Source organism: Chryseobacterium sp. CCNWLW53 (assembly GCF_037083525.1).
In the GTDB taxonomy this organism is placed as follows: domain Bacteria; phylum Bacteroidota; class Bacteroidia; order Flavobacteriales; family Weeksellaceae; genus Chryseobacterium; species Chryseobacterium lathyri.
The window spans coordinates 376,124-606,809 of record NZ_JBAOJR010000003.1 but is presented as its reverse complement, the minus strand read 5'-3'; the positions used below and the strand labels follow the sequence as shown (position 1 = coordinate 606,809).

The following is a 230,686-nucleotide window of genomic DNA, read 5'->3' as shown; positions in this document are numbered from 1 at the left end:
ATAATATGTAATAATTTTCCGGGTTTAAGACGGTGTTCGTAATCTTCCGCATTCCAGAGCTGAAAATTTATGCGTTCTTCTCTTCTGATGGTCCCTCCGCAGTCGATGAAGTTTTTGGTAACCATTCCTATCTCAGTAACGTGGAAGTGTTCCGGTACAAATCTTCCGTCCTCCAGCTGGAATTCTACATTTTCCAAGCCTGGTAAAATGCTTTTAATGTCTGATAATTTCATAATTCAATATTTTAATTGTTATAATGCAATATTACGATGATTCAATTCAAAAAAAATTTAGCAGCAATTCTGCTTTTTAACGGTGGAAATAATATTTGAAAAGAAAGCATTTAAAATTTCGAACGCTTTTTCATCGATACAGTAACATACAGAATTGCCTTCAATGTTTCCTTTGATCAGGCCTGCATTCTTTAATTCTTTCAGATGCTGGGAAACGGTAGGCTGTGCAAGAGGCAATTCATTGACAATATCTCCGCAGATGCATTCATTAACTTTCAGAAGATATTCAATGATGGCAATTCTTGCCGGATGTCCCAAAGCTTTTGCAATGACAGCGATCTTATTCTGCTCATCTGTAAAGAAATCTGTTTTTGTAGCCCCCATACTTTTTATTATATCGCAATATTACGATAATATATTTTAGCAACAAAATTTTAAGTGAAAAATCCCCACAGAAAATTTCTGCGGGGACGGCACCAATTTATAATATATAATTAAAAACTTTCTTCTGCAAGCTCTTTATTGACAATAGCTCCTGTGAAATTTCCCTGGGCAACAGCATTGGCTACAGACCTCATCATGGTGACATTGTCACCACAAGCAAAAACACCGGAAATATTGGTTTTATGCATAGAGTCAATTTTGATAAACCCATGCTCGGTAAGCTCACAGCCAAGATATCCTGAAGCATTGATGTTCTGCTCAAAAGGTATTTTGGCATACAGTGCTTTCAAGGAGATTTCTTTTCCGCTTTTAAAGATGACTTTCCGGATGTTTCCGCTTTCATGCTCTATTTTTTCAATTTCATCTTCAACAAGAATGATATTATTCTCGGCCAGTTTGTTTTTCTGATCTTTTGAAAGAACCGATTGGCCATTACTGAATATGAAGAGATTCTTTGTCAGGTTATACACCAGTTTTGAAAATTCAAAGGCCATATCACCATCTGAAAAAATTCCGGTCACTTCATCTCTCACTTCATAGCCATGGCAGTACGGGCAGTGGAGAACTGAAATTCCCCAGCATTCTGCAAATCCGGGAATATCAGGCATGAGATCAATCACTCCTGATGCCAAAATCAGTTTTTTAGCATAGAATTTTTCGCCCCCAGAAGTTTCCGTTTCAAATCCTTCATCAGTTTTTCTCAGTTTTATGACAGAATCTTCATGAAACTTCACTGTATCATATGCTTCGACCTGCTTGCGGGCAAGATCAGCAATTTCTTTTGGCACTTTTCCGTCATGGGTAATAAAGTTATGTGAATGGGGCGTCTGTCTGTTACATGGTTTCCCACTGTCTATGATCAGGGTATTTCTTAATGATCTTCCTAAAGACATTCCTGCTGATAATCCGGCATAGCTTCCGCCTATAATAATAACCTCGAAATTTTTCATTTTACTAAATAATATTGGATGTTAGTCTGTTTTTCAGCTGTTCGCTTCTCATCACAAAGTTAAAATAAAATCTCATTAATGCAATATTGTTGCATTAATATTTTATTACAATAATAAAAAGATTAAAAAAAGAAACAGCTGATTTTAAACTTATTAAAATTTAAAATCAGCTGTCAGTCATATTTATTGTCGAATATGATCTGTGAATCAATTATTTTTGAAGAGTTTTATGGTGTAATCCAGGAGTTCTATCCCACCTGTTTCTCCATGTCCCGGAATTATAAGTTTGACATCAGGATATTGGGCTTTTACTTTTTCAACGGTTTGGGACCAGGCCTGAACATTGGCATCTCCGAGGTATCCTTTTGTAGCATTCATTTCTTTGATCAGACAGCCTCCGAACATTGCTTTCTCATCAGGAATATAGGCTACTACATTGTCTTTTGTATGTCCTTCTCCAAAGTATTTCACCAAAATTTTGTGTTTTCCGGCATTCAGTGTGATGGTATCATTAAATCCATGCTCCGGAACATTTGCTCCATTTTGTTTTGCCAGTTTAATGGTTTTATTGTTGGCATAAGACGGAATATTATTTTTGCCAAACTCTTTCAGTCCGCCTACACAGTCATCATGGAAATGGGTTGCCACAACAGCATTCACTTTGGAATGAAGGTTATTCTTAATCCATGAAATCAATTCCTCTGTACTTTTATCATTGGTAGGGCTATCCAGGATTACGGTTTCATTTCCGTCTTTCACAATCATCCCATTACATTCTACTTTTCCAAAGGAGTCTGTATTCAGATAGGAAATATGCTGATAAATACCATTGGACAGTTGAATGATGGAGAGGTTATCTGTTTTATAGACTACTTGGGCCTTCTGAGTTTCTTTCTGAGAACTGCAGCTTAAAAATAACAAAGCTGAGGATAAAAATAAAATTTTGGATAGTGATTTCATAGGGCATTACAATTACAGCGAAATTAGAAAATATTTCACCCTATGATATGATCCATTATAGTTAATTAAGTGTTAATATCTGTGCTTCACCTCATTAATTTCCTCCCTGATGTTTGTACGGATGTCAATTTTTGCTCCTTTAAAACTAAAGATTGTAGTTCCTTTTTCACGGGCAAATTTATTGACAATGGAATCTGCGGCTTTGGAGTTTTCGAAATAAGGACCTGTCTCTTTTAATTCATCTTCTTCTTTGGAAAATTCTTTTACCCGGATCAGGTTATCGTATTTTTTACTGAGATCAAACCAATTGATGTAATCCGCATTAAAGGAAACTGCCTGTACTCCTTTTTTGGAATAGTAATTAACAGCTCCTGCCTGTCCATAATTATCACAAAGAACTAAAGTCCTTCCGCTCCCTGAAAGCAGGGAATATTCCTTGTCTACTTTTTGGGCAAGCTCTTTCCATCCCTGCATATCTGCAAAATCCTGGGGCAGCGGATGGTCTTTACCGTCTTCCCAGCGGAGCAATCCCATTTTTTTATATTTTTCAGGATGGTTGACTATGTATTCCGGACTTTTATTGGGGAAAGCAAGATCATACAGAGGCAGAAACAGAAGTACAGGAACAAGGATAAAAACAGGCTTAAGAAACTTTTTCCAACTTTTATCAAAGATGTGCGCCAGAAAAACAGCCCCGAATGCTATAAAAACCGGATAAATCCCAACAGCGTAATAATCTTTAGCTTTGAAAAATAAAAACAGGGCAATAGTTATGACATATGCCCAAAAGAAAGATCTGAATTTCTCAAACGGTTTGTAAAATAACAACGCATAAAAGCCTGCAATAATGACCAATAACGAGCCTATAAAGAAAAGGATCTGGGATTTAAAAAAATCAAACCGGTCAACATGAACCAGTTGTCTTTCCGAAAGTTCTTTCATATGTGAAACAACTGGAAAATCGAATTTGTATTGCCAGATCAGGTTAGGAAGCATAATTAATACAGCTACGAAGGCCGCACCATAAAGATGAGGCTGAGCAAATATTTTTCTTTGTCTGGTCAGTAGAACGGCAGGAATAATTCCCAATACGGAAAAGACAATATTATATTTATTCAAAAAGCCTATCCCAAAGATTACTGCAGCAAGGTAGAGCCATTTTACTTTTTCGGAATTAAAATACAGGATCAAGACATAATAGATAAGGGTCCATAGCAATACCTCCAGGGAAGTCGGCTGAAAAAGCAAATTGATGCGAAGAAGTACTGAAAGCAGGATCCCTGTTGAAGCCAATATTTTGGCATACAAACTACCCTGAAGCTCATCAATAATTTCCCATACAACAACAATGGTCATTGCTCCGAAGAATGCCGGGAAAAATTTCACCCAAAATATGGACCCTCCGAGTGTTTTAACGAGCCAGGCCAGCCATGAATTCACCGGCGGAACGGAAAGATATCCCCAAGCCAGATGATTGCCCTGATCCAGATGGAGGTATTCATCTCTGTGTAACTCATATTCGGAGCTGATCAGAGAATATTGGAGGATGAATTTTACAATGATAAAGAAAAAGAGAATCAGGTAGCTTTTCTTCATAGTTATGAGATTGTATGGTTACTGTTTCTTGTAAGACAATTTATTAAAAATATCCATTACATCCATTTAAACAATAAAAATCCTGAGAAAAAATTTCCCAGGATCTTACAGTTTAAATATATAGTGATTGTTTACTATTTTTTCTTTTCTTTAAGCTCTTCCTTGTCCTTATCGGAAGGGTTCCATACTTTCACTTCAGAGTCTTTGGTGATTCCTGAAAGGATCTGAACATTGATCCCGTCGCTGGCCCCTAATTTCACATATACTTTCTTGAACTTTCCATCCGGCTGTTTCACTTCTACAAAAGGGGTATCTTTTCTGTTTTTCTTTTCGTACTGGATAAGTGATTCATCCAAAAGCAATGCATTTTTTTCAGATTTCAGGACAATTTCACCGTTAGCAGAAAACCCGGCTCTGATATATTCGTTGTTAGGGTTGTTTACGTCACCTTCTACCGGGAATTTTATCGTTCCCAGATTATCTTTTCCTTTAGGAGCGATCATGGTCAGTTTTCCCGGAAATGTTTTGTTCTGAAGGGCACCGATCACAATTTTCATATCCATTCCCTGCTTCAGTTTTCCTGCCTGAGCTTCATCTATTTCTCCCTGAAAGATCAGAGAATTAAGGTCTGCAATGGAGCAGATGGTTGTTCCTGCGTTGAATGAGTTAGCCTCGATTACCTGGCTTCCTACTTTTACAGGAACTTCAAGAACAGTACCTGCTGCTTTTGAACGGATCTGCGTTGTTGCAAGGCCCTGAAGTTCCGGAGTAGCCCCCGTTTTTACGATCTGTAATCTTTTTTGAGCTGTAGCCAGCTGCTGGTTGGCATTTCTAAGGGCCTGCTGCTGTGAAAACAGTTGCTGCTGAGAGTTCAAGTACTCCTGCTTGGAAATAACGCCTTGCTTGTACAGTTTTTCCTGCATAGAATATTGCTTCTGCATATTATCCACATTCATTTTAGCGTTGCTGATCTGCAGCTGAGAATTCACCACTTCCTGCTGAGCATTGTTTACATCAGCAATATTAGGAATGATTCTTACTGTAGCAATCAGCTGTCCTGCCGTTACCTTATCTCCTTCATCCACCAGAATTTTATCAATGATTCCTGCAATATTCGGCTTGATCTCGATCTCTTCTTTTGGAATGATCTTCCCTGTCGCCATCACCTTGTCTTCCATGTCCTGGTACTTTGGTTTTCTGGTCAGGAAAGCTTCACTTTCTTTAGAATTTGATTTTACGAGATACCCAATCCCGAAGATCAATGCCACTGCAAATAAAAGCCCGAGTACAATATAAATGGCTTTTTTCCAAGTGAATTTCTTTTTCATATATCTAGTTTATTTTTTACGATTAAAAGGAGAAAAATTAATTGAGAGGATTTAAATATTTAAACATTAAAGCCAATCATTATTTTTTCAAATTATTTTATTTTCAAATTAACATATTACTATTCTGATCTCAGGGCTTCAATCGGCCGGATCTTTACTGCACGCTGTGCAGGAATCATCCCGATAATCAAGCCAAGAATCACCATTACCGCCATGGCTCCGAATACGTTTCCATAATTTACGGTTGGGTTATAGAACGGAAACTCATCCTGGTTCTGGGTCACCATATTTAAAATAATCAGAACAAATATCCCGCACATGAATCCGAGAATCCCCGAAGAGAGTGTAATAACAACACTTTCCAGAAGAATCTGGTTTCTTACTTCAGCTGGTTTTGCTCCTAAAGCTCTTCTTATCCCGATTTCCTTTGTTCTTTCTTTTACCGTGATCAGAAGGATATTCGAGATGGCAATAACTCCTGCAAGGATCGTCAGTGTTCCTACGATGATTGTTAAAAGCTGCATTCCTGTAAGGAAACCTGTCAGTTTTTTAAATTCTTTACCCAAGTTGAAACTTCCGAAAGCATTGGTATCTTCGGGAGATACTTTATTTTTAGTCTTCAGTACAAGTTTTACGTCTTCTTCTACTCCATTAACGTTAGCATTGGGCTTGCTCACGATAGCAAACATATCAATCTGTTCTCCGGCGTTATACATTTTCGTATAGGTTGAAAGAGGAATAAAAGCAGTCCGGTCATTTTCAAAACCACCTCCTTTTTTCACTCTGAAAACACCAATCACATTAAAGAACAGTCCTTTTATATTGACTTGCTTCCCAACAGGATTTTCTTTTTTCTTGGCATCAAAGAAATTCTTATAAATCTCTTCCCCAATCACCACTACATTCTTATTTCCCATAACATCAGCATCGTTAAGATAGCGTCCGAAAATAAGTTTTTTCTCAGAAATTTTATTTCCTACCGCATAATCTCCCGTAAGGGAATAGGTGCCGTTTTTACCGTTTCTTGACATAGATTCACCGGGTGTTCCGGTAAAGCTTCCCCTAGCATTCTGCGGAGAGATGTAATCTATAGCAGACACTTTTCTTTTCAGCATATCCATATCGGATAACTGTAGATGAACCTCCCTTCCTTTCGGAAATCCCTCATATGGAATAGAGGTTTTCTGAGCCCAAAGAAAAATAGAGTTAGTCGCAAATCCGGAGAACAGCTTATCGAAACCATTTTCCATCCCTTTTGCCGCTCCAAGAAGACTCACATACAAAAACATTCCCCAACCTACCCCAATCATGGTAAGGAACGTGCGGAGCTTATTATTCCTCAGTGAATAATAAATTTCCTGCCAAGTATCTTTTTTAAATAAAATGTTCACTTCTTTGAGTTATAAGTTTAAAATATATATGAATGATGATTGATAATTGATCAATGATGATGTCTGTTTACCGCATCACTACTCAGTTCTTAACGCCTCTATTGGTTTAATCCTCGAAGCTCTGTATGCCGGAACGAATCCTGCAATAAGCCCTGAACACACCAAAGCTATAAATGCCATGAAGATGGTTCCCCACCCTACACTCGGGCTTTTGATGAAATATTCTTCAAGACTGTCTCCTATTAAACTAAGCGCCAATACACCTACTGCCACTCCAACAATTCCTGAAACTACCGTTATCACCACACTTTCCTGTACAATAAGAGCTACAATACTTTTCGGTTTGGCTCCAATAGCCTTACGTACACCAATCTCTTTGGTTCTTTCTTTTACGATATACACCATGATATTACTGATCCCGATAATTCCTGCCAGCAATGTTCCCAGTCCGATAAAGCCTACAATAAGGGTAAGCACGGCCATAAACTGGAAGGTTTCATTCATATTCTGGGCATTATTCCAGACACGGACTCCGTTTTCATCGTCAGGAGCAACATTCTTCCTGGCTTTTAAGCGGTCTTTAAGCTCATCCCCATATTTTATGGCTTCCTGGGGTGTTAGTTTTTCGTTATAGGCAATATATGCAGTAGATACGGTATCCGAACCTTTTTTCATCTGTTGAAGGGTTGTAATAGGAACGGTAATATGTCTTTCGTCCCAGTCTCCTCCGTCATCGGAAAATACCCCAACTACTTTGAACATAGTTCCGTTGATATTCAGGTCTTTTCCCACCGGACTTCCGTTCTTGATGAGGTCACGCTGAACCATTCTTCCGATCACCGCTACATTCTGTTTTCTTGCAAGGTCCATAGGCGAAAGATAGCGCCCGTCCAGCATCTTCCTGTTCTCAATAACCTTTTCTCCCGGTTCCGCTCCGTTAATCTGGTAAGTACCGCTTTCCTTTCCGTATTTTACCATTAAACTTGTGGTATATCTTGGGCTGGCATCACCTACTTTTTCTTTATCTGTATTGATCAGGAAATCATAATCTTCATTATCCATGGTGACCGTTCTGTCAGACTGAAGTCCTTTATAGGCCAACGTGGTTTTACCGGTATAGATCGTGATAAGATTCTGTGCATCTCTTGCAAAACCTTCGGTAAAGGCATTCTGAAGCCCTTTCCCTATTCCGAAAAGAACAACAAAAATAAAAAGCCCCAAAGCCACTGTAAACCCCGAAAGCACCGTCCGCAATACATTACTGCGAATAGAACTGAATATTTCCTGCCAACGATCTAGGTCAAACATTTTTATTAGTATTTAAAGATTGAAAATTTAAAGATTAAAAAACAGGCTCTAAATTTTCAAATTATCTTATTATCAAATTCAAATCAATACAGTTTACAAAACAATCTGCTTGATAAACTCATCACTTTCTATGATGCCATCCTTCAGTATTACGTTTCTTTTCGTCTGTGCCGCTACGTCCGGTTCATGGGTGACAACGATGATGGTTCTTCCTTCATTATTGATATCCTGAAGAAGTTTCATAATATCGTGCGTCGTTTTTGAATCCAGCGCTCCGGTTGGCTCATCGGCCAGAACTACTTTAGGATCTGTGATCAACGCTCTTGCAATGGCTACTCTCTGCTTCTGTCCTCCGGAAAGCTCGTTGGGAAGATGTCCTGCCCATTGTCCGAGACCTACTTTTTCCAGATATTCCAATGCTTTCTGGTTACGCTCTTTTCTCGGAACATTTTGGTAATATAAAGGAAGCGCTACATTTTCCAGAGCTGTTTTATAGCTGATCAGGTTGAAGGACTGAAAAATAAAACCCAGAAACTTGCTCCTGTACTCTGCAGCTTTCACTTCAGACAGATGCTCAATCGGAACATTATCCAGCTCATATGTTCCCGAATCTTTTTCATCCAGAATACCGATGATATTAAGAAGCGTAGATTTCCCGGAACCGGAACTTCCCATAATAGAAACAAACTCGCCCTCGGAAATATTAAGATTAATCCCCTTAAGAACGTGCAGTTTGCTTTTCCCCGTATCGTATGATTTATGTAAATCCTGAATTACTAACATGAAGTGATGCTTGTTTTATACCCAATAAGTAGGTGTTATTTTCAATTTGTTACAAGAACAATAATTTATTCGAATATTTTATTGTTTAACTTTTTAAACCTTTATTTACAGTACATTAAGGAAAAGTGTTTAACTGTAACTTTAATTTTTCATTTATTTTTTACTTATACCCCCGTCTAAGCCATTATCCGTGCTGGTTTCATGTAAATGTGGAAAACTTTTACAGTTAAAACTCAGCCAATTACTATTTACCCCTTTCAAAATCAGTTCTTTTTTTCGAACTTTGTCATTAGTTCTTTACAAGAAACCTCCACTCATGAATGTGAATATGTTTCTCACGTAAATACCAAACATACAAGAAGTTAAGCATTACTTCAACGTTATCCACAGTGATGCAGATTATTTAATTTTTAAAGCTATTTTAATATGGGAATTTTCGATAAAAGAGTAAGTTACAAGCCATTTGAATACCCTGAGGTTCTTCAGTTTGTAGAGGCGATCAACAAATCGTTCTGGGTGCATTCGGAAGTGGATTTTACTGCAGATGTTCAGGATTTTCATTCGCAGTTAGAGCCGCACGAAAAACACGCTGTAAAAAATGCACTTTTAGCCATTGCACAGATCGAGGTGTCCGTAAAGACATTCTGGGGAAACCTATACAATCACTTGCCAAAACCTGAATTCAACGGCCTTGGAGCTACTTTTGCAGAATGCGAATTCCGTCATTCTGAAGCCTATTCCCGATTGGTAGAGGTATTAGGATATAACGAAGAATTTTCCAATGTTATAGAAATTCCTGCCGTGAAAAAGAGAATTGACTTCCTGTCAAACGTTCTGAAACACGCCAATTCTACAACACCGAAAGAATATGTATCTTCTCTTTTATTATTCAGTATCCTGATCGAAAACGTATCCTTATTCTCACAATTTGCGATCATCCTTTCTTTCACAAGATTCAAAGGGTATATGAAGAATGTTTCCAATATCATCGCATGGACATCCGTTGACGAGCAGATTCACGCCAATGCAGGAATCTATCTGATCAACAAGATCCGTGAAGAACAGCCTGATCTGTTGACAGATTCAGATATTGAAGACATCTACACATTGGTAGATCAGTCTATTGAGCTGGAAGGTGAAATCCTAGACTGGATCTTCGAGCTGGGAGAATTAAGCGTTTTCTCAAAAGAAGATCTTCTGAACTTCATGAAATACCGTGTAGACGACAGCTTAAAGAAAATCGATATGGAAACCCGTTACAATGTTTCTCCTGAGCAATATCGCCCAATGAAATGGTTTGAAGAAGAAGTTTTCGCAAATTCAATGGATGATTTCTTTGCCAAAAGACCGGTAGATTATACAAAACACGACAAGAGTATTACAGCGAACGATTTGTTTTAATATAAGTGAATGTAGCGCGAGCGAAGCGAGCGTCAAAGCAGATAGTATCAGCAATATCAAACTGAGCCTATCGAATTATATTATTCAAATAAAATTTCTTCATTCTTTACAGCGACAAAAAATTCAAAGTACAACAATGATCAATGTAATTGTAACCTACACCGTAAAGCCTGAATATGTTTCAGAAAATAAAACCCATATTCAAAGGTTTCTGGATGATTTTAAAAATCTGAATCAGGAGACATTTGAATATAAGGTGTATGTAAAAGAAGACGGAGTTACTTTTTTACATTATTCAAACTACATTAATGAAGAGGTTCAGCATGAGGTATTGAATACTCCTTCTTTTAAGGAGTTTCAAAGATTAAGAGATGAAAGCGGACTGAACGGTACGCACAAAGTGGAAATATTACAATCAATATAAAAAGCAACAAAATTCCGGAGCACAAACACTGTTCCGGAATTCGAAAATATAACATCTATGGAAGAACAAAATTCAAATATATGGTGGCTCAATGAAGAGTCTGAGCAGATGCTGAACAGAGGATATCTGTTGAAAGGAGAAACTGTGGACGGAGCCATCGACAGAATTACCACTGCAGCTGCAAAAAAATTATACAAGCCGGAACTACAACCTGCTTTCAAAGAAATGATCACCAAAGGATGGATCAGTTTCTCATCTCCTGTATGGGCGAACATGGGAACACAGAGGGGGCTTCCTATCTCTTGTTTCAATGTTCACATTCCTGACAGCATTGAAGGAATTACTCACAAAATGGGTGAAGTTATTATGCAAACGAAAATCGGAGGCGGAACTTCAGGGTACTTTGGAGAGCTTAGAAACAGAGGAACTGCCGTAACGGACAACGGAAAATCTTCAGGAGCGGTTTCGTTCATGAAATTATTCGATACAGCAATGGATGTAGTTTCGCAGGGAGGCGTAAGAAGAGGTGCTTTTGCTGCTTATCTGGATATTGACCACGGGGATATTGAAGAATTCTTATCCATCAAAGATATCGGTAGCCCGATCCAGAATCTGTTTACAGGGATCTGCGTTCCTGATTACTGGATGCAGGATATGATCGATGGGGATATGGATAAGCGTAAAATCTGGGCAAGAGTTCTTGAAAGCCGCCAGCAAAAAGGTCTTCCGTATATTTTCTTCACCGATAATGTTAACAGAAACAAACCTCAGGTTTACAAGGACTTAGGAATGCCTGTCAATGCAAGTAATCTTTGTTCCGAAATTATGCTTCCTTCTACCAGAGAAGAATCTTTCATCTGCTGTTTATCTTCTATGAACCTGGAATTGTATGACGAGTGGAAAGATACTGATGCTGTAAAATTAGCTGTTTATTTCCTGGATGCTGTTTTGACTGAATTCATCGAAAAAACAGAAGGAAACTACTACCTGCAGGGAGCCAGAAACTTTGCACTGCGTCACAGAGCGCTTGGATTGGGAGTTTTAGGATACCATTCTTATTTACAGAAAAATATGATCCCGTTTGAAAGTTTTGAGGCAACTCAATTCAATGCGAGAGCTTTCAAACACATCAAAGAGCAGGCAGAAACTGCTTCAAGAGAATTAGCCAACATCTATGGAGAGCCGGAATTACTGAAAGGTTACGGATTGAGAAATACCACCACAATGGCTATTGCTCCTACCACTTCAAGTTCTGCGATCTTAGGACAGACTTCTCCTGGAATTGAGCCATTTGCTTCCAACTATTATAAAGCAGGTCTTGCCAAAGGAAACTTTATGCGTAAGAACAAATATTTGGCAAAATTACTTGAAGAAAAAGGTCTTGATAATGAAGAAACCTGGAGAACGATCATGCTGAACCATGGTTCCGTACAGCATCTTAAAGAGCTGACAGACGAAGAGAAAGCAGTATTCAAAACGTTCAAAGAGATTTCTCCTATGGAAATTATCTCTCAGGCTGCTCAAAGACAGCAATATATTGATCAGGCTCAATCTCTGAATTTACAGATTCCATCTACAATGCCTGTAAAAGATGTCAATTACCTTTATATCGAGGCTTGGAAAAAAGGAGTAAAAACTCTTTATTACCAAAGAAGCTCCTCTGTCTCTAAAGAAATGATGGTCAATTTTGTGACCTGCTCCGCTTGTGAGGCATAGCAATTTGTAATGAACTAACTAAATATTAAAAGCACACTTTTCAGTGTGCTTTTTGTTTATATCAAAATTTTAACAAATTTTAACGCTCAAGTTAGAAAAACAAAACTTCTCATTAATCCTTCATTAATGCTTAAAATACTCACTCTACATTCACCAAATAGTGAATCAAGTGTCTGCTGCAATAATTTCTAAGTATTATTTTTAATAATTTTATATTACATTTGTTGAAAATTTATTAAAAAACACAGATTCCAAATTAAAGTATTTAATATTAAATCAGCAAGAAAAATAGATCATTTGAGCTTTATTGAAATATATAAAGCAGATATATTTTGAATAAATATGATATAATTTAATATTAAACATTTGTAATCAAAAACAGAAATTAATTATAATAATTCATTTCCAGATTATACAAAAGAAAAAGGTATTCATAAAAAAAACACAAATAAAATACAGGAATACCAAAATATTTAAATAGAAAAAACACAAAAAAACAGCTTTGTATAAATGCTAAACGATGAATTTAACAAATTTTATTTATAATATAAAATAACAAAAAAATTTAATTAAACAATTAATTTACTATTGGCAGGAAGTTTGCTAATAGTACACAAAAACAACACAAAAAAATTATTTCGAAATGCACAAGATTATTACTTTAATTTTGGTAATGGCTTTTTGTACCATTACTGCTCAGGTGGGTATTAACACTTCTACACCTGATCCAAGCTCAGCTTTAGACATTACAAGCACTTCTAAAGGACTTCTTTTACCAAGAATCAGCAATCTAGCAACAGTTACCAATCCAGCAACAGGACTCGTTATTTTTGATACCAACAAAAAATGTATCAGTCAAAATGTAGGAACACCTGCCGCTCCGGACTGGGTATGCCTTTCTCCGTATGTTGCTAAGTTCTTTTACATGCCGAGCGTAGTTTTTGACACGACTACTCCTGCAACAGGACAGACAAAGGATCTGTATACTTTATATAGAAACCAGTTTTCCAATATCCCGGCAAATGCAAGAAGTACATCAGCTCCGGCTGCGATTCCGTTTTTTCCAAACGCAACAGATTTACACTATTATGTAACGGGTTATGATACTTCTGTTTTCAAAATAAACAGCATCAGCAACACAGGTGTATTAAATTATGATGTTTTATCAAATGCTACCTCAGCATCTTTCATCAACATCGTATTTGTTGTAAAATAAGCAGCTATGAAAAAGAATTTAAAAGGGCTGTCTTGGATGAGCCTGATTTTCGTTCTGTTTACCAACTTCGCGTATGCACAGACAGATAGTACTGAGGTAGCAAGTATTTATGGGTTTTATTCCTATTCAAGTTCATTAATGAATGCTTCTGCGGCACCAGAACTTTCGATACAAGGAAGCGCTTCCCATACTTCTACAGGAATACAGCTTACTCCTGCAAGCTCAGGACAGTTTGGAGGATTGTTTATCAACGGAAGAACCTTTACTTCGGTAAACGGGCTTCATGTTGAATTTGAATATGACATGAAAAATGGAACACCCTTGGGTGGAGCCTATGGAGACGGATTGTCTTTTTTCCTTTATGACGGGGCAGTAACAAGCCCTACCATTGGAGCACCTGGTGCCGGTATCGGATATTCCTATAACAGGACACAAAATACCTATGCAAGCCAAAGAAAAGCTGGTTTATCTGGGGCTTATCTGGGTATTGCCCTGGATGAGTTCGGAAATTTTAAATCGAAGCGTTTTCAGGGTGAATCCAGAGTAAATGGTATTGCGGGGGTAGCATGGAGCCAGGCAACAAGCCATGTCACTTTAAGAGGGGCAAGAGGAGCCGCCATTAATGCCAATGGTTTAGGATTGGGATATACCGGATATCCCGTATTGGTTACCCGTTCTACCTTAAGCAACTCAGGTGCGGTAGGAAGAATCCTGCAAACTGACAGAAGCTATCTTGCGACTTCCAATTCACTTTCCTCTTTATTTGACCTCAGAAACAACGCAGGAGAGTTCAGGAAAGTATACCTAGATCTAATTCCCCATTTTACAACTCCGACCACAACAGACGGGTTTGATATAAAAGTGGATATCCAGACTACACAGAACGGAACTCCTGTGAATGTCATCAATTATTACCACTACAAAACTTCAGTACCTTATACCGAGAATGCCAATCCTCAGATCACTGATTTTAATACTTCGGATGTTGAAGGAGCCGCTACTCCTCAAACTTTGGATGCAACGGTTCCGGCTGTTTTGAAGCTTGGTTTTGCAGCAGCTACAGGAGGAGCTTATCAACAGCATATTATCAGAAATGTAAAGCTTACTCTTCCTTATGCCGCTGTTGCTAATGATGATATAGCTTCTACGTGTAAGTTACAACCGGTTAATATTCCTGTTTTCACTAATGATATAGCTTATAAAGGCCCTATCAGCGTTACGACCCCACCAACCGGAAGCAGTTCTAATATTGATTATTCGACATTCAGTTTTACAAAAAACAATGATACAGATCTTACGCTGTACCGTAAAAAAGTGACTCCACAGGGAACATGGACTTATAATAAAACGACAGGTATTGTTACCTTCAATCCTTCAAGCGGATTTACAGGAACAGCAACGATGACCTATACGATAAAGGGAAGAACTGTAAAAGACTCAAACGGTAAGATCATTGAGCCATATGGTGATACTGCTTACCGGTCTACTCCCGCTACTATTACTGTCAATTTAAAAACCACAGGTTGTATCTATTCTGTTATTTCGAACAGAATGGTAACACAGGGAGTAAAATAAGACGACAAACAAGACAGTTCAATAATAAATAAAGCTGGAACAAACAGAAATGTCCCAGCTTTTTGTTTTATTATACCAGTCTAATCATGAAATTCAGACCAGTAGAAGATCATTAAAAATAGATCTTACACCTCCAATAGATTATTTACTATATAAAAAAATGATTTCATTTTTTTTTAAAATATTTATTAACTTTATATAAACAAAAACACACACATTTATGAAATTAAATTTTACATTATATCCCTTCTCTATTGTTTGTATTTCATAAGATACAAATAAGATTGACAGACTCGTTCGTAAGTTTTTGATATTAGTTGCTATAAAAGGAAGTACATAAAACATTATTGATTATACTGTTTAAATGAATTTTACTGCGAAATACTGAATTCTAAAACTTTCTACACCAATTATTAAAGATTTATACAACCTGGGTACAAGTTAGTTCATGGTATTTAACTGACTCCCGTGAAGTCTGAATAATATTATAAATCCATTTCCAATTTGATTTAAATAAAAAGTATTAATGTATTTAAAATTCATTAATATCTTTTCGGCCTTATTAAAATAATAATTTTCAATTAAATACAAATAAACAAATGAAAAAAAATGTGTTATTCGGGATAGTTATTTTCCCGTTATTTTATTCCGCACAAGTAGGTATAAATACATCTACTCCAGCTGCAACATTAGATGTAACTGCTAAAAATGCAACAGGAACCACTACGAGTGTAGATGGTTTGTTAATACCCCGTGTAGACAGACAAAGAGCGCAAAGCATGGCTTCTGTTCCTACTTCGACTCTCATTTATGTGAATAGCATTGCAACGGGAACCCAAACAGGAACCGCTGCCAACATAAATGCAGTTGGGTATTATTCATTTGACGGATCTGTCTGGGTAAAAATAAATACAGGAAATGATGTTAATATTTATAACTCAGACGGAACACTTGCCGGAAACAGAACGGTTGAAATGGGAACCAACTTTTTAAGATTCCAGAATACTGCATCCGGACCGTTTTTCAGACTTCTTCATACGGCTACTGATGGTCAGGCCACTCTTCAGGGAACCAACCGTTCCAGTATGACATGGTCTTCTAATGCCGCCTCTTTCCTTGATATTTTTCAGGATGTAGGGTCGGCAGCGCAAGTTGCCATTAGAGGAACTTCTACGGGACTGTTCTTAGGTTCATCTACGGGAAGTACAGCTCCTGTCAACCTTATGACCAATGGAACCACAGCCCTTACAGTTATTAATGGAGGTAATGTAGGAATAGGAACTACAGCACCCAATGCCAATGCATTATTAGAATTAAGTTCATCATCAAAAGGGCTTTTATTTCCAAGAGTAACTCTTACCTCTACAGCCCTTGCCTCTCCGCTTTCCGCACATGTGGCAGGTATGAAAGTATATAATACAGCAACCAATACATCATCTGCAGGTAATGAGGTCTATCCTGGCGAATATATAAATGACGGTGCAAAATGGGGACGTTCATTAAGCACAAATGATGTTAGTATACTGGTCGGAGCAGATGGTACAGACGGTGTGGCTACATCAGCGACGATAACAGTGCCTAATGCTGTAACTAATGTTGATACTAATTTAAGTACGTTTAATTTTACATTGACCAGACCTTCTTTAGTCACTTTCAGCGCAAATGTTTCAGCAAGTTTAACAACCACTACAGGAAATGCAATAACAGATGGGGTACCAAGACTATATCGTGTTTTTTGGCAGTTTACAGCACTACCTGCCGGCTCTACATTAACTACAGGAGCTGCCTATGGTCCGAGTTCCGGTATTTATACAGGAGCCAGTGCCGCAGGTGGTACAACAGGAAATATGAATACGACTCCCAATATGTCTCTTAAGCTAATTGCAGGTTCATACACCGTAGTTCTAACCGGACGATTATCAAATGTTACCAGCTCCTCCTATAATGGACAATTTGGAGTAGCCACTAATGACAATGTGAGTATTGTTGCTATACCTATAAAATAATATTTTTATTCTAATAAAATATCATTTACATTAATTTGATAAAACCGCAGAAAATTTCTGCGGTTTTGTTTTATATTTGTTATACTCGTTTAATCCTAAAAATATAGATATGAAATTCGGCCAGGTAGAAGACCCTTCAAAAATAGATTTTACACTTCCTAAAGATCATTCCAGAACTAAGGAAATTCTAAGTCAGAATAAAAAAGGATTGGAAAATATTTCTATTGGATGTGCAAAATGGAACAAAACCGATCTTAAAGGATTTTATCCTAAAGGAACCAAGGACGAATTGACCTATTACGCCAAACAGTTTAATTCTATTGAACTGAATGCTACTTTTTACGGAATGCCTACCCCAGAACAGGTAGCGGTCTGGAAAGAAAAGACGCCTGAAAATTTTAAATTTTTCCCAAAAATCACCAATACTGTTTCGCATTTCAGAAGGCTGATTGACATTACTGAACCGGTAACCAATTTTGCATCGGCCATCATGAATTTTGATCAGAAACTAGGCATGGCTTTTTTACAGCTTCATGATAATTTTAAACCTAAAGATTATGACAGGCTGGAAAAATTTGTAAAAGACTGGCCTCAGGAAGTTCCTCTTGCTATTGAACTCCGCAATACGGAATGGTTCTCTGATGAAGAGATCTTCAATACAACCTGCGAGCTTTTTGAAGCCAACAACATTACCAATATTATTGTGGATACTGCCGGGAGAAGGGATATGCTCCATATGCGTCTCACTACTCCCAACGCTTTTATCCGATATGTTGGCGCCAATGCAGAAAGCGACTATGAAAGGCTGGATGACTGGATGAAACGTCTGACAAAATGGAAAAAAGAAGGTCTGCAGAATGTATACTTCTTTGTTCATCAGAATATTGAAAAAGCGTCTCCCCTACTTTCCGCCTATTTCATTAAACAGATGAATGAGGAATGGAAAACCGATCTACATATCCCGCAAATGGCCACCGATAATAACGGAACTTTGTTTTAACTAAATTAACCAAATAAGTTTTTAATTGTTGTATTTTTCAGCCAGACCTGCAAAAAGATGCTTAAAAAGCTATTTTTGTTGAAAAAAAACAGTAAATTAGGATATACTGATGTTCATTATAAAGCACAGTATCCTAAAAACAAATGTCATGGAAAAAGAAATTTGCACAATCAGTATTGCCAGTACGTGGCTCGGTGATGAATATACGTTTTACGAGGATCATAAAATAAAAAGAGTCTACGATAACCATAGTCTGAGTTCCAACCGGACCGAGTGGCTGGAACCCCACCAGATCAGTAAGCACAATAAAGATAAGCTGATTAAAAACTGTCCTGAAGAATTTAAGGAACAAGTCATGCAGATTCTTGATTATCCATAATATATAAGCAATGAGTAATAAGGTTTAAAAAAACTGCTTATTGCTCATTACTCATTGCTTATTTTTTCTTAACAAAAGTACAAGGTTCAGGAAGAGGAGCAGGAGATCTAAGGATACCCAGATACCCAGCTTTGCATTTTCATAATTATAGGTCTCCACCTGTTTTTTTGCTGCTTCCGAAAGTTTTACACTCTGGTTGATATAGTTTTGGACTTCAACAATCTGGTCAATATTTTTGTTTGGAACAGCATGTTGGGAGAAATAGACCATATTCTTTTTTCCTAAATATCCTATGATCCAGTATTCGTCAGATTGGTCCATTTTAAGATATTCTATCCTATAATATTCCGGACGTATTTTCCCGATATGTTTAGGTTCCAGATTCTGGATTTTGGCAGTATCCACTTTGATCAGATAAAAATCCAGTGTCTGTGGAAGCTTATTGACCACCTGTAGTCCTACAGAATTATCTACAAAGCTTACCGCACTTTTTTTAATGAACCAATACGTAAACGTTGAGATTGAAAAAACCAGTGTAAGGATACGGAACAGCTTTGCCCATTTTGCCAGCCTTCCCGATTTTACTTTAAATAAAACCAAAGAAAGGACACAAGCCCAAAAGATAACAAAAATGATAAATACCATACTGCAAAGATACTGATTTAAGATTTTTCAGAGGAATGTTAATCTACATTCCATTCTTTGTAGAACTGATCCAGGAATCCCAGCATATAATCATGTCTTTGCTGAGCGATCTCCTTTCCTTTCTCAGTATTCATCAGGTCTTTTAAAAGCAGAAGCTTTTCATAGAAATGATTAATCGTTGTTCCGTTAGACTTTTTATATTCATCTTTAGACATATTCAGACTTGGCTGCACTTCAGGGTCATACATCGGATTATTTTTAAAGCCTCCAAAGTTGAACGTCCTTCCAATTCCAATAGCACCTATCGCATCTATACGGTCTGCATCCTGTACAATCTTAAGCTCAATTGGCAATTCAGCCGGAACTTCGCCCCTGTTTTTAAACGAGATATTTTTAATGATAAATAAAACTTTTTCTATCACTTCTTCAGAAACCTGTTGTTCTTCTAAAAATTCTCTTGCTATTTTTGGAGCAATGGTTTCGTCTCCGTTATAAAACTTTGGATCAGCAATATCATGCAGCAATGCGGAAAGCTCCACAACTTCCTGGTTACAGTCTTCTGATGCCGCTATTTTTTTCGACAGCTTCCATACTCTTTCAATGTGATACCAGTCGTGCCCGGCTTCGGCGCCTTCTAATTTTTCTTTTACAAATTCTACGGTGTTTTCGATCGTACTTTTCATTTATCTGCCAATTCGTTTAAAATAATATTCCAGAGTTTTTTGTTATAACTTCTAAAAAAATTGACGTGCCCGATTTCGTTTTTATCAGATTCTGAGGCTTTTATCAGCCTGTAAATAGGTCTAAGGTTAGGATATGTATTGTTCAAAAGGCTCAATACTCCTTTTTCAGTCAGCCATACATCGTCTTCTGCCCGGATCACAAACACTTTTTGCGTCAATGTTTTAGAATAGTCATCAATTTTCTCCAACAGCCTGTTGGTTGATTTCCTGTTTAAAATTAAGGTTCTCCAGTCATATGCACAATTTTTTGGCAGACTTTCTCCAAGTCCAAACCAGTTTGCCGGAAAATAGCCTAATAATCTGGTGGTTAGTGGCTGAACAATTCCAAAGCCAAGATAAGCTTCTATTTTTGTGCGAATCTTCAGGTTTCCTACAAATGCATTCTGAGTTCCCACAAAAATGAATTCATCAAACATCATGGAATCTTCATTCATACCAAGAATCAATGCCCCGACCGAGTGTCCAAGACAATACTTCTTATATTCCGGAAATTCTGCTTTAATATATTGAGTGATCGTTTTATAGTCTTCAGAACCCCAGATTCTCATGGAGGCTTTAAAACCTTTCATGTTTTCCGGTTTTGACAGTCCTATTCCTCTGTAATCATAAGCTATGACCGTAAATCCATGTTCTGAGAAGAAATGGGCAAATGAAAAGTACACCTGCTGCTTTACACCTGTTGCAGAGTTGATCAGAAGCAGCTTTCCGTTACTTTTTCCAGGCCTGAAAAGATGAGCTGCCAGAGATATATGGTCTTTTGTAATGAGTTCCAGTTTTTCCATATTATAAAAAGAAAAAATCCACTATAAAAGTGGAGATTTTACTTATATTTTTATGTTAAGTTTACAGCTTTCGATATGCGGCAAATAGCTTTAGGAAAGGAAATCCGACATTCTGGGAAGTCCGGTCTGTGAACCTTTCCCTCCGGAAACCCTCGAAGAAACTTCATTACCGAATTTCACACAATCTTCGATAGAATTTCCGTGGCATAGTGCTACAGCAAATCCTGAAGTAAAGGCATCTCCCATTCCCATTTTGTAAACCGTCTCGTCTTTATCATTCCTATAGTACTTCATTTCCGTTCCATCAAAATAAACCGTTGAATTGGTATCATCCCTTACGAAAACCTTATTGAAATATTTTTTAAGGATCTCTTCTCGCTTATCTTCACCGAAAACAGTATGCAGTTCACTACTTTTTGTCACAATAAAATCTACATTTTCTATAATTCCTTCACTGATTCTCATCGCCGGCGAAGCATAAAGGCCTACTTTTTTTCCGTATTTTTTAGCTTTTCGGATTGCATATTCTACTACCTCCATCGCCACTTCAAGCTGAACGAGAACAAGATCCACACTGTTAAAATAACGGTCCGCATCTTCCACATGCTGAATGCTGAGGTGTTTATTAGCAGCAGGAACTACTACGATGGCTGCATTTCCATGGCTGGTAGTTACATATGCTGTTCCCGTAGATTCCATATCGGTTTCATGGACAAAGCCTACATTTACACCTTCACCTACAAGATTTCTCATGATCTGCTGGCCAAGAGGATCCATCCCCACACATCCTATAAAATAGACACTGGCTCCCAGCCTTGCAGTTCCCACCGCCTGATTGGCCCCTTTTCCTCCAAAATAACTATCTGATTTGACAGCTAGAACCGTCTCATTGGATTGAGGAATTTTTTCGGTTTCTAAAACGAGATCAATTGATGAACTGCCTACTACAATAATTTTGGGTTGTTCTGATGAGAATTTCATTGGTGTTTTTATCTGAGTTTAATATAATGTTTTCAGAGAACTAGGTTCAAAAATAACTAATTTAATTAACTTATTTCAATAAATTCGGTAATTATCTTCACAGGTTTGTGATCCTGGTCGTATGCAATATAGCTGGCATAAAACCCTTCACCATATCCTGTTTCAAAGGCAAAGATTGTTCCGGGATGCTCCTCAGCAGGTTTCAGAAATGCATACTGGTCTATAGCTCCTTTCTCATCAAAGAAATAATCATGGAAAAATTCTTCATAGATTCCCATGAAATCTGCCCCTTTGTTGTGATACAACTTTTTTTCAAGCTCGTTAAGGCTATGCTGGGTATCTACATCCATCAGACATCCCATTCCACTTTCTACAGGATATCCGAAAACTTCCTCTTCAGCAAGATCTTTAATATCCTGGCCTTCAGTAACAGCCATTTTCCAGTCTGTAATTTCTGTATTGCTGAAAATAACTTCTGCATACGCAACACAGTTGCTTTCTCTTTCTTTATGTAGTAAAACAGAGAAATTACCTTTTGGAAATTCTGTTGTGAAAGGCAACATGTCATTCGTGATCAAAGGATCACAGGCAACGAGCTTTCCACTGGAAAGATAGAGTTTCCCAACTTCAAAGCTTTCCAGTAAAGGACTTTCCACGAAGTTTCTTGAGAATAGTTTTTTTATGTTGTCTATGTGTGTCATTTATTCTTTATTAATCTGCACCAGTCAATGTGATTTGTACATTTTCACTCCCTACATTGAGACAAAATAAAATATCATTCATTTCATCTTCCGGGCTTTCAATTATTAAAAGCTGATAAATTTTAGGGTCATTAGCCATTTCAATATCTTCTGTAGAAGAAATTTTTGCAGAAACTGCCAGGCTTGAATTTAAAACAATATTGACATAACTGTTTTCTATCAAATTTCCGTCCAACAGTTCTCCAATCAGGTAAAACTCTTTTTTTCTTCTGATGGTAAAACTGCTAATGACCCTAAAAGTCCCAACTTTATCTTTAAAGTTCATTACAAACTTTTCAGTTTCTCTTCCAGAATTGCAATTTTATCCTGAGCATCTTTTTGTTTCTGGCGCTCTACTTCTACAACTTCAGGTTTAGCGTTAGCTACAAACTTTTCATTGGAAAGCTTCTTGTCTACAGAGATTAGAAATCCTTTCAAATAAGCCAATTCTTCTTCTGTTTTCTTTTTCTCTTCACCCAAATCTAAATTTTCGCTCAGAGGAATAGAAATTTCTGTTGCACTAACAAGGAATGTAAAGCTAGGCTTATCTGTCTTTGCTCCGAAATGAATTTCAGTAACATTAGCCAGCTTTCTGATCACCGCTTCATTTTCAAAGTTTGAGGCACTTGTATAAACCTCAACAGCTTCTTTAGGCGAAATTCCTTTGGTCTGACGGTAATTTCTGATTCCGGAAATGATTTCTTCAGCAGTTTCAAAGTTTTTGATTATCTCTTCATTAAATACTGCAGCTTTCTTCTGCTGAGCAACAATTAAAGCTTCTTCAATACTTCTTTCCGAGATAAGCTGCCAGATTTCTTCAGACTGGAACGGCATAAACGGATGAACAAGTTTCATCAACTCTTCAAAGAAGGCTATTGTTGTCTTATACACTTCTTCAGAAACTCCTTCCCCATAGTTTGGTTTCACTGCTTCGAGGTACCATCCGCAGAAATCATCCCAAATTAGTTTATAAATCAGGTGCAGAGCATCAGAAATTCTGAATTTCTCAAACTGCTGCTCAATCTCCCCGATTGTTTTATTTAATTTATGTTCAAACCATTCGATTGCATTTTTATCTGAATCGTTCAATGGTTTATTTTCTCTGCTCCATCCTTGGGTTAAACGGAATGCACTCCAGATTTTCGTCATAAAGTTTCTTCCCTGAAGCATCAGATCTTCGTCAAAGAGAAGGTCATTTCCTGCTGCAGAACTCAATAAGATTCCTACACGAACTCCATCTGCACCATATTTATCCATCAATTCAAGCGGATCCGGAGAGTTTCCTAAAGATTTTGACATCTTTCTCCTCTGCTTATCTCTTACAATTCCTGTAAAATAAACATTTTTGAACGGAACTTCTTTTCTGTATTCCAATCCGGCCATGATCATTCTGGCTACCCAGAAGAAAATAATATCGGGACCTGTAACCAGGTCAGAGGTTGGATAATAATAGTTGATATCTTTATTTTCAGGATCCAGAAGACCGTCAAATACAGACATTGGCCATAACCATGATGAGAACCAGGTATCAAGAGCATCTTCGTCCTGTTTCAGACCTTCAAGAGTTAATTCCTGATTTCCTGTTTTTTGTTTTGCCAATTCTAAAGCTTCTTCTTTAGTCTCTGCAACTACAAAATCATTTTCTCCATCTCCGTAGTAGAATGCCGGAATCTGCTGTCCCCACCAAAGCTGACGGGAGATATTCCAGTCACGGATGTTTTCCATCCAGTGCTTGTAGGTATTCTTGAATTTTTCCGGATAGAATTTTACTTCATCGTCCATTACTACATCCAATGCAGGCTTAGCAATTTCAGACATTTTTAAGAACCACTGAACTGAAACTTTAGGCTCAATAACTGCACCTGTTCTTTCTGAAGTTCCTACTTTATTTACATAATCTTCTGCTTTCAGTAAAAGATCTTTTTCCTGTAATTCTTTTGCGATCTGCTTTCTTACATCAAATCTGTTTTTACCTGCATAGTGTAAACCGTGCTCGTTAAGATTTCCGTCATCATCCAAAGCATCAATCATTTTTAACTGATGCTTCTGCCCTATCTCGTAGTCGTTGGTATCATGGGCAGGCGTAATTTTCAACGCTCCGGTTCCGAATTCAATGTCTACATATTCGTCTTCAATAATAGGAATTATTCTGTCAACAATCGGTACGATTACATTTTTACCTTTCAGATGAGCATATCTTTCATCATTAGGATTGATACATATGGCAGTATCCCCGAAAATAGTCTCGGGACGTGTTGTAGCTACGGAAAGAAATTCTTCTGACCCTTCAATTTTATATTTAAGGAAATATAGTTTTCCGTTCTGTTCTTTAAATATTACTTCTTCATCAGAAATATTGGTCTTTGCTTCCGGATCCCAGTTAACCATTCTGTAACCTCTGTAGATTAATCCTTTATTGTATAGATCTACAAAGCTTTTGATCACCTGTTGAGAAAGTTTTTCTTCCATGGTGAAACGGGTTCTGTCCCAGTCGCATGAACATCCCAGCTTTTTCAGCTGTTCAAGAATAGTTCCTCCATATTTATCGGTCCATTCCCAGGCATGCTTTAAGAATTCTTCACGGGTAATATCTGATTTATTGATCCCTTCAGACTTCAGTTTAGCAACAACTTTGGCTTCAGTGGCAATTGAAGCGTGATCTGTGCCCGGAATCCAGCAGGCATTAAAGCCCTGCATTCTTGCACGGCGGACGAGAACATCTTGAATGGTATTGTTCAGCATATGTCCCATGTGTAATATCCCCGTTACGTTTGGCGGAGGAATTACCACAGTATATGGTGGTTTCTCATTGGGTTCCGAATGGAAAAATTTGTTTTCCATCCAGAAGTTGTACCATTTCTGTTCAGTTTCCTGTGGATTGTACTTTTCTGAAATCTGCATAAAATTCTATTTCTTTTGCTTACAATTTGCAAAAATAGTCTAAAGAAAAAAAATTTTAAGTATGAATTAAAATAATTTTTAACTTTGTTTCTTGAAATTTATCTAACAACATATTAACATTCAAGAATATGAAAAAATTAATTGCAGGAATTGCATTATTCGGAACATTTGCATTGGTATCTGCACAAACAATTACGTTTGACAAAACTACTTTTGACTATGGTACTATTAAGCCAAGTGCTGACGGTACAAGATTCTTTACAGTAACAAACACTGGTGACAAGCCTTTGATCCTTTCTAATGTAAAACCTTCTTGTGGATGTACTACACCTGAGTTCAGCCAGGATCCTATTATGCCAGGAAAATCTGCTAAGATTAAAGTGGGATATAACACTACTCTTAACGGACCTTTCAATAAAATGATCGAAGTTTTCTCTAATGACCCTGCTAACAGCAGAAGCGTAATCTACATCAAAGGTAATGTAGACGCTAATGCTCCTGAACCAAAGCCTTTAACAGCTGAAGAGCAGAAAGCAGCAGCAAAAGCTGAAAAGAAAGCAGCTAAACTTGCTAAAAAAGCAGCAGCAAAGTAATCTCTACTAAAAAAATAAAAAAACCGTCTTCATATGAAGACGGTTTTTTTATTACATTTAAGTAGGATTTAGAAGTTAAATTTGAATATTAGTTAATAATACCTTTTAATTCTTAATCTTTAAATCTTCAATTTTTCAATCTTTAAATATTAAAAATATGGATACCAATTTTTCAGATGATTTCCTGATAAAGGGAAAAATTTCGATAAAAAAAATTTCAACAGAGTATAAAGGAAAGCTCACAAAAGAAGAAGGTGAGCAGTTGTTAATCGCTGAAAAAGAAAAACTGCGGGAACTGCAGGAAAAGCTTTATGCTGATGGCAGCAAATCCCTGCTTGTGGTTCTTCAGGCAATGGATGCAGCGGGAAAAGACAGTTTGATAGAGCATGTTTTCGGAGGTGTAAATCCACAGGGATGCAATGTTACCAGCTTTAAGGCTCCAAGTTCAAAGGAATATTCCCACGATTTTCTGTGGAGACATTATCTGGCGCTCCCACAGAAAGGAATGATTGGTATTTTTAACAGATCACATTATGAGAGTGTTCTGGTATGTAAGGTTCATCCTGAATATAACCTCAGCGAGAAAACATGGTCTTCTGTAAAGGATTTTGATGCAAAATTCTGGGAAAACAGATATGAAAGTATCCGAAATTTTGAGCAGCACCTGGCACAGAATGGAACTACTATTGTGAAAATATTTTTAAATGTTTCTAAGGACGAGCAAAAGAAGAGGCTTCTGGACAGAATTGATGAACAGGAAAAAAACTGGAAATTTTCTGCCGCAGATCTTCCTGAAAGAGCGCTTTTCCCAAAGTATATGGAAGTTTATGAAACCGCTATCAACGAAACTTCAAAGGATCACGCCCCATGGTATATACTTCCCGCAGATAATAAATGGTTTGCAAGAGTAGCTGCTATACAGATTATTATTGATACTCTGGAGAAGATGGACCTGAAGTATCCTCAACTTGGAGAAAAGGAAAAAACAGAGCTTGCCGAAGCAAAAAAAACCCTTGAAGGTGAATAATACATAAGTGTAAATTATTACGTCGTAGCTAAATAAGATAAAATAAATTTAACATAGAAGACACTAAAAAGTGAATAATATGTTGTTCATATTAGTTTTTTTTATAAATTTATCAAAAATTAATTTTTAACCCCCAATCATTAAACTTTAGCTATGAAAAAACATTTATTATTATCAGCAATTGCTGTAATAAGTATTATCTCCTGTAATAGTGAAGGAGCAGCTGTCAATACTGTACAAAGTATGAAGACTCCTCAAATGGAAAACTTCGACAAAGCTTTCAAAAGTCTTGGTGATCCTCAGAACAGACCTACCGAAGAAGAAAAGAAAAGGAACACTTCCGAACTGAGTGACAGAAGAAAAGCACTTCTTGTACCGGCTTCCAAAGAACTTATTATTTCCTCAGGCGTAACAGAAGCCGAATTAATGAGAAAGACAGGAGGCGATATGAGCCAGATTATTGTATGGGCCACCAACATCTACATGCAGAAAAGTGATGAGATCCGTAAAAACTTAAAATCTGAGAAATAGATCATGAAGAAGCTGCTACTCCTGCTGGGGATCTGTTTTGTTTCCTCAGCATACGCCCAGGGAGGAACTCTGATCATTCAGAATCTGACTTCCAATTATGATTTCCATGGAACTATTTATGCCAATAACAACGTAGGAGGAGGATGTTATCCGTTAGTTATCTCCAAAGATCCTGACCCCATAATCATACCGCCAGGCACTATTGTAAAATATGAGAATTACAGAGATCAATATTCTTTTTCCGGTTACCCGATTTCTACCTGGGATGTTATTTTGGGAGCAGGATCCCCTGCCTCACCAAGACCCTGGAATCATGGAAGCCTAGTTCCGGGCGGCGTTATTTCCAATAACACAAAATGGTCTATGTCTAAATTCCAGATGTATCATGCCGGAACTTCAGTACCCGAGACTTACTTCAATGGGGATATCGGAGGAACTGCCGCTCCGTGTAATACTGCCCCTGACACTGTTACAACATCGTGGGGAAGCGCCAAATGGTTTACCATCACTTCCGGAACAGATGTTTACACTTACCTGATCATCCAATAAACCTTATTACTATGAAAAAGATATCATTACTTTTATCAGCTTTGGCAGGAGTTCTTTCTTTTGCCCAGACTTCTCCCCTGATTATACAAAACTATAGTGCATATGATGCCGTAGGCCGACTCCGTACCGGTACACCGGGAGTGCCCGGTCCTTATATGTTTGCAGCTCCTAATGCTCCTTACGGTACCTACACTGTTCCTGCCGGAGTCACTACACAATATAATACATTCAGTACATCAGGTACAGCTTCTCTTCCTATTACAACATGGTATGTCACAGATCCTGTCAACCCTGCAAATAGCGGAACATACCCATACAACCATCCTTTTATTGCAACGGTAATGAACCCTTCCAATATATGGGGTGGATTCCATTTCTGGCTGACAGATCCATCATTAGGAACTGATATGTATCAGCTTGGGAATCCTGTGGTATATTCAGGATTCACAGCTTCAGGAACAGGAGCTTTTTCGAGCGCAGACTGGTTTACAATAACCACGCCTAGCGGCCCGACCACTTACCTGCAGATATTCTAGATAAACGGCAGCTGTTCTGCAGCTGCCTATTTTATTGAACATTCCTTACGGAAAGCAACAGTTTTGCTCTCCGAGGGATATTATATGCCCCAATTTCACTAATCATTTACCTTATATTAATACAACTTAATTATGAAAAAAATCTTTTTATCGGCTTTACTGGCCGTTTTAACATTAGCAGCATGCAGCAATGAAAATACTGTTGCAAATACTGTGGAAAGCATGAAAACGCTACAGATGGAAAACTTTGACAAAGCTTTTAAAAGCCTTGGTGATCCGCAGAATAGACCTACGGAAGAGGAAAGAAAAAGAAATACGTCCGAGCTGAGTAACCGGAGGAAAGCTCTTCTGGTTCCGGCATCTAAAGAGCTAATTCTATCCACAGGCATTACAGAAGCTGAACTGACAAGAAAAACCGGCGGTGATATGAGCCAAATTATTGTTTGGGCTACGCAGATCTATATGCAGAAAAGTGACGATATCAGAAAAAATTTAAAATCAGAGAAATAATTATGAAAAAGTATTTAGCTATTCTAGGATTGGTATCCTTATCTTTTGCCTATGCACAGGGTGGGCCTCTTGTTATCAACAATTATACATCGTATGATTTCCATACAAGAGTTACTGCGGCCAATCTGTTTACACCGGGATGTTATTTTTATGTCGCTTTAGACAATCCTGAGCTTGTAATTTCCGGTGGTAATTCTGTCAGTTACAACAGCTACAATATTCCGGGGACAACCTGGAAAGTATCTACATCATCTTCGCCTGCGACCCTGAGATTGGGGAGTAATCCAAGTCTTGCCCTGGGAGGAACAATCTCCAACAATACGAAATGGGTGGTCTCTCAATTTCAGCTTTATCAGTCAGGAACATCTTTATCGGTAGGAGCTGTGGGAGATACTACTTATACATGCAATCCTGTTCCCAATATTTTCAACACTCCTCAGGCAATGGTAGAATGGTTTACGATTACTTCCGGTACTACCACATCTACATATGTCCAGATATATTAATCAGTTTATCCAATTAAATCCCAATTCTTTATGAGAAAACATTTTTTACTGGCAGCTTTTGCCTTATTAATCTTAACCTCATGCAGCAATGAAAGTTCTGCTGTAAGTACGGTGGAAAGCATGAAAACCCCGCAGATGGAAAACTTCGATAAAGCTTTCAAAAGCTTGGGAGATCCACAGAACAGACCTACGGAGGAGGAAAGAAAAAGAAATACATCTGAGCTGAGTGACCGGAGGAAAGCTCTTCTGGTTCCGGCATCTAAAGAGCTAATTCTATCCACAGGCGTAACAGAATCTGAACTGACAAGAAAAACCGGTGACGATATGAGCCAGATTATTGTCTGGGCTACGCAGATCTATATGCAGAAAAGCGATGAGATCAGAAAAAATATTAAATCCGATAAATAAACACTAACCATTCAATTTATTAAAGTATGAAAAAATTAACTGTTATTCTAGGAATGCTAGCAGGAATAAGTATTTCTGCACAATCTTCCTCAATAGTAATCCATAATTACAGCGCTTATGATGCTGAAGGCAGGTTTATGACAGTAGGATCAGCCGGCACAGGATCGTCTCAGCCCTATATGTATGCCCTTCCGAATCCTCCTTACTCAGTATATACTATTCCTGCAGGAGGTCACACGAAATATGACAAATTCGATAATACAGGCAGCCCGAATCCCATTCCCATTCCCGGATGGTACTATATCGATCCTTTAAACAGTTCCAACACCGGCAATTATCCGTACAATCATCCTATAATCACAGCGGTTACTCCTGTTGATGAGTGGATGGGCTTTGCTTTCAGGCTCACAGATACCACGGGATATACATATGATACTTTTGAGGTAGGGGATCCGATTCTTTCCAACGGTTTCTTAAGCTCAACCCAGACCGGGCCCAATACCACTGTTTCTGCAGACTGGTTTACCATCACAACAACGGGCGGACAGGTTACCTATTTCCAAATCTATTAATTCCCGTTACACAACCAGAAGTTTAACGTAATTAAAAAAACAAATATTTAAATACTTATGAAAAAACTACTTATATCATCAGTCTTTGCCCTATTAACTCTGGCATCATGCAATAATGAAAGCGCTGTCGTCAATACGGTGGAAACTATGAAAACCCCACAGATGGAAAACTTTGACAAAGCTTTTAAAAGCCTTGGTGATCCACAGAACAGACCTACGGAAGAGGAAAGAAAAAGAAATACGTCTGAGCTGAGTGACAGAAGAAAGGCTCTTCTAGTTCCGGCTTCCAAAGAGTTAATTCTGTCCACAGGCATTACGGAAGCCGAATTAATGAGAAAAACAGGCGGCGACATGAGCCAGATCATTGTATGGGCTACCCAGATCTATATGCAGAAGAGCGACGAGATCCGTAAAAACATCAAATCTTAAAAATAATTATCATGAAAAAAGTATTAACATTACTGGGATTAGCAGCCTTTTCTTTCGGTTACTCACAAGGAGGAACGCTTATTCTGAACAACTATTCACAATATGATTTCAAAGGATTCATAGTGGCTAATAATTTTGCCGGAGGGTGCTATCCTTACATTAGCTCCAACAATCCGGATATGGTAACGGTTCCCGCCAATTCTCATATTGGCAATGGTCAGGAGCTGAGATATACCAACTACAGAGATCAATTCAATTCTTCCTTATACCCGATGACGGAATGGCACGTCAGCACATCATCTGCGCCCGGCATACCAAGGTTATGGAACCATCCAGCCGTAATGCCCGGCGGGGTTCTTTCAAACAATACAAAATGGGCCACCACCAAATTTGTAATGTATTATCCGGGAACAACAACCCTTGCTCCGGATAATTTTAACGGTGCTATCACTCTTGCCGGCAACTCCAACTGCTACAGTGCCTCTGACAATATGACGACTTCAACAGGAAACAATAGTGCAGAAATATTCACCATAGCAAGTGGTGGAATCACCTATACTTATATCCAAATCTATTAATTTGAATTCCTTATGAAAAAAATATTCACCATTCTTTCCTTAGCATTGTTCTCAGCTGCATATTCCCAAAGCAGTATGATGATTGTTAATAATTATTCTACCACCTACGATTTTCAGGGAAATATCAGTGCTCACAATTTTTCAGGAGGATGCTATCCCTATGTAACATCCAGCACACCTGCGGCGATTACTGTTCCTGCCAATTCGCATACAGGTAATGGTCAGGAACTTGCCTATAAAAATTTCAAAGACCAGTTTACCGGCTCATTGTATCCTACTACAAACTGGACAGTACAGCTGAACCCTACTACATCCCAGATACGTGCCTGGAACCATCTAAGTATAGCACCCGGAGGAGTTATTGCTTCGAATGTGAAATGGGCTTCTTCACAGTTTCAGATGTATTTTGCAGGAACTTCCACACCGGAACCATCTTTCAGTGGGCTGATCGGAGAATCTCCCGATCCGTGTACAGGTGCCACAGGGTATATATCAACGCCTTATGGGGATGCAGAGTGGTTCAATATTACAACAGGGAATGTAGATTATTCTTATTTGCAAATTTATTAGTCAAAAAAATCAAACCTAAATTCTAATTAATTATGAAAAAACTTTTTTTATCGGCAGCTTTTGCCGCTTTAACTCTGGTTTCATGTAACAATGAAGGAAATGCTGTCAATACAGTGGAAAGTATGAAGACTCCACAGATGGAAAACTTCGATAAAGCTTTCAAAAGTCTTGGTGATCCGCAAAACAGACCTACGGAAGAGGAAAGAAAAAGAAATACTTCCGAACTGAGCGACAGAAGAAAAGCTCTTCTCGTTCCGGCTTCCAAAGAATTAATTTTATCCACAGGAGTTACCGAGACCGAATTAATGAGAAAAACCGGTGGCGACATGAGCCAGATTATTGTATGGGCTACGCAGATCTATATGCAGAAAAGTGACGAGATCCGTAAAAACATCAAATCTGATAAATAATGAAAAAGATCTTGTCAATATTAGGTATTGCAGCCTCCATAGCTGCATATGCGCAAGGAACCCTTATTATCAATAATTATACAATTTATGATTACAGGGGAGATGTAATTGCACACAATATGTTTGCCCCATGCTATCCGAGAGTGGTCAACAATGTTCCTATCATAGTGCCCGCCAATTCCAATACAGGAACAGGAACCCAGCTCCAATATGATAACTTCAGGGATCAGTATACTTCTTCTTTGTATCCGATGGCTGAATGGAGTGTAGGAACTTCTCCCAATTCCACGAATGTAAGACCGTGGGACCATTTTAGCCTGGCTCCGGGAGGAACATTTTCAAACAATACGAGATGGGGTATAACTAAATTCGGGATGGTATATGCAGGAACCAATAATAATGTTGTTGGTTTTAGTGCCGATATAGCTATAGCAGGAAACCCATGTTATACTTATCCTGATTATTTTACGACCCCAAACGGACTTAACAGCGGGGAAATGTTTATCATTACCAGCGGAAGTAATGTGACCACATATATCCAGCTTTATTAATCAAAAAATCAAACCTAAATTTTAATTAATTATGAAAAAACTTTTTTTATCGGCTGCTTTTGCCACTTTAACTCTGGTTTCATGTAACAATGAAGGAAGTGCTGTCAATACGGTGGGAAGTATAAAGACTCCACAGATGGAAAACTTCGATAAAGCTTTCAAAAGCCTGGGAGATCCACAAAACAGACCTACGGAAGAGGAAAGAAAAAGAAATACTTCCGAACTGAGCGACAGAAGAAAGGCTCTTCTTGTTCCGGCTTCCAAAGAATTAATTTTATCCACAGGAGTTACCGAGACCGAATTAATGAGAAAAACCGGTGGCGACATGAGCCAGATTATCGTATGGGCTACCCAGATCTATATGCAGAAAAGTGACGAGATCCGTAAAAATATTAAATCTGATAAATAATGAAAAAGCTATTAACCATATTGGGAATCACTGCAACTTCGTTCGCTTATTCCCAAGGGATGTTCATACTTAACAATTATTCCCCTCACGATTATCACGGAAATCTTATGGCCATCAATCTTAGCGGCTGTGTTCCGGCTGTCATAAACAATGATCCTGCCACAATTATTGTTCCTGCCAATTCACATATGGGCAACAGCCTTGCCTGGAAGATAGATAACTACAGAGACCAGTTCAGTAATTCCCTGTATCCTATCACCAGCTGGCTTGTAACACTTGGGCCATCACCAGCAACCGTAAGACAATGGAATAACCCCAGCCTTATGCCAGGCGGTGTAATCGCCAACAATACCAAGTGGGTGACGTCTAAGTTTGCCATGTATTATGCAGGAACAGGCAACAAGGTTTTCGGGTTCAACACGAACCTGGGAGATGCAACCCCGAATACATGCGTCGCCAGTGTTGATTATTTTTCTACTCCGGACGGTTCTGCAGAATGGTTTACCATTACAACAGGTACTGAAACAACAACTTATCTACAAATATATCCATGAAAAAAACAGCAGCTTTATTATTGGGTTTAGCGGGAATACTTTCCTCAGCCCAGACTTCTTCTTTTGTATTTAATAACTATAATATCTATGATGCAGTAGGAAGACTAATGACCTGCAGCCCGACTCCCGGACTGATTAAATATATGTATGCCTCTCCAAACGGTACTTTTGGTTCGTATACAATGCCGGCAGGAATTTCTTCATCTTACGCCTCTTTCGGCACCACCGGACTGGCGCCTTTCCCTATGAACATGATGCAGTGGAATGTGACTGATCCTTCCAACACATCCAATAACGCATCTTATCCTTACAATCATAGCTTTATAACATCTACAATGTCAGCTATTAACGAATGGGCTTCATTTCATTTTACGCTGCGTGACAGCTCCGGAAACGCCATTGATTCCTATCTCGTGGGAGATCCTGCTGTTGCAATTAATGCAGGTGTAACGGCAAACGCATATCAGATAGGTGCCAGCAGCGGGATAGAAGCAGAATGGTTTACCATTACAACATCTACCGGAAAGGTGACCTATTTCAGTATTTACCCATAAAAAAAGCGGAGACTGATCTCCGCTTTTTTATTTTAAACAGTTTGTATTGAATAAAAATCACGAGAAAATCTGTAAGCCGGATTTTGTTCTTCCGAAGAAGTGCCTGTTATTTATCTACGTCTTACATTGCTGTAAAACTTGAGCTGATTACCCCTCGGCTTTCAGGACGAGCCGCCCCTATTTCCATTACTGAAAAGAACCGATATACTTATCATTGCACCGCAAAGAGTTTACCTGGTTTCACTACAGCCGAACTGTACCTGCTTTCTGTTGCACTTGTCCTACCCTCACGGGTGACGGATGTTATCCGCTTTGCTGCTCTATGGTGTCCGGACTTTCCTACCCCTGCCGAAACAGGAATCAACAAGCCGATTTTCTCGCGGTTGCAAAGATACACGATAATTTCGACAATTGAGAATGTGGAAACAGGCCAATTTGAAATCTTAAAATGTAGGACCTTTTCAAATGAACAAATTATACCATCATATATCAACAAATTACCACATTATTATTATCTTCGTGCCATTATATATCTATGACTTCCAGGGAAAAAGAATTTGCGCAGCTTATTAAGGATAATCAGGGCCTGATTATTAAAGTTTCGCGCTTGTATACCAATTCTCTTGAAGATGAAGAAGATCTGTTTCAGGAGATCGTCCTCCAGCTTTGGAGAAGCTACGATTCTTTCAAAGGAAATTCTAAAATTTCTACGTGGATGTACCGCGTAGCGCTTAATACAGCCATTACACTTTTCAGAAAAAAAAGCAAAAGCCTTCTTACGAACGAGCTGGATATCAATCACAGGGATTTTGTAGAGGACGACGACGATAAGCAGCAGCAGATATCGCTTCTGTATACCGTAATTAAAACACTTCCCCATGTAGAAAGAGCAATTGTAATGATGTATCTTGACGACCTGCCTTATAAGGATATTGCAGAAAACCTAGGGATTACCGAAGTTAATGCGCGTGTAAAAATGAACAGATTAAAGAAAACCCTTAAAGAACAGATGCAAAAATATGCCTGATTTTGATTTAGACAGTTTTAAGAAAACATGGCAAGAGCAGCCTGTTCAGCCAAAATACGACAGCAATGAAATTCTTCAGATGCTGAACAAAAAATCACGCAATTACGTGAAGTATATTTTTTGGATCAGCGTGGCAGAATTTTTATTCTTTTCCGTTCTGGGATTATTTTATTTCTTTCAGGACGAGGAGTCGGATAGCTTCCGTAAGATCTTAGAAAAACTGGGAGCTCAGAAAGCCCCTGAAATAGAAACTAATTTTGACCATGCTTATTTAGCCATAAAAATTTTAAGTCTTTTAATTACAGCTTATTTTGTCCTAAAGTTTTATCAGAATTACCGCAAAATAAGGATCGAAGAAAACCTAAAAGGTCTTATTATACGGATCATCAAGTTTAAGAAAACAGTGAATGCTTTTATCCTTATCAGCATTGCGCTGCTGGTAGCTTTTACATTTGTATTCACAGCCTTCATTTTCTATGCTTTAAATTCTCAGAATGTACGTCCGGATAATTCCAACCTGATTATTGTTATTATCGGAATCATTGTAAGTACGGTATTATGCGTCCTGCTGATCTGGCTCTACTATAGGCTTGTGTATGGAATTATCATCAGAAAACTGGACAAAAATCTAAAACAGCTTAAAGACATAGAATCTCAGGAAAATTAGATAGACAGGCATCATTTCAAGATTTTTCATTAATTTTATTCCACCAAATCTTAAACTATGCCATTATCTTACGTCTATGGAGCCTCTGCTATTCCATTACTGGGACAAACCATTGGAGGGAATCTTAAAAAGACTGTTGAAAAATTCTCAAACCATGAAGCCTTAGTCTGTGTTCATCAGGATTACAGAGCTACCTATCAGGAATTTTATAATCAGACCACCGCTGTTGCTAAAGCTTTAATCTTTTTAGGAGCCAAAGCAGGAGACAGAATCGGAATCTGGGCTTCGAACCGCTATGAATGGGTTTTGCTTCAGTATGCTACAGCCCGGGTAGGTACCATACTGGTCAATATCAATCCTGCTTACAGAACACACGAACTTACGTATGTGATCAATCAATCCGGAATTCGGTTTATGTTTTCTTCTTTAAGCTTTAAAACGAGCAATTATAAGGAAATGGTAGAATATGCCAAGGAAGTATGCCCCAGCCTGGAGCATGAAATCTTCTTTGATGACAACTGGGAAGATTTCTTGAACAACGGGCAGGATATTTCGGATGATACGCTTCACAGCTTTGAAGAGCATGTACAATTTGATGATCCCGTGAATATTCAGTATACATCCGGAACAACAGGCTTTCCAAAAGGTGTTACTCTTTCCCATCACAATATTTTAAATAACGGATATTTTATCGGCATTCGCTTAAAATACTCGGAGAAAGACCGTGTCTGTATTCCTGTGCCATTCTATCATTGCTTTGGAATGGTGATCGGAAATATATGCTGTACAACTCATGGCGCATGCATGGTGATCCCTAATGACAGCTTTGATCCTGAAATTACTTTAAAAACAGTTTCTGAAGAAAAATGTACCTCTTTATACGGGGTTCCAACAATGTTTATCGCTGAACTGGCTGTTAAGGATTTTCCCTCCTATGATTTTTCAAACTTAAGAACCGGCGTTATGGCTGGGTCTGTATGCCCGCCCGAAATCATGAAAAAGGTGGAAAGCCTGATGAACATTAAAGAAATGAGTATCTGTTACGGAATGACGGAAACGTCTCCAGTTTCTACACAGACGCTGATAGGAACGCCATTGGAAAAACAGGTCAGTACTGTAGGAACCGTGCAGGATCATCTTGAAATAAAGATTATTGATGAAAACGGGAAAACCGTACAACGTGGTGAACACGGCGAATTATGCACCAGAGGCTATTCCGTAATGCTGAAATACTGGAATGATCCGGAAAATACAAAGAAAGTACTGGATGACGCCCGATGGATGCATACCGGCGATATGGCCGTAATGGATGACGATGGCTATATTACCATATCCGGAAGAATAAAGGATCTCATCATTCGCGGCGGTGAAAATATTTCGCCTAAGGAAGTTGAAGATTTCCTATACACTTATCCAAATATACTGGATGTACAGATCATCGGGGTTCCGAGTGAGAAATTCGGAGAGGAAGTCATGGCCTGGGTAAAAGTGAGAAAAGGATTTGAGGTATCAGAAACCGAACTTTTAGAATACTGCCAGGGAAGAATTGCTCATTATAAAGTTCCGAAATACTGGAAATTTGTAGATGAATTTCCAATGACGATATCCGGAAAAATAAGAAAAGTAGAGATGCGTGAGATTTCTATAAAAGAACTGGAACTGGATAAATTGAAACAGCGTTATTAAGGAAAATATTATAATAGAACTTTGCGTTAAAAATATCTTGCAGATCGAACATATTTTCACTTTAAAAACAAAAAAGCCCAGAAATACTGGGCTTTACTTATGTATAGAAAACTTATTAAAGTTCTTTTCTTAATCTCGCTACCGGAATATTGAGCTGTTCGCGGTATTTAGCGATCGTTCTTCTGGCAATATTATAGCCCTGCTCTTTCAGCATCACTACCAGCGCATCATCTGTAAGGGGTTTTCTTTTATTCTCCTTTCCGATTACTTCCTGAAGATGAGTCTTGATTTCTTTGGTAGAAACTTCTTCACCATCATCATTGGTCAGGCTGTCAGAGAAAAGATCTTTCAGATAAACAATTCCGTTCGAGGTATCTGCATATTTACTTTTTACTACTCTTGAAATGGTAGAAATATCAAATCCGGTAATATCAGCAATATCTTTCAGGATCATTGGCCTCAATGATTTTTCGTCACCAGTAATAAAATAATCCTTCTGAAATTTTACGATAGCGGTAATCGTCTGCAACAGGGTGTTCTGACGCTGGTTAATAGCATCTATATACCATTTTGCCGCATCTAATTTCTGTTTGATGAATAACGCCGCCTGTTTATGTTCAGAAGAGTTTTTATCGTGCGAATAGGTAGTTAAAATATCTTTATATTCTTCAGAAACTCTTAGAGTTGGCGCATTTTTACTGTTAAGCATCGGAATTACCATCCCATCTTTCACCTGGATCACAAAATCCGGAATAATTTCCTGATTAATGGTGATCGTCTGCGTATCAAAGTTTCCTCCTACTTTTGGTGAAAGCTTGGAAATCTCGTCCAAAGCATCTTTAAGGTCATCTTCTTCGATATCATATTTCTGAATAATCTTATTATAATGCTTATTGGTAAGAGCATCGAACTGATATCTTAAAATATTGGCAGCCAGAGAAACCGCTTTATCAGAGCTTACTTTTTTCTCAATCTGAAGCAGCAGACATTCCTGAAGACCTCTTGCTCCTACTCCTGGCGGATCAAGCTTCTGAATATAATTCTCCAGAATATCTTCCACTTTTTCTTTGGTAGTATAAATTCCCTGAGAAAAAGCAAGGTCATCTACAATCGCTTTGATCTCTCTTCTTAAATATCCATCGGTGTCTAAATTTCCAATCACATATTCAGCAATCTTCTCGTCTTCTTCATTGATATTGACCAAATGGATCTGCTCCAGTAGATAGTCGTACAAGGACTGCCCTTCGGTAAGAAGACTTTCGTTGTCGAATTCTTCATCGTCAGGAGAATAGTTGCTTGATGCAGTTTTATAGCTAGGTTCGTCATCGTAAATATACTCGTTGACGTCAAAATCCGTTTGAATACTTTCTGTTCCTTCATCCTGATAAGCATCTTCAAGAGAAGAATATTCATCTTCTTTAGGATCTTCCTTTACAATTTCCAAAGCAGGATTTTCCTCTAGCTCTCTTTCCAGCTCCTCTTCAAATTCCAGTGTATGAAGCTGAATAAGCTTCATCAACTGAATCTGCTGAGGTGCCAGCTTCTGTCCTAATTTGAGTTGTAAGTGTTGTTTAAGCATATTAGTCGTTGTGTTTTAACATAACATATCTACGAATTTAATAAATTAATTCGACAAAAAACACATTTAGCATGATTTTTGCATTAACTTATTAACATAATAAACTATTAGAAAATAAAAAAAGCCTTAATTTTTATATTAAGGCTTTTTTATTGATCTAGAACTCAGCACTTTTCGGCGTTCTAGGGAAAGGAATTACATCTCTGATATTGGTCATTCCTGTTACGAAAAGAACCAGTCTTTCCAATCCCAAACCAAAGCCTGCATGCGGTACAGAACCGAATTTTCGGGTATCTAGGTACCACCAAAGCTCGTGCTCGTCTACATGCATATCTGCCATTTTCTGTTTAAGTACGTCCAATCTTGCTTCTCTCTCTGATCCTCCGATGATCTCTCCGATACCTGGGAAAAGAACGTCCATTGCTGCAACGGTCTTATTGTCATCGTTTAGTTTCATATAGAAAGCTTTTATCTCTTTAGGATAGTCAAACAATACTACCGGGCTTTCAAAGTGTTTTTCCACCAGGTATCTTTCATGTTCAGACTGAAGGTCCGTTCCCCAGTTTTCAACCGGATACTGGAATTTTCCTTTTTTATTTTCTTTTGAGTTCATCAGGATCTCAATTGCTTCCGTATAGCTTACACGTTTGAAACGTTTAGCTATAACATTCTGAAGTTTTTCGATAAGTCCTTCTTTTGCTCTGTCTTTTTCTGGTTTTCCTTTCTGCTCTTCCTCAAAACGTTTGTCCAGGAACTCAAGATCATCTTTACAATTGTCCAGAACATACTGGATCACATATTTTAAGAAATCTTCTGCAAGGTCGATATTGTCTTCAAGGTTGTTAAATGCCACTTCCGGTTCTATCATCCAGAATTCTGCAAGGTGTCTTGTTGTATTTGAGTTTTCCGCACGGAAAGTAGGTCCGAATGTATAAATTCTGCCCAGCCCCATTGCTGCAGTTTCTCCTTCAAGCTGTCCGGAAACCGTCAGGTTGGTCTTCTTTCCGAAGAAATCCTGTGCAAAATCAATTTCACCGTCTTCAGTTCTTGGGATATTGTTTAGGTCAAAGTTCGTTACTCCAAACATTTCTCCTGCTCCTTCTGCATCGGCTCCTGTAATCACGGGTGTGTTAATATAGAAGAACTGGTTTTTGTTAAAGAATGAATGCACTGCAAAGCTAACCGCATGACGCACTCTGAAAACAGCTCCGAATAAATTCGTTCTGAATCTTAAATGGGCCTGATCTCTCAGAACTTCCAGAGAGTGTTTTTTAGGCTGAAGAATCGTTTTATCTCTGTCTTCCGTAAAGTTATCTCCTAAAATAATAATTTTTTTAGCTACAATCTCCACATTCTGTCCGGCTCCCTGACTTTCTACAACTTCACCTACTACCTTTAATGAGGCAGCTGTACTGATTTTACTGATAATTTCTTCATCAAAATTTTCAAAATCAACAACAATTTGCAAATTATTAATTGTAGAACCATCATTTAGCGCTATAAAGCGATTGGCGCGGAATGTTCTTACCCAACCGTAAACCGTAATGTCATGATGTAATACTTTCTTGTAATCCTGTAGGATTTCTTTAATCGTCTGCTTTTTCATTTGTTGATTATAAATTTTCTTATAAAAATTAACGTCTGCAAAGTTACAAAAAAACAGCGCAACTTGGTGATTACGCTGTCCTTTTAAAAAACCATTTATTAAAATATTGAATCTAAAACTATGCTATGGATATTATTTAAAGTAAATTGGGGAGCTTGGAAACTGGAAGGAGGAAGCTGGAAGTGACTGTATGTTCGTGATTGGCATCCTTGTCAAGGTTTTGAACCTTGACAAGGATAAGACCTAGACAACAGTTCACCAAACTGCAAAAAGTCAATGAAAATGAGTGACAGTAGTGCTTTTAAACTTCCCGCTTCCTTAGATACAATCTCTAATTAAAGAATACGGTTTTCTTCCGTTCTTTTCCGTTTCTAATTTTCCACGCATGATAGGAACTTGGTACGTCGTACTGCCATTTCGGAAGCAGTAAGATGATTAAAATCACGTCAATATGAGACACAAACCCTAATACAATCGTAAGATAAAACGCCCAGTTTGTTTGTTGAAATCCTATTAAATAGGTAAAAGCAATCAGCAGACTCAAACCCCACATTTTTGACAAAAAAGCATGGGTACAGGTTTCTTTTCCAAATTTCCAGATACTGACAACATAGCAAAGCGCTTCCATGATGAAGATTAAAAGAATTCCCTGCCATTCATTTTTAATCAATCCAGGATTGAGAAAATAGGACGCAAATCCCAATGAAAGCCAGAAAATCAGATCGGTCTGGCTGTCTAGTCTTCTTAACTTTTCTGAGGAAATACCGATCTTTCGGGCAATAATTCCATCGAAGATATCCGTTAATAACCCTAAATACATTAAAGCTACAATTAAGAACCTTGATTCTGTGCCTTTATAATAGGCTAATAACAGAATAACCGGAGCAAGGATAAATCGGGTTGCGATAAGCAGATACGGTAGCTTTTTCATGACTTTTTATTTTTAAAATTCCAATTAATCAGGGGAAGTTTTCTTTTTTCATTCTCGTTCCAAAAACCGATCTGTATCCCCCGTGAATCTTTACACACATTAATCAAGGCTATCTGGACACCTCTGCATTTTTGACTCACATTCGCAAAAGTAGAAATGGCAACACCTTTTGTGGTATGGTGAAAGTTGTACAGCGGCGAAACGGCAGCCCCGTTAGTTACCGATGGTGCACTTATATTACTAGATAAATTTAATTCCAGACCGTTAGTGACGGTAGGCTCCATATTGATGATAGAGAGTTGCATTCCGTTAATTGTATTCATTTTAGCAGGTAAGGGTTCAAAATCGACATCATTAATTGCCCAATTATCAATGGATGCAATATTGACGAGAAGCAATACGGGAAAAAAAATTCCTAGGCCATTAAACCCCAACCCAACGCCATTTACTTTCTTAGGCTGTAGTTCATTATCAATTTCATCATAATATTTAATCAACATTCCATTAACCTTTTTAGTTTCTTTCGAAGGGGAAAAAGCGATAAACTTAGTCTTATCCGATGTAGTAATCAAGCTATCCTGAGCACCGATAACACTTCCCGTAAAAAGGCCGATCATTATCAAAAGTTTTATTTTCATAACTTATTGTTTTAAAATTACACTTCAAAAGTATCTGTGGAAAACACAAATCCGAATGCGAAAAAAAATTAAAATAAAGAAGTATATTTGTGAAAATCACAAAACATGTATCAGGAACTTTTGCTTAAGGAAATCCGCAGAAAAATTGGTAACAAATCTTTAAATGATGAGATTGCCAATATCCTCAATATAAGTTATGATGCGGCACACAGAAGGACATCTTTGAAGGCTAAATTCAGTTTTGAAGAAGCTTTGGAACTGGCCAGGTTTTATCAGATTTCCCTCAATCAATTTATCACCTCGGATCAACAGATTGTGGTTCAGAAAACCTCAGTGGTGAATGAAACAGAAGACTTGCAGTCATTCTTCCAGAATAATCTCAGCATCTTTGAAAACCTGCCGCTTTCTGATGAAATGACCATCTATTATTCTGCGAAAGATATTCCTTTTTTCTATACGCTTTCAGATACTTTACTCTCCCGTTTTAAAATTTATGTCTGGATGAATCTGCTTAACGCGAAACAGGTTTTCGTTCCCTTTTTGCAGTTCTCGCCTCCTTATTTTGAATCCAACACACAGGAGCTCAAGAAAAAATACGAAGCACAAAACATAGTGGAACTGTGGAATGACAGGACCATTTCCAGTATTTTGCAACAGATTTTATTTTATTACGAAACCGGACTTTTACAAAAAAATGAAGGTGAAATTATTCTGCAAGAGCTCAAAGAACTTATAGAATACATTGAAAAGAAGACCGAAAACAATCCAAAGTTTCACCTGTATGAAAACGAACTGATGCATCTTTCCAATGACATTTTTTTTCACCATCCGCACCAATCCCTTTTTGCTATACCTGTGAATATGTTTGGGTATATTTTGATAAATGATGAGAAAACCTGTGGTGAAGCGATAAATTATTTTGAGCATCAGATTAAAAATTCAAAGTCTCTGAACACTTCCGGAAACCGCGACAGAAAAATATTTTTCAATAAAATGTATGAGCAGGTTGAAAATTTAAAACAAAAACTATAATATGAAAAGCCTCCATAATGGTGAATTTTTCGGAAAGACCAATGAAACCCTGCGTTTCGATGGACTGACTATTACGGATACGGAATACACGCATCCTTACGTCGACTGGCACTATCATGAAAATGCTTATTTCACTTTTATGCTGCAGGGAAATATGACAGAAGGAAACAAAAAAGAAACTTATGACTGTCCCGCCGGAACGCTGCTTTATCATCATTGGGAAGATGCCCATTACAACATCAAACCAGATATCTTTACAAGAGGATTTCATCTTGAAATTACTGAAAACTGGTTTGAACAATTTCAGATTTCAAAAAATTCTATTGAAGGAAGCTTTAATTTGAAAAATCCGGCTTTAAAACTGTTAATGTACAGGATTTTCAGAGAAACGAAATTGAATGATCCGTCTTTTGAACTTTCTGTTCATGAGCTTTTATTCAACATTTTCAGCGAACTATCCGATAAGACTCAGAACTCTGATAAAAAACCAAGCTGGGTAAACAAAATTGATGAAATACTCCATGAAAGCTTTACGGAAAAACTGAACCTGACAGATCTTTCTAAAACTATAGATATACATCCGGTTCATTTGAGCCGGGATTTCCAGAAACATTTTCATTGCAATTTAGGAGAATATATAAGAAAACTGAAGATCAATAAATCCATAACACTTCTCAACACCTATCCGTCTTTAGCTGAAGTAGCTCTGGAATGCGGTTTTGCAGATCAAAGTCATTTCATCAGATCATTCAAAGAAAATACAGGAATTACCCCGTTACAGTATAAAAACCTTCTCAAGAAATAACAATGTTAATTTCGTTCTATTTTTTCTAAGGACGACTTTATATTTTTGCTTAGATAAAATATCAAAATGAAATCTATTCTACTGTTTGTTTTGCTTCTTAGTTTCGGACTCTCTTCAGGGCAGTCCAAAAATAGTATAGCCCCCGACACCATCATACATCCTCTGCATAAAAAATACATCAACAAAATTGTTTTCCTGGATAAGACCGTCTCTCCAGACAAAATAAAAGAATCTGATTTTCTCAAAACAATAGTATTTCAGGAAGATAAAGACCTTGACATCCGTATTTTTATGGACAATTCTTTGGTTAATTATTTACATCAGCTCGATTCCTCTTTATCACCAGATGAATTACTGAAAAAAGGAAATTATCAATTCAGTTTCTATGTTGACGAAAAGCTGATCTACACTGAAAATCTGAATACCGGAGCAGGAATTTCAGAAGATAAAAAGAAGAAAACTACCCTTAGAATTCCTCTATTAAGTTCAAAAAATGAAGATTCGTGGGGAAAATATATGTGGATGAGATTTTATCTGGGTAATGGCGGAATTGATGCACTGGAGGAAGGAAATCATGTTTTGAAAATTGAAGTCAAACCTTATTTAAAAACTTCATCCTTAAAAGTTGGAAATACTATTGCTGTAGGTGAAATTCACATAACAATTCCTCACAAAAATAGCTCGGAGCAGCAAATTGCCATTCAAAAGATACAACCTAACAGCGGCTGGAAAGTGTCTGATGAAAAATTGGATCAGGAAAAAATCAGGCTTTTAAATACAAAAATTGCAGAAAACAGGTTCAGAGATATCACCAGTATTGTGGTCATCAAAAATGACAAGCTTCTTTTGGAAGAATATTTCAGCCAGTCCGGAAGAGATTCTTTGCAGGACACGCGTTCTGTAGGAAAGTCTTTTGCATCAGCTCTGATGGGTATTGCCATTAATGACGGATATTTTAAAAGTGAAAATCAAATGCTGAAAGAATTTTATGATCTGAAGCAATTCAAAAATTATTCGCCTCGAAAAGATAGCATTACTATCAAAAGCCTGCTGACGATGAGTTCCGGATTTGACGGAAATGATGCAGACGAAAGCTCTCCCGGCAATGAGGAAAATATGTATCCTACAGAGAATTGGGTGAAGTTTGCGCTGGATCTGCCTACAACACAAAACAAGCCCGGAAAAATCTGGAATTATTTCACTTCAGGTGTGGTACTGACCGGAGATATTTTAGATAAAAAAGTTCCTAAAGGCCTTGAAAATTATGCTGAGAAAAAGTTATTTCAACCTCTTGGAATCACGAATTACAAATGGCAGTTTACCCCACAGCAGAAGCCTTCTCTGGCTGGTGGACTTCGTATGAGAGCATTGGATTTTGCAAAATTCGGGCAGCTTTATAAAAATAACGGAATATGGAACGGCAAAAATATCATTGACAAAAAATGGATCAAGAAATCTTTCACTAATTATTTCCCGAATGATCATGATTTTGAAGGGTATGGCTATTTATTCTGGAGGAAAGTTTATAAAGTAGGAAACCAAAATTTTGAGGCCTACCAATCCAGTGGAAACGGAGGAAACAAAATTATTATATTTACCGAAATTCCTGTTGTGATCATAGTTACGGCAAAAGCTTATAACAGACCTTATGCCCATATACAGGTAGAAAAAATTGTTCAGGAGTATTTGCTTCCGGCCATTAATAAACAATGAGTAATAGTCTCCCATAGTTTTCCCGGAAGTATGACCTGATTAATTATAGTATTTATAGGATGTATGAAATTGGAGAAAGATTCGCGTCTGATCCTATACAAATCAAAGCGGAAATATTTTTCAGGAAGTAAATTGAAAGAGGATAAATTTCAGATCTATTATCTGAGAAGCTGATTATTCGTCTTTTTTAGAAGAAACTAAAAAGACATCGATAAGTCCTTCCGGAAGCTGCATTTTGATGAATCTTTCTTCCCGGTTCACCTCAAGGATCCAGTCTTTGATGATCGGAATTACCACTTCTTTTCCGTCCAGATTGGTCACGAAATAGTTTTGGGCAGTCTGGTCATTTACAGACCTTATCACACCGCATTCTTTATCGTTTTCATCAAGGATATCGAATCCGATGATCTCATGATAATAAAACTGCTTTCCTGAAAGTTTTGGCAGGGTAGCAAGCGGTAAGTAAACGTTTTTCCCTAAAGATTGGTCTACTAATGCTTCGGAAGAGTTTTTAAAGGCAAGATTCAGAGCATCATTTTTACTCCATACCGATTTGGCAATAAAAAATGGAACCAATAATCCGTTGATTTCAACGAATATTGATTCCAATTTATTGTAAAGCTCGGGCTGGTCGGTATCCAGTTTAAGGATAACATTTCCCGCAAGGCCATGTCTGCGTGTGATTTTTCCTAATAAATAGCAATCTTCTTTACGCATACAGGGTTATTCTTAAGCTTCAGTGTTTTCTTCAGTTTCAGCAGCAGGAGCTTCTCCTTCTGTAGCTTCAGCAACTTCTTCAGCAGGTGCGTTAGCAGCTTCTTCAGCAGCTTTAGCATCAGCCTCAGCTTGTGCAGCAGCAGCAACTCTGGCTTCGTTTACTTTAGCTTCAGCTTCTAAAGCAGCTTTCTTAGCGTCAGCCTGAGCTTTAGATAAACCTTCTACTTTACCTTGTACTTTTTGTTCTTTAGATTCTACCCAAGCATTGAATCTTTTTTCAGCTTCAGCTTCGTCAAAAGCTCCTTTAGCAACACCACCTTGTAAGTGTTTTTTGTAAAGGGCACCTTTATAAGAAAGGATCGCTCTTGCAGTATCAGTTGGCTGAGCACCGTTGTTTAACCACTTTACAGCAGAATCAACGTTCAAATCGATAGTTGCAGGGTTAGTAATTGGGTTGTAAGTTCCTAGCTTCTCGATGAATCTACCATCTCTTCTAGCTCTAGAATCTGCAACCACGATGTGGAAGAAAGGCTTACCTTTTTTACCGTGTCTTTGTAATCTGATTTTTACTGACATAATGTTGTGAATTTTATGGGAACTCGTCCCAGTTAAATATTTAAGAGTGCAAAGATATATAAAAAATTTTATCCAACAATTATTAAATGTAACAATTTATCAATCTAGCAATATAACAGTGTTTTTTGGTTCTCTTAAACCAGGAATTCATTGGTAAATTATCCAACTTTTATATAGTTACTTTAATCTACTTTTCCCATATAAAAAAGTCCCAGGCATTTCTGGTTTTCCTCAATGGTTAAAGATTCTTTAAGGTGGTTTACAATAGCGGGAGAACTCCAGTAACAGCCTATATTATTGGCTGTACAGGTAAGGTACATATTCTGAACGGCCATGGAAACAGCAGCAATCTCTTCCCATTCCGGAACCATACCACTGAAATTGACCACAATGGAAACAACAGCATCTGCTTTATTGATTTTAAAGCCAATGTCCTGATATTTCTTCTCCAAAAAAGTCTGTTCGGGTTGTGTTGCTTTGTAAATAGCCTGCATTTCTGAAGCCAATTTTGCTTTTTCCTCTCCTTTAAAAATCTTAAAACGCCAGGGCTTTGTACGCTTATGATTTGGGGCTAAGGTTGCGGAGTGTAGAATTTCATCCAGGATTTCCTGGGATATTTCCGTTTCAGAATAATCTTTTGGAAAGATGCTTCTCCTCTGCTCTATGATTTGTTTTAAAATTTCTGCATGATTCATACTGCAAATTTACAATATGTAATTGAATGCATTCTATTGATTTATGCCTGATTTTTCAACAGTAAATTTTGTTTTCTGTTCATTTTATAATTCGTGAATAGAAATGAAAGGATTTGAGAGTTTGAGGGTATCTGAGTTTACAAATTATCTGGCATCTTGATTCTTGGCTCTTGTATTCTCTATCAAATCACCTCTACAATCTTCTGGTGGATATTATTCAATGTAAAAGCATCACCGGATTTCATTCCCATCATTTTTTTAGCCATAGGGCTTTCCGGGGAAATAGCGTAAAAACGGTCACCTTCATAAAAGAATTCTCCCAATGAAACCGAAATATAGAAACGGGCTTTGTTAGTAATTACCAGGGAACCCAGCTGTATCTTTTCTGTAGAAGTGTTCAGAACTTTTGACATATTTCTTTTAAGATCATTCAAGGCGCCCAGCTGACGTTGCATCTGATAAATTTCTTCCTGCATTTCCTCCCTCATACTGTCATATTTTGGGGTCTTTTTAATATCACGGCTTGCTTCCAGGGTAAACTCGATAAAATTTTTAAGTTTTTCTATTTTTTCAGAAATAACTGTTTTCACATAATTTCTTATATCACTTTTTTCAAATACGATCTTCTCCATGAATCTAATCTTTACATAAAGATAATAATTTTTTAAAATAACCTGAGCCCGGATAATAAAATGTGTGGTCTAAAAAAAGCCTTGCATTTCTACAAGGCTTTTATCTTTATTTTTCAGCAATCTTTTTAAGATTTCCCAACCCCTGGTCAAACATCTTTTTCATATTCATATCCATCATAGGTTTCATGATCTTCATCATGGTAGTCAGTTCATAATCAATTGCCCAGGTTACTTTGGTTCCGTTTCCGTCAGGAGTTAACACAAAAGCAGTTTTAGCATCGCTTTCAAAAGGTTTGATAAAATGAAGTTTTGTAATTAATTTTTCATTGGGTACAATTTCAGTGATGGACTGCTCGCCCTCTCCTACCTGATCATTCCCTTTCCAGTGGTAGGAATCTCCCACTTTGTCGCCGGCTCCGGAATAGGTAATTACGATATCCTTGTCCGCTTTGGAAAAAGGATCCCAGACATTGTATTCTTTTAATGAGCCAACATGCTGCCACACTTTTTCTTTCGGTGCATTGATCACGACTGATTTCTCAAAGTGATAATTTTTATCGAAAACCAGCAGTGCAATAATTGCATATACTACGGCTAAAAGGATGATTACGCCAAGGATTTTTAAGAGTGTTTTCATAGTTTTTGATTATTTTGAGTTATTTTGTTTTAATTTTTTAACTCTGGCAGTTTAATAGCTGTCCAAAGTTTATAATTCCCTGTTTTCAAAATTAGTCATTCCACCCTCGCCGGCTCTTTTCATATGACAAGATTATTAAAGATAAAGTTTTTTTGTCACATCTCGATATCTGGGCATTATTTTTGTGGATTTCAGCTCTGATTCCCAATGAATCATTAAATTTACCTTTCATATAAAAATCGAAAAATGAATATTTTAACAGAGAAATTCAATACACCATATCATGCAGCGCCTTTTAACGGCATTAAAAATGAAGATTTTCTTCCTGCTTTTACGGAACTGATCAAAAAATCTGAAGACGAAATCAATGCTATTGTCAGCAATCCCGAGGCACCTACTTTTGAGAATGTCATTGAAGCATTGGCTTATTCAGGTGAGCAGCTGGATGTGGTCTCAAATATTTTTTTCAATTTAAATTCTGCAGAAACAAGTGACGAAATTCAAAAGATCGCCCAGGAAGTTTCTCCGCTTTTAACCGAATATTCTTCAAAGATCTCTCAAAATGAAGCTCTTTTCAGTAAGATTAAAAAAGTATACGACGAAAAAGAAAAATACCATCTGAATGAAGAACAAAAAATGCTGTTGAACGAAACTTATAAAGGTTTTGTAAGAAGTGGCGCTCTGCTGAATGAGGAGGATAAAGAAAAGCTGCAGAAGATCAATATGGATCTGTCTTTGAAGTCACTTCAGTTCGGGCAGAATGTTTTAGCATCTACCAATTCTTATTTTAAACATATTACCAATAAAGAAGAGCTCGCAGGAATTCCGGAAGCCATCCTTGAGCAATATGCTGATGAAGCAAAAGAAAGGGAACTGGAAGGCTGGGTGGTTACATTACAGTATCCAAGCTATATTCCATTCATGACCTATGCTGAAAACCGTGAGCTGAGAAGGGAAATTGCTCTGGTCAATGGTAAAAAATCTTTTGACGGTGGAGAATTTGACAATCAGGAGCTCATCAAGGAGCTTCTGCAGTTAAAGCAGCAGAAAGCTGAATTATTAGGCTATCAGAATTATGCAGATTATGTTCTCGAAGAAAGAATGGCAAAATCTCCGGCAAAAGTTTTTGATTTTTTAAATGAACTTTTAACGAAAGCAAAGCCTTATGCAGATAAAGAGATTGAAGAGCTGAAATCCCTTGCCAAAGCAGACGGAATAGATGAATTGCAGGGATATGATCATACTTTCTACGCAGAAAAGCTGAGAAAACAGAAATATGATTTTAATGATGAAGAACTGAAGCCGTATTTCCCTTTGAACCAGGTACAGGAAGCTGTTTTCGGCCTGGCAGGAAAACTTTTCGGACTTAGTTTTGAGGAAAGAAATGATATTCCGAAATACCATGAGGATGTGAAAGTATATGAGGTTTTTGAGGCTGGAAGTGTGAAGGTGGAAGATGGAAAAGAGCAGCCTGAAAAGAAGTTCAAAGCATTGCTTTATGTAGACTATTTTCCAAGAAAAGGCAAAAGAGCCGGAGCATGGATGACCAGCTATAAAAATCAGTATAAAAAAGACGGCGAAAACTCCCGGCCGCATATTTCTATTGTCTGCAATTTCAGCAAGCCAACAAAAGATACCCCAAGTCTACTGACATTCCAGGAAGTGACAACCTTATTTCACGAATTCGGGCATGCGCTTCATGGGATGATGGCAGATACACAATATCCAGGTCTTTCCGGAACTTCTGTGAAATGGGATTTTGTAGAACTTCCATCTCAGTTTCTGGAAAATTTCTGCTACGAGCCTGAGTTTTTAAAAACATTTGCCAAACATTATAAAACAGGCGAAGTTCTTCCGGATGAAAAGATCGAAAAGATTGAACAGTCTAAAAATTTCATGGAAGGTTACCAAACCATGAGGCAGCTTGGTTTTGGACTTCTGGATATGAACTATCATACAAAAGTTGAAGAATTAGAAGGTGAAAGCGTGAAGGCTTTTGAGGATAAATATACAAAGGCAACAACACTTTATCCTGTTAATCCTGAAACCGCTATGAGTCCAAGTTTCTCTCATATTTTCCAGGGTGGATATTCTGCCGGCTATTATTCTTACAAATGGGCAGAAGTTCTGGATGCAGATGCATTCCAATATTTTAAAGAGACCGGAATTTTCAATCCTGAAACTGCTGCAAAATATAAAGTTCTTCTTTCTTCCGGCGGAACAAAGGATCCGATGGAGTTGTATAAGAGTTTCAGAGGAAGTGAGCCAAAAGTGGAGAGTTTGTTGAAAAGGGCGTTTGGATAATCAATATATTAATTAATTTATAAAAAGAACAGTGAATAGCTGTTCTTTTTTTGTTTAAACCTGAACCATAGAGTAAAAACAAGTGTTTCAATCTGAATTTTAATTTGCATCTCTATAAAAATGTATAAATTAGCCTGAATATATAGCCTTAAAAATAAAAAAACAGGGCCCGTTAGAATATAATGGATGATAATAAAAAAACAATATGGAAAAACAATTTTATGCAGTTTATTTAAACCCCTCAAGACCTGACTTTGCTACGACCATGACAGACCATGAAAGGGCAATTATGATGGAACATGTTGCTTACTGGACAGAAAAAATGCAGCAAGGAAAAGTATATGCCTTCGGACCTGTTATGGATCCAAAAGAAATTTACGGATTGGGAGTTATAGCGGTAGAAAATGAACAAGAGTTAAAAGATTTCATTGTCAATGACCCGGCAGGAGAAATAAATACATATGAATATTTCCCAATGAAGGCTGTAGTGCCGAAGCATTTTACATAGTGATTTTATATGAACATACAGGAATACATCAAAGAATATATCACCAGTCAGCCTGAGCCAAAACGAAGTGACATGCAAGAGCTGCACCGCATCATTCAGGAAATCATGTCAGAATGTAAACTATGGTTCTTGGATGGTAAAAACGATGAAGGTAAAACTGTTGCCAATCCTAATATTGGATATGGACTTTACACCATACACTATGCTGATGGAAAAATCAAAGAGTTTTATCAAATCGGGCTCAGTGCAAACACAACCGGAATTTCTGTTTATATCCTTAGCATCAAGGATAAGGCTTACTTAGCTGAAACGTATGGAAAAACAATCGGCAAGGCAAGCGTGACCGGGTATTGCATTAAGTTCAAGGCTTTAAAAGATATCAACATTAACGTGCTTGAAGCAGCCATACGGGATGGATTTGAGGCAAAGTAACACCATCACAAAAACTACAACAAAGAACAAACTGAAATTTCTTTACCCTCAGCATACGTCTTTCCCCAATCGCAAAGGCTTTCCAGAATAGGAACTAAGTCCTGACCTTTATTGGTCAAAACATACTTAACCCCAATAGGAACAGTTTCGGGAATTTCTTTCTTGACAATTACTGCGTGTGTTTCCAATTCTTTGAGTTGCCTGCTCAAGACCTGCTCAGAAATATTCGGCAGCTCCTTTTTCAGCAAATGAAAGCGGTTGTTTCCCTGTGAAATGGAATAAACAATTTGCGACTTCCAACGGCCGCCAATCATTGCTATCGCTGAATTTAATTCACAGACTTGAAATAAGAACTGCTCATTTATTGCATTGGTGGAATTTTCTTTACGCATAACTCATCATTTTAACAGCTCACAATTTTGTTCGTTATTGTATACGACAAATTGCTTGCCGAATTTTGCAATAAAAATACAAAATATGAGCAAAGTAATTTTTACGATCATTGGATTATTGACTGCAATTTCATTAAAAGCACAGGAAAAATGGATTATAAAATCTGAATATTTAGCACAACCAGACACCATTCTGGTTTTTAAGCCAAAGGCATATAATAAAACAGAAAAATTTCCTTTGGTGTATCTTTTACACGGTTACAGCGAAAATTACAAACAATGGTCGCAAACTACAGATTTACAGAAAATGGCCGATCAATACGGTTTTATTATTGTTACTCCCGACGGTTTTACCTCTTATTACATCAATAGCCCGATCAACAAAGGTTCGCAGTATGAAGATTTTTTCTTCAAAGAATTAGTTCCGAAAGTACATCATTCATTTAATATTGATGATAAGAATATCTTCATCAGCGGTTTAAGCATGGGTGGTTACGGTGCCTTGCGGTATTTTATTTTACATCCTGATTACTTTAATACAGCGGGTTCCACAAGCGGAGCCCTGGAAATTGATTATCTGAATTTTCAGAAGGTAAGCCAGCAATTCTGGCAGAACAACAGAATGCCAGAGGACCTGACAAAAAAGTTGGGTAATCCGAAAAACACAAATTGGAATCAATTCAGTATATCTACTCTTTTGAAACAGCATCCGGATTTTAAAAGAGCCTTTATTTTTGACTGCGGAACAGAAGACATTTTATATTCAAATTCCATCAGTTTGAAACACCAAACCGAAAGTCTGAAAATCCCGGTAACTTTTATCAGCCAGCCGGGTGACCATAATACGGAGTACTGGAGCAGGTCTATTGAGCATCATTTCGTATATTTCCAGCAGCATTTGATAAGATAGTGAACCAAAAGCGGGTGAAAAATGACTTAAAATCAATAGATTAAAAGTAAAAGTTAATCAGGCTCTTTCTCCTGGACATTTATAAATTCACCATTTTTCACAACAACCTGGTTGCCCCATTCTGTAATTGCCTCTAAAACAGGGATAAAAGTTTTTCCAAGATCTGTTAAACTGTACATTACTTTAATAGGCGGTTTTTTACCAAAAACTTTTCTTGATACTAAACCGTCTTTTTCTAATTGCTTTAACTGTAAGCTCAACGTCATTTCGGTAACTGTTGCCAGCTCTTTACGAAGTTCGCTATATCTTTTAGATTCGTCTTTCAAATGGTAAAGTATAACTGCTTTCCACTTTCCACCTACCAAATCCATGGTAAGGCTTACTGTACAAGGATATATTTTCCCTTTCAATTTCACGTGATCCCCAATGCATTCTGTTTTCATTTTAATGTTATTTAGCCTATCTGTTTAGATAGTTATTGCATATTCAGTGTACTAAAAATAATTTTGTAACTCAATTAATTATAGTACAAATTTAGAAAAAATGAAAATACTTATTATTCTTGCTCATCCTGAAGAGAAAAGTTTCAATGCAGCTATGTTCAACACTGCAATCAGCACTTTAGAAAATGAAGGCCACGAAGTCAAAACGACTAACTTATACCAGGAGAACTATCAGCCTGTAAGCGGAAAAGGAAATTTCACCCGGTTAAAAAATACAGATTATTTCAAACAGCAGGACGAAGAGGTATTTGCCTTACAGCAGTCTACATTCATGCCGGATATTATATCTGAACAGGAAAAAATCGAATGGTGTGAAATGATGATCTGGCAGTTTCCTTTGTATTGGTTTTCGGTCCCTGCCATCTTAAAAGGCTGGATCGACAAGGTTTTTACAATGGGGAAATTCTATGATAGCGGAAAAATTTTTGACAATGGATTTTCGGCAGGGAAAAAAGCAATGCTCTCTGTGACGACCGGCGGTCCAGAAAAAAATTATGTAGATGACAGATATGGGAATATAAATTCAATCTTGTTTCCAATACATCGCGGAATTCTCGAGTTTCTTGGCTTTTCAGTGGTACAGCCGGAAGTGGTTTATTCTATAGAGCGGCTTTCTGAAGAGGAAAGAAACAGGGTATTAGATAACTGGTCAAAAAGGTTAATCAATATTGAGAAGGAAATCTCACAAAGGACTACAGAACAAACCGGATTGAAGTAGTACATTTGTATTTGCTATATGGCTTATAAAATGACAAAAATTACTGTCTGATCTTTTCATTATCCTTCTATTTAGTTTAATCTTGGAACAAGTGCCATTTACAGGCGGAACCCTGAAACAAGGTTATTAAAAAAGGTAGGGAAGAACAAAAATTGATGGGGTTTCCAGTGTGAAAATCAGAAAGTATTAATTCAAAAGAAGATTCTCTGAATTCATTGCTTTTAGTTTTATTTATTCAGATTCATTATTTTATGATTTAGTAACAAATAGGATTGCATTGATACTTATAAATCAGAAAACCCAATAAAAAATATCATCAAAACTTAAAATCATGTTACTAGCAATCCTACTTCCTTTTCTGTCTTTCATGGTCCGGGGTAAAATTCTTACCGGAATCATCTGTTTAATTTTGCAAATCACTGTCATTGGCTGGCTTCCTGCTGCCATCTGGGCTGCCTTATCCTTAAACAGTGCAAGAGCAGACCGACGCAATGAAAAACTCATTCGCACGATCAAACAAAATCAAAGATAAACGGCAGTACACCATTCATTTTTATGAAAAAACTAATTTGTACATCTTTACTCATCTTCTTTTTTAACACCTTTTTTTCTCGGGTTATTGAAACTGGAAAATACTGCACAAAAACAGAAAGATCATGTTTAACGCTGCTTCCGGACAACCGCTTTGAGCAGCTTACCAAGGCCGACATTGATCTTATCGGACTGGGCACTTACTCCATAAAAAAACAAATTCTGCCCCTTAAGTATGATAAAAAACGCGGACATGATTCTGATACAATATTTAAAATCATAAAAATAAAGCTGTAACGCTCTACAGAAAATAAAAATGAACGCATTGGTCATTTTTTTATTAATCACTATAAAGTATAACATAGTAATGAAAATATATTATATCTTTGCATTACAAAATAATAATTATGATTACTAAAAAATTATTTTCAGTACTAGCATTTCTTTTGCTTTTTTGCAATATCAGCGCACAAACCTATGAAAAGAAACTAGACAGTTTAATTGCTACTGAATTCAATGACCCAAATGGACCCGGAGGTGTATTTATGGTTTCTCATAAAGGAAAAACCATTTACCGTAAAGCTTTTGGAAAGGCCAATCTGGAACTGAATGTCAATATGAATCCTGAAAATGTTTTCCAGATTGGTTCCATGACTAAGCAATTTACATCGGTAGCTATTCTTATGCTGGAACAGCAGGGAAAATTAAACGTCAATGATCCTGTTTCAAAATACATCAAGGAATATCCTTCAGGAGACAAAATCACGATCCACCATCTGCTAACCCATACTTCAGGAATCAAGGATTTTACGAAAATGAAAGCTCTGTCTACGATTGCACAGAAAGAAATGAAGCCCGCCATGATGGTAGATTTTTTCAAAAACGAACCGGTAGATTTTGCGCCCGGAGAAAAATTTGAATACAATAATTCGGGATATGTGGTGCTAGGATATATTATTGAACAGGTATCAGGCCAGACTTATGAAGATTTCATTAAAAAAAATATCTTTGAAAAAGCGGGCATGGTTCATTCTTACTATGCCACCGACCGTCAGCTTATTCCAAAAAGAGCATATGGATACCACCAAAAAGAACAGGGATTTGTCAACAGAACAGTCATCAACTTCAGTGTTCCTTTTTCATCCGGCTCTTTAATGTCAACTGTGGATGATATGCTGAAATGGCAAAAGGCTTTGAACCAAAATGTGCTTCTTAATCAAATAGAAACAAAAAAAGCCTTCCAGAAGTATAAATTAAACAACGGAGAAGAGTTCACTTACGGTTACGGATGGCATCTTAAAGACATCAATGGAACTCCGGACAGGGAGCATGGCGGAAGTATTTTTGGGTTTAAAAGTATGGGGGTATACATTCCCAGTGAAGATATGTATGTTATTGGACTCAGTAACTGTGACTGCCACTCGCCAACGGAAATGACCAGAAATATGGCAAAAATTGCATTACAGTCAGTAAAAAAATAATTGTTTTTACAAAAGATTCTGGAAACCAGACTGTATACGAATACGCAGATCTGAAAAAGCAAATAAATTTGTATACCCAATGACGAAATAATATCTTTATGATCCAAACCATTGATATGAAAAGAATTTTACAAATCCTTTTATTTGTAGTAAGTACTTCAGCATTTTCCCAGGAACAGTTTAATATTGAATTAACGGCACCTTTATTTGAAAAAGACTCCCTGTTTTTAGCGCCACCACCCACTTCAAGAAATATCATATCACTGTACAGTCTTACTTTAAATGAGAACAACAAAAATGTAAAATCTATAGGAAATTCAAAAGGAGCACTCATTAAAATCCTGCCTCAGAATAACATCAGCGGAATTGTCCCTTGCCCTTTGCCCATGATGATAATGAGTTCTAAAGAAGATAGGAAGGGGTTCTATTTGTCCGAGCTATTTTTTATTGAAAACGGGAATTTAAAAGTTCAGGTCAGTGATAAGAATTTAACGCTGGTTCTGCCACCTGATGCAACCATCAATAATGATTATAAAAAACTGAAAAAATATCTTCAACAGGTAGACGAAAAACTCAAGCCTTTTGAGAAAAATGATCCTGCAGACCTTGAAACTAAAGAAAAACTCCTTAAAGCATACATCAGAAAAAATCCGGGATCATATCCTGCCTTCTGGGAAATCATTGATGTTTTTTCAAAATATGGCTTCCATAAAAGTTACTTAACTGATCTTCCCTTATTCTCAAAAAAAATAAAAGCTTCATCATGTTTTAAGGATTTTGAAAAAATAATGTATCTTGAAAACTCAACGAATGTAGGGGGAAATTTCCCCGAAATCGATTTCGGTTCTGAAGGCAAGATCACAAAAGAGGTATTCTCAAATTATAAAATTACCATGATCGACTATTGGTCCACGAGCTGCAAACCCTGTATTCAAGAGCTCCCTGAACTTGTTAAACTGTATGAAAAGTACAAAGATAAAGGAGTGAATTTCATCAGCGTAGCAGACGAAAAAACGCAGCAGAGAATTGATCTGGCCACTAAAATATTCCAAGAGAACAATGTCAGCTGGAAAAACTATTTTGACACTACCAAAGAATTCACCAAGAAGCTCAACGCCGGAGGCTATCCGCTTTTCATGGTGGTAGACCAAAACGGAAAGATTCTTTCAAAAGAACTGGGCGGACAGGAAACTCTGGAAACTGTAATAGAACAGCATTTAAAATAATTAGGATTTAAAAATTTTTCGTTTTCCTACGGGAAGTATATGGTCCGGAACTTTTATTATCGAAAATAAGACAATAAAAAGACAGATAATATTGACAGCCAAAGCCACCGAGAAGGCTCCATAATAATGCTGTGCTGAAGGCTTCGCTCCAAGAAAATAATAGAAAATACTTCCCACCACAATAATTCCTACAATCGCAGCAGCCTGCTGAAAAGTATTGTAAACTCCCGAGGCATTGCCGGCAAGTGTTTCCGGTAGTCCTGACAAAGCAATATTAGCCAATGAAGGAATAATAGATCCCACGCCAATTCCATGAAAGAATAGCAAAAGACAAAGCACAACAAAAGGTGTTTCCCTGTCAAATAAAAGGATTTGAAGAATAAGAACGGTCATGATTAAACCTAATCCAGTTATTAAAAATTTTTTACCATATCTTAAAATCAGTTTTGCAGAAAACAGGGAGGCCAAAATAAAACCAAAGCCCTGGAAAACAATGATTTCTCCTGCTGCTAATGATCCTATCTGCAGCCCGTCCTGAAAAAACAGCGACAGAATGTAAAAATAAGAATCCAGCATAATGAAGAAAAAAGAAACTGCCAGTATCCCCAGATTGAAATTTTTATAGTTGAATAAACCAAAATCCATAAGGTAAGGCTTTCCGTGCTTTAACCTCAACTTTTGATTTTTAATAAAATAAATTAAAATGAGTACTGAAAACAGCATCATAATTATACTTTTAAATTGAATTCCCTGATGTTCAGACATGGTAAGAGCATACGTAAAACAGAAAAGCCCTGCAGCCAATATGATTACACCAGCGAAATCAAAAGTATTTTTTTTAGCTGAGGTTTTAGATTCATTTAATAATTTCTGACTGAAAAATATCGCCACGATACATACCGGAATATTGATAAGAAAAATAAGTCTCCAGGATTCCTGCATCAGGGTTATTGATGAGAAATAGCCTCCAAGAAACTGCCCCAGAACTGTTCCCGCGCCGATCGTGATTCCATACCAGCCCATCGCCTTCGTTCTTTCTTCATGTCCGGCAAACAGGATCTGTATCATTGACAGCACCTGCGGAGACATCAACGCTGCACTGACCCCTTGAATGAAACGGGAGATGACAAGAAGCACCGCACCAGACGAAATTCCACACACAACAGAGCTCAGCATAAAAAATAGCAAACCCATCATAAAGATCTTTTTCCTTCCATATAAATCCCCAAGCCTTCCTCCTGTGATCAGAAATGAAGCAAAACCGATAAGATAAGATGCAATCATCATCTGCATTTCGCCATTGGAAGCATGAAGGTCACGCTGGATAGACGGAATGGATACATTGATAATGAAAATATCCATGATAGTAAGCAACTGACCGGATAGTATTACCATCATTTTCAAATATGTAGAATTCATTTTTATATAGATATATCTATTTTTAAATATTAAAAAAAATTAAGACAACTGAGCCTTAACCATTTTTTGGATCTGATCAAAAGAATCTGCGCTTTTATTGATTGTAGAAGTTACCACAGCGCCTTCTATTAAAAGGAAAATATGTTCTGTAATCATTTCAGTGTCGATACTCTTTTTGCCTTCTGCATATTCATAAACTAAATTTCTTATCATCCCTTTCTGTTTTTCCTTGTGGTTTTGTACAAAATCAGAAACTGCTGGATTGCTCTCTCCCACTTCAGCAATAATTTTAATGAAATGACAGCCTGCAAATGTAGAAGACTCCTGAAGCTTTTTGCGGTAAGCAATCAAGGAAAATATCTTTTCTCCCGGATCGGAAATTTTTGCCGAATGCTCTTCAAACCCTTGGAACCACTCAGTCTCTTCCTTGATCAGATAAGCCTGGAGAAGATCATTTTTGGATGAGAAATGATTGTACAGGGATCCTATGGCTATATCTGCCTCAGCAATAATCTGGTTGATACCTGTTGAGTTGAATCCCTGTCTGTAAAACAGATCCGAGGCTACTCTAATGATTCTTTCCTGTACTTTTTCTTTTTTCATCCTGAAAATTTTTACAAATGTAGATAAAAAATAGATAAATCTATCTATTTTAAGAAAAGATAAGAATAGTTTATTTTTAGGGAGTCAAAAAACAAACTAAAAGTATGTTGAAAACCCTACTTCTCAATTCATCCTTACTACTGATATCCGTATCTTGAGTCATTCCAAAAAAGAGATTATGCATCCGTCCAATCCTGTTGTCTACTTTGAAATTCCAGTTACCGACATGTAGTGTGCTGAATAGTTTTATACTGCACTTTTAATTTCAGCCTTGAAAAAGACAATATTGACGGTTACAATGTCCCTGTTTCCATCCGAAGAAAAGAGCAGTGGTATTACGGAGCTCTGGCGAAAGGTGATGTGTACAAACCGACAAAAGATGAAATTATTATTTATTTTAAACGCAGAATATCGATCGGCACCTGATCAGAGTACTTCAGAATGGTGGCAAAATACTCTGTCTTAAAAAAATCAATGAAAAATATGGATTGGCTGTTGCTGAATTTGAAGATTCTGAGGGAAACAGAATTGCGCTTCACGAAACTATACAAAGTGATTAATAATTTTCTGCATAATATTTTTAATTTTAATCGCTACATATTTTGTATCTTTAGTTACCACTTTACAAAAAGATCATGTGGTACAAAGCAATGGCAGAAGAACTTTATTTCATCAAAACGAATCCGAATATTGCTAAAATCAATTTGTACAATAAACTTTGCCGTGAAGAAGAAAATATCATGAAATTTCTTCAGGCTGATCCCAAAGTAAGTCTTGAAATTATCAAAAATAAAGTAAAAGACTCGGTAGAAAATCTCTCGAAAGAGGAGCTTTCAAGCATTTTTACGTGGTTCAGCAGCATTTATCCGGCTGACCGTGAAGAGGCCAAAACCCAGCTTTTCATCCATGGACTTGATCTTTTTTATGAAATTCCGAAAGAACAGAATGTAAAAACTTTCCAGGAGATGCTTTCAGCATACGAAAATTACTCTAAACAGAAACTGGATTTTATGGTAGACGCTCAACATTTCAATCAGTTCCTTCTTTACGGATTGTTTTTCGCAGACATCTCCTTAAAAGAAAAAGGAAACTCTATCACTCTTTCTCATTATTTGAAAACAGATTATCCGTCTTTATACGCCCTTGCGGAAGATCATTTCCGGACTAAAGGTTCTGATGAGAATAATGATCTTGCTTTGCAGAACTACTTTGGGGAACTGTATGATCTGACTAAATTTTATAAAGGATCAATTATTCAGCTTCACACTTTATAGCGCCGTTTTTGTTATTTAGAGTACATGCATTGAGCCTAAATGCATAAAAATTTGATTTCCTTCCAGACTACAGATTTTACAACTGTCAAATATAAATTAGATCGTTTGTTCTAATTTTGAAATATGATTTAAACTCTCTTATATTTGGACCATGAAAACCAAGGATAAAATATTGTCAAAAGCGATGGAGCTGTTCAATGAAAAAGGCTATAATAATATCACAACAAGGCATATTGCAGCAGGTCTGAACATCAGTGCGGGAAATCTGCATTACCATTTTAAACATTCAGAGGATATTATCAAAATCCTTTTTTCCGAACTGGTCATTAAAATGGACATTTTATTCAATGATTTACAGACTATAGAAAATAAAACACTGGAGGATCTGTATCATTTTACTTTTTCAATGTATGAAATCTTTTATTCTTTCCGGTTTATTTTCATGAATTTCTTTGATATTTTAAATCATATTCCAGCCATACAGTCCCAGTATGAATCCATTAACATTACCAGAAAGAACGAATTTCAGATGATTTTCAAGGGTTTTCAGAAGAATAATATTTTTAGAGATGATATTCCTGACTTTATTCTGAAAAGCCTCACCACCCAAATATTTATTATAGCAGATAACTGGATCATTCATAACAGCCTTGCTTTTAAGCTCAACAAAGATGAAGCAGTAAAACATTATGCATTGATACAGATGAACCTGTTTTATCCGTTGCTTGCTGAGGAACAGCAGAAGCTTTATGAAGAAAAATATATCAGTTAGATCATGATCATCAGAAAAGGAAATATCAACGACCTGACGGAGATGCTTAAGATTTTTACGGATACCATTACTGCTATCTGTAAACACGATTACAATAGCGATCAGATTAATGCATGGAAATCCGGTGCGGAAAATGAGGAAAGGTGGCTCCAGGTTATAGACCATCAATTTGTTATTGTAGCTAAAGTTAATGGTCAAATGGCTGGGTTTTGCACCCTCGATCAAGGAAATTATATCGATCTTCTTTTTGTTCACAAAGATTTTCAGCAACAGGGAGTTGCTCGGAAAATGTATACTTTTATAGAACAGGAAGCCACACTTCGGAAGGAAAAATTACTCTCTTCTGATGTAAGTAAAACAGCAAGATCTTTCTTTGAGAAAATGGGTTTCAAAGTGATCAGCGAACAGACTGTTGACATAAAAGGAATTGGTCTTACCAACTATAAAATGAAAAAAGAACTGAATTAAAAACTGTACAATGCAGAATTTAAACCCGGAATATCATCAGTTAAAAATATCAGTTCCAAAAGAATTCGAAAACGTATTCACGCATTTTTATTACGCGAAAAACAATTCTTCACATCCTGTTACAAAAACTCTGCTCCCCTCCTACCAAACGATTATGCTGTTCTGCTTTGGAGAAAATGCTTTTATGACAACCCGGGAGCAAACCACTGTTGAAGTTAATCAGTGTATTGTTTTAGGGCCAGTACGCCAACCCATTGAATATACATTGCCGGCAGGAACTTCAATTCTTGTTGCCAATTTTAAGGATGATGCATTTTACCGGTTTTTTGGACAAGCTGTGATTTCTAGCCAGGGAATACATCCTGGTAAGCTTTTGCAGGACAATTGTTTTACGGAACTCTGGCATCAGATCTCGGTTTTACCTTCTCCGGAAGAAAAAGTTAATTATATACTGAGCTTTTGCAGACCTTACCTGCAGGATCAGGATAAAATAATCATGCTATTAAGCCATTTCGAAAACAACGGCCTGAATCCCATTAAAACCATTGCAGAACAGACCCGCCAAAGCGAAAGAAATATTCAGCTTAAACAGAAAAAGCAGTTAGGATATTCTTCCAAAGAATTAGCACGCTACACTCGTTTTCTGAAAGCTATCACGACCATTGAAAAAGAACTGGGAAACGACAAAAAAATTGAATGGTTCAGTATCATTGATGAATGCGGCTATTTCGATCAGAGTCAGCTTATCCACGATTTTAAACATTTTATAAATATTTCTCCATCCCAATATTTAAAATTTCAGAAAGACATCTGCCGCTCCGGTTCAGAATAATTCTATTTCGTTTTCTTACAATTTTTGCTGTTTTTGTTGCTCTACATTTGTCTCATAATTTAAATACTAAAAACAATGAGACATTTAATCATTTATGCCCATCCCAATGAAAAAAGCCTGAACAACCATCTGCTTCAAACTGTTATTGAAAATCTGGAGAGAGGCAATCACGAGATCGAAATAAGAGATCTGAACACAATAGGATTTAATCCAGTCTTTTCACTGGAAGATATGCAGGGCCAGATGGCAGGAAAAGTTTCGGATGATGTAAAAACAGAGCAGGATTATATTTCATGGGCAGAACAGATTACCTTTATCTATCCGATCTGGTGGACCGGAATGCCGGCTATTATGAAAGGCTATATTGATCGTGTTTTCAGTTACGGTTTCGCCTACCGATATGATCAGGGCATACAAAAGGGCCTGTTGAAAGGGAAAAAAGCAGTCATTATCAATACCCACGGAAAATCTCACGAAGAATATGAACGTATGGGGATGGACAAAGCGCTTACCCTCACTTCGGATAATGGAATTTTCCTGTACAGCGGTTTTGAAATTATTCAACACTTCTTTTTTGATAAAGCCGATAAAGCATCTCCTGAGGAAGTGGATATTTGGAAAGAACAGATCATGAACACATATTCGCAGCCGGTTTTTAACCTTTAAAATTTCTACGGATTACCTTTCTCGCTCACCGGCCTCGGAAGCTAGAGCTTAGCTAGAGCTTTAAAAAAATTAAAATTTGATCCGTTAAAAAATTCCCACTGTCTGAGTGCGGGTAGCATATCCAACTGAAACGGTTACAGCAAATCCGGACGAGTTTTGGGGATTTTAGGATCAAATTTTAATTTTTAGCGAAAGATTACAGCCTTGAATTTTTGGTGCATTTTGTTTCAAGACAAAAGAACTCATGAAATAATAAATCATAAAATACGCATTATTTATAATGATTCTTTATTTTGCTTATGAGAGATTTATGGCATGGAATTAGCTCCACGACCGATAAGTAAAATTGTTTTGAAACCTTTATTTTAGACCATTAAGATTGATAAACTGTTAAGAACAGTAAGTTTTTTAAATCTTAACTGATATGGAACTTTACAGCAGATCTTAATGGTTTAAATATTGGAATACTAATAAAAAGCTTTTACATTTGTATTATCGATGAAACATTTAAACAGCATATTGCGTCTCCCTTTTTTCAGTGAATATTACGCCCCGACGAACCGTTCGGGAAGACTTTCTATATCTGTAATTTAACAAGCAATAATTTAATTTATATAATAGAGCCCGGACAGTATTGTCCGGGCTTTTTTTCATTTAAAATCAAGAAAATGATCAGCACACTAAAAGAAAACACAGCCATTATTCTTCCGGAAAACGGTCTGGAAGAGAAACTGAAACAGGCTGAACAGGAAAACAGGAAATTAATTATCAAGCTGGGATTTGATCCTACCGCTCCGGACCTGCATCTGGGCCATGCTGTTGTGCTCAAAAAACTGAAACAGTTTCAGGAACTGGGACATCAGATCGTGATCGTGGTTGGAAGTTTTACAGCCAGAATTGGTGATCCGACCGGAAAAAATAAGGCAAGGAAACCGCTAAGTGTTGAAAATGTCAGCCATAATGCACAGACGTATATCAATCAGCTTTCGAAAATCATTGATGTGGAAAAAACCAAAATCGTTTTTAATTCTGACTGGCTGGATGCACTCAACTTTTCAGAAGTGATTCAGTTGATGTCAAAGGTAACAGTAGCCCAGTTGATGCACCGGAATGATTTCAATAAAAGGTTCACGGAAAATACTCCAATTGCCATGCATGAGCTTGTGTACCCTATCCTCCAGGGCTTCGATTCTATACAGATTGAAAGTGATATTGAAATGGGCGGAACGGATCAGCTTTTTAACTGCACCATGGGAAGACAGCTTCAGGAAGCCTACCAGATACCGGCACAGGTTGTAATGTGTATGCCTCTTCTAAAGGGTCTTGACGGTAAAGAAAAAATGAGTAAGTCGCTGAACAATATTATTGGCCTGACTGATGAGCCTAATGAAATGTTTGGAAAAACCATGTCGATCCCGGACAGTCTTATTGATGAGTTTATTGATCTCGCTTCTGATTTTTCTGCTGAAGAAAAAATTGATTTGAAATTAAAATTAGAGAATGGTGAAAACCCGATGAATATTAAGAAGCTGATTGCTAAGAATATCATTACCCAATACCATGACCGTGCAGCAGCAGAGCTTGCAGAAGAATTTTTCAGCAGCCAGTTTCAAAGCAAAAATTTTGAAGAAAAAGTCTATGAACCTGTTTCTCTAGCTTCACTTCGTCATAGAAAAAAGCTGATAACACTGGTAGAACTCTGCAGTCAGTTAAAAAGTGACCTCAGCAAATCGGCGGTCCGAAGAATGATCCAAAGCGGAGGCATTCAGGTTAATCATATCAAAATAACGGATCCTGATGAAGAGATTGAATTACTTTCACAGACAAAAGTAAAAATCGGAAGAAGAGATTTTTTTGAACTCGTTTGAATCTTCAGAATCGTGAGGTAATTTTCAATATATTCGTTTCATTAAATAAAAGTGATGAGCTATATTATGGTCGATATTGAATCGGATGGCCCGATTCCCGGAGATTTTTCAATGATCTGTTTCGGAGCAGTCCTTGTGAATGAGGAACTGGATACTACGTTCTACGGAAAACTGAAACCTGTTTCGGAAAAATTCAATCCGGATGCTTTGGCTGTTTCGGGCTTCAGCAGGGAAGAAACGATGCAGTTTGATGATCCAAAAAAAGTGATGCTGGAATTTGAAGAATGGATTGAGAAGAACTCCAAAGGAAGACCTATTTTCATCAGTGATAATAACGGTTTCGACTGGATGTTTATCTGCTGGTACTTTCATCATTTTACCGGGAAAAATCCTTTCGGTTATTCATCAAGAAGGCTTTCTGATCTGTATTGCGGACTGGAAAAAGATACTTTCGCGCAATGGAAACATCTCCGTAAAACAGAACACACGCATCATCCTGTAGACGATGCAAAAGGAAATGCCGAAGTTTTGCTGTATATGAAAAAGGAAATGGGGTTAAAGATCGCGCTAAAATAAGATCACCTTATTGCTTCAAACCGGATCTCAAAAACAACTTATGAACATGACTATCACCTATAGAAAAGCCTCAGAAAACGACATTGATTATCTTCTTGATTTAAGAACAAAAACCATGAATCCGCACTATGCCGATTCCAACCTCCCAACGGATAAAGAAACAACACTTCAGAGAATTCTGTATCAATTTGAGAAAGCCCATATCATCCTTTTAAACAATGAACCTGCCGGATTACTAAAGATCAGCAAAGCTGAGGATAAAACAGAAGTTCTGCAGCTTCAGATAGACCCTAGCCAACAAGGGAAAGGACTAGGAAAAACGATTTTAACAGATATTCTGAAGGAAGCTTCCGCAGAAGAAAAAATAGTCTCATTAAGTGTATTAAAAACCAATAAGGCCCAAAACTTATATAAAAGTTTAGGCTTTAAAGTTGTGGATGAGGATGAATATTCTTTTTTTATGGAATTTCAAGGTGGCTTTAGATTAGTTTAACCACAATAGCCTCAGAAGTTTTTAAACACTTAAGTTATTTTTAAGCTAAATACTTGGTGGATAAGAAGTACACAGAAGTTTTAAGAAAAAATCGAAGATTTTTATTCAGACAATATCCATAAACATCCGTGAAAATCTGTGCAATCCGTGATTAAAAAATATCAACCACAAAAGTCACAAAAGATTTTAAACACTTAAGTCATTTTTCTAAGTTGAATACCTTGTGAATAAGAAGCACACAGAAGTTTTAAGAAAAAATCGAAGATTTTTATTCAGAACAATATCCATAAACATCCGTGAAAATCTGTGTAATCCGTGGTTAAAAAAAGATTATTATCTCTAAAAAAATTATGATTGATTCGCCAAAGTAACAAAGATGAGCCTCCCTCCTTCTTCGGCAGACAAAAGTATTTTCTTTCCATCAGTAAGCTCTACCATAGATCCCGGGGGAATCTCTTTCTGTTCCGTAACATCCTTCATCAAAGTAAGACTCTGATTCACCAGCACCCATCTTCCTTCATGAAAAGTGAAATATCCGACCGGCATTTTATCCTGCATCGTAAGATTTTCATTTCTGATGACCTTTCTTGACACATGCCATTTGAATAAATACTGGTTGTTATAAACCATCAATCGGTGGTTTTCAGGTTTCCAGACCTCATCATCAAATTTAAAATACAGATCCAGTACAGGAAGCGTTCCCCGGTGTGGTGTTCCGCAGAAAGGACATTTCGGGTTACTGGTATTATCGAAGACGTACCATTTTTCGGTACATTCCGGGTTATGGCAAGGCTGAATCAGATCGGCGGTTTTTAACAGGGCAGTTTCCCATTCATTGGCGGTGGGACGTCTGATCGGATCGTGAAGCCCGTCTATAAATGCTTTTTTAAACAGTTCGGAAAGATAAGGACCCGCAGCCGTAAAAGGAATTTTCTGAGGATCGCCCCAAAATGCGTCCCATTTTCTGAGGTGGTCAGCTTTTACCTGATTGGACGGATCCTGGAAATGTTCTATGAATAAAGCTTTTTCACCCATAGAAATGATCTCATCTTTTTCGGAATCCAGATCCCAGATTTTCCCTCCTCTCAAAGGATGTCTTCTGAACAGGTACATATAAATCAGCACTGCCAAAGCATGAAGATCCGTTTTCTGATTAGGCAGATGTCTTCCGGGATCCTGCATGCTCAGATGTTTGGTCTTTAAAACTTCAGGAGCAATAAAATCTGCCGTTCCGATGACTTCCGGCGGGAAGAGCTTTGGAACAACCAATCCGTCTATATCAATAATACAGGCAGATTTCGTCACTGGATCTATCAGAATATTGTTGTAGGAAAGATCGGAATGCGCCAGTCCCATCTGGTGAAGCTTTTTCACGCCTCTGCTGATATTGATGGTGATCTGAAAATAGCTCAGCCAATCTCCGAGTTCCGAATGATCCAGCCGCAGCGGATATTGCTGGTTTCTGAACATGGGAGCAGTGAACCATTTCCCAACCTTATCCTGACCCTTGATATTATCCGATCCGATGTATCCCTTCGCAAAGAAGAATTTTTTATGGTAAACAGGAACCACAATTCCTGTCAGCTTATTTTTTTCTACAATATCATACGGCCATCTGAATATTTCGTTCAGAAAATAATCCGATGAATTTCCGTTCTGTATATTTCCGAGATAAGTGGAAACAATCCTCATGATACGCTCTTTCTGTCCGGCATCCAGAGGAGTGCGGTAAAATGCCACCACATATTCCCTGTCCGGCGAAAAATAGACATCTTTCACTCCGCCCCGAATCGGACTTTCATCTACGTATTCATAAGATTTTGCTGTATCCAGGATAGAAGCAACTTTAACGGTTTTTTTCATGTTTAATAGATTATGGCCAGTGTTCTGTCATCATGATTTCCCCGGCTCCAGAAATCGGTCCAGGCAAGAAGCTGTTGATCAATATGGGTATCGTTAATAAAATCTACTTTCGCCCGGTCATCGTTGTTCCCGGCCAGATCATTAAAGAATGCTTTCCAGCTGTCAATATCTTCAAGCCTGTTTTCTGTCATGAATTTCGGGTCGTAAATACCATCTGTCATCAGTACGAGATAGGAAAAATCATTCACACAGGTTATTCTAAATCTTGAAACCATATCATCACTGAAGATCTCTTTCATCGTGATAAAACGGGTTCCGCCGCCAAATTCTCCAACATCCATTTGATTAAGAAGCTTTACTTCAGAAAAATCAGGACTGATCAGGTTGATCGGGCAGTCTCCCACTCCAAAAGTGAGAATGACATAACCGAAATCAAACTTTTTTGTCAGCGCAAAAATCAATGTTGTGTGGAAATCTTTTATAGAAAATGAATGCTCTGCTGCCGTTTGATCCAAAATATTATAAACATGAAGAACACCTTTATACAAGAGCTTTAAAACATTTTCTCCAGCTTCGGACTGTATTTCTTTTGATGAATCAGAACTATTATAAACGATTTCAATATTTTGTTCGATTCTGTTTAAAATTTCTTCTGAATTGAAAAAACTGTTTATAGAAACGACTGCCAATCTTGAACCTTCTCTTGCCATAATTGCGGAGCCGGCACCATCAGCAACTGAAACAATGCTCCAACCTCCGGGAAGCTCGTTCACCGCAAAATCATCATCTCTGAATTTTCCTTCATGGGCATGTGAACGTCCTCTTTTTGAAACAACGGTGATTTTTTTATCCAGAAATTTCCCTTCGTAGGAGGTTTCATCAGGTTTATGGTAAACATCGTTGGTGTCGGATGAAATATTCTTCCAAAGGTCTTTCGGATCTGCATTCACGAACAGATGTACTTTTTTGATCTCCGTACTGTCTTCATCATGGGTATGATAGAATTCAATATCCAGATCATGGACACTGTTTACATACGGAATTCCGGATATTTTATTGTTTTCGAAAGTAAGTCCTGTCTCCTGAAGATTGGCAATATTTTTAATCTTTATATTCGGAAAGTCATCCATCTCAAAACGGTATTCATAGAACTGCTTTGAACTGGCATTTTTAAGCACCAGATGAACTTCTTTAAATTCTTCTATTTCTCTGTAAATAAGAGCTTTTTCCATGGTTTTGTGTTGGGTTTTGGCAATAGGATTTCCTTTCGTTATCCCAGCGTTCGGTTAATATCAAATCCTTCGCTGGAAAATCCGTAATAATCCGAAGTTCCGCACCATGGACATTTGTTGTACCCTTCTCCTTTCAAACAGTGAATTCCGCCGCATGAGCAGGTTGCCAATGCGATGGGATTGGCACAATGAGGACATGACGTTCCTCCCTGAAGTTCTTCTATCGAAATTTTAAGATTATTTTTCTGGGAAGAGGAAAGCCTGTAATAGGATTTCTCGTCAATTTTATAGGCTCCATCCAATCTGTAATATCTGGTAGACATTCCCGGTATGCTTGATTCGGCGAATGTCTTTTTAAACTTCATTAAATACAGTTTCTCCGTTTCTGAGCATTTCCCGTTTAAAACAACAAAATTATTATCCGGAAACTTCTGCTCGAGTTCAGGGTCTACTTTTTCGAGAATAATAGAATCGATCTTGGAAAGATTAATTCCTTCTTTATTGGCTTCGGTAACACTCTGGCTGGTTGTTTTAATGGAATCAGTCACCCATTTGAAAAATTCTTTATAGGAATTTTCATCAGAATTATTGAACAGTAAAACATTGTCCGACAAAGTCCCAAGCAGCTTATAATTGGTATTTTCGCCTATCGAAACCGCAATCGTATTGGGTTTTCCATGGTATTTATTGTTCCATCTTTCGATAGCTTTTGTGGCATCATCGGTAGGAACGCCGTCTGTAAAAAGAAAAACAATCGGTTTCCAGTCGCCTTTTCTTTCGTAAGTTGTCTTCACAATATCCCTGTCTATGCAGTCCATCACTTTAATAAGCCCCTGAGACAGCGATGTACCGCTTCCAATCGGGATTTTTGGAGGATAAAAGCTGATGATATCCTGAAGCGGCGTAATGACCTCAGCCTCTCCCGCGAAACCTATAATGGAAATATAGACCGTTTCCAGCGAATACGGGTCTTTCTTTAATTCTCTGATGATATTGGCAATACCTTCCTGTACCTGCTCAATAGGTTCTCCAACCATAGATTCGGAGACATCGACTAAAAAATAAATGGGCAGTCTTCTCATGATTATAAAGACAAGTGATTTAGATAATAATATTAAGCTCGGATGGCGGCGGAGGCAGCGGTGTACTTTCTCCCATTCCCTGTGATTTTCCTCCCATCGTGATGGAGGAACTTACCCATTTGAAAAATGAGGAAAGCGTAATCGCATCGGTAGTATCCAGTTTTACCACGTGATCTGTAAGCTCCTTCAGAAACTGCTCATCTGCTTTTGGACCTGCAGCACAACCTACGATAGCGCCAAATTCCAGATCTCTGATCACAGGGATCATTTGTCTGTATTTCTGGATATCGGAAGGCTTTCCGTCAGTAAATATGAACAGCAGCGGCCGCCAGTCTTCTTTTTCATCCGAAGATCCTTTGATCAGTTCTTTTTTCACCAATTCCGCAACCATCTCCAATGCCGCACCAGTATGGGTGGGTCCACTGTCCGGACAGGTAATTTCCATAGGATAAAAACTGGCCAGATCGGTCAACGGAATGATATTTTTAACCTCACGGTCAAAAGTGATCACGCTCAGATGAAGGCTGTCCATCGCCTGGGGATCTGCCCGGAGCATGCTTATCAGCCCGTTAAATCCGTTATTCAGTGCCTGGATGGGTTCTCCGTTCATAGAACCTGAAGTATCCAGTAAAAAGTATGCTAATAATCTCCTGCTCATGGTATGGTGTTAATTCTGAAGCCGGCAGCGGAAGTTGAAAACTTCCCTGCCGGCTTTATGTTTGATAAAAACCTGGGACTAATTGGAATATGCGTATTGTTTAAGGATCTCAATAAAATTATCGGTCTGATGTGGCTCTCCGATAGCACGGAACTTCCAGTCACCATTGTGACGGTAGGCTTCAGCAAAAACCATCGCACATTTACCATTCATACTGGCATCCCCTGAAAGGCTGTATTTTGTAATCTCTTTACCTTTAGCATCTACGGCTCTGATAAAGGCATTCTCGATCATTCCGAAATGCTGGTTATTCTGCTTTCCCTGGTAAATGGTCACCAGGAATAATATTTTCTGATAACTCTGGTCCAATTGGTCGAGTTTGACGATGATCTGCTCATCATCACCATCTCCGGCACCAGTTCTGTTGTCTCCTGTAAGCCATATATTACCGCTTGGATGCTGCATGGAATTAAAGAAAACCACATCACCCTGATACAATGCGATCTGCCTGCCCTCGTTAGTCTGTACCGTTTTTCCAAGATTGGCTACTTTACCGTTTCCGTCTAAAAGAAAAGCAACGGCATCCAGATCATACTCCGCCTCTTTGCTGAACAGTTTTCCAAAGAAACCGCCCTGTTTCCTTACATCCCATCCTAAACCGATCGTTACTTTTGAAAGGTCGTAAACACTTTCGCCACGGTCATTTTTTCTTAAATCAATCGTCTGACCTTTCTGTAAATTAATTGCCATAGTTATCGTTTTTGTGTATTTGAAAATATAGTTATTTTATGATCTGTCCTTTGTAGTATTTCTCAAGGAAGAAAGCAAGGTCTGCCCTGTAGCCTATTCCTGAGGCTTCAAATTTCCAGCTTCCGTTTCTTTTGTATAAACGTCCGAATTCTACTCCGGTTTCGATAGAGAAATCTTCATCCAGCTCATATTTTGCGATCTCCTGATTGGTACTGTTATCCACAATTCTGATGTATGAATTTCTTACCTGTCCGAAGTTCTGCTTTCTCCTTTCAAAGTCTTCAATAGTGACCACGAAAAGAATTTCTTCAGCTTTCGGATCTACTTTTTCAAGATCTACAATAATCGCCTCATCATCGTCACCGTCACTGTTTTTACCGCTCGGATCATCTCCTGTATGTGTCAGTGCACCATCGGGAGACTGAAGGTTATTATAAAAAACAAAACATTCCTCATTGATTAATTTTCTGTCGGAGTCAATCATGATGGCAGAAGCATCCAGATCGAAGTCGAAACCGGTCCCTTCATTCGGATCCCAGCCCAGTCCTATCGTCATTTTTGTCAGTCCTATCTCGATCTTCTGTCCTTTCTGTAAATTAATTGCCATAGTGTTTTAGATTATTAATTATTTTTTGTTTAAGATAAATGTGATTTGTGGAATGACCAAATTTATTGATAAAAAAATGAATGACATGCGGTAATGCTTCATTTTAATAGGGTTTTAACATAAAAAAAGCCCAATTATAAAATTGGACTGTATCATTAAAAGTTATTGTTGAACTTAATTTTCAAATTCTTTTTCAGAAACTGCTTTTTCTCTTGCTTTAGCTAACATCGGAATAGAAATAAGTCCCATCACCAACATAATGGTGATCTGCAACGGAAGTGAAATAAATGAATAGGTCAGTCCCATTTCACCTCCTAATTCCGCGCTTTTCCCCATTGAGATAAATAAAGCCATAAATCCATACTTCATAGCCAGATTAAATGCACCAATCCCTCCGCTTGCAGGAACGATCATTCCTAAAGTACCAACAACGATAATAAAAAAGCCATCGGCAATAGTAAAATTAGAGGTTTCAGGAAGTGCAAAACACACAAGATAAGCTGCAAAATAGTAGCAAACCCATATTCCTATAGTATAAAGGATGAATTTCCCTTTTTCTTTTAATTTAAATATTGTTGCTAATCCTTCAAAAATTCCATCAATAAAACTCACAACCTTTCCTAGAAACGGAACACCTGCAAGTCTTTTTCTAAATATAAAGAACAGGACTGTTCCCATCGCTAAGATTAAAAGAAGAAATAGAACATTATTTGGAACCTGAATATCTGAATTTTCATAGAAAGACAGAATAGCTTCATATTTAAACAACAGTGTCAATCCCAGAAATCCCAGCATACAGATAAGATCCACTACTCTTTCCAGGATAATTGTTCCGAAAGATTTGTCAACAGGAACTTTTTCCACACCATACAAAGCTGTAGCCCTTGCTACTTCACCACTTCTCGGGATGGTAAGATTCATCAGGTATCCGAAAGATATGGACCAAAGTGAATTTGAGTTAGATATTTTATGTCCCATCGGTTCCAGCATCAGATTCCAACGCACAGCCCTGAACCAGTAAGCCAGTATACCGAAAACAGAAGCAAACAGTACCCACAGGTAGTTAGCTTTCGCTAAAGATGCCTTAATAACCTTAAAATCAAGACCTTTTAAAGCAAGCCATAAAAAAAAGCCTGCAAAAGCAAGCGATATTACTATTGTTAGTATTGATTTTAAAGGATTCTTTGATTTTTTTTCCATAGATTAGGTTAGAAGATTTGTTTTTTCATCCGGGAAAACAATTTTTGGCTGAAATACTTTCGCTTCCTCGGGTGTCATCTGTGCATAAGCAATAATGATAATAATATCATCTCTCTGTACTTTTCTTGCAGCAGGCCCATTTAAGCATACTTCTCCGGATTTCCTTTTCCCTTTGATAACGTAGGTATCAAAACGTTCTCCATTATTCACATTGACGATATAGACTCTTTCTCCTACTACCAGACCGGCAGCTTCTATAAGATCTTCGTCGATCGTTATACTCCCAATATAATTAAGGTCTGAGGCCGTAACCCGTACCCTATGGATCTTAGACTTGAAAACTTCTATTAACATTCTGCAAATTTATTAATAAAAATTAATAAATCGGTCTTTTGAAATCATTTTAAAACTCCCATAAACCCAGTCATTTAATTTTGTACTACACAAGCTTTCAGGCTATTATTTATAAAATCAACAAACATATCGGTAAAAATATTAATACTTTATACATAATTTAGGATTTAATAAATACAGGAAATAATATTAATTTTTTGCTAAAGTCAATACTCATAAGCATTTGGCATGATTTTAGTGAGCGGTAACGTAGATTTTACGTGGAAAGTGAAATTATCATATTTTAACTGTTTTCATCAAAAAGCAAAAAAATTTTATAACTTTTAATAAAATAATTGCACAATTAGAAAATAGTATTATATTTGCTATAATTACGAACTAACTTAATATTAAAAATTATGAACAAGTCTGAATTAATCGACGCAATCGCAAAAGATGCAGGAATCACTAAAGTTGCAGCTAAAGCTGCTTTAGAATCATTCATTGGTAACGTAACTACTACTCTAAAGAAAAAAGACGGAAAAGTTTCTTTAGTAGGATTCGGTACTTTCTCAGTAGCTGAGAGAGCTGCTAGACAAGGGATCAACCCTGCAACTAAAAAACCAATCAAAATTGCTGCTAAAAAAGTTGCTAAATTCAAAGCAGGAGCTGATTTATCTAATGCAGTTTCTGGTGCTAAGAAAAAATAATCATTCAGATTAAAAATTCAAAGGCCGTTTCTAAGGAAATGGTCTTTTTTTATGGATATAAATGACTTCGGGACCTCCGTCATCCAGAAATATTGAAGCAAAAAAGAAGTGATTCTGATTCTTTAAGTTTTGGCTAAAGCCGTTTCAATGTTTATAAATTGAAAGCGGGCTAAAGCCCGCTCCTATTGAATTTTAAATGATATTTTTCAAGATTAAAGAGATCAGGAATGTTCTTTGAATAAAGACTACCAAATTCTGATAAATCTATCAAAACTCCCATCCTCCGGTATCCACCCTCTAACTTCTAATCTCTAATTTCTAGCTTCTAATTCCTATGGTGCTAATCTAGAAATCTTCCAGTCCAGGTCTTCAAGCTGATAAACAATCCTGTCATGAAGGCGGTTGGGTCTTCCTTGCCAGAATTCAATCTCATAGGGTTTTGCGATATATCCGCCCCAGTTAGCAGGTCTTGGGACCTCACTGGTTTCATATTCTTTTTCCAGTTCTTTTAACTTTTCTTCCAGAAACTCCCTGTTCGGAATTGCCTGACTTTGGGGGGAAACGACCGCTCCAAGCTGACTTCCTTTAGGCCTTGAATGGAAATATCCGTCACTCAGGTTTTCTGCAATTCTTTCAAGATCTGCTTTAATAATGATCTGCCTTTCGAGATTTGGCCAGAAAAAACTAAGACAGGCCTTATGGTTGTTTTCTATTGCTTTTCCTTTTCTGCTGGTATAGTTGGTATAGAAAATAAATCCTTCATAAGTATATTCCTTAAGCAGCACCATTCTGGTCCTCGGACATCCATCTTCCTCTAAAGTAGAAACAGCCATGGCATTGGCTTCTGAGACCGCCGGACTATTGCTGGCCTCGAGAAACCAGTCTCTAAACTGTTCAATGGGATTTTGTTTTATCTCACTTTCAATAAGTTGGGATTTCTCATACACTTTTCTCTTGTCGTGCAGGTTTTCCATAAATATTTTTTATTAAATTTGAGTATGAATTACTCATACAAAGGTAAAATATTAATTTCCACACCTGACATTTCCGGCGATATTTTTTCGAGATCGGTGGTGTTGATCGTTGAGCATAACGAAAGCGGGGCATTTGGTTTGATATTGAACAAAAAAAACAGCCAGATGAGTAGTAAGTTCAAAAACTTTTTTGATTTCAAAATAGAGGTTTATGATGGTGGTCCTGTGGAAAACGACAAGGTCTTTTTTATCGTTAAAGAAAAAAAGGTTACCGAGGTCTATTCTGAGATCAGTAAGGGATTTTATATTACGGAAGACATTGAAAGCATTATCAGTGCTGTTCTTAATAAAGAACTCAGCATCAATGATGTGAAAATTTTCTCAGGATACTCAGGATGGTCTGCCGGACAGCTGGATGATGAGATACAGAGGAAGATGTGGACTGTAGTAGATATTTATAATTTAGACTATACACTTCCTAATGATCAGACCCTCTGGAAGTCGATTATGCAGAACCTTGGCGGGGAATATCTGCTATGGGCCAATTCGCCTGAAGACATTTCTCTTAACTAGCTGAATTCCTATCCGATACACTTTAAAAACATTAACAAATTTTAAGATTATGTTAACCAATTTTAAAGAAAGAATTCACGTTATTTGAAAAACCAAAACCACTGACATGAAAGGAATCAAATTACTTGCTTTATCAGTCTTTTCTGCTTCATTTTTATCATTTACTCCTATCAATAAAAAATATATTGTCATTGATGCCGGACATGGCGGAAATGATATGGGGTCAGTATTCGATAAATTCTCTGAAAAAGAGATTACAATAAATATTGCCAGAGAGATCCAGAAACTGAATGAAAATCATGATCAGTATGAAGTGGTATTGACGCGGGATTCTGACACATCTCCAACCCTTCAGGATAGAACAGCCATAATCAACAAGCTGAATCCTGAAATTGTTATTTCTCTTCATATGAATAGCAGCCCTCACAAGGAAACTCCAAAACAAGGGACTGAAGTGTATATTCAGAATACTGACGGTTCAAAAAAACTTGCAGAAAAAATTTCAAAGAAATTTAATGTCGCTAAAATCGAGGAACGTAATCTCCACATGCTGAGAGAAACAAAAGCTCCTGCAGTATTGGTAGAACTTGGCTTTATTAATAATACTAAAGACAGGGAATATGTTACCAGCGAAAACGGACAGAAAGAAATCGCTCAAAAATTCACAGAGATCATCCGTGAATACTAAATAAGAAACAATTTCTGATTATTCAGAATAAAACCCGGTAAAGGACTTGGGTACTTTGTTGTTTACCGGGTTTGTCAATTTTAAAAACTATTCTTCCAGCTTTCCACCATTTCTATAAAACGGGAGCTTTCAAAAGTTTTATTTCTTATTTTACCTACACAAAATATGCCTTTCTCATCAGAGATCATTAAAATCTCTTCTGCCTTTTGTGATTCAAAAGCTATTATCTCATGTTCCTGAACATCGGCAAGGTTATTTTTATGTAAGAAAGTCACGAAATTCTCCATCAACGGAGAGATGTATGCACCTTCGGACTGCTTGGGAACTTTTATGACATTTCCTTCTAAAAATAATAAATTTCCGGAAGTTGTACGCGCAATCCTTTTGTTCGGATTAAGCAGAATGACATCATCCAAATCATTTTCTTCCGCATAAATGCCTCCGTAAATATTTTCCGGACAATGAACCCTGATATTGCTTAACAAATTATTGTTTACATTGATTTCCTTGATAAGATCCATTTCCAGTGCTCTCTGGTGAACCGCAAGTACATCGTCCGATTCCGTTACTTCATAAAAATATGATACGGAAGATTTTGAAACGGTCACCGCATCATTATTTCTGAAAACCTGAAAATTGATTATTCCATTTTTTATTCCTCTGCCATCAATAACATCTTTATGAAAAAGGGTCTGAAAAAATTCCAGGGTATAGGTAAGCGGAATATTCATTCTCATTTTTCTCATGGAGGCCATTAAGAAGAAATAACATTCCTCATCCATAATCAATTCTCCGTTTCTCACGAAGAAAGAAACCTTCACTGCGTCGCCCAAAAGGAACGCTCTGTTCTTTACATTTAATCCGTCTGATGTAAAATATTGATTTTCCAATTTTTGAAGTGATTTATTTATAAAAAAATAATGAACGATAAATCGTTCATCAGTTTTACCATTCAATAGTGTACGGCTTATGCCGCACCTAATTTTATTCTAAGGTTTTCTATAAGGTTTTCCCAATACAGTGCATTTTCTTCTTCACCACCTTCTTCACAGAAATCTGTAATATTTAAAGCCAAATCTTCTGTAATATCATCTATTGTGATCGTCATTTCAAAGAAATTTTTAGTTCCCTCATCTTCTTCCCATCTGAAACGAACGAAACCTTCAGGCTTATATCTAATCAAAGTGGCCTTTTCAGCAGGTCCTCCTCCCCAGCTAAAAAAGAAATCATCGCCTTTCTCTGTTACCTCATCCGCAAACCATTCAGATAATCCCTCTGCCGTCGCCAGATATTCGTATAAAATCTCTGATAAACAATGCATTGGAAATTCGTAATGGACTTTATGTTTAGCCATATAATCTTTGTTTTTATCGTCCCGCAATATATAAATTAATTTTTTTATTACACTAAAAAGCGGTTATTTTTTTAAAGAATCTTCATGATATTTATCACAGCTTTTAAATATTTTATGAATATAATTTTCAGTCCGAAAACTGCCATGTAATACATAAAAAAACTCTCCAAAATGGAGAGTTTTATCGTCTATTTTTCATTTAAAACATCCAGAATGATCTGGCATCCCTGTCTGATTTCATCCATCGAAATAGTAAGTGGCGGCGAAATTCTCATGTATTCATTTCTGTAGAGCTGCCAAAATACAATAAGCCCCTTTTCCATACACTTTTTAGCCACTTCAAGGGTATATTCTGGTGTTCTGAGATTTACGGCCAGCATTAAGCCTTTTCCGTTGATATTTTTAATCTTTGGATGGACAAGCAGTTCTCTGAACAGTTTTTCTTTTTCTACGGTTTCATCCATCAGACCGCTTTCTAAAACTTCTTTCAAGGTAGCATAACTGGCGGCTGCAATCAGAGGATTGCCTCCAAATGTTGTAATATGTCCCAACTTTGGTGAATGTGACAAGGTTTCCATAATTTCCCTGGAGCTCATAAAAGCACCTACCGGCACTCCTCCGCCCATTCCTTTGCCCATTACAAGGATATCCGGAACAATTCCGAAATGCTCGAAAGAGAATAATTTCCCGGTTCTGCCAAACCCGGGCTGAATTTCATCGAGGATCAGAAGTGCACCTATTTCTTCACATCTTCTTTTAAGCTTGATTAAATAATCGCCTTCCGGAACTAAAAATCCTGCTGCTCCCTGAATGGTTTCAAGAATCACACAGGCAGTTTTATCTGTAATTTTATCCAGATCATTTTCATTGTTGAATTCTATAAAGCTGACCATAGGCAACAACGGGCGGAATTCTCTTTTATGGGTTTCGTTTCCGGACACACTCAATGCGCCGTGCGTGTTACCGTGATATGAATTTTTAAAGGAAACAATTTCTTCTCTTCCTGTATAACGCTTAGCCAGCTTAAGACTTCCGTCAATAGCTTCTGCCCCACTGTTTACCAGGTAGGTAATTTCCAGGGGATCGGGGGTGGCTTCTGCAAGAAGTTTGCACAATGCTACAGGTTTTTCCTGTGCATATTCTCCATATACCATTACATGCAGGTATTTATCTGCCTGCTCCTTAATGGCTTCCACCACTTTAGGATGTGAATGCCCTAAAGTATTGGCAGAAACGCCTGCCACGAAATCCAGATATTTTTTTCCATCTGTTCCGTAGATATAACTTCCTTCTGCTTTTTCCACTTCAAAACCTGCGGCAAATTTTGTGGTCTGTGCCTGATATATAAAAAAGTCTTTATGCATTTCCATTTCGCAAAAATTTTCAGCAAAGCTAAAAAAGATTCAGCACATGTAGAAATTATCTGTCGGGAATAAAAAAATCACCCCTGATGATCTCAAGGGTAATTTAATATAAATAATAAAAAGTAGAAGACTAATTTAAAGTACTTTTTCGACTGTTACATAACTGTTGTTAATCACATTATAAGCAGTTGTTCCCCCGACTTCAGAAATAGCCTCTAAAGTAATATACTGTCCCTGAACTGCATACACTGAAAAATCCAGGCTGATTTTTCTGACCGTGCCATCAAAATTCACCGCATTTTCCAAAAGCTGGAATCTCTTGGCATCGTTGACATATAAACTTGCTCCCAGTCTGCTGCTAAATGTACCTGCAGCACCTGTAAAGTTCAGGCTTACATTAATTCTGTACAAACCGCTTTGACGGATATAAAGCCTGTTTAAATCTGCACCTGTTGTCGGAACATTTGTTTTAAGCTTTAACGGATCTGCTAAAAAATTAGGCTTGTCAATTAAGGAATTAATAGGCAACATTACAGAACCTGAAGTCGTATTGACAGGATTTATCGTAAACCTGGAAATATTATCAGATTCAATTTCAAAGGCTTTGCTCCACACAAGCCCGTCGAATACCATTACCTGGCCTGTACTTTTCACAAATATGAGCATGCCTCTTAAAACTTCTATCCTTGTGGCAGGAGCGTTTACTCCGGTATAAGGCAAATCGGTGGCAGTTTCAACCGCAGGTAAACCGAAACCTTTAACTCCGGTTGCTTCACTTGTATTTGTTATGTACATCATTACCTGATCATTACCATTAGCATTGGAATCAGGGTTTGGTATGTTTGTAAAATTAACTTGCGCACTGTAAATGCTTATTGAAAACAAGAACAGGCAGAATATATATTTTTTCATCACTAATAAGCTTTAATTAAACGGGCTCCAATATATGAGTTGATAGAACTGCTATCCGTTCCGTATGCAGCAAGAGATCCTCCGGACCCCCCAATAGTTGTTATCGTTGGAACAACTCTCAGTTCTGCACCAGCAGGTAAGGATATTGTCTGGGAAAAACTGGATGTTTTACTTCCCTGAGTATCAATGATAAATATAATAGAATAATTACTCTTGGTAACAACAGTTTCCCAAGCCGAAGCCGGAGTATATTTAACCTGCAGTGTCAATTTAAATTCTGTAACACCTATCTGGGCTCCCACACTGCCCCCGGTAAAACCTAGAGCTGCTGCTACGTCATACATTCCATTTTGTTTTATGGTCACCGAACTTGCATTTTTCATAAGAAGGTTATCAACAAGAACCTGGCTTTTATCATCCGGTGCAAGATACTGGGGAGATCCTAAGGAAAGGCATATTCCAAGACCAAAAGCCAGGCAGGGGATTGTAATCCCGGAAGAAATTCCCAATCTTGAACCTTTAGGCTGAAAGATTCCCTGTATCTGTCTTGCAGGGTTCCAGGCATAGCCATCGTATTTATAATATTGATCGTCGGCTTTATCATATATAAGCCCTCCTACAAGGTTAGGATAATCACTAAAGAGATCCGGTGATGCAGCATCATATTTAGGAAAAGTGGTATAGGTATTGGAATAAGGAAGTATTGCCCCTCTGGTTCCGTCTTTTATTTTTAATATATTCTGATTGCTGGGAATGTTGTCACCAATGACTACCTGTGCATTTAAGCCGTATTGAAATAAACACACTAAAATTAATATTATCTTTTTCATTTTATTGCATATTTATTTTTTCAACAATGATTTCTGACACTGCGTTTCCTGTAGTATTCATTGAAAAAGACAATATATTTCCGCCAATAATGCCGGTACAAACCCCTGTTCCAATGTTCTGGTTCCCATAGAACCTAAGTCTTAAATTATCGCCTGCTTCAAAGCTGCCTACATAAGTAAGAACTAGTGACTGTCCTACATCAATAGCTCCCGGAGATAAGCTTCCTAAGGATAATGCACCGCTGGTGGAACTTGTGGTGTTATTTGTAATAGGCTTCCATGTAGCAGGAGCTGCTGCAGTACTTGTTTCCAAATCAACCTTTGAGTATAGATTAATTGTTACCCCCACACATAGCGCCGGTGTTTTAACATCTATAGCTCCACTTTTGAAAGAAATTTTATACAAACCTCTTGTCTTGATATTAATAATATTACTTGTAGCCGACGCAAGAGAAACATCTGCTGAAATATCATTATAACTTGGGCTGGCACTTGTAAATGGAACATCTATTGCTCCTCCTGTTTGCGGGCAAAGTCTGTTTTCCCCTCCACATCCCAATCCACACGTTCCGCAATCTGCCGTTATGGCAGCGCTTCTTATAAAACGGGCCATTTTATTGTTCTTTAAGGCTGTTACAATAGGATCTGAGATTTTCCATACCGTACCGTCATTCTGAACAATACTTCCTGTTTCTTTGTTGAAGATAATAGAACCCTGAGTTCCGTTTCCTGTGGTACCAGTAGCAGATGCCGGCAGTACTGAAGCAGTGTTAGCCCTTGGCAATCTGGCTGCATTATCATCCTGTTTTACATGTAAAAGTGATCTTGTGTCGGGTTGGAAACCTGGAGCTTTCGAAATCCCAACCTGTGCGTTAATCCTTATAAAGCAACAAATAAGGACTAAGAGGAAATAGTCGATTTTCATTTTAAATTTTTTTATCATTCTTCCTTTAAATTTATAAAATATTACAGCTTAAATCATAAAAAAAAATGTTAAATAAAAAATGAAAAAAACAAAACATAGATTTAAAGCGGCATTCGAGAACTAAATAATCTATTGTAATGATTGAAAAAAACAATTATTTTACTGCATTTCAACCGTATTTTCACATTTCATCATAAAGAAAATCACCATTTTTTGATTTAAAATGGTGATTTTTTATTCTTTGTTGAAAAATATTGAGTCTATTTCCGTACCCGTTTAGGCTTTTTGGCTTCTTCTTTAGCTCTTTCCTTGTCTATTGCTTCCTGGGCCTGATTAAACAGTTCATTATCCGCGGAATACTTTATTTCTTCATAATTAGGGCTGTCTACAAGGATATCCTGCCATTTTCTGATGCGGTCCTTGGTATTCCAATTAAAATCGGGGAACTTTCTCTTTTCAGGTTCTATTTTACTCATTGGGTAGGTATCTGAATTGGCCCCTATACTGCATGATATGATCTGTAAGGTTCTTTCTTCAAATAAAGCTCCAATGATCCCACAGGTAGAAAGGGTAATTCCTATTCTCTGAGGCTGCTTAGTTTCCTGATCTACATCGTCTACATATACAATCGACTGTGCATTTCCTACTACTCTGGCTTCCTTAATATCATTATTTTCATAGTAAACGGTCATAAATTTACCTTTCACCTGATTAAATTCATCTTTAAGGTTTAATGAATCTACTTTGCTGATCGCAAAAGCATTTCCAATTACTTTAAGGGAGTCTATATTTTCAGTTTTGGTATTAAAATAAGCTTCAACCTTATCTCCTGTTACCTGTTTTTCACCACTCCAAAGAATAGGGTTGGTATACATATGCATGATGCCGTCTGTTTCATTGAATGCGATAGAATCTGCTCTCCCCTGGGCATTTGATTTGAAGATACGTGCTTTTTTGTAAGCTCTTAAAAAGCTTTTCTTTATTGTAATATCTGCTGAATCAGGTTTCTGGTAGGAAAGAATTTTTTCTGCTGCAAAGTAAATAGAGTCTTTTTCCATGATTTTAACAGCATAGGGACTCTTGGTCATCATTGCAGAATCTTTTTTCTGAAAAACTTCTCCGTAACCGCCTTTGATATATCTTTTTTCTATAGGATCATCGAGTGTAACATTTCCGGTTGCTTTACCGAACCCGGTGATATTGTTAAAATACATATCATCTCCTGTAAGGATCTTGTCGTTATAAAAAATTTTGGAATTTTTATTAAGGAAAGCCTCCTTAGTTTCCATCCTATACGTTCCTCTTTCGGTGTAAATCCTGTTTTTGGGATTGGCGCGGTTGGTAATTGTTGTAGGACCAAAAAACTCAGCAACCTTTGTATTTTGATTTTGTTTGATATTGGGACCTTCTATGATATAATCCGGACTGTCAATTTTAACGTTCCCAACAAAGTCAATCATTTTGGTGTCAAGAAAGTAGGTTGCAGATTTAGTATACATAACATTCTGCGCATCGGAAATAGTTCCTCCGGTATTGAAGTACGCCTGGTTGGCAAGCCTGTCATAATACAGAATGTCGGTTTTAATGGTCTGTTTCGGATCGGTAAGAACAACATCTTTTTTAGCAACTCCTTTCTGCGTAACCCCATTGTACTCCATTTCATGGGCAGTAATCACTGAGCCGTCTGCATTTTGAAGCTTTGCATTGCCAATAGCTTTTACAAGGCTTTGATCATTGTACAGAATAACTTCATCAGCATACAGAATAGATCCCTGGTGCTCTATCTGAACATGACCCACCATGTACTGGTTTCCTTCGTACTTGGTGTCTTTTTTAAATTCATCGGAATGGATGATTTTCACCTTATCTTCTGGTCTTACTGCAGGTGTAGGTTTCGCTTTATTTTGGATATAAGGGTCCATCTGCGTAGTTTTATTGTCCTGTGCGGAGCTGAACGCAGAAATAAAAATTAACAGAAAAAGGATTATTCTCATTGATTAATCATTCTTAGTACCATAGAAATACAGCGAATGCGAATCAATATTTACGCCAAATGCTTCTTCAATTGCTTCTTTAATTCCCTGTATTCTCGGATCACAGAATTCGATAATTTCTTCAATTTCCTTATCAGAGCCTTTTTTGTAGATTACCAAATGGTCATGCTGTTTATCAAAATAAGACTTCTCATAAGATGAAGAGGTCAATGTTTTTTCTCCAAACTGATGCTTACGGATTAAACCTGCATCGAGGAAAATTTCAATAGTGTTGTAAATCGTTGCTTTTGAAACATGATATTTCTTCTGCATCATAAGAAGATACAGATCATCCACATTGAAGTGATGATCCATACTATAAATCTCTTCTAATATCGTATATCGTTCAGGTGTGTTTCTGAAACCCTTTTCTAAAAGGTAGTTTCGGAGAACATCCTTAATCAAAGCAATATTTTTTTCTTTTTGTACTGTATCCATCAAAAAAATTATCTACAAATTTATTGATTTTTATTTAAATAGGCGATATGGTTTCTTATCCCTTGTTTTTAGGAATTATGACGGAAGAAGCCGGATTGCTCAATCTTGTTATCGTAAACCGTAAGTTCTGTAATCGGGGCAGACTCCACTTCTACGTTGTGAGAAGATACCCCCCAAGCTTTGAAATCATCACTTCCGATGTACTTCACAAAATTGTAGATATTGAGTGTAATCTTCTGTTTAACAGTTAAAAGTATATCGTTGATATATGTATTATCAATAATTACGTATTTCAGATCCGGCGGAATGTTGTGCGCTCTCAGGGACGGATGACTGCTTCTTGATGGAATGGTTCCGTCTGCCATAAGATCTTTCAGTACCATATTAAAATAATCATTGATTCTACGGTCTACTTTAAATCCTAGAAGGAAATTGACTTTGTATACAGTTCCTGGCAGAATTTCGTCTACCGTATATTTGAAAGTATATGGATCTTCCTGATTAACAATACTTAATATGAAATAATGATCCGCTCTTTTGGGCTGCTTCTTGATGATGGAATAGATAATTTTCGATTCTACTTCATCATTCCTTTTAGCTCTGCTCAGGTAAGCAAGATTGGTTGCATATTTGGGAATGCTTTCATCCAGTTTCATATCTTTTATGATGGCGACATATTTCTCTATTTTTACAAACTGGATAAATCTTGTTTTTATCAGTCTTCCATTATACCATGCGTACATTGAAATTCCAATAGAACCAGCCAGGACAACCGTAATCCATCCACCTTCCATGAACTTGATGATATTTGCACTGAAAAATCCTAGTTCAATAGCCATATAAACTAAAGCAAAAAGTACAATTAATACTTTGCTTACTCTATGCTTCAACAACCAGAAAACCAGCAGTACTGTCGTCATCAGCATGGTCACTGTAATGGAAAGTCCATATGCAGCTTCCATTTTCCCTGATTCCCTAAAATGAAGCACAACAATAATACACAGAATAAGAAGTCCCCAGTTGATTCTTGGAATATACATTTGTCCTTTAACTCCGGAAGGGTAATCAATTTTTTGATTAGGCCATAAATTAAGAGACATTGCTTCTGAGAAAATGGTAAAAGAACCTGTAATCAAGGCCTGACTTGCAATAATTGCTGCTGCAGTAGCCAAAATTACTCCTGGTACAATCATCCACTCTTCCATGATTCCAAAGAATGGGTTGATTACAGAAAATCCAGGCTTCCCATGATTGGTTAATAACCATGCCCCCTGTCCAAGATAGTTTAAAATAAGCATGATCTTAACAAATCCCCAACTTACTCTTATATTTTTGGCACCGCAGTGTCCTAAGTCCGAGTAGAGAGCTTCTGCCCCTGTTGTACACAGGAAAACAGCACCAAGAATGACAATTGCACTTGGAGAATTTGCAATAAGCTTGTAGGCATAGTAAGGGTTGAAAGATCTTAAAATTTCTAAATTTTCGCTTAAATGCATTACTCCCAAACCTCCTAGAACTAAAAACCAGACAACCATTACAGGGCCAAAGAATTTCCCGATAAAACTGGTTCCGAATTGCTGTACTACAAAAATTACAATCAAAATTCCAATGGTAATGGGCACAACAGGTGTATGGGGATTATAAATTTCCAGACCTTCAATAGCTGACATTACTGTAAGCGAAGGCGTAATCACCCCATCCGCGATGAGTGCTGCTGCACCTATGATAGCGATAAGATATAGCCATCCTTTTTTAAGGTTTTTAACTAATGAGAATAAAGCTAAAATACCTCCTTCCCCTTTGTTATCTGCCCTGAGAGCAATGATCACATATTTTATTGTAGTCTGAAGGGTAAGTGTCCAGATGATACAGGATAACGCCCCTTCTATATATTCGTTGAAAGGCATATTACTACCTCCGTCTTTTGCATTTACAATTGCTTTCATTACGTAAAGCGGAGATGTTCCAATATCTCCGAACACAATTCCGAGAGAGACTAAAACTCCAATAAAAGAAAGTTTCTTTATGTCAAAATGATAACCATCTTCTGTAAGGTCTGCCATATCAGCTTATTTTTTTAAACGCGCAAATTTATACTAATTTTATGACGTCGAGAACTATTCTTCATGAATAGAATAAATGAAAAAACTTCCTTTCGGAAGTTTTTCTCTATAATAGTTATTTTACGTACATCGCTTTTTTGATCTCCTCTTTTACTTTTTCAAGTTTAGGGAACCATTCTGCAAATAATGCAGCGGAGTAAGGCGCAGGCGCATCAGGAGTAGTAATTCTCTTGATTGGCGCATCCAGATAGTCGAATGCTTTCTGCTGTACCATATATGTAATTTCAGAAGATATCGAAGCGAATGGCCAGGCTTCTTCCAAGATCACCAGTCTGTTTGTTTTTTTAACGGAAGCTAAAACAGTATCAAAATCAAGAGGACGAACGGTTCTAAGATCGATCACTTCTACAGAGATTCCTTCTTTAGCCATATCTTCAGCAGCCTGAATAGCCAGCTTCATGATTTTACCGAAAGAAACCAAAGTAACATCTGTACCTTCTCTCTTGATATCTGCTTTACCTATTGGCAAATAATATTCTTCTTCAGGAATTTCCATTTTGTCGCCATACATCTGCTCAGATTCCATGAAAATAACCGGATCATTATCCTGGATAGCAGTTTTCAACAATCCTTTCGCATCGTAAGGATTTGAAGGAACCACTACTTTAAGTCCCGGAACATTCGCAAACCAGTTTTCAAACGCCTGAGAGTGTGTAGCTCCTAGTTGTCCTGCCGAAGCAGTAGGTCCTCTGAAAACGATAGGACAGTTCCACTGACCACCACTCATCTGACGGATCTTCGCCGCATTATTAATAATCTGATCAATACCTACCAATGAGAAATTGAACGTCATATACTCTACAATTGGTCTGTTACCATTCATCGCAGCTCCTACAGCAATCCCTGTAAAACCAAGCTCAGCAATGGGTGTATCGATTACTCTTTTAGGACCAAATTCATCCAACATTCCTTTTGAAGCTTTATACGCACCATTGTATTCTGCAACTTCCTCCCCCATTAAAAAAATGGATTCGTCTTTACGCATTTCCTCGCTCATTGCTTGTGCAATTACCTCACGAAAAGTATATTCTGCCATATTTATTTGAAAAATTTAGACTACAAAAATAGTGTTTTTTTATTACTAACATAACAAAAAAGGCATCTCATTGAATGAGAAACCTTAATTATTTAATCAGAGAGGCTTTTCTTCAGTGCGGTTGAGTTCTCTGTAGTTTTTCCTAAGGTTTGACAGAATTTTCCCATATGTTCTTTTATAAATAAGATACAGAATATAAAATCCTAGTAACATAAAAAATCCAAATATTACATAATTCCCCAATTCAGGGACCATACTATCAGGGTTGGAACGTTTTAGAATATGGTGCCCATTATTCCACCCATCTTTTGCTCCTGCCATAAAATCTTTTGTATAGATATCGAAATGGATCAGGTTATCCAGAATGATCAGAAGAAAAGAAATCCCGGCATACCCAAAGATAAGCCTTCTTATATTCAGAATGTTTTTTATTAATGATAAGGAGTCCTGCCCAGCTTTCAACCTACGAAACAGCAAAACTGTCAGAATTATAAATACGGAAAACAGGATTATCCTTAGATATGGAAATTCGCCATTAATATACCCATAGACAGACCAGAGTACAATTTCTACCGAGCCTATCAGGAATAAAGTTTTTGCCACAGAAACAGATTTGTTTTTAATCATGATATAAATTTCATTTTCGGAATAATCTTTAAATTCACCTTCATCCTTATTCCAGTCTTTTTTTAAAAGTTCCAGTTCCTCCATATTATTTTGTGTTTATTTTGGTTTTTAAATTATTCTTTGCCCTATTCATTTTCACTCTTGCATTACCTTCAGTAATTCCCAGAATTTCACCGATCTCTTTGTATGGCCTGTCTTCGAGGTACATCATAATTAAAGCTTTTTCTACATCGGACAGCTCGTGAATGGCTTTGTACATTTTTCTCAATTTATATTCATCATCTTCATATACTTCATATTCCATTTTCAAAGAGGAAACGTCTATATCAGAATGCCACAATACTTTTTTCTGTGGTTTCTTAAAAAGAGTCATAGCCGTATTAAGTGCCACCTTATACATCCAAGTAGAAAATTTGGCTTCTCCTTTAAAACCGGGAAAGGACCTCCAAAGCTGAATGGTGATTTCCTGGAAAAGATCTTGATGGTCTTCGGCATTATCTGTATATATCCTGCATATTTTATGAATAAGCCTTTGGTTGGGCTTAAAAAAATCAACAAAATTTCTCTCCAGTGTTGTGCTCATATCTTATGAGTGGGAAATTTTTATTTTCGTTACAGAATTTTTTAAAAAAAATAAAGACGGTATCTCATTTCTGAAATACCGTCCAAAAGTTTATATAAAAACTGATTAATTCACTTTGTCCCAAACTTGAGTCCTTCCAAATACAGAAACTCCCATATATCCTCTTACATTCAGTTTATCACCGCTTTTTGTAATGGTACATTTATAAGTTTTACCTGTTTTAGGGTCAGTAATAGTTCCTCCTGTAAATTCATCTCCTTCTTTTTTAAGACCTCTGATGATCTCCATTCCTAAAATTGGCTTCCCTTTTCTGTCATCCTTACATCCTGTACAATTTGGATTTGCAGGTTTTATAAGCAGCTGGGAAACTTTTCCATAATACTTCCCATCTGATTTTTTATAGATCTCAACAATGGATTTAGCCTGTTTTGTTTCGTCATCTATAGTCTTCCATTTACCTTCAATCTGTGCAAACGATAATACGCCAAACAGGGAAAGCACGAATGTTAATAATAATTTTTTCATATTTCTTATAGTTTTAATTCTGATATACGTTTTTTGTTATGTATCTATTGCTAAATGTATAAATTAAATTTTAAACAGACAAAAACTTTTGCTATACAAAGCATATCATAGGCCAAAGTGTAAAAGGTTAAATGAACAGTTATGATGATTTCAGATTTCAGACACAAGATATGAGACTTTTGACTGTAGATTTTAATAACTGATAAAGCTTAAGGATGCGGGTTTCTGACCGGCAACTATCAACTAAACCCTAAAACTCTCTGGGCCCTCAGATTCTCAAACCTGAATTCAGATTATTTAAGTTTTCTATTGATTACCCTGTCCATATAATCCTGATACCAAGCTTTTGCAGTCTTCATTTCCTGTTCTATTTCAGGGGTCTTTAATTTTCCTATTAAATTGTTTGCAAATCCGAGGTCATTCTTCTCGTATATTCCTGTAATTTCCTTGCCGTCGAAACGGTACATATGATCTCCAATGATAAACTGTTCTGAACTTCCATCTGAATTCACTACAATAGACGGATATTTTTTATCGCTTACAAGGCTTCTTCCCCAGCTTCTGATCTGTTTATTGTATCCGATAAGATCTGCAAGTGTAGGATAAATATCTATTTGCTGCGCCGTTTCAGGATTCACGCCTTTAAGGTTATATTTCGGATTTGGGGAATACAATATCAGAGGAACAGCAAAACGGTTCATAGCTTTTTCATATTCACCATAAGCGATCTGGTTGGTATGATCTCCCGTGAAAACGAAGATGGTATTATTGAACCAAGGCTGTTTTTTAGCAGTTTCAAAATATTTTTTGATTGCATAATCCGTATATTGGATCGGTTCATGCATTTCTATGGTTCCTTTTTTAAATTTCCCTTTGTATTTTTCAGGGATTTTAAACGGATGGTGTGATGAGGCAGTAAATACTGTAGTCATAAATGGCTGCGTCTTCCCTGTATTTTTTGCAAAATACTGAAGAAACGGCTCATCCCATATCGCCCACATTCCGTCGAAATCTTCATCATGGTTGAATTCATTTTTCCCGAAATAATGTTTAAAACCCAATATATTTCCAAACCCAAGGAAGCCCATTGATCCGTTGGGAGCCCCATGATAAAAAGAAGTATCATACCCCAGATCATTACACACTGAAACAATAGACTGGATTTTCTGATTGGAATAAGGCGAGCTGGTAAAAGCATCGGTAAGGCTTGGAATTCCAGCCAGCACACTGCTCATTCCATGAATGGACTGTCTTCCATTAGCAAACATATTAGGGAAAATCAGGCTCTGGCCTGCAAGACTGTCTATAAATGGTGTATAAGAAACATAGCCGTTAATATTTTTGTCTTTATTAAAAGCACCTGAATATTCCCTGCCGAAAGATTCGACAATAAAAATAACAATATTGGGGTGGTTCTCCACTTTCCTATCGTATATTTTATAAGGCTGAACATGGTCGGCAATATATTTTTCGTCTACAAAATGAACTTCTTTAAAGTTATTGGTTCCTAAAGTTCTGAAAAATGAAAACGTACTGTTCAACACTATATTGCCCTGAAGCGGATTCACCACAAAACGGTTGGCATCCACTAGGTTAATGGGTCTAGTACTGTGCTTGAAATCACCGCGGATTCCTCCAACAACCAAAACTGCCGTGCCACAAAGCACAAGCACTGACCAGATAAAGTATGGAATAAGTTTTACAGGTTTCTGTTCTGTAATCTTCACCTTTTTATAAAGGAAAACCCAAAGTGCCATTAAAATAATGAACCATATGAGAACAAACGGATGCTGTCCCAATGAAACCGTGAAAACTTTAAAAATGTTGGTTTCATGTTTTGCCACTTCTAATGCCGTAGATGTTAATCTTGCCTGCGAAAATTTATAATAGACAAAATCCCCGAAATTCATGGCATAGGCAATTCCGTTGGTTATAAAGTACAGCCAGAACAAAACGGTTTGGTATCCTTTTTTTGTATTGATAACAATCGGGACCAGGCTTAAGAGAATAAATAAAGCGTTGACATATAAGATCGCCGTGGTATCAAAGGCTATTCCATGAAATGCCAGGTTGAAATAATCTGAAACGGAATCTACTTTGATGAGCTCTTTATTGAAGTACCAAAATAAAAGCCGGGCAATCTGATAAAAAACATATGCTAAGAAAATCCGGTAAAAAAGGACCAGAACTTCTTGTTTTCTAAATTCTTTAAAAAATTTCATTCGGCAAATTTACATCAAAAACCTATTAATGTATTTTTTCCTTCATAATATTTCGGGTTAAAATTTGGAAAAACTGTACTTTTGTTGACATGAATTTCATAAAAAATAATCTTGCCAATTTATTGACGCTTGCCAATTTATTTGCAGGCTGTGTAGGTGCAATACATCTTATTTTAGGAGATTACCAAACTACGGCCATCTGTCTTATTCTTTCTGCTATTTTTGATTTTTTTGACGGGTTTGTGGCCCGGGCTCTAAAATCGAACTCTAATCTGGGGCTGCAGCTGGATTCGCTGGCGGATATGGTAAGCTTTGGGCTGGTCCCTGGCCTTACAATGTATAAAGCACTGGAGCCTTTCGGAAATGAAATATTAGGGCTGCATCTTCCTTTTGATGTAAGTTATGCCGGCCTTCTGGTGACTGTTTTCTCTTGTCTCAGACTGGCGATCTTTAACCTTGATGAAGAACAGCGTTATTATTTTAAAGGACTGAATACACCTACCAATACTGTTCTGCTATTCGGATTATATTATGCCTTCAAAGAAACAGGAACTTTCGGATTTTTATTTGAAAATCCATTGTTTCTGATCTTATTGACCATAATCACATCATGGCTTCTGATCAGTCCAATTAAGATGATGGCTATGAAATTCAAATCTAAAAAACTCCAGGACAACTACCCGAAAATTATTTTACTGGGTGGTGGAATTGCCATTCTGGCCCTGTTTCAGATTGTTGGCATTCCGATGCTTGTTATTTATTATATGATAGTATCGCTGGTTTTCCAGAAACAGCTGAAGTAGCTATCAGATGTGAGACATCAGATTTTAGACTCTAAAAGCTACAAATTTAGAGACAGCTTATTTTCAAATTAACACATTATCAATTATAGACATGAATTTAAAACTCCATAAACCTCTCTGCATTTTTGACCTTGAAACCACAGGAACCAATATCGGAAAAGATAAAATCGTAGAGATCTGTATTTTAAAAGTAAATCCGGATGCCTCCAGAGAAAGTAAAACCTGGCGCGTAAATCCGGAAATATCTATTCCGAAAGAATGCAGTGAGATCCACGGAATTTATGACGAAGATGTAAAAGATGCTCCGACATTCAGAGAAATTGCTCCAAAAATCATGGAAATGCTTTCAGGAAGTGATTTGGGAGGCTTTAATTCCAACCGTTTTGATGTTCCGCTTCTGGCAGAAGAGCTTTTAAGAGTGGAGATAGATTTTGATCTGAGCAAATTCAAACTGGTGGATGCGCAGACTATTTTCCACAAGAAAGAACCAAGAAATTTAGGGGCTGCCTATCAGTTTTACTGTGGAAAAGTTTTGGAAAACGCCCACTCTGCAGAAGCTGATGTGATGGCCACTTTTGAAGTACTGGATGCGCAGGTCGGAAAATATGATGATATCCCAAATGAAATCGCTCCTTTAAGTGAATTCAGTTTCCATAATAAGAATGCTGATCTTGCCGGATTTATTGGATACAATGAAAAATCAGAACCTGTTTTCAATTTCGGAAAATATAAAGGACAGGTCGTGAAAGCTGTTTTCCAGAAGGATCTGGGATATTACGGATGGCTTCAGAATGCCGATTTCCCGCTTTATACGAAGAAAGTCTTCACAAAAATTCAACTGTCAAGCAAATTTTAAATAATGTCAAACCTGGTCCGTTTTAAATTTTATGAAACAGCCCTTGAAGCCAACAGGGACAAGCAGATCCTTGCCGAAAACGGAGTAAATGGTTTCATTGCCAATGAGCAGCTCATCCAGTCTGACTGGCTGCTTTCGCAGGCTGTGGGCGGTATTCAGCTTCAGGTTTTTGAAGATGATCTGGAAAAAGCGAAACAAATCCTGCAGGATTATAATGACAATGAAGCCTATTCTTTGGAAGTGGAACATACGATCAAGGATCCGGCATTTGATTTTGTATGCCCGAAATGTGGTTCAAACCATATTTACAGGGACGATAGGGCGACGAGCTTTTTTGGAATTTCCATTTTGTCAAGCCAGAATTTTGTATGTTATTATTGTGGGAATGAGTTTACGCATTAATATCATTTAAAAATAAATAAAGGATACTTCTTCGTGGCTGAATTGTATTCACAGGCCTACAAGTCTGTTAAAATAAATAATTAAGAGTTATGAAAATCATTTGTATAGGAAGAAACTACAGTGAACATGCAAAAGAATTAGGAAATGAAATTCCTGAAAAACCGGTTATTTTCATGAAACCCGACACGGCGGTTTTGAAAGGAAATGATTTCTATATCCCTGAATTTTCCAACGACATTCACTATGAGCTGGAAGTTGTTGTAAAGATTTCAAAGGGAGGAAAATACATTCAGAAAGAGGTAGCTCACAAACATTATGAAGAAATCAGCTTAGGAATAGATTTTACGGCAAGGGATCTTCAGAGCGAACTTAAATCCAAAGGTCTTCCATGGGAACTTGCCAAAGGTTTTGACGGTTCTGCAGTAGTAGGGAATTTCTTCAAAAAGGAAGATTACGATCTTCAGGGACTGCAGTTTTCGTTACTGAAAAATAAGGAAGAGGTTCAGGACGGCAATACAAAAGATATGATTTTCAGTTTTGATGATATCATCGCTTTCGCCTCTCAGTATTTTACATTAAGGGTGGGAGATCTTATTTTTACCGGCACTCCAAAAGGAGTAGGAAAGGTAAATGAAAATGATATTCTTGAAGCTTATCTGAAAGATGATAAAATTCTTGATATTCGAATATTATAAGTATTTAACATAAAAAACTGGGCAATTTTTCTTATCTTTAAATAACAAAATTAAAGGTCATGATAAATATTGTACTACCCGTAGATTTTGGGGACAAAACAGAACAGCTTGTAGATGGAGCTGTAAAATTTGCAAAACAGCTGAACGGCAGAATTTTTCTGATTCACGTTGCACCTTCGGATATTGGTTTTGCTATCGGTGATATGGGATATCAATATTTTCCTGAAGTAGAAGCCAATGAGATCAGAGAGGAGCTTATACAGCTGAATAAGATTGAGCAAAGGATTATTGCTCATGATATAGACTGTGAGCATTTATTAAAGCAGGGTATTGCAAAAGATACCATCCTGGAATATGCGAAAGCCAAAAATGCTGATTACATCGTAATGGGATCACACGGAAGAAGCGGAATATATGATGTTTTTGTAGGAAGTTTAACGAAAGGACTTACCAAAGATTCTCATGTTCCGGTACTGGTGCTTCCTATCCACGACTAGAAAAAAATAAATTTTAATCGTTAATAAAAAAACCGATCAGACTAAAGTCCGATCGGTTTTTTACTATATAACCAATTAATTAACCTTCTTTTTTATAGATCTTAGGATCGTAGTAAGGGTTCTTACCCTCAGTTGGAGAATAATAGTCTTTATCTTTATCACCACCTAGTTTTACAACCAGTACATAGCACCAGTAAGTAAACAATACGCAGCAAACGATAAATAAAATCCAGTTTAGAACATTTCCAAACGCATCAAAAAAACCGAAGGCCCATTTGAAAACTTTACTTAAGAATAACCAGAAAGACGTCATTATTTTCCTTTTTTAAATTAACTTTGTACAAATTTATAAAAAATGTTTAAATTACTTTCAAAAGAAAGCAATATTTTTTCAATTCCTGTTTATATTGGTTTTCTTCTTTTAGTAGTCATAATATTTAACATACTGAATTTCAACACTTATGAAGCAATCATCGCAGGAATAACTTTCCTGGGGATTGCTTTGGGATATTTTTGTTTTCACAGTATTGCCCTTAATTACCAGACGCATCTGCCGCTATTTTTATATACCTTTTTTATTTTTGGACTTTATCCCGGGAATCTGGATATAGGAATTGCCGTTTCACTGCTCACCAATTCTTTTCTGCTGTTGCTTTTAACCAGTGCGGATGAAGATATCAGAAAGAAATCTTATGTTCTGGTAGGCGCCATTGTTGCGCTGAATTTTATTTTCCTTCCTACCACATGGCCTATGGCTCTTTTTGTGATCGTTCACGTAATCGCAACTTCCCAGAAAATAAGTTTAAATCTGTTCAGATTTCTTTTAGGAACCATATTGATTGCTTTCAGTTATTTTTCGATCATGTTCTTTTTCCGGTTCACTACATGGAATATTGATTATTTCCCTTTTGGAAAAATGAGGCTTATGACAGATTATATTGATCTGATACCTTTAATTCCTATTCTCCTGATGCTTATTTATGCTGTATACGACCATTTTAAAAACTATAATAAGAAAAGCCCGATAAGCAGATATAAGTACACGTTTTTGCTTGTATTCTCACTGGCCCAGCTGGTGACTATTATTTTGTATATGAATAAAAACTATGAATATTTACTGCTTCTGGCATTCCCGTCGAGCATTATCCTGAGCAGGATGATGAGATTTTTGCCTAAATACTGGATGCAGGAGGTGAGCTTATGGCTTATCATTATAAGTTTGATTGCTTTTAAAGCAGGTACGTATTTTAATTTATTTTAAAGATTATGATTCAGATAGACGATAAATTGATTTCAGAGGATATTTTTTCCGAAGAATTTGTTTGCAACCTTACGAAATGTAAAGGTGCATGCTGTGTGGAAGGAGATGTAGGTGCTCCGCTAGACAAGGATGAACTTGAGATTTTAGACAGTATTCTTGATAAAATAAAGCCTTATCTTACCCAGGAAGGCATCAAAGCCCTTGAGGAACAGGGAACATGGACAACCGATCCGGAGGACGGAATGTATGTTACACCTATGGTAGAAGACCGCGAATGTGCTTATGTAACCTTCGATGAAAGAGGAATTACTAAATGTGGTATTGAAAAAGCATATGAGGATGGTGCTGTAGACTGGCAAAAACCAATTTCCTGCCACCTCTACCCGATCCGTGTTACGGAATATTCTACTTTTACTGCCCTGAACTACCATGAATGGAGTGTATGCAGCGATGCCTGCACGCTTGGAAAAGAACTGCAGGTTCCTGTTTATAAGTTCCTGAAAACTCCACTGACCAGAAAATATGGTGAAGAGTTTTACAATGTTTTAAGTGAAGCAGCCGATGAATGGAAAAAAGCATATGGCTCATAAATAAAAAAACCGCAGACTGATCTGCGGTTTTTCTTTATCAATTATTTTAAAATAAATTACTGTTTAACTACTGTTGCTCCCACTGCTGCTGGTTTTGCCTCTTCTTTTTTAGCGTTTTCCCATCCGTCTTCCGGCATCAGCGTTGCTGTAATTTTTCCTTTTACCAGGTACTTTTTAGCTACATCCTGAAGGTCTTTCACGGTAAGTGCTTTTACTTTTTCCTGGTAGTTCAGGATGTCGTATTTATCACTTCCATCCAACTGATTTTTAGCAAGAGCATTCAGCCAGAACATATTGTCCTTAAGCTCTGTTTTGTTGTCATTATACTCTCCTTCTTTATATTTGTCAAGGTCTTTCTGCTCAGGACCTTTATCAATCAGCTTCTGAAGCTCGGTAACAGCACTTTTCGTAAGCTTTTCTGCATTTTCAGGTCCGCAAGGGAAACTAATGCTGAAATTGTAAGCACTGTAAGGGATTTTATTCATGCTTCCTCTTGCTCCACCACCATAAATTCCGCTTTCGTCTTCTCTAAGCTTTTCAATAACTTTGATGGTAGCTACTTCTCCAAGCGCTGAAAGAGCCAAAGCTTCTTTCTCGTTGTAAGGTGTTTCCCCGCTGTAAGAGATTGTCACCAGACTCTTAGGATCTTTTCCTTTTTTGTAGACTTTGGAATGATCTCCGGTTAACTGTCTGTAGCCTGTATCTTTGAATGTTGACGTTTTTCCTGATGAAGGAAGACTACCGATATATTGAAGCACCTGCTCTTTAAATACAGCCTCGTCAATATTTCCTACAAAATAGAACTGGAAGTTTCCTGCATTGGCAAATTTCTCTTTATAGATGTCGTATGCTTTTTTGTAATCTGTATTAGCCCAGTCTTTTTCCATCGGGAATAGTCCGATGAATCTTGGGTTCTTCTGGTTCATAAATTTTGCATGTTCGTTGGAGAAGTAAGCCTGAGGGTTAGACAACAGGTTATCCAGCATGGCAGACTGCTTTTCTTTGTAAGCATTGAATGCCGCAGGGTTGTAATTTAATCCTGTAAAATAAGCGTACGTAAGCTCCATAGCGGCTCCTAAATCTTTCTGGGAAGTTCTTCCTGAAATTCCCTCATAATACGGTCCAACCATTGGATTTACACTTACCTGCTTTCCTGCAAGGTAGTTGGTAAGATCGGCTTTTGACAATCCCCCGACTCCCGCTTCAGATAATGCTGCAAAGGCGAACTGAGTTTTGATAAAGTCTGCATCAGAGATTAGGGAATTTCCGCCTAAACTTCTTGCTGAAAATACAATTTCGTCATCTTTGAAATCGGTTTTTTTGAAAGTTACTTTTGCACCGTTGCTTAATGTCCAGGTTGTTGTTCCCAGTTTGGCATCCGTTTCTGTTTTAGCAATTTTACCTTCTGATTTGAAAGGCTTCACTAAGTTTTTGATCGCTGCTTTTTCTTCGTAAGGCTTAAGATCCGCCAACTTTACAGATTCAAAGGTATTCAGAACCATTGCTTCTGTAGGCATTGTAATGTTATCTTTTTTAGGTCCTGTAATGACGATCACTCTGCTGTCATCCTTCACCATTTTCTTGATCACTTCATTGGTTTGGGCCAAAGTAACTTTAGGAAGGAAGGTCTTTGTATCTTCATATTCCCAGGCAATTCCCGGCATCGGTTCCTGCTCCAGGAAGTTTCTTACATACTCATCTACCAGCATATCACTTTCAGTCTTGTCGCGGTTGTTGTAAGATCTTTCAAGGTTGGACAGCATTTGTGCTTTTGCTCTGTCAAGTTCAGTCTGTGTAAACCCGAATCTTTTCGCTCTTTCCACTTCTTCCAAAAGAACTTTCAGAGCGTTTAACTGATTTCCTTCTTTTACCATGGCAAATCCCTGGAAGGCTTCTTTGCTTCTTGCATAGGTTCCTCCATGATAAACCGACCCGAAGGTAAAAGGCGGATTATTTGAATTGATCAGTTCTTTTAATCTATTGTTCAGCATCGTGGTGGAAAGACCTTCCACAATGCTTTGGTTGTACTGCTCAATCGTTACATCCGGCTGATAAGCCTCAGCGTCTTTCATAATGAACTGAACCATTGAGTTTGTAGCATCCGGATCAGTTTCTATAGCTACTAAAGTTTCTTTATGGTTGGGCAAATCGAATACCTTTCTCTCCCTTGGTTTTGAAGGGTTTTTGTATTTGCTGAAATTATCTTTAATCTTTTTTTCCACCTCATCTACGTTGATATCTCCCACGACTACAATTGCCATAAGATCCGGTCTGTACCAATCCTGGTGGAATTTTCTTATCACATCCGGCTTAAAATTTTCCAGCACGTCTTTTTTACCGATCGGAAGTCTGTCTGCGTATTGAGATTTGTATAATAATTTAGGAAGATATTTGTCTGCCATTCTTTTGTCTGCGCCAAGACCCAGTCTTAACTCTTCCAGAACAACCCCTCTTTCTTTATTGATCTGTGCATCGGAGAGCGTTGCATTAAAAGCCCAGTCTTCCATTACTTTTAGTCCTGCATCCAGGTTTCCTGGCTTATCCAATGGAACAGGAAGCATATATACAGTTTCGTCAAAGCTTGTATAGGCATTAAGGTGCTGTCCGAATTTCACCCCGATAGACTGTAGAAAATCCACCAGCTTATTGTCCGGGTAATTCTTTGTTCCATTGAAGTTCATGTGCTCCATAAAGTGCGCCAAACCTCTCTGGTTTTCATCTTCAAGAATAGACCCGGCATTGATAGCCAGACGGAAATCTACTTTCTTTTCAGGTAATGTATTTTTTTTAATGTAGTACTTCATTCCGTTGGGAAGGGTACCGATTCTCACGGAAGAATCCAAAGGGATATTCTGTCCGAAAACATTTGAAGACATCAGGAAGATGACCGCAAATGAGGATAAAACTTTCTTCATATTATTAATTTTATTTTGGGACTAAAAGTATCAATTATTCACCACCTGAAGAAATCTTACAATTGACATTATAGTTAAATTTGAGTTAAAATTAAAAAGACAACAAAAAAGCCGGATATTGTCCGGCTTTTGTATTGTAAAATATCAGTTTTTATTTAAAATCCGCATCAGATGTAACGGTATTTAAAACCACTTTAGTTGTTTTTATGGTTACCTTTTGCCCTTTCCCGTCAATATCTACTTCAGAAGGGAATTTTATGCCTTCCACGGTCATATAGTTTTTCACGGTAACACTTCCTTCTCCTACAGAAGATTGGTATAAAAGTCCAGTAGCGGCATCAAAGTAAAATTTTCCTTTATCTGAAGACAATACATTGTAATCTTTAGCATTCAGCTTTTCCACAGTAACATCTTTGAACTTTGAGGGATCAAAAGCCAGCGCCTCAATAGTTGTTCCTTTCTTCAGTTCGGCAATATTATCAGCAGGGAAATCGGTTTTCTGTCCGGCTCTTTCTATATATCCTTTTTCACCGTCAAAAACCTGGCTTACCGTCTGTCCCATTGCAGTCTGTACAGATTTGAATTTATTGCCCATTTTTGTAGTGCTCATGGTGATATCCATTCCCTGAACATTCAGTGTATTATCAATAACCGTAGATTTTACTGCTTCTAATTTGCTTTTACCGCCCAAGGCTTTAAAGTAATTATCAATAACTTCTTTTGGGGTCAGCTTAGATTTCACGACTTCCGTATTCGCGGGAGCTGCACTGGTCTTTTGAGCTGCTGCCGGTACTGCAAAGAGTACGGCACAGAAAAACGGAATGATGATCTTTTTCATATCTATAATAAGTTTAGGGTGTAAATATATGAATATTGACCAGAAGAAAATAAACACAGGATATTTATGAGGAATACGGAAGAATTCCTGCCCAAATATATTAAGGTTTTTTAAGAATATTCGAAATTAAATGATAAAATTATCTTTATGATATGGACTTATAGTAGCGATTTCGGGTAATAAAAATGAGAAATATATTAAAAGAAATATAAATTTTAGCACTGCAAATAAAAAACCTCCGATTTCTCGGAGGTTTTGAAATATTTATATCGGAATACATTATTTTTTAAGCTCTTCTAAAAACTCGTCGTGAGAGATTTTAGTTTCTTTTTTAGATGCTTTTTCAAGAATTACATCTTTCAGTTTAGCCATAGCCACTTCAGAAGAAATCTGTCTTACCTGCTCCTGATCTTTCAACATTTCAACAGCATACTTTTGGATTTCCTCATCACCTAAGTGGTGGATTCCGTAGATCGCTAATTGGTTTCTCACCAACTGTTCAGCCTGTGCCAATACATCAGCATAATCTAACTGGATGTCGTTATCCGTCATCAATTTACCTTCAATGATCTGGTATCTTAACTGGCTTTTCTCTGCTTCAAGAATTCCTTTAGCCTGCTCTTCAGACTGGATATTCTGGTTAGAGAATAATAACCATTTTACAAGGAAATCTTCAGGAAGTTTTACTTCTTCTTTTTCAGTAACCTGCTCCAATACTTTATTCACATAGTGAACATCAGCATTCTGCTGGAAGTACTCATCTAGCTCAGATTTTACTTTTTCTTTAAGTTCTTCTTCAGACTTGATTGTTCCTTCTCCGTAAACTTTGTCGAATAGCTCCTGATTAAGTTCAGCAAGGTTCAATGAATAGAAGTCTTTTACTTTAACCTCTACTTCAGCGTGGTGTAAATGCTCAACTTCTTCTTTGCTGAATCCTAATTCTTTAGCCAATTCTTCATCACCTGCAAGAGTTTCTTTAGATACTTTTACAGAACCGTCCATTTTTAAAGCTTTTACCAATTTGAAAGCTTCTTTGTTTTCAGCAGTAATGGTAACGTTCTTTGGGTGGTGGTGGTGCTCTCCTTCAGCATCTTCTTCTACAACCTGAGAAATTTCTAAAGCTACATAAGAATCTTTAGTGATTTTATCCTGAGGAACCTGCTCTGCAAAACGCTTCTGCATGTTCTCAATACTCTTCGTGATTTCTTTGTCAGAAGCTTCTACTTTATAATGAGGAGCTTCATATTTAGCTAAATCTATAGTGAATTCAGGCTCATATCCTACTTCGAAAGCAACTTCAATTTTTTCAGCATTGTAATCCAATTGGTTTACTGGCTGAGGAACAGGCTGACCAACTAATCTTAACTTGTTTTCGTTAACATAGTTATTCAATGCGTCAGAAACCTGTTTGTTGATTTCTTCGAATGCAATACCTGCTTCATATTGTTTTTTAACCATACTCAAAGGCACTTTCCCTTTTCTGAAACCAGGAACTTGCGCATTTTTAGCATAATTAATCAACTGCTTGTCTACTTTTTCTTTGTAGTCAGATTTTTCCAATGTCACTGTAAGTAATGCACTTACGTCATCATGGTTTTGTGCGGTAACCTTCATTATTGATTAAAATTTTAGGTTGCAAAAATATGAAATTTTTATGAGAATTACCTACTTATAATCAATTCTTAGCATTCAAATGTTTATAAATAAAAAACCGCTGAAAATCTCAGCGGTTTTACCATTAGGTTTATCTTTTTAATTGATCAGATTATAGGTTGCCTGAGCATCAGTTTCTCCGCCTGACTGCACACCGTATACTACTCCATTTCCACTTACAGCAGAAGCTTCAGAAACAGAAACCGGCTCATGGTACAGCGTCAGAACAAGCTGACTTGGGGCAGAAGCATTTTTAACGGCTGTATTAACTACCCATTTCGTTTTAAGTCCTACACGCTTGCCGTCTGCTCTTGTAGAAGCAGCACCGTCAGTACGGGTCATTACAATATCAGAATTAGGAAAGTTGTATACTAAAAAGTGTTCGTCTTTTGCCGTTTCTATTTCTTCGTTGGCGTCTTCGTCCCCATTTTTGAAAATAACTTCCACATTGTAGGTATGTCCGTTTACTAATTTAACGTTAGGGTTACTGGTGCTGTTTACCTGATAATCATAAATTACCGCTATTCCCGTAGCCTCATCCGTTACTTTCAGCAGGACATCAGAAAGTTCCTCCTGTGGAAGGTCATCTTTTTCATCATCATCTCCACGGTTACAAGAAGTTAAGCTTAAAGAAAAAGCAATCATCAATAGACTTACAATAAGTGTTGTATTTTTAAAAATATTTTTCATTTTTTTGATTTAAAGAATTAAAATTGATATTTAAGAGTTACAATAAAATTTCTCCCCATTTCGCTGGAGAAGTATCGTAACCTGTTCAGATAATCTCTGTAAGAAGTATTGAATACATTTTTGACAGAGACATCAACTCCGAAATTTTTTGACAGATTCACCCCTGCCTGAAGGTTCCAAAGCGAATACGCTTTGGGAGGAGTAGAAATATCTACTTCCTGACTGTAAGAATTTCCCTCCGAATCATATCTTTTGATAAAAACATTATAAATTGGGAATCTTGTTTGGGCAAGAACTGTTTTGTTACTTACGTTCATATAAAAGTTCTTCCACTCTTTTTTACTGAATTCCAGTGAATTGTTGAAATTAGTAGGCATCATCATGATCAGTGGAACATCATGGGTAAGGTCCTGTCCGTATACATAAGACAGATTTCCCTTGTAGGCCAGATTATCATTAATTTTAAGGGCCAGATCCAGATCTGCTCCATACATTTTCACATCGATCTGCTGATAACCATACACTACAAAGTCGCCACCCCACTGGGTATTTCGATACCCTATAGGAACCTCATTGATAAAATTTTTGGTATAAAAGAAATATGGATTTACAGAGACATCCAGGCCACCCAGAACATTTAATTTAGCATCAGCAATTAAATTAAACTGATTTCCGGTTTCACTTTTAATCCTCATATCTCCTTCTTCTATAATGGCTGCAGAATGGTGAAGTCCGTCGGCAAAAAGTTCAGCGACATTGGGAGATCTTGAAACCCTCGCGTAGTTTAGCTTCAGATTAAAATTATTTGACGGATGATAGCTGATTCCGGCATTACCTGAAAAATTATTATAGTTTAATTCAGGCTTGGTAAGGATTCTATTCTGATTAATCCTTACTACAAAATCTGAATAATCTTTGGCATATAATCTATTCCAGTCACTCAGATCATACCATTTGGTCACTTCATAGCGGTCAAAATCATAACGTGCTCCAGCCTCCAGATCCAGCGAAGGCAGAAGTTTATATTTATAGACAGAATAAACTCCAGCATAAAAGCGGTCATAGTTAGGTACCAGGCGTCTCGCTTCTGTTTCCGGGTTGGAATAATTATTCTGATATCCACCATTAATTCCTGTTTCAAGACTCCATTTTGGTCTTTCAATAAGATGGTTGATATTTAAATCATTCGTAATCAGTTCCAGATCCAGTCCCGGTTTCTTGCTAAGCTCTTCACTCCGGCGGATGTCATATTCTTTTCTGTGATTATACTGAAAACTGTAGGTAGCCGTAAGCTTTCCAAAGTTTTCAAATCTATAATATCCCGAAAGTTTAGCAATATGATGCTCGATCTCCTGTCTTGGATTATCGATATCATAACTGAAATCCCTTTTAAAAATAGGTTCCTGACTTGACAATGCCTCATATAAATCTTCAGCAGATCCTACATGTGAACTCCTCAAAATGCCTATTGAATTATTCGTTAAATAATAATCAAAAGAAAACCCTGAATTAAAAGTCATTTTTTGAACCCCAAAATTAAAACCGGAATTCTGAATCCCTGTATTCATCAACCCATAGTCAGGAGCTGTAAGATCACCCAATTTCCTAAAGCTTCCGTTGGTTTTAACAGCCCAGCCGCTTTCCCAGGTTTTTGCCAGCTTTACATTTACATCTGCTCCGCGCCCGTTTGAAATACCGGACAGAGAAACAGATCCCATAAGGGTATCTTTTTTGGGTAACACCTGAGGTTGTAAAACTACAACCCCACCTACGGCACCATTTCCGTATTTCAGGGCTGATGCTCCTTTTACAACATCAATATGTTCAAAATTATTTACATCTACATTCGGAGCATGTTCTACACCCCATTCCTGTTCAGCCAATTTTACACCGTCATTCAGGATGGAAACCCTGCTTCCATACAGTCCGTGGATGATGGGTTTAGCAATGTTATTCCCCGTTTTAAGAACATTGACTCCCGAAATATTGGTAAGTAAATTTCCCAGATTCTCGGTAACATTTCTAGAAAGCACAGATTTATCCAGTGTTTTCATTACTATGCTTCCATTATTTTTATGACTTCCATGAACGGTCACCGTCTCAATATCATGGCTATGATGCTCCAGGGTAATGACCAAATGTAAATCCCGATCAACTCCTATATTTTCAGTATAATCATTACAATCAGGATGCTTGGCAATGAGTATATATTTTCCCGAAGGAATTTTATTAAATGTAAACTTACCTTTACTATCCGTTGTAGCCGTGAATCCCCCGATTTTCACTACCGCATTTTCCAGCATGGTTTTATCGTGAAAATCCTGAACGGTTCCTTCTATCGAATACGATTTTTGTGCACTTATCGATGCCAGTCCACAAAAGACTAACATCAGACTATATATCAATTTCATTGTCTATAGATTGATTGCGTACCTTTTACAGGTACATTTTTTCGTAAAAATTTGTTGGATGGGTTTATTTTAATTGTAAAATGTAAAAAATATTAATGACTGATGAACCAGATGTCAGATATGAAGTTTCAGATATCAGACTGAGATATCAGACAATTAATTCTGCCTCTATATTCTCAAATCCTAAAACTCTCAATCCCCGAATCGCAAAATCCGGAACTCTGAAACGACATCTAACAGCTATCAACCAATAGATTTAAACCCAAAATATTGAACTTTAAATATAATTAAAGCCAATTAAAATCGTGATTATGCAACTGAGGGAGGCCCCCGGAGCTGAAAAGTGAATTTGGTCTGAGACCATACTTTTTCCTGAACAGCAATAACCTGTTTTACTTCGTGCGTAAAATGTTCGAAGGAAAAGCTGAACTCTTCAGGAACCAGTGTATGTCCTGTAGCTAAGAAATGACACGCCAGACAGTCGCCCGGCTTTTCTTTGGCTGAATTTTTAGCCATGGTGTTTTCTGTCTTTTTAAGATTGAAGATCTTAAAATTATCGACAGCATCATGATGGTGAAAACTTTGGGAAAACAGCGCAATGAAGTAGATCCCAAACAAAAGTTTGGAGATAAAGCTCTTCAGATTTCTGCTTTCCTTAAAAATCATCCTGTAAAATTATAAAAATAATTTAAGTTTTAAATTAAGTTTTCGTAAAACTATTCAATACGTTGGTGTAAGTATGCTTTTGTTACAAACTTATTCCCGGACGAATGCGTTTTTATACTAAAATCCTTCGACTCCGCTCAGGATGACACTGTTAAAAAACAATACCGTTCGTATTAGATTAAGTATTAGCAATGTCATCCTGAGCGGAGTCGAAGGATCTGTATATTTTAATTCAAAAAAATTAAACCAATTGAGAACCCAAATGCTCCCATTCCTGTAAAGCAACTTCTAATTCTTCTTTAGTTTTATTATACTTCTCTAAAGTTTCTTCAGAAGGATTTTCCTTAGTGAATGAAGCTTCCAATGTTTCAATTTCAGATTCAAGCTCAGAGATTTTCTCTTCTACTTTCTTTAGTTTATTCTGAATATTTTTTTGTTCTTTGCTTACAATGGTTGATGATTTCTCTTCCACCTTTACTTCTTTCGGAGCTGGTTTTACCTCAACTTTCACATCATCGCTGTGTAGTTTTGCCTTTTCAGCAGATATTTCCCGAAGGGTCTCTTTTTGTCTGTATTCAAGGTATTCACCAACACTTCCCAGGAATTCTTTCATTCTTCCGTCACGGAATTCATAAATCTTATCACAAAGCCCATCCAGGAATTCCCTGTCGTGAGAAATCACGATTAATGTCCCTTCGAAATTCTGTAAAGCCAGTTTAATGATCTCCTTAGACTGGATATCCAGGTGGTTGGTAGGCTCATCCATAATCAACGTATTGAAAGGACGAAGCAACAGTTTACAAAGAGCAAGACGGTTTCTTTCTCCTCCGGAAAGCACTTTTGTTTTCTTGGTTACCGCTTCACCCTGGAAAAGGAAAGATCCTAAAAGATCTCTTACCCTAGGTCTGGTTTCCTCTGTAGCTGCATCCTCAGCTTCTTCCAGAACTGTTTTATTAGGAGTCAGTACTTCTTCCTGGTTTTGGGCAAAGTATCCGATGTTTACGTTGTGCCCCAGATTCCATGTCCCTGTATAATCTTTGATGTCTCCGGCAAGAATTTTAGCTAAAGTTGTTTTTCCCTGTCCGTTCTGTCCCAAAAGGGCAATTCTGTCTCCTCTCTGAACAATAAAGTCTACATCATCGAAAATTTGTTTTTTCCCGTAAGCTTTTCCTAAATGATTGGCCTCAAAGATAACTTTTCCGGGAACCATAGACTGTACGAAACGGATATTGAATTTTGAAACGTCTTCATTATCTACCTCAATACGTTCAATTTTATCTAATTTCTTAATAAGCGACTGGGCGAAAGATGCTTTGGTAGCACTGGCACGGAACTTATTGATGTTGTCCTCCATTTGCTTAATCTCCGCATCCTGATTCTTCTTAGCCTGAATCAGTTTTTCACGGCGCTCTTCACGCATCACCAGATATTTGGAATAATTGGCTTTATAGTCGTCAACTTTTCTATTATTGATATCAAAAGTCCTGTTGCAGACAGCCGTCATAAACTGCTTATCGTGACTTACCAGAACAATGGCTCCGGGATAATCTTTCAGGAAGTTTTCCAGCCAGATAATGGATTCCATATCGAGGTGGTTGGTAGGCTCATCGAGAAGCATAATGTCATTCTTCTGAAGAAGAAGTTTTGCCAGCTCAATTCTCATTCTCCATCCTCCGGAAAATTCATCTGTAATTTTGTGGAAATCATCTGCCTTAAAACCTAAACCGAATAATATTTTCTCCATGTCACCTTCCAGGTTGTAGGCATCATGGTTCATCAGAAGATCATTCAGCTCTGTCATTTTGTTGATCAGATCTGTATAGGCATCACTTTCGTAATCGGTTCTTGTTGCCAGTTGGTGATTAACTTGTTCCAGCTCATCTTTCCAGGCATTGATCTGTTCAAAAGCCTGCATTGTTTCATTCCAAACGGTTCTTCCTTTTACAAAATCTAGATCCTGCTTCAGGAAACCGATGGTAACATTTCCTTCGGGTACAACGCTTCCTTCGTAGAAGTTAATTTCTCCGGAAAGCATTTTCAGTAAAGTAGATTTTCCGGCTCCGTTTTTTCCAACGAGACCTACTTTATCATCCTTTTTAATGGTGAAATTTGTATTTTGAAACAGATAGTTTCCTGAATGATGTAATCCTAAACCTTGAACCGAAAGCATTTTATTAAATAAAAATTAAATGATGAATAATGAATTTTCGGGTGCAAAAGTACGGAAAAAGAAATGAATAGCCCAGAAATAAAAACTGCCAGCTCTGGAATACAGTAAAAAGGGATGCCCTGACAGACATCCCCTCGCAACCTAAATTTAAAACTGAAAAGTACATTTAATTCTGTCCTGCAACAAAGGATCTTAACTCTATTGTGCGGCTCCAGATATTATTATTGGGAACATTGGTCCCATACATAAAGTCTGCAGTAAAGCTGTCTTCGGGAAGATGCAGCTCGGTAAGAAGATTGGTATGGATCTCCTGGTCTACAGATGTACTGCTGGGTACATTCAGGCCAATATTGATCAGTTCTGCTTCTATCTCATCAGTTGATTTTTGTAATGCATCATCATGGTACAGTCCGAAATTAGCCGAAATATGGGTATACCCTGCAAAATCTGCATAGTTATAGTGGGGTTTCATAGCAGGTGAAAAGTCTTTAATATATGCTGCAAGATCTGTATAAAAGTCTTCGAGAAAAGTATCATCCTTAATCTCAAGACCTGAATTGGCAAGATCTGTACTGAAAATTCCGGACACGGCATTATTGGTTTCATCCAGCATTATCCTGCCATATACAAACGGAAGGGTATTAAGGACCAAGTCTCTGGAAACGTAAGCCTGGGTGAGAACAATTCCTTTCTCGATCTGAAAATCTGACAGCAGTGAATTCCAGATCTTGTTTCCTTCAGCATCGGTTTTTGAATTTCTCACCTCTGAAACATAGGTCTGCAAATCACTGACATTCATAAAATCTGTAGAAATATAAACTGACTGGGGAGCCTGAAGATAGCCTCCACCCACATCGGCATGAGCTCCGGGAACGAAAACTTCTTTCCAAACGGAACCAGCTGTCTCTGTTTTGGTGTCCTGCATATTTTTTGAATTTTCAAAAAATCCGGTGAGCGGGAAAAAGAACCTACATTCATTAACTGCACACAGATGAAGGGCATTTTCCACTTCCTGAGGCAGGTTCATATCGTATGTGTTAAATGGTTTGGACTCCACGGTATCAAAAACTCCCAAAAATTTTATAGTAACATTTGCTGTGGGATAATCTACAACCAGCCGGTTACAGAATTCTCTTGCCAGCATGCTTCCTCTACTGAATCCGTAGATGTAAAAATGATAGTCAATATTTTTGTCATTGATTATATTCTGTACAAAAGCATTGGCCTTCTGCAGCTTGTCATCGGAAGAATATCCCTGTGCATCCGGAGGATTAGCGCAGGTACCCATCGCAAAATTGCTGTCTTCTCCGCCAGTAACCGTTCCTATTCCTTCGACATATAGTTTACTGTTTTGACTGAATAAATTGAAGAGTTTATAAACATTGGTCGGTGCTCCTTTATAACTTTCATTGTTTACCGAAGGCATATCGGGGGAGCCTGCATTGATCCCGTTATTTCCGGTTCCGTCAAAAAAAATTCCGACAGGCAATACTGTATTGTTTTCCATCGCTGTGTTTTGCTTTAGTGGTTGAAAGTTTTCAGTACAGCGTCTTGAATCTGGTTCTGCTTTGAAATCTGTAAAACTTATTTTTCAAATTAACGGAAGAAGGGAAAGCAATACTAGCGTGAAAAATACCAAATAAAAAATTCCGTATTTCTACGGAATTACATTTTATCAAGAGAGTATATGTTGTTCACAACGGCATAAATAACAATGCCTACGGTATTTTTGGCCCCGATCTTTTCCAGGATCCGCTGGCGGTGGCTTTCTACTGTTCTGGGACTGATGAAGAGCTTCTCCCCGATCTCATTATTGGTGTATTCCTGACAGATCAGCTTCACAACATCTTTTTCCCTTTCGGAAAGCTCGTCTTCCATTTCAAAAAGAGATTTCTTTTTTGTGGAACTGTTCATATAGGTAAACAGCATCTGATGGTCTTCTGCTGTAAAGAAAACCCCATTTTTGTAAACCATGGTAATGGCATCGATAAATGTTTTCCGGTCTGAATTTTTAGGAAGAAAAGCTGAAACCCCCAATTTAACCATATAGCCCAAAATGGAAGTTTTGTAATGGGAGGAAAGAATAATGATCCTTAGATCCGGATATCTTTCTTTAAGAATTTCTACAAGTTCAAAACCGTTCATAGGCTGCATCTGTACATCGACAAGAGCTATGTGGGGAAAATCATCTTCGGAAAGGCTTCCCAGCTTTTCAATAAAATCCGGGCCATTATTGGAGGTAAGACATACGGATATATTTTTTTCATTCGAAAGCAGCATTTTTACCCCTTCCAGGATCAGCTGTTCGTCATCAATTAAGGCTATTTTGATTTGGGAGTTCATGATTGTTTGGAATTAAAATGATTAAACGGCTTCCTTTATTCGGGGTATTTTTCCATTTATGGACGGCATTCATGGATTTTATCCTGGATTCTATATTTTTAATGCCCATTCCTTTTTTCACCAGATCATAATCAAATCCCTGTCCGTTGTCAGAAATAATGACGGCCATATGCCGGGGATAATCTTTAATGTAGATCCATAAGTCTGTAGCCATAGAATGTTTGATCACATTGGTCGTAAATTCCTGGATGATCCTGTACAGCTGCACTTCTATAAAAATATCTTTTTTCTCGTGTCCAGGCATTACCCGCATAGAAATATTAATCTTATGGGAAAGGTTGGCAATCATTTCTTCTACATAGAGTACAAATCCTACCGATTCGAGGTTAACGGGATACAGGGAATGGGAAATACTCCGGGCGGCATCAATGAGAGACGACATCTGGCTGTAGATCTTTTTCTTGATGACTTCATCTCCCTTTGTATCAAGGTTGTTGAGCCACAGGGAAAGGATATTGAGCCTGTTTCCAATATCGTCATGAATCATAACGGCTATTCTCTTTCTTTCTTCTTCCTGGGCTTTGATATTTTCAAGCACAAGTTTTTTCTGATGAAGAACCTCAGCTTCATGCTGAACATTCTTTTCTTTGATAATCCGGCTGATAAAAGACCTATAGGCTAAGAGAATAAAGGATACTATAACTGTTATGGTAACAATTATAAGGATGAGCAGGCTAATATTTAAGGTTACTTCTTTAATTTGATGAAGGTATATAAAAATGAACAGTATAAAATGCTTGACAGAATATTATTCACACTGAGAATAATTAAGTAATCATTTTCTGAAAGATTCGCGATCTGATGCTGGATAATAAAAATAAATACTGAAACTGAATAGTAGAAAAAAATACAGGCATCCACAAGAAGAAAACGGTTCTCTGCAGAAGCGCCTCTGATCTCCCGGATCAGGGCAAATCCTGAAAGGCAGATAATAATGATATTGGATATTACTTTTACAATATCACTGTTGAAGGGATCACTAAATCCATATTTCGAGATCATAAATCCAGTGGCGATAAGCGCTGTAATGCCTAAAAGGTATTTTGGAAGCTCCAGTTTTCTGATAAATAAAGCAGTGACCAGGAAAAATTCGCCGGCGATATACAAGGGATACAGGAAAGAGGTATCATTAAGATTGAAGAGATAAGGCAGGGCCAAATTTAATAATTCGATAAAAAAAAGAAAAGCAATACAGTGAAAATATTGCTTTTCTTTGGTATTCAGTATACGGTATTTTGCTGCTCCCAAAAATATAACGGACAGAAGCAGTCCATAGTTTAGGAATAAAATGGCTTTAAAAAAATCTGTCATTCCTATTGATACTACATATTAAGATCCAAGTTCAGGAATACGGCAGACAGGCGGACATGGTTTTGCCCAGTCATACGTATTTGAAATAGTGGCCACGTTGCTTCCTTCCTGCAACATCTCATGGAAAGAAATAAAGATCAGTGTTACCAGCATTCTCTGATAAATGTCATTATATCTAAGTCCAAAAGAGCATTTGATGCCTAAAACCTCCGGGCTCGGGTGAGTCAGGTCTTCCATAGAAATATAGAATCTTCTGAAAACTCTTTCTCCACCGAACTCATTACATTCACGGAAAAACCATTCCATTCCTTCATCTCTCCAGCGTTCAATAGCATCTATAGCAATGTCCTGGTCCAGAACCGGCTGTTCGGTTACCGGAACGGAGGTATTGGTATTGCCATCTATTTTGGTAAGGTTGCTGGAAAGAACTGCATTTTTGGTCACCGTAAATTCTTTAGTTTCCTGCAGTTTCAGATCATATTTAAGAGGTCCCAGGGTAGTATACTGATATTCAGTAATGCTTTTATCCACATGTCCCTGTGCATCCAGCGGAAGAAAAATCAAGACAAGACTGCCGTTGAATACGCCTACTTCTGCGCACACATCCACATATTTGTTTTGTTGTTTGATTTTATCGATCTGCTGTGAAGAAAGTTCGAAAATGTAATTGGTAGGAATTAAATTTGTGATTCTGGAATAATCTGACACGCAATTGCCCCATTCGGCAGCGGCCAGCCTGTAATCGTTCTCATTCATAATTTCATAGTTATTTAGTTGTATAAAATTATACAAACTAAACATCCTGTACAAATAATCGTATCATAAATTTATTATCCGTAAAATAAATTTAATTTTAACCCGTAAAAGTTTCAGATTACAAAGCAGTTTGTGATCAGCTGACCGTGCTAATAATTCCTCACCGTGATGTGATAACAGCTCTGCTGCCTTTCCCTGATGTAATAAATTCTGCCGGCATTGGCATAATATTTTAAAACTTTTTCCAGCGCTGCCTCCATTTTAGGATTATATTTCAGTACATCATTGAACCTGATATAGGAAATATCAAATGAATTACCGTAATTATGGGAGCTTATCCCTAAAGATGCATTGGAATTCACTCTTCTCAGTCTGCACTGATCTTCAAGTGTTCTTGTAATGGATGAAACGGTAAAAGTATGCCCTTTTGTTTCTTTACTGAACCTGGATGCCATGTTTTCCAAAGTAGTTTTTGCTTTAGAAACCATATAAGGCCTGCTGTAATCAAGTTTCTGAACCCGATAGCCTTTTCCGCTTTTTTTTATTTTATGAAACTTTCCATTACCTATATATTTTTGCACTGTTTTGGAATCTTTCAGCAGTTTTACATTAAAACTTTTTGAAGCATCCAGATGTGGCTTATACAGAGCGGTAGGTTCTACTTTCAGAACCGAAGTCAAATCATAGCAGGGAAGTGCTTTTTTTGCTGCCTGCGGGTAATAAAAGCTATACATAAAAGGCACGAAGGCTACACAAAAATACTTTCTCATTAACCACACTTTTAAATTACTAAACGAAAGATAAACATTTATGATATACTATTCAGTTTACCGATAATATCATTATGAAAAAATTCCCAACAAACATTAAACCAAATTACTAAATATGTAATTTTATATTAAGAAATCTTAAAAGATTTTTAAGTTTTATCTTTTGATTTTAAAATTTAAATTTTACATTTGAGATACATTTAATAATAAACATATGATAAAAAAACTTTTTGCTGAATTTTTCGGCACATTTTGGCTTGTTTTCGGTGGCTGCGGAAGTGCAGTTTTTGCTGCCGGAGTTCCCGACATAGGTATTGGTCTTTTAGGGGTTTCTTTAGCCTTTGGTCTTACTGTTCTTACGATGGCTTATGCTGTCGGACATATTTCTGGCGGACATTTTAATCCGGCAGTATCTTTCGGACTTCTAGCAGGAGGGAGATTCTCAGCTAAAGATCTTATCCCTTATGTTGTAGCACAGTGTCTTGGAGCTCTTCTTGCTGCAGGATGCCTGTATGTAATTCTTAACGGCTCAGGAGCTGTAGACTTTTCGAAACCGGGGGCATTTGCCACCAATTTCTATGGAGAAGCAGTTTACAACGGAAAAGCATTCAGTATGGGAGCAGCATTTCTTGCTGAGTTTTTATTAACAGCTTTCTTCCTGATTGTTATTATGGGAGCTACAGATAAGTGGGCTAACGGAAAATTTGCAGGTATTGCTATTGGTTTAGCTCTTACCCTGATTCACCTTATTTCCATTCCTATTACCAACACTTCAGTAAACCCGGCAAGATCGCTTTCACAGGCCGTTTTTACGGGCGGGCTTGCGATGTCCCAGCTTTGGCTGTTCTGGGCAGCACCTATTTTAGGAGGGATTGTAGGAGGATTGATCTACAAGTTCCTACTTCAGAGAGACACTGTTGAAGTTACTGATTAATAAAATCATAACATTAAATATAAAATCCTGTCGTCTGGCAGGATTTTTTTGTGTTAAGATACTTCAATAATGCAATACTCATTATAAAGTTTACTGAATAGAATCATACGTTTGCAAACAATTTTAGTGATTCTTTCCTTTTTACAAGACTGTTGCCGTTTTACATTTATGAAAAGAACAGAAACAGTTATTGGATAATCTTTCACATTTGCTAATTACTCTTTTGGCAGTCGGATAATAAGCTTCAATTTTAGTTAAGATTAATCGAAATAAATAAAATAATAATCTAAAAATTTAACTAAAATGAAAAAAATTCTCTTTTTACTATTCTTTGTATCAATTTGCCAAAACCAATTGGACGCACAAAAAAATACAGCTCCCGCACCTACCTATAACATTACTGTTACCAGAAATGATATTTTTGCCGAAAATACCCCTGGCCATGCTCATACGGATGTTAAATTTGACATTAAAATCGGATCCAACGAACGGGTCGCTACACCTTTTCCTCCAGATATCAGTACATTCAGAACTTATAACTTTCCTGTAACTTTCACACTTCCCGGAGGAACTCCCCCAATCAGATACGGCAAAGTGAGCTTTAGCAATCCCTCTACATTATATAGCGGATATTACCCGCTTCCAACTGCAATTGGAGACCACACTACAATTCCTTCAGATCCTACCATGATCTATTATCCGGGTCAGTTTGGATATGGCGTTGATATTACCTGCACAGGTCCCAATCAATATCTCATAGGTGTTACCAGGTTTGAATGTTATATATGCGTTCCGGGTGGTGGCACGGTATCAAAACAGACAGCATCACAGCCTAAAACAGCTATAGTGTCCAATCAAAACATGGGAATAAGCGAGCTTTACTATACAGCCGCAGGCAGAGAAACTGTTTCAATACGTGTTATTGACCTTAACGGTAAAACAGTGAGAGCATATACTACGGATATAGGAGCCGGACAAAATAAACTGCCGATTGATCTCCAGAATCATCCGGGAGGTACTTATCTTGTTAAATGGAGTTCCAGCACCGGCGCAAACGGCACTTTAAAAATGGTGAAAAACAAATAACCGTGTTTAATATCTTTATATTCAACTCCTGTAAAAATGCAGGAGTTTTTATATTTATTTTTTCCTGATGTCAAAAGGATTTCTGAAAATAAGCTCTTCCTGTCTGCCCTTGATTTCCATTTTACGCTGCAGTAAATTCAGGGCCATTTTCCGGATAAAAAGATCTTTGTCAGTCAGTTTCCAATAAGGATCTTCATGGACTCTTTTAGGTTTGCGTATGAGGTAGAATTCCGTTTCCCAGGTATCTGCATTGTGATAAAATTCAATAATCCCGCAGTGCTCCGGAATTAAATTATGCTCTATCATTCCCATGGGAAGCAGAAAGCTGAAGGCATTGCAGATATAGTCGCCACATGAGATTTTATCATGTTTCAGGAATTTTTCGCCGGTATCTTTATTGAGGTATGATTTTTTGAAATCGTTTTTAAAATCACTTTTTGAAAGCTTAATTTCAATTTCATGGCTAAACCCTTCAGAATCTATGAACAGCATATCCGCTTCCCAGTCGGCCTGGAAATAATTCGTCAGCACAATTTCTTTTTCGAAATCGCAATGGGAATGGATATATGCGTGAACAAGCTCTTCTATTTTCAGCATTTACAATTAAAGTTTTTTGATTAAGTTTTACTTTTTTCAAGCTCTACTATCCCATAGTGCAGCCATATTCCAAAGACACCTGTTTTGGTAAAGTACTTTTCATCCTTTCCAAATGTAACGGAAGTACCGGGCCGTGTCTGACAAATAAAAAAATGTCCACCATCTATGCAGTTCATTTTCCCGGATTTGTGCAGATCTGTCCAGCCGAATTCTTTATAGGCATCCCGGTCATTTTTCGCATCAAACAGGAATCGCTTAACCGTAATCTCATCTTTGCCTCCATCTCTTTTTGAGGTCATAAACCATCGAACTAAGTCGGATTTTTCTTTAGCAGGGATTTCATTCGGATCAGCATCTTTAATTCTCGCAATCACTAAAGTATCCGTAACTCTGGAAACTCCATTATTGATTTCATTTACCAGGTAAGTTCCGGACCAGATATCCTTTTCGGACTTTTTTTGTGCTGACAAAAGGCCGGATAAACTTATGAGCAGTAAAAAGAAGCTTTTCTTCCAGTCCATAGTAAGAAGTCTTTATTTTTTTATTTTTGAGATCAAGAGACCAATAAGCTGCATCCACGGATATCGGAGTGATCTATTCTTCCGAGCACCTGGAATTTATCTTCCGGAAGGGTTTTCCCCAAGTCCTGCGTTGCTATAAAACAGCATGAGTGGATATTGGCAAGATCTATAATGTTTATGGCTCCAGTTCTTCCCTCTTTTTCGTAAGAAAAGGGGTCTTCTGCATTCCGGACCAATATTTTCATCCAATTAGGACATTTATATTCATTGTTTCCAAGAGAATAGGCTTGCGAAAGCAGTTCCGTCATTGAATATTCTGAGTAAATCTTTTCTGTTTTAAAACCATTCTGCAGAGTTCTCAACAGCTCATCTTTGGTCATTTCTTCTTTTCTTCCCTTCATACCTCCGGTTTCAATAATTGTCAGGTTTTGGGATCCGGAAACTGAAAGATCCTGAGATTCAACAGAATCCAGGAAGTCCAGCAAGGCGAAAGATACTCCGAAAAGAATGACCTTTTTATCTTTCAAAGTGTTTAAAAGCTGAAACAATTCGGAATGGTTGTAAAGAAAATATCCGTTTTCGGGTTTTGCGGATTTTTTCATGAGATAATCCACCATATAGATCAAAGAGGAGTTCTGCTTTTCCAGATAGCTTGGAAGCAGGCCCAGAAAAATAAAATCTTCCGGTTTTCCTATAAACTGTTCAAAGCTTTTATAGATGCTTTCTTCATAAACCGCCGGTTCTGCAATAAAATGTTTTGAAAGATTCATCTGTGTAGTTCCTGAACTCTGAAAAAAAAGGTCAGCCGATGTGTTTTTGTCTAAAATCTGATGGTTTTTAAACATTTCTATCGGCAGGAAAGGAATTTTTTCCAGACTGTGAACCTCATCCGGATTTATTTTCAGAAAATCCACGAACTTTCTATATATCTCAACATTTTCATACTGATAACGAAAAGCTGTCAATGATGCATCCAGGAAATTCTGTTCTGTCTGTATGCTGAATATATTTTCCAATTTATGAAGACTATTTTAAGCTTATTACCAGCTCATAATGAGACAATTACGTAAAAAGCATGTTTTTTAATATTTTTTTAACCGGATATTTACACTTTGGTAAACTTCTTGCAATTATAAACTCGGAATATGGATTAAAAACAAGAATGGACCTTGGTTCATTCGGAGATTACCTCTCTCAGGGGTAATTTTTTTTTGTTCCGTCCGCAAAAGTCTTGAGTTCAAATTCTTTCTCAAAGACTCCGTAGGTAAAGTAGGAAATCCAATCACCCAGATTAATATATTTTGCTTTGGGCTCAAGATCCAGCACCATCGGAAGGTGACGATGACCATAAATAAAATAGTCAATTTCCTGAGTCTTCAGCTTCTCTTTTGAATAGATGACGAGAAACTCTTTATCTTCTCCTAAAAACGCTTTATCCTCTTCTCCGGAGATCATTTTATTTTTCTGGGAAAGATACAGTGCCACTTTCATGGCAATATCGGGATGAAGCCATTTGAAAAACCACTGCGCCACAGGATTTGTGAACAGCTTTTTCATTCTTTTATACCCTTTATCACCAGGTCCGAGACCGTCTCCATGAGCCAGCAGAAACTGTTTTCCACCCATTTCAAAATACTGCTTTTTGTAAAAAACAGTGCATCCTATTTCTTCTTCAAGATAGTCTTTCATCCACAGATCGTGGTTTCCTACAAAGAAATAGATATGAATTCCCCGGTCTTTCAGTTCGGCAATTTTTCCGAGAACACGTACATATCCCTTAGGAATAACATGTTTCCACTCGTGCCAGAAATCAAAAAGATCACCCATTAGAAACAAAACCTGGGCATCTTCTTTAATTTCATCCATCCAGCGGATAAATTTCTCTTCACGCACTTTGCTTTCCTTCGGTGTAGGAGCACCAAAATGCTGATCTGAAGCGAAATATACTTTTTTTCCAGGTTCTAAATTAATAATCGTTTTTAACACCAGTCTGAATTTTTATTGGTCAATACTGTTTACTTATTGTCTTCTGCAAACCATTCTCCATAGGAGTTTTCTGTTTCGTGAAGTTTAAGATAGGCCAGAGAAACCTCAGCCGGAAGCCTAGATTTTATTTTGGCAGCAATGGCATACAGCATATTCTCACAGGTAGGCTGAAAGCTGCAGTAGATCACCTTGTGACCTTTATTTTCAAGATCTTCGCCCAGTTCTTTATGGGGAGACAATGCGTTAACAAGAACTGCATGATCCCAAAGATCCACAATCTCAGATTTTACGATACTTTTAATATCTCCAAAATCCACCACCATCCCGTTTTTGGGATTTTCCAAATCATTAACCGGTCTTCCTTTTACCGTTACAAAGAGCTTATAGGAATGTCCATGCATATTTTTACATTTCCCATCATAGTTATACAGCACATGGGCTGTCTCGAATGTGAAAATTTTTGTAATACGTATCATAGTGCAAAGATATGACAAAACATAATGATAAGTTGCGTGCGGGGAAAACAGAATTTAATGGAAAATGTAAATTAATGCAGTTACTATCTTTGTATGGAATGAATAATTTTTTTTATCATTTCAAAAATTTCTTTTAGTCACTAAATAAGTAAGAGCAGGATAACCTGCGCCTACTGTTTAAACTTTTATGTTTTATCTTGTTTGATTCAATAAGCAAATAGTATTTCTTAATGTATTTTTTTTAATATAAATAAATTAATGAATATTAGACACCATGAAAAAATAATTGCTAAAATAATTATTAAGCCATTGACTGTTTTTTCTTTCTTTTTTTCATTAACCCATTTATTTCTTAATTCTAAATATTTATTCTTATATTTTCTTTTGTTGTAAATTAGAATTCCAATCATTATAAATAGAAAAACAATCCATCCATATTTAAGTTTCTCATTTTGAAAAAAAAGCTCTTTTATAAATAATAAAACATTAATTATAATCCACGTCTGAACTGCTGATACGCTTATCAATGCAGTCGTAGCATCTGCTCCATCTCTTTTGTAATAGAATTTTGCAACCCTATAATAATGGTAATCAAAAAAATCTTTAATCATAAATTAATTTATTAAAATGGCTAAAAATATTATAATCTGTTCCTAGCCTACTATTATCTATACCTGAAGCAATCATGTCTGTAATAGTAGTTCCAGTAATTGCTCCAACAGTCAAATCTATAATACCATATACTATTCCTATGGCAAGAACTTCTGCGCTGTCTTAGCAAAATCTATTTTAAATTAAAATTAGGGCATTGAAATCAATACCTAACTGTTTATAAACCTCTCAAATTAGAGAATATAAGAAGGATAAACTTTTCCTCCTAAAAAAGATAGCAACTTCAGTCATTTATTATTTTACCATTCATTAATTATCATAAAAAATCATTCTTATAATATTTCAATCTACCTTCACTATCTACGAATTTTAAAAACTTTTCTAAAATAGTTCCTTTTGTTTTAAAATTATCTTTTGCTTCTTTTAATGTCATATGATTTACATGACTATACTTAGATTCATCCTTGCCTCCATCATCTTCCCAAAAGCATACTCTACAAATTTGATAATTTCCTTTTTCAAGAATTGTTTTGTAATTACAACAAGGGCATGTAAATAATTCTTTTGGAGTACCATTAACATTAATTGATAATTGATACAATTTTTTGATTTTTTCCTCTATATATGATAATTTTATTCCAATATATCTATCTTTTATATATTCAAATAATTCTTCTTTATCAAACCCTTCCTCATCAGTCATTTTTTCACGTTCTTCAATTGTCATCTTTGAATAGTCATCTAATGATAATATATTTATAGCTGAATTTAAATCTAATTCTATCATAATTTATTTTATTAAAGTTGTTGCGGCATAATTGATAAGCTGGATTTCCTGATAAGTCATTATATATTCATACTTTATCCGAATGCATAATAATTGTTCTCTTCAAAAACTTCTGCGTTGCCACTTAAGTATTTAAAGTGACTTATTTTAATTAAAAATTAGGGCATTGAAATCAATACCCTAATTATTTATAAAATCCTCTCAAATTAGAGGATATAAAAAGTATAAAATTTCATCCTATAATAAGGAAGTAACTCCAACGCTGAATTTATCTTTGCTTAAATACAAATGCATCATCATTGTCTCTTAGTTTATTTACATACCAAGCTTCAAAATTATTTAATTTTAATAGATCGACCTTTTCTAGAATATCAAGATTTTTTGATTCATTTTGTATAAAAATGAATATTTTTCCATGTGTTTTAGCAATATTTATTAGCTCTTTAAGGATTAAATTTATACTTTCAAAATCTATTCCCATTGTACCAACTATAAAAATATCATAGCTTTCAATCTCATTTATAATTACATAAACTAACCGGTTAAATACATCAATAATTTCTTTAGGCTTTATAAATTCTAAATTGTATTTTTTAATTAATTTCTCATAGTTCTCAATAGATAAATCCTTATTATCTATATATTCTGAGATTTTAATAGAATTATGAAAAGGTAAATTAATATAAAAGATTTTTTTTGAAGGATCTAACTTGTTATTTTGTGATAAGCAATTATTAAACATTACATATACACTTCCACTCTCTAAATCGATATTTTTATTAAAAATCATTATTTATTTATACATTATTTTATTTTACGGGTAGTTTATAGTATATTTCCAATTATTTATAAATATAATGTTTTCTAAAAAAATGACAAAAAAACCACTGCAAACGCAGTGGTTTTTGTTGTTTTATTAAGATATAAGTCAAAAACAATTATGCTAGTTGAGGATATTATATTTAAACATCAAAGTATTGGTCAATAAATTTAGCTTCTTCAGTATTATCTAGATTACATTCAACAATAATTATATTTTTATTACTTAAACCATCTAGATTTTCAAAAATTTTCTCCAAATTACTAATTAAAAAATCGAATGATACCATATGGAATCCTATATTGCTAATAATAATATTATCTTTTTCTCCATCCATTAGTAGCTTAAGTAAAATTATGTTTAATTTACCCAAATTATCATCTACTCTAATCTCAATACCAGTTAATTGATTGAATAATTTCATTAATTTATCTCTCTCATCTTTCTTAATCTTCTCGTAAAAATAAGATATTTTTAAAGCAGATCTATGAGCAAAATTTACAAAAACATATTCGTTTTTTTCTAAAGTTTTTAGCTCGTTTGAGCTTATTATAGATATTCTATTCATATTTTGTTGGTTTTACAGGGAATTTATAAACTTTCCCATATGTAACTGGATTTGCATTGTCAAATTTAGCATTATCCATAAGCATATCCATATATTGAGAACTTCCGCTTTCTATTCTATACTTGATAGCTGCATTCATTCTATGATTTCCATCTGTTAAAATATATTTTCCTTCATGTATATATCCTGCTCCACCAGTTGATTTGTATGTTCCATTTGACATTTAATCAAAATACTTAGAAATAACTTTTGGATTAACTCCTTTTTGAGTATTTAGTCACTATTTTATTGTTCATTATCCTATAATTTCCTGTACATAATCATCTGATTTATAAAAATCACTAAGTTTTTGTCCACAAAAAGGACAATAATTCATAACAAACATTTTCGCCTCGATTTCATTTATACTTTTATTGTAACCAGAGGTAGAAATAAATCCTTTCTCATTTGCATTAGGATTTAGCAAAAGCATATTTTCTCTAAATTTTCCAATATATTTAACAATCCTAAAATTAGGCCCCATTGTATTTTCACCTGAATTGTAAAATCTAAAATTTTCACAACAAAATTTTTTATTATCCATTTATTTATATTTATTTATGTGGTATTCCTAATTTATTTATTGCGTTAACAATATCTTTTCCAATAAATTCATATTCAGTAGAAATTACAGAAGATCCATTATGAATTCCTGTTTTTACATTTAACATCCCTGAATGTCTTAATTGATAAATTCCTGATTGACTAATTTCATATCTCATCAACTGTCCTCCATTTTTTATATAACTTGAAGCAACATTAGCATCATCCGCTAAAAACAATAATGAGCTTCCGCTTTCAGAGCCTGTTGTACCTCTATACAATGTAATAAGGGGGTCAAATTCACTGGTTGAAGAAAGTATTTTAGATATGCTATTACTTGTTTCTTCCACCGTGGCTATTGCATTTGTTACTTTTGTAATTCTCCCATATCCCCCAAACATATTATATCCTCCGCCACCAAAATCCTGCATTATTTCTATATGAGAGCTATTCATCAATCTAAAAGACCTATCTAAGCTAGATTCTCCTTCATTATAAAAAGGATTATCACGGTTAGCTCTGTATTCTTCCATTGGATTATAATTAGCACCTGTTATTAATCCAAATAATCTAACTCCGTCGGCATCATAATCAGCAATCCTTTCAGCAGGGCCAACCTCTAATCGGCCTGAGCTTTTTTTACCTCCTCCAAATAGACTTTTGAAGAAATTTTTAACAGATTGCCAAGTACCTGGTTTAGGATTATTATCGGGCTCTCCTCCCATAGCCCCTGATCCATCTCCTCCACCTCCGGTAAAGCCTTGAGAAAGGAAAGAAGATCCTCCAAATCCACCATAGCTTAGTGCCGGTCCTTCAAACCATGCAGTACCATTAATAGTAGTTAGTGGGTCAAATTCCCAGCGCATTACTCCATCTGCATTATAAATCATTGGCTTTCTTCCATCAGGATCTGTAAAACTTACGGGATTATTAAATGCATAGTTGTATGGAGAATGTCTCCTCATCTGCTCAGCTAACGGATCTATTACACCCCATCTGCCAATGTCAGACATGTACATTCTGGCTCCGTAATCACTCCAGCCGGTTTCTTTCTGCAGCTCTTTGCCATTGTACTTATAACTGTAATAGTTTCCAAAATTAGGAGAAGAACCTCCAATATGGTTTAGACCAAACGGATAAAAATTATCGGTATCCGTAACCTCTAGAACGCCTGCGCCGTTTTTTGAAAAACTTACCCTTGTATTTACTAGGTGGTCTTAATACTGGTAATACAATAGTTCTTGTTTAAAATTAAACCACTGTATTACAGTGGTTAATTTTAATTTATTTAGAATCTCGTAAACATGTGAGTCTACTTTTCATTTTCCAAAACAGAATTAGAATTTGGAACTTTTAAGCCTTTATCTAAAAATATTTCTTTAACAATTTCTTTTGCGTAACGATTATTTTTTTCATAAGACTTTAATAAATAATATTCAGCTAGATTCTTATTACTTATCTTTTTGTCATCATTAACATTTGTCAAAATTATATATGTATCAAAGTACGCTTGATTCCAATCATATGTATGAGCCATAGTAATAGAATAGTATAGAAATTCTTTTTCGTAATGATTAACTGAGAAATACCTGTATGCTTTTTTATAAGCCAATGTATCTCCTCTCTTTATTGCACTGTCAGCATTTTTGTATATTGAATCATTAAAAGGAACTACTGTGTCCAAAGTTTCTGTTTTTTTCAAATAATTATCATTTTTATTATTGCATGAGAAGAATAACAAAAATGATAAAAATAGATTTATCTTATTTATTTTTTTCATAATTTATTTTATATAATTTTTATATAGGTCCTTATAAATAATATTTCCATTTTTATAAATTATAACCCATCCTTTAGAATCTGGAGTACTACGTTCTTGATTAACACGACTCATACCTGGAAGTCCTTCGTGATAATCGACATATCCATCAAAACTAATTACTGTGAGATTTGGGTGTCGTGTAGAAATTTTCCTACCAATTGAAGCTCCCATGTCATTTTCTCTTGCAGATTCACAAGAATACAGGAAAAGCATAGCATTCTTAATTTTATCAACATCTTTCCATCTCTTGTTTTTTTCTATCATTGCTTTGTCAAAAGATTCTGCTCCAAAAATCATTATATCATCATTCCAAATCATTCTTTTATTTCCATGTCCGTATACTCTGAAAATTCCATCTCCTTTAGTATTCTTAAATCTTTCATATTGCTCTTTAAACCTATTATGAAAAGCTGCTTCATCACTCTTACCAAAAAAATTCACAGGTTCCTCGTCATTATCAATATCGTACAAGGTAAAATCAAACGGATTAAAATTGTATTGCGGATTTAAATAACTTTGCAATACATCATAAGCTTCCTGACCATAGTAAGTGTTCCCTCCTGGTATAGTGGAAAAATCATCAGATCCATCTCCCCCGCCTCCGGTAAAGCCTTGAGAAAGGAAAGAAGATCCTCCAAATCCACCATACCTTAGTACCGGTCCTTCAAACCATGCAGTACCATTAATAGTGGTTAGTGGGTCAAATTCCCAGCGCATCACTCCATCTGCATTATAAATCATTGGCTTTCTGCCATCAGGATCTGTAAAACTTACAGGATTATTAAATGCATAGTTGTATGGAGAATGTCTCCTCATCTGCTCAGCTAATGGATCTATTACTCCCCATCTGCCAATGTCAGACATGTACATTCTGGCTCCGTAATCACTCCAGCCGGTTTCTTTCTGCAGCTCTTTGCCATTATATTGGTAATTGTAAGAAGGGTTTCCCGCTAAAGCATTATATCCTTCGTGCTTTAAGCCAAATGCGTAATAGTTGTTTTCTTCAAGAACTTCTGCGCTGCCACCTGAGTTTTTAAAATAACTTAATTAATTTAAATTAGAGCACTGAAATCAATGCCCTAATTATTTATAAAATCCTCTCAAATTAGAGAGTATAAGAAGTATAAACTTTTTGTTCTAAATAAGATAGTGGCCCCAAATTAATTCAAACACTAACTTTGGAACATGACCGGTTTAATAATTTTTTCGTGGAACAACCATTGCCATAAGAATTATAGTTAATACAAACAGTATGAATAATACTATATATCCTTTATAACTTTCTTTAAATCCATAATCTAGAAATCTTTCATTTTTTATAAAGAAATAGTACACCAAAGTCATTACAATTGGAATCATTAAGAAAAAAATATACTTATGGTGTATATGTAAATAGTTACCTAAACAAACATTATCAATACTTGAAGTATTTAAATTAATAAAAATAGAAATAACTACAACCAACCAAAATTTCTCTGTTCCTCTATCTTTATATTTAAATTTATCCATTCTTTTATACAAACAATCCAAATGAAAAATTAAATAATCTATAAATTTAATCATGTATATTATTTTTTTTGAGGACCTAATCCCATATCATTAAAAATACTTCTACCAGTTACAGCTTGATAACCACCTGTAACTATTCCATATGCTAAGCCAGCTCCAATTGTCCAAGGTGTAGGAATTAGCCCTACTCCAGTCATCATATGATTCATTATTCTTTCAGTTTCCCCTATCTGACCATCTGCATATTGAAGTTCTGTAGCAACAACCGAAACAGCAGCCAAACCATATCCTCCATATCTGGCTACTTTACTTAAAGTTGCAGCCGTAGCTGGCTTTAATTTAATGCCTGCCATAGTCGTTATTCTATAAGGTTTAGCTGCGTCATCCAAAACCGTATAATTAACAGAATAATCAGGCCTTAGGGCTTTGCTTAAGGAATATGCTCCAAAGCGGGCTACAGACTCACTTGCAATTAAATGCCCGGCACTAAAATACCGATTATTTGCAACATCTGTAAGACTATTTTGAAGTCCATTAGCTAGATTTATCATATGTGCTATCATTTCCTGAGACGTGACTGCATCTCCCGCAGCTCCTCCCGTCCACCAGCTCATATAGCCATTATGAGTTTTTAATGAAAAGTCCCCTCCATTTTGAAGCGAAGCCATAAGGTCTTTATAAGCTTGTGTTTGGACGAACAGTCCCCCACTACCGGGAATTCCTCCCATATCTCCGGACCCATCTCCTCCGCCTCCGGTAAAGCCTTGAGAAAGGAAAGAAGATCCTCCAAATCCACCATAGCTTAGTGCCGGGCCTTCAAACCATGCAGTACCATTAATAGTAGTTAGTGGGTCAAATTCCCAGCGCATTACTCCATCTGCATTATAAATCATTGGCTTTCTGCCATCAGGATCTGTAAAACTTACAGGATTATTAAATGCATAGTTGTATGGAGAATGTCTCCTCATCTGCTCAGCTAATGGATCTATTACTCCCCATCTTCCAATATCAGACATGTACATTCTGGCTCCGTAATCTCCCCAGCCTGTTTCTTTCTGCAGCTCTTTGCCATTGTACTGGTATTGATAAGCTACATTTCCTGATAAGGCATTATAACCTTCGTGTTTTAATCCAAAAGCATAATAGTTGTTTTCTTCAAGAACTTCTGCGCTGCCAGATAAGTTTTTGGAGTAGCTTAAACGCACATTACCCAAATGGTCTGTATAATGGTAAATATACTTATTATTTTCAAAATTGTAATAGCCTTCGGTGGTAGGTACAAATTTTAAGATAAGATTTGTCCCTCCCTTTTTGCCTGCAGGTGTTTCGTACTGAAAACCATCTACATATTCTGTAATTTTGGTTAATAGCGTGGTGGTAGTACCTAAAGGATCAACAATAGGAGGAGTATAGTTATAAATTTTCTTAAGTTTAGTTCCATCTGCACGATAGGTATAAGATGTATTTTCATTAATCATTCCCGTTCGTGTTGATAATCCCTTATCAAACTTAATATAATCAGGAAGATTCAAAAAATTATAATCAATCTGTAAGACACCTTTATCTTTATGATCCTTCATATTCCCGTTATCATCATAGGAAATGATAGTCCCGGATGTATCTGGATAGCCACTGTAGTTTCCTGAAGCATCAGTAATGGTATTGAGCTTATTCCCTGTATAATTATAGGTAAGATCATCAATAAGCTGCGCTGTTCCTGAGCTGCTTTTTCCATTTCTCTGCAGGGAGGTGATATTTCCGTTCAGATCATAGGCTAAGGTTTCATCAAAGAATCCATTCTGCGGAACAGAAGCCGCCGGTTCAGAATAAATTCCTTTTTTAAGCCTGTTCAACGCATCATACTGGTAATTGTATTGTCTTAAAACCTGGTCCGAAGCCGTTTTCCATATTACTTCCGTGATATTTCCATTATATTTTCCCGGGGCTATCCCTGAAGACTGGGGATTATGATATTTTAATTCATAACCAAAAAGCTTAGTTCCCAAAACAGCCGGATCATTGATCTTTGTAAGAGCTCCAAGGGCATTGTACGTGTAATCTATATTCTGCAAACCACCCCCTACTTTTTTATTGGAAAGCTGAGAGAGCTCGTTATAGGTATTTTCTGCCAGTACTTCCTGTGGCTGACTGTCAACCTGATGATAGTGTTTTTTTAATCTGCCCTGGCTGTCATACTCAAAGCTTTGAGAGATGACTCTTTCGGTGTCTGTACTGAGTCTTTTATGGTAAACCTTCGTCTGTTTTGCCAACCCGGTAAAATCAAATTCAGATTCTGTTTTGGTATACCCTCCCAAATGATTGATCGTATATGTTCCTACAAGTCTTCCTTTGGTGTCATACCAGTTATAGTTTTTGGTCCAGTTATCATCTTCGATATTTTTAACCAGGCTCATTACGGGAACCCCTTTGGTATTCATATCTGCCGTCATATTATCTGTCAGAACCTGGCTTCCAAATATAGTTGCAGGTATTTGCGGATTGAAGCTGTATGCAGGATAGGTATCATAATAGTTAATGCTTAAAATCTGTGCCAGGCTTGCAGGAAGCGCCCTGTTTGTATAGTAAACAGGCATTCCACTTACCGTAAAAGAGCCAACACTTCGTATTTCGTTTGTATAAACAGCAGCTGTAACGTTTGCCTGCAGGGTCTGTCTTGTAGCGGTATTATTAGTAATACCTGTTAAAACTATTCTCCCAAATTGGTCATACTTGGTAAGCAGCCATTTTCCGGCAAGCTTCATATTAGCATCCTGACTCATCACCAAACGGTCAGCTTTGTCGTACACCATATATTCCCAACCTTTTCCGGGAAGTTTTTTCTCAACCATTCGGTTCAGGCCGTCATACCGGTACTGGTAGCACAATGTTTCTAAAACTGTAGGAGTGACCGATCCATTAGCCGCCAATGGAGGCAGCACATATACGAGATGCCCATATTCATTATACACATAGTAGGTATCTGTAACCTCTGTAGTTTCTACTCCTTTTTTTACCAGAATGACCTGGCCCTGCTTATTTTTAAATTCAACAGAAATATTTCCGTCCGCATCCGTTACCGTGCTTTTCATGAAGGTATTGGCCGGATAATATCCCGAAAGAGAAAGCACAGATTCTGTTCTCCCTTCTACCCAGGTAGTGGAAACGGTATATTTTTTTACCTCATTACTGATGTTGGTATTATTCCCCACGGTAACGGGATGGGTCTGCCATGCCTCTCCCGGTGAAATCTGGCTCTGCACGCGGCTTAACGGTGATTTTTCCAGCACCGTATGTGAGAACGGGCGGTTATCCCCATATACCGTTATAGCATTGCTCTTCACCGATGTACTGTCCTGCACGGCACCATCCGTACTGGTCATAGGAACAGGAAACCAGCTGTCAACTGATTTTCCATAGCTGTCGTAAGGAACGTGCTGTACCATATCTTTCCCGGTAGGGGAAGATTTTATATTGATCGACTGGTAAGGTCTGCCGAAGCTGTCAAAATACTGTACACTTTCGGAAGCTTTGGTACAGTCATCATTGAGGCAGCTTTTGCTGTATATATAATTTTCTGTGTTTGTAAGGCTGTTCTGCGCTGAAAGAACTGTTACAAACAGCACGCTGAATATGCTTAAAATTCTTTTCATCTTTTTACTGTTTGTAGTTGTATTTGTATTCTTTTACTGTTCTGTAAACCGCATTTCCTGAAGCGTCTTTCTCCATTTTCCTGACAGTCTTCAGTCTTCCGCTGCTGTCGTATTCGTAAGTCTCACGCTGTCCGTTCGGGGTTGTCGTTGTAGTAAGCCCGATTAACGGGTTGTAAGTATACGCAGTAATCTGATATCCCGTCATAGAGCTGTCTTTTCGGAGATTATCCAACGCCATCACTAAAGCATTTTCTGATGCAGGGTTCACAAGATCATCATTGGAAGCATTAACAGCAGCTATTACAAGCGGGCTGTTTTTTATATCGTCATATTTAGCCCCTTCTATTTTTGCAATGATCTGTGTCTTGTTGTATCCATAAATAAAGGATGTAGAAAGTCCCACGACAGAAGTAAGCTGGACCAGATTTCCTTTATCATCATATGCATCTGCCTTCATCATCTGCTTCATGCTTCCATCACTGATATTGGCAGCAAAGGCAGAGGTAGGAAGCAACAGTGAAGGGTTATCATACTTGGTTACTGATTTGGACAGGGTTTTTCCATTCTTTTTCTCTTCGGTAATTACAGGAATCCCGGTCATGTTAGCTGCCTCAAGATGGCTATATCCCGCAAGTCCTTCAACATACGTCATAAATTGTTCTGAGGTATCCCCATCCGCAATGCTTTTGGTATAGTAAGGCTTAAGATTTGTAGGACTCATCCAGGTTTCAGAGCCTGTTTCCAATAACCCTCCCCCTGCAAAATAAGCTTTATTAGAAACCATACTTTTCTTAATGTAAGCAGGTTTTGAAGTAATCTTATAGCTGCCTGTAAAACTATATTCGTTATCAGAATAATGATCAAGCTCGTAGCCATATACCTCAGATGTAAGCAGTACATTCTGTTCACTATAGGTTTCTTTTTTAGACATCAGCCCGTTTTTCGTGATACTATAATATGGCCAGAAATATTGAGGCTCTAATGCTGTACCTCCAATTTGCTGCTTAGGATAATCATCCGGAGTATTAAATGTGTAGCGAACCGATCCTTGTCCTGCTTCTGATACCCTTACACTTTTGTACAAGAGGTATCGGACAGAAGCTTCATCATCGCTGTCTTTTTCATTATCAAACCAATACCCGCTGGAGCTATCCGGAAGTTCAAAAGAATCATACCCATAATTGATTGTCCGGTACGCATTAACATCACTATTATTCTTATAGTATTTGATGTTTTTTATTCTCGATTGGCCAGCGGATTGACTATTTCTAAATGGTCCCGGATGAAGCTTGATCTCCGAAGCTCCAAAACTTCCAATTCCGACAGCATCACCTGAGGATACAAATTCCAGGGTGTAATTTCCAGGATAGTTATTCAGATTATATATTTTATCATATAACGCATCCGTTATGGTAAAAGTGGGAATAATAATTTCGCTTCCCCTTTTCAAAACAATCTTTAGATTATCTATTCTCGGTTTCGGGGGGAAGCCTGGAATAGTGGGAGGGATTGTATATTCGTAATCTGTAATATTCAAAATGAATTTAAAATTCTTTTTCACAGAGGGATCTCCCGGTATGCTGAAATTATACTGCAGTGCCTGGCTGGTATTGATTTGGCCTGAGGCCATAGCAGACCAGTACTGTATATCAGGATTGCTAATAAAGCTGCTTCCATTTAGTTCTGCAAGATATGCAGGATCATTATAATTAAAATATGAATCTCCATTCTCAAAATTATATTCGGTAACCGCTCCTGTCGGAGAAATTGTTCTTTTTAGTATGCCTTCTCCTGAAGCGGATGCATACACAAAACTATTCTTTTCAACCAGGCTACCGCTTTTATCGTTTTTGAATATTGAATTCAGTACCCTAAGTTTATTGGAAGCCTGAGTTCCTTTTGAGATCATAGTATAATTAAAGATATATGAAAAAAGTTCTTCTCCAGCTGGATTTTTAAGACTGATCTTCTTCAGGCTGTACGGATCACTGACTGATTTATCCATTAAATCTTTAACTTCCAGCGTTTCATCATACTCATAATTAAATGCCGCCTGTCCGCTTCTGCTGGTAATGGTTTTCAACTTATTCTGAAGAAATATGAGATTGGTCGTACTTGTACCTTTGTATTTTTTCCTTTCATCAAAGGTCATGGCTGCCACTTCTACACCAATTGGATTCAGAATCTTTGTCAAATAATAGGCTGTTTTGTATTCTTTGCCCTGCCATAAATCTCCGCAATCATATTTTCCAATATCTGTTGTAGTAAAAAGATATTGATATCCATTATCTGCAGTAATACTGAAACTGTCTGCTTTGAATGTGGCTGTATTTGCATTTCTTACATATTCTATTTTTGCATGATTAGGGGTAAGATTCATCAACGAAAATGTATTATTGATTGTATCTCTTTTTACTCTGAACTTCCCGGAAATCCCCGGAAGATTATAATAGTATAGATCATCAAATTCATTTTTCTTATAAGAGGCCAATGTAGTATTATCGTAGCATTCATCCAGATAGTTAATGATTTTTTTATAAATCATACCTGCCCCAAAAAAAGACCATCCATTTCCTACATCACTTGCTGCTTCAGCCTCCTGAACACTTCTTACATTGTAACTTAAACTCATTGGCCAACTGATACCCCCATCTGAAACCGGAGCACTCAAAAGTGAAACCCCAATATCCGGTAGTCCTGTAGACAATGATACTGATACGTCAGACAATTGTGACATCGCTGCCATGGAAGGTGATGCGACAGGGGTAGTCACTACATCCCCCGCAGCCAACTGTGCGTATCCTTTCTGCATTCCAAAAATAGCAAAGAATAGCAGTGTTAAAATCTTTATATATTTAATTCGCTTCATTATTCTCAATTGTTTATTTTTTTATCAGTTTAGCATTCGCCGTTTTATTGGTATCTGTTTTTATCGTCACCAGATAAGCCCCCTGTATCAAATTCTGGGTATTAATCTTGGTCACTTTATTCTTAGTCTTTAAACTCTGAAGCTGTCTTCCACCCATATCATACAGCATAATATCAGCTTCTTTAAATTGGGAGCCAATTTCCACATAAGCATAATCTGAAACAGGATTAGGATAGATTTTGATGTCCTGTTTTTCTATGAGCTGATCAAGTTGTTTATCTCCCAACTTCACAATCTTCCAGTTCTCTTTTCCAAGCTCTTCGGCACTGGTTCCTGCTAAAATGATTGAGCCATCTCTATTCAGCTTTATATCTGAAAGTCTTTCTTCTCTCTTTCTGGATTCTCCTTTTACATGTTTTCGCCACTGCTCATTGCCATCCTGGTCCAGGTACAGCATCCAGAAGGTTTCGTCATCGGTTTCAATCCTTCCTTCTGCCTGGGTATAACCTCCTAAAAGAATTCCTTTTGTGACATCTTGGTTCTTGGCTCCCCGATCTTGACTCTGGATTACACTCGTTCCCATCAGGATATCCCTGTTTCCAAAATTGTAGGATTTCTGCCAAAGCTCTTCGCCTCTTTCGTTTAAGGAGATCAGCCATAAATCTGTTCCTTCTTCTATACCTGCGGTTTTGTTTCCTGATCTCTCGGATCTGGATTCTCCACCAATTAAATAGCCAGTAGATGTTAGAGCCAAGGTTCTTAAATGATCATCTGCTTTGCCCCCAAAATTCTTTTCCCATTCTGTTTTTCCTGTTTTATCAAGCTTGATCACCCAGTAATCTCCTTCTCCAGAGTTTTCAGTTTTTTTTGATCCGCCAATGTTGCTTCTTGAATAGATCCCTAATAAAGCACCTCCGTCTTTGGTAGGAATCATTTTCTCTACTTCATCCAATCCTTTTCCTCCTAAAACTGATTGAGATAGTTCTTTTCCGTCCTTATCGAGTTTTACAATCAAAACATCTTTTGAACCATAACCTTTAGCTGAGTTTTGAACATTTCCTGCTAAGAAGAATCCTAAGTCTGTTGTTTGAATAACAGATCTTGCTTCTTCATCGGATGCTGATCCTAAAGTTTTCTGCCAGAGTTCATCTCCAAATTCATTAAGTCGGATCAGCCAAATGTCTGATCCACCTTTGGAATCTTCTTTTTTATCAAGGCCTTTCCCTGAATATGAGGTACCAGAAATCAAAAATCCACCATCTTGTGTAGCAACGGTTGCTGAAAGATAGTCATGATTGTTTCCGGAGAAGTATTTTTCCCAAACTTCTTCTCCTTGCTGATTCAGTTTTATTGCATGAAAATCGTAGCCGTTGTTTTGTTTCTGGTTTGAGGTCCCTGAGCTTATTGAAGGGTTGGATTGAATTGAGCTTCCCGTGATCAGATACTGTTGATCTATTGTTGTGGTCACCTGGCTTAGAAAATCCTGCGTAGAGGATTTGATGTCTTTTTGCCATAATACTTCCTGGGCCGACAGACCCAGGATTGTGCACATCGTAAATGCACTCATGTAGAGTTTTCTCATCTATTTGTGTATATTAGTTCGTATAATTTTGCAAATTTAACATTTTTTAACGCACATACAAATCTCATTACTGAGATTTAATATAGATCATGTCACTTATCTGTGTTTTTTATAATGCTAGTCTTATAAAAACAAAGGTATTTCTCCAAAGCGACAAAGCATGTCGTATTATAAATTTTACAAAAAAATTATAGTTTGTATTAAACTGAAAGAAAAATATAATGTAATGAGCCCTAAGGACAAGCGTTTACCGAAGCTTATCCAGCCAGTCGATTTCCAGTCTTTTAATCTTTTGAGTTTTCGAATCAACCAGGACCCAAAGGGTACTTGAATCAACAACAAGCTGATCGTTGCAGTAGAATTCAACTTTTCTGGGTTGCCGGATCCCTTCCGGAGCTTTCGGATAGGTTTTAACGGTGATCACATCTCCAAGGTAAACCTGCTTTTTGTATTGGATATGATGATCAACAAGCATCCATATATCTTCCGGATACTCTGTCTTATCTTTTACTTTTTCCCAGTGTTCACCAGCTATTTCTTCTACCCAGTGCACATACTGCACATTGTTGACATGATTATTCCGGTCTATATGTTCTTCCGTTACCTGAATCTGTTTTTGGTATATTAAATTCATTTTTTTCGGCTTCATTAATAATCAAATATATGGACTTTAAGTTTTTTATTCTTAATGAAACGAAAACCTTCTCAAAATTGAGAAGGTTTCACCTCTGAAAAATTTATTTTAATATGGAAATGATCAATGGAACTGTGCTGTTTCCGTAGAGTCTTTCATGGCTACCGTTGCCGAAGAACCGTTAGTTACCACATTCTGAACCTCATCAAAATAACCGGTTCCTACAAATGACTGGTGTTTTACCGCTCGGAATCCTTTCTGCTGAAGAGCAAACTCCCGCTCCTGAAGTTCGGAATAACCTGCCATTCCTCTTTCTTTATAAGCCAAAGCAAGCTCAAACATTGCGGTATTCAACGCATGGAAACCTGCCAGCGTGATGAATTGGAATTTATAGCCCATTTTGGCAAGCTCTTCACGGAAATTGGCCATTTCTTCCACACTAAGCCTTGCAGCCCAGTTGAATGACGGTGAACAGTTGTACGCCAGCATTTTTCCCGGAAACTGAGCATGGATTCCTTCTGCGAATTTTCTTGCCTGTTCCAGATCAGGATTAGAGGTTTCCATCCAGATCAGGTCAGCATAAGGTGCATAAGAAAGGCCACGGTCGATTCCCTGCTCTACTCCATTGTTTACCACATAGAAGCCTTCGGAAGTTCTTTCTCCGGTTACAAATTTTTTATCTCTGTCATCAATATCCGAAGTCAGAAGATCTGCTGCATCCGCATCCGTTCTTGCGATAATAATACTTGGCACGCCCAAAACATCCGAAGCCAAACGGGCCGCAACCAGTTTATTAATGGCTTCCTGGGTAGGAACCAGAACCTTGCCTCCCAGATGTCCGCATTTCTTTGCCGAAGAAAGCTGGTCTTCAAAATGAACTGCCGCTGCTCCGGCCTCGATCATCTGCTTCATCAGCTCAAAAGCATTCAGATTTCCACCGAATCCTGCTTCTGCATCTGCAATAATTGGAACTAAATATTCTTTATCTCCGTTCCCGCTTACCGACTGTATCTGATCTGCTCTTAATAAAGCATTATTAATTTTCTTAACCACAGAAGGCACCGAATTAGCAGGATACAATGACTGGTCGGGATACATTTCCCCGGAAAGGTTCGCATCTGCAGCCACCTGCCAGCCCGAAAGGTATATCGCTTCCAGCCCTGCATCAACTTCCTGAACCGCCTGATTTCCTGTTAGGGCACCCAACCCGGCTACATAATCCTGGTTATTCAGTTTCTCCCAGAATTTTTTGGACATTTCTGTCGCAATGGTATACTCAATGGTATAAGAGCCGCGAAGCTTCAGTACTTCTTCAGCCGTATAGGTTCTTTTTAAACCGTTCCAGCGGGGATTGTTCAGCCAGTCCTGTTCTATAGCCTGGATTTGTTCTTGTCTTGTTTTCATAATATTTGGATTTATTGTTTGTAGATTTAAGTTTGAGGGTGAGGGCGTTTGAGAGTTGGAGAGTTTTAGAGTAGGTTAGGTTATAAGTTTATGAGATATGGATATGAGTAGATTATTTCAGTGCAATAGAATCTTTCAGCTTTTCACATGTCAATTCTCTTACACCCAAAACTTTCCCACACTCCTACTCTAAGACTCTAAAATTCTTCCACTCAAAACTCCTTTCACTCAATAAACGGGTATGCTTTCAGAGTCAGGAATTCTTCAAATTGTTCTGAGAATATCAGTTCATTGAAAAGTTCTTTGGCTAAATTGAATTTTCCGTTTTTGAAACGCTGTTCGCCTACATATTTTTCGATATGTTCTATTTCTTCAGCCTCCCATTGAAGGATCATTTCACGGGTCAGGGCAAGACCGTTGTTCAGCTTGGCTTCGTTTTTCAGCCATTGCCAGATTTGCGTCCTTGAGATCTCAGCAGTGGCAGCATCTTCCATCAGATTGTAAATGGCAGCTGCACCGGTGCCCATCAGCCAGCTTTCAAGGTAAAGAATGCCTACATTGATGTTTTTTCGTACCCCTTTTTCGGTAATTTCACCTTGTGGAACTTCCAGCAGATCCGTTTCTTTGATATGATATTCAAATTTTTTATCAATCTGATTTTCTTCCGGCATATACTGGTCAAAAACATCTTTTGCAACAGATACTAAAGCCGGATGTGCCACCCAGGTTCCATCATGACCGTTCTTCACCTCACGTTTTTTGTCATTCCGCACTTTTTCAAAAGCAATACTGTTGGCTTCATAATTATCTTTTACAGGAATCTGTGCAGCCATTCCTCCGATAGCATGAACGTTTCTTTTATGGCAAATCTCGATCACTCTTTTTGAATAAGCACTCATAAAAGGAGAAGCCATTGTTACCTGATCTCTGTCCGGAACCATAAATTCGGGAAGGTTTCTGAATTTTTTGATGAATGAAAAAATATAATCCCATCTTCCGCAGTTCAGTCCTGCACTGTGTTCCTTTAATTCAAATAAAATTTCATCGATCTGAAAGGAAGCTGTTATTGTTTCTATCAAAACGGTAGCTTTAATAGTTCCTTCGGGAATTCCCATGTAATTTTGGGCAAAAACAAAAACTTCATTCCACCATCGGGCTTCTTTGTAATGTTCTAATTTCGGAAGGTAGAAATAGGGACCACTCCCGTTTTTTAACAAGTGTTCAGCGTTAGAAAAAAAGTAAATACCAAAATCTGTCAGCGAGCCGGATGCTTCTTCGCCATTGATCTCGATATGTTTTTCCGGAAGATGCAGTCCTCTTGGCCGCACCTGAAGAACAGCTGTTTTTTCATTAAGCTGATAAGACTTTCCATTTTCAGCAGTAAAATCTATCTTCCGCTGCACTGCATCTGAAAGATTAATCTGTCCCTGAATGCAGTTTTCCCAGGTTGGCGAATTGCTGTCTTCAAAGTCAGCCATAAAAGTTGATGCACCGGAATTTAATGCATTGATGATCATTTTCCGGTCTACAGGTCCTGTGATCTCTACTCTTCTGTCCAAGAGATCGGCTGGAAGTGGCGCACAGCTCCAGTTACCGTTTCTGATTTCTTCAGTTTCAAGTAAAAATGCGGGAAGATTTCCCAAATCAAAAAACTGCTGTGTTTTTTTTCTTTCTTCTAAAAGCGTCAATCTTTTTGGGTTAAAATTCTGATGTAGAGCTACCAGAAAATCCGTCAATTCCGGAGTGAAAATTTCCCCAAACTGCTTCTGGGCTTTTATTTTTAATTGAGTTTCTGTTTCCATAACCTGTTGATTTTGTGATTTGACATTACAAACATAAATAAAAATATTCACAATCAGCGAACGTTCGCTAATTATTTTAAAAAATTATTATGCGAATAATCGCATTCATTTTTCTATATTTGATTATGAATTCAGAAAGTGATTTTATCAAAACCGTGTTCGGATTGAAGCTGAAGCAGCTGAGACAAAAGAAAAACTGGTCTCTGCAGGATCTTGCTGTAAAGACAGGACTGTCTAAATCTTATTTAAACGAAATTGAAAACGGAAAGAAGTATCCGAAGCACGATAAAATCATCCAGCTTTCAGAATCATTGGGATCTACTTTTGATGAACTGGTTTCTACCAAGCTGGATAAAAGCTTAGCTCCTTTTAATGAGATCCTTCAATCGGATTTTTTCAAGGAAGTACCACTGGACCTTTTTGGCATCAGTAAAAACAACCTGATCAGCATTATCAGCGATGCCCCCAAAAAAGTTACTGCTTTTATCAATGCATTGATTGAGATCTCCCAGAATTACAATTTGGGTAAGGAGCGTTTTTATTTTGCTGTACTCAGGTCTTTCCAGGAACTTTACGATAATTATTTCCCGGAAATTGAGGAAAAAGCGATGGAATTCATCATGAAAAACGGACTGGATATCAGTAAAGACCTGAGATCTTCTGTTTTGGAAAGCATTCTTACTGAAAAATTTAATTACAACATAAGGTCTGAAGATTTTGAACAGTTCGGCACTCTGGATAACCTGCGTTCTCTCTTTATTCCTGAACAAAAGCTTCTTCTTTTGAACCGGAAACTAGAGAAAGATCAAAGAACGTTTATTCTGGCTAAGGAAATAGGATTCAATGTCCTGGAATTAAAAATCCGTCCAAACACTTATTCATGGTTGGATTTCGGGAGTTTTGAGGAAATTCTGAACAATTTTTACGCTTCATATTTCGCCGGAGCTTTATTGATCCCTAAAGAGCAGGCTATTGGAAAAACCACCGAATTTCTCCTTCAGCATACCTGGGAACCGACAAGTTTTGAGGAACTGATCGAAAGCTTTACAGATTCTCCTGAAACTTTTTATTACAGGCTTACCAATCTGCTTTCTTCTGAGTTGGGTATTAAGGATTTGTTTTATCTGTGCCTGGTCAAGAAAAAAGATTCGGACAAGATCCAGATCTTAAAGGAACTTCACCTCAACCACCAGCAGGCTCCTCATGCCAATGCTACGAATGAACATTACTGCCGAAGATGGATCGCTGTAAAAAACCTGCATCATTTGAAGGAAAATGAAACGCTTACGGATGCCCAGATCTCGCATTACAAAGATCAGGGGGTCAGTTATCTTGTTATTTCAACGTCACAGAAAAATCCTTTTTCAGACGGAAGCAACAGAAGCTACTGCCTGGGAATTTTATTAAATACACAAACTATAAAAAAGATCGGTTTTATAAAATCTCCGACTTTAAAAACAATCAATGTAGGCGTTACCTGCGAATCCTGCAGTATTCCGGATTGTGAAGTGAGGCAGGCACCGCCGGTCCGGCTGGAAAAGGAGCACTTTAACCTGAGTATGAAGAATGCAATTGAGAAGATCAGGAAACAGTTGATAGTTGATAGTTGATAGTTGATAGTTGAAAAATTAAAACTTTGAAATCTAACTTCTAATCTCTAGTTTCTAACTTCTTATTTTAAAATAACATACAAATGATATTAGATTTATTTTTTCCTAACCGATGTATTGAGTGCAGCCGGATCATAGATGCAGATCTTTTAGTCTGCAGCTTATGTTTTGAGCAAATTCATTTTACTCATTTTGATTATTTCAGTGAAAATATCATCAAAGAAAAATGCAGGCTCCTGTTTCCAGTTGAAAATACTTATGGACTGATGAAGTTTGAGGAAAATGGACTAAGTAGGAAACTTATCCATGAGCTGAAATATAAAAGCAGGGAAAATGCGGGTAAAACTCTTGCCGAATGGACTGTGGAACGTGTAGACTTCAAAGATGAAAAACCTGATATTTTAGTACCTGTCCCACTTCATCCCAAAAAATTAAGGGAAAGAGGCTACAACCAGTTGCATTTATTTACTGAGACTTTGTCCGGATTTTATCAGATCCCATTCGACCATGAATTGATTGAAAGAAATCACTATTCAAAGGCACAGGCTTTAAAAGATAAGAAACACCGACTGGAAGCAGTAAATCCTTTTTCTCTTTCAAAACCGATTTCCGGAAAACACGTTCTTTTAATTGATGACGTTTTCACTACCGGAAACACCGTATCATCCATTGCCTGGGAGATTTTAAATGCGGGAGATAACAAAGTGAGTGTTTTGGTAATGGCAGTGGATGCGTAATAAGGGTTTGAGAGGTTTAGAGTATTAAAGGAAGGAAAATACAGTTTAGGATTCCAGGTGGGGATGTCCGTGATTTACGTGGTTATTAAAACCAGCACCCTTACCCTCCAAACCCTAAAACTCTATAACTCTCCCACTCAATACTTTTCTCCTCCGATTCTTTTTCTTAATTTTCCGGTAAACTATTGATCATGAAAAATCTGCTTTTACTGCACGGAGCGCTGGGACACATTGATATTTTTAAGCCTTACGAAAAGGAGCTGTCAAAGTATTTCAATATTCATACACTTTTATTTTCCGGACACGGAAATACAGAACTACCGGAAAATGCTATCAGTATTGAAAAGTATACTGAGGAAATAAAGGATTATTTAGAAAAAGAAAATTTAAGGGATGTCTGTATTTTTGGACACAGTATGGGAGGTTATGCAGCGCTTTGCTGTGCGCTAAGATATCCTGAAAGAATCAATTCCATCATGACGTTGGGTACAAAATTCGACTGGACCGAAGAGCAGGCTTTAAAGGAGAGTAAAATGCTTGACCCGGAAGCTATTCTTTTGAAAGTCCCAAAATTTGCTGAGCAGCTGGAAAATCAGCACGGTGCACAATGGAAACAGCTGCTGCCTGCCATTGCAGAGCTGATGGTTGCACTAGGTAAAAATCCTCCTCTGAATGAAACCAGCCTTTGGGCAATTAGTATTCCTGTACAGATCATGACCGGGGATAAGGATAATATGGTAAGTATAGAGGAAAGCATTAGTGCTTACCGCAGTATTCCGAATGCAAAATTGGCCATACTTCCGGATACCAAGCATCCTATGGAAAAAGTACGGCCCAATTTATTATTTGATCTGATGAAAGATTTCTGGAACCTTTCTTAATATCTATCGTTGAAGTTTTTCACCGTAGCTCAAATCTCCGGCGTCACCAAGTCCTGGTGTGATGTACCCTTTTGAAGTCAATCCTTCATCGATGGCTCCTACCCATATTTTCGCATCAGGATAAGCTTTTTCGATGGTTTCCACTCCCTGTCTGGAGGCTATTGCAGCAACAATATGCAGCTGGGTCGGAGTTCCGTTGGTCAGAAGGTCTTTGATAGCCTCAATTAATGAGGCCCCTGTTGCCAGCATCGGATCCGCTACGATCAATGGCCTTCCTTCAATATTGGGGCAGGTAAGATAATCCTGTTTAATGGAGAAGTAATCATTAGCATCGTGCTTTCTGTAAGCAGCCACGAAACCGCAGTCTGCCCTGTCAAGATAACTCAGGATTCCTTCAAACAAAGGAACGCCAGCTCTCAAAATAGTGGTGATTACCGGCTGAACGGCTATTTCCTGAACTTTAATCTTATCTAAAGGCGTTTGAATTTCTACTTCTTTATATTCCAGTTCTTTGCTGATCTCAAAAGCTGCGATTTCACCGATACGTTCCATATTTCTACGGAACCTCATTCTGTCATGCTGGATGTCTATATTCCTAAGCTCATTGATCCAGGAGTTTACTAAAGAAAATTGTTTTGACAATACAATTGTATTCATTGTTTTGAAAAAGCTTTTATTAAAAATATTAAATTTAATATGAATAAAATCCCTCTTAGAAAAATCTAAAAGGGATTATTTTTATTTCTGTCTGAAATACACTTCAATAGGAACTCCGGTAAATCCGAATTGTTTTCTCAATTGGTTTTCTGTAAATCTTTTGTAAGGTTCTTTTACATACTGAGGGAGGTTGCAGAAAAACACGAACTGCGGTGACGGCGTAGGAAGCTGTACACAGTATTTGATTTTAATATATTTCCCTTTGTTGGCTGGTGGCGGAGTCTGCTCAAAAATAGGAAGCATTACTTCGTTTAATTTTGAAGTTTTGATCTTTTTCTTACGGTCTTCGTATACAACCATTGCCATTTCCACAGCTTTCAATATTCTCTGCTTCGTTAATGCTGAAACAAAAAGAATTGGAATATCACTGAACTGACCGATCTTCTCTTTAATTGAGTTTTCAAAATCCCTAACGGTGTTGGTTTTCTTATCTTCAATAAGATCCCACTTATTCACAACGATCACAATTCCTTTTCTGTTCTTTTGTGCCAAACCGAAAATATTCATATCCTGAGATTCCCAGCCCAGCGTTGCATCCACCATAATGATCACAACATCTGAAAATTCAATAGAACGGATAGATCTCATTACAGAATAGAATTCCAAATCTTCATTTACTTTAGATTTTCTTCTCATTCCGGCAGTATCCACTAAAACAAATTCGTATCCGAATTTATTATAAAGGGTCTGGATACTGTCTCTTGTAGTCCCTGCAACATCAGTTACAATGTTTCTTTCTACATCAAGCAAAGCATTTGTTAAGGTAGATTTACCAACATTAGGACGGCCTGCGATTGTTATTTTTGGCAATCCCTCGAAAGGATCTTTGTAATCTGTTGTAGGGAAATCTTTCACGATATCATCCAGAACTTCCCCTGTTCCGGAACCTGTAGCTGAAGATAAAGTGTAATATTTTTCAATTCCTAACTGATAGAATTCTGTAGCGTTTATTTCCTCCTTGGCAGAATCTACTTTATTGATAACGATATAAACGGGTTTGTTTGATCTTCTAAGAAGTTCGTGAATTTCGTAATCGGTATCAGTAAGACCTTCTTCCACATTCATCATAAAGATAATGGATGTAGCTTCGTCTATTGCCAGCTGAACCTGCTTGCGGATCTCTTCTTCAAAAATATCATCCGTTCCTACATCATATCCGCCGGTATCTATAACTGTAAAATCTACCCCGTTCCAGTCGGATTTCCCGTAATGACGGTCTCTGGTAACACCCGCCGTAGAATCTACGATGGCTTCTCTTCTTTCTAATAAACGGTTAAAAAGTGTGGATTTTCCTACGTTGGGACGCCCAACGATTGCGACAATATTTGACATAAAAATGTTTAATAAATGAAATTATTAATGGGTATCTCCAACTTTTGGAGCCCAATTTTTTTGCAAAGATAAGATTTTATTATTTAGCTGCTGAAAAACTACAATTCCTGAAATAATTTCTTACCCAATCATCATCTATCTATTCCATTAAAAATCATACAATTATAAATAAACACTGCCTTTTCTTATTATTAACCTTTAAAAAAATATTTTTCCAGTTAAATAATTTTTTATAGTTTTGCGCCACCAAAATAAAACAGACCTATAGTGTAACGGTAGCACTCCGGTTTTTGGTACCGTCAGTCGGGGTTCGAATCCCTGTGGGTCTACAATTAAAAGCAATCATCTGGTTTACAGTTGATTGCTTTTTATTTTGGTTAAGTTTTAATCGACTTTGATATTTATCTTCATTTGGATTCCACATATTCATAACTAACTTTGTAGTTGATTTGTTGAACAGTGGCTTATGATATAATAACGAACAAGCTGTGTCAAAAGTCCCCTCTTCTCGGATTCCTGTATGATAAATTTTTATTGTTTGGGAGATTCTCAGAGCAGTATTTATCTTTTGAGACGCCTCCTATTAAAAATTATTATTCGTCAAACTTTTTACAAAATTTAATTAATAACGGTTAATATCTCGAAATCACCACCCAGGCTGAGCCGGTACTTTGTACCACAATTGCTCTTCCCCAATCACTGTTATTCAAACCATAATTGGTAAAATTGCCTCCGTTAATCCTAAAACTTCCATTAATAGTAACATTTCCAGCTGTATCATTGACCAAATTATAAACTTTTCCTTGATTGGCTGCAGTTGCAGCCGGAAGAGAAATATTTCCTGTTACAAGAACCGTATAATCATCGGCAGCAACAGTTCCCGTAGACAAAGTTTTTATTTTTGCATTTAAAGATGAAGCATCTTTCCAGGACAATACTCCCGCCCCGTCTGTTACTAAAACCTGGCCGGACTGGCCATTTGTTCTCGGAAAAGTATATGCCCCCTGAGGATTCCCGGATGTATCTATATAGGAAAAGGTAACCCCCTTACTTTTTTCAAGAGTAACATTGGTTACCCCCGTTGTTCCTCCATCATGACTCAGAATTAAGCTATTACTAGTTCCATTACTTATTCCCCATATAGAGGCATTTACACTTTGATCCTGATTAACAGCTACCAGACCAAAGGATCCGCCCGTAGACTGTGAAAAGGTGGCTATACTGCCTCCACTATCTCCATAGTTGGATTGTAAGGTGGTTAAACCCGGTCTTGCCATAACCACACCTAAACTTGTAGCAGCAGACAGATCACTATTATCCGAATAATAGATACCACTGCCTGCTCCTAAAAGGTTAGTATCTACACCAAAGTAATTGCTTCCGGTTCCATATTGAGCTTTCATATCACCTTTCACTTCAAACTGTCTGTCAGATACAGCATCAGCAGAAGTAAATCCAATCCCTACCTTTCCATTCTGATAAATGTTTTGATTATTAGAGGTCGCAGGATTGGCAGTATTTTGTAAATTCCATGGAGATGCGGAAATTCCAGTATTTAGCTTTACCCATTTATTCAAATCCCCGTTAAAATAGTAATATCCTGCGCTGCTTACATCAGCGGTTTGTCCACTTAAAGCCCCGGCAGTGGTTACATATACCAATGCTCCTGTTTGTAAAGGTGTATAAGTTTTGAGATTCAATTGATCACCTGTAATTCTGGGTGCAATAATTCCATCAAATTTTGAAGTATCGGTCGGATTGCCCGCTACATCCAGCGTAGCATTTGGAAGATCTGTATTCACTCCCACCTGGGCAAAACTAAATGACCCTACCAATAATAGGGCAGGAAATAATTTTCTTAACATATTTATTTGTTTTTTATCAACAAATATATAATTAATTTGAATATTATATTATTTAATAAATTAATTTATAAAAATATCTATAAAAAAAGACAGCTTTTACAGCCGTCTTCATAATATTATGTTAAGTTTACAATTACTTTAAATCAAATCTGTCAGAATTCATTACTTTAACCCAGGCGGAAACAAAATCATTTACAAATTTTCTCTGGGCATCGGAACTGGCATACACTTCTACAATCGCTCTCAATTCAGAATTAGAGCCAAAAACAAGATCTGCACGGGTAGCTGTCCATTTTGGCTGTCCTGTTGACCGATCGGTTCCCATATACAGTTCCTGATCTTCCGAAATAGCTTTCCATAGCGTTCCCATATCGAGAAGATTAACAAAAAAGTCATTGGTAAGTATTCCCGGACGGTTGGTAAATACACCATGTTTTGATCCGTCAAAATTCGTGTCCAGTGCACGCATTCCGCCTATAAGTACGGTAAGTTCAGGTGCTGTTAGGGTTAAAAGCTGTGCCTTATCAATCAGTAAGGATTCTGTAGATACACTGAATTTCTTTTTCAGATAGTTACGGAATCCATCTGCTGCAGGCTCCAGATAACTCATGGATTCTACATCGGTCTGTTCCTGTGAAGCATCCATTCTTCCGGGTGCAAAAGGAACTTTGATATCATGCCCTGATTCTTTTGCAGCTTTTTCAACTCCCGCACTTCCTGCAAGAACAATTACATCCGCCAATGATACTTTTTTATTGATAACTTGAGTGTTGTTGAATTCTTTTTGAATATTTTCCAAAACCCCTAAAACTTTCTGAAGCTGAACAGGATTGTTTACCTCCCAATCTTTTTGAGGAGCCAGCCTGATTCTTGCTCCGTTGGCCCCGCCGCGCTTATCACTTCCCCTGAATGTGGATGCGGAAGCCCATGCAGTAGATACTAATTCTGAAACACTTAATCCTGAATTTAATATTTTTTCTTTTAAGGTGCTAATATCTGCATCATTGATCAGTTCATGATCAACCTGAGGAATAGGATCCTGCCAGATCAGTTCTTCCTGAGGAACGTCCGGTCCCAGATATCTTGCTTTAGGCCCCATATCTCTGTGGGTAAGCTTAAACCATGCTCTGGAGAAGGCATCTGCAAATGCATCCGGATTTTCATAGAAATGTCTTGATATTTTTTCATACACAGGATCCAGTTTTAAGGAAAGGTCTGTAGTCAACATCGTAGGTCTGTGCTTTTTTGCAGGATCAAAAGCATCAGGAATGATCTCAGCTCCGTTTTTGGCAACCCATTGGTGGGCTCCGGCAGGGCTTTTGGTCAGTTCCCATTCATTTTCAAATAAATTTTTGAAAAAATAATTGCTCCACTGTGTCGGAGTCTCTGTCCATGTTACTTCCAGACCGCTGGAAATAGCATCTGTTCCTTTTCCTGATTTATAAGTACTGCTCCATCCTAGTCCCTGAAGTTCAATTCCCGCTGCTTCCGGCTCTTTTCCAACGTTATCCGCAGGCCCTGCACCATGAGTTTTTCCAAAAGTATGTCCACCGGCAATTAAAGCTACCGTTTCTTCATCATTCATCGCCATACGTCCGAATGTATCGCGGATATCTTTGGCAGCAGCTATCGGATCAGGATTTCCGTCCGGGCCTTCAGGGTTTACATAAATAAGCCCCATTTGTACAGCAGCAAGAGGCTTTTCAAGGTTTCTGGAATGAACATCACCATCTGCATCATCATCAGTTGGAAGTACTCCGTGCTTTTCGGCTACACCTTCTGAACCGTGCGCATACCGCAAGTCACCTCCAAGCCATGTTTTTTCCGAACCCCAGTAAACATCCATATCCGGTTCCCATACATCTTCACGCCCTCCTGCAAATCCGAATGTTTTAAATCCCATAGACTCTAAAGCAATATTCCCGGTAAGGACCAAAAGATCTGCCCATGAGATTTTATTTCCATATTTCTGCTTGATAGGCCACAGCAATCTTCTGGCTTTATCCAGACTCACGTTATCCGGCCAGCTGTTCAGTGGGGCAAAACGCTGCTGTCCTGCACCGGCTCCTCCTCTTCCATCACCAACACGGTAGGTACCCGCACTGTGCCATGCCATTCGGATAAACAAGGGACCGTAATGGCCAAAATCGGCAGGCCACCAGTCCTGAGAATCTGTCATCAATGCATGCAGATCTCTTTTTACAGCTTCAAGGTCGAGACTTTTGAATGCTTCCGCATAGTCAAAATCTTTATCCATAGGATCTGAAAGAGATGAGTGCTGGCGCAGGATATCTACCCTAAGCTGATCAGGCCACCAATCAAGATTTTTGGTTCCTCCTCCAGCTACAGCTTCTTTTTTCATTGTTCCGTTATGGAACGGACATTTACTGATGTCATTCAAATCATTTTCCATTGTCGTTTATTTTTATGTTGATTAATACAGTTTTTTTTAAACATAACAAACTTACAAAGTCTTATATATAAATACAATCTATTAATTATTATTTAAACGATAGTCAAAAACTATAATTAGTCAAGCTTTATAAATCATTTTAAAGCAGGATATTAAAAGTTATAATAATGCAATTAAGTTAGTTAAAATTCAAAAGCAGATATGAAAAAAGCAAGTCTAAGTTGCCATATTTAGAATGATTCAAATGAGCATTGTATGTTTTGATAATCAATTCATTCGATTTAATAAAATTTGATTATTTTTATAGTTCAAGAATATAATTGATATGAAAAAAATCCTGGTTGTTCTGCTTGTTGCGTTTATTATTATACAGTTTTTCCCGATCGACAGGACTAATCCGGCCCCAACGCCGGGTATGGATTTTCTGAAGATCAAAAACACGCCGGAACCTATTGCAAAAATCATCAGAACATCCTGCTATGACTGCCATTCCAATGAAACTGAATATCCGTGGTATGCCAGCATTTCACCAGCTTCATGGTTTGTTAAAAATCATATAGAGGAAGGCAGAAAGCATCTTAATTTCTCTACTTTTGCAGTATACGAACCTAAAAGGCAGGCCCATAAACTTGGAGAATGTATAGAAATGACAGAAAAAGAAGAAATGCCCCTGGAGTCTTATTATGTAGGACATCAGGATGCAAAGCTGACTGCGGAACAGCGTAAGGAACTGGTGAAATACTTCAAAAAAGTAAAAGAAGATACGGAAAGGAAAATGTTATTTTAAATATCTATATCATGAAGGAGAACTGGGAAGACAAACATATTGTATTTTTTGACGGAGACTGTGGCGTCTGTAATTTCTGGGTACAGTGGGTCCTTGAACGGGATAAGAATGACCGATTTATGTTTGCATCCCTGCAGTCTGATTTCGGACAGAAGTTTCTGTCTGAGAGAGGTCTTCAAACTCAAGTATTCAACACGCTATACCTCTGGAAACCTGGACAGTATTATTTCACCAAATCACGTGCTGTACTGCAGATCGCCACTATATTGGGTGGGGTTTATAAACTGTCGGCTGCCGGAAAAGTATTGCCTGCATTTTTGAGTGATCAGGTGTATGATCTTATTTCAAGAAACAGAATGAAACTGGCCAATCAGAAATGTTTTCTTCCTGATCGTGAGCAAAAGAAAAAATTTATTGAAATCTAATTTAAATCCTGAATTTGTAGACTAAATCCGCTGCTGTTAATCTATATTTTCCAGGATGTAAATAATAAAAAAGCAAAGATGAAATTCATCCTTGCTCTTCTTAAATTTTATTGGTTCAATGACCATATTGAATAACTGTTTGGCGGAGCCTGAATTTTCACCCATTTATCTCCCTGTGTTGTTGGATACCATCCGGAGTGACCTGTAAAATCTTTTATCTGCTTACTGCTCCAGTTGGTTTCTACCCATCTTTCCTGCCAGCTCGATGAATTATTGATATAAACCACCAGGCCAGGATTCCCGTTATAGCCGTTACGCCTTGCAATATATTCATCATTATCCGTATATAATATGGAAGTGGTTCCTGTAGCCTTATTATTATGGATCCAAATCAGATTATTAAGCCTTTCTTTGTTTAACCATTCTTCATAGTCACGGTAAAAAATGGTAGGATAACCTTCGTGAGTAAGAATGTAAGCATAAGCCGGCATCTTATTGTTAATAATATCGGTATCATGATTGGCCACAAAAGTCACTGCTTTATATGGATTTCTTTTCCACATCATGTCGTCATTCAGAACATTTAAATTTCCGTTGTCAAAAGCTTCATCCATTTTATAGTATGCCGCAAAATCAAATACAGAACTGTTGGCATTATTAGCCCACCATTCTAAGGTATTTACATTGGAATCCCAAAGTTCACCAACGGAAAATCCACCTACGTTGGAATTCCAGTTATTGACAACCCAAGGCCCGAAGCCTTTGACATAATCAAATCTCCATCCGTCAAATTTCATAACATTCTTATAATACTTCCCTACAGAATCATCTCTTCCCCAGAGCCAGTCCTGGACATAAGGATTAGCATGACACAGGTCGGGAAATCCTCCGAAAGCACCTTCATCATTATTCCCGTACGAATTTTTGTAAAAATCATTATAACTTCGTTGAAATTTCCCGGAAGCAACTCCTGAAAAGTCTGTCCAGGTATTTGTTCCGGTGAAAGGATTGGCCTGAGACTGCCCGCCACTGTTATGATTGATAACAATATCTGCATACACCTGCATATTTTCTGCATGGGCTTTTGTTATCAATGCTTCCAGCTCGGTCCGGGATCCAAAACGGGTTTCTACACTTCCGTTCTGGTTAAAATTTCCAAAATCATAGTAATCTGTCGGGTCATATCCCATAGAATAAGCTCCGTTCTGAGCTTTTGAAGCAGGTGGAAGCCATACTGCACTAATTCCGGAGTCTGACCAGGCCGTCAGCTTGTCTTTCACAGTGTTCCACCAATTTCCACCTTCGGGAACATCCCAGTAAAACCCCTGCATCAGGACACCGCCTCCAGGACCGGATACATATTTCCCGGTCAAAGATCCGCTTCCTGTACTAAAGGGCCGCCCGTCATGGTTGGTAACATTTACGGTTTTAGCATGAACTTCTTCTTTCTGAAGACTTTCATTATCGTTTTCATCACCGCTCTGACAGGAACTTAAAAATGCTAAAGACAGCATCGAAATTAAGAAATGTGTTTTTTTCATACGTGTATTTTAATTATTAATCTATTAACTAAATTACAATTTTATTGAAACAAAATATATAAAACACAAAAATTTTTCATTTTCAATAAAAGATTCCTGACAATGGCTGTATAAAAAATTCATTAAAAAATCATAAACTTTTAATAATTTCAAAGCAATTTTTCTTTTAATCCATATATTTGCATACTATGGAATACAATACCCAAAAAACTCAGCTTCATATGCCGGAATATGGCAGAATTATACAACAGCTGGTTGAACGCTGCAAAGAGCTCCCTACCAAAGAGGAAAGGAGTGAAATGGCTATGGCCATTATCGATTTTATGGGTCAGAGAAACCCTCAGCTCCGTGACGAAGAAAATTATAAGCATAAACTTTGGGATCATCTTTTTATTTTAGCAGAATATGATCTTGATGTAGATTCCCCATACCCTTTTCCTACCAGAGAACAGCTTGCCGAAAAGCCTAAAAGAATGGAATACCCTAAACTTCAGGGAGATTTTAAATTCTACGGGAAAAGTATTCTTCAACTGATAGAAAAAGCTATCGAACTGGAACCTGGTGATGAGAAGGAAGCCCTGATCGAAGTGATTGCCAACAACATGAAGAAGTCTTATAATGTATATAATAAGGAACATGTAACGGATGATGTTATTTTCCGTCACCTGAAGGAGCTTTCTGAAAACAGACTGGACCTTACGGGAATAGAATCCCTGGAGAAGAGCAAGATCTACTATACCAGCAATAATAACAACAGCAGGAACAACAATAACAGCGGCAGAAGCAGCAACAGTAATAACAATAATAATAAGAACCAGACCAATAAGAGAAGGCATAACAACAACCATAAAAACAGAAAATAATGAGTGGAACATTTCAGATAAGAGGAGGGAAAAGACTGCATGGTGAAATCACTCCACAAGGGGCAAAAAATGAAGCTCTTCAAATTTTATGTGCTGTCCTGTTAACAGATGAGGAGGTAAGAATTAAAAATATTCCGGATATTCATGATGTTAACAGACTTATTGAAATTCTGGGCGATTTTGGGGTTAAGGTAACCAAAAATGGGCAGGGTGATTTCACATTTAAAGCCGATAAGGTCAATTTCGATTATATCAAGTCTGATGAATTTAAAAAAGACGGTGCTAAACTAAGAGGTTCTATCATGCTGATGGGTCCAATGCTTGCCCGTTATGGTGAAGCGTATATGCCGACCCCGGGAGGTGATAAGATAGGAAGAAGAAGATTAGATACTCATTTCCAGGGACTTGTAGAACTTGGCGCTGAATTTAATTATGATGAAGATGAATATTTTTATTCATTAAAAGCTAAGGAGCTGAGAGGAAAGTTTATTCTCCTGGAAGAAGCTTCTGTAACCGGAACAGCCAATATCGTGATGGCCGCAGCTCTTGCCAAAGGAAAAACAAGAATTTATAATGCCGCCTGCGAACCTTATCTTCAGCAACTCTGCAAAATGCTGAACAGAATGGGGGCAAACATCTCCGGAATCGGGTCTAACCTGGTAACGATTGAAGGGGTTGAATATCTTCATGGTACGGAACACACGATGCTTCCGGATATGGTAGAAATCGGATCATGGATAGGCCTTGCTGCCATGACTAAATCTGAGATCACTATTAAAAATGTCAACTGGAGCCAGCTTGGTGTTATTCCCAACACATTCAGAAAGCTAGGCATCGAACTTGAGCAGAGCAATGACGATATATTTATTCCTGCCCAGGAAAACTATAAGATTCAGAAGTTTATTGATGGTTCTATTCTTACCATTTCAGATGCTCCATGGCCTGGATTTACACCGGATTTATTATCAATTATTCTGGTAGTAGCCACTCAGGCAAAAGGAAGTCTTTTGGTTCACCAGAAAATGTTTGAATCCAGATTATTCTTTGTGGATAAACTGATCGATATGGGGGCACAGATCATTTTATGTGATCCGCACAGAGCTACGGTAATCGGATTGAATCAGGAAGCTCCGTTGAGAGGAACTACCATGGTTTCCCCAGATATCAGAGCTGGGAATGCCCTACTTATCGCAGCACTTTCGGCAGAAGGAAAATCCATCATCCACAATATCGAACAGATCGACAGAGGGTATGAAAATATCGACGGAAGACTGAAAGCGATTGGGGCGGATATTGAGAGAATTTAGGAAAATATTTATTATAATATAAAAGCGTTCAAATTAATTTGAACGCTTTTATTTTAATAGCTTTTGGTTACCAGCCACCACCTCCACCGCCTCCACCTCCACCGCCGGAGAAGCCTCCTCCACCGGAACCGCTGCTTGAGCTGGACGGTTTGGTAGATGCAGATTGTATGGATTGGGTAAGACTGGAGTTGAGGGTATTGGCAAAAGCATAATGATTCATTACGCCGCCGTAATACCAGGTATTTTGATATTCTGCTGCTGTTTTCTTCAGCAATTCATCAAATTTCTGTCCCCAGATCTGATCAACTCCCATGACCATAGCAAAAGGCAGAAGGGTTTCGAAAACCTGAGGAGTCATCTGAGGAGGATTGTGAAATTTCAGCTGTTCGTTCTCTGCCGCTCCCATATACATTTTGAAGCCATCTATCAGGGATTGTTTTCTCAGCTTTTCTTTAGATGGCTGTTTTATTAAATATTGATAAAGTACCATTACTGAAAATGCCAGCACAAGAAAAATATAGCAGACACTAAAGTTAATGCTCCCGACCTCTGTTCCTTCCTGAGAAATTACTCCTCCTATTCCTAAAGCAATACTGAGAGGAATAGGAATAAAAAATAAAAGTTTCCATGATAATTTCTTCGCTAAAAATGTTATTAAAGCAAAGGCAATAAAAATAATAATGTATAAAATTACTCCGGCAAATACTCTTTCAGGCTCCGGCAATATATTATAACTTAAGAATAAACCGAAGCCATACACCAGACTAATAACAAGCCATGGAAGCACTAACTTTTTCTTATTATTTCCTTCATTCAAAAAATCGTCATGCTGAAAGCCCAGTGTTCCTTTGAAGTTCTGAACAGCGGTTTCTATTTTCGGATTATATTTTCCATCAAACTTGACGGAATCTTCAAATTCTGAAAAAAGACTATTCATCAGGTTGATTTCTTCTTTCGGAAGCATTTCATCTGCAGCTTTCAATTTCTTCAATGTAAAGGTTTTGGTATTGAAAAACCCCAGCAGACCGGAATCTTCTCCTTCTATAATCTTTACATATCCTTTTACTGCAAGGCTGACAATAGCTGCCGTCAGGTATTTGTTTTTAAAACTTTCGGAGTTGATGTATCCCAGGGAAGCCGGCGAAAGATTTTCAGGAACATTGAACTGTGGATAAACAGTAGGGGTTTCCGGATCTATCCCGTATTTCATCCAGGTTGAATAAAGATACAGAAGCAGTATCAGGAATATGATACATCCGCCAATCAATACCCCGTACTTTTCCAGGAAAGTTGGCGGCGGTGGCGGAACCATAATTCCTTTTTTGAAACCTACTGCAATGGTAAGACCTTCATTGGCATGAAGACCTGAAGCACCCCATTCTATAGACTCATTGGACAGTACTTTGACTGTACAGTTCTGGCTGTTGCTGCCATATGCTCCGGTATAGCAGGAGTTCTGAATAATCCCGGCTCCGGCAGGAAGATTTACTTTTGCTGAAATAGTATCTATATCGAAATCCCAGTAGGTTCCGTTTACATTCCAGTAAAATTCGTCATACTTTGGAAAGAAACCAATCTGGTTCTCTGTTTTATATTTTATTTCATAGTCGTAGGTTCCGGGATCGAGGATAACATCTTTATTTCCGGCATATATTTTTAGGTAGCCATCTTCTTTCTCTTCATGATAATCTTCCTCCTCTCCGTTTTTTTTCACTGAAATAATATGATATCTTACTTTCTGGGTTTTATTGTTCAGATTTCTGGACAAAGGAAGTGCGCGAAAAATTCCTCTTTTTATATTATTTCCAAGACTGTATACTTTAATATTTTCAGTAACGGTAATCCCCGAATTTTTATCCACATCAATATCCGAATGGAAGGAGATAATTTTTTCTGATCCGATAATGGACAGCTGATCCGTCCGCGCTAATTCATCTTGGGCAAAGGCTATGAAAAAAAACTGAAGGAGGAAAAGCTGCAGTAATTTTTTCATTTCTTAGAATTTTACGGATGGAACTTCTCTTTCTGCAATATTTTCAAGCTCAAAGAAAGGTGATTTCTCAAACTTGTACATATTGGCAATGATGTTGCTTGGGAAAGATTCAACCAACGTATTGTTTTCACGGACAGTTCCGTTATAATATCTTCTGGATTTCTCCACATCATTCTCGATAGAGGTAAGCTCGCTCTGCAACTGCTGAAAGTTGGTATTGGCTTTCAGATCAGGATACTGTTCCGCTACGGCAAACAGATTCATCATGGCCTGATTCAGATTTTTTTCCGCAGCTTCCTTCGCCTGTACCGAATCTGCACCTACAGCCTGTGTTCTGGCTCTTATCACACTGTCAAGCGTTTCCCGCTCATGGGTTGCATAGCCTTTTACAGTTTCCACAAGGTTAGGAATAAGATCATGGCGTTTTTTAAGCATCACGTCAATACTACTCCAAGCTTCCTGAACTAGATTTTTCAATTTTACCAGACGGTTGTAGATTGATACTCCGTAAATGAGGAATACTGCAATTAAAGCAATGATAATAACTATGGTCATAATTTTTATGTTTTGTATTCATTAAAAATACTGTTTTTTTGAATCGGAATAAAATTAAGAATACAATAGATTCATCTTTAACCATTAGAAGAACTGCAATAAAAAAGCATCCGATAAAAAACCGGATGCTTTCTTGTAATTAAAACTATATGAATCTCCCCTAAAAATACTTACGGCAGTTATATTCCACCATGGTATTTAAAAGTTTATTTTTATTCAGATAAAATTCCAGCTGCTGGTAATCTTCTGAATTGACATTAATATATAACTGTACTGAACCAAAACTGTTTCCATTGACATATTCTACATTAGCAGACAGCACTCTGTGACAGATCCCGAACTGATTATAGATGATATTCATTAAATGCTCAAATTTCATTTTACCATTTAATTCTATTTCCAGTATCAGTTCTTTTTTAGGCAGGCTAATTGTGTTGGGTAGAACCTGCAACGTAGGATTAGGTGTAATCATCACTAAACAATTTTTTGGTTAAACATTTTCTAGATCATGGTTGCTTTTGCGTTAAATCTTTGACAAAAGTATAAAAAATTATTAGTCCACCAAATTAGTGGACTAATAATTTTAAATTTTAACTAAATTTTTTTCTTAATTTAATATTCAAGGATTATTACATCAAACTTTTAAACTAAAAAAATACCCCTAAAGATTACTACATCTTTAAGGGTAATGTTATTTATAATTCTCCTACTCTTTCCAGCTTATCTGAAGCGGCCAGTCCATTAGGATTGCATCCCGGCTCACTTTCCGGAACTTTCAGATTCTTCTTTTTGTAAAATTCTGCCCAGAATTCATTGGTTTTACCTGTTTTGGGATCAATAAATGTCATTGGTTCCAGCTTGAATATATGATCTTCCCTGAACGCTCTTTCAATATAATCTGAACAGTAAAAAGAATTTTCGTCCAGAATATAATTGAAATTATAAGGTTTTCCTATCATAGATTCTGCTTTTTTAAGAGCAGCCGGAACAGCGTTCTGATATTCCGGCTTCAGGCGGTAAATTATTACTTTCTGGCCGTCATCAGCCTGATCTTTAAGAAAAAATTTCAGATCCTGCTTTTGGGAACCACCTTTGGGAGCTGCATGCAGTACATACCAGTGATTATTTTCTTTTTCTACAATTCCAATATGATCAAATGATGCCTCTTTCTGTTTTTGTGTCACATTATTAATCGCTCCTGATAACCCGGTTTCTTTTGCAGTCACAAAAAGCAGATCCCCGTTCTTCAGCTTCCCGGATTGAGCCAGAGTGGCACATTGCTGCAATAACAAAATCCCAGCGAGGAAAATGATATAAGCTAGAGCTTGAGGAATTTTTTGAAACAGATCTTCTTTACATTTAATCATAATATTTTTTTATTGTGGGGCACAATCAGGATTTACAAATTATTAAGCTATTTTTCTTTTGAAACATATTCTTTACTTTTCTTAAACTGTGTTTCATAGGTATTAATCCAGTCTTCAACCGTCATTTTTTTACTGACCTCAGCTATGAGCTCAAAAGGAATATCATCCATTTTTTTGAACCTCACACAGGATTTCCCCATATCGAGCTTTCTTTTTGAACGTTTGGGATATTCAGTTACAAACCAATTTAACAGCTCTGGATCTGCATAAATACCCATGTGATAAAATGCAATAAAATTTTTCTGGGAGGCCAGGCTCATGAACGGCAATGGCGTACCCGGTGCACAATGGTAGCCAGCCGGATAAGTTTCTAGAGGAACGCCCCAGCCAACCATGCCATAGCTGATATTTTCCCGGAAGCCTTTTGGCAGGTTATCGTTTATGGTATCAAATAGCTTTTTGAATACTTCCTGTCTTTCTTCAGGAATTTTTGAAATATAATCAGTTATAGAATCCGCTGGAATTTGCATTTTCAATATGTTTTAATTTTTCTCAAAATAACAAAATTTATGAATACCACGATCGAAATTTAATCAAACAAAAAGCGGCAGTACATCAATGCACTGCCGCTCAACTTTATTGACATTAAAAAAAATTATTTTTTTATAGCCTTCACCGTAGACTGTGATCCGTCTTTGAAATAGATAGTAACAAAATACAGACCTGTATTCAGTGTACTCAGGTCAAGCTCTCTTACAGCTCCTGTAATTGTTTTTACAGCTCTTCCGGAAGAATCTCCTACCGTTACAGATTTCACTTCTCTATTATCGGAAATATAAAGGAGGTCTTTAAACGGATTTGGATGAACCGATACTTTCTTAATACCGTCTTTTACTTCTGAAGTACCCAGCTGCGCATTCTCAACAGTAAAATTATCTACATAAAAATTATAGTCAGGATCATCGTTCACTGTTCCGTCTGTTCCGTAAAATGCAAATACGGTATTAGCACTGTTATACGCTGCTAGAGTATAAACATATTGAGTTGAGGTATTGGTCGGGGCGTTAGCCTGATTCCATGTTTCCAAAACAGTCCATGTCGTACCGCCATCATTGGATACCAAAAACTGAATAACATCGTCAGATCCCATTGGCGAAGCACTGGTACTAAGATAAGCCGCTACACCATAATCAAATTTAACTTTATATGATCCCGCAGAAAGATTGAAAGGTACTGTTTTTAGCCAGCCCGTTCTGCCTGTTGAATATAAATTGATCGTCGCTGATCCTCCGGAACCTGTGCCTAAGAATCCACCCGATGTCCAATAAGACGATGTCCCTGTAGGACCTGTAGCAGGTGTGCCTCCGGAAAGAGCTCCAGCCCAGCATGTTCCCGGAAAGCTGCTGAAATCATTCGTATATGACGGGACCACAGCCCCACACAAGGTGGTAAATGTTCCGGATAATGACCAACCACTCTGAGACGTTGCCGTACTGCAATTGCTTCTTACCCAATAATAATAAACCGTACTTGGTAATAAAGAAGGAATGGTAAAAGAAGTTCCAGTAACTCCAGGATGGTTAGGTACCGTTGCAGCGGTAGGCGCTGTATTACTGGTGCTGTAATAAACATCATAGCTTACCGCCTGAACACTGGCCGGTATCGTCCATGAAACTTGAGCAGAATTAGAAGTCAGTGTGCCTACAGGCTGAAGTGTAGGAGCAACACAATCTGTATACGCATCAGCAGAAAAAGCAAATACATTCGCTATGCCTGTACCACTGACTTTCGTTACGGTAACACTTTGAATAGGTTTGGTCTGATTGGCTGCATCGATGGTTAAGGCCGACTGATACAGTCTCGGATTGGTAGAATTAGGCTCTAAAACATTATTGCTTCTGTTGATTCGTCCGATTCCCTGTATGGCATAATTTGACCCGCCATACCAGTCAGAGATCGCTACACCCGAAAATGTCTGGGAAGTATTATCTGTAAAATTGACTGTTACATTCACTGTACATGCCCCACTTCCGCCAGTTGAAAGCATATACACTTTAAAAGCTGCAACCGGGCTTACAAATGAAAGTGTTCCACTGTTGCTGCCGGCAGCATTGCTTGAAATTTTTAAAGAATTGCTCCCAGACAGATCTCCAAGCTTGAAGCTCAGCCCTGGTGTAGAAGCTACTGCAGAATTAATGATCCCATTAACCGGAAGACCGTAAGTAATCGGTGTGCTGCTGGATGTAAGTTGAAAATCTCTTGCTACAAATGCAAAAGATACTCCGTCAACATCTTCTGTAGTGGATGTCATTGCCGAACCTACACCGTTGGCGATTACATCTGCCGTATACCCGGACTGGACAGGCATCGTCTGAAAGTTTTGGGCACTCATCATTGCTGCCGCAAAAAGAGCCATAACAGATAAAGCTCTAACTGGTAAATTTGTTTTCATAATTATTTTTTATTATCGCTTAAATTTAATAAAAAAATCAAAACAAAGCTTAAATTTTTATTAAATAACCAATAATTAATCAATAACTTTAAATTATATACATTTAACTTATATGAAAACATTATTTTCTAACCAAATGCTTTATTCGCATTTTAATATATTATTTTAACAATTTCAATTCATTCTAATGTATAATCAATTTCCAATAGTCAGCACTTTAAGAAAACTGCCGATCAGTATCAAGCATAGTCAGAAAGATCCCCGTAGACATCAAAAGAACAGATAATAATCAATTTTAACTCACTGATTTTCAAAACAATTAAAAAGCAGTCAAAATGGGCAACACGTTATTTTATTATTGAGAAATTAAATCTTATTTTTGCCATACAAATTTTTGAACAATGCCAAATATTTCAAACAGAGCACAGCATATGCCGCCATCGCCGGTAAGAAAACTAGTTCCTTATGCTTTAAAAGCAAAACAGCAGGGAATAAAAGTGTATCACCTCAATATCGGACAGCCTGATATTGAAACGCCGGAAACAGCTTTAAATGCTTTAAAGAATATCGACCTTAAAGTATTGGAATATGCACTTTCTGAAGGTAATATAGAATACAGAAAAGCTCTTACGGAGTATTATCATACCTTAGGTTTCTCGGATCTGACACCTGATAATTTCATTGTGACCAATGGAGGATCTGAAGCATTAAACTTTGCCATTTCCACTTTATGTGATGATGGTGATGAGGTCATCATTCCTGAGCCTTATTATGCTAATTATAATGGGTTTACCAGCACATTCAACGTTAATGTTGTAGCGGTTCCATCTACTATTGATACAGGTTTTGCCCTTCCTCCGATCGAAGAATTTGAGAAAAAAATCACAGAAAAAACAAGAGCAATTGTTATCTGCAACCCGGGTAACCCTACAGGATATCTTTACACCCGTGAAGAACTTCAGCAGCTGGCAGAAATTGCCCTAAAATATGACATCGTTATTATCTCCGACGAAGTATACAGAGAATACGTATATGACGGGAAACAGCAGATCTCTATGCTGGATTTCCCTGAACTGAGCGATAACTGCATCATCATTGATTCAGAATCCAAGCGTTATTCTATGTGCGGAGTAAGAATCGGGTGTATGGTAACACGTTCTAAAAAGATCCATGATGCGGCAATGCTTTTTGCACAGGCAAGACTGAGCCCGGTTCTTTTAGGCCAGATCGCAGCAACAGCAGCGCATCAGAACGACGGTGCATACATCAGAGCAGTAAGAGAAGAATATACACACAGAAGAAATATCCTGGTAGATCTTCTTAATGCCATTCCAGGAGTAATCTGTCCTAAGCCGAGAGGAGCTTTCTATTGTGTAGCAGAGCTTCCGGTAGATGATACCGAAAAATTCGCACAGTGGCTTTTAGAAAAATACGCTCTTAATAAGGAAACGATTATGGTAGCTCCTGCAGGAGGTTTCTACAGTGATCCTGAATTGGGAAAAAAGCAGGTAAGAATCGCTTACGTCCTGAAAGAGGAAGATCTTAAGAGAAGCGTTGAGATCCTTAAAAATGCTTTGAAGAAATACAGAGAAGAATTCAGCCTCTAAAATATAATTTATGATGCCGGCAATAAAAAATACTTACCTGAAACTCTTGTTTTTATTGTTTTTGCTGCCGGCATTTTTTTCCTGTGACAAAAAGAAAGAACTAACTTCGGCCATTCCTAAAAACCCGAATGAGATAACTTTCATCAGTGTATCCAATATCGGTGGCGACCAGGGCGATTATAAGATTATCAAAGTCACAAAAGACTCCATACACGCGGAAAAGGGCATCACAGCCCGCCAAATCCATAAAGAATGGGATTCAGCTATCAGCATACAGACCTGGAATAACCTTATCTCTTCGATCAAAATTAAAGATCTTGATGTAATACACAGTTCTCCAAGCCAACAGTCTGTAGATGGCATCGACGAAACTTTTCAGATCAGAACTCCGAAAAAGTCACATATTTATGTCAATTCTTATGCTGATACGCTGCATTACAGGCAGCTGAAACAGTTTAAAGAACAGCTCAACCTCATTCTTCCCACAGAATACCAATAAAAACATGCAAGAAAATTTTTCTTTAAAACCTTACAATACATTTGGTGTTGACGCCAAAGCAAAATATTTTATTGAAGTACAAAACCTTGAACACCTCAAGGATGCAATCAATTATTCTAAAGACCACCATCTTCAGGTTTTATTTTTAGGCGGCGGAAGCAATATCCTTCTGACGAAAGATTTTGACGGCCTTGCCATTAAGCTCAGCTTGAAAGGAATTTCCGAACAAGATCTTAATGAAAACGAAGTGCTTGTAACAGCAAAAGCCGGAGAAAACTGGCACGAATTTGTGATGTACAGCCTTGAAAAAAACTACGGCGGACTGGAAAACCTGTCATTGATTCCCGGTAATGTAGGAACATCGCCGATGCAGAATATCGGAGCTTACGGAGCCGAAATAAAGGACACTTTCGTCAGCTGTACCGTTTTAGACCTTGAAAATCTTGAGGTTAAAACATTTAACCTTGAAGACTGCCGTTTCGGATACAGAGATTCTATTTTCAAACAGGAAGGAAAAGGAAGGTATGTAATTTTGGAAGTTAGTTTTAAATTAACCAGGAAAGATCACCACATCAAAACAGAATATGGTGCAATAAAAACGGAGCTGGAAAACTTAGGAATCACCCATCCTACGATTCAGAATGTTTCCAAAGCGGTCATCAATATCAGGCAGAGTAAGCTCCCGGATCCTAAAATAATGGGCAATGCCGGAAGTTTTTTCAAAAATCCAACTATTCCTCTCACCCAGTTTGAAGATTTAAAGCTAAAATTTGAAAATATTCCAGGCTACCCAAACGGAGATGTGGTAAAAGTACCTGCCGGATGGCTAATCGAACAGTGCGGATGGAAAGGGAAACAGATTGGAAATGCAGCATCACATCAACTTCAGGCACTGGTTATCGTGAATGCCACCGGAAATGCCACCGGAAAAGAAATTTTTGATTTTTCTACAGAAATCATTCATTCTGTCAAAGAGAAGTTTGGAATAGAGCTGGAACGGGAAGTAAATATTATTTGATACAAGAGACTGTTTTTTAAAATTGTGAAAACAGCTTTTTTCTGAATTAAATACCTTGTAAAGGAATAAAAATATTATTTTAGCTGAAAAAGAGCACAAACATGAAAATAGCTATCCTCGGAGCCGGCAAAATGGGCCTTTCCTTTTCAAAGTCATTTTTAAAATATGAATTGATCAAACCGGAAAACCTCCATCTGATCACCCGGGGTCAATCCAAAATCTCTAAAATAGCCGAAGAATTTCCAAAATCACAGATCTCCACTTTTGAAGAGACTCAAGAACTGGATGCCGATCTTATTATTATAGCTGTAAAACCACAGGACTTTCTGCATGTTACTGAAAATTTCCAGTTTACATTAAAAGAAAACCAGATGGTCCTTTCTATCATGGCCGGAATTAAGATTGAAAAGATTCAAAAATTATTAAACCATCCTCTCGTTGTAAGAGCTATGCCCAACTCTCCTACTCTTCTGGGAATGGGTATTACAGGCTATACTGCTGCAGGAGGCATTTCTTTCAGCCAGCTGATCAATATTGAGAGACTACTGAACAGCACCGGCAGATCGGTTTATCTGGAAAATGAAGACCTTCTGGATGGCGTTACAGCACTTTCAGGAAGCGGACCGGCCTATTTTTATTACATTGTAGATGCCATGATAAAAGCCGGCGTAGAAATGGGAATCGATGAGAATCTTTCCAAACTGTTTGTACAGCAAACCATGCTGGGCGCTTATCACCTGATCAACAATTCCGAAAAGAATCTGGAAGAACTTATCAAAGATGTAGCTTCGAAAGGCGGAACCACTGAAGCTGCGTTAAAAACATTTGAAGACCACAATTTTAAAGAAATTTTAAAAAACGGAATTTTAAATGCCGAAAAGCGGGCTAAAGAACTAAACGGCTAAACCTTTTTTCTACCAACCGGCAGAGCAGCCATCCGAGATATACACCGAAAGTATTAAGAATGATATCATCTACCTCAAATATCCCCATTCTGGTAAAATACTGAAGTGCCTCAATGATAATGATAGAAGAAATGAAGGTATAGATCAGTGCTTTAAGATCTCTGAGCCTGGGAAATATCCAGCCAAGAAATCCAAAAGGAATAAACATAATGATATTCCCTAAAACAATGATGCCAATATCCTTCCACTCAATCGTATTGTGGATAAACTCTATGGTTGAAAAAATGGGTTCCACGGTGATCTGATTATCCGCATACTGAAACCTGCCCATTCCCCAGAACATGAGATACAGCAAAAACAATGTATAAGGAACAATAATAATTTTGTAAAACTTCTTTAACATGAAGTACAAATTTATTCATTTCAAAAACATTAAATTTGTGTGTTAAATTAATTTAATGAAATACATTTTACTTACGCTCATTTCAGCAATGCTGCTGTCTGTTTCGTGGCCTACTTACGGAGTTCCTTTCTTTATATTTTTTGCTCTTGTTCCTCTTTTGATGATGGAACACGGAATCTCAAAATTTTCATCGTACAAAAGAAAAAGCTGGATGGTCTTCGGCCTTTCTTATCTTTGTTTTGTGATCTGGAATATTGTAACGACCGGATGGCTATATGGCTCTAAGAACCCTGATGGAAGCCATTCCATGATGGCGGTTGTATTTCCCGTTTTGGTTAACTCTTTCCTTTATTCTCTTGTTTTCCAGTGTTACCACTGGTACAAAAATGCACAGGGAACGTATTGGGGATTAGGATTTCTGATTGCCATATGGATGAGTTTTGAAAAATTCCATCTGAACTGGGAACTCACCTGGCCGTGGCTGAATTTAGGAAATGTATTTTCAGATTATCCTAAATTAATACAGTGGTATGACACCCTGGGAGCAACCGGAGGAAGTTTCTGGATCTTATCTATCAATGTTTTGATTTTTTATACTTTAAGAACCTGGGAAGCGGGAAGAAAAAGAAAAGACCTGATCAAAAATACCTCAATGGTTGCTGCTTTGATCATTCTTCCGATGATTATCTCATTGATCAAATACAATAATTTCGACGAAAAACCATCAGGACAGGTTAATGTGCTGATGCTGCAGCCGGATCTTGATCCTTATGCTGAAAAGTATTCAAAAGACAGCCTGACCATTGAAAATGATCTTTTAACCTTGGCAGAAAACAATTCAAAAGGAAAGATTGATTATTATATCGCCCCTGAAACAGCTCTTCCCGGAAGAGGCTCAATTTCCGAAACTGCTTTTGAGAAAAGTCTGCTTTTAAACAATGTGAAAGGATTTTTATCTAAACATCCGGGAGCTGTTTTTGCAACCGGAATTTCTTCACACCGTTTTTATAAAAGCCAGGAGAACATCCCGAAGGAAGCTTATCAGGTTAATCCGGAGCTTTGGGTGGAAAGCTATAATACCGCTATTCAGATTGCACCACAAGAGAAGGTTCAGGTGTATCACAAAGGAAAGCTTGTTCCCGGCGTGGAAATTTTCCCGTACATGAGTGTTTTGAAGCCCCTGTTAGGTGATGCAATGCTTAATCTGGGCGGAACTGTGGCTTCTTTAGGAATAGATGAGGAAAGAAAATCTTTTTCAAACCCCTACAATAAAGGCAGACTGGCACCTATCATCTGCTACGAAAGCATCTACGGAGAATTTACAACGGATTACGTAAAAAAAGGAGCCAACTTCTTAGGCATCATGACCAATGATTCCTGGTGGGGGGTTACAGAAGGGCACAAACAGCTTCTTTCGTATGCAAAGCTAAGGGCTATAGAAACCCGAAGAGAAATTGCACGTGCCGCCAACAGTGGCATATCTGCCCATATCAATGCAAAAGGAGAAGTGGAAGCCGATACTTTCTATGGGGATAAAACAACATTATTCGCCAAAGTGAATCTTTATGAAACGATGACCTTCTATACAAGAGCGGGAGACCTGTTATCAAGATTTTCCATTTTTGCACTGGGCTTTTTACTGTTTTACTTTTTGATTGAAAAGTTTAGAAACAGGACCAAGAAAGCGTAATATCGACCACAAAAGTTACAAAAGATAAACATTTAGTTTTTAGTTTAAATTTTGTGTATAAAAAAGTACACTTAAGTTTTTTAAAATCTAAAGATTTATCCACTACTTATACAATTTATTTGATGGGTGGTTCACAACAATACAACCAAAATAAAAAAAGAACTTTATCCGGTGGATAAAGTTCTTTTTATAATTACAATCTTCACTATAAAAACAGAAAAGCCAGCTGGACGACTGGCTTTTCTTACTAATAGAACTCTTCAGTTTTATTTAATCATAAGTTTTTGAGTGGTTATCTCGTTTTTAGTTGTCAGTTTTAACAGGTAAGCTCCTTTCGTGAGATGTGAGACGTTGATCGACTGATCATCATTCAAAACAATATTCTGCTTTCTTCCGTCCATAGAGTACATTTCAACATCCGAAACTTTTTCTCCCTTAATAAATACTTTCTCTGATGCCGGATTCGGATATACCGAAACCTTGCTGTTAATTATTACATCGCGTGTTCCCAATGCACCTTGTATTGAAGCATTAGAAAAGACCTTTGAAGCATCTATTGATCTTATGCTCCAGTACACATTCTGAACAGAGTGATCCAGATCCAGGAACCAGGATGGTGTTGTTACTATATACTTCGCAATATCAGCGGCTCCGGGTGAAGATCCAACTTTAATCTCATAACGGAGGGCATTCGCTGGGGTTTTATCATCAGATGCACCACTCCATGAGAAATTAAAGCGGTTTCCGGTTTTTGTTAAATGAAGGACTGCAGGAGGTACAGGCTTCAGATTAACTTCGGTTGAAGTATTTTTGAAGATTTTGGTAAGTGAAGGCATGTCCGGATCTGCCCAATCAAATCCGGCCAATAAAATATCCAGACGGTTGTTGTTATCAAAGTCAAATAAATTCACAAAACCCGGGCCTCCTAAAGCATGCAGTCCTGTAGGTATATTTTCAGTAAAACTTTGAGTGGAAGGATTGTATAGAAAAGTTTTTACTATAGCATTGTTATTTTCATCATTTCCCGAAACAATAAAGTCATAGTATCCGTCATTATTCAGATCACCCGTAGCTACAGATGAATCCGAGATCTCAGCAACGCTTATCTGCTTTGTGTTCAGATGCCCGGTTCCATCATTCATCAGTACGGCAAGAAATCCGGAATAACTGTCATCCTGACCTGTAATAACAATATCCTGATAGCCGTCTGCATTGAAGTCTGCGAAATCCATTTTTCCACCCGTCAGGGCAGTAAGATCCTGTGATGCCGTCAGCGTTCCTGCCTGATTCAGATACACTTTACAGACCGGTTGGTCACCCTGCTCCATTCCCAGGATAACAAGGTCGAGAAGATTATCATTATTGAGATCTACAAACTTAAAGCTTCCATTCTGTGTTCCCGGCTGCCAGCCTTTAAAGATCTCGAAATCAGTCCCGGTATTCTTATAAAAATCGAGGTTATTCAGAAAACCCGCCCCTTCAACATATTGCGTTCCGTTAATGGCATAATCTACCTTACCGTCATTATTAAAATCAAAAGCCTCTAAAGATCCGTAGATTTTTCCGTCGAGCACAGCTTCATTAATAAAGCCCGCTCCTGAGTTCCGGAATCTGTAATGCTTATAATTAACAACATCATTATAGCTTAATCCTGTGGAAATAATATCCAGAAGACCATCATTATTAAAATCCATGAATTTTATATCTCCCAGGTGCGTTGCATCTACTCCCAGACTGGCGTAAGGCACCAGCGAAGTTCCGTTATTCCTATATACTTCGTTAAAAGATGTGTCAACATTACCATCCTGATCACTGTCAATTGCTCCGTTGATCACCACATCCTGCTTTCCATCACCATCCATATCGTCTGTAGCAGCCGATCCGTAATAAAAATTTTTCATACCGGTCTGGATCTCTGCATAATCCTGAGCCATAAGTCCAACGGGAAGCATAGATAAAAGAATACAAATTCTCCTCATGTTATTTTTATTTAGATTAATTAAAAACAAAGATAAAACATTCGGATTTGCATTTCCCGGAAAGTTTACATGAAATATATCAGTCACTTGGCTCAGCGTGTCTCGGGAAATATTTTATTTTAAAAATCATGATTATTAATCAGTCAGTTATTTGTAAATATTTTTCAAAAGATTTGTCTATCTAAAAAATTCTTCGTTATTTTGCAACCTCAAATATTATACAAATAAGAACATCGAGATATGTCAAGAATTTGCCAAATAACAGGAAAGCGTGCAATGGTTGGTAACAACGTTTCTCACGCTAATAACAAAACGAAGCGTCGTTTTGAAATTAACTTATTGGAGAAGAAGTTTTACCTTCCGGAGCAAGATAAGCACGTAACACTGAAAGTATCAGCTCATGGATTGAGAGTGATTAACAAGATTGGAATCGAGGAAGCTATTGAAAGAGCTACTAGAAACGGATTGATTAAAAAGAATTAATAAATCATGGCAAAAAAAGGAAATAGAGTTCAGGTAATCCTTGAATGTACAGAGCACAAAGAAAGTGGTATGGCGGGAATGTCAAGATACATTTCTACTAAAAATAAAAAGAACACTACTGAGAGACTGGAATTGAAAAAGTACAATCCTGTTCTTAAGAAAGTTACAGTTCACAAAGAAATCAAGTAATTTATAAATATAATTTACCATGGCAAAGAAAGTAGTAGCAACCCTACAAAGCGGTCAGTCAAAGAAAATGACTAAAGTTGTGAAAATGGTTAAGTCATCTAAGTCAGGTGCTTACGTTTTCGAAGAAAAAGTAATGAATGCAGACGAAGTAGACGGTTATTTGAAGAAATAATCTCCACTTTATTTACAATATAAAAAACTACTCATATTTTGGGTAGTTTTTTTGTTATCTTTGTTCACCAGATGATTAATCAATTAAATATATCCATATGAAAAAGATTTTCATTCTGGTTTTCACAGAAATTTTTCTATTTTCATTCGGTCAAAAAAAAATGAACAATGTAGAATACAAAGGCTCCCCGGAGGTTTTTACCATTAAAGGGCTTTCACAATCGGTAAGTATAGACTGTGGAACTTCTACAATGATTTTACTTTCAGGACAAGTACCGCTGGATGCTTCGGGTAATCTTGTAGGAAACGATGTTGAGAAGCAGACCCAACAGGTTTTTAAAAACATTGAATTCATCCTGAAAGAATATGGAGCTACAGGAAAGGATATTGTAAAACTGGGAATCTTCATTACTGATATTTCCAAAACACCAGACTTTAGAAAAATCCGTGACTTATATATCAACCTTCAAAATCCTCCCGTAAGCAGTCTTGTGGAAGTGAGCCGTCTTTTCAGAGATGACGTCCTTATAGAAGTAGAGGCTACGGCAGTTATAAAAACAAATAAGAATGAACTATGAGTTGGTTTAAAAATATTTTCAAAAAAGAAGAAAAAGAAACTTTAGATAAAGGTCTGGAAAAATCCAGCCAGGGTTTCTTTGAAAAAATGACGAAAGCCGTAGTCGGTAAAAGCAAAGTAGATGATGAAGTACTGGATAACCTGGAGGAAATACTGATTGCATCTGACGTAGGCGCATCTACAACCATCAAAATCATAGAAAGAATTGAAGAACGCGTTGCCCGCGATAAATATGTGGGTGTAGGCGAACTTGACAATATTCTCCGTGAAGAAATCTCCGGGCTGCTTCTTGAAAACCCTCATGCAGGAACAGGAAATATAGACAGTTCAAAAAAACCGTATGTCATCATGGTAGTTGGCGTGAACGGAGTTGGGAAAACCACTACAATCGGAAAACTTGCTCACCAGTTTAAGTCTGAAGGAAAAAAGGTTGTCCTTGGTGCCGCAGATACCTTCAGGGCGGCAGCGGTAGATCAGCTGACCATCTGGAGCGAAAGAGTGGGAGTTCCTATCGTAAAACAGGATATGGGGTCAGATCCGGCTTCTGTGGCTTTTGACACGGTACAGAGTGCTGTTGCACAGGGTGCAGATGTAGTGATTATTGATACTGCGGGAAGACTTCATAATAAAATCAACCTGATGAATGAACTTTCGAAGATCAAAAGAGTCATGCAGAAAGTAATTCCAGATGCTCCTCATGAGATTCTTCTGGTTCTTGACGGGTCTACAGGACAGAATGCATTTGAGCAGGCAAAACAGTTTACAGCAGCCACAGAAGTGAATGCATTGGCCGTAACAAAGCTTGACGGCACAGCTAAAGGCGGTGTTGTTATAGGGATATCAGATCAGTTCCAGATTCCGGTAAAATATATAGGAGTAGGCGAGAAGATGCAGGATCTTCAATTGTTTAATGGTACAGAATTTGTAGACTCTTTTTTCAAGAAAAGATGATATTTATCATATTTTATCTTTAACTTAGATATCAAATTTTATACATTAACAATTAAAAATTTAGAACTATGGGAATTTTAACTTGGATCATATTTGGTCTTATCGCAGGTGCAATTGCAAAGCTTATTATGCCTGGAACACAAGGTGGCGGTTGGCTGATGACGATTATTTTAGGAATTGTTGGAGCTTTCGTAGGAGGATTTATAGGCAGCCTTTTGGGATGGGGAACTACAGACAGTTTCGATTTCAGAAGTATGCTTTTAGCCGTAGGAGGAGCACTTATCGTTCTCTGGATTTACGGAATGGCTACTAGGAAAGGCTAATACGAGTAGATAAAAAATAAAATCCCGGAACTGAATTCAGTCCCGGGATTTTTTGTACAATATAATTTAGTTTAGTTGATTTTGATCTGGTAAGGCATTTCCATTTTCACCTCAGACTGCAGTTTTTGATCTGTAATCTGCTGAAGAATTTCATAGTTGGCTTTACCTATTTTATTTTTAATGATTCTTGCAGAAATATCTTCCTCATTCAGATCTTTGAAAAATTGCTCAAATGGAGACATTCTTTTAGGATAAGAAGACACATGATAAGATTTCAATCCTGCTTTCTGTGCTGCAAACTTTACCGCATCATTCAGAGTTCCAAGCTCATCGACAAGACCGATCTCCTTAGCACGTACCCCACTCCATACTCTTCCTCCGCCAACATTGTCAATCTGCTCGAAAGTCTGCTTTCTGTTCTGCGTTACGAAATGCACAAACCTTTTATAGGTTCCTTCCACACTTCTGGTGATCAGGTTTACTCCGTAAGGGGTAACGCCGTTCAGAGGTGAATAATATTGAGAATTGGCATTGGTAGCAACAATATCAGAACGGATACCGTTTTTGTTTGCAATATCCTTATAATAAGGTATCACTCCGAAAACTCCGATAGACCCTGTCAGCGTATTAGGCTCTGAATAAATTTTATCTGCAGCCATCGCAATATAATATCCTCCTGAAGCTGCATAGTCTCCAAAAGAAACTACCAATGGCTTTTTCTTTTTAAGCTGCTGTAATTCAAATAAAATTTCATCTGAAGCATTAGCACTTCCTCCCGGAGAATTAATTCTGAAAACAACCGCTTTTACTTTATCATCATTCTGAAGATCTTTGATGTATTTTATATATTTTTCAGAATAGATCTCGTTATAACCGTCACCATTGTTAATTCCTCCTGACGCATACAATACAGCTACTTTCTCTCCGGACTTATCTTCATCTGCATAAGAACTGATATAGCCCGATAATGATACTTTATTCAACTTTTCCTTTTCTTTAAGGCTAAGTTTTGATTTTATCATCTGATCATACTCTGTTTTCTGGATCAGTTTGTCGGCAAGCTTGTACTTTAATCCTAACTCAGGGATCATCCCGTATAAGCTGTCAACAACCATTTTAAACTGTGCAGTATCAATTTTTCTTGAAACGGCCATTTTAGTGGATGTATTTTTCCAGATATCATTTAAAAGAGTACCCAGCTGTTCTTTATTTTCAGGAGAAATATCATTTCTTAAAAAAGGTTCAACCGCTGATTTAAATTTCCCATGTCTTATCACTTCTATACCGATTCCATATTTATCAGCAAAGTCTTTAAAGAATGTCACCTCAGTAGCCAGCCCTTTCAGTTCTATCATTCCTGATGGGTTAAGATAATACTTGTCGGCAACAGAACCTAAATAATAAGAGGCCTGGGAAACAGCATTTCCATAGGCATATACAAATTTTCCGCTCTTTTTAAAGTCTTCAATAGCATTTCTTATATCATCAATCTGGGTCATGCCTGCATGAAAGTTATCAGCTTCAATACTTATCCCTTTAATATGATCATCTGTCTTAGCTTTTTTAATAGCTTCCAGCACATCATAAAGCATTACGCTCTTGCTTTTGTCACTGATATTGAAGAGGCCCATTTCCTCTTCAGTAGGGCTGTCTATTATATTAGTCTTTAAATTAATTGTAAGAACAGAATTATTTTTCACCACAACAGATTTGTCATTCCCCATAGAACTGAACACAAGCATCATAATGAAAAAGACGAAAAATAAGGCGCATAATAGGACAATAGCCACTATATTTGCCAATACGTTTTTAAAGAAACTTCTCATAAAATCAATCAATTTTCCAATATGTCGCAGCATAAGGTAGTTTTGTTACTAGGAAGTAACCTGGGAGATCAAAAAAAAAATTTAGAACTGGCTTTAAAAAAAATCAGTGAGGGCGGTAATTACATTTCACAAACAAGCGAATTTTTAATAACCGAACCTGTAGAATTTGTTAGTTCCAATATTTTTTGTAATATTGCATCAGAAATATTCACGTCTTTCTCGCCAATACAACTGCTTGATTTTATTAAAAATATAGAAGTTGAGATGGGAAGAACTAAAGATTCATCTGCATCTGGCGGTTATAGCGATAGAATAATAGATATTGATATCATTAAATATAACGATCTGAAATTCAGATCAGAGAAATTAGAGATACCCCATCAAAAGCATTTATATGAAAGGGAATTTTCTAAAATATTATTGAAAGATTTTATCTAAAATAAAACATAAAAAACATATATGAAATTAGGTTTATTATTATTGGCCACACTACCTATCGCGGCTTATGCCCAGGATAGTACCACAGTAAACTCATCTAGTGAGTACCCTAATACCTTCTCTTCAGGTTCCGCTAATGTACAGCGTTTTGACAACAAAGCCAGACGTTTCAACGACTGGTCTATTTCCGTTGGTGGAGGTGCTGCATTCATGGCGCATTCTGATCTTAGATCTTTTTATGACAAAAAGGTAAACTGGGGGTATAATGCTTACGTAAGTATTGATAAGCAGATCACTCATGTTTTTGGATTAAGCCTTATCTATCAGAGAGGTGAAACAAAGCAGAAAGCAATGTTACCGGGTTCAGCAGGTGCTGCAGCCGGAGTAGGTACAGCAACTACCAAGTTTGATCAGGTTGCTTTAATGGGAGATGTTAATTTTTCCAATTTATTGAGAAGAGTTGATAATCATTCTCCTTACAGATGGGCACTACACGGTTATGCAGGAATAGGATTCCAAGGTTACAACACTTCTTTGCATGACGGGAATGAATTCAGATGGAGCGAAAATCCGAAGAGAATTCCTTTATTTATTAATAAGGAGTTCGACATTAACTCTTTATACTATCAGTTTGGAGCAGGATTAAAATACAAAGTATCTAAACTTATCGACATTGAAGCAAGAACAATGTATATCATAAGTGGTGATGATGAATTTGACGGAGGCGGATGGGCTGATCCCAACGACTACGATCCGGCAACTCCAGGTTCAAAGTATAATATGATCAGTGATTCAAGATCTGATAATGCCTGGACTGTGACTTTAGGAGTTTCTTTCAAGTTAGGGAACAAATTATCACACTTGGCATGGCATGACCCACTTCAGGAAGCATACTACAGAACAAGCGTTTTAGAAAATGCAGCTACAGAACTTGTAGTATGCGAAAAAGGAGACGCGGATAATGACGGTGTATGTGATGACTGGGACAGACAGCTTGATACTCCTGCAGGAGCAAGAGTAGATGGCGCTGGTGTAGCTTTGGATATGGATCTTGACGGAGTGATTGATCTGTATGATAAATGCGTAACAGTTCCCGGCCCTGTTGAAAACAACGGTTGTCCTACAAAATAAGAAACAACTGTTTTTATTACAATAAAATCATTTAATTAACTAAAATAAAAAAATACACTATGAAATTAAGTTTAGCAATTGTAGCATTAGCAATGGCAATTCCAGCCGCTAGCTATGCGCAAGACTCAACAGCAGTTTCAAATGGAGAATATCCAAACACATTTTCTTCTGGTTCTGCGAATGTTTCTCCGTTTACCAATCAGTCAAAAAGATTCAATGACTGGTCTATTTCAGCCGGTGCAGGTGTACCCCTGTTACAGTCAGGTGATTTAACATCTATCAAGAATGGTAACGGTAAAAACCTTTTTGGTTACTCTGCTTATGTAAGTATTGATAAAGCGATCACTCATGCGTTCGGTTTAAAATTACAATATGACAGAGGTGAAACAAGACAAGGATGGTTCAACACTAAAGATGCTGCTCCAGATGCAACAGCTGTAGGTGCAAGAACTCAGTATGATGCGATCTCTTTATTGGGAGACATCAACTTCTCTAATCTATTGAGAAGAGTTGATAATCATTCACCTTTCAGATGGGCGCTTCACGGGTATGCAGGTATAGGTACTATTGCTTACAGAGCTTATCAGAAAGATATTAACGGACAAAGACTTGCTACTGAAGTTAAACCTTTCAAATTAGGTTCAATGTTCATGCAGGCTGGTACCGGTTTAAAATACAAAATCAACAACAGACTTGATCTTGAAGGTAGAGTAATGTATGTAGTAACTGGTGATGATGAATTCGATGGAGGAGGTGACAAATACAGTGCGATCAACAAACGTGAAGAGCAGGTATCAGATAACTTCTTTAATGCTACTTTAGGTCTTACCTTGAAATTAGGAAAACACGAATCTCACCTAATGTGGCATGATCCGTTGCAGGAAATCTATTACAAACTTGATGTATTGGCTAACAAAAACCAGGATATTGAAGTATGTAAAAAAGGTGATGCTGATAACGACGGAGTTTGTGACGATTGGGACAGACAGCTTGATACTCCTGCTGGTGCAAGAGTGGATGGTGCTGGTGTTGCTCTTGATACTGACCTTGACGGTGTAATTGACCTTTACGACAAGTGTGTAACTGTTCCTGGACCTGTTGAAAACAACGGATGTCCTACAACAACTGCAGGACCTGTAGTAGAAACAGAAACTAAGCTTGAAGGAATTGAGTTTGATTTAAATTCTGACAGAATTTTACCTTCAAACACTCCGATCTTAAATAATGCTGTTTCATATATCAACTCTTCAAACGGTGCGTATAACGTAATCGGAGCTACAGATACAAGAGCTTCTGATGCTTATAACCAAAAGCTATCTGAAAGAAGAGCGAATAGCGTTAAAAACTATTTGATCAAAAACGGAGTAGAATCTTCTAAACTGAACGCAATCGGTAGAGGTGAAAAAGACCTTAAATACCCTGAGTGCGAACCAGCTACTAAATGTCCTGAATGGAAAAACAGAGCTAACAGAAGAGTATATTTCGAAGCTAAATAATACAATTATTAGTAAATATATCAAAGCCGTGCCATGCACGGCTTTTTTTGTTGTAATAGTTTTATTACTTTTACCTTATGATTTCTCAGCAGGATTTCCAAAAATTAAAATACGATACCCTAAAATATTTTTGGGGCTACGATGCTTTCAGAGATTCTCAGGAAGGAATTATCGATGCTGTCATTAATGAAAAAGACTGTCTCGTCCTTCTGCCTACGGGAGCAGGAAAATCTCTTTGCTACCAGCTTCCAGCCTTATTGAAAGAAGGGACCTGCCTTGTGATCTCTCCCCTTCTTGCATTAATGAAAGATCAGGTAAGCCAGCTTAAACATCGGGGTATCGAAGCAGAATACCTGTCCTCCGAGCTTGATGAATATGACGCAGAAGCTGTCTACGACCGCTGTAAAGACGGGCTTACCAAACTTCTTTATGTATCTCCGGAAAGACTGACCAATATACAGTTTCTTCAAAATATTGACGAAATTAAGTTATCATTTATAGCCGTAGATGAAGCCCACTGTATTTCAGAATGGGGACAGGATTTTCGTCCCAGCTATCAGAATATCAAAGAATTCAGAAAAAATCATCCTAAAATTCCCTGTCTTGCTTTAACAGCCACTGCAACTCCCAAAGTTTTGGAAGAAATCAAGAATAAACTGGAACTTAAAAATCCGTTTGTTTTTCAGAAAAGCTTTAGGAGAGAAAATATCAGGATATTTTTGGATGAAGTTTCTGACAAATTTCAGCGTGTTTTTGATATTTTAAAGCATAATAACGATTCCGGAATTGTTTATGTAAGAACCCGGAAGGATGCAGAAATGCTGGCCGAATTTCTCAAAAAAAACCAGATAAAAAATGTAGATTATTTTCATGCCGGTTTAACGACGAAAGAGAAAAACGCCAAACAAACTCACTGGAATAACAGTGACAACCAAGTTCTTATCTCAACCAATGCTTTCGGGATGGGAATAGACAAAGACAATGTCCGCTTTGTGATTCACTTCTCTCCTGCTCCGTCACTGGAAAATTATTATCAGGAGATCGGAAGGGCAGGGAGAGACGGTAAAGACAGTTTTGCGTTTCTTCTTTGGAATAAACAGGAATTACTTAATTTTGATGAAATCCTAAAAAACCAGACCCCCAGCAAAGCTGAATTTTTAAAAATCATCACCTATCTCTACTCTATTTTCCAGGTTGCAGAATTTGAACTTCCGGAAAAAGTTTTTCAACTGAACATTCAGGGGATACAGAATTTTACCAGGCTGTCGAAAGCCAAGATCAGCAATGTCCTTAATTTCTTGCATAATCAGGAAATCATCTATCATAATGACAACAAAAGCCTGTCTTCATTGGAGCTTCTCTTCAATGCTGAGGAAATAGACCAGCTGCCTCAGAAAGATGCTTACTTCATAGAACTTCTGCTGCGTACTATATCAGGAATTACCACGCATAAAGTAATGTTCAGTGAACTACAGGTCAGCAATAAGATTGGGGTAAGTGTTCCTCTTATTAAAGAAAGACTTAAAGAACTCCAACAAAAAAATTATCTGGAATATGTAGACGGTGCCCTCTCAAGTATTAAATTCCTGAAACCACGTGATGAAAGAGCTATTAATGCCGCTTATTGGAAACTTTTTGAACATATTCAAAAAAACAAAATTCAGAAGTGGGAAGAGATTAAGTTTTTTATAGAAAATAATGATTACTGTAAGATGAAACTTATTCTCGCTTATTTTGGAGAAAAGAATACAAAGAACTGCGGCCAATGCTCAGTCTGTGAAAAAAACAAGCAATCCATTTTCGGAAAAAATATTTCCCAACAGATCATTAATCTGCTGGCTAAAAAACCTTCCACCATTGAAGACCTTTCCGTACAGCTTAATTATCATTCTAAAAACAACATTTTAGAAAACCTGATTTTTCTTTTAGATTCGGGGAAGGTAAAGATGTTGAATTTCAGGACATATGCGTTGAACATGGGTAATGGTGAATCGTGAATTTTACTTCGCAAGTGAATAGTGAATTTTAGACCTCAGATATGATACATGAGATTCCAGACTCTTTAACTCTTACTTATTCACCGTAAAATTCTCAAACCCTATTACTCTCAAACCCTATTACTCTCCAACTCCCAAAAACCCTTATCTTTGCAGTATGAAATCATTGAAAGTCGTTTTTTTAGGAACCCCGGAATTTGCAAAAACTTCTTTGGAAGCTATCCATCAGTCGAATCATGAAGTTGTAGGTGTTGTCACTGTTGCCGATAAAGCCAGCGGCCGCGGACAAAAAATCAATCAGTCACCTGTAAAGATCTATGCTTCAGAAAATAACATTCCTGTTTTTCAGCCGGAAAAATTGAGAAATCCTGAATTTTTAGAAGAACTCAGAAAACTGGATGCTGATGTTTTTGTGGTGGTAGCTTTCAGAATGATGCCCAAGGTTCTTTTTGAAATGCCTAAAATGGGAACTTTTAACCTTCATGCGTCTCTGCTTCCTGATTACCGGGGTGCGGCTCCTATTAATTATGCAGTGATCAACGGTGAAGAAAAAACCGGCGCAACGACATTTTTTATTAACGAAAAAATAGATGAGGGAAATATCCTTCTTCAGGAAGAGCTGGAAATTTTACCAAATGAAAACGCGGGAAGTCTTCACGACAGATTAATGGTAATGGGCTCAAAGCTGGTCGTAAAAACACTTGACGGTTTAGCTGAAAACTCAATTGTAGAAAAGCCTCAACCGCATGTTGAACATCCTAAAAATGCTTTCAAAATTTTCAAAGAAGACACCAGAATTGATTGGACAAAAGCGTCAAAAAAGGTTCATCAATTTATCTTGGGAATGTCGCCCTATCCAGCTGCTTTTACAACTTTAAAAATCGGCGAAGAAGAAAAAGGATTAAAAATATTCGGTGGGAAATTTGAAATTTCAGATCATGGAAAACCTTCCGGAACTTTGGATATTTCTAAGAATGAGTTTAAAATCTATACAGAAGATGGCGCTTACTTTCCCCAGGAGCTTCAGCTTGAAGGCAAAAAAAGGATGAACGTGAAGGATTTCCTTAATGGATTTAGAAATTTTGAGGAAATAAGCAGGTAAGTTTGAGAAAGAGATGTGGGGAGTATTAGAGTTGGAGAGTTTTAGCGTAAACAAGTTAAAGCTTAAATAATTTGAAATCTGATGTCTAAATCTTGATTCTCCCATTCACCATTTACTTGCGAAGCAAAATTCACCATTGACGTAAGGCTTAAACCTCTCAATTCCCACTTACAATTTTCCGGCGGATTCTGCTGATAAATTCAGGAGTTACTCCTAAATAGGCAGCGATCTGGATATTTGTCAAACGGTGAGCCGTTTTAGGATATTCTTTCAGGAAGTCCTGATAACGTTCATCGGAAGGTTTGCTTAAATTATCAACAATCCTTCGTTGCAGGGCAATGATTGACATCTGAAACTTCAACCTCATCAGCCTTTCAATTTCAGGAATTTCCCGGTAGAGTCTTTCTTTGTCTTCTTTAGAAATCAAGAGGATCTCACTGTTCTCAATAGCCTGGATATTGAGCTGGGACGGGATCTGATTAATGAAGCTGTCTATATCAGAAATCCACCAGTCTTCCACTCCAAAATATAAGATCTGTTCATCTGCATTCTTATCTGTACGGAACACTTTAAAACATCCGCTCAATACAAATCCTTCCGCTTCGCAGATGTCTCCTTCTTTTAAAAGAAAATCTTTTTTCTTTATTTTCTGAATACGGAATGCACTGCAGTATTTTTCAAGCTTTTCATCTGAAATCTCAATATACGTTCTGATGTGTTTCTTTAAAGACTCTGTCATAGTTTAAAAATAAAAAAAGGTTTAGAAAAATCCTAAACCTTTTTATTAATTTTATTTCTATAAATGATCAGTAATGTTCATTCACAACCGACCATTCACAATTCACTTTTACAGCTGAACCAACTCCGTCACCTCTACATCATATCCACCAACCTGTGGCTTGATATTAGGGTTTTGTGTGATCACTTTGAACTTATTGATTCCCAGATTTTTCAGGATCTGTGTTCCGATCCCATAATCTCTGTAATTGTATGCTAAAGTAGGATGCTGCTCCTGTCCGTCCTGGTAATTCAGGAACTGCTGAAGTTTTCTCAATGTATTTTCGGAATTTGAAACGTTATTGATGAAAATAACAGCTCCTTTTCCTGCTTCATTTACCATATTCGTTACTTTCTCCAGTAAAGGTTTTTCACCGTTATTCAGTCTTGTCAGTACATCAAAATATGAATCTGAAGACTGAACTCTTACCAAAACAGGCTCATCAACCGTCCATGAACCTTTTGTCAGGGCAAAATGAATCTGGTCATTGGATGTTTCTCTGAATGCAAAAAAGTCAAACTCTCCATAAGCAGTTTTTACTTTTCTTTCTTCCAGCCTTTCGATAAGGTTTCCTTTTTTAAGCTGATAATGGATCAGATCTTCAATGGAAACGATCTTCATATCATGTTTTTGAGCGAAAGCATGAAGTTCAGGCAAACGTGACATGGTACCGTCATCATTCATAATCTCACAGATTACCCCACCTTCTTTCAATCCTGCTAAATTGGTAAGATCAATAGCAGCTTCTGTATGTCCTGCTCTTTTTAAAACCCCTCCTTTTCTTGCACGAAGCGGGAAAATATGGCCAGGTCTCATGAAATCTGTAGGCTTGGATTTTTCATCCATCAAAGCTAAAATTGTTTTGGCTCTGTCACCTGCAGAAATTCCTGTAGATGTTCCGTTACCAAGAAGGTCAACAGAAACGGTAAAAGCGGTTTCCTTAGGATCACTGCTTCTGCTTACCATGACCTCAAGGCCAAGCTCATCGCATCTTTTTTCAGGAAGCGGCATACAGATCAGCCCTCTTCCGTGAAATGCCATAAAATTGATAATTTCCGGCGTTGTCAGTTCTGCAGCACAAAGAAAATCGCCTTCGTTCTCTCTGTCTTCATCATCTACTACTATGATTATTTTACCATTTTTAAGGTCTTCAATAGCCTCTGGAATGGTATTCAATTTAATATCAGACATGTTTACTTTTTATTTGTGCAAAGATACTTATAAAAATGAGCATCTGCCAATTAATATGGATGGTTTGTTAGGCTTTGGATAAAGAGTTTACTGCCTCTCTGAAAATCTCATAAGATCTCAGCCTCTTCTGGTGATCGTAGATATGTGAGTTGATAATTAATTCATCTACATTGAATTTTTCCTGAAAATTTTTCAGTTTTTCTTCAATTTCTGCCTGATCTCCTATCAATGTATATTTTAACTTCTGAAGCACCATCGATTTCTCCATGGGCGACCAGATGCCATCCATATCCTCCACGGGAGGAGCAAAAGGTTTCCTGTCATTTCTTATGATATTGATGAATGCCTGGAATAAAGTAGTGGAAATTTTATGCGCTTCCTCGGAAGTTTCTGCTGCCACTCCATTAACACACGCCATCACGTAGGGTTTATCTAATTGTTCTGAAGGCTGAAAATGTTCTCTGTAAATTTTAAAAGCCATTTCCATCTGTTCAGGAGCAAAATGTCCCGCAAAAGCATATGGAAGCCCAAGTTCCGCAGCCAGCCACGCACTGTCTGTACTGGATCCCAAGATGTAAAGCGGAATATCCAGACCTTCACCGGGAATGGCACGAACCAGAGCATCAGAATTTTCTTTCGAGAAATACGTCTGTAGTTCTAAGATCTGTCTCGGAAACTGCTGATTGATGATCGCTGGGTTTCTTCCTAAAGCCTGGGCAGTAAGACCATCGGTACCGGGAGCTCTTCCCAAACCAAGATCTATCCTTCCCGGAAAAAGAGATTCCAGGGTACCGAACTGTTCTGCAATGATTAACGAACTGTGGTTCGGGAGCATGATTCCACCGGATCCTACTCTTATTGTTTTTGTCCCGTTGGCGATAAAGCCAATCAGCACTGTAGTGGCAGAGCTGGCAATACTTTCCATATTGTGATGCTCAGCCAGCCAGAATCTTTTATAATTTAAATTTTCAGTATGGTTTGCTAAAGACAAACTGTCCTGAAAGGTATCGTGAATACTTTTTCCCTGCTTTACGGGAGCAAGATCAAGTACCGATATTTCAAAATTTTTCATATTTTAAATTTTAGGTTTAAAACCAGACAAATTTAAACCTAATAAATCGCATTAGTTACTTTTTGTAATTGATAAGTCTGATTGACAGGATCAGGAAAAAACTATTGGAATTTGGTTTTTATTCAGGTGATTTTGCTTATAAAATTTATAAGCCTAAAGAAAATGGTTTTGAATCTATTAATAATGAATACAAGACATTATTTTGGGGGTGAAATAAAAATAATTTAAATCTTACTTGTAAACCTACCGTAAAAAACCGAAGTTTATTGTACAAAAAAATTAAACCAAAAACTACTATGAAACACTTATATCTTATCCTTATTTCTTTTCTCTTGATCAGTTGTTCATTTAATCAAACCTTTTCAAACAGGGAGGAAGATAAAAAAGATGCAGAAGAAATCTCTCAAAAATTCTTTTGGGAACTAAAATACGGAGGAAATATGGACACAATTTATAATCTGTTTGGTGATAAGTTTTTTGAAGTTACAGACAAAGGTAAATTGCTTCAAATAATCAACACTTCTCAAAATGATATAGGACGGGTTGAAGAATACAATTTAGTGAAATGGGAAACTTTCATTGTAAAAGGTTCTAATCCCAAAAGTGATTATTTATTGGTATATGATGTTAAAAGAGGTTCAGCCAAGACAGAAGAAACTTTTTCCATGCAGAAAGATAAAAACGGAGATATCAAAATCGTCGGTTATAGAGTGAATCAGGATCTGCTGAATAAATAAAAAAAGACAGTCTCATTTTTGAGACAGTCTTTCTTGTTATATTGAATCATTCTTCTCTTTCTTAAAATTATAATGATTAATCAGAATCCTGATCTCATTAAATTCAAAATCATTAGGCAAAGCATTCTTCCATTCCGTTAAGGTTTCATGAGGATTTTCATAGAATTCTTTTTCAAAAGCTTTGATTTTATCCGAAGTGATCACTCTTGAAATATCCAGTAAGCCCTGCTCTGCAAATTTTGCTAAATGGCCGATCACGGTTTCTTTTACCAGGCCTCTTTCCATAGCAATTTCACCAATGGTTTTTCCCTGTTCAAATAATTGGAAGGTCAGAACCTGGGAAGGAACTTTTGCAATCTTTAAATTGATTTCTTTGTCATTTTTTTCATCTAAAAGCTTCGTTTCCAACAGATGGATCTCTTTCAGGCTGTTCAGGTATTCTTCAGTATCTTCCAGCCAGTTTCTGAATTCCTCATTATACTGTTTCAGTCCTTTTGCCCCTTTAATTTCAGCATAGAATTCCTTCAGCGGATTGAATACTTTGTCTCTGATTTCTGTGAAAAAGAAATTAACTGCTCCTTTGGTTTTGCTTTCAATCTCAGACCATTCTTCTTTGTTTTCAATAAAATTATTAACCTTCTGGGAAATTACCCTTTCCAATTTTTCAAAGATCTTTCCAAGATTGACAATTTCGTGTTTCAGCTGAAGATACAGCTGGTTTGTTTTTACATGATCAATACTTTTTGTGGTAATAGACAGTTTGTTCCACTCTTCCACTTCATTCAGGAACCACAAACAGTTGACGGTACGGAGTACTTTTTTGATGCTGTAATCATATTTTTCGCGGTTCAGAATGGCTTCTACATTATCATTGGCAAGGGTGCTTCCCTGGAACTGCAGAATTCTGTTGTCTTTAAAAATAACTTCAGGAGTAATTTTAGATTTCAAAACAATCCCTTCCAGCGTACGGCATCTTGACAACGCTACATAAACCTGTCCGGCCGTAAAACTTTTACCTGCATCAATGATTACATTATCGAAGGTCAAACCCTGGCTTTTGTGAATGGTAACTGCCCAGGCAAGCTTTATAGGAAACTGCTCAAAGCTCCCTAAAACTTCTTCTTTAATATTTTTTTCGGTATCCAGGAAATATTTTTTCTGTTCCCAGACTTCTCTTTTTACCGTAATTTCTCTTTCACTGCCATCAAGAACAACTTTGATCTCATTATCATCTAAAGCAGAAATTTCACCCAGCTTTCCGTTGAAATATTTTTTCTCACCGGTAATATCATTCCTGATGAACATGACCTGTGCCCCGACTTTCAATTCTAAAAACTGCTCGTTCGGAAACTGGTTTTCTTTGAAATCGCCAAAGAGTTTGGCTTCATAGGTTTTAACGGTCAGATCAATTTCTTCCAGTTTTTCCTGGTTGATCTCATCCGCCATCTTATTGTGTGAACACAGATAAACGTAAGATTCAGTTCCTGCCTTAAAATCCGGATCATATCTTTTATTGAGCTCCTCAAAGTTGATATTGGCAACATCGCCGTCACGGATTGCATTCAGAATATCCAGGAACTTTTCATCCGATTGCCTGTAAACTTTAGTTAATTCAATGGTCAGAAGCGGAATATCTTTAATGGCAAGACTGTCGAAAAAGAATGGTGACTGGTAGCACATCTTTAAAATATGTTCATCTCTTACCACCGGCGGAAGCTGGTAAAGATCTCCAATGAACAGCATCTGCACCCCACCGAACCGCTGATTATTTCTTCTGATAAATCTCAGCGAGAAATCCATCATATCGAGAACATCAGCTCTCAACATGGAAACCTCATCAATGATAAGAACCTCCACTTCTCTTAAAAGTTTAAGCTTATCTTTTCTGTATTTGAAATGAGGCATCAGGTCGGCAATATTATTTGCCAAGCTCCCATCAATACGGTCCGTGGTCGGTAAAAAAGTCCTTAAAGGCAATCCAAACATAGAATGGATAGTCACTCCTCCTGCATTAATCGCAGCAATTCCGGTAGGGGCAACCACAATATACTTCTTCCTTGTTTTCTTTACAAAATCATTAAGGAAAGTCGTTTTACCTGTTCCTGCCTTTCCTGTAAGAAAAACGCTTCTGTTCGTGTGCTCTATTAAGTCAAAAAAATGATTGTTCATTGTGCTTCAAAATTACGGAAATGAATTTGATTTTCTTACCTTGGCATAACTTTTGAAAATTCTTTAACAGAAAAGAAATTATAATGAAAAAAAATTTCATATATACTCCACTATTAGCATTATGCACTATGTTTACCTTGGTTTCATGCAATACATCCAAGAACGCGAATACCAATCTTCCAAAAGATATTTCTGAAAGACCTGCTGATGAGGACAGTCAAAAATATGAGCAGGCCCAGCTGGATAAGTTGAAAGCATCCATTCAATCTGAAGTATCCAAAGAAAAATGTACGGCCGCTTCGGAATGGACGTTTGCTCCAATGGGAGCCAAAGCCTGTGGCGGACCTCAGCAATACATTGCTTATCCTAAAAAAATAGAGACCATCATCCTGCCAAGAATTGAGGAATATACACAGAAAGTAAAAGCTTTCAATGAAAAATACAATATCACTTCTGACTGTATGATGGTGATGCCACCAACATCTGTGAAATGTATCAATGGAAAAGCACAGCTTATAACGGCAGAACAATAAGAAGAAAAAATCAAAGCAAAGGTTATATATCCTGTTGAAAAATCAACATAAAAACTCGTTCAGGAGTTTATACTAAGGATTGAAAAAAGCTCTATCAGTATGATGGAGCTTTTGTTTATTTGTGTTTGCTTCAAGATTTGAGAACCAAGATGCAAGAGCCAAAAATCAAGATTTTAGATTACAGGCATGAGACTTTTTCCCAGTGAAGTTTAGCAAGTAAAAAAGTTTCGGTATGACGGATTCGCGGTTCGAACCAGCAACTATCAACCAGAAAATCAACTAAATAAACTCTCCAACTCGAAAACTCTAAACTAGCTCCCCACTTTCAGGTTTTCTTTATACCATGAAGAGTATTTCACGTAATTATCTGCGATCCTGTTGACTTCTCCTTCTAATAACTGAGCAGAAATATCTTTAATTTTCTTTGCAGGAACTCCGCCCCAGACTTCTCCTGATTTAATATGGGTTCCCTGTATCACTACAGAACCTGCTCCTACAATAGAGTTTTCTTCTACCAGGCAATCATCCATAACAATAGCTCCCATACCGATTAGTACGTTATCTTTGATGGTACAGCCATGAACAATTGCATTATGTCCGATGGAAACGTTGTTTCCAATATTTAAAGGGTGTTTCTGATACGTACAGTGCAACATAGCATTGTCCTGAACATTTACTTTATCGCCCATCCTGATGTAATGTACATCTCCCCTTATCACTGCATTATACCAGATACTGCAGTCTTTTCCCATGGTAACGTCACCGATAATGGTTGCCGTTTCTGCCAAAAATGTACCCTCTCCTATCTGAGGTGTTTTCCCTAAAAGTTCTTTTACAATTGCCATAGTTTTAATTTGATAATTTGAAAATGAGTCAATTCGAAAATAATAATTCTAAAACGGCTGCTTCTATTCTCTGTCTTCTAATTTTAAATAACCGTGATAGCAAAAATCTAATTTCTAATCTCTAACTTCTAATTTCTAATTGCGTATTTTTGTATCTCAAATTTAACGAAAAAATGCGTACGATACTTATAGAACCAACTGAAAACCCGAAAGTGATGAAATTTGTCGCGGATTATAACCTGATCCCGGGCTCATTAGAGTTGGACAGAAGTTCAGATATTACAGAAATTCCTTTAGCTCAGGAACTTTTCAACTATCCTTTTGTGGAAAGAGTTTTTATTACAGCTAATTTTGTGGCTGTGGCAAAACAGGATACTGTTGAATGGGAACATGTAGCAGACAGCCTGAAAAATGTCATTGAGGATGAATTACTGGCCAATCCAAGAATTTATCTTCAGAAAAGAAAGGAAATGTATCAGATCTATGCTGAAATGACTCCTAACCCTAATGCCATGAAGTTTGTTTCCAATAAACTGCTTATGGAGGGTTTTGTGGAAGTAAAATCGAGAGAAAAATCTGAGGGTGTTCCTTTGGCCCAGGCTATCTTTAATGAATTTGATTTTGCAAAAGAAATTTTTATTTCTGACAATTTTGTGGCTGTAACAAGAGACGATTCCGTGGAATGGCATCAGGTAATGATGGCTGTACGTGGTTTTATTGCTGAATATCTTCAGAGTGGGGGCGAAATTTCAAATCTTGAACCTCAGAAGCATGAAAATCCCGTTGAAAAAATCATCAACAGAGATTATACCGATGACGAGCAGAAAATTTCAGATATTTTAAATGAATATGTAGCTCCTGCAGTGGAAAATGACGGCGGAAAAATTTCCCTGATGGAGTACGATCAGGAAAGTAAAACAGCCAAAATGCTGTTACAGGGAGCCTGCTCGGGATGCCCAAGCTCAACTGCTACTTTGAAAAACGGAATTGAAAATATTTTAAAACAATTCGTTCCGGATTTAGTGGAAAAAGTAGAAGCTGTAAACGGATAACTGCTCTTAAATGGTACCCGGAAAGAAAATCTTGGTCATTATTGGAAGTGCCACAAAAAATTCCAGCAACCTAAAATTAATAGAACAGGTTCTGGAAAAACATCCGGCAGCCAATTTCCACATCTATGATGATCTTTCTGCTCTTCCGCATTTTGACACTTCATTAACGGATACTGATACACCAAACGAAGTACTAAAGATCAGGGAAGAAATTGAAAATTCGGCAGGTGTCTTGTTTTCTACTCCGGAATATATTTTCAGCATTCCCGGCAGGTTGAAAAACTTATTGGAATGGTGTGTCTCCACAACTGTTTTTTCTGAAAAACCGGTTGCTGTCATTACGGCATCTGCCAATGGAGAAAAAGGGCATGAAGAATTGGTAATGATTCTGAAAACACTCGGAGCCCAAGCAGAAGATCAGCATCAGCTTTTAATAAGAGGTATAAAAGGAAAATTTAACGATAAAGGCTTGGTTGAAAATAATACCTTTGCCCAAGTATCAACATTGATAACAGATTTCGAAAACACTGTTTCTTAATAAAAATTAAAATATTGGATAAAAAAGGAATTTTACTGGTAAATCTTGGTTCTCCAAAATCTACAGCTGTAAATGATGTAAAGGAATATCTTGATGAATTTTTGATGGATGAAAGGGTCATCGATTACCGCTGGATATTCCGCGCTCTTTTAGTTCAGGGGATTATTCTTAAAACAAGACCTGCAAAATCTGCAGAAGCCTATAAAACAGTATGGACAGATGAGGGTTCTCCTTTAATTGTCATTACTGAAAAAATCCAAAAGAAACTGCAGAAAGTAGTTGATGTGCCGGTAGAAATCGGAATGAGATATGCTGAACCAAGCATTGAAACAGGTATTCAAAAGCTAGTTGATCAGGGGGTTTCTGAGATCGTCCTATTCCCATTGTACCCGCAATATGCAATGAGTACAACGGAAACGGTAATTGAAAAAGCAGAGGAGGTACGGAAAAAGAAGTTTCCGAAGGTAAAGATTAATTATATACAGCCTTTTTATAACCGGGAAATTTATATCAACTGTCTTGCGGAAAGCATTAAGGAAAAGCTTCCTGAAAACTTTGATGTTTTGCAGTTCTCCTATCATGGTGTGCCGGAAAGACATATTTATAAAACAGATCCTACAAAGACATGCAATCTTAATGACTGCTGCTCACGGGATAATAACCCAAGCCACCAGTTCTGCTACCGCCATCAGTGCTATAAAACGACGGAAGCTGTTATTGCCAAGATAGGGCTCCCAAAAGAAAAAACAATTGTTTCTTTCCAGTCTAGATTAGGAAAAGACAAGTGGATAGAGCCTTATACGGATGAAACTTTAGAGACGATTCCTAAAAAAGGAGTAAAAAACCTGGCTATTGTCTGTCCGGCTTTTGTTTCCGACTGTCTGGAAACTTTGGAGGAAATTTCAGTAGAAGGAAAGGAACAGTTCCAGCATGGAGGCGGAGAAAACTTCCACTACATTCCGTGCCTGAATGATGAAGACCGCTGGATCGATGTAGTAAAGATACTCTGTGAGGAAAAACTGAATGATTTTTATTTGGTATAAAACATATCGGTACATAAAATAATAAAAGGCCACAAAATAAATTTTGCGGCCTTTCTTAGAAATATATTAAAATTTATTTTTTGATCAGGTTTCCTGCTTTCTGTCCGTTAACCGTTACTACATATACTCCTGAAAGTATATTAGAAGGTAACCGAACATCTACTTTATTCTTACCGTCGGTAATTTTGATCTTTTCAGAAAGTTCTCTTTTTCCTGTAAGACTTACTAATTCAACAATTCCGTTTCCTTCTTTTCCTTCAAATTCAACAGTAAATTTGTCGGTAGCCGGATTCGGGCTGATGGTGTAAAGCAAGGCTTCCGTTGCTGCTACTTTTCCAGCTACAGAAGTTCCTCCGCCAACGCCTACTGCATTCCATGCATTGGTTACCTGAGTAACTTCAACTCCACCAGCTCCGTATAGATCTGCCGCTGCCTGAAGAGAAGAAGTTCTTGCATTGGCATAAGTAGAAGAAGACGTAAGATAAGTCGTTAGTGTTCTATAAGCAATCGCTGCTGCCTTATCTAAGCCGATTCCTGTAACATTATAAGCAAAACCATTATCATTTGTACCAGAACCTCCGGTTACTAATAGATAATACCAGAAATTAAGTACTCCCGAGTTAGTATGGACTCCACAATAATCATTGGTAGTTTGTCCCGGTACTGCACAGCCTGTGGTAGTTGCATCTTTCCAGTATGTTCCTTTGTAAGTATCAGGCTGGCTGTAAGCATTAGGATTAGCCATATCTCTGATCACATAACTAAAGTCTTCACCCAGCTTCCAGCTTGCCTGAGTAGGTCTTGCCCAACGTTCTATGCTGTTTCCGAAAATATCAGAAAAACCTTCATTCAATGCTCCTGATTCTCTTTGATAAGCCAGATTGGCTGTTTTTGAGGTCATACCATGGGTAATTTCGTGACCACAAACATCTAATGCAGTTAACGGTTTATTTCCGTTTGTTGAGCTTCCGTCACCATAAGTCATTCTGGAACCGTCCCAAAAAGCATTAAAATAGTTGGTTGAGTAATGTACATAAGATTTTATGGCAAAATTATTATTGTCTATACTCTTTCTGCCAAATTTCGTATAAAGATAATCTAAAGTCATTTCAGCTCCCCAGTGAGCATCAGTAGCATATTGATCTTTACTGGTGTTTACGTTGTTCCAGTTGTTATCAGTATCTGTAAAGTCTACTGCCCTCGAATAATTGGTTCCTTTTTTCAGGTTGTAAGTTTCTACAGCTGTCCCTGTATTTCTTCCTGTTTCTCTCAATCTGTAGCTTCCATTGTATGAATCTGCCACGATAGATCTGTTTCCGCTATAAACAGTTGTAGCGGTTCCGGGAGCATTGGTTTCGTGAATCAACGCATCAGTTCCTAAAACTGCACCATTTTTAGCATCTACGAAAACGTATTGTCTGCTTAATGGTTTTTCTGCATAGATATCAAATTTGTAAGCAAGCTTCAGATCAGTCAGCTTTTCATCAGAAGGATCTGAATAGTACACCAATTCTCCTTTTGGAGCAAAAGTTGCATTAGGATTTTTAGATTCGTTTTTAAGGAATTCCTCTTCTTCCTTGTCCTGCCATTTATAAGAATCGGCCCCTACAAAAGATAAAGCACTCTGTAATGCAATACTTTCAGAAATAGCCGGTTTTTTTTCTGCAGATGCAGGTGCTTTAAGTATCCATTTTCCGGTTTCCCCTACTACTTTGCCCCCTTTTGTTTGCACTGCCATCATTCCGTATTCTACAGGAATATCATTAATGGTCTGCTGGAATCTGTGGGTTTCAAAACCAAGTGCATCTTTTTCTGAACCTAGTCTTAAACCTTGTCCCTGTGAAACTCTTTTAGTTGTTTCATCAAATAAAACAGGCTGTCCCTTAAAATCCGGTCCGTTTTTGTCGAACCTGATAAGTTCTGCATGAAGTCCGTTTTTACCAGAGATTAATTTTGATGGATTTTCCTGCCCAAAAACAAAGGCAGAGGCTGCAATACTAAATGCAAAGATAAATTTTGTTTTCATAAAAATATTATTTTGTTTGAACGTGAGAACGAATTTATATATTTTTCGCAAAGAAACAATGATACCAATAAATAAAACACAATAAATAAATAGAACAATTGTTTTAAATTTAAAATATTTTTAAAAACATTATAATTAATTAAAAACAATTTTATTCCTACAAAAATTATAGACTAATATTTTTTACACAATTCAACATTTTATGAAATATTTTTTTCAATATGCTATGCATAATAAATAATTACATTTAAAACTCTTAATTCCCTCTTCAAATTATTTATTCATCATAGGTTCAAAAAAAAAACCATCTCTTATGAGACAGTTCCCTAAATGGTGTTTTTACTTTAAGTAAATTGTTATTGTATAGAATATTTGATAAAAAAAGGGACAGTTTACCCCGAAATTATTTCCCGATAGGTGTTCTGAATTCTCCATATCCCATCAGTCCGTCATAATTACGCCCGAAAGGTGCATAATATAGAAATGCCTGATACAAGTTTTCGGTCTGCCAGAAATTACCGTTAATTTCTCCAAAGTTCAGAGATCCGTCACTTTCTTTCGTGGCAAGAATATAGTTGTAAAATCCTTGCTTCAGGAATATTTTAGCTACATATTTTTTATTGGCTGCATCATACTGCATCTGATTTTCTTTGCTTGGCTTAAAATTATTAAAACCTCCCAGTACATAAATCTCTTTATCCACAGGATCAGAATCCAGAGAAAAATACACCCATGAATAGTCTGCCTCTCTTTCAGCATTTCTTTCCAGCCCCAGATCATTTCTCCTATAGAACCATGCTCCGTTCACGTCAGGTTGGTACTGATAGTTCAGAGGAAAGGCCCATACCGGATGCAAATAAGTATGATTTACACCATCCTTCAATTCCGTAGTACTCACCATATCGGCAGCCATATTCATATTCTTGTTATCAAAATAATAGAATTCGTTATTGCCGGGAAATGTTAAACTCATCTGCTGAAAAAGCAGCTGGTTTCCTAATGTTGCACTTGGCTTCAAATTATTAACCACTTCATTAGGGTTGTTGTTCTGCATCACGTTCAAAGTCATGGAATTGACATTAGAAGAAAGGTCTCCCGCTTTTGAAGTCGCTTTTACCTCTATCCTTTGGTTGATATTCGTTTTTTTGGCATCTGCAATTCTTGAGACATTCAAAGCAACCGTTGCAGCATCTTCCACCAGATAAAAACGTTTTTTGAAAAGAGGTCTGTCAGCTGAATCTTTATAAACAATCAGCTCAAAATTTCCAGAAATCTTCGGCTGCATCTTATCATTCGGGAAGGTAAGCTTGTAATGGGTATAAGCCTGTATGGTATTAAAAGAATACTCAAACTTATCTAAGAGTCCATTTAAACTTCCATTGGCAATCTCTGTAAAAAATAAATTGTCATCATTCCAGTTCCGGTCATAATGTTTGATCGTATACCTATAGATTTCGCTGGAATTAGTAAGATCGTCAAAGCTTAAAACAAGCTGTTCACCAAATCTTATGACAGGTGTCTCATCATTCGTCTGAGGATTGAATAATTGTATACTTTGGATATTTTGTCCAAAAACCAGTCCACCTAAAGAAAGTAAAAGTATTCGCAAAGTTTTCATTATGACGAAGATAACGAAAAATCGGGATTTTCTTAATAATATCGTATTTTTGAAATAAAAAAATATCAGTTATGCTTCAGATTCAAGGCTTCGTTTTCAATTTTGCCAGCGAAAATACTTATATCCTTTACAATGAAAATAAAAATGCCTGGCTGATTGACCCGGGAAACATGAATGAGCAGGAAACTAAAGCTATAGAAGGCTTTATTTCTGAAAACAGTCTTAGGATCGAAAAAATCCTTCTTACCCATGCTCATATTGACCATGTTCTGGGCCTGCAGTGGGCTTTTGATACTTTCAAAGTTCCTGTTCATATGCATAAAGAAGATCAGGAAGTACTGGACATGCTTCAGGCCAGTGGCATGAGGTTCGGATTCTCTGTTGAACCCGTAAAAGCAGATATCAAATATATTAATGAAGGCGAAATTCTTGACCTGGACGGAGAAAAATTCAAAATTTATCATGTTCCGGGACATTCTCCGGGAAGCGTAGTTTATCATAATGAAGACCAAAAATTCATGATCTCTGGTGATGTTCTTTTTGAAGGCAGTATCGGAAGAACCGACCTTTACAAAGGAAACTATGACCAACTTATCGACGGCATCACTCATAAACTATTTATTCTGGATGATGAAACAAAAGTTTTTTCAGGCCATGGGAATCCTACGACAATAGGGTTTGAGAAGCAGTATAATCCGTTTTTTAAATAGTTTCGAGATGCGAGTTTTTCGAGTTGGAGAGCTGAAGAGTTTTAGAGTATATGGTGGAGAGTTTGGTTGCTGGTTGGCAGTTGCTGGTTCGAACCGCGAAACCCGCATCCCGTAACCATCATCCCACATCCCGAAACTTTATGAGTTGCTAAAATTCACTACTCACTTGCGAAGCAAAATTCACCATTGATATTTTATCCCACAAAAAATCAAAACCGCCAGGAAAATTTCCCGGCGGTTTTTTTTATGAAGAAAATATAAGTTTAGAAATCTAGTGTGATGGATGCTCTTGCAGCGGCTCCCATGATCGGTCTTGCCATTCTGATATTCGTTCCCGGTGTAATCTGGGATCTTGGATCTCCTTCTGTAATTCCAATCGTATTAAAGATATTGGTTCCGTCTACTGCAAAACGTATTTTCCCTAACTGGTAAGACATTCCTGCACCAACTTCGGTGAATGAAGGCAGAATGTTATCATCCGTATTTCCTTCGTTCTGAAAACGTTTTCCATAATAATTCATGCTTACGTAAGCTCTCCATTCTTTTGTGATGTTCACTGCAGGAGAAATATTAAAATAGAACTTAGGCATTCTTCTTACGGTGTTTCCATCATAATCAAAAGTAGTTCCATCCGCATTTTTACCTACAAAATCTTTGTATTTCGGATTTTGGATCGTCCCATTGAATGTCACTTCAAGAATATTATTGAAAAGTCTTGTGTATCCTTCTATTTCTACCCCAAAGTTCGTGGTGTTGGCGAATTTATTTTCTGAAGTTCCGTCTGAGAATACATCAGTAAATGAAAGGTTTTTAAGCGTAGAATAGAAAGGAATAATTCCGATATCAAAAGTACGTGAATAGTATTTATATCCAACTTCCAACTGATTGGTATCAACGGCCTTGATGGCGCTCAGATCTGACATATTATTATAGTAAGCTTCTTCATTTGGTGATCTGAAACCGTGAGAAAAACGGGCGTACACCGCATTTTCCTTGTTGATCTTATAATTAGCGGCCAATGTATAAGATACTTTGTTGATATCATAATACCAGTAGGTATACTTATTACCTAACACTGCCATATTATCATCTGCCGTAGTCGTTGCAAAGCTGTGTGTTCCATCAGTCGTTAAACCTGAATTATTCAGATTCGCGGTTGTTGTATTGACTCCATATCCTTTATAATAGTCACGGCTGTAACGCATTCCTCCATTAAGGCTTAAAGCATCTGTTACGTTATAATCTAAATTCAGATAAACATCATTAAGACTTCCCTGGATCTGTGAATCTCTGATCAGAAAAGACATATCCTTTACCCCATTGTAAGTCTGGGAATATCCTAAATCTGAAGGGCTCATAGATGGATTCACCAGATTTAAAAGCTGCGGCCTGTCTGTGGCTGTTGTTAAAATATTGCTCCAGTTCCAGTATTGATGAGACTTCCAGTTTGATTTGTAGAAACCAGCTGTTACATTTCCTTTATCAAATTTATAATTCACCTGAAGGTCATTTACAAAATTATTCATCTGCTTATCAATAGCCCAGAATCCTAGTTTCTGTATATATTGAGGATTCACAACAGATCCGTTGCTCACCAACGAGTATTGATAATTACTCATTCCTAAACCGCCTTCACTAACAGGTTTAGTTGCATAATCAGAAGCCAGTTTCGGAGCTCCGGCAGGAAACATTCCAGTATATTCCATATTGATATTGGTATATCTCGTCTTATTCAGAACACTGAAATTATTTCCAAGATCATATTTAAATTCTGCACCTACCACATCTACTTTTGGGTGAATTCCGTTTTCAAGATCTCTTTTGAAAAAGCCTCCTCCAGCCTGTGGAATACTTAACTGGCTGATCGTTCTGTAGCTGTATGTTCCATAATTGGCATCGAAACCGGCAAATTCTTTAAGATCATTTCCGTCTTGAATCAAAGGAATCGGAAGGAAAAATGTATTCCTGTCATCCAGTTTTTTGTAATATACTTTAGCATAGCCTTTATCAAACACATACTTAAGGTTCATTCTGATTTGTCCGCCGTTGTTAGCTCTGAAACCTGTTTTTCTGATTCCGTTATCTGTTCTGTAGAATCCGCCAACGTTAAAGAAAAGCTTATCCTGAACCAATGCGCCGCCTACATTCACATCTGTACGCATCAGTCCATAAGTACTGGTTTCAAGTTTTGCTGTCCCCTTAAAATCATTACTTCCTTCTTTAGTAATAAAGTTGATCAGACCTCCTGGAGAATTGTTTGCATAAATAGAACCCGAACCTCCTCTTAATGCTTCCAGTCTACTTACAGAGTTATCTACACGGAAAAAATTATCCGCATTCGCAAATTGAAGTGCTCCGTCTTCAAAAACCGGAAGTCCATCTTCCTGCACCTGTACGAATTCATAAGCTCCTGCAGAAGGAATCCCTCTTGCGAAAAGATTATTTCCTACTTCACCACCGGAAGTTTCCACAGCAAATCCCGGAACCCTCTGTAAAAGAGCGGCTGCACTGATAGGATTTTGTTTCTGGATCTCTTTTGCTGTAAAAGTAGAAATAGCGGTACTGGATTCTATTTTCTTTTTCGGGCCGGAGTTTCCGGTAATAACGATCTGGTCTATGGATGACGTCTTGATGGAATCCTGAGGGGTTTCCTGGGCATACGCATTGTTAAAGTAAAGCGTAGCGGTGGCAGCCATTAAAAATATCGATCTTTTTTTCATAGCATGATTTTTATATAGTTAGTTTTGTTTTAATTTAAGATAGACCCCGTTCGTCCATCCGAATCCGTCCTGATTCGGGTATTCTCCGCCTCCCGCAATTGTTTCAGTGTCTAACGCGTTGTATTTTTCCATTAATTTTCCGGTGTTGCCGTATACCCTTTCTACATTCCCGCACCAGTTATTTTTTATTTTTTCAGCCAGATCATCAAAGCCGTAGTTTTTCATTGCTTTAAAGCCTAGCCATTGATAGGGCGCCCATGCATTCGGAAGATCCCATTGCTGGCCGGATTTCTTTGTGGTAGTTACAAGACCTCCCTGATAAAGAAATTTTTCAGCAATATGCTTAGCAACCGATTCTGCCTGTTTCTGATCTGCCAATCCGAGAAATAAAGGGTAAAGAGCAGCAATATGTTCAGACGGTGTGTTTTTGTGTTTTTTTAAGTGATAATCTTTATAACATTCAGTGTTTTCATCCCAAAAGTAAGTATTGATCATCTGTCTGCGTCTTGCTGCTCTTTCAGTAAAATAATTTTCTTTATCTGCCAGGTTCAGAAGTACCGAAGATTTTGCCAATGTTTTCTCCAAATGCCATAAAAGACTGTTCAGGTCTACTTCGGCAATGTTCAGTGTTTCTATCGTCTGTATATGTTCTCCGTCTGCAAACCATCTGCTGGAAAAATCCCAGCCGGATTCGCAGGCACTTCGTATATTTCTGTAAAATTCTGTTTCTGCATTTTCGCTGTCTTCAATATCAATAAGATAGCTTTCAGGGCGTGGTGCATTTTCTGCATCATAATAACGGTTCAAAATATCTCCGTTCTGTGTTTTTGCCACCCTTTTCACACTTGAATTATTCTCCAGCCACTCTTCTCCATTCATCCAGAAAGCATATTCCTTTTCTAAAGTATCATGATATTGAATATAAATTTTTTCATCATTTGTAGTTTCAAAAAGCAGGTCCAGCATCAGCGAAAAATATGGAGGCTGTGAACGACTCAGGAAATGAGTTCTGCTCGCATTCGGCACAAATCCTACATTCTGAATTAAATAAGAACAGTTTTCTACAATATTTTCCATCATTTCGGTTCTTCCTGAAACCTGAAGCCCAAGCATAATAAAGTAACTGTCCCAATAGAAAAATTCATTGAAACGGCCTCCCGGGACAATATATGGCTTCGGAAGTTTTAATAATGTTCCTTTTTCTTCATACGCAGTACGGGTAAGTTGATCCCAAAGCTTTTCGATGTGCTGCTCAATGGGTAACTGATCTTCTCTCTGGATTGATATTTTTGCTCCCAGAAAATCAAAATTCGCCATCACAAAATCTTTCAGATCAAACCCTTCACTCCCCTTTTTCTTTTCATACTCCGCATTGATCTCCGAAACAGGAAACATCGGAACAGCATCTGTCATCATCTTCTGGTCCTCAAAAATCTGAGCTCTCTGTACATCATCAAAAAGAGTCTGAATTTCTTTTATGTAAAGCTGCTTATTCATTATTATTTCTTAGGGTTTATTTTTAATTTATTCATGAAAATAGCTGAAATGATCAGCAGTGAAAGCGGAATCAGTGAAAGGTAAAATGCCTGTTGCCCACTGAACTCCTGAAAGACAAAACCAGTGATCATTGAGCCAATTGTTCCGCCGATCGCAGAAAAAACCACAATCAGTCCGGACATGGCACTGTGTAAATATTTTGGAATAGATGCCAGAATTACAGAGTTGATACTTGGATATATTGGTGCCAGCAAACCTCCCATCAGTGGAAACAAATACACTACAAGAGGCGCGTTGAACCATCCCGTTTTATTATCAATCTGAATGTTATGAGTCAGCGGCAGAACCAAAATAATACTGATGGCAAAACCGATCACGCAGAAAGAAACTACGTAGATCCAGCTGAATTTTTTAGAGAAAAAGCCTGATAAGAATCTTCCCAAAGCAAAAGCTCCTGCCAGAACGGCCCCCGCCTGGATACTCATAGAAGTAGGAAGCTTCAATATTTCTTTATAAAAAGTAGGGGTCCATGTCTGGAAGCTCTGTTCTACCAATACAAAAAGGAAAGCACATAAAAGAAAAAACAATACTTTTTTATAGCTGAATAAACTTATGCTGTTCTTCAGATCTCCCAACAAATCGGTTTTCTCACTTCTCGCCTCTTTTTCATTTAATTTTGAAAAGAATAAAAACAGAAATGACAACGCTGAAACAGCTCCCAAGACCCAATATACATTCAGCCACCGGGTTGATTTCGGATTGTGGTCATCAATAAACAAACTGAAAAGTACGTTTCCTGCCAATACACCAATCATGAAGAATCCCTCCAGAAAGCCCATGAAACTCGAATGCTCTTTGTCGGTATCGGTCACAAGACCAATAGATGTGAACACTGAGATCTTTATTAAGGCAAATGAAACGCCTACAATGGTAAACAATAATTTGAAAAACCAGAAATCATTGGCGAAAGGCATGACAAAACACATACAGCTTACCAGGAAAAGGGCGATCAACATTGAATTTTTGATCCCTATTTTTGGAAGGAATGATGCCAGGATAAATGAACATATGGCGATCGGGAGATCTTTAAAACCCTCAAGGATACTCGCTGAAGATTTTGAGATTCCGAAGTTCTGCTGTACCTGCAGAATAACTGTTCCCACGGAATTCAGAAGAATGGCGAAAACAAAATAATTCAAAAATAATACAGCTTTAATATTGAAATTTTTCATGGAGATCATTTCTTGTCGGCTAAGATAGAAGCATTTGGGTTAACATTAATTTAACACAATAAATCAATATTTGAACTATATTAATATAATTAGTATTTTTATTGGATAAATACGATTAATCAAATGAAAGTCAGTTTCGAAAGAATAATTCCGAACGAAAAGAGTTCCTTCCGTACCCTGCACAACAATTCGCCGATCTCAGAATTCAAATGGGAATATCATTACCATCCCGAAATTGAGCTTGTATGTATTGTTTCCGGGAACGGAACCCGCCATGTTGGCTATCATAAAAGCAATTATACGAACGGCGATCTGGTATTGATCGGCTCCAATATTCCACATTCAGGATTTGGATTAAATTCTACAGATCCTCATGAAGAAATTGTTCTTCAGTTCAGGGAGGAAATACTTCAGTTTCCACAACAGGAAATAGAGGCCCGATCGATTAAAAATCTGCTGGAACTTTCTAAATATGGGATCCAATTTCATCATAAGATCAAAAAACTCATGCTTCCCAAGCTGAAACTGATGCTGGAATCGGAAGGCTACAAAAGGTATCTTCTTCTGCTTGAAATTCTGTTTGAACTTTCAAAATGTAAGGATTATGATCTTTTGAACAAGGAAATCATGCCATACACCATTATTTCAAAAAACAAGGCAAGGCTGGAAAACATCTTTACTTATGTAGAACACAACTACGATAAGGAAATCAATATTGATGATGTAGCAAAACTCGCCAACCTTACCCTTCCTGCTTTTTGTAATTTTTTCAAAAAGGCTACCCAGATCACGTTTACGGAATTTGTAAACCGCTACCGTATTAATAAGGCCTGCCTGTTGATGGCTCAGGATAATAGTATCTCAGAATGCAGCTACAGCTGCGGGTTTAATAATGTTACGTATTTTAACAGGATGTTTAAAAAATATACGGAGAAAACACCTTCCGAGTTTATAAAGAATTTCTCGCATAATAAAGTGAATGTGGATTTAAAGGTTGAGAATGAGGTTAAGGCTAGTTTTTAAAAAATAGTTCAAAATGCTTCGACTCCGCTCAGCATGACAGTTCTAATACTAATTGTTTTATTTTAACGATGTCATGCTGAGCGGAGTCGAAGCATATTTTATAGAATATTCCCCACAAATCCGCAGAGGTTTATACATAAAAAAACTGCTCTTGAAAAAGAACAGCTTTATACTTATATATAATGGTTAAAAATTTCAACCATTCACTATAATATTACTTCCATTTAATATTACAACCCATGCTTGGTCTCTGGATCTCTTCCTGAGGTTCCCCCAACAAAAGATTTTCGAAAGCAATGATCAGATCTTCTCCGGTTACATCTTTATTATTTCCAGGCCTTGAATCATCCATCTGTCCTCTGTAGATAAGGTCCAGTTTATCATCAAAGAAATAGAAATCCGGTGTGCAGGCTGCATCGTAAGCTTTAGCAACCGCCTGGCTTTCATCATACAGATATGGAAAATCAAACTTTCTTTCAATCTGGAATTCTATCATTTTTTCCGGAGCATCGGCCGGGTATTTTTCAACATCATTGGCATTGATCGCAATGAATTCAATCCCTTTATCATTATAATCTTCATACAATTCGTTGATCTTGTCGATCACGTGAAGAACAAACGGGCAATGGTTGCACATAAAGATCACCAGTGTGCCTTTTTCACCTTTCAGATCTTCCAGAGATTGGATCTCGTTAGTTTTTGAAGGGTTCGGAAGCTCGAAAAACGGAGCTTTGGTTCCTAAAGCCAGCATATTAGAGGGAGTATTCATATCCTTTATTTTCTTTATCCGCAAAGATAAAGTTTCTTTTAATATAAAGCCAATTCAGCAATTTATAAACTTGAGTTAAATGTTAATTATTAAATATTATTTGGAAGTTATGCCTAAAAGTTTGTAGTTTTGCTAACACTGTTAGTAAATAAAAAATCATGGGCCTACATGAACGTCGTCAAAGAGAGAAAGAATCCATTCGTGCAAATATTTTGCAGGCGGCTTTCGGTTTGGCTAAAACAGAAGGCTGGGCTTCACTTTCGATGCGGAAGATTGCAGATGCTATTGAGTACAGTGCTCCTGTAGTCTATGATTATTTTGAAAACAAAGAGGCAATTTTGTATGAAATTTCTCTGAATGGCTTTCACTGTCTTCACATAGAACTGTTAAAGGCACAGAGAAAATTCGACACTCCGGAAGAGCAGCTTATTGCCATAGTAGATGCTTACTGGAATTTTGCCTTTAAAAATAAGGAATACTACCAGCTGATGTTTGGGTTGGGAATGCAATGCAGCGGAAAGGGCCAGATGAAAGAAGAGTTTTCGTCATTCCAGGACCTTATTTATGAATGTACCTATAATATTATTAAAAAGAACGGATCTAATCCGGACAATGCCTGCCATATGTCGCACGCTTTATTTTCGGCGGTGCACGGGCTGATCTCTATTATGATGATGCGGAATACAGATATTCCTTCTACAATGAATAAAACGACTTTAGACGAAACGGTTTCTGCTTTTGTTAAGTCTTTGTAATTTTTTTTTGAACCAAAGATTAACGCTGTTAGGAAATATAACATTTGAATATCAATAAATATTCACTTAAAACTAAAATTTAACCATGAAAACAAGCATTCAAATTTCGGGACAGTTTTTCCTTTAAACTTAACACCGTTAGATAAATTAACACACTTAATACACCTCACTTATATATAAAATTCAACATTAAAAACAGCCAGCTATTATGAAAATGACGATCTGACCTTTATTAAAAATTTTGAAATTTTTTTTGAACTAATCATTAACACCGTTAGGAAAAATAACAGAATTTATTTAAAAGAACATTATTACTTAAATCTAACACTTCATTAAAAAAATTAAACCAACAATGAAAATACCTGGAAAAATAAGGTTTATTGTACTTATATCAAGTATTATCCTTTTGCAGAACTGTACCCAAGCAGCAGAAGGTTCCAATGCAGCACCGCCTGCTCCGGAGCTTCCGGTTTATACCGTGATCACCTCTCCAGCTACAACATATCAGGAATTTCCTACCGCACTGGAGGGTAAAAATAACGTGGAAATCAGATCTCAGGTAGATGGGTACCTGGATAGAATCTACGTAGAAGAAGGCTCATACGTAAGAGCCGGACAGCCTTTATTTAAAATAGATTCAAGAGCCTATGGCGAGCAAATGAATATGGCCCAGGCCAATTTACAGGTGGCCAACGCCAATATTCAAAAGGCTAAAGTGGAGGTTGACAGACTTCAGCCACTGGTAGAAGCAAAAGTTGTCTCTGATGTACAGATGAAAACGGCTAAAGCCAATTATGCAGCAGCCGTAGCCGCCGCATCACAGGCAAAAGCATCTGTAGGAGGTGCCAGAATAAATGTAGGATTCACCACCATTACAGCACCTGTAAGCGGATATATCGGAAGAATTCCTTACAAAAAAGGAAGCCTGATATCAAGAACAGATGTTAATCCGTTGACACTATTATCGGATATCAGCGAAATTTATGCCTATTTCTCTTTAAGTGAACTGGATTTTATCGCGTTTCAGAATAAATACCCGGGAGCGAGCTTAGATGAAAAGCTAAAGAACATGCCAATGGTAGACCTGGTGATCGCAGACAACAGTACGTATCCTGAAAAAGGGAAAATGAGTATTGTAGACGGGCAGTTTGATAAAACCACCGGAGCCATTACCGTTCGTGCAGTTTTCCCTAATGAAAAAGGCGCTTTAAGAACAGGAAATACAGGAAGGGTGCGTATGCCTCAGATGCTTTCCAATGCTGTGGTAATCCCGCAGGAATCTACTTTTGAAATTCAGGACAAAACTTATGTCTATATTTTAGGTAAAGACAACAAAGTAACCAGCAAACCGGTAAAAATCTCAGGAAAAACCGAAAGCTATTACTTTATTTCTGAAGGACTTTCTCCGGGTGAGAAAATCGTATACACCGGAATCGGAAACCTAAAGGACGGAGCTTCTATCAAGCCGAAAGTAATTTCATCTGACAGCTTATTGAGAGCTAAACCTTTGTAATCTATTCCGAATACAGAAGACTTAAAAAAAATAAACTTCTTATGTTAAAACAATTTATAGAAAGACCCGTACTATCAACGGTCATCTCCATTATACTGCTATTGCTGGGGGCACTTTCGGTTTTCAACCTGCCGATTACGCTGTTTCCGGATATTGCGCCTCCCAGTGTTCAGGTAACGGCATTTTATCCGGGAGCGAACGCTGAAGTTGTAGCCCGCTCCGTTGCTGTTCCTATTGAAGAAGCAGTAAATGGGGTTGAGAATATGACCTATATGACCTCCAACTCAAGTAACGACGGTACCATGACCCTGAGTGTATTTTTCAAACAGGGCTCAGATGCGGATAATGCTGCAGTCAATGTTCAGAACCGTGTATCTAAAGCGATGAGCCAGCTTCCTCAGGAAGTAGTTCAGGCCGGAATTTCCACACAGAAGGTACAGAACAGTATGATTATGTTCATGGGACTGTCCAGTGATGACCCTAAGCAATATGACGAGCTGTTTCTTCAAAACTATCTGAAGATCAATATTATTCCGCAGATACAGCGTATTCCGGGTGTTGCCCAGGCTCAGGTTTTCGGAACAAGAGATTACTCGATGAGAATCTGGTTAAAGCCGGACCGACTAGCAGCCAATAACCTTTCTCCACAGGAAGTGATGGCCGCTATCAAAGATCATAACCTTGAAGCTGCACCGGGACGTCTCGGCCAGGGAAGTAAGGAAACTTACGAATATATTTTAAAGTATAAAGGTAAACTAAGCAAAAATGAAGACTATGAAAATATTGCTATCAAAGCCAATAATGACGGTTCATTTTTAAGATTAAAAGATGTAGCCAGAGTAGAATTCGGTTCCTATACTTACACAGCAGCCAACAGAGTGGACGGTAAACCTGTAGCAGGTTTCGCGATCCTTCAGACTGCAGGTTCCAATGCGAATGAAATTCTTACTGAAATTGAAAAGCAGGTTGATCAGTTTTCCACTACCCTTCCAAAAGGAGTAAAGCCAATCATCATGTACAATTCCAAAGACTTCCTGGATGCGTCTATACATCAGGTGGTTGAGACTTTGGTGATTGCATTTATCCTGGTATTTATTGTGGTGTATATTTTCCTTCAGGATTTCAGATCTACATTGATTCCTGCGATTGCAGTTCCGGTAGCCATTATCGGTACCTTCTTCTTCCTGCAACTGTTTGGATTCAGTATCAATATGTTGACATTGTTCGCACTGGTACTCGCCATCGGTATTGTGGTGGATGATGCTATTGTGGTGGTAGAAGCCGTCCATTCCAAAATGGAACAGACAGGAATGCCGGTAGAGCAAGCCACTACAAACTCTATGAGTGAAATTTCCGGTGCCATTATTTCCATTACATTGGTGATGTGTGCCGTATTTATTCCGGTTGGTTTCATGCAGGGTCCTGCGGGAGTTTTCTACAGACAGTTTGCCTTTACTTTGGTAATAGCAATCATGATCTCAGCAGTCAATGCATTAACATTGAGTCCTGCTTTATGTGCATTATTCTTAAATGATCCTCAGGGAGAACATGGTGAGCACGGTCATAAAAAAGGTTTTGGAGCGAAATTCTTCAATGCATTCAATGTAGCCTTCAATAATATGACCAGAAAATATATCTACAGCCTTAAGTTTTTAATTAAAAACAAATGGGTAGCCGTTGGAGGTCTTGCACTTATCATTGCTTCAAGTATTTTCTTGATCAATAAAGCTCCGACAGGGTTTATCCCAACAGAAGATCAAGGATTCGTTTTATATGCTGTAAATACCCCTCCGGGAAGTTCACTGGACAGAACGAACAGAGCTACTGAGCAGATTGATAAAATTGTAAATGCTGAAAAAGCCATGAATCACCTTTGGGTAGCTGATGGGATGAACTTTATCAGTAATGCCAACGCATCCCCTTATTCTGCAGGTTTCATTAAGCTAAAAGATTATAAAGACCGTGGTGAAATGAAAGACCCGGATCAGATTGCAGCAGCGCTGACAGGGAAAGTATCACAGGTGAAAGATGCCAACGCGTTCTTCTTCAATTTCCCGACAGTACAGGGATTTGGTAACGTTTCCGGATTTGAATTTATGCTTCAGGATAAAACAAACGGCTCTTTTGAGCAGTTGGGAACAACCACTCAGGCCTTTATCGGTGAACTGATGAAACGTCCGGAAATAGCATTCGCCTTTACAACTTATGCTGCCGGAAACCCTCAGTACACAATAGATGTAGATTCGGATAAAGCGAATCAGCTGGGTGTCTCCATAACAGAATTGATGCAGACCATGCAGATCTATTACGGAAGTAGTTTTGTTTCGGATTTCAACAGGTTCGGGAAATATTACAGAGTAATGGCCCAGGCAGATATTCCTTACCGTACAGATGCGAATTCTCTGGAAGGAATTTATGTTAAAAACAATTTAGGTGAAATGGTTCCTGTAAAGACTTTGGTTACTTTAAAAAGAACTTTCGGTCCTGAAACCGTGACAAGAAATAACCTTTTCAACGCGGTAACCATCAATGGAACTCCAAAACCCGGTTACAGTACCGGAGATGCCATTAAAGCTGTAGAAGAAGTGGCTCAGAAATCTCTTCCGAGAGGTTTCGGATATGAATGGACGGGAATTACCCGTGAGGAGATCAAAACAGGTGGCCAGACCGCATTTGTATTCATGTTAAGTATACTATTTGTGTATTTCTTATTGGCTGCCCAGTATGAAAGTTATATTCTTCCGTTCGCTGTTATTTTAACAGTTCCTACAGGGATTTTCGGAGTATTTGCTTTCACCGGGCTAGCAGGAATTGACAATAATATTTACGTTCAGGTAGGTTTGATCATGCTCGTAGGACTTCTAGCGAAAAATGCGATCCTGATTGTAGAGTTTGCAGTTCAGAGAAGAAAAGCAGGAAAAACACTGATTGAATCAGCCCTTCAGGCTTCAAGATTACGTTTGAGACCTATTCTGATGACCTCATTTGCCTTCATCATCGGTATGCTTCCGCTAGTTTGGACACAGGGAGCTGCTGCAAAGGGTAACCATTCTATCGGTATCAGTACCGTAGGAGGAATGTTTACAGGAGTAGTATTCGGGATTTTCATCATTCCGGTAATGTATGTAATCTTCCAGTACCTGCATGAAAAAATGCCGAGCAGAAAAAAAAGAAGACTTCAAAAACAAAAATTGGAGGAAGAACTTTTAGCCACTGCTCATTAATAAAAAATGATTTACGAAACTTTGAGAGATTAAAATCACATTTTTTATGAACCATTAAGTTGTATTAAGATGTTAAGAATATTAAGATGAGCTCCGCTTGAAGCATATACTTATAAATCTATTTGATTTTCTTAACTAAACTTAACTCCTTAAATGTTCTTAATGGTTCGGTAAAAGCAAAGTATTCTCCTACTAAAGACCTCTTTGCATCAACAAAATCCTCTCAAAGTTTTGTTTTCAAATAAAAGTCTATTTAAAACTATGAAAAGAATTAAGAATTTTATTCTGACCCTTATATTGGCTTTAGGCGCGGTTTCGTGTGTGTCCAAACTGGCATATACGGAGCCGGACCTTCAGCTCCCGGAAAAATTTCAGTACACGGCTACTGCTGATACAGCAAGCATCGCCAACCTGGAATGGAAACAGTTTTTCAGCGATCCTATTTTACAGGGACTGATTGAAAAAGGAATAAAAAATAACTATGATCTGCAGATTGCTCTAAAACAGGTAGCTTCTTCACAGGAAAAACTGAAACAGGCAAAATATCTTCAGTATCCTGATGTAGGCTTTGGTGTGTCAGCACAAATTTCAAAACCTTCGGAAAACAGCATGAACGGGAAAAGCTTAAATTCATTTTTAGGCCAGAACCATGTTGAAGATTACAACGCAGCATTCAATCTTTCCTGGGAGGCCGACATCTGGGGCAAGATCAAAAATCAGCAGGAAGTTTCAAGAATGCAGTACCTGCAAACTTACGAAGCTACAAAAGCAGTACAGACCCAGGTAGTAGCAGCGATTGCCCAGGGATACTATAATTTATTGATGCTTGACAAGCAATTAAATATTGCAAAATCAAATCTGGAATTAAGCAACAATACGCTTTCGATTACTGAAAAAATGTGGCAGAGCGGTGATACAACTTCTTTAGGCGTTCAGCAGGCTACGGCACAGAAACAGGCTACAGAGCTCTTGATCACTCAGCTGGAACAAAATATTGCGATCCAGGAAAATGCTTTAAGTATTCTTGTAGGTGAAAATCCAACTAAAATCAGCAGAACAATTGAAATGTCTGACACTTCTCTTCCGCAGGATATCTCAGCAGGCCTTCCGGCAGCTATGGTGAGCCGTCGTCCGGATGTGCGTCAGCAGGAACTGGTTCTGTTGGAATCCAATTCAATGGTGGGAATTGCTCAGGCTAATATGTACCCTGCCTTGAAAATCACGGCAAGCGGAGGTGTTAATTCATTTAAAATCGATAACTGGTTCCAGATTCCGGCGTCATTGTTCGGATCTGTATTAGGGGGAATTACCCAGCCAATTTTCCAGAAAAGACAGTTAAAAACCGACCTGAATGTAGCTAAAATCCAGAGAGAGAAAAATGTATTGGCCTTCCGTCAATCTGTTTTAAATGCTGTGGGTGAAGTTTCCGATGCTTTGGTGTCTAACGAAAGTTTAAAAGTTCAGGAACAGAAAGCGGCAGAACAGGTATCAACGTTGAAAAACGGAATAAAAAGTGCAGAAATGCTTTACAAAGGCGGAATGGCCAATTACTTAGAAGTGATAACAGCTCAGGGAAATTCTTTACAGGCTGAACTGAATCTTGCGTCCGTAAAAAGACAGAGACTGAGCAGCATTGTAGATCTTTACAGAGCTCTTGGCGGCGGTTGGAAGTAGTAAATTTAATTATATTGTTTGAAGTGCGGTCTCTGGTTTAGGGGCCGCATTTTTGTTTTCTCCTGCAGGTTGAATTACTAATTAAGCGCATTAAAATAACACAAACATCTGTCGGATCTGCTCAGTCTGCGAGATATTTTACGTTATAAACCACATCAATCCCTTTGTAGATCATCAATTTGAACCATTAAGATCATTTAAGGAGTTAAATTTATCTAAGAAGAAATCACATGAAATTTTTAAATTCTCATCACTTAAAGCGAAGCTAAACTTAATATTCTTAAAAACTCAACCAATCCTTAATGGTTTAAAAATATACCGAAAATTTATTTTTGGAACTGCCCGGAAATCCATTGAAGCAGCTCTTCAAAGTCTTTTTGCGAATATCCTAATGGCAGATAGTGAATATCCTCTGCTTTTCTGTACCATGTCAGCTGACGTTTTGCATATCTGCGGCTGTTTTTTTTGATCTCGGAAACAGCAAAATCCAGATCCCATTCTCCGTCAAAATATTTGAATAACTCTGCATATCCAACAGTTTTCAAAGCAGTAAGATCTTTAAACTTCTCTAAACTTTCCGCTTCCGCCAAAAGTCCTTTTTCCATCATGATATCTACTCTTCTGTTGATCCTGTCATACAAATCCTCTCTTGGAGCTTCAATTCCGATACGGATCACATTAAAGTCTCTGGAATCCTGAGAAACAGCAATCTGTTCAGAATATTTTTTATCCGTCTGCCAAATTACGTCAATAGCCCGTAAAAGTCTTCTGTGATTGTGAAAATCCACCACTTCAAAATACTCGGGATCAAGTTTTTTTAATATTTCCTGAAGCTTTTCGATTCCTTCGATATCAAGGATTTCCTGTAATTTTTTCTGATTGTTTTCATCAGCTTCAGGTAAGTCATTCAAACCTTCAATAACTGCTTTTTCATACATCATACTTCCGCCGACCAAAATAACGGTGTCATGATTGATAAAAAGTTCATTGATTTTTTTTAAAGCATCTTCCTCATACTGCCCGATAGAATAGTACTCCTGAACCGAAAGATTCCCGATAAAATGATGAGGTGCTTCCGCCAGTTCTTCTTCCGAAGGCGATGCTGTCCCTATTTTCATTTCTTTAAAAAACTGGCGGGAATCGCAGGAAATAATTTCCGTATTAAAATGCCTGGCCAGATCAATTGCCAGCCTCGTTTTGCCTATTCCAGTGGGTCCTACAACTGAAATCAAGTTTTTTATATGTAGTTTATCTATTTGTTTATTAAAAGTCATATGGAATCTTAAATCTTCATCATTAATTGTGGTTTCCAAATCACTGCGATTTCACAGTGCTAATTTAAATGTTTATCTTTGTACAACAATAAAAAACTATGATTTTATCAATGACCGGATTCGGCAGAGCCGAAGGTGTTTTTGAAGGAAAAAAGATTTCAATAGATATTAAATCTCTGAACAGCAAAAGCTTTGATTTGAATATTAAAGTCCCTTTACGTTATAAAGAGAAAGAATTTGAGATCAGAAAAATCCTTAATGACAGAATTATCCGTGGAAAGGTAGATTGCTACATTAATTTGGAGAACCTTGAAGAGACGAATGACGTAAAGATCAACAGGAGTTTAATTGACTCTTATATGAATGAGCTTCGTACCATCGCTTCTGACGGTCCAGACTTTGAATATCTGAAAATGGCAGTAAGACTTCCTGATGCCATTACTTCAAGGCCTGATGAACTTACAGACGGTGAATGGGAGGCTTTGGCAAAGATCGTTCATGCAGCTGTAGACCGTTTTATGGAATTCAGAAAGACAGAAGGATCTATTTTACATGAAGAACTCGAAAGAAACATCCAGAATATTGATAAATATCTTTCTGAAGTAGTTCCTTATGAAGAAGAAAGAATCATTGCTGTAAAAGAGCGTTATCAGAAATCTTTAAAAGAATTCGAGAATGTAGACGAAACACGTTTCTACCAGGAAATGGCTTACTTCACGGAGAAACTTGATATTGCAGAAGAGAAAGTAAGGCTGACCCAGCATTTGAAATACTACAAAGAAGTAATGGATAACGAAGATTTCAACGGAAAAAAACTTGGCTTTATTTCCCAGGAAATCGGAAGAGAGATCAATACTTTAGGTTCAAAGGCCAATCATGCAGAGATCCAGAAGCTGGTAGTCATGATGAAAGATGATCTGGAAAAAATAAAAGAACAGACGTTAAACGTATTGTAGACCATAGACCTATAGACAAGAGATCAAAGAGTTTATTCTCATATCTCTAATCTAAAAATCTCTAATCTAAATGAATAAAGTAATCATATTTTCAGCACCATCGGGGAGCGGAAAAACTACATTAGTAAAGCATTCTCTGGAAACGTTTCCTGAACTGGCGTTCTCCATCTCATGTACCACAAGACAGCCGAGGGGAAGTGAGATCCATGCAGTGGATTATCATTTTTTGAGTCCTGATGAATTCAGACAGAAAATAGCGGAAGATGCTTTTGTAGAATATGAAGAAGTATATACTGACAAATATTACGGTACTTTAAAATCTGAAGTGGAAAAAATCTGGAATCAGGGAAAAGTAGTTATTTTTGATGTAGATGTAAAAGGGGGAATTTCCTTAAAAAAATATTTTGGAGAGCAAGCCCTGTCCATTTTCATTGAACCGCCTTCCATAGAAGAATTGGAACGAAGATTGATCTCCAGAAATACGGACGATGCAGAAACCATCAAAACACGTGTAGCAAAGGCAGAAGAAGAAATGACCTTTGCGAAAGAGTTTGACAGGATCGTTATTAATACCGATCTTGATGTAGCAAAAAAAGAAATAGAAAGTTTAATAAAAAATTTTATTGGGAATTAAGAGATGGATGATGGAAGTCGAATCATGGAAGTTTGAAAGAGTAATTACAATTCAAACTACAACATTCTAACTTCTAATTTCTAGCTTCTAACTTCCAGAATCAAAAAACATTAAGGTGGATATGAGTACCGAAACATTAGAAAAAGCTAAATCTGCGATTCCTGTAAGAGGATTTCTGGATATAAAAGACATAGCAATCCCTCAAGGAGAAGAACTGGTGAAAGCTATTCTGAAACTTAAGGAAGAAAAAAATGCGGTGATCCTTGCCCATTATTACCAGCCGGGAGAAATTCAGGATATTGCTGATTTCCTGGGAGATTCTCTGCAGCTGGCAAGACAGGCCAAAGACACCAATGCAGATATGATCGTATTCTGTGGAGTACATTTCATGGCTGAAGCCGCTAAAATTCTGAACCCGACTAAAAAAGTAGTTCTTCCTGACACCATGGCCGGATGTTCTCTGGCAGACGGATGTTCTGGAGAAGGATTGAGAAAAATGCGCGAACAGCATCCTAATGCCCTGATCGCTACGTATATTAACTGCAACGCAGAAACTAAAGCAGAAAGTGATATCATCGTAACCAGCTCAAATGCTGAAACTGTGATTGAAGCCCTTCCAAAAGACAGACCGATCATTTTTGCTCCGGATAAAAATTTGGGAAGATATTTATCTAAAAAAACCGGTCGTGATATGATTCTTTGGGACGGAAGCTGCATCGTACACGAAGCATTTTCTATGGAAAGAATTGCCCAGCAGATGGCAGACAATCCTGATGCAAAGTTAATTGCACATCCTGAAAGCGAGGAAGCCGTTTTAAAATTGGCTCACTTTATAGGTTCTACTTCTGCCCTGCTGAATTTTGTAGAGCAAGACGATTGCCAGAAATTTATTATCGCCACTGAGGAAGGAATTCTTCACGAAATGAAAAAACGTGCCCCGCATAAGGAACTGATTCCAGCGCTGGTTTTTGATGAAAGCTGCAACTGTTCGGAATGTTTCTATATGAAACGTAATACCATGGAAAAATTGTATCTGTGTATGAAATACGAGCTTCCGGAAATCCTTATCGACGAAGAACTTCGTTTAAAGGCTCTTAAGCCAATCGAGGCCATGCTGGATCTTTCGAAGTCAATCAAATAATGAAAAAAACATTTTTACTATTGCTTCTATTTGCCAGTAGTTTGTACTTTTCTCAGAATCATAAAGAAATAGTGATCAGACAAGCCACTGAAATGAGGAAATATTTCATGGAAAAAAATTATAACGCATACAGTAATTATGTTTATGATGGTGTTATAAAAATGTTTGGAGATAAAAAGAAAATGATCAGTACATCGGTGGGTGCTGTTGAAAAAATGAGTAAAGCCGGATATACTTTCAAAAAAGTTGATTTTTCTGAAGTTTCTGATATTATTCATACTAAAAATGAACTGCAGACAGTAGTCCATCAAAAAATAGAAATGGAAACACCTAAAGGTAATGTTTTGGGTGATTATTATATAATAGCCGTTTCAAAAAATAATGGAAAAAATTGGAAGTTTATAGACACTTCAGGAAAAAGTATTGAATCAGTAAGAAAATACTTTCCAAACTTAAGTTCTAAACTTTATATTCCAAATAAGAAAATTACTATCAAATAGAAAGTATAAAATAATAATAAAGCACTGTTTCACAGTGCTTATTTTTTTATATATTTAAGATTCAAACCAAAATCTTTACATATGAAAAATTTAAAAAAATTAGACAAAGCATGTCTAAAAAGCATCAATGGCGGAACATCAACAGAATGTGCCACTTATTGTAAACCCGATGAAGTATGTATTCCGGGAGTATGTGGTAGTCCTCCAAAATGTTTAGCCACTTCTTAAAAAGTTGATGAGTTAATCAACTTTAGTAAATTAAAAAGCACTGTTTTATAACAGTGCTTTACTTTTTAAATGGGGCCGAAGCAGAAATAATCTACTTTCACCCTTAATTTGCAACATTCAGGCAAAGCATTAAAATCTTCACATGATTTTGGATAATCCGGACCTACTCCATAAGGTCCCGGAGGGCAGTACTCAAAACAGGTATTTCCTCCGTTAATCGATTTCAGATTCTCTCTGCCTAACTTTTTAAGATTTTTCATATTGATTTGTTTTGGTTTCTAAATATAGCATTTTAAACCTCATCTATGAAAATGTACTAATAAAAAGAGACTCTAAATTAATTACACCATCGGAGCATAGCATGTACCTCCCGGAGTTCTCCAGCAGCCCCATGCGCCACCACCGCGAAAACATACATACGCAGCCCCGCCACATGTTTCAATTTGAAAGTCGGTAAATCCACCGCTGATTTTACTCTTTCCTTCTCTTGAAAGTTTTTTTAAATTTTTCATATTAATTTTAATTTTGTTTCATAAATACAATACTTTAAACATCATTTGTGAAAAAACATCACAACATGAAGAATAAAGTTTTAATTGACCACTGGACCTACGCAGCTCATCATCACAAGATATTGTCCTTTACAACAATCCGTCAAAGCAGCATACTGCTGACAGCTGCGTGTTGCTCCGGATCCCGGGGGGCCAAAAGTAGTTCCTGCAGGATAGGGACAACCTCCCGGACATGCTGCACCATTTACTTTTTTCAACTGTTGTTTCGATAATTTTCTCATAATACTTTTTTTTATTGTTAATAACTATTTACAGTTCCATTATAACTGAATTTTTCACATGCTGTTGATATGCTTAACAAAGATGGAACTCAAAAACATCAAAGCCAAACCAGAATTAGCAGGTGTAGCTGAATATTGAATAAGTGATACAATTTGAAAGATTTCTGTAATCAACATTTCCAACAAAATAATTTTGATATCTCCGAATAATTTGTACATTTGTTTGGTAAAGAATGAACATTCTAAGAAACATATCAGATATTTTTGTACCGGAATCACCTGTTTCGGGGCTATCTTCTGTTTCTACATTCACAACTACAACAACTACCCCTTAGCGGGGTAAATTTTCACATATTATTTCCTGCACCCGTACTCTTTTTTTAAAGAGTAAACATTTCGTTTTACCTAACCTTAAATATTAATTGGATGAAAGTCTTAAAATTCGGCGGTACATCTGTCGCCAATGCCGGAAATATTCTTCTGGTAGAAAATATTATTAAAAAAGAATCTTTACAAAGCAGAGTAATTGTTGTAGTTTCAGCCCTTCACAGTGTTACTGATACCCTGATAAAAGCAGCTGAATACGCTTCTCTTAAAAATGAAAAATATATTCCCATCATTAAAAATCTGGAAGAAAGGCATTTGGAACTTGTTAAAGAACTGGTTCCTGTTTTATCCCAGAGCTCATGGCTAAGCTTTGTTAAAAAGCATTTTAATGATATGGAAGATATCTACAGCGGAATATTTGTATTAGGTGAGTTTACAGATAAAATCCGGGACAGGATTACTTCATATGGAGAGTTTCTGTCCTCAAACCTTATTGCAGCCAGGCTTCAGTATGAGGGATTGGACTGTATATGGATGAATTCGGCTGACCAGATCAGAACAGACGGCAGCTTTACCAATGCGAAGGTAGATTTTGAGATCACTGAAGAAAATGTAAAGAATTTTGCAGCTGAGCATAAAAATCAGATTATCGTTGCACCCGGCTTTATTGCTAGAGATCAGAACGGAAATGCCACCACGTTAGGCAGAGGTGGCTCCGATTATACAGCAGCCATTATTGCAGCAGCAGTTTCTGCTGAAGAACTTCAGATCTGGAGCGATGTAAACGGGATGATGACTGCAGACCCAAGATTGGCTTCCAATGCTAAACCCATTCCTGAGATTTCTTATCATGAAGCCATGGAACTTTCCCATTTTGGGGCCAAGGTTCTATATCCGCCATCCATACAACCTGTTATGGCAAAAAATATTGATCTTAAGATTAAAAATACTTTTGATCCGGAGGCACGTGGAACACTAGTTTCCCATAAATTAAGCAAACCGGCTGTTGAAAAGCAACAGATCGCTGCAGGAGTTTCCAATATGAGCCATATTGCCCTTCTTACGCTGGAAGGCAGTGGAATGGTAGGAATTCCCGGAACTTCAGCAAAACTTTTCCAATGTCTCAGCCTTGAAAAGATTAATGTTATTCTTATTACCCAGGGTTCTTCGGAACATTCTATTACCATTGCTGTCAATGAAAAAGATGTGTTTCATGCAGAAAATGTTGTGAACTCCTCTTTTGAAGATGACATAAAACTTCAAAGAGTGACTCCTGTAAAAATAGAAACCGGACTTTCAATTGTGGCTCTGGTAGGGGAAAACATGAAAAACAGAAGTGGAATCAGCGCTAAAATGTTCGGATGCCTGGGGAACAACGGGATTAATATCAGAGCTATTGCACAGGGATCCTCGGAAAGGAATATCAGTATCGTTATTTCAGAAAAGGATATTAAAAAAGCAGTTAACGTTCTTCATGAAGAATTTTTTGAATCTGAAATTAAGCAGGTACACCTTTATCTGTGTGGAGTCGGAAATGTAGGATCAAAACTGGTAGAGCAGATCTTTGAACAAAATGAATATCTTAGGGAAAACAATTTAATTAATCTAAGAATTGCAGGCATTTCCAACAGCCGGAAAATGTTTTTTTCTGATCAGGGAATTTCCGAAAGCGAATATAGCAATTGGAGTGAAAAAGGTGCCGAAGCATCTATCCATGGCTTTGCAGAGGAAATCATTTCCCGAAACCTTAGGAATTCAGTATTTGTTGATGTAACTGCCAGCTCCTCAGTGCCGGAAATCTATGACAATTTATTAAAAAGAAGCATCAATATTGTGGCCTGTAATAAAATTGCAGCCTCTTCAGATTTTGAAGTGTATAAAAACTTAAAAAGTACTGCCCGGAATCACAACTGCAAATTCTACTTTGAAACCAATGTAGGAGCCGGACTTCCCGTTATCGGAACCATTAATGATCTTATGAAAAGCGGCGATAAAATTACGTCAATCCAGGCTGTATTAAGTGGAACCTTGAATTTCGTTTTTAACAATTATGACGGAAGCAGAACCTTTTCAGAAGTTGTTGCCCAGGCACAGAAAGAAGGTTTTACTGAACCGGACCCACGGCTGGATCTGACTGGAACTGATGTAGCCCGAAAAATCTTAATTCTTGCCAGAGAAGCCGGATACCCCCTTCAGTTTGAAGATATAGAAAATGAAAGCTTCCTGCCTGAAGAATGCCTTCATGGAAGTGTAGAAAACTTCTATGAGAAGCTTACTGAATATGAAAGTCATTTTAAAAATTTAGTCAGTGAGGCTCAGAAAAATGGCAAAATATTGAAATATACCGCTGAATTTAAAGATGGCAAAGCTAAGGTTGGACTTCAACATGTTGCTCCGGACAGTGATCTGTACCATTTGTATGGTAAAGACAACATTGTCATTTTCAAAACTTTAAGATACTCCGAGCAGCCTCTTGTTGTAAAAGGCGCCGGCGCAGGGGCTGAAGTAACTGCCAGCGGTGTTTTTGCAGATATTATCCGATCAGTTTAAAATAAATAATATGAAAAAGATAAAAATAAAAGTTCCGGCTACCATTGCCAATCTCGTTTGCGGATTTGATATCCTGGGAATGGCTATTCATGAGCCTTATGACGAAATGGAACTGAAATTACTGGACAGTCCTGAGATCATTATCAGGCATAAGGATCATTTCGGGCTTCCGGAAGATCCGTCAAAGAATGTAGCGGGCGTTGTTCTCCAAAACATCATGGAGCATCTGAAGCTCACAAAAGGTTTTGAAGTCACAATCCGTAAACATATAAAGCCGGGCAGCGGGCTCGGCTCCAGTGCGGCAAGTGCCGCCGGAGCCGCTTTTGGGGCCAATGCCTTATTAGGAAATATTTTATCCCGTGAAGAAATGGTTCACTTCGCTATGTTCGGTGAAGAGCTTGCTTCCGGAGTACGCCATGCAGACAATATTGCCCCGTGCATTTATGGAGGTATCACATTGGTGAAATCCTCCTCTCCTATTGATATTATTCCGTTGAGTACCCCCAATCTGTTTGTGGCAGCAGTACATCCACAGGTCGAAGTAAAAACTTCTGATGCACGGCAGATTTTAAAGAAAAATATTCTTCTGAAAGATGCTGTAGAACAGTGGGGAAATATAGCAGGACTCGTGACAGGAATCCTCAAAAACGATATTCCGCTCATCGGACGAAGTCTGAATGATGTGATTATAGAACCTGTCAGGAGCATCCTAATTCCGAAATTTGATGAGATTAAAACAAGAAGTTTGGAGGCCGGCGCACTTGGAGGCGGAATTTCGGGTTCAGGGCCTTCAATTTTTATGCTGGCAGAGAAAAAAGAAACGGCAGAAAAGATTGCCCAGCTGATGAAATCTATTTACGATGAAATTAAAATTGAGAGTTTTGTGTATGTCTCAAAAATAAACCCTTCAGGAATTGAGATTGTTGAAGAAGATCATAATGATAACCAATAAATTAAAGACAATGAATTATTATAATTTAAAAGATAAGCAGGAAACCGTTAATTTCAAAACAGCTGCTATAAAAAGCCAGGGTAATCAAAAAGGATTGTTTTTCCCCGAAAAAATTCCTCAGTTTAATGAAGAATTTATTCAAAATTTGCATCTGTATTCCAATGAAGAAATTGCGTTCAGATGCATGAAAGATTTTATCGGGGACGAAATTCCCTCGGAAATATTAAAAAAAATTACTACAGAAACCATCAGCTTTGAGATTCCTTTAAAAAAGATCAGTGAGTGCATATCTATTCTGGAGCTTTTCCATGGACCAACGTTAGCATTTAAAGATGTGGGAGCAAGGTTTATGAGCCGTTGCCTGTCGTATTTTCTAAAAGATCAGGATAAAAAAGTAACAGTTCTCGTGGCCACTTCCGGTGATACGGGCGGAGCTGTTGCCCATGGATTTTATAATGTCCCGGGGATCAATGTGGTTATTCTTTACCCCAAAAACAGGGTGAGTGCTGTTCAGGAAAAACAGCTTACGGCACTGGGAGGAAATATTTCGGCACTGGAGGTTAACGGAAATTTTGATGACTGTCAGAATCTTGTCAAGCAAGCTTTTTCAGATGAAAGTATTAACTCAGAATTGTTTTTAACCTCAGCTAATTCTATTAATGTTGCAAGATGGCTTCCTCAGCAGATTTATTATTTATTAGCTTTAAAACAATGGAAACAGTACGAAAACCAGGATCCGGTCATTGGTGTTCCGAGTGGAAATTTCGGAAATATCTGTGCTGGATTTCTTGCCTACTTCCGAGGGCTTCCTGCAGAGCATTTTATTGCTGCATGCAACAAAAATGATGTAGTTCCTGATTATCTGAAAAGTCATCAGTATCATCCTAAAAAAGCTGTAGCCACCTTATCCAACGCCATGGATGTTGGAGATCCAAGTAATTTCACCAGAATTCTGGAACTTTTCGGACATCAGTTTGATCATCTCAAGAATGTAATTTCGGGATATTCAGTAGATGATGAATCCACACTTCATACCATTAAAGAGGTATATGAAAAATATGGATACATCCTCGATCCTCACAGTGCGGTTGCATTTGCTGCTATGGAACAGTACCTGAATGAAAATCCCGGCAAGAAAGGGTTGATATTGGGAACTGCACATCCTGTAAAATTCCCTGAAGCAGTAGAAAAAGCAGCCCATATCACCATTGATATCCCCGAAGCACTGAATGATCTCATGAAAAAGGAGAAAAAAACTGTAGAAATAAATGCAGATTTTGAAGAATTAAAACGATTTTTGCTGAATAAAAATCAGGACAATGAGCAAGATCTTTCTTGAAGATGTAAAAATATATGCCTACCACGGCGTGCTTCCCGAAGAAAATATCATCGGGACCTATTATATTTTAAATGCAGAACTGCACACGGATCTTTGGAAAGCTGCGGAAACAGATGACCTGAATGATACGATAAGCTATGCTGACATCAACGGGATCATTCATCAGGAAATGGCCATTAAATCCAAATTACTGGAGCATGTGGCAGGAAGAATTATCATGAAGATTCATGAAAGTTTCCCCCAGGTTTCCTACATTAAACTGAAGATTACAAAAACTTCACCACCGATGCAGGGCGAAATGAAAGGCGCAAGTATTGAACTGGAGAGAAGCTTCAAACCTGATGATTTTTAATTTTATCTACACAAAAAACATACTGAATTGAAATCCATCAAATTATTATTTTTATTAAGTTTCGCCATGGTTTTTGGCCAGACTGCTGTTGATAATCAATCCGCTGTTTACAATTTCCCGAAAATAAAATCCAGCATTACGATGCCGGTAACCATTCCGCTTTCTGAAATCAGCAATATGATTAATGCTTCGGTAAAAGAGCTGGTATTTCAGGATGACTCTTATACAGATAACAATAACGATCAGTTTAAGGTCAAAGTATGGAAAACCCGGCCTATCCGTCTTGTGGGCGGAACAAGCCAAAACCTTCTGATAGAAGTTCCTTTAAAAATATGGGCCGAAAAAGGGATTGGTACCCTGGGAGTTTATTCGTATCAGAATACGACTTTTGAAACAGTTATGTCCTTCAATACCACGATTAATTTTAATAACAACTGGACAATTTCTACCAATACGCAGTCCAACGGTTTCAGATGGGTGACAAAGCCTGTCCTGGATTATGGCAGAATACAGATCCCTATCACTTCACTGGTAGAAAAAAGCCTGAAGGAACAGCAGGGGAAATTTGCCAAAACTATTGATCAGCAGATGGCTACGCAGCTGAATTTCCAACAGTATGCAGTAATGGCATGGAATGTTTTCTCGCAGCCTTTTAATATTTCGGAGGAATATAATACGTGGCTGAAAATAAGCCCGGTAGGCGTGAATATCACCCCACTGAAATTCTATGGGAATGAGATCACTACGAATATAGGAATGGATATTTACTCGGAAACGTTTACAGGAAGCAAACCTGCTGCATCACCAACGGTAAAATCAGCCGGGAACTTTAATGTCGTTCCTGTTCTGGCAGATAAATTCCTCTTGCAGACCACAGCTAATGTTCCTTTTTCTGAAGCTACCAATATTGCCAGAAATATGTTCATGAACAAGGAATATGATGTCCGAGGCTCAAAGGTAAAGATCAAAGATATCCGAGTTTATGGTGCTGAAGGAAGAGTGATCATTGAAGCTGAAACAGAAGGCTACGTAAATGGAAAAGCCATTATTTCCGGGATCCCTGTATATGATGAAACGAAAAAGAAAATTGTTCTCTCCAATACAAAATTCAATTTAAGGACGGCCAATATTCTGCAGAAAACCGCTACCCTGCTTTTCAAAGGGAAAATTGTAAAGATGATCGAAGAGGAATACGGAATTCCAACACAGGAGCTGGAACTCGCCTCAAAGAAAAGTATAGAAGAGGCATTTAACAAAGAATATTATAAAGGCTTAAAAATGAACGGAAGGGTTTTCAACCTGAAACCCGGCAGTGTCCTGGTCAACCAATCCGGCATCACTGCAGTCATTGAAACGAATGCCACTTTAAAACTAATACTTAACGGAATTTAAATTAATAAAAAAAACAAAAATTAACCATGAGAAAATATTTACAAATTGTAGACAGACACCGGGCATCCAAAGGAGCAAGGTTTGCTAATTATCTAATTGACCTTGTTGCTTTTTATATTGTGTTTTTTATCATTCTTATGATACTTATGCCTATCAGTCCGGCTTTCAGAGAATGGATTGCCAATACCAGCGATATTGCACAAAGATTGCTGGGCATTATTTCTTATATATTATTTTCTTTCTTCATGGAAGCCATAACCGGCGGAAGAAGCCTGGGAAAACTGATTACAGGAACCAAAGTAATTATGATTGATGGGGAAAAACCTTCTATCGGAAATTATTTTGTAAGAAATATTATAAGAGGAATTATATTGGTTGACCAACTATCATTTTTGGGTGAAAATGGCTTTCATGATAATTGGAGCAGCACACGTGTGGTGAACATAAAAGATTATGAAGCTGAAAGACAGCTGAAAAGCGATATCAACAGCATTGGAGCGAAAGAAATGATTTAAAAATTTTTGTTCATTAATTTTTTTTGCTATATTTGCACACCTCAAAAATGGTAAAAATGGTACTTTGGCCGAGCGGCTAGGCAGTGGTCTGCAACACCATCTACAGCGGTTCGAATCCGCTAGGTACCTCCAAGCCTTTCTATATAAAACTGAATTTCAGTAAATTATAGAAAGGCTTTTTATTTTGTGTCAACAATATAAGAAATAGTTATTTTATCACGTTCGATAAGAATAAAAACTCCAAAGACATATCTCTTGTTAGATCACCCTAACTTTGATAATCTAAACTAAAATTTAACAAATGTCTTTTATATTTCCTCGCGCGTGCGCGTATTGGTCTGATTTAGTAATTATGACTACGCTTTATTCCAGGAAAGGCCGTATAAACTTTTGACTGTATTATTATTTCCTTTACACGCGAACAGACATCAATAAAGTCGACATAAACCTTCATACGCGTATAGTGATTGTAGAAAAACCTTAGTATATATACAAATCTAATCAAACCCTCGCGCGTGCGCGTAATTAAAAAAGTTATCCACAAAACTTAAATTCTAGCACATGCACGACATCCTTTTTCAAATTTGGAATTTAGCCATTTTAACATAGTGACACGTAAATTCGGTCACTATGTATACAATTACGCAAATACCCACTTTCGACTCAGGTGTAATACAATAAAAATCAATTATATAATTTACTATTGTATCAAATAAAATATTATAAAATAATTTCATGCAATAAAAGTAACTCCGAACCTTCGTTTCGTATGATTTGCTAAATATGCAGCATAAAAAACCCCACCAGATAGGCAGGGTTATATAATATGTATTTTATATATAAAAAGTTAAACTTTTGGCTTAACTATTCTTTTAGACTCACCTGAAAAAACTACAATTATATTATGAGGAATCTTTTCATCTTTACCTAACAAATATACTCGAATGTCAGATATTATTTCTCTCATACTTTTTGCCTCTTTATCCATTGATAAAGTTTTACTCAAATCACTAGCTAAATCTTTTGGTAACCATAAAAAGATTTCAAATGTTATTTCATTAATCCGTTTGTAATCTTCGGGTTGAGAAACCCAAATGGATAATAACTCTGCTATTAATTCTGATTTTTTCTTTACTAATATAGAATTTTTATATTTCTCGAGTCTTTTAGCAAAAATCATTGCTATTATAGATGCGGTAATAGAAGCAATTACAGTAGCAATCGGTTGCGCAATCTTTGAAAATTCATCAAAAGTCATAGTTTTATTGGTAAAAATACACTTTTTACATCAAATAAAATTTAGCTAGTTATGGTTTCCCGTATTCAACATTAATATTAGATATACTATTTTTGAAAAAATATAATCACATGAAAAAAGTATTATTTCTCTTAAGTCTTCTGCTTGTTAGTATATCTTTTGTTAATTGTTCCGGAAACGATGACGAAGTCGTGAATCCAACACCAGTTATTTCGATGCCACAAGAGCTAATAGGCACTTGGCAAATTAATAAGTATGGATGGCTTGATGAGCCAGAAATGACCGCAAGCAATGACAAAGGCTATTTCATCAAATTTAACGCAGATAACACTGTAGAATATAAAGATACGAATACTACTTTTAAAGGCGTGGATATTTTGCTGTTCAGCATATAATAGCTGTTGCTTATAACTGAAACACTGTTGTTAAAACTATAATTTAATTTTTAGGATTTTGAATCTGTTCCAAAATCTTTTTTCCATTCTCATTATCCGGGTTTAAATCTATAGATTTTTTATACATTTCAATCGCTTTATTTGTATCACCTGTTTTTAACAGGATTTCACCATAGCTGTCATAAACATTCCAGCTGTCAGGAAATAAATATACGTTGAGCTTAAAAATATTCAGAGCTTCTTTCTTTTGATTGGTGGTTAGCATGCGGTAGGCCCAATTGTTAAGCTCAAATTCCTTTGGATTGAAATCAGGATTTTGGGCTTTCTCTTTCTTTACAAAGTCTATTGCATTTTCAAATCCGATTTTTTGCAGGTTTTTTCTAAGATACGTTAGTGGGTCTGCTTTAATAATGTTCGGAATATAACATCCTGCAATTTCTTCTATGAAATCTTCAGGAGAACTTCCTCCTAAATTGGTTAATACAATTACCGCCAAGTGATCATCCGGGTATATAAGTAAAACAGATCTGTTTCCTCCGGACATCCCAACTGCCTTATGATTTTTCCGAAGTTTTGCAATTCCCCAGCCGCGTGTCCAATCTGTAGGTGTTCCGTTATTGAATTTGCCCGGTGACCACATCATATCCAATGTTGATGGCTTTTGTAATAATTTACCATTCTGCAAGGCAATAATCCAATTCGCCATATCTTCAGATGTACTGTTAAGTCCCGCGCTTGTGCGACTGAAATCAGGAAATTCATAATAATTAGTTGCTAACCTGTCCTGATTTATTTTTTTACCATCGAAAAAAGTCCTGTAGCTGTAGCTGGGGGCATAATGAGGAATTACATCTCTTGAATCTCCAAACAGGGTATGTTTTAGACGAGCTACTTTAAACTGTTTTTCTTCAAAGAAATCAGCAAATGGTTTATTCGTAATCTTTTCAATAATTTTACCCAATACATAATAATTAGTCTGGTTATAACTGAATTGCTCTCCTGTTTTAAATTCCAAAGGAGTGGCTTTAAGTTTTTCAAAAATGGCTTCCTCCGTTTTTAGCGGTCCTATATTTCCCGTCACAGGATCAAAAAGTTTTAACATATCAGGCAATCCGGAAATATGGGTCAGTAACTGATCGACTGTTATTTTTTGCCATTCTAAAGGTAAATTATCCAGATAAGTACTGACAGGCGCATCCAATTTTACCTTTCCTTGTTCAATAAGCTGCATAATGGCAACCCCCGTAAAAATCTTTGTATTGGAATTAATCGGAAAAATAGTATTACTTTTTACAGCAACCTGATCCTGTATGTTTGCAACTCCATAAGATTTACTTAAAACAATTTTACCGTTTTGGACGACTGCAATCTGGACACCCGGGATGCGTCTTGTTTTCATTTCCCGATGAATGATTTCATCTACTGCAGAACTTACGTTTTGAGCAAAAGATGATAATGAAATTAGCAATGATACAATGAGAAGATAAATTTTCATGATTTAATTTTATATATATAAAACAACTGAAACCTAAATCTATTACCTCCTTTCAATAATTTAACATGAATACTTAAATAATAACCCGATAATAAAGATTAGCCACTCTATATTTCAATGAAATACCGGCAAATTGATGGCTTTAAACGTACAATAAAATATGACGCAAAAAAAATCCCCGAATTGCTTCGGGGATAAAAACTAATAACCATGAAAACTCAAATTAAACATGAGTTGCTTCATATATTGAAAAATCGTGCCAAAGTTGTAATACTTTTAAAAATATTTTCTTCTGTATAATGATGATTTTTCTATACTATTTTAAATGAACGAAATATAAAAAGCCCCCTAAAAATAAGGGATTACAGCATAATAGTAAGATAACAGCGGATATAAAATAAGTTCTATAATCAACATAATTATGATTAATATCATGTTTGGCATTCTGATCCATAGCATAAGAAAAATAAAAAAGCCTCCTAGTGGAGGCCTAAAAAAACACAAATGATGAAAAAAATTTTATAATCTAATTAAGAAAATTATTATATAATTCTATGTCTTAAAGGTAATGCCTTCTCTCTTCTCATTTTATGAGTTCAGTCATAAATGTTTTTTAATTATTCTTTCAACAAGTATACCCCCTGGTCAGTTAACATAGGTAAAGCCGATGTAATCCATAAAAATAAATTATACAATCATTACATATAAATAATTATAACAAAATATAGTATCGTAAAATAGTAAAAAAAATATCAATACAATATGATTTAAGATATATTTTTTAAAAAAGTATTTTTCTACTTTTACAAAAAACTTAACTCATTAAATCGTGATAAAATTCTCTATACTTATAGCCAATTATAATAACGGTAAGTACTTTAGAGACTGCTATAATTCGTTAATCACTCAAACCTACGAAAACTGGGAAGTTATAATTATTGACGATGCTTCTACAGACGATTCCGTAGAAATAATTGAAGATATTATAAAACATGACCCGCGCTTCAGCATCTATCACAATACATCCAACCGGGGATGTGGATATACCAAAAGAAAATGCATGAAATATGCAACAGGGGAATTATGTGCCTACCTGGACCCGGATGATGCCTTATATACAGATGCTTTAGAAAAAACCATAAATGAATTTAATGAAGATGACATTGTAGCAGCTTATTCCCAAATGATGCTCTGTAATGAAAACCTTATTCCTGACAGAATATTTGGAGGAACAAAACAAATCTACAACAGCAGATATTTTTTCAACTGTCCTACCCAGTTTGCCCATTTCTTCACTTTTAAAAAAGAAACTTACCTTAAAACTTCAGGCATCAACCCCAACCTAAAAAGCGCCGTAGACCAGGATCTGTATCTGAAGATTCTGGAGCATGGCAGTGTAAAATATATTAAGGAACCCCTTTATCTTTACCGTCTCCACTCTAACGGTATTTCTCAGCAGAGTTTCAAACAGGGAGCAAAAGAATCCTTTGCCAAAGTGATTCATGACACCATGAAAAGAAGGGGAATCAGAACAATTAACAATAAAATAGTCCCGGAAATATATACCAATTCACAGGAGATCTACGAGCTTCTGAACTATCAGACCTACAAACTCCACAGGCTTATCAATAAAGTAAAAGTAACTTTCAACATATAATAGCAGCTTCTCAGAAATGAGGAGCTTTTTATTTAATATTATTTCAGCATAAAAAAATAGCCTCCGGTTCAGGAGGCTCAAAAACACAAATTAAAAATCCTCAAATGAGAATTTTATAAAGTAGATTTAATATTTACCTGAACTACTCAGCCCAGGTCATAGGAATATACACAGTAATATACCCGTCTGCATCTACCTGAGCGTCCGATACAGTCCCTGTTACGGAACCATAACCGGCCCAACCGCCTTGTCCCTGCATAGCCGAAAAAGTATACGTTCCTGCTGGAATTCCCTCATTATATGCTGGAAGAGCCTGGAAACCGCCCCCATAATACGTGTCATAAACTTCCCCTGTAACCGTATTCTCAGCCAGGAAGCTTCCTACATCGTAATTTCCTGAAAGGGACTTCGTACCATCCAGGTTGACAATACCGAATCTTAGCTTATAAGTTTGAGTCTTTGAAGCCTGTTTAGAGGTTTCAGAATGAGTCTGGGTCTGAACATCAGATATCATATCATCATTTGAACATGATAAAGCCGTAATAGCCAAGGCCACAAAAGCCATTGTTTTAAAAATTGTCATTTTCATAATAAAGTAATTTGGTTCTTCCAAAAGTAACCAATTCATATGAATTGAATAAAAACTTTTAATGAACTTAAAATTACATCCATGCACCGTTCAATAAGCTAAAGCAACCTGAAAATATTTTCAGTTTTATCAAAAAAATTATCACTTTAACATTTCTTAACTAAATTTTGGCTTCATAATTGAAAATAAATAGGAAGTCACTGCCGTCTGGCGAAGACTACTTATTAAAATTTGAATTATGAAAAAGATAGTATTAGCAGGTTTTTTATCAGTCTTTTTACTGACAGCCTGCAAAAAGGACGAAAGGACAGCTGAAAAATCTCTGGAAGAGCAGAAACTTGAATTTCAGGCAAGACAGCTTGAAATAGAAAAGCAAAAGCTGGCTATCGAGAAAGAAAAAATAGTGTATGAAGCACAGAAAAAGGCAGACAGCATTGCTGAAAGTAAAAAATCTCAGGCAGCTGCAGCCAATAATTCAAAGCCTCAGATCATAAGAGAAACCAGAACAGTATATAGAGACAGAGGATCAAACTCTAATTCAGGAGGCGGAAGCTATGCAGATAATGGAAGCAGTTCTTCCCAAGGAACCACTGCCACTCAAAAGAAAGGATGGAGTAAAGCAGCCAAAGGAACCGCTATTGGGGCTGTAGGTGGCGCCGCAGTAGGAGCCATTGTTGCTAAGAAAAACAGAGGTCTTGGAGCCGTGATTGGTGGTGTAGTAGGTGGTGCAACCGGTTATACGATTGGTAGGGCTGGAGACAGAAAAGACGGAAGAGTTCAACCACGTTAATTAATATTTTCACGATAACATTTAAAGATTGCTTATTTTTAAGCAATCTTTTTTTATGATGCTACTTTTATTTTCTTCGGTTCTTGTTCTTTCAGCACTCGCAGGCTGGGGGAAAGTCATGGAAAGCTTCTTTGGCTCTCTAACCGGAGGTATTTCAAGTAGCATTTTAACCGGAATATTAGGACTCAGCCTTATATGGACTGTTCTTGCATTTTTTATTCCTATTAATATATATGTAGAAATTCCTTTTATACTTGCTGGAATTTTCTTCTTTTTCAAAAAGAAATTGCACTTAGAATTTCATCATTTTTCCAAGAAAGACACCTTTTTAATCGGCGGTATTTCACTGATCATTTTATACAGCAGTTCTTTTTATCCTTATATATTGGATCATTTCGGGTATTATGTTCCAACCATCAAATGGCTTACGGAATATGGTCTGGTAAAAGGTATCTCCAATCTGGATTTTACATTAGGGCAAATGTCCGTATGGCATATTTTTCAGGCAGGATTCTCCGGATTTTCAGATCCTTTTCTAAGAATTAATGCCATTCTTCTGATCACTTATACTTTTTATATTTTTGAGAAGAAGACTTGGATCCAGCTGTGTTTTATCCCCATACTCTTACTCTTCTCACAGTCACCAAGCCCTGATCTTCCTGTTATTACTTTATCATTGATTATTTTAAACGAAATCATGACAGGAAACAAAAATATCAGTCTTCTTTTTGCTTATGCTGTTTTTGTTTTTTCGATAAAACCTACCATGATATGGCTCCCATTACTGGTATTCCTTTGTTCTGTATTCATTTTTAAACCCAATTATAAAAACTGGATCTTAGGAACCGGGATTCTTATTTTGTTCTTTATCAAAAATATATGGACCTTCGGATATCCTGTATTTCCTGTTGCCATAGGTGATTTTGGATTCACCTGGAAACCCAATCCGGAAGTCTTAAAAATTTCATCACAATACGCTATTCAGAAGACATACGATATGCAGTACAGCTACGAAGAAATTCAAAAATTCTCTTTTTATGATGCAGTCAGAAACTGGTTTACCTTGGAAGGAATTAAATCAAAAATCAACCTGATCTTCATTTTAAGTCTGGCCGTTTTCTCTGTTTTTGCTTTCGTTAAAAAGAAAAAGATCATTAGCCTCATCTGCATTTCCATATTAATAAAAAGTATACTGGTATTAGCTTTTTCGGCACAATACCGTTTTTTTCTTGATGTATTTTTCGTGATCGCTTTTATCCTGTTTATTCATTTCAGCAAAAAAAAATCACTTGTTTTTTTCTTCGTCTCAATTGTACTGGTGATCGGGACTTTAAGTTTTCCCAATTTCATCCGTCATTATATTCCGAGTTTCAGGCCGGGAAATTTTATGGCCGGATTGAAAAAAGAACAACTGTATGAGCCTTCAACTTATCATTATAATAAATTTGAAACTTTCAAAACGGGAAATTTAAAATTCAATGTATCAAAGGATTACCCTTTTAATTTTGACACCCCCCTTCCTGCAATTTCAGCAAGTTATATTTTTGATGATGCAAAAGCAGGAATCTTCCCTCAATACATTGATGAAAAAAATATCAAAAAAGGATTCATCTGGAAAAAACTTACACCGGACGAAAAAAAGGAAGTACAGAACATTATCCATATTATCAAAAACACTAATAAATAGAACAAATCCAGAAACTTTATTATCTGAAGAAAAATAGGTAATTTTGTAACATGTTCAATACATTAGGTAATCTTCTCAGTCTTACAACATTTGGAGAAAGTCACGGTGTGGCTTACGGCGGTATCATCAATAATTTTCCGGCAGGTTTAACGGTCGATTTCGATAAAATTCAATATGAATTGGGTCGTAGAAAGCCTGGCCAATCTGCGATTGTTACTCAAAGAAAAGAAAGTGACACGGTAAAGTTTCTTTCCGGGATCTTTGAGGGAAAAACAACAGGTACCCCAATCGGTTTTATTATAGAAAATGAAAATCAGAAGTCTAAAGACTATGATCATATCGCAGATTCATACCGCCCGAGTCATGCAGATTTTACGTATGACCAGAAATTTGGTATCAGAGACTATCGCGGCGGCGGAAAATCTTCAGCAAGGGAAACGATCAATTGGGTTGTTGCAGGAGCATTGGCTAAACAGCTTTTATCCGGTATCGAGATCAATGCTTATGTTTCTTCCGTAGGTGATATTTTCTGTGAAAAACCATATCAGGCTTTAGACTTTTCAAAAACGGAAAGTAATGATGTGCGTTGTCCGGATGCTGAAACTGCAGAAAGAATGATCGAAAGAATTAAAGAGATCAAGAAAGAAGGCAATACCATCGGCGGAACAGTGACCTGCGTAATCAAAAACGTTCCTGTAGGAATTGGAGAGCCTATATTTTCCAAGCTTCAGGCCGAGTTGGGCAAAGCTATGCTGAATATCAATGCCTGCAAAGGATTCGAATACGGAAGCGGCTTCTGCGGTGCTAAAATGACAGGAAAAGAGCATAATGATGCTTTCAATACAGATTTCACCACAAAATCTAATCTTTCCGGAGGAATCCAGGGAGGAATTTCCAACGGAATGGATATTTATTTCCGTGCTGCGTTTAAACCAGTAGCTACTATTTTAAGACCTCAGGATAGTGTCGACAAATACGGAAACCCTGTCATTGTAGAAGGAAAAGGACGTCATGACCCATGTGTAGTGCCAAGAGCTGTTCCTGTTGTGGAAAGCTTAGCGGCATTTGTACTGGCAGACCTGTTTTTGATCAATAAAACAAGAAACATCAATAATTTTTAATATAAATATTGGGTAATGAAAAATTACTGGGATCAGGGAATTTCTTTTGAAGAATATATCCGCATCGGAAGAGAAAGATTAGAAAATCCTTCCAACCAACAGGAAATAGAATATAAACAATACTATGAACTCGGGCTTCAGAGAATGGACAGAACGTTGAAAAAGTATGTTCCGGATGAAGAACAGGTAAAAGAATTGGCTTCTAAGAATTTTGACGGAAAAATACTGATCATTTCAGAAGCATGGTGCGGCGATGCCAGCGCTACGGTTCCTGCTCTTGTTACTTTTTTCGAAGGGCACAATGATGTGAAAATCTTCCTTAGAGACAGTGACAAGAGTCTGATCAACCAATACCTGACCAACGGTACAGAATCTATCCCTAAAGTGCTCATCCTGGATAAAGATTTCAATGTAAAGAATTCATGGGGACCACGTCCGAAATACGGCTACGAATTATTAATGAAACATAAGGCAGATCCGGAAGCTTACCCAAAAGATAGCTTTTATAATGACCTGCAGCTGTATTATGCTAAGAACAGAGGCAAGGATGCCGTTCAGGAGATTTTAGAATTACTATAATATCAATTGAATTCCATAAGGCGAAAATTAACAGTAAATATTAACGCATGAAAAAGAATATCATATATCTTGTCCTTATCATCATTATCGGTGTCGTCGCTTTTGTCCCGGGAGTAAAAGAATACCTGAGAGATCAGTTCTTCCCGATCGCGACCATCGAAAATGCCGTACATGTAAGCGAAGAAGATTATGACATTGAACTGAAAGGAATCAATGTACCGAGTACCAATCTTAAAACATTTAGGAACAAACCTGTTTTCCTTAATTTCTGGGGAACATGGTGCCCGCCATGCAGAAAAGAATGGCCCAGCATTCAAAAATTATATGATTCCAGAAAGGGAAATGTAGACTTTATTCTTATTGCCATGAACGACAAGGAAGAGGATGTAAAAAAGTTTTTAAAAGAAAATAATTATTCCGTTCCTGTCTATATTGCACAAAGCCCTATTTCTGAAAAAATTCTTCCCAAAGTATTCCCTACTACTTTTCTTATTGATAAGCACGGAAGAATCATCATTAAAGAAGATGCATCCAGAG

Annotated in this window: 228 protein-coding genes, 2 tRNA genes, 1 other RNA gene and 2 pseudogenes (2 of these 233 cut by a window edge); 113 read left to right on the top strand and 120 right to left on the bottom strand. The window is 37.3% G+C overall.

Annotation, left to right across the window (positions count from 1 at the left end):
• The 9 genes from V6R96_RS11855 to V6R96_RS11815 form a co-directional block, all read right to left on the bottom strand.
• Positions 1 to 233, bottom strand: the 5' end (the start) of a protein-coding gene (locus V6R96_RS11855; RefSeq protein WP_111956552.1) for a DUF6428 family protein. 241 nt of this gene lie to the left of the window's left edge; the window shows 233 of its 474 coding nt (coding positions 1-233); it begins with the start codon at positions 231 to 233; its stop codon lies off the left edge, out of view.
• A 57-nt stretch (positions 234 to 290) separates the two neighbouring features.
• Complete coding sequence (locus tag V6R96_RS11850; protein ID WP_034729278.1) at positions 291 to 617, bottom strand: helix-turn-helix transcriptional regulator; 327 nt, start codon at positions 615 to 617, stop codon at positions 291 to 293.
• 110 nt (positions 618 to 727) lie between these two features.
• The gene (locus V6R96_RS11845) at positions 728 to 1,627 is read right to left on the bottom strand and encodes an NAD(P)/FAD-dependent oxidoreductase (RefSeq protein ID WP_336378844.1); all 900 of its coding nucleotides are present in this window, start codon (positions 1,625 to 1,627) and stop codon (positions 728 to 730) included.
• A gap of 207 nt (positions 1,628 to 1,834) precedes the next feature.
• Positions 1,835 to 2,587 carry a subclass B1 metallo-beta-lactamase gene (gene bla, locus V6R96_RS11840; RefSeq protein ID WP_336378845.1) on the bottom strand — a complete coding sequence of 251 codons (753 nt, stop codon included), beginning with the start codon at positions 2,585 to 2,587 and terminating at the stop codon, positions 1,835 to 1,837.
• A 72-nt stretch (positions 2,588 to 2,659) separates the two neighbouring features.
• Positions 2,660 to 4,183, bottom strand: a complete 1,524-nt coding sequence (locus tag V6R96_RS11835) for a glycosyltransferase family 39 protein (protein ID WP_336378846.1) — start codon at positions 4,181 to 4,183, stop codon at positions 2,660 to 2,662.
• Positions 4,184 to 4,317: 134 nt separating this feature from the next.
• Positions 4,318 to 5,511 (bottom strand): efflux RND transporter periplasmic adaptor subunit, encoded by a 1,194-nt coding sequence (locus tag V6R96_RS11830; RefSeq protein WP_336378847.1) that lies wholly within the window; start codon positions 5,509 to 5,511, stop codon positions 4,318 to 4,320.
• A gap of 119 nt (positions 5,512 to 5,630) precedes the next feature.
• Positions 5,631 to 6,902, bottom strand: a complete 1,272-nt coding sequence (locus tag V6R96_RS11825) for an ABC transporter permease (RefSeq protein ID WP_111956542.1) — start codon at positions 6,900 to 6,902, stop codon at positions 5,631 to 5,633.
• 78 nt (positions 6,903 to 6,980) lie between these two features.
• Positions 6,981 to 8,210 carry an ABC transporter permease gene (locus V6R96_RS11820; protein ID WP_111956540.1) on the bottom strand — a complete coding sequence of 410 codons (1,230 nt, stop codon included), beginning with the start codon at positions 8,208 to 8,210 and terminating at the stop codon, positions 6,981 to 6,983.
• Positions 8,211 to 8,303: 93 nt separating this feature from the next.
• Positions 8,304 to 8,993: an ABC transporter ATP-binding protein gene (locus V6R96_RS11815; protein ID WP_111956536.1), complete on the bottom strand. Its 690-nt coding sequence runs from the start codon at positions 8,991 to 8,993 to the stop codon at positions 8,304 to 8,306.
• Between the two features lie 426 nt (positions 8,994 to 9,419).
• On the opposite strand from V6R96_RS11815, the gene V6R96_RS11810 reads away from it, so the two are divergent.
• From V6R96_RS11810 to V6R96_RS11775, 8 genes are all read left to right on the top strand, one after another.
• Positions 9,420 to 10,394 (top strand): ribonucleotide-diphosphate reductase subunit beta, encoded by a 975-nt coding sequence (locus tag V6R96_RS11810; RefSeq protein ID WP_223560035.1) that lies wholly within the window; start codon positions 9,420 to 9,422, stop codon positions 10,392 to 10,394.
• A 136-nt stretch (positions 10,395 to 10,530) separates the two neighbouring features.
• On the top strand, positions 10,531 to 10,818 hold the full coding sequence (locus V6R96_RS11805) for a hypothetical protein (protein ID WP_336378848.1): 288 nt from the start codon (positions 10,531 to 10,533) through the stop codon (positions 10,816 to 10,818).
• Between the two features lie 48 nt (positions 10,819 to 10,866).
• A complete protein-coding gene (locus V6R96_RS11800; RefSeq protein WP_223560202.1) occupies positions 10,867 to 12,534 on the top strand; it encodes a ribonucleoside-diphosphate reductase subunit alpha in 1,668 nt (555 codons plus the stop codon).
• Positions 12,535 to 13,177: 643 nt separating this feature from the next.
• The gene (locus V6R96_RS11795; RefSeq protein ID WP_336378849.1) at positions 13,178 to 13,750 is read left to right on the top strand and encodes a hypothetical protein; all 573 of its coding nucleotides are present in this window, start codon (positions 13,178 to 13,180) and stop codon (positions 13,748 to 13,750) included.
• Between the two features lie 6 nt (positions 13,751 to 13,756).
• A complete protein-coding gene (locus V6R96_RS11790; RefSeq protein WP_336378850.1) occupies positions 13,757 to 15,325 on the top strand; it encodes a hypothetical protein in 1,569 nt (522 codons plus the stop codon).
• Positions 15,326 to 15,924: 599 nt separating this feature from the next.
• Complete coding sequence (locus V6R96_RS11785; RefSeq protein ID WP_336378851.1) at positions 15,925 to 17,331, top strand: hypothetical protein; 1,407 nt, start codon at positions 15,925 to 15,927, stop codon at positions 17,329 to 17,331.
• A 109-nt stretch (positions 17,332 to 17,440) separates the two neighbouring features.
• Complete coding sequence (locus V6R96_RS11780) at positions 17,441 to 18,331, top strand: DUF72 domain-containing protein (protein ID WP_336378852.1); 891 nt, start codon at positions 17,441 to 17,443, stop codon at positions 18,329 to 18,331.
• A 148-nt stretch (positions 18,332 to 18,479) separates the two neighbouring features.
• Positions 18,480 to 18,710 carry a hypothetical protein gene (locus V6R96_RS11775; RefSeq protein ID WP_111956898.1) on the top strand — a complete coding sequence of 77 codons (231 nt, stop codon included), beginning with the start codon at positions 18,480 to 18,482 and terminating at the stop codon, positions 18,708 to 18,710.
• 51 nt (positions 18,711 to 18,761) lie between these two features.
• On the opposite strand, the gene V6R96_RS11770 is transcribed toward V6R96_RS11775, so the two are convergent.
• The 7 genes from V6R96_RS11770 to V6R96_RS11740 all read right to left on the bottom strand — a co-directional run bounded on the left by V6R96_RS11770 (position 18,762) and on the right by V6R96_RS11740 (position 25,502).
• Positions 18,762 to 19,355 (bottom strand): hypothetical protein, encoded by a 594-nt coding sequence (locus V6R96_RS11770; RefSeq protein WP_111956518.1) that lies wholly within the window; start codon positions 19,353 to 19,355, stop codon positions 18,762 to 18,764.
• Between the two features lie 38 nt (positions 19,356 to 19,393).
• On the bottom strand, positions 19,394 to 20,038 hold the full coding sequence (locus tag V6R96_RS11765; protein WP_336378853.1) for an HD domain-containing protein: 645 nt from the start codon (positions 20,036 to 20,038) through the stop codon (positions 19,394 to 19,396).
• Positions 20,035 to 20,880: an alpha/beta fold hydrolase gene (locus tag V6R96_RS11760; protein WP_336378854.1), complete on the bottom strand. Its 846-nt coding sequence runs from the start codon at positions 20,878 to 20,880 to the stop codon at positions 20,035 to 20,037. Before V6R96_RS11760 ends, V6R96_RS11765 begins: the two co-directional genes overlap by 4 nt.
• A 90-nt stretch (positions 20,881 to 20,970) precedes the next feature.
• Positions 20,971 to 21,861 (bottom strand): ribokinase, encoded by an 891-nt coding sequence (locus tag V6R96_RS11755; RefSeq protein WP_111956512.1) that lies wholly within the window; start codon positions 21,859 to 21,861, stop codon positions 20,971 to 20,973.
• A 65-nt stretch (positions 21,862 to 21,926) separates the two neighbouring features.
• Entirely contained in the window at positions 21,927 to 22,562 is a 636-nt protein-coding gene (locus V6R96_RS11750; protein ID WP_111956510.1) for a DUF4241 domain-containing protein, read from the bottom strand.
• A 10-nt stretch (positions 22,563 to 22,572) separates the two neighbouring features.
• Complete coding sequence (locus tag V6R96_RS11745; RefSeq protein WP_336378855.1) at positions 22,573 to 22,887, bottom strand: hypothetical protein; 315 nt, start codon at positions 22,885 to 22,887, stop codon at positions 22,573 to 22,575.
• On the bottom strand, positions 22,887 to 25,502 hold the full coding sequence (locus tag V6R96_RS11740) for a valine--tRNA ligase (protein ID WP_336378856.1): 2,616 nt from the start codon (positions 25,500 to 25,502) through the stop codon (positions 22,887 to 22,889). The genes V6R96_RS11745 and V6R96_RS11740 overlap by 1 nt, the downstream gene beginning before the upstream one ends.
• A gap of 128 nt (positions 25,503 to 25,630) precedes the next feature.
• Between V6R96_RS11740 and V6R96_RS11735 the strand changes: the two genes are divergently transcribed.
• From V6R96_RS11735 to V6R96_RS11655, 17 genes are all read left to right on the top strand, one after another.
• A complete protein-coding gene (locus tag V6R96_RS11735) occupies positions 25,631 to 26,095 on the top strand; it encodes a DUF1573 domain-containing protein (protein ID WP_336378857.1) in 465 nt (154 codons plus the stop codon).
• A 157-nt stretch (positions 26,096 to 26,252) separates the two neighbouring features.
• Positions 26,253 to 27,122 (top strand): polyphosphate kinase 2 family protein, encoded by an 870-nt coding sequence (locus tag V6R96_RS11730; protein WP_223560043.1) that lies wholly within the window; start codon positions 26,253 to 26,255, stop codon positions 27,120 to 27,122.
• A gap of 153 nt (positions 27,123 to 27,275) precedes the next feature.
• Positions 27,276 to 27,653 (top strand): hypothetical protein, encoded by a 378-nt coding sequence (locus V6R96_RS11725; protein WP_111956500.1) that lies wholly within the window; start codon positions 27,276 to 27,278, stop codon positions 27,651 to 27,653.
• A gap of 3 nt (positions 27,654 to 27,656) precedes the next feature.
• On the top strand, positions 27,657 to 28,202 hold the full coding sequence (locus V6R96_RS11720; protein WP_111956498.1) for a hypothetical protein: 546 nt from the start codon (positions 27,657 to 27,659) through the stop codon (positions 28,200 to 28,202).
• Between the two features lie 11 nt (positions 28,203 to 28,213).
• Positions 28,214 to 28,738 (top strand): hypothetical protein, encoded by a 525-nt coding sequence (locus V6R96_RS11715; RefSeq protein ID WP_111956496.1) that lies wholly within the window; start codon positions 28,214 to 28,216, stop codon positions 28,736 to 28,738.
• A 132-nt stretch (positions 28,739 to 28,870) separates the two neighbouring features.
• On the top strand, positions 28,871 to 29,248 hold the full coding sequence (locus V6R96_RS11710) for a hypothetical protein (RefSeq protein WP_336378858.1): 378 nt from the start codon (positions 28,871 to 28,873) through the stop codon (positions 29,246 to 29,248).
• Positions 29,249 to 29,250: 2 nt separating this feature from the next.
• Complete coding sequence (locus V6R96_RS11705; protein ID WP_336378859.1) at positions 29,251 to 29,754, top strand: hypothetical protein; 504 nt, start codon at positions 29,251 to 29,253, stop codon at positions 29,752 to 29,754.
• Positions 29,755 to 29,784: 30 nt separating this feature from the next.
• Positions 29,785 to 30,162 carry a hypothetical protein gene (locus V6R96_RS11700; protein ID WP_111956490.1) on the top strand — a complete coding sequence of 126 codons (378 nt, stop codon included), beginning with the start codon at positions 29,785 to 29,787 and terminating at the stop codon, positions 30,160 to 30,162.
• Positions 30,163 to 30,188: 26 nt separating this feature from the next.
• Positions 30,189 to 30,734 carry a hypothetical protein gene (locus tag V6R96_RS11695; RefSeq protein ID WP_111956488.1) on the top strand — a complete coding sequence of 182 codons (546 nt, stop codon included), beginning with the start codon at positions 30,189 to 30,191 and terminating at the stop codon, positions 30,732 to 30,734.
• A gap of 57 nt (positions 30,735 to 30,791) precedes the next feature.
• Complete coding sequence (locus tag V6R96_RS11690; protein WP_111956486.1) at positions 30,792 to 31,163, top strand: hypothetical protein; 372 nt, start codon at positions 30,792 to 30,794, stop codon at positions 31,161 to 31,163.
• 11 nt (positions 31,164 to 31,174) lie between these two features.
• Complete coding sequence (locus V6R96_RS11685) at positions 31,175 to 31,741, top strand: hypothetical protein (RefSeq protein ID WP_223560049.1); 567 nt, start codon at positions 31,175 to 31,177, stop codon at positions 31,739 to 31,741.
• Positions 31,742 to 31,753: 12 nt separating this feature from the next.
• A complete protein-coding gene (locus tag V6R96_RS11680; RefSeq protein ID WP_336378860.1) occupies positions 31,754 to 32,311 on the top strand; it encodes a hypothetical protein in 558 nt (185 codons plus the stop codon).
• Positions 32,312 to 32,343: 32 nt separating this feature from the next.
• Positions 32,344 to 32,721: a hypothetical protein gene (locus V6R96_RS11675; RefSeq protein ID WP_336378861.1), complete on the top strand. Its 378-nt coding sequence runs from the start codon at positions 32,344 to 32,346 to the stop codon at positions 32,719 to 32,721.
• Positions 32,721 to 33,272: a hypothetical protein gene (locus tag V6R96_RS11670; RefSeq protein ID WP_336378862.1), complete on the top strand. Its 552-nt coding sequence runs from the start codon at positions 32,721 to 32,723 to the stop codon at positions 33,270 to 33,272. Before V6R96_RS11675 ends, V6R96_RS11670 begins: the two co-directional genes overlap by 1 nt.
• Before the next feature lie 31 nt (positions 33,273 to 33,303).
• Complete coding sequence (locus V6R96_RS11665) at positions 33,304 to 33,681, top strand: hypothetical protein (RefSeq protein WP_336378863.1); 378 nt, start codon at positions 33,304 to 33,306, stop codon at positions 33,679 to 33,681.
• On the top strand, positions 33,681 to 34,235 hold the full coding sequence (locus V6R96_RS11660; protein WP_336378864.1) for a hypothetical protein: 555 nt from the start codon (positions 33,681 to 33,683) through the stop codon (positions 34,233 to 34,235). Before V6R96_RS11665 ends, V6R96_RS11660 begins: the two co-directional genes overlap by 1 nt.
• Positions 34,232 to 34,789, top strand: coding sequence for a hypothetical protein (locus tag V6R96_RS11655; protein ID WP_336378865.1), 558 nt, complete (start codon positions 34,232 to 34,234; stop codon positions 34,787 to 34,789). Before V6R96_RS11660 ends, V6R96_RS11655 begins: the two co-directional genes overlap by 4 nt.
• A 56-nt stretch (positions 34,790 to 34,845) precedes the next feature.
• Here the strand turns inward: V6R96_RS11655 and rnpB are convergent.
• Positions 34,846 to 35,169: RNase P RNA component class A (gene rnpB, locus V6R96_RS11650), an RNA gene on the bottom strand.
• A gap of 155 nt (positions 35,170 to 35,324) precedes the next feature.
• Between rnpB and V6R96_RS11645 the strand changes: the two genes are divergently transcribed.
• Genes V6R96_RS11645 through V6R96_RS11635 form a run of 3 tightly spaced genes read left to right on the top strand, consistent with a single transcriptional unit; the run spans position 35,325 to position 38,169 of the window.
• A complete protein-coding gene (locus V6R96_RS11645; RefSeq protein ID WP_111956470.1) occupies positions 35,325 to 35,816 on the top strand; it encodes an RNA polymerase sigma factor in 492 nt (163 codons plus the stop codon).
• Positions 35,809 to 36,483, top strand: coding sequence for a beta-carotene 15,15'-monooxygenase (locus V6R96_RS11640; protein WP_336378866.1), 675 nt, complete (start codon positions 35,809 to 35,811; stop codon positions 36,481 to 36,483). Before V6R96_RS11645 ends, V6R96_RS11640 begins: the two co-directional genes overlap by 8 nt.
• Before the next feature lie 57 nt (positions 36,484 to 36,540).
• Positions 36,541 to 38,169: an AMP-binding protein gene (locus tag V6R96_RS11635; RefSeq protein WP_336378867.1), complete on the top strand. Its 1,629-nt coding sequence runs from the start codon at positions 36,541 to 36,543 to the stop codon at positions 38,167 to 38,169.
• A 115-nt stretch (positions 38,170 to 38,284) separates the two neighbouring features.
• On the opposite strand, the gene rpoN is transcribed toward V6R96_RS11635, so the two are convergent.
• The 4 genes from rpoN to V6R96_RS11615 form a co-directional block, all read right to left on the bottom strand.
• Entirely contained in the window at positions 38,285 to 39,748 is a 1,464-nt protein-coding gene (gene rpoN, locus V6R96_RS11630; protein ID WP_111956464.1) for an RNA polymerase factor sigma-54, read from the bottom strand.
• 157 nt (positions 39,749 to 39,905) lie between these two features.
• Positions 39,906 to 41,354 carry an asparagine--tRNA ligase gene (asnS, locus tag V6R96_RS11625; RefSeq protein WP_111956462.1) on the bottom strand — a complete coding sequence of 483 codons (1,449 nt, stop codon included), beginning with the start codon at positions 41,352 to 41,354 and terminating at the stop codon, positions 39,906 to 39,908.
• Between the two features lie 331 nt (positions 41,355 to 41,685).
• The gene (locus V6R96_RS11620) at positions 41,686 to 42,285 is read right to left on the bottom strand and encodes a CDP-alcohol phosphatidyltransferase family protein (protein ID WP_336378868.1); all 600 of its coding nucleotides are present in this window, start codon (positions 42,283 to 42,285) and stop codon (positions 41,686 to 41,688) included.
• Positions 42,282 to 42,923 carry a hypothetical protein gene (locus V6R96_RS11615; RefSeq protein ID WP_336378869.1) on the bottom strand — a complete coding sequence of 214 codons (642 nt, stop codon included), beginning with the start codon at positions 42,921 to 42,923 and terminating at the stop codon, positions 42,282 to 42,284. Before V6R96_RS11615 ends, V6R96_RS11620 begins: the two co-directional genes overlap by 4 nt.
• A 105-nt stretch (positions 42,924 to 43,028) precedes the next feature.
• Between V6R96_RS11615 and V6R96_RS11610 the strand changes: the two genes are divergently transcribed.
• The 3 genes from V6R96_RS11610 (at position 43,029) to V6R96_RS11600 (ending at position 46,473) form a co-directional block, all read left to right on the top strand.
• Positions 43,029 to 43,955 (top strand): XRE family transcriptional regulator, encoded by a 927-nt coding sequence (locus V6R96_RS11610; RefSeq protein WP_336378870.1) that lies wholly within the window; start codon positions 43,029 to 43,031, stop codon positions 43,953 to 43,955.
• A 1-nt stretch (position 43,956) separates the two neighbouring features.
• The gene (locus V6R96_RS11605; RefSeq protein WP_336378871.1) at positions 43,957 to 44,760 is read left to right on the top strand and encodes an AraC family transcriptional regulator; all 804 of its coding nucleotides are present in this window, start codon (positions 43,957 to 43,959) and stop codon (positions 44,758 to 44,760) included.
• A gap of 66 nt (positions 44,761 to 44,826) precedes the next feature.
• Positions 44,827 to 46,473: a serine hydrolase gene (locus tag V6R96_RS11600; protein ID WP_336378872.1), complete on the top strand. Its 1,647-nt coding sequence runs from the start codon at positions 44,827 to 44,829 to the stop codon at positions 46,471 to 46,473.
• 174 nt (positions 46,474 to 46,647) lie between these two features.
• Here the strand turns inward: V6R96_RS11600 and rimM are convergent, their stop codons facing one another.
• The 5 genes from rimM to V6R96_RS11575 all read right to left on the bottom strand — a co-directional run bounded on the left by rimM (position 46,648) and on the right by V6R96_RS11575 (position 49,730).
• Positions 46,648 to 47,190: a ribosome maturation factor RimM gene (rimM, locus tag V6R96_RS11595; RefSeq protein WP_336378873.1), complete on the bottom strand. Its 543-nt coding sequence runs from the start codon at positions 47,188 to 47,190 to the stop codon at positions 46,648 to 46,650.
• A 12-nt stretch (positions 47,191 to 47,202) separates the two neighbouring features.
• Complete coding sequence (locus V6R96_RS11590) at positions 47,203 to 47,766, bottom strand: 30S ribosomal protein S16 (RefSeq protein ID WP_111956448.1); 564 nt, start codon at positions 47,764 to 47,766, stop codon at positions 47,203 to 47,205.
• Between the two features lie 182 nt (positions 47,767 to 47,948).
• Complete coding sequence (locus V6R96_RS11585; RefSeq protein WP_223560061.1) at positions 47,949 to 48,461, bottom strand: nitroreductase; 513 nt, start codon at positions 48,459 to 48,461, stop codon at positions 47,949 to 47,951.
• 182 nt (positions 48,462 to 48,643) lie between these two features.
• Positions 48,644 to 49,093 carry a hypothetical protein gene (locus tag V6R96_RS11580; RefSeq protein ID WP_223560062.1) on the bottom strand — a complete coding sequence of 150 codons (450 nt, stop codon included), beginning with the start codon at positions 49,091 to 49,093 and terminating at the stop codon, positions 48,644 to 48,646.
• Positions 49,094 to 49,199: 106 nt separating this feature from the next.
• Positions 49,200 to 49,730, bottom strand: coding sequence for an SRPBCC family protein (locus tag V6R96_RS11575; RefSeq protein WP_111956444.1), 531 nt, complete (start codon positions 49,728 to 49,730; stop codon positions 49,200 to 49,202).
• Between the two features lie 246 nt (positions 49,731 to 49,976).
• Here V6R96_RS11575 and V6R96_RS11570 point away from each other — a divergent pair, with 246 nt between their 5' ends.
• The 3 genes from V6R96_RS11570 to V6R96_RS11560 all read left to right on the top strand — a co-directional run bounded on the left by V6R96_RS11570 (position 49,977) and on the right by V6R96_RS11560 (position 52,974).
• Entirely contained in the window at positions 49,977 to 52,034 is a 2,058-nt protein-coding gene (locus V6R96_RS11570) for a M3 family metallopeptidase (protein WP_336378874.1), read from the top strand.
• Between the two features lie 205 nt (positions 52,035 to 52,239).
• Positions 52,240 to 52,542, top strand: a complete 303-nt coding sequence (locus V6R96_RS11565) for a YciI family protein (protein WP_223560064.1) — start codon at positions 52,240 to 52,242, stop codon at positions 52,540 to 52,542.
• A 9-nt stretch (positions 52,543 to 52,551) separates the two neighbouring features.
• The gene (locus tag V6R96_RS11560) at positions 52,552 to 52,974 is read left to right on the top strand and encodes a DUF1801 domain-containing protein (RefSeq protein ID WP_336378875.1); all 423 of its coding nucleotides are present in this window, start codon (positions 52,552 to 52,554) and stop codon (positions 52,972 to 52,974) included.
• A 14-nt stretch (positions 52,975 to 52,988) separates the two neighbouring features.
• Here V6R96_RS11560 and V6R96_RS11555 read toward each other — a convergent pair whose 3' ends face one another.
• Positions 52,989 to 53,366: a helix-turn-helix domain-containing protein gene (locus V6R96_RS11555; protein WP_111956436.1), complete on the bottom strand. Its 378-nt coding sequence runs from the start codon at positions 53,364 to 53,366 to the stop codon at positions 52,989 to 52,991.
• Positions 53,367 to 53,451: 85 nt separating this feature from the next.
• Between V6R96_RS11555 and V6R96_RS11550 the strand changes: the two genes are divergently transcribed.
• The gene (locus tag V6R96_RS11550) at positions 53,452 to 54,276 is read left to right on the top strand and encodes an alpha/beta hydrolase family protein (RefSeq protein WP_336378876.1); all 825 of its coding nucleotides are present in this window, start codon (positions 53,452 to 53,454) and stop codon (positions 54,274 to 54,276) included.
• Positions 54,277 to 54,329: 53 nt separating this feature from the next.
• On the opposite strand, the gene V6R96_RS11545 is transcribed toward V6R96_RS11550, so the two are convergent.
• On the bottom strand, positions 54,330 to 54,719 hold the full coding sequence (locus V6R96_RS11545; protein WP_111956432.1) for a helix-turn-helix domain-containing protein: 390 nt from the start codon (positions 54,717 to 54,719) through the stop codon (positions 54,330 to 54,332).
• Between the two features lie 100 nt (positions 54,720 to 54,819).
• Here V6R96_RS11545 and V6R96_RS11540 point away from each other — a divergent pair, with 100 nt between their 5' ends.
• The 4 genes from V6R96_RS11540 to V6R96_RS11525 all read left to right on the top strand — a co-directional run bounded on the left by V6R96_RS11540 (position 54,820) and on the right by V6R96_RS11525 (position 58,735).
• On the top strand, positions 54,820 to 55,497 hold the full coding sequence (locus tag V6R96_RS11540) for an NAD(P)H-dependent oxidoreductase (protein WP_336378877.1): 678 nt from the start codon (positions 54,820 to 54,822) through the stop codon (positions 55,495 to 55,497).
• Between the two features lie 331 nt (positions 55,498 to 55,828).
• Positions 55,829 to 56,029, top strand: a complete 201-nt coding sequence (locus V6R96_RS11535) for a YqaE/Pmp3 family membrane protein (RefSeq protein WP_202974502.1) — start codon at positions 55,829 to 55,831, stop codon at positions 56,027 to 56,029.
• A 406-nt stretch (positions 56,030 to 56,435) separates the two neighbouring features.
• Positions 56,436 to 57,509, top strand: a complete 1,074-nt coding sequence (locus V6R96_RS11530; RefSeq protein WP_336378878.1) for a serine hydrolase domain-containing protein — start codon at positions 56,436 to 56,438, stop codon at positions 57,507 to 57,509.
• A 116-nt stretch (positions 57,510 to 57,625) separates the two neighbouring features.
• A complete protein-coding gene (locus tag V6R96_RS11525) occupies positions 57,626 to 58,735 on the top strand; it encodes a TlpA disulfide reductase family protein (RefSeq protein WP_336378879.1) in 1,110 nt (369 codons plus the stop codon).
• Here V6R96_RS11525 and V6R96_RS11520 read toward each other — a convergent pair whose 3' ends face one another.
• On the bottom strand, positions 58,736 to 60,133 hold the full coding sequence (locus tag V6R96_RS11520; RefSeq protein ID WP_336389752.1) for an MFS transporter: 1,398 nt from the start codon (positions 60,131 to 60,133) through the stop codon (positions 58,736 to 58,738).
• 60 nt (positions 60,134 to 60,193) lie between these two features.
• The gene (locus V6R96_RS11515) at positions 60,194 to 60,757 is read right to left on the bottom strand and encodes a TetR/AcrR family transcriptional regulator (protein WP_336378881.1); all 564 of its coding nucleotides are present in this window, start codon (positions 60,755 to 60,757) and stop codon (positions 60,194 to 60,196) included.
• 635 nt (positions 60,758 to 61,392) lie between these two features.
• Here V6R96_RS11515 and V6R96_RS11510 point away from each other — a divergent pair.
• The 8 genes from V6R96_RS11510 to V6R96_RS11475 all read left to right on the top strand — a co-directional run bounded on the left by V6R96_RS11510 (position 61,393) and on the right by V6R96_RS11475 (position 67,706).
• Positions 61,393 to 62,031 carry a hypothetical protein gene (locus V6R96_RS11510; protein ID WP_336378882.1) on the top strand — a complete coding sequence of 213 codons (639 nt, stop codon included), beginning with the start codon at positions 61,393 to 61,395 and terminating at the stop codon, positions 62,029 to 62,031.
• Positions 62,032 to 62,182: 151 nt separating this feature from the next.
• Positions 62,183 to 62,803: a TetR/AcrR family transcriptional regulator gene (locus V6R96_RS11505; RefSeq protein WP_111956414.1), complete on the top strand. Its 621-nt coding sequence runs from the start codon at positions 62,183 to 62,185 to the stop codon at positions 62,801 to 62,803.
• Between the two features lie 3 nt (positions 62,804 to 62,806).
• Positions 62,807 to 63,271: a GNAT family N-acetyltransferase gene (locus tag V6R96_RS11500; RefSeq protein WP_336378883.1), complete on the top strand. Its 465-nt coding sequence runs from the start codon at positions 62,807 to 62,809 to the stop codon at positions 63,269 to 63,271.
• A 10-nt stretch (positions 63,272 to 63,281) separates the two neighbouring features.
• The gene (locus V6R96_RS11495) at positions 63,282 to 64,103 is read left to right on the top strand and encodes an AraC family transcriptional regulator (RefSeq protein WP_111956410.1); all 822 of its coding nucleotides are present in this window, start codon (positions 63,282 to 63,284) and stop codon (positions 64,101 to 64,103) included.
• A gap of 75 nt (positions 64,104 to 64,178) precedes the next feature.
• The gene (locus V6R96_RS11490) at positions 64,179 to 64,769 is read left to right on the top strand and encodes an NAD(P)H-dependent oxidoreductase (RefSeq protein ID WP_336378884.1); all 591 of its coding nucleotides are present in this window, start codon (positions 64,179 to 64,181) and stop codon (positions 64,767 to 64,769) included.
• A gap of 668 nt (positions 64,770 to 65,437) precedes the next feature.
• The gene (tyrS, locus tag V6R96_RS11485; protein ID WP_336378885.1) at positions 65,438 to 66,637 is read left to right on the top strand and encodes a tyrosine--tRNA ligase; all 1,200 of its coding nucleotides are present in this window, start codon (positions 65,438 to 65,440) and stop codon (positions 66,635 to 66,637) included.
• A 54-nt stretch (positions 66,638 to 66,691) separates the two neighbouring features.
• Positions 66,692 to 67,213: a 3'-5' exoribonuclease domain-containing protein gene (locus tag V6R96_RS11480; RefSeq protein ID WP_336378886.1), complete on the top strand. Its 522-nt coding sequence runs from the start codon at positions 66,692 to 66,694 to the stop codon at positions 67,211 to 67,213.
• Positions 67,214 to 67,253: 40 nt separating this feature from the next.
• Positions 67,254 to 67,706: a GNAT family N-acetyltransferase gene (locus tag V6R96_RS11475; RefSeq protein ID WP_336378887.1), complete on the top strand. Its 453-nt coding sequence runs from the start codon at positions 67,254 to 67,256 to the stop codon at positions 67,704 to 67,706.
• A 348-nt stretch (positions 67,707 to 68,054) separates the two neighbouring features.
• Here the strand turns inward: V6R96_RS11475 and V6R96_RS11470 are convergent, their stop codons facing one another.
• The 8 genes from V6R96_RS11470 to panD all read right to left on the bottom strand — a co-directional run bounded on the left by V6R96_RS11470 (position 68,055) and on the right by panD (position 75,452).
• On the bottom strand, positions 68,055 to 69,569 hold the full coding sequence (locus tag V6R96_RS11470; protein ID WP_336378888.1) for a protein kinase domain-containing protein: 1,515 nt from the start codon (positions 69,567 to 69,569) through the stop codon (positions 68,055 to 68,057).
• Between the two features lie 2 nt (positions 69,570 to 69,571).
• On the bottom strand, positions 69,572 to 70,801 hold the full coding sequence (locus tag V6R96_RS11465) for a PP2C family serine/threonine-protein phosphatase (RefSeq protein ID WP_336378889.1): 1,230 nt from the start codon (positions 70,799 to 70,801) through the stop codon (positions 69,572 to 69,574).
• A gap of 38 nt (positions 70,802 to 70,839) precedes the next feature.
• Positions 70,840 to 71,883, bottom strand: coding sequence for a TerY-C metal binding domain-containing protein (locus V6R96_RS11460; protein WP_111956398.1), 1,044 nt, complete (start codon positions 71,881 to 71,883; stop codon positions 70,840 to 70,842).
• A 19-nt stretch (positions 71,884 to 71,902) separates the two neighbouring features.
• Entirely contained in the window at positions 71,903 to 72,541 is a 639-nt protein-coding gene (locus tag V6R96_RS11455; RefSeq protein WP_336378890.1) for a VWA domain-containing protein, read from the bottom strand.
• A gap of 78 nt (positions 72,542 to 72,619) precedes the next feature.
• Positions 72,620 to 73,291, bottom strand: coding sequence for a TerD family protein (locus V6R96_RS11450; RefSeq protein ID WP_111956394.1), 672 nt, complete (start codon positions 73,289 to 73,291; stop codon positions 72,620 to 72,622).
• 31 nt (positions 73,292 to 73,322) lie between these two features.
• Positions 73,323 to 73,898 carry a TerD family protein gene (locus V6R96_RS11445; protein ID WP_111956392.1) on the bottom strand — a complete coding sequence of 192 codons (576 nt, stop codon included), beginning with the start codon at positions 73,896 to 73,898 and terminating at the stop codon, positions 73,323 to 73,325.
• A gap of 174 nt (positions 73,899 to 74,072) precedes the next feature.
• Positions 74,073 to 75,098, bottom strand: a complete 1,026-nt coding sequence (locus V6R96_RS11440; RefSeq protein WP_336378891.1) for a lysylphosphatidylglycerol synthase transmembrane domain-containing protein — start codon at positions 75,096 to 75,098, stop codon at positions 74,073 to 74,075.
• Between the two features lie 3 nt (positions 75,099 to 75,101).
• Positions 75,102 to 75,452, bottom strand: coding sequence for an aspartate 1-decarboxylase (gene panD / locus V6R96_RS11435; RefSeq protein WP_034706528.1), 351 nt, complete (start codon positions 75,450 to 75,452; stop codon positions 75,102 to 75,104).
• A gap of 398 nt (positions 75,453 to 75,850) precedes the next feature.
• On the opposite strand from panD, the gene V6R96_RS11430 reads away from it, so the two are divergent.
• Entirely contained in the window at positions 75,851 to 76,141 is a 291-nt protein-coding gene (locus V6R96_RS11430) for an HU family DNA-binding protein (RefSeq protein ID WP_002976900.1), read from the top strand.
• Positions 76,142 to 76,473: 332 nt separating this feature from the next.
• Here the strand turns inward: V6R96_RS11430 and pdxH are convergent, their stop codons facing one another.
• A complete protein-coding gene (pdxH, locus tag V6R96_RS11425) occupies positions 76,474 to 77,115 on the bottom strand; it encodes a pyridoxamine 5'-phosphate oxidase (protein WP_336378892.1) in 642 nt (213 codons plus the stop codon).
• 24 nt (positions 77,116 to 77,139) lie between these two features.
• Between pdxH and V6R96_RS11420 the strand changes: the two genes are divergently transcribed.
• A complete protein-coding gene (locus V6R96_RS11420) occupies positions 77,140 to 77,688 on the top strand; it encodes a YqgE/AlgH family protein (RefSeq protein WP_111956384.1) in 549 nt (182 codons plus the stop codon).
• Between the two features lie 106 nt (positions 77,689 to 77,794).
• Complete coding sequence (locus V6R96_RS11415) at positions 77,795 to 78,376, top strand: N-acetylmuramoyl-L-alanine amidase (protein ID WP_336378893.1); 582 nt, start codon at positions 77,795 to 77,797, stop codon at positions 78,374 to 78,376.
• Between the two features lie 80 nt (positions 78,377 to 78,456).
• On the opposite strand, the gene V6R96_RS11410 is transcribed toward V6R96_RS11415, so the two are convergent.
• The 14 genes from V6R96_RS11410 to V6R96_RS11345 all read right to left on the bottom strand — a co-directional run bounded on the left by V6R96_RS11410 (position 78,457) and on the right by V6R96_RS11345 (position 93,348).
• Positions 78,457 to 79,266, bottom strand: coding sequence for an aminotransferase class IV (locus V6R96_RS11410; protein ID WP_111956380.1), 810 nt, complete (start codon positions 79,264 to 79,266; stop codon positions 78,457 to 78,459).
• A gap of 77 nt (positions 79,267 to 79,343) precedes the next feature.
• Positions 79,344 to 79,730: an START-like domain-containing protein gene (locus V6R96_RS11405; protein WP_111956890.1), complete on the bottom strand. Its 387-nt coding sequence runs from the start codon at positions 79,728 to 79,730 to the stop codon at positions 79,344 to 79,346.
• 188 nt (positions 79,731 to 79,918) lie between these two features.
• Positions 79,919 to 81,094, bottom strand: a complete 1,176-nt coding sequence (locus tag V6R96_RS11400; RefSeq protein ID WP_336379140.1) for an aspartate aminotransferase family protein — start codon at positions 81,092 to 81,094, stop codon at positions 79,919 to 79,921.
• 135 nt (positions 81,095 to 81,229) lie between these two features.
• Positions 81,230 to 82,006 (bottom strand): hypothetical protein, encoded by a 777-nt coding sequence (locus V6R96_RS11395; protein ID WP_223560089.1) that lies wholly within the window; start codon positions 82,004 to 82,006, stop codon positions 81,230 to 81,232.
• Between the two features lie 2 nt (positions 82,007 to 82,008).
• Complete coding sequence (locus V6R96_RS11390) at positions 82,009 to 82,836, bottom strand: hypothetical protein (RefSeq protein WP_111956376.1); 828 nt, start codon at positions 82,834 to 82,836, stop codon at positions 82,009 to 82,011.
• A gap of 1 nt (position 82,837) precedes the next feature.
• Positions 82,838 to 83,761 (bottom strand): hypothetical protein, encoded by a 924-nt coding sequence (locus tag V6R96_RS11385; RefSeq protein WP_336378894.1) that lies wholly within the window; start codon positions 83,759 to 83,761, stop codon positions 82,838 to 82,840.
• Between the two features lie 260 nt (positions 83,762 to 84,021).
• Positions 84,022 to 85,755, bottom strand: coding sequence for an OstA-like protein (locus V6R96_RS11380; protein ID WP_111956372.1), 1,734 nt, complete (start codon positions 85,753 to 85,755; stop codon positions 84,022 to 84,024).
• Between the two features lie 3 nt (positions 85,756 to 85,758).
• Positions 85,759 to 86,232, bottom strand: a complete 474-nt coding sequence (locus tag V6R96_RS11375) for a Fur family transcriptional regulator (RefSeq protein ID WP_034706517.1) — start codon at positions 86,230 to 86,232, stop codon at positions 85,759 to 85,761.
• Between the two features lie 68 nt (positions 86,233 to 86,300).
• On the bottom strand, positions 86,301 to 88,295 hold the full coding sequence (locus tag V6R96_RS11370; RefSeq protein WP_111956370.1) for a KUP/HAK/KT family potassium transporter: 1,995 nt from the start codon (positions 88,293 to 88,295) through the stop codon (positions 86,301 to 86,303).
• Between the two features lie 115 nt (positions 88,296 to 88,410).
• Positions 88,411 to 89,391, bottom strand: a complete 981-nt coding sequence (locus V6R96_RS11365; RefSeq protein ID WP_034709939.1) for a pyruvate dehydrogenase complex E1 component subunit beta — start codon at positions 89,389 to 89,391, stop codon at positions 88,411 to 88,413.
• 96 nt (positions 89,392 to 89,487) lie between these two features.
• The gene (locus V6R96_RS11360; RefSeq protein WP_111956368.1) at positions 89,488 to 90,102 is read right to left on the bottom strand and encodes a hypothetical protein; all 615 of its coding nucleotides are present in this window, start codon (positions 90,100 to 90,102) and stop codon (positions 89,488 to 89,490) included.
• Position 90,103: 1 nt separating this feature from the next.
• The gene (locus V6R96_RS11355; protein WP_111956366.1) at positions 90,104 to 90,601 is read right to left on the bottom strand and encodes an RNA polymerase sigma factor; all 498 of its coding nucleotides are present in this window, start codon (positions 90,599 to 90,601) and stop codon (positions 90,104 to 90,106) included.
• 105 nt (positions 90,602 to 90,706) lie between these two features.
• The gene (locus V6R96_RS11350) at positions 90,707 to 91,126 is read right to left on the bottom strand and encodes a DUF2147 domain-containing protein (RefSeq protein ID WP_111956364.1); all 420 of its coding nucleotides are present in this window, start codon (positions 91,124 to 91,126) and stop codon (positions 90,707 to 90,709) included.
• Positions 91,127 to 91,419: 293 nt separating this feature from the next.
• Positions 91,420 to 93,348, bottom strand: a complete 1,929-nt coding sequence (locus V6R96_RS11345; RefSeq protein WP_336378895.1) for a sulfatase-like hydrolase/transferase — start codon at positions 93,346 to 93,348, stop codon at positions 91,420 to 91,422.
• An 89-nt stretch (positions 93,349 to 93,437) separates the two neighbouring features.
• Between V6R96_RS11345 and V6R96_RS11340 the strand changes: the two genes are divergently transcribed.
• The 5 genes from V6R96_RS11340 (at position 93,438) to V6R96_RS11320 (ending at position 96,601) form a co-directional block, all read left to right on the top strand.
• On the top strand, positions 93,438 to 94,151 hold the full coding sequence (locus V6R96_RS11340) for a CDP-alcohol phosphatidyltransferase family protein (RefSeq protein ID WP_336378896.1): 714 nt from the start codon (positions 93,438 to 93,440) through the stop codon (positions 94,149 to 94,151).
• 91 nt (positions 94,152 to 94,242) lie between these two features.
• Entirely contained in the window at positions 94,243 to 95,007 is a 765-nt protein-coding gene (locus tag V6R96_RS11335; protein ID WP_336378897.1) for an exonuclease domain-containing protein, read from the top strand.
• A gap of 3 nt (positions 95,008 to 95,010) precedes the next feature.
• Positions 95,011 to 95,409, top strand: coding sequence for a putative signal transducing protein (locus tag V6R96_RS11330; RefSeq protein WP_111956356.1), 399 nt, complete (start codon positions 95,011 to 95,013; stop codon positions 95,407 to 95,409).
• Between the two features lie 89 nt (positions 95,410 to 95,498).
• Positions 95,499 to 96,104, top strand: a complete 606-nt coding sequence (locus V6R96_RS11325; protein ID WP_111956354.1) for a fumarylacetoacetate hydrolase family protein — start codon at positions 95,499 to 95,501, stop codon at positions 96,102 to 96,104.
• Positions 96,105 to 96,163: 59 nt separating this feature from the next.
• Positions 96,164 to 96,601 carry a universal stress protein gene (locus V6R96_RS11320; protein WP_111956352.1) on the top strand — a complete coding sequence of 146 codons (438 nt, stop codon included), beginning with the start codon at positions 96,164 to 96,166 and terminating at the stop codon, positions 96,599 to 96,601.
• 79 nt (positions 96,602 to 96,680) lie between these two features.
• Here V6R96_RS11320 and V6R96_RS11315 read toward each other — a convergent pair whose 3' ends face one another.
• Positions 96,681 to 96,914 (bottom strand): DUF6341 family protein, encoded by a 234-nt coding sequence (locus V6R96_RS11315; RefSeq protein WP_111956350.1) that lies wholly within the window; start codon positions 96,912 to 96,914, stop codon positions 96,681 to 96,683.
• Between the two features lie 42 nt (positions 96,915 to 96,956).
• Here V6R96_RS11315 and V6R96_RS11310 point away from each other — a divergent pair, with 42 nt between their 5' ends.
• Together V6R96_RS11310 and V6R96_RS11305 are read left to right on the top strand one after the other, a co-directional pair.
• Positions 96,957 to 97,862, top strand: a complete 906-nt coding sequence (locus V6R96_RS11310; protein ID WP_223560094.1) for a DUF6427 family protein — start codon at positions 96,957 to 96,959, stop codon at positions 97,860 to 97,862.
• Positions 97,863 to 97,867: 5 nt separating this feature from the next.
• Positions 97,868 to 98,452: a DUF3109 family protein gene (locus V6R96_RS11305; protein WP_336378898.1), complete on the top strand. Its 585-nt coding sequence runs from the start codon at positions 97,868 to 97,870 to the stop codon at positions 98,450 to 98,452.
• 56 nt (positions 98,453 to 98,508) lie between these two features.
• Here V6R96_RS11305 and V6R96_RS11300 read toward each other — a convergent pair whose 3' ends face one another.
• The 13 genes from V6R96_RS11300 to V6R96_RS11240 all read right to left on the bottom strand — a co-directional run bounded on the left by V6R96_RS11300 (position 98,509) and on the right by V6R96_RS11240 (position 115,035).
• Positions 98,509 to 101,367: an insulinase family protein gene (locus V6R96_RS11300; RefSeq protein WP_336378899.1), complete on the bottom strand. Its 2,859-nt coding sequence runs from the start codon at positions 101,365 to 101,367 to the stop codon at positions 98,509 to 98,511.
• Positions 101,368 to 101,518: 151 nt separating this feature from the next.
• Positions 101,519 to 102,205, bottom strand: a complete 687-nt coding sequence (locus V6R96_RS11295) for a hypothetical protein (RefSeq protein WP_336378900.1) — start codon at positions 102,203 to 102,205, stop codon at positions 101,519 to 101,521.
• Between the two features lie 279 nt (positions 102,206 to 102,484).
• A complete protein-coding gene (locus tag V6R96_RS11290; protein ID WP_111956340.1) occupies positions 102,485 to 103,819 on the bottom strand; it encodes a trigger factor in 1,335 nt (444 codons plus the stop codon).
• A gap of 138 nt (positions 103,820 to 103,957) precedes the next feature.
• Entirely contained in the window at positions 103,958 to 104,548 is a 591-nt protein-coding gene (locus V6R96_RS11285) for a hypothetical protein (protein ID WP_336378901.1), read from the bottom strand.
• A gap of 17 nt (positions 104,549 to 104,565) precedes the next feature.
• Complete coding sequence (locus tag V6R96_RS11280; RefSeq protein WP_336378902.1) at positions 104,566 to 106,959, bottom strand: TonB-dependent receptor domain-containing protein; 2,394 nt, start codon at positions 106,957 to 106,959, stop codon at positions 104,566 to 104,568.
• Between the two features lie 309 nt (positions 106,960 to 107,268).
• Complete coding sequence (locus V6R96_RS11275) at positions 107,269 to 107,625, bottom strand: hypothetical protein (RefSeq protein ID WP_336378903.1); 357 nt, start codon at positions 107,623 to 107,625, stop codon at positions 107,269 to 107,271.
• Between the two features lie 241 nt (positions 107,626 to 107,866).
• Positions 107,867 to 109,795 (bottom strand): ABC-F family ATP-binding cassette domain-containing protein, encoded by a 1,929-nt coding sequence (locus V6R96_RS11270; protein WP_223560099.1) that lies wholly within the window; start codon positions 109,793 to 109,795, stop codon positions 107,867 to 107,869.
• Positions 109,796 to 109,961: 166 nt separating this feature from the next.
• A complete protein-coding gene (locus V6R96_RS11265) occupies positions 109,962 to 111,302 on the bottom strand; it encodes a DUF2235 domain-containing protein (protein ID WP_336378904.1) in 1,341 nt (446 codons plus the stop codon).
• Positions 111,303 to 111,460: 158 nt separating this feature from the next.
• Positions 111,461 to 112,138 carry a response regulator transcription factor gene (locus tag V6R96_RS11260; RefSeq protein WP_336378905.1) on the bottom strand — a complete coding sequence of 226 codons (678 nt, stop codon included), beginning with the start codon at positions 112,136 to 112,138 and terminating at the stop codon, positions 111,461 to 111,463.
• Positions 112,107 to 112,736 (bottom strand): ATP-binding protein, encoded by a 630-nt coding sequence (locus tag V6R96_RS11255; RefSeq protein ID WP_336378906.1) that lies wholly within the window; start codon positions 112,734 to 112,736, stop codon positions 112,107 to 112,109. Before V6R96_RS11255 ends, V6R96_RS11260 begins: the two co-directional genes overlap by 32 nt.
• 149 nt (positions 112,737 to 112,885) lie before the next feature.
• Positions 112,886 to 113,509 (bottom strand): hypothetical protein, encoded by a 624-nt coding sequence (locus tag V6R96_RS11250; RefSeq protein WP_336378907.1) that lies wholly within the window; start codon positions 113,507 to 113,509, stop codon positions 112,886 to 112,888.
• Positions 113,510 to 113,527: 18 nt separating this feature from the next.
• A complete protein-coding gene (locus V6R96_RS11245) occupies positions 113,528 to 114,265 on the bottom strand; it encodes a hypothetical protein (RefSeq protein ID WP_336378908.1) in 738 nt (245 codons plus the stop codon).
• Positions 114,266 to 114,414: 149 nt separating this feature from the next.
• Positions 114,415 to 115,035 carry a DUF5715 family protein gene (locus V6R96_RS11240; RefSeq protein WP_336378909.1) on the bottom strand — a complete coding sequence of 207 codons (621 nt, stop codon included), beginning with the start codon at positions 115,033 to 115,035 and terminating at the stop codon, positions 114,415 to 114,417.
• Between the two features lie 217 nt (positions 115,036 to 115,252).
• On the opposite strand from V6R96_RS11240, the gene aqpZ reads away from it, so the two are divergent.
• The gene (gene aqpZ, locus V6R96_RS11235; RefSeq protein ID WP_111956886.1) at positions 115,253 to 115,969 is read left to right on the top strand and encodes an aquaporin Z; all 717 of its coding nucleotides are present in this window, start codon (positions 115,253 to 115,255) and stop codon (positions 115,967 to 115,969) included.
• A 303-nt stretch (positions 115,970 to 116,272) separates the two neighbouring features.
• Complete coding sequence (locus V6R96_RS11230) at positions 116,273 to 117,055, top strand: hypothetical protein (protein ID WP_336378910.1); 783 nt, start codon at positions 116,273 to 116,275, stop codon at positions 117,053 to 117,055.
• Between the two features lie 54 nt (positions 117,056 to 117,109).
• Here V6R96_RS11230 and V6R96_RS11225 read toward each other — a convergent pair whose 3' ends face one another.
• From V6R96_RS11225 to aceB, 21 genes and pseudogenes are all read right to left on the bottom strand, one after another.
• Positions 117,110 to 117,652, bottom strand: a complete 543-nt coding sequence (locus tag V6R96_RS11225; RefSeq protein WP_111956314.1) for a hypothetical protein — start codon at positions 117,650 to 117,652, stop codon at positions 117,110 to 117,112.
• A 20-nt stretch (positions 117,653 to 117,672) separates the two neighbouring features.
• The gene (locus V6R96_RS11220; RefSeq protein WP_336378911.1) at positions 117,673 to 118,173 is read right to left on the bottom strand and encodes a phosphate ABC transporter permease; all 501 of its coding nucleotides are present in this window, start codon (positions 118,171 to 118,173) and stop codon (positions 117,673 to 117,675) included.
• Positions 118,174 to 118,205: 32 nt separating this feature from the next.
• Positions 118,206 to 119,189 carry an acyl transferase gene (locus tag V6R96_RS11215; RefSeq protein ID WP_336378912.1) on the bottom strand — a complete coding sequence of 328 codons (984 nt, stop codon included), beginning with the start codon at positions 119,187 to 119,189 and terminating at the stop codon, positions 118,206 to 118,208.
• Positions 119,190 to 119,367: 178 nt separating this feature from the next.
• A complete protein-coding gene (locus V6R96_RS11210) occupies positions 119,368 to 120,159 on the bottom strand; it encodes a UDP-2,3-diacylglucosamine diphosphatase (RefSeq protein WP_336378913.1) in 792 nt (263 codons plus the stop codon).
• Between the two features lie 29 nt (positions 120,160 to 120,188).
• Positions 120,189 to 120,635 (bottom strand): 6-carboxytetrahydropterin synthase, encoded by a 447-nt coding sequence (locus tag V6R96_RS11205; protein WP_111956308.1) that lies wholly within the window; start codon positions 120,633 to 120,635, stop codon positions 120,189 to 120,191.
• 227 nt (positions 120,636 to 120,862) lie between these two features.
• Complete coding sequence (locus V6R96_RS11200; protein WP_336378914.1) at positions 120,863 to 121,246, bottom strand: hypothetical protein; 384 nt, start codon at positions 121,244 to 121,246, stop codon at positions 120,863 to 120,865.
• Between the two features lie 317 nt (positions 121,247 to 121,563).
• On the bottom strand, positions 121,564 to 122,034 hold the full coding sequence (locus V6R96_RS11195; protein WP_336378915.1) for a CPCC family cysteine-rich protein: 471 nt from the start codon (positions 122,032 to 122,034) through the stop codon (positions 121,564 to 121,566).
• 268 nt (positions 122,035 to 122,302) lie between these two features.
• Positions 122,303 to 122,824 carry a hypothetical protein gene (locus V6R96_RS11190; protein WP_336378916.1) on the bottom strand — a complete coding sequence of 174 codons (522 nt, stop codon included), beginning with the start codon at positions 122,822 to 122,824 and terminating at the stop codon, positions 122,303 to 122,305.
• 172 nt (positions 122,825 to 122,996) lie between these two features.
• Positions 122,997 to 123,422 carry a hypothetical protein gene (locus V6R96_RS11185; protein WP_336378917.1) on the bottom strand — a complete coding sequence of 142 codons (426 nt, stop codon included), beginning with the start codon at positions 123,420 to 123,422 and terminating at the stop codon, positions 122,997 to 122,999.
• Positions 123,415 to 123,645, bottom strand: a complete 231-nt coding sequence (locus tag V6R96_RS11180) for a hypothetical protein (protein ID WP_336378918.1) — start codon at positions 123,643 to 123,645, stop codon at positions 123,415 to 123,417. Before V6R96_RS11180 ends, V6R96_RS11185 begins: the two co-directional genes overlap by 8 nt.
• A gap of 72 nt (positions 123,646 to 123,717) precedes the next feature.
• Complete coding sequence (locus tag V6R96_RS11175) at positions 123,718 to 124,005, bottom strand: hypothetical protein (RefSeq protein WP_307264685.1); 288 nt, start codon at positions 124,003 to 124,005, stop codon at positions 123,718 to 123,720.
• A gap of 10 nt (positions 124,006 to 124,015) precedes the next feature.
• Positions 124,016 to 125,131: pseudogene (locus V6R96_RS11170) on the bottom strand (RHS repeat-associated core domain-containing protein); the annotation flags it as partial.
• Between the two features lie 185 nt (positions 125,132 to 125,316).
• On the bottom strand, positions 125,317 to 125,784 hold the full coding sequence (locus V6R96_RS11165; RefSeq protein ID WP_336378919.1) for a hypothetical protein: 468 nt from the start codon (positions 125,782 to 125,784) through the stop codon (positions 125,317 to 125,319).
• A 789-nt stretch (positions 125,785 to 126,573) separates the two neighbouring features.
• Positions 126,574 to 126,873, bottom strand: a pseudogene (locus tag V6R96_RS20780) (RHS repeat-associated core domain-containing protein); the annotation flags it as partial.
• Positions 126,874 to 127,020: 147 nt separating this feature from the next.
• Positions 127,021 to 127,389, bottom strand: coding sequence for a hypothetical protein (locus tag V6R96_RS11155; protein WP_336378920.1), 369 nt, complete (start codon positions 127,387 to 127,389; stop codon positions 127,021 to 127,023).
• A 5-nt stretch (positions 127,390 to 127,394) separates the two neighbouring features.
• On the bottom strand, positions 127,395 to 130,985 hold the full coding sequence (locus V6R96_RS11150; protein WP_336378921.1) for a DUF6443 domain-containing protein: 3,591 nt from the start codon (positions 130,983 to 130,985) through the stop codon (positions 127,395 to 127,397).
• Between the two features lie 4 nt (positions 130,986 to 130,989).
• Positions 130,990 to 133,854, bottom strand: a complete 2,865-nt coding sequence (locus V6R96_RS11145) for an RHS repeat domain-containing protein (RefSeq protein ID WP_336378922.1) — start codon at positions 133,852 to 133,854, stop codon at positions 130,990 to 130,992.
• Between the two features lie 13 nt (positions 133,855 to 133,867).
• On the bottom strand, positions 133,868 to 135,436 hold the full coding sequence (locus V6R96_RS11140; protein ID WP_336378923.1) for a T9SS type A sorting domain-containing protein: 1,569 nt from the start codon (positions 135,434 to 135,436) through the stop codon (positions 133,868 to 133,870).
• Between the two features lie 247 nt (positions 135,437 to 135,683).
• Positions 135,684 to 136,070 carry a thioesterase family protein gene (locus V6R96_RS11135; protein ID WP_336378924.1) on the bottom strand — a complete coding sequence of 129 codons (387 nt, stop codon included), beginning with the start codon at positions 136,068 to 136,070 and terminating at the stop codon, positions 135,684 to 135,686.
• A 123-nt stretch (positions 136,071 to 136,193) separates the two neighbouring features.
• Complete coding sequence (gene aceA, locus V6R96_RS11130) at positions 136,194 to 137,474, bottom strand: isocitrate lyase (RefSeq protein WP_336378925.1); 1,281 nt, start codon at positions 137,472 to 137,474, stop codon at positions 136,194 to 136,196.
• Between the two features lie 224 nt (positions 137,475 to 137,698).
• Positions 137,699 to 139,276, bottom strand: a complete 1,578-nt coding sequence (gene aceB, locus V6R96_RS11125; protein WP_336378926.1) for a malate synthase A — start codon at positions 139,274 to 139,276, stop codon at positions 137,699 to 137,701.
• 125 nt (positions 139,277 to 139,401) lie between these two features.
• Here aceB and V6R96_RS11120 point away from each other — a divergent pair, with 125 nt between their 5' ends.
• The 3 genes from V6R96_RS11120 (at position 139,402) to V6R96_RS11110 (ending at position 142,504) form a co-directional block, all read left to right on the top strand.
• Positions 139,402 to 140,886, top strand: coding sequence for a helix-turn-helix domain-containing protein (locus V6R96_RS11120; protein WP_111961015.1), 1,485 nt, complete (start codon positions 139,402 to 139,404; stop codon positions 140,884 to 140,886).
• Positions 140,887 to 140,969: 83 nt separating this feature from the next.
• Positions 140,970 to 141,623, top strand: coding sequence for a ComF family protein (locus V6R96_RS11115; RefSeq protein WP_336378927.1), 654 nt, complete (start codon positions 140,970 to 140,972; stop codon positions 141,621 to 141,623).
• 191 nt (positions 141,624 to 141,814) lie between these two features.
• A complete protein-coding gene (locus V6R96_RS11110) occupies positions 141,815 to 142,504 on the top strand; it encodes an alpha/beta hydrolase (protein ID WP_336378928.1) in 690 nt (229 codons plus the stop codon).
• A 3-nt stretch (positions 142,505 to 142,507) separates the two neighbouring features.
• Here the strand turns inward: V6R96_RS11110 and upp are convergent, their stop codons facing one another.
• Together upp and der are read right to left on the bottom strand one after the other, a co-directional pair.
• Entirely contained in the window at positions 142,508 to 143,161 is a 654-nt protein-coding gene (gene upp, locus V6R96_RS11105; RefSeq protein WP_111961018.1) for a uracil phosphoribosyltransferase, read from the bottom strand.
• Between the two features lie 81 nt (positions 143,162 to 143,242).
• Positions 143,243 to 144,553: a ribosome biogenesis GTPase Der gene (der, locus tag V6R96_RS11100; protein WP_111961019.1), complete on the bottom strand. Its 1,311-nt coding sequence runs from the start codon at positions 144,551 to 144,553 to the stop codon at positions 143,243 to 143,245.
• Between the two features lie 258 nt (positions 144,554 to 144,811).
• On the opposite strand from der, the gene V6R96_RS11095 reads away from it, so the two are divergent.
• Positions 144,812 to 144,882, top strand: a tRNA-Gln gene (locus V6R96_RS11095).
• 303 nt (positions 144,883 to 145,185) lie between these two features.
• On the opposite strand, the gene V6R96_RS11090 is transcribed toward V6R96_RS11095, so the two are convergent.
• Both V6R96_RS11090 and katG read right to left on the bottom strand, forming a co-directional pair.
• Positions 145,186 to 146,418: a hypothetical protein gene (locus tag V6R96_RS11090; protein WP_336378929.1), complete on the bottom strand. Its 1,233-nt coding sequence runs from the start codon at positions 146,416 to 146,418 to the stop codon at positions 145,186 to 145,188.
• Positions 146,419 to 146,551: 133 nt separating this feature from the next.
• A complete protein-coding gene (gene katG / locus V6R96_RS11085) occupies positions 146,552 to 148,831 on the bottom strand; it encodes a catalase/peroxidase HPI (protein WP_336378930.1) in 2,280 nt (759 codons plus the stop codon).
• A 325-nt stretch (positions 148,832 to 149,156) separates the two neighbouring features.
• Between katG and V6R96_RS11080 the strand changes: the two genes are divergently transcribed.
• Both V6R96_RS11080 and V6R96_RS11075 read left to right on the top strand, forming a co-directional pair.
• On the top strand, positions 149,157 to 149,618 hold the full coding sequence (locus V6R96_RS11080) for a heme-binding domain-containing protein (protein ID WP_111961034.1): 462 nt from the start codon (positions 149,157 to 149,159) through the stop codon (positions 149,616 to 149,618).
• An 11-nt stretch (positions 149,619 to 149,629) separates the two neighbouring features.
• Positions 149,630 to 150,043, top strand: a complete 414-nt coding sequence (locus tag V6R96_RS11075; RefSeq protein ID WP_111961035.1) for a thiol-disulfide oxidoreductase DCC family protein — start codon at positions 149,630 to 149,632, stop codon at positions 150,041 to 150,043.
• 107 nt (positions 150,044 to 150,150) lie between these two features.
• Here V6R96_RS11075 and V6R96_RS11070 read toward each other — a convergent pair whose 3' ends face one another.
• Positions 150,151 to 151,584 carry an alpha-amylase gene (locus tag V6R96_RS11070; RefSeq protein ID WP_223560146.1) on the bottom strand — a complete coding sequence of 478 codons (1,434 nt, stop codon included), beginning with the start codon at positions 151,582 to 151,584 and terminating at the stop codon, positions 150,151 to 150,153.
• A 188-nt stretch (positions 151,585 to 151,772) separates the two neighbouring features.
• On the opposite strand from V6R96_RS11070, the gene V6R96_RS11065 reads away from it, so the two are divergent.
• Positions 151,773 to 152,447, top strand: a complete 675-nt coding sequence (locus tag V6R96_RS11065; RefSeq protein ID WP_111961037.1) for a DUF4290 domain-containing protein — start codon at positions 151,773 to 151,775, stop codon at positions 152,445 to 152,447.
• Positions 152,447 to 153,754 carry a UDP-N-acetylglucosamine 1-carboxyvinyltransferase gene (gene murA / locus V6R96_RS11060; protein WP_111961038.1) on the top strand — a complete coding sequence of 436 codons (1,308 nt, stop codon included), beginning with the start codon at positions 152,447 to 152,449 and terminating at the stop codon, positions 153,752 to 153,754. The genes V6R96_RS11065 and murA overlap by 1 nt, the downstream gene beginning before the upstream one ends.
• A gap of 67 nt (positions 153,755 to 153,821) precedes the next feature.
• On the opposite strand, the gene V6R96_RS11055 is transcribed toward murA, so the two are convergent.
• From V6R96_RS11055 to V6R96_RS11030, 6 genes are all read right to left on the bottom strand, one after another.
• Positions 153,822 to 155,747 carry a DUF2207 domain-containing protein gene (locus tag V6R96_RS11055; RefSeq protein WP_336378931.1) on the bottom strand — a complete coding sequence of 642 codons (1,926 nt, stop codon included), beginning with the start codon at positions 155,745 to 155,747 and terminating at the stop codon, positions 153,822 to 153,824.
• Positions 155,748 to 155,750: 3 nt separating this feature from the next.
• The gene (locus V6R96_RS11050; protein ID WP_167409451.1) at positions 155,751 to 156,302 is read right to left on the bottom strand and encodes a LemA family protein; all 552 of its coding nucleotides are present in this window, start codon (positions 156,300 to 156,302) and stop codon (positions 155,751 to 155,753) included.
• A gap of 160 nt (positions 156,303 to 156,462) precedes the next feature.
• A complete protein-coding gene (locus tag V6R96_RS11045) occupies positions 156,463 to 156,774 on the bottom strand; it encodes an NIL domain-containing protein (protein WP_111960565.1) in 312 nt (103 codons plus the stop codon).
• 223 nt (positions 156,775 to 156,997) lie between these two features.
• Complete coding sequence (locus V6R96_RS11040; protein ID WP_336378932.1) at positions 156,998 to 157,669, bottom strand: YiiX/YebB-like N1pC/P60 family cysteine hydrolase; 672 nt, start codon at positions 157,667 to 157,669, stop codon at positions 156,998 to 157,000.
• Between the two features lie 47 nt (positions 157,670 to 157,716).
• Positions 157,717 to 158,199 carry a DUF1801 domain-containing protein gene (locus V6R96_RS11035; RefSeq protein ID WP_336378933.1) on the bottom strand — a complete coding sequence of 161 codons (483 nt, stop codon included), beginning with the start codon at positions 158,197 to 158,199 and terminating at the stop codon, positions 157,717 to 157,719.
• Between the two features lie 125 nt (positions 158,200 to 158,324).
• Complete coding sequence (locus tag V6R96_RS11030; RefSeq protein ID WP_336378934.1) at positions 158,325 to 160,121, bottom strand: T9SS type A sorting domain-containing protein; 1,797 nt, start codon at positions 160,119 to 160,121, stop codon at positions 158,325 to 158,327.
• 401 nt (positions 160,122 to 160,522) lie between these two features.
• On the opposite strand from V6R96_RS11030, the gene V6R96_RS11025 reads away from it, so the two are divergent.
• The 4 genes from V6R96_RS11025 (at position 160,523) to proC (ending at position 164,150) form a co-directional block, all read left to right on the top strand.
• The gene (locus V6R96_RS11025) at positions 160,523 to 161,728 is read left to right on the top strand and encodes a pyridoxal phosphate-dependent aminotransferase (RefSeq protein WP_111960557.1); all 1,206 of its coding nucleotides are present in this window, start codon (positions 160,523 to 160,525) and stop codon (positions 161,726 to 161,728) included.
• A 10-nt stretch (positions 161,729 to 161,738) separates the two neighbouring features.
• Positions 161,739 to 162,227, top strand: a complete 489-nt coding sequence (locus tag V6R96_RS11020) for a hypothetical protein (protein WP_336378935.1) — start codon at positions 161,739 to 161,741, stop codon at positions 162,225 to 162,227.
• A gap of 4 nt (positions 162,228 to 162,231) precedes the next feature.
• Positions 162,232 to 163,245, top strand: a complete 1,014-nt coding sequence (gene murB / locus V6R96_RS11015; RefSeq protein WP_336378936.1) for a UDP-N-acetylmuramate dehydrogenase — start codon at positions 162,232 to 162,234, stop codon at positions 163,243 to 163,245.
• 101 nt (positions 163,246 to 163,346) lie between these two features.
• Positions 163,347 to 164,150: a pyrroline-5-carboxylate reductase gene (gene proC / locus V6R96_RS11010; protein ID WP_111960551.1), complete on the top strand. Its 804-nt coding sequence runs from the start codon at positions 163,347 to 163,349 to the stop codon at positions 164,148 to 164,150.
• Here the strand turns inward: proC and V6R96_RS11005 are convergent.
• Positions 164,131 to 164,553 carry a VanZ family protein gene (locus V6R96_RS11005; RefSeq protein ID WP_336378937.1) on the bottom strand — a complete coding sequence of 141 codons (423 nt, stop codon included), beginning with the start codon at positions 164,551 to 164,553 and terminating at the stop codon, positions 164,131 to 164,133. The two genes, proC and V6R96_RS11005, sit on opposite strands and share 20 nt — an antisense overlap.
• A gap of 55 nt (positions 164,554 to 164,608) precedes the next feature.
• Here V6R96_RS11005 and lnt point away from each other — a divergent pair, with 55 nt between their 5' ends.
• Complete coding sequence (lnt, locus tag V6R96_RS11000) at positions 164,609 to 166,243, top strand: apolipoprotein N-acyltransferase (RefSeq protein ID WP_336378938.1); 1,635 nt, start codon at positions 164,609 to 164,611, stop codon at positions 166,241 to 166,243.
• A 266-nt stretch (positions 166,244 to 166,509) separates the two neighbouring features.
• Here the strand turns inward: lnt and V6R96_RS10995 are convergent, their stop codons facing one another.
• Entirely contained in the window at positions 166,510 to 168,222 is a 1,713-nt protein-coding gene (locus V6R96_RS10995) for a T9SS type A sorting domain-containing protein (protein ID WP_336378939.1), read from the bottom strand.
• 240 nt (positions 168,223 to 168,462) lie between these two features.
• Between V6R96_RS10995 and rpmB the strand changes: the two genes are divergently transcribed.
• The 6 genes from rpmB (at position 168,463) to V6R96_RS10965 (ending at position 170,916) form a co-directional block, all read left to right on the top strand.
• Positions 168,463 to 168,705: a 50S ribosomal protein L28 gene (gene rpmB / locus V6R96_RS10990; protein WP_002976757.1), complete on the top strand. Its 243-nt coding sequence runs from the start codon at positions 168,463 to 168,465 to the stop codon at positions 168,703 to 168,705.
• Between the two features lie 6 nt (positions 168,706 to 168,711).
• The gene (gene rpmG, locus V6R96_RS10985) at positions 168,712 to 168,894 is read left to right on the top strand and encodes a 50S ribosomal protein L33 (protein ID WP_007841812.1); all 183 of its coding nucleotides are present in this window, start codon (positions 168,712 to 168,714) and stop codon (positions 168,892 to 168,894) included.
• A 19-nt stretch (positions 168,895 to 168,913) separates the two neighbouring features.
• Positions 168,914 to 169,066, top strand: a complete 153-nt coding sequence (locus V6R96_RS10980; protein WP_002976755.1) for a DUF4295 domain-containing protein — start codon at positions 168,914 to 168,916, stop codon at positions 169,064 to 169,066.
• Positions 169,067 to 169,163: 97 nt separating this feature from the next.
• Positions 169,164 to 169,643, top strand: coding sequence for a RidA family protein (locus V6R96_RS10975; protein WP_336378940.1), 480 nt, complete (start codon positions 169,164 to 169,166; stop codon positions 169,641 to 169,643).
• Positions 169,640 to 170,593 carry a signal recognition particle-docking protein FtsY gene (ftsY, locus tag V6R96_RS10970; protein WP_111960541.1) on the top strand — a complete coding sequence of 318 codons (954 nt, stop codon included), beginning with the start codon at positions 169,640 to 169,642 and terminating at the stop codon, positions 170,591 to 170,593. Before V6R96_RS10975 ends, ftsY begins: the two co-directional genes overlap by 4 nt.
• Before the next feature lie 68 nt (positions 170,594 to 170,661).
• Positions 170,662 to 170,916 (top strand): GlsB/YeaQ/YmgE family stress response membrane protein, encoded by a 255-nt coding sequence (locus V6R96_RS10965; RefSeq protein WP_111960539.1) that lies wholly within the window; start codon positions 170,662 to 170,664, stop codon positions 170,914 to 170,916.
• 71 nt (positions 170,917 to 170,987) lie between these two features.
• Here the strand turns inward: V6R96_RS10965 and sppA are convergent, their stop codons facing one another.
• A complete protein-coding gene (sppA, locus tag V6R96_RS10960; RefSeq protein ID WP_336379141.1) occupies positions 170,988 to 172,742 on the bottom strand; it encodes a signal peptide peptidase SppA in 1,755 nt (584 codons plus the stop codon).
• A gap of 21 nt (positions 172,743 to 172,763) precedes the next feature.
• Here sppA and folK point away from each other — a divergent pair, with 21 nt between their 5' ends.
• The 5 genes from folK to fmt all read left to right on the top strand — a co-directional run bounded on the left by folK (position 172,764) and on the right by fmt (position 178,906).
• On the top strand, positions 172,764 to 173,180 hold the full coding sequence (gene folK, locus V6R96_RS10955; RefSeq protein WP_111960537.1) for a 2-amino-4-hydroxy-6-hydroxymethyldihydropteridine diphosphokinase: 417 nt from the start codon (positions 172,764 to 172,766) through the stop codon (positions 173,178 to 173,180).
• Positions 173,181 to 173,201: 21 nt separating this feature from the next.
• Positions 173,202 to 174,311: an outer membrane beta-barrel protein gene (locus V6R96_RS10950; RefSeq protein ID WP_111960535.1), complete on the top strand. Its 1,110-nt coding sequence runs from the start codon at positions 173,202 to 173,204 to the stop codon at positions 174,309 to 174,311.
• 59 nt (positions 174,312 to 174,370) lie between these two features.
• The gene (locus tag V6R96_RS10945) at positions 174,371 to 175,807 is read left to right on the top strand and encodes an OmpA family protein (RefSeq protein ID WP_111960533.1); all 1,437 of its coding nucleotides are present in this window, start codon (positions 174,371 to 174,373) and stop codon (positions 175,805 to 175,807) included.
• Between the two features lie 77 nt (positions 175,808 to 175,884).
• Positions 175,885 to 177,804, top strand: coding sequence for an ATP-dependent DNA helicase RecQ (locus tag V6R96_RS10940; protein WP_336378941.1), 1,920 nt, complete (start codon positions 175,885 to 175,887; stop codon positions 177,802 to 177,804).
• A gap of 157 nt (positions 177,805 to 177,961) precedes the next feature.
• A complete protein-coding gene (gene fmt, locus V6R96_RS10935; protein WP_223560161.1) occupies positions 177,962 to 178,906 on the top strand; it encodes a methionyl-tRNA formyltransferase in 945 nt (314 codons plus the stop codon).
• Positions 178,907 to 179,063: 157 nt separating this feature from the next.
• Here the strand turns inward: fmt and V6R96_RS10930 are convergent, their stop codons facing one another.
• The 3 genes from V6R96_RS10930 to V6R96_RS10920 form a co-directional block, all read right to left on the bottom strand.
• Positions 179,064 to 179,645 (bottom strand): Crp/Fnr family transcriptional regulator, encoded by a 582-nt coding sequence (locus V6R96_RS10930; RefSeq protein ID WP_336378942.1) that lies wholly within the window; start codon positions 179,643 to 179,645, stop codon positions 179,064 to 179,066.
• A 108-nt stretch (positions 179,646 to 179,753) separates the two neighbouring features.
• Positions 179,754 to 180,875 (bottom strand): 3,4-dihydroxy-2-butanone-4-phosphate synthase, encoded by a 1,122-nt coding sequence (gene ribB / locus V6R96_RS10925; RefSeq protein WP_111960525.1) that lies wholly within the window; start codon positions 180,873 to 180,875, stop codon positions 179,754 to 179,756.
• Positions 180,876 to 180,942: 67 nt separating this feature from the next.
• On the bottom strand, positions 180,943 to 181,947 hold the full coding sequence (locus tag V6R96_RS10920; protein ID WP_111960523.1) for an LLM class flavin-dependent oxidoreductase: 1,005 nt from the start codon (positions 181,945 to 181,947) through the stop codon (positions 180,943 to 180,945).
• A gap of 296 nt (positions 181,948 to 182,243) precedes the next feature.
• Between V6R96_RS10920 and V6R96_RS10915 the strand changes: the two genes are divergently transcribed.
• A complete protein-coding gene (locus tag V6R96_RS10915) occupies positions 182,244 to 182,684 on the top strand; it encodes a hypothetical protein (protein ID WP_336378943.1) in 441 nt (146 codons plus the stop codon).
• Between the two features lie 36 nt (positions 182,685 to 182,720).
• On the opposite strand, the gene V6R96_RS10910 is transcribed toward V6R96_RS10915, so the two are convergent.
• Positions 182,721 to 184,853, bottom strand: coding sequence for a helix-turn-helix domain-containing protein (locus V6R96_RS10910; protein ID WP_336378944.1), 2,133 nt, complete (start codon positions 184,851 to 184,853; stop codon positions 182,721 to 182,723).
• 83 nt (positions 184,854 to 184,936) lie between these two features.
• Between V6R96_RS10910 and V6R96_RS10905 the strand changes: the two genes are divergently transcribed.
• Positions 184,937 to 185,386: a hypothetical protein gene (locus tag V6R96_RS10905; RefSeq protein ID WP_111960517.1), complete on the top strand. Its 450-nt coding sequence runs from the start codon at positions 184,937 to 184,939 to the stop codon at positions 185,384 to 185,386.
• A gap of 311 nt (positions 185,387 to 185,697) precedes the next feature.
• Here V6R96_RS10905 and V6R96_RS10900 read toward each other — a convergent pair whose 3' ends face one another.
• On the bottom strand, positions 185,698 to 186,231 hold the full coding sequence (locus V6R96_RS10900) for a gamma carbonic anhydrase family protein (protein WP_111960515.1): 534 nt from the start codon (positions 186,229 to 186,231) through the stop codon (positions 185,698 to 185,700).
• A 173-nt stretch (positions 186,232 to 186,404) separates the two neighbouring features.
• On the opposite strand from V6R96_RS10900, the gene V6R96_RS10895 reads away from it, so the two are divergent.
• The 3 genes from V6R96_RS10895 to hemH are packed head-to-tail and all read left to right on the top strand — an operon-like array spanning position 186,405 to position 188,864.
• Positions 186,405 to 187,283, top strand: coding sequence for a NifU family protein (locus tag V6R96_RS10895; protein WP_111960513.1), 879 nt, complete (start codon positions 186,405 to 186,407; stop codon positions 187,281 to 187,283).
• Positions 187,284 to 187,293: 10 nt separating this feature from the next.
• A complete protein-coding gene (locus V6R96_RS10890; RefSeq protein WP_336378945.1) occupies positions 187,294 to 187,821 on the top strand; it encodes an NADPH-dependent FMN reductase in 528 nt (175 codons plus the stop codon).
• 14 nt (positions 187,822 to 187,835) lie between these two features.
• A complete protein-coding gene (gene hemH / locus V6R96_RS10885; protein WP_111960509.1) occupies positions 187,836 to 188,864 on the top strand; it encodes a ferrochelatase in 1,029 nt (342 codons plus the stop codon).
• 73 nt (positions 188,865 to 188,937) lie between these two features.
• Here the strand turns inward: hemH and V6R96_RS10880 are convergent, their stop codons facing one another.
• Both V6R96_RS10880 and V6R96_RS10875 read right to left on the bottom strand, forming a co-directional pair.
• A complete protein-coding gene (locus V6R96_RS10880) occupies positions 188,938 to 190,890 on the bottom strand; it encodes a M4 family metallopeptidase (protein WP_336378946.1) in 1,953 nt (650 codons plus the stop codon).
• A gap of 403 nt (positions 190,891 to 191,293) precedes the next feature.
• Positions 191,294 to 192,508 (bottom strand): type IX secretion system plug protein domain-containing protein, encoded by a 1,215-nt coding sequence (locus V6R96_RS10875; RefSeq protein WP_336378947.1) that lies wholly within the window; start codon positions 192,506 to 192,508, stop codon positions 191,294 to 191,296.
• Positions 192,509 to 192,579: 71 nt separating this feature from the next.
• Here V6R96_RS10875 and V6R96_RS10870 point away from each other — a divergent pair, with 71 nt between their 5' ends.
• Positions 192,580 to 193,218: an MBL fold metallo-hydrolase gene (locus tag V6R96_RS10870; protein WP_111960503.1), complete on the top strand. Its 639-nt coding sequence runs from the start codon at positions 192,580 to 192,582 to the stop codon at positions 193,216 to 193,218.
• 263 nt (positions 193,219 to 193,481) lie between these two features.
• Here V6R96_RS10870 and V6R96_RS10865 read toward each other — a convergent pair whose 3' ends face one another.
• Genes V6R96_RS10865 through V6R96_RS10855 form a run of 3 tightly spaced genes read right to left on the bottom strand, consistent with a single transcriptional unit; the run spans position 193,482 to position 198,667 of the window.
• On the bottom strand, positions 193,482 to 195,938 hold the full coding sequence (locus V6R96_RS10865) for a TonB-dependent receptor (RefSeq protein WP_111960501.1): 2,457 nt from the start codon (positions 195,936 to 195,938) through the stop codon (positions 193,482 to 193,484).
• 18 nt (positions 195,939 to 195,956) lie between these two features.
• Positions 195,957 to 197,435, bottom strand: a complete 1,479-nt coding sequence (locus tag V6R96_RS10860) for a trehalase family glycosidase (protein WP_336378948.1) — start codon at positions 197,433 to 197,435, stop codon at positions 195,957 to 195,959.
• A gap of 2 nt (positions 197,436 to 197,437) precedes the next feature.
• Positions 197,438 to 198,667, bottom strand: coding sequence for a sugar MFS transporter (locus tag V6R96_RS10855; RefSeq protein WP_111960497.1), 1,230 nt, complete (start codon positions 198,665 to 198,667; stop codon positions 197,438 to 197,440).
• Between the two features lie 123 nt (positions 198,668 to 198,790).
• On the opposite strand from V6R96_RS10855, the gene V6R96_RS10850 reads away from it, so the two are divergent.
• Positions 198,791 to 199,690 (top strand): AraC family transcriptional regulator, encoded by a 900-nt coding sequence (locus V6R96_RS10850; protein ID WP_336378949.1) that lies wholly within the window; start codon positions 198,791 to 198,793, stop codon positions 199,688 to 199,690.
• Positions 199,691 to 199,904: 214 nt separating this feature from the next.
• Here V6R96_RS10850 and V6R96_RS10845 read toward each other — a convergent pair whose 3' ends face one another.
• Positions 199,905 to 200,459: a thioredoxin family protein gene (locus V6R96_RS10845; protein ID WP_111960493.1), complete on the bottom strand. Its 555-nt coding sequence runs from the start codon at positions 200,457 to 200,459 to the stop codon at positions 199,905 to 199,907.
• Between the two features lie 158 nt (positions 200,460 to 200,617).
• Between V6R96_RS10845 and V6R96_RS10840 the strand changes: the two genes are divergently transcribed.
• From V6R96_RS10840 to V6R96_RS10825, 4 genes are all read left to right on the top strand, one after another.
• Positions 200,618 to 201,214, top strand: coding sequence for a TetR/AcrR family transcriptional regulator (locus V6R96_RS10840; RefSeq protein WP_111960491.1), 597 nt, complete (start codon positions 200,618 to 200,620; stop codon positions 201,212 to 201,214).
• Between the two features lie 352 nt (positions 201,215 to 201,566).
• On the top strand, positions 201,567 to 202,727 hold the full coding sequence (locus tag V6R96_RS10835) for an efflux RND transporter periplasmic adaptor subunit (protein ID WP_111960489.1): 1,161 nt from the start codon (positions 201,567 to 201,569) through the stop codon (positions 202,725 to 202,727).
• A 41-nt stretch (positions 202,728 to 202,768) separates the two neighbouring features.
• Positions 202,769 to 205,951 carry an efflux RND transporter permease subunit gene (locus V6R96_RS10830; protein ID WP_336378950.1) on the top strand — a complete coding sequence of 1,061 codons (3,183 nt, stop codon included), beginning with the start codon at positions 202,769 to 202,771 and terminating at the stop codon, positions 205,949 to 205,951.
• A 261-nt stretch (positions 205,952 to 206,212) separates the two neighbouring features.
• On the top strand, positions 206,213 to 207,625 hold the full coding sequence (locus tag V6R96_RS10825; protein WP_111960485.1) for an efflux transporter outer membrane subunit: 1,413 nt from the start codon (positions 206,213 to 206,215) through the stop codon (positions 207,623 to 207,625).
• Positions 207,626 to 207,951: 326 nt separating this feature from the next.
• Here the strand turns inward: V6R96_RS10825 and miaA are convergent, their stop codons facing one another.
• On the bottom strand, positions 207,952 to 208,899 hold the full coding sequence (gene miaA, locus V6R96_RS10820) for a tRNA (adenosine(37)-N6)-dimethylallyltransferase MiaA (RefSeq protein WP_407934760.1): 948 nt from the start codon (positions 208,897 to 208,899) through the stop codon (positions 207,952 to 207,954).
• Positions 208,900 to 208,997: 98 nt separating this feature from the next.
• Here miaA and V6R96_RS10815 point away from each other — a divergent pair, with 98 nt between their 5' ends.
• From V6R96_RS10815 to V6R96_RS10795, 5 genes are all read left to right on the top strand, one after another.
• On the top strand, positions 208,998 to 209,855 hold the full coding sequence (locus tag V6R96_RS10815; RefSeq protein ID WP_111960481.1) for a YicC family protein: 858 nt from the start codon (positions 208,998 to 209,000) through the stop codon (positions 209,853 to 209,855).
• A gap of 70 nt (positions 209,856 to 209,925) precedes the next feature.
• The gene (gene gmk, locus V6R96_RS10810) at positions 209,926 to 210,489 is read left to right on the top strand and encodes a guanylate kinase (RefSeq protein WP_111960479.1); all 564 of its coding nucleotides are present in this window, start codon (positions 209,926 to 209,928) and stop codon (positions 210,487 to 210,489) included.
• Positions 210,490 to 210,610: 121 nt separating this feature from the next.
• Complete coding sequence (nadA, locus tag V6R96_RS10805) at positions 210,611 to 211,630, top strand: quinolinate synthase NadA (protein ID WP_111960477.1); 1,020 nt, start codon at positions 210,611 to 210,613, stop codon at positions 211,628 to 211,630.
• A complete protein-coding gene (locus V6R96_RS10800) occupies positions 211,630 to 212,130 on the top strand; it encodes a hypothetical protein (protein ID WP_336378951.1) in 501 nt (166 codons plus the stop codon). Before nadA ends, V6R96_RS10800 begins: the two co-directional genes overlap by 1 nt.
• Positions 212,131 to 212,211: 81 nt before the next feature.
• A complete protein-coding gene (locus V6R96_RS10795; RefSeq protein WP_336378952.1) occupies positions 212,212 to 212,358 on the top strand; it encodes a bacteriocin-like protein in 147 nt (48 codons plus the stop codon).
• Positions 212,359 to 212,423: 65 nt separating this feature from the next.
• Here the strand turns inward: V6R96_RS10795 and V6R96_RS10790 are convergent, their stop codons facing one another.
• The 3 genes from V6R96_RS10790 to V6R96_RS10780 all read right to left on the bottom strand — a co-directional run bounded on the left by V6R96_RS10790 (position 212,424) and on the right by V6R96_RS10780 (position 213,151).
• A complete protein-coding gene (locus tag V6R96_RS10790; protein ID WP_111960475.1) occupies positions 212,424 to 212,618 on the bottom strand; it encodes a bacteriocin-like protein in 195 nt (64 codons plus the stop codon).
• Between the two features lie 81 nt (positions 212,619 to 212,699).
• Positions 212,700 to 212,870 (bottom strand): hypothetical protein, encoded by a 171-nt coding sequence (locus V6R96_RS10785; protein WP_223560179.1) that lies wholly within the window; start codon positions 212,868 to 212,870, stop codon positions 212,700 to 212,702.
• An 80-nt stretch (positions 212,871 to 212,950) separates the two neighbouring features.
• Positions 212,951 to 213,151 (bottom strand): hypothetical protein, encoded by a 201-nt coding sequence (locus tag V6R96_RS10780; RefSeq protein ID WP_336378953.1) that lies wholly within the window; start codon positions 213,149 to 213,151, stop codon positions 212,951 to 212,953.
• A 426-nt stretch (positions 213,152 to 213,577) separates the two neighbouring features.
• Here V6R96_RS10780 and thrA point away from each other — a divergent pair, with 426 nt between their 5' ends.
• From thrA to V6R96_RS10745, 7 genes are all read left to right on the top strand, one after another.
• Positions 213,578 to 216,028 carry a bifunctional aspartate kinase/homoserine dehydrogenase I gene (gene thrA, locus V6R96_RS10775; protein ID WP_336378954.1) on the top strand — a complete coding sequence of 817 codons (2,451 nt, stop codon included), beginning with the start codon at positions 213,578 to 213,580 and terminating at the stop codon, positions 216,026 to 216,028.
• 10 nt (positions 216,029 to 216,038) lie between these two features.
• Positions 216,039 to 216,980 (top strand): homoserine kinase, encoded by a 942-nt coding sequence (locus V6R96_RS10770; RefSeq protein ID WP_336378955.1) that lies wholly within the window; start codon positions 216,039 to 216,041, stop codon positions 216,978 to 216,980.
• A 10-nt stretch (positions 216,981 to 216,990) separates the two neighbouring features.
• Positions 216,991 to 218,319 (top strand): threonine synthase, encoded by a 1,329-nt coding sequence (thrC, locus tag V6R96_RS10765; protein WP_336378956.1) that lies wholly within the window; start codon positions 216,991 to 216,993, stop codon positions 218,317 to 218,319.
• Complete coding sequence (gene folB / locus V6R96_RS10760) at positions 218,300 to 218,671, top strand: dihydroneopterin aldolase (protein WP_336378957.1); 372 nt, start codon at positions 218,300 to 218,302, stop codon at positions 218,669 to 218,671. The genes thrC and folB overlap by 20 nt, the downstream gene beginning before the upstream one ends.
• Before the next feature lie 27 nt (positions 218,672 to 218,698).
• Positions 218,699 to 220,063, top strand: a complete 1,365-nt coding sequence (locus V6R96_RS10755; protein WP_336378958.1) for a DUF4403 family protein — start codon at positions 218,699 to 218,701, stop codon at positions 220,061 to 220,063.
• A 26-nt stretch (positions 220,064 to 220,089) separates the two neighbouring features.
• Positions 220,090 to 220,578, top strand: a complete 489-nt coding sequence (locus tag V6R96_RS10750) for an RDD family protein (RefSeq protein WP_111960463.1) — start codon at positions 220,090 to 220,092, stop codon at positions 220,576 to 220,578.
• A 58-nt stretch (positions 220,579 to 220,636) separates the two neighbouring features.
• Positions 220,637 to 220,710 (top strand) — tRNA-Cys (locus V6R96_RS10745).
• A 715-nt stretch (positions 220,711 to 221,425) separates the two neighbouring features.
• Here V6R96_RS10745 and V6R96_RS10740 read toward each other — a convergent pair.
• Positions 221,426 to 221,836: a hypothetical protein gene (locus V6R96_RS10740; protein WP_336378959.1), complete on the bottom strand. Its 411-nt coding sequence runs from the start codon at positions 221,834 to 221,836 to the stop codon at positions 221,426 to 221,428.
• A 110-nt stretch (positions 221,837 to 221,946) separates the two neighbouring features.
• Here V6R96_RS10740 and V6R96_RS10735 point away from each other — a divergent pair, with 110 nt between their 5' ends.
• Positions 221,947 to 222,231, top strand: a complete 285-nt coding sequence (locus V6R96_RS10735; RefSeq protein ID WP_336378960.1) for a hypothetical protein — start codon at positions 221,947 to 221,949, stop codon at positions 222,229 to 222,231.
• 43 nt (positions 222,232 to 222,274) lie between these two features.
• On the opposite strand, the gene V6R96_RS10730 is transcribed toward V6R96_RS10735, so the two are convergent.
• Complete coding sequence (locus V6R96_RS10730; RefSeq protein WP_336378961.1) at positions 222,275 to 223,726, bottom strand: serine hydrolase; 1,452 nt, start codon at positions 223,724 to 223,726, stop codon at positions 222,275 to 222,277.
• Between the two features lie 829 nt (positions 223,727 to 224,555).
• Between V6R96_RS10730 and V6R96_RS10725 the strand changes: the two genes are divergently transcribed.
• Positions 224,556 to 225,383, top strand: a complete 828-nt coding sequence (locus tag V6R96_RS10725) for a glycosyltransferase family 2 protein (protein WP_336378962.1) — start codon at positions 224,556 to 224,558, stop codon at positions 225,381 to 225,383.
• A gap of 142 nt (positions 225,384 to 225,525) precedes the next feature.
• Here V6R96_RS10725 and V6R96_RS10720 read toward each other — a convergent pair whose 3' ends face one another.
• Positions 225,526 to 225,972, bottom strand: coding sequence for a hypothetical protein (locus tag V6R96_RS10720; RefSeq protein WP_223560219.1), 447 nt, complete (start codon positions 225,970 to 225,972; stop codon positions 225,526 to 225,528).
• A 238-nt stretch (positions 225,973 to 226,210) separates the two neighbouring features.
• Between V6R96_RS10720 and V6R96_RS10715 the strand changes: the two genes are divergently transcribed.
• The 5 genes in view from V6R96_RS10715 to V6R96_RS10695 are tightly spaced (at most 55 nt apart) and all read left to right on the top strand, a layout consistent with a single transcriptional unit that may run on beyond the window.
• Positions 226,211 to 226,762: a YMGG-like glycine zipper-containing protein gene (locus V6R96_RS10715; RefSeq protein WP_336378963.1), complete on the top strand. Its 552-nt coding sequence runs from the start codon at positions 226,211 to 226,213 to the stop codon at positions 226,760 to 226,762.
• Between the two features lie 55 nt (positions 226,763 to 226,817).
• Positions 226,818 to 228,449, top strand: a complete 1,632-nt coding sequence (locus tag V6R96_RS10710; RefSeq protein ID WP_336378964.1) for an LIC_10190 family membrane protein — start codon at positions 226,818 to 226,820, stop codon at positions 228,447 to 228,449.
• Positions 228,450 to 228,499: 50 nt separating this feature from the next.
• On the top strand, positions 228,500 to 229,570 hold the full coding sequence (gene aroC / locus V6R96_RS10705; RefSeq protein WP_336378965.1) for a chorismate synthase: 1,071 nt from the start codon (positions 228,500 to 228,502) through the stop codon (positions 229,568 to 229,570).
• Positions 229,571 to 229,585: 15 nt separating this feature from the next.
• Complete coding sequence (locus tag V6R96_RS10700) at positions 229,586 to 230,149, top strand: thioredoxin family protein (protein ID WP_336378966.1); 564 nt, start codon at positions 229,586 to 229,588, stop codon at positions 230,147 to 230,149.
• Positions 230,150 to 230,196: 47 nt separating this feature from the next.
• Positions 230,197 to 230,686, top strand: the 5' portion of a protein-coding gene (locus V6R96_RS10695; RefSeq protein WP_223560222.1) for a TlpA disulfide reductase family protein. Its footprint extends 50 nt past the window's final position; only the first 490 of its 540 coding nucleotides appear in the window; it begins with the start codon at positions 230,197 to 230,199; its stop codon lies beyond the right edge, outside the window.

Bases quoted from the DNA above. Each gene is read 5' to 3' on its own strand.
- V6R96_RS11575 (WP_111956444.1), bottom strand. From the start codon at position 49,730: ATGAAAACACTCTTAAAAATCCTTGGCGTAATCATCCTTTTAGCCGTA.
- V6R96_RS11350 (WP_111956364.1), bottom strand. From the start codon at position 91,126: ATGAAAAAATTATTATTAACATTCGTGCTTTCCCTGTTTGGCGTATTA.
- V6R96_RS10915 (WP_336378943.1), top strand. From the start codon at position 182,244: ATGAAACACTTATATCTTATCCTTATTTCTTTTCTCTTGATCAGTTGT.
- upp (WP_111961018.1), bottom strand. From the start codon at position 143,161: ATGAATACAATTGTATTGTCAAAACAATTTTCTTTAGTAAACTCCTGG.
- V6R96_RS10700 (WP_336378966.1), top strand. From the start codon at position 229,586: ATGAAAAATTACTGGGATCAGGGAATTTCTTTTGAAGAATATATCCGC.
- V6R96_RS11530 (WP_336378878.1), top strand. From the start codon at position 56,436: ATGATTACTAAAAAATTATTTTCAGTACTAGCATTTCTTTTGCTTTTT.
- V6R96_RS11460 (WP_111956398.1), bottom strand. From the start codon at position 71,883: ATGAGAAGACTGCCCATTTATTTTTTAGTCGATGTCTCCGAATCTATG.
- V6R96_RS11590 (WP_111956448.1), bottom strand. From the start codon at position 47,766: ATGTCAGTAAAAATCAGATTACAAAGACACGGTAAAAAAGGTAAGCCT.
- V6R96_RS11230 (WP_336378910.1), top strand. From the start codon at position 116,273: ATGAAAAAAATTCTCTTTTTACTATTCTTTGTATCAATTTGCCAAAAC.
- V6R96_RS11555 (WP_111956436.1), bottom strand. From the start codon at position 53,366: ATGCGTAAAGAAAATTCCACCAATGCAATAAATGAGCAGTTCTTATTT.
- V6R96_RS10950 (WP_111960535.1), top strand. From the start codon at position 173,202: ATGAAATTAGGTTTATTATTATTGGCCACACTACCTATCGCGGCTTAT.
- V6R96_RS11030 (WP_336378934.1), bottom strand. From the start codon at position 160,121: ATGAAAACAAATTTACCAGTTAGAGCTTTATCTGTTATGGCTCTTTTT.
- aceB (WP_336378926.1), bottom strand. From the start codon at position 139,276: ATGGAAACAGAAACTCAATTAAAAATAAAAGCCCAGAAGCAGTTTGGG.
- V6R96_RS10870 (WP_111960503.1), top strand. From the start codon at position 192,580: ATGCTTCAGATTCAAGGCTTCGTTTTCAATTTTGCCAGCGAAAATACT.
- V6R96_RS10995 (WP_336378939.1), bottom strand. From the start codon at position 168,222: ATGAGGAGAATTTGTATTCTTTTATCTATGCTTCCCGTTGGACTTATG.
- V6R96_RS11775 (WP_111956898.1), top strand. From the start codon at position 18,480: ATGGAAAAAGAAATTTGCACAATCAGTATTGCCAGTACGTGGCTCGGT.
- V6R96_RS11300 (WP_336378899.1), bottom strand. From the start codon at position 101,367: ATGAAGAAAGTTTTATCCTCATTTGCGGTCATCTTCCTGATGTCTTCA.
- V6R96_RS11445 (WP_111956392.1), bottom strand. From the start codon at position 73,898: ATGGCAATTAATTTACAGAAAGGACAGAAGATCGAGATAGGACTGACA.
- folK (WP_111960537.1), top strand. From the start codon at position 172,764: ATGTCGCAGCATAAGGTAGTTTTGTTACTAGGAAGTAACCTGGGAGAT.
- V6R96_RS10910 (WP_336378944.1), bottom strand. From the start codon at position 184,853: ATGAACAATCATTTTTTTGACTTAATAGAGCACACGAACAGAAGCGTT.
- V6R96_RS11185 (WP_336378917.1), bottom strand. From the start codon at position 123,422: ATGAATAGAATATCTATAATAAGCTCAAACGAGCTAAAAACTTTAGAA.
- V6R96_RS11035 (WP_336378933.1), bottom strand. From the start codon at position 158,199: ATGCAAATTCCAGCGGATTCTATAACTGATTATATTTCAAAAATTCCT.
- V6R96_RS11830 (WP_336378847.1), bottom strand. From the start codon at position 5,511: ATGAAAAAGAAATTCACTTGGAAAAAAGCCATTTATATTGTACTCGGG.
- V6R96_RS11310 (WP_223560094.1), top strand. From the start codon at position 96,957: ATGTTTAAATTACTTTCAAAAGAAAGCAATATTTTTTCAATTCCTGTT.
- V6R96_RS10815 (WP_111960481.1), top strand. From the start codon at position 208,998: ATGATTTTATCAATGACCGGATTCGGCAGAGCCGAAGGTGTTTTTGAA.
- V6R96_RS11535 (WP_202974502.1), top strand. From the start codon at position 55,829: ATGTTACTAGCAATCCTACTTCCTTTTCTGTCTTTCATGGTCCGGGGT.
- V6R96_RS11455 (WP_336378890.1), bottom strand. From the start codon at position 72,541: ATGAGCAGGAGATTATTAGCATACTTTTTACTGGATACTTCAGGTTCT.
- V6R96_RS11735 (WP_336378857.1), top strand. From the start codon at position 25,631: ATGAAAAAATTAATTGCAGGAATTGCATTATTCGGAACATTTGCATTG.
- V6R96_RS10795 (WP_336378952.1), top strand. From the start codon at position 212,212: ATGAAAAATTTAAAAAAATTAGACAAAGCATGTCTAAAAAGCATCAAT.
- V6R96_RS11765 (WP_336378853.1), bottom strand. From the start codon at position 20,038: ATGAAAAGTACGATCGAAAACACCGTAGAATTTGTAAAAGAAAAATTA.
- V6R96_RS11670 (WP_336378862.1), top strand. From the start codon at position 32,721: ATGAAAAAGATCTTGTCAATATTAGGTATTGCAGCCTCCATAGCTGCA.
- V6R96_RS11275 (WP_336378903.1), bottom strand. From the start codon at position 107,625: ATGATTTTTAAGGAAAGCAGAAATCTGAAGAGCTTTATCTCCAAACTT.
- fmt (WP_223560161.1), top strand. From the start codon at position 177,962: ATGAAATCATTGAAAGTCGTTTTTTTAGGAACCCCGGAATTTGCAAAA.
- V6R96_RS11660 (WP_336378864.1), top strand. From the start codon at position 33,681: ATGAAAAAGCTATTAACCATATTGGGAATCACTGCAACTTCGTTCGCT.
- V6R96_RS11715 (WP_111956496.1), top strand. From the start codon at position 28,214: ATGAAAAAGATATCATTACTTTTATCAGCTTTGGCAGGAGTTCTTTCT.
- V6R96_RS11450 (WP_111956394.1), bottom strand. From the start codon at position 73,291: ATGGCAATTAATTTACAGAAAGGTCAGACGATTGATTTAAGAAAAAAT.
- V6R96_RS11075 (WP_111961035.1), top strand. From the start codon at position 149,630: ATGAAGGAGAACTGGGAAGACAAACATATTGTATTTTTTGACGGAGAC.
- V6R96_RS10855 (WP_111960497.1), bottom strand. From the start codon at position 198,667: ATGAAAAATTTCAATATTAAAGCTGTATTATTTTTGAATTATTTTGTT.
- V6R96_RS10940 (WP_336378941.1), top strand. From the start codon at position 175,885: ATGATTTCTCAGCAGGATTTCCAAAAATTAAAATACGATACCCTAAAA.
- V6R96_RS11640 (WP_336378866.1), top strand. From the start codon at position 35,809: ATGCCTGATTTTGATTTAGACAGTTTTAAGAAAACATGGCAAGAGCAG.
- V6R96_RS11700 (WP_111956490.1), top strand. From the start codon at position 29,785: ATGAGAAAACATTTTTTACTGGCAGCTTTTGCCTTATTAATCTTAACC.
- V6R96_RS11510 (WP_336378882.1), top strand. From the start codon at position 61,393: ATGTGGTACAAAGCAATGGCAGAAGAACTTTATTTCATCAAAACGAAT.
- V6R96_RS10880 (WP_336378946.1), bottom strand. From the start codon at position 190,890: ATGAAAACAAAATTTATCTTTGCATTTAGTATTGCAGCCTCTGCCTTT.
- V6R96_RS10780 (WP_336378953.1), bottom strand. From the start codon at position 213,151: ATGAGAAAATTATCGAAACAACAGTTGAAAAAAGTAAATGGTGCAGCA.
- sppA (WP_336379141.1), bottom strand. From the start codon at position 172,742: ATGAGAAGTTTCTTTAAAAACGTATTGGCAAATATAGTGGCTATTGTC.
- V6R96_RS10750 (WP_111960463.1), top strand. From the start codon at position 220,090: ATGAGAAAATATTTACAAATTGTAGACAGACACCGGGCATCCAAAGGA.
- V6R96_RS11150 (WP_336378921.1), bottom strand. From the start codon at position 130,985: ATGAAAAGAATTTTAAGCATATTCAGCGTGCTGTTTGTAACAGTTCTT.
- V6R96_RS10920 (WP_111960523.1), bottom strand. From the start codon at position 181,947: ATGAAAAATTTTGAAATATCGGTACTTGATCTTGCTCCCGTAAAGCAG.
- V6R96_RS10735 (WP_336378960.1), top strand. From the start codon at position 221,947: ATGAAAAAAGTATTATTTCTCTTAAGTCTTCTGCTTGTTAGTATATCT.
- V6R96_RS11325 (WP_111956354.1), top strand. From the start codon at position 95,499: ATGAAAATCATTTGTATAGGAAGAAACTACAGTGAACATGCAAAAGAA.
- V6R96_RS11665 (WP_336378863.1), top strand. From the start codon at position 33,304: ATGAAAAAACTTTTTTTATCGGCTGCTTTTGCCACTTTAACTCTGGTT.
- murA (WP_111961038.1), top strand. From the start codon at position 152,447: ATGAGTGGAACATTTCAGATAAGAGGAGGGAAAAGACTGCATGGTGAA.
- V6R96_RS11200 (WP_336378914.1), bottom strand. From the start codon at position 121,246: ATGATTAAAGATTTTTTTGATTACCATTATTATAGGGTTGCAAAATTC.
- V6R96_RS11120 (WP_111961015.1), top strand. From the start codon at position 139,402: ATGAATTCAGAAAGTGATTTTATCAAAACCGTGTTCGGATTGAAGCTG.
- V6R96_RS11645 (WP_111956470.1), top strand. From the start codon at position 35,325: ATGACTTCCAGGGAAAAAGAATTTGCGCAGCTTATTAAGGATAATCAG.
- V6R96_RS11385 (WP_336378894.1), bottom strand. From the start codon at position 83,761: ATGAAAATCGACTATTTCCTCTTAGTCCTTATTTGTTGCTTTATAAGG.
- V6R96_RS10975 (WP_336378940.1), top strand. From the start codon at position 169,164: ATGAAAAAGATTTTCATTCTGGTTTTCACAGAAATTTTTCTATTTTCA.
- V6R96_RS11690 (WP_111956486.1), top strand. From the start codon at position 30,792: ATGAAAAAACTACTTATATCATCAGTCTTTGCCCTATTAACTCTGGCA.
- V6R96_RS11835 (WP_336378846.1), bottom strand. From the start codon at position 4,183: ATGAAGAAAAGCTACCTGATTCTCTTTTTCTTTATCATTGTAAAATTC.
- lnt (WP_336378938.1), top strand. From the start codon at position 164,609: ATGAAATACATTTTACTTACGCTCATTTCAGCAATGCTGCTGTCTGTT.
- V6R96_RS11710 (WP_336378858.1), top strand. From the start codon at position 28,871: ATGAAAAAAATCTTTTTATCGGCTTTACTGGCCGTTTTAACATTAGCA.
- V6R96_RS11470 (WP_336378888.1), bottom strand. From the start codon at position 69,569: ATGAAAAAAACCGTTAAAGTTGCTTCTATCCTGGATACAGCAAAATCT.
- V6R96_RS11340 (WP_336378896.1), top strand. From the start codon at position 93,438: ATGAATTTCATAAAAAATAATCTTGCCAATTTATTGACGCTTGCCAAT.
- aroC (WP_336378965.1), top strand. From the start codon at position 228,500: ATGTTCAATACATTAGGTAATCTTCTCAGTCTTACAACATTTGGAGAA.
- V6R96_RS10720 (WP_223560219.1), bottom strand. From the start codon at position 225,972: ATGAAAATGACAATTTTTAAAACAATGGCTTTTGTGGCCTTGGCTATT.
- folB (WP_336378957.1), top strand. From the start codon at position 218,300: ATGAGCAAGATCTTTCTTGAAGATGTAAAAATATATGCCTACCACGGC.
- V6R96_RS11165 (WP_336378919.1), bottom strand. From the start codon at position 125,784: ATGAAAAAAATAAATAAGATAAATCTATTTTTATCATTTTTGTTATTC.
- V6R96_RS11850 (WP_034729278.1), bottom strand. From the start codon at position 617: ATGGGGGCTACAAAAACAGATTTCTTTACAGATGAGCAGAATAAGATC.
- V6R96_RS11305 (WP_336378898.1), top strand. From the start codon at position 97,868: ATGATTCAGATAGACGATAAATTGATTTCAGAGGATATTTTTTCCGAA.
- V6R96_RS11795 (WP_336378849.1), top strand. From the start codon at position 13,178: ATGCACAAGATTATTACTTTAATTTTGGTAATGGCTTTTTGTACCATT.
- V6R96_RS11540 (WP_336378877.1), top strand. From the start codon at position 54,820: ATGAAAATACTTATTATTCTTGCTCATCCTGAAGAGAAAAGTTTCAAT.
- pdxH (WP_336378892.1), bottom strand. From the start codon at position 77,115: ATGGAAAACCTGCACGACAAGAGAAAAGTGTATGAGAAATCCCAACTT.
- V6R96_RS10835 (WP_111960489.1), top strand. From the start codon at position 201,567: ATGAAAATACCTGGAAAAATAAGGTTTATTGTACTTATATCAAGTATT.
- V6R96_RS11335 (WP_336378897.1), top strand. From the start codon at position 94,243: ATGAATTTAAAACTCCATAAACCTCTCTGCATTTTTGACCTTGAAACC.
- V6R96_RS10710 (WP_336378964.1), top strand. From the start codon at position 226,818: ATGATGCTACTTTTATTTTCTTCGGTTCTTGTTCTTTCAGCACTCGCA.
- V6R96_RS11040 (WP_336378932.1), bottom strand. From the start codon at position 157,669: ATGATTAAATGTAAAGAAGATCTGTTTCAAAAAATTCCTCAAGCTCTA.
- V6R96_RS11110 (WP_336378928.1), top strand. From the start codon at position 141,815: ATGAAAAATCTGCTTTTACTGCACGGAGCGCTGGGACACATTGATATT.
- V6R96_RS11680 (WP_336378860.1), top strand. From the start codon at position 31,754: ATGAAAAAAATATTCACCATTCTTTCCTTAGCATTGTTCTCAGCTGCA.
- V6R96_RS11585 (WP_223560061.1), bottom strand. From the start codon at position 48,461: ATGAATCATGCAGAAATTTTAAAACAAATCATAGAGCAGAGGAGAAGC.
- V6R96_RS11685 (WP_223560049.1), top strand. From the start codon at position 31,175: ATGAAAAAAGTATTAACATTACTGGGATTAGCAGCCTTTTCTTTCGGT.
- V6R96_RS11655 (WP_336378865.1), top strand. From the start codon at position 34,232: ATGAAAAAAACAGCAGCTTTATTATTGGGTTTAGCGGGAATACTTTCC.
- V6R96_RS10730 (WP_336378961.1), bottom strand. From the start codon at position 223,726: ATGAAAATTTATCTTCTCATTGTATCATTGCTAATTTCATTATCATCT.
- V6R96_RS11260 (WP_336378905.1), bottom strand. From the start codon at position 112,138: ATGAACTCCCAAATCAAAATAGCCTTAATTGATGACGAACAGCTGATC.
- V6R96_RS11495 (WP_111956410.1), top strand. From the start codon at position 63,282: ATGCAGAATTTAAACCCGGAATATCATCAGTTAAAAATATCAGTTCCA.
- V6R96_RS11050 (WP_167409451.1), bottom strand. From the start codon at position 156,302: ATGACCATAGTTATTATCATTGCTTTAATTGCAGTATTCCTCATTTAC.
- V6R96_RS11155 (WP_336378920.1), bottom strand. From the start codon at position 127,389: ATGATTAAATTTATAGATTATTTAATTTTTCATTTGGATTGTTTGTAT.
- tyrS (WP_336378885.1), top strand. From the start codon at position 65,438: ATGATCAGCACACTAAAAGAAAACACAGCCATTATTCTTCCGGAAAAC.
- V6R96_RS10715 (WP_336378963.1), top strand. From the start codon at position 226,211: ATGAAAAAGATAGTATTAGCAGGTTTTTTATCAGTCTTTTTACTGACA.
- V6R96_RS11115 (WP_336378927.1), top strand. From the start codon at position 140,970: ATGATATTAGATTTATTTTTTCCTAACCGATGTATTGAGTGCAGCCGG.
- V6R96_RS11080 (WP_111961034.1), top strand. From the start codon at position 149,157: ATGAAAAAAATCCTGGTTGTTCTGCTTGTTGCGTTTATTATTATACAG.
- V6R96_RS11440 (WP_336378891.1), bottom strand. From the start codon at position 75,098: ATGGAAAAAAAATCAAAGAATCCTTTAAAATCAATACTAACAATAGTA.
- V6R96_RS11475 (WP_336378887.1), top strand. From the start codon at position 67,254: ATGAACATGACTATCACCTATAGAAAAGCCTCAGAAAACGACATTGAT.
- V6R96_RS11610 (WP_336378870.1), top strand. From the start codon at position 43,029: ATGTATCAGGAACTTTTGCTTAAGGAAATCCGCAGAAAAATTGGTAAC.
- V6R96_RS10890 (WP_336378945.1), top strand. From the start codon at position 187,294: ATGGTACCCGGAAAGAAAATCTTGGTCATTATTGGAAGTGCCACAAAA.
- V6R96_RS11760 (WP_336378854.1), bottom strand. From the start codon at position 20,880: ATGGAAAAACTGGAACTCATTACAAAAGACCATATATCTCTGGCAGCT.
- miaA (WP_407934760.1), bottom strand. From the start codon at position 208,899: ATGACTTTTAATAAACAAATAGATAAACTACATATAAAAAACTTGATT.
- V6R96_RS11355 (WP_111956366.1), bottom strand. From the start codon at position 90,601: ATGAGCACAACACTGGAGAGAAATTTTGTTGATTTTTTTAAGCCCAAC.
- V6R96_RS10895 (WP_111960513.1), top strand. From the start codon at position 186,405: ATGCGTACGATACTTATAGAACCAACTGAAAACCCGAAAGTGATGAAA.
- V6R96_RS11005 (WP_336378937.1), bottom strand. From the start codon at position 164,553: ATGTTAAAGAAGTTTTACAAAATTATTATTGTTCCTTATACATTGTTT.
- V6R96_RS10850 (WP_336378949.1), top strand. From the start codon at position 198,791: ATGAAAGTCAGTTTCGAAAGAATAATTCCGAACGAAAAGAGTTCCTTC.
- V6R96_RS11175 (WP_307264685.1), bottom strand. From the start codon at position 124,005: ATGGATAATAAAAAATTTTGTTGTGAAAATTTTAGATTTTACAATTCA.
- V6R96_RS11505 (WP_111956414.1), top strand. From the start codon at position 62,183: ATGAAAACCAAGGATAAAATATTGTCAAAAGCGATGGAGCTGTTCAAT.
- rpoN (WP_111956464.1), bottom strand. From the start codon at position 39,748: ATGCTTAAACAACACTTACAACTCAAATTAGGACAGAAGCTGGCACCT.
- rpmG (WP_007841812.1), top strand. From the start codon at position 168,712: ATGGCAAAAAAAGGAAATAGAGTTCAGGTAATCCTTGAATGTACAGAG.
- V6R96_RS11805 (WP_336378848.1), top strand. From the start codon at position 10,531: ATGATCAATGTAATTGTAACCTACACCGTAAAGCCTGAATATGTTTCA.
- V6R96_RS11705 (WP_336378859.1), top strand. From the start codon at position 29,251: ATGAAAAAGTATTTAGCTATTCTAGGATTGGTATCCTTATCTTTTGCC.
- V6R96_RS11480 (WP_336378886.1), top strand. From the start codon at position 66,692: ATGAGCTATATTATGGTCGATATTGAATCGGATGGCCCGATTCCCGGA.
- V6R96_RS10800 (WP_336378951.1), top strand. From the start codon at position 211,630: ATGAAAAAAACATTTTTACTATTGCTTCTATTTGCCAGTAGTTTGTAC.
- V6R96_RS11320 (WP_111956352.1), top strand. From the start codon at position 96,164: ATGATAAATATTGTACTACCCGTAGATTTTGGGGACAAAACAGAACAG.
- V6R96_RS11560 (WP_336378875.1), top strand. From the start codon at position 52,552: ATGAACATACAGGAATACATCAAAGAATATATCACCAGTCAGCCTGAG.
- V6R96_RS11500 (WP_336378883.1), top strand. From the start codon at position 62,807: ATGATCATCAGAAAAGGAAATATCAACGACCTGACGGAGATGCTTAAG.
- V6R96_RS11615 (WP_336378869.1), bottom strand. From the start codon at position 42,923: ATGAAAATAAAACTTTTGATAATGATCGGCCTTTTTACGGGAAGTGTT.
- asnS (WP_111956462.1), bottom strand. From the start codon at position 41,354: ATGAAAAAGCAGACGATTAAAGAAATCCTACAGGATTACAAGAAAGTA.
- ftsY (WP_111960541.1), top strand. From the start codon at position 169,640: ATGAGTTGGTTTAAAAATATTTTCAAAAAAGAAGAAAAAGAAACTTTA.
- V6R96_RS11315 (WP_111956350.1), bottom strand. From the start codon at position 96,914: ATGACGTCTTTCTGGTTATTCTTAAGTAAAGTTTTCAAATGGGCCTTC.
- V6R96_RS11820 (WP_111956540.1), bottom strand. From the start codon at position 8,210: ATGTTTGACCTAGATCGTTGGCAGGAAATATTCAGTTCTATTCGCAGT.
- V6R96_RS11205 (WP_111956308.1), bottom strand. From the start codon at position 120,635: ATGATACGTATTACAAAAATTTTCACATTCGAGACAGCCCATGTGCTG.
- V6R96_RS11400 (WP_336379140.1), bottom strand. From the start codon at position 81,094: ATGCATAAAGACTTTTTTATATATCAGGCACAGACCACAAAATTTGCC.
- V6R96_RS11295 (WP_336378900.1), bottom strand. From the start codon at position 102,205: ATGAAAAAGATCATCATTCCGTTTTTCTGTGCCGTACTCTTTGCAGTA.
- V6R96_RS11280 (WP_336378902.1), bottom strand. From the start codon at position 106,959: ATGAAATTGATATATAGTCTGATGTTAGTCTTTTGTGGACTGGCATCG.
- V6R96_RS10840 (WP_111960491.1), top strand. From the start codon at position 200,618: ATGGGCCTACATGAACGTCGTCAAAGAGAGAAAGAATCCATTCGTGCA.
- V6R96_RS10980 (WP_002976755.1), top strand. From the start codon at position 168,914: ATGGCAAAGAAAGTAGTAGCAACCCTACAAAGCGGTCAGTCAAAGAAA.
- V6R96_RS11720 (WP_111956498.1), top strand. From the start codon at position 27,657: ATGAAGAAGCTGCTACTCCTGCTGGGGATCTGTTTTGTTTCCTCAGCA.
- V6R96_RS11755 (WP_111956512.1), bottom strand. From the start codon at position 21,861: ATGAAATTCTCATCAGAACAACCCAAAATTATTGTAGTAGGCAGTTCA.
- V6R96_RS11405 (WP_111956890.1), bottom strand. From the start codon at position 79,730: ATGGCTAAACATAAAGTCCATTACGAATTTCCAATGCATTGTTTATCA.
- V6R96_RS10860 (WP_336378948.1), bottom strand. From the start codon at position 197,435: ATGAATAAGCAGCTTTACATAAAAGAAATTCAGACTCTTTTTGATGAT.
- katG (WP_336378930.1), bottom strand. From the start codon at position 148,831: ATGGAAAATGATTTGAATGACATCAGTAAATGTCCGTTCCATAACGGA.
- V6R96_RS11070 (WP_223560146.1), bottom strand. From the start codon at position 151,584: ATGAAAAAAACACATTTCTTAATTTCGATGCTGTCTTTAGCATTTTTA.
- V6R96_RS10865 (WP_111960501.1), bottom strand. From the start codon at position 195,938: ATGAAAAAAAGATCGATATTTTTAATGGCTGCCACCGCTACGCTTTAC.
- proC (WP_111960551.1), top strand. From the start codon at position 163,347: ATGAAAATAGCTATCCTCGGAGCCGGCAAAATGGGCCTTTCCTTTTCA.
- gmk (WP_111960479.1), top strand. From the start codon at position 209,926: ATGAATAAAGTAATCATATTTTCAGCACCATCGGGGAGCGGAAAAACT.
- V6R96_RS11290 (WP_111956340.1), bottom strand. From the start codon at position 103,819: ATGAAGGTTACCGCACAAAACCATGATGACGTAAGTGCATTACTTACA.
- V6R96_RS10875 (WP_336378947.1), bottom strand. From the start codon at position 192,508: ATGAAAACTTTGCGAATACTTTTACTTTCTTTAGGTGGACTGGTTTTT.
- V6R96_RS11675 (WP_336378861.1), top strand. From the start codon at position 32,344: ATGAAAAAACTTTTTTTATCGGCAGCTTTTGCCGCTTTAACTCTGGTT.
- V6R96_RS11545 (WP_111956432.1), bottom strand. From the start codon at position 54,719: ATGAAAACAGAATGCATTGGGGATCACGTGAAATTGAAAGGGAAAATA.
- V6R96_RS11430 (WP_002976900.1), top strand. From the start codon at position 75,851: ATGAACAAGTCTGAATTAATCGACGCAATCGCAAAAGATGCAGGAATC.
- V6R96_RS11605 (WP_336378871.1), top strand. From the start codon at position 43,957: ATGAAAAGCCTCCATAATGGTGAATTTTTCGGAAAGACCAATGAAACC.
- thrC (WP_336378956.1), top strand. From the start codon at position 216,991: ATGAATTATTATAATTTAAAAGATAAGCAGGAAACCGTTAATTTCAAA.
- V6R96_RS11810 (WP_223560035.1), top strand. From the start codon at position 9,420: ATGGGAATTTTCGATAAAAGAGTAAGTTACAAGCCATTTGAATACCCT.
- V6R96_RS10945 (WP_111960533.1), top strand. From the start codon at position 174,371: ATGAAATTAAGTTTAGCAATTGTAGCATTAGCAATGGCAATTCCAGCC.
- V6R96_RS11225 (WP_111956314.1), bottom strand. From the start codon at position 117,652: ATGCTGAAAATAGAAGAGCTTGTTCACGCATATATCCATTCCCATTGC.
- V6R96_RS11465 (WP_336378889.1), bottom strand. From the start codon at position 70,801: ATGGAAAAAGCTCTTATTTACAGAGAAATAGAAGAATTTAAAGAAGTT.
- V6R96_RS11190 (WP_336378916.1), bottom strand. From the start codon at position 122,824: ATGATTTTTAATAAAAATATCGATTTAGAGAGTGGAAGTGTATATGTA.
- V6R96_RS11360 (WP_111956368.1), bottom strand. From the start codon at position 90,102: ATGGAGGAACTGGAACTTTTAAAAAAAGACTGGAATAAGGATGAAGGT.
- V6R96_RS11345 (WP_336378895.1), bottom strand. From the start codon at position 93,348: ATGAAATTTTTTAAAGAATTTAGAAAACAAGAAGTTCTGGTCCTTTTT.
- V6R96_RS11845 (WP_336378844.1), bottom strand. From the start codon at position 1,627: ATGAAAAATTTCGAGGTTATTATTATAGGCGGAAGCTATGCCGGATTA.
- V6R96_RS11635 (WP_336378867.1), top strand. From the start codon at position 36,541: ATGCCATTATCTTACGTCTATGGAGCCTCTGCTATTCCATTACTGGGA.
- V6R96_RS11285 (WP_336378901.1), bottom strand. From the start codon at position 104,548: ATGAAAAATATTTTTAAAAATACAACACTTATTGTAAGTCTATTGATG.
- V6R96_RS11265 (WP_336378904.1), bottom strand. From the start codon at position 111,302: ATGGAAAACAATACAGTATTGCCTGTCGGAATTTTTTTTGACGGAACC.
- ribB (WP_111960525.1), bottom strand. From the start codon at position 180,875: ATGTCTGATATTAAATTGAATACCATTCCAGAGGCTATTGAAGACCTT.
- V6R96_RS11785 (WP_336378851.1), top strand. From the start codon at position 15,925: ATGAAAAAAAATGTGTTATTCGGGATAGTTATTTTCCCGTTATTTTAT.
- V6R96_RS10905 (WP_111960517.1), top strand. From the start codon at position 184,937: ATGAAAAAAAATTTCATATATACTCCACTATTAGCATTATGCACTATG.
- V6R96_RS11770 (WP_111956518.1), bottom strand. From the start codon at position 19,355: ATGGTATTTATCATTTTTGTTATCTTTTGGGCTTGTGTCCTTTCTTTG.
- V6R96_RS11180 (WP_336378918.1), bottom strand. From the start codon at position 123,645: ATGTCAAATGGAACATACAAATCAACTGGTGGAGCAGGATATATACAT.
- V6R96_RS11580 (WP_223560062.1), bottom strand. From the start codon at position 49,093: ATGGAGAAGATCGTATTTGAAAAAAGTGATATAAGAAATTATGTGAAA.
- V6R96_RS11330 (WP_111956356.1), top strand. From the start codon at position 95,011: ATGTCAAACCTGGTCCGTTTTAAATTTTATGAAACAGCCCTTGAAGCC.
- V6R96_RS11220 (WP_336378911.1), bottom strand. From the start codon at position 118,173: ATGGACTGGAAGAAAAGCTTCTTTTTACTGCTCATAAGTTTATCCGGC.
- V6R96_RS11025 (WP_111960557.1), top strand. From the start codon at position 160,523: ATGCCAAATATTTCAAACAGAGCACAGCATATGCCGCCATCGCCGGTA.
- thrA (WP_336378954.1), top strand. From the start codon at position 213,578: ATGAAAGTCTTAAAATTCGGCGGTACATCTGTCGCCAATGCCGGAAAT.
- V6R96_RS11145 (WP_336378922.1), bottom strand. From the start codon at position 133,854: ATGAAGCGAATTAAATATATAAAGATTTTAACACTGCTATTCTTTGCT.
- V6R96_RS11725 (WP_111956500.1), top strand. From the start codon at position 27,276: ATGAAAAAACATTTATTATTATCAGCAATTGCTGTAATAAGTATTATC.
- V6R96_RS11525 (WP_336378879.1), top strand. From the start codon at position 57,626: ATGAAAAGAATTTTACAAATCCTTTTATTTGTAGTAAGTACTTCAGCA.
- V6R96_RS11620 (WP_336378868.1), bottom strand. From the start codon at position 42,285: ATGAAAAAGCTACCGTATCTGCTTATCGCAACCCGATTTATCCTTGCT.
- aceA (WP_336378925.1), bottom strand. From the start codon at position 137,474: ATGAAAACAAGACAAGAACAAATCCAGGCTATAGAACAGGACTGGCTG.
- V6R96_RS10845 (WP_111960493.1), bottom strand. From the start codon at position 200,459: ATGAATACTCCCTCTAATATGCTGGCTTTAGGAACCAAAGCTCCGTTT.
- V6R96_RS11420 (WP_111956384.1), top strand. From the start codon at position 77,140: ATGAATTACTCATACAAAGGTAAAATATTAATTTCCACACCTGACATT.
- murB (WP_336378936.1), top strand. From the start codon at position 162,232: ATGCAAGAAAATTTTTCTTTAAAACCTTACAATACATTTGGTGTTGAC.
- V6R96_RS11780 (WP_336378852.1), top strand. From the start codon at position 17,441: ATGAAATTCGGCCAGGTAGAAGACCCTTCAAAAATAGATTTTACACTT.
- V6R96_RS10830 (WP_336378950.1), top strand. From the start codon at position 202,769: ATGTTAAAACAATTTATAGAAAGACCCGTACTATCAACGGTCATCTCC.
- V6R96_RS11570 (WP_336378874.1), top strand. From the start codon at position 49,977: ATGAATATTTTAACAGAGAAATTCAATACACCATATCATGCAGCGCCT.
- V6R96_RS11550 (WP_336378876.1), top strand. From the start codon at position 53,452: ATGAGCAAAGTAATTTTTACGATCATTGGATTATTGACTGCAATTTCA.
- V6R96_RS11415 (WP_336378893.1), top strand. From the start codon at position 77,795: ATGAAAGGAATCAAATTACTTGCTTTATCAGTCTTTTCTGCTTCATTT.
- V6R96_RS11815 (WP_111956536.1), bottom strand. From the start codon at position 8,993: ATGTTAGTAATTCAGGATTTACATAAATCATACGATACGGGGAAAAGC.
- V6R96_RS11490 (WP_336378884.1), top strand. From the start codon at position 64,179: ATGAGACATTTAATCATTTATGCCCATCCCAATGAAAAAAGCCTGAAC.
- V6R96_RS10785 (WP_223560179.1), bottom strand. From the start codon at position 212,870: ATGAAAAATTTAAAAAAACTTTCAAGAGAAGGAAAGAGTAAAATCAGC.
- panD (WP_034706528.1), bottom strand. From the start codon at position 75,452: ATGTTAATAGAAGTTTTCAAGTCTAAGATCCATAGGGTACGGGTTACG.
- V6R96_RS11045 (WP_111960565.1), bottom strand. From the start codon at position 156,774: ATGATTACACCTAATCCTACGTTGCAGGTTCTACCCAACACAATTAGC.
- V6R96_RS11055 (WP_336378931.1), bottom strand. From the start codon at position 155,747: ATGAAAAAATTACTGCAGCTTTTCCTCCTTCAGTTTTTTTTCATAGCC.
- V6R96_RS11370 (WP_111956370.1), bottom strand. From the start codon at position 88,295: ATGGCAGACCTTACAGAAGATGGTTATCATTTTGACATAAAGAAACTT.
- V6R96_RS11565 (WP_223560064.1), top strand. From the start codon at position 52,240: ATGGAAAAACAATTTTATGCAGTTTATTTAAACCCCTCAAGACCTGAC.
- bla (WP_336378845.1), bottom strand. From the start codon at position 2,587: ATGAAATCACTATCCAAAATTTTATTTTTATCCTCAGCTTTGTTATTT.
- V6R96_RS10790 (WP_111960475.1), bottom strand. From the start codon at position 212,618: ATGAAAAATCTTAAAAAGTTAGGCAGAGAGAATCTGAAATCGATTAAC.
- V6R96_RS11745 (WP_336378855.1), bottom strand. From the start codon at position 22,887: ATGAACTTTAAAGATAAAGTTGGGACTTTTAGGGTCATTAGCAGTTTT.
- V6R96_RS10770 (WP_336378955.1), top strand. From the start codon at position 216,039: ATGAAAAAGATAAAAATAAAAGTTCCGGCTACCATTGCCAATCTCGTT.
- der (WP_111961019.1), bottom strand. From the start codon at position 144,553: ATGTCAAATATTGTCGCAATCGTTGGGCGTCCCAACGTAGGAAAATCC.
- V6R96_RS10930 (WP_336378942.1), bottom strand. From the start codon at position 179,645: ATGACAGAGTCTTTAAAGAAACACATCAGAACGTATATTGAGATTTCA.
- V6R96_RS11730 (WP_223560043.1), top strand. From the start codon at position 26,253: ATGGATACCAATTTTTCAGATGATTTCCTGATAAAGGGAAAAATTTCG.
- rpmB (WP_002976757.1), top strand. From the start codon at position 168,463: ATGTCAAGAATTTGCCAAATAACAGGAAAGCGTGCAATGGTTGGTAAC.
- V6R96_RS11250 (WP_336378907.1), bottom strand. From the start codon at position 113,509: ATGACAGATTTTTTTAAAGCCATTTTATTCCTAAACTATGGACTGCTT.
- V6R96_RS11380 (WP_111956372.1), bottom strand. From the start codon at position 85,755: ATGAGAATAATCCTTTTTCTGTTAATTTTTATTTCTGCGTTCAGCTCC.
- nadA (WP_111960477.1), top strand. From the start codon at position 210,611: ATGAGTACCGAAACATTAGAAAAAGCTAAATCTGCGATTCCTGTAAGA.
- V6R96_RS10825 (WP_111960485.1), top strand. From the start codon at position 206,213: ATGAAAAGAATTAAGAATTTTATTCTGACCCTTATATTGGCTTTAGGC.
- V6R96_RS10965 (WP_111960539.1), top strand. From the start codon at position 170,662: ATGGGAATTTTAACTTGGATCATATTTGGTCTTATCGCAGGTGCAATT.
- V6R96_RS11245 (WP_336378908.1), bottom strand. From the start codon at position 114,265: ATGAATGAGAACGATTACAGGCTGGCCGCTGCCGAATGGGGCAATTGC.
- V6R96_RS11740 (WP_336378856.1), bottom strand. From the start codon at position 25,502: ATGCAGATTTCAGAAAAGTACAATCCACAGGAAACTGAACAGAAATGG.
- V6R96_RS11695 (WP_111956488.1), top strand. From the start codon at position 30,189: ATGAAAAAATTAACTGTTATTCTAGGAATGCTAGCAGGAATAAGTATT.
- V6R96_RS11135 (WP_336378924.1), bottom strand. From the start codon at position 136,070: ATGAATTTAATATACCAAAAACAGATTCAGGTAACGGAAGAACATATA.
- V6R96_RS11270 (WP_223560099.1), bottom strand. From the start codon at position 109,795: ATGCTTTCGGTTCAAGGTTTAGGATTACATCATTCAGGAAACTATCTG.
- V6R96_RS11065 (WP_111961037.1), top strand. From the start codon at position 151,773: ATGGAATACAATACCCAAAAAACTCAGCTTCATATGCCGGAATATGGC.
- V6R96_RS11390 (WP_111956376.1), bottom strand. From the start codon at position 82,836: ATGAAAAAGATAATATTAATTTTAGTGTGTTTATTTCAATACGGCTTA.
- V6R96_RS11375 (WP_034706517.1), bottom strand. From the start codon at position 86,232: ATGGATACAGTACAAAAAGAAAAAAATATTGCTTTGATTAAGGATGTT.
- V6R96_RS11090 (WP_336378929.1), bottom strand. From the start codon at position 146,418: ATGTTAAGAAAATTATTTCCTGCCCTATTATTGGTAGGGTCATTTAGT.
- V6R96_RS11395 (WP_223560089.1), bottom strand. From the start codon at position 82,006: ATGAAAAAATATATATTCTGCCTGTTCTTGTTTTCAATAAGCATTTAC.
- rimM (WP_336378873.1), bottom strand. From the start codon at position 47,190: ATGCGTAAAGAAGATTGCTATTTATTAGGAAAAATCACACGCAGACAT.
- V6R96_RS11020 (WP_336378935.1), top strand. From the start codon at position 161,739: ATGATGCCGGCAATAAAAAATACTTACCTGAAACTCTTGTTTTTATTG.
- V6R96_RS11195 (WP_336378915.1), bottom strand. From the start codon at position 122,034: ATGATAGAATTAGATTTAAATTCAGCTATAAATATATTATCATTAGAT.
- V6R96_RS11240 (WP_336378909.1), bottom strand. From the start codon at position 115,035: ATGAGAAAGTATTTTTGTGTAGCCTTCGTGCCTTTTATGTATAGCTTT.
- V6R96_RS11515 (WP_336378881.1), bottom strand. From the start codon at position 60,757: ATGAAAAAAGAAAAAGTACAGGAAAGAATCATTAGAGTAGCCTCGGAT.
- V6R96_RS11365 (WP_034709939.1), bottom strand. From the start codon at position 89,391: ATGGCAGAATATACTTTTCGTGAGGTAATTGCACAAGCAATGAGCGAG.
- V6R96_RS11140 (WP_336378923.1), bottom strand. From the start codon at position 135,436: ATGAGAAAACTCTACATGAGTGCATTTACGATGTGCACAATCCTGGGT.
- V6R96_RS11790 (WP_336378850.1), top strand. From the start codon at position 13,757: ATGAAAAAGAATTTAAAAGGGCTGTCTTGGATGAGCCTGATTTTCGTT.
- V6R96_RS10900 (WP_111960515.1), bottom strand. From the start codon at position 186,231: ATGGCAATTGTAAAAGAACTTTTAGGGAAAACACCTCAGATAGGAGAG.
- V6R96_RS11750 (WP_111956510.1), bottom strand. From the start codon at position 22,562: ATGACACACATAGACAACATAAAAAAACTATTCTCAAGAAACTTCGTG.
- V6R96_RS11520 (WP_336389752.1), bottom strand. From the start codon at position 60,133: ATGATGGTAATACTATCCGGTCAGTTGCTTACTATCATGGATATTTTC.
- V6R96_RS11600 (WP_336378872.1), top strand. From the start codon at position 44,827: ATGAAATCTATTCTACTGTTTGTTTTGCTTCTTAGTTTCGGACTCTCT.
- V6R96_RS10740 (WP_336378959.1), bottom strand. From the start codon at position 221,836: ATGACTTTTGATGAATTTTCAAAGATTGCGCAACCGATTGCTACTGTA.